We start from the raw sequence: 230,686 nt of genomic DNA, 5'->3' as shown, positions 1-230,686 counted from the left end.
ATCCGCAGACCGTGGGAAGACTTTTGTTTTCTTCCCACAGATGTATCAGTATGACCGTCGAAGCCGACGACCGAGGCCGATTATACCTGGCGTCAGAACTCCGTGATCGCTACGGCGAGCGGTTCCATATCGTCGAATACCAGAACCGGATTGAGCTTATCCCCGTCGACGAGAACCCCTTCGAGGGGCTCCGCGACGCTGTCGGCGACGCATTTGAGGACGAGAGTGTCGACGAACTCCGTGAGCGAGCCCGCGCGAAGGCGACGGAGGAGGCGCGCGCTGATGTACGTCGAGACTGATTTTCTCCTGGCGCTCGCGAAAGAGAGTGACTGGTTGCAGGAAAACGCTGAGGAGGCACTCACGGAACACGAGGTGGTTACGTCGATCGTGGCCTACACCGAGTTCCTTCTCCTGGCCGAGGAGTACGATATTGATCGGGTTCGCGCCGTCGCCAACCTCCTCGACATGGTTCCCGTGGTCCCCGAGGACCACCAACAGGCAGTGTTGAAAGCGGCCACATATCAAGACGAACACGGCATGACCACGTTCGACGCGATACACGCCGCCATTGCCGAAACGATGGGCGAGCGAATCCTCGGTACAGAACAGGATTATGACGACCTGGAAATCGACCGGGTGCCGCTCGAACCCGACGACGTGTGACGGTGTCTCATTCCGTTCGTCCTCCGTCACAATTCGATGCCGGTCACACCATCAGAAGATACCAGACCCCGCTAAAGACATAGAGAATACGCGAGGATTGCAAGGATGGACCGCCGATGAGCCAGAACGGCGCCATCACCGTCGCTCTACTCTTGTTCCAGACTTTCTGGATCATGCTTCGATAATATGATCGTAGATCTGTTCGGTCGGCTGAATACTTCGGTGCCGGAACCGATTCCGGACATCGTAGAGCGTGTTCCCGTCTTCGTTGTTCGTCATCCGGCAAGCGACGCCGTGCCGAAGGGCGTGTGTTCCCTCATTTTTGAACTTAGCTTCGCAGCCGTGAGGCCCCTCAATACTGATTTCGCAAGTATCTCTAGCTCAGGCGTGACTTGATTTATTCCATTAGTCGAAGAATACGACACGTCGAACACGTGCAACCGCTGTACCTGCGAGGGCGTCCGTGAGACGCAGGGGCGCTTCGAGTGTCCCGAGTGTGGGCTGGACGACAACGCAGACAAGAACGGTGCGCTGAATATTGGCAAACGAGCCTTGGGCAAGTTCTCGAAACCGCTGTCCGAGGCGGGGGCTGTACTGGCACAGTCCGAAACGCAGGTCATCGTCCACCGTGACGACGAACCTGCGAACCTCTCCGTGTCCGTGGGCTCAACCCCCAGTGGGGGAACCCTGTGTCTTCCCGTATGTCGTCATAGACGAGTGGCTGAAGCCGAGAGCGCGACGTAATCACGTAGCCGTTGTCGTCGCCCTTCTATCCCCGGTCGGCAAACCGCTGTGCGGCGTCCCGAAACGTGTTCATGGTGCGCTTCATGTCGTCGCGGCGCTCGTCGGGGACGGAGAGTTTGACGACAGCGGTACGCTGAATCTCCATCTACATGCCGCGTGTGGCACTTGCTATATATATAATTGGGAGTTGGCCGGGCCAGTGAGTGTTGGTTGCCTTTCAGAGCTTACGCGATTCCCGCCCGTCCCCAGAACGCTTCGCGTTCTGGTGTGCGAACGAGACGCGGAGCGTCTCGTCAACGACGTGAACGGCGGGACTCCCTCGCTGAAGGAAGGTGGGTGTGTTTTATTTTCCTCCTCGGTAAAAAATATCTCATGGACAGTAAGGGGGTCCTCCCGGAGTCGGTGCGCTCGCGGTACGCGGTGAAGCTCCTGACTGTCTCACTGGTGATCACGATGGTCATAATTGCTGGGGGGATCGTGATCGCGACGCAGGTCTCCGACCGGGTGACGGCGGAGCAGTTGGAGTCCGTCGAGGCCAACGCGGAACTCGAAGCCGAGAGCCTCGCCAGATGGTTCGAGGGTGAACAGGAGTCGGTCCGGTTGCTGTCCTCGCATCAAGGCATCGACCCGTCGAACCGGACGCGAACGGAAAACACCCTCGCCAACGAGCTGAACCGAACCTCTCCGGAACTCGTCAGCCTCCACGTCGTCGCCCGCCCGGAAGAGCAGCCGTCGAACGGGACGACGGAGCTGGTCGTCGCCAGCACCGATCCGCTGGCGGGCGAACCGCTGGCTGCGACGGGGATCGACTGGGGACAGACCGTCAGCGGCGAGGAGGTGGCCTTCCAGTTCGATAGCACGACGGATACACTCGTCTCGTGGGTGTATCTGGACAACGGTAGCATGTCGGTCGCGATCGCCTCGCCGACGCGTGATGGCGACCACGTGCTCATCGGCGAGTACCATCCGAGCACCCGGGTCGCAGCGGCGGCCGATGCGATCAACGGCACCAGCACCGTCGTTCTCGGCGGTGTGAGTGGGTACGTGATGTTCGAGAAGGAGAGCCCGAACGAGTTTCGTCCGTACAAGGGGGAAGCGACCGTCACCGAGGTCGAGTCACGGATCGAGGACCGGCCCAATCAGTTCGCGCCTCTCAGCGGTGCCGAACTGGACGAGACCGAGGTAAGAGGGTACCACAGCGTCCCGAGCGACGGCGTCAACTGGGTCGTCGTCAAAGAGGTGCCCAAATCGAGTGCACTCGCCGTAACCGAGCAGGTGCGAACCGATCTCGCGGGGCTGATCGGGCTCACGGTCGTCGGCTTCCTGTTGATCAGTGGGATAATCCACTTCGGCCCGATCAGTTCGATCGGGCGGCTATCGAACCAGGCGGAGGCGATCGCAGAGGGTGACCTGGCGGTGGACATCCCCGACGAGAACCGGGTCGACGAGGTCGGGCAACTGAGAACGAGTCTGTTCAGGACGAAAGCGTACATCGAGACGATCACCGAACAGGCGAAGAAGATCGCCCAGCGAGAGTTCGACGACGAGGCGCTCGACGAAGAAATCCCGGGACCCGTCGGTGAGGCGATGGTGGACATGCGTGACGATCTGGAGCGGTTTATCGAGGAGCGCGAACAGCGCGAACAACGGCTCGAAGTGTTCAATCGGCTGCTCAGACACAACCTCCGGAACCGACTCGACGTGATCAGGAGCCACACGGAGCAACTGGCCGAGCGCACGAACGGTAACCACGCCGAGTCCGTGCTGACAGCAACGGATCGACTGGCGGCGATCGGGACTCGCGCCCGGCGAATCGACCATCTGATGGCTCGCGACCCCGAGCCAACGGCGGTCGATCTCACGTCGGTCGTTCCAGAACTGCTCTCACAGTTCGAGACGGGTGAAGTCACCGTCGACACGGAGTTCCCGTCGACAGCGACGGTCCAGACCGATGCCGAGATACTGCGGACGACGCTGGTGAGTCCGCTGGAGAACGCGATCACCTACGCGGAGTCGAACGTCACCGTTTCGATAACGTCGACAGCCGATGGGCACAGGATCGATATCAGCGACGACGGCCCCGGGATTCCATCGACCGAACTCGAGTCGCTAGCAGCAGGAACCGAAACCGACCTCCAGCACGGACGCGGATTGGGGCTCTGGCAACTCAAGTGGGGAGTCAATGCACTCGACGATACGCTTTCTTTCGAGGTCGACGACGGAACGACGGTCAGAATAACGTTCACCGATATCGCCGCGCAGGGGTAACATCCTCTCCGCCGTTCACCACGAAACGGGATCACTATTCGGACAGGTCGTCGACGAGGTCGCCCCGCGGAACTCTGTCTCGACGGTGTTCGTCGACGGGCGCCACGGTGCCGTCCGGGACGTTCTCGAGGAACGCATTGGACCCGGTTCCGACCCCGTTATCGACGCGGGATCGTTTCGGTGGGCCCCGCGGTCGAACGTGCCCTCCTGCAGGAACGCGGCTAATACTCGCGCAGCCGTACCCCGGTATGCTGGCTCCCGTCTCAGAGCCACTCCACGACCTGTTCGAGAAGCGGACCACCACCTACGTCACGGCGATGTTGCCCAGCGACCAGCCCCACGCCGTCCCGGTGTGAATCGATGACGACGCCGCCGACGAGCGCCTTCGAACCGATTTCCGGGTCCGCATCGAGTGTGACCGTGCCCCGCTGGATGCCGGCGAGGCACCCCCCATCTTCCGGCTGGAACACGCTACTGTACACCCGACGCTCCTCGATCACGGCCCATACGTCGGCACGGACGTCGACAACGTCGAGCCCCGTCTCCGGGTCTGGGGGATCGACCTGCCTGCGAGCTACACCCACGGTGCGACCGAGGACGGCTGGCAGGTGTACCGCGGCCGAGCACGTCTCCCCTGACCCGGGACGCGGGACATATTGACGAATCGCGATGAAATCACTGGGGCGAGCCTAACGGCGTGCCGACGTGTATTACTCGCAGTCCAGTGATTCGGCGATATCGATCGTCTCTGACTTCGATAGGTCACCGTAGACGGTGTAGGTGGTGTCGCCACAGGTCACCATCAGTGACGAGGTGGTGTTCCCGCCGAACTCGAACTCCGTGTAGTAGGCGGAGTGACCGTTCACCACAACCGTCTCGAACGAATCTCGCTCGTCCTCGTCGAACTCCATCGCGCCACTGGCGGAGACCCTGATTGTATCGCCATCGTCCGACTCGTACCGGAGACTGACACTGTGGTGGTCCGAGCTGTTGAATACAGTGGCCTCCGTGAAGCTATAGGCGTCGGGCACGTCCGGGTCGGGAACCGTGTGATCGGTGCCGTCCTCGACCGCCGTCAGGGAGTCGTACGTCTCCATGTTCGACGCGTAATCCGGCTTCTCGGCGTCATCGGGAACGTCGATCTCGAACCGCGAATCCGGAATCGCCTCGTTCACCGTGACGTTTCGGAACTCGCCGGTTATCTCGTAGTCGAAGTTCTCACTGTCGCTGACGCTGTGGAATTTCTCGGGGAAGTACGTCTCCGTATCGATCCAGAGGGTGGTCTCAACCGAGTCAGGGCCGGCCATCGCGCTCTCGTTCGGGGTCACACTCAACCGATAGGTCTGCTCGCCGTCGAGGCGCTCGGTCGTCTCGTAGGTCAGTTCGGTGTTGTTGAGAATTCCGTTGACCATTGTTCGGGAGCCGACACTGCCGGTGTTATCGAATGTACTGACGGTGTTTTCGTCGGCGTTGTATATTACCGTCTTACTCTCGTTGCGGACAGTGACTGTCTCCGTCCCGTTGGATTCCCTTTCTATTCGAATTCGGTTGTTCTCGTAGTCCGCCCACAGTCGTTGTTCGGTGGTCCTCGACTGGTCGTCGTTGAGTTGCATATCGGTTTCCACCGTCATGACGACGGTCTCGATCGAGGCGAACCGGTCGCGGAACGTCTCGACAACTGCATCGCCATCGGGGGCCGACGAGTCGTTGCCGTCGGCGGAGGACTGTGTCGTTTGTACAGACTGTTCTGGAGTCGGTTGCTGGCTCGCTACGGCTGCTCCAGTAACGACACTGGAACACACCAACAGCGAGCCGAACGTGACTGCTAGGAGGGCAGCACGCAGGTTGTCTGGGACCATTGCACACTCATCTCTGGCTCCTACCAACATAAACCGGGAACCGGCTGTTCCGACTCGGACAATCGGACAAAAGTATAAACCGGCCGATTCGTCTGCTGTTTAGGTGTTCGGTGTCCGTTTCAGAGCCTGAAACGGTCTGTTGCTGTACAAGTTCCTGGCGACCCCGCGTCGGAGTGTGATAGCGAGACCGACCGTGGATCGGGGTTCTTCCGCCCGCGCGAGCGTGAGTGCACACACGTGAGCACGGTGCCAGCAACGGTGGCGGTGGTGACGGGAGCAGTAGCAGTCACGGCGCTGGGGTACCCGCTTCGCGTCGCAGTCCGTTCGGACAGGCCGAGCGCGCGTCCGTTCGCCGCAGTGCTCGCTGCGTCGACGCTCTGGGCGGTTTGTATCCTCGTGCCGGCACTCCCGGGGCTGTCGGCTCTGGTCACGACCGCGTGGGTGTGGGAAGTCGGCAGAGACGCGGGATCGTTCGCAATCCCGGTCGCGTGGCTAGTGTACGTCCGGAGTTACGCCGGGCGAGCGGAGTGGCGCACGCCGGGCGTGACCGCACTCGCACTGCTCGCGTCGCTCACCGTCGTCGCCACGAACGCGCCGATCTCACAGGAGAATCCCGCTTCGATCGTCGCAGGTCTCCTCACGATAGCCACACTCCTGGCCGCAGTCGCGGCGTTCTGTTACGGAGCGTGGGTGCTGTACAGACTCACGGGCACCCACGACCGGGTCAGCCCCTGGCAGGTCGTCACGGTGGTAGCCGTCGTAGTCACTCCATACCTGCTCCGGTTTGCCGTTGGAATGTGGGCACTCGCCAGGTTTGCGTTCAACGAGGTCCCAGTCGAGCGAAGCACCGAGAGGACTGCCTGAACCCGGTCGGCCCGGATTACAATTGCAGGAGCATTCTCGTGTGATTCGCGGTCGACAATGGCGTCATCAGGGAGGGCTGTGACCGCCTCGTCAGGGAGCCGGTCGGTGGTCGGGGGCTTCTGCTCTTGCATCGTCCACGAGAGACAGTTCTCGGCACACGACAGTAGGCAAACTGCCTCACCAGTGGTGGGATATAAGTACGTAGCAGCGGTTTCACGATCGTCCTCCGTCGAAAACCGCCTTGGTTCGGAATTCCCGCGGAAAACCGTCAAAGTTCGTGAGGAGACACTCCCTGGCAGTACACCGTCCGGAGAGTGCCTGTGTCTTTCATTGGAGATTTAATACAACGCGCCCTACGCTATCATATGCGGTACCTCACGGTGCTGGTCAAACCGGGCGGAGGGAGTGCATTCCATCCGCTCGGACAGAAGTTGACGGAAGAGTCCGCTATCGAGCGGCGGGCCATTCACCACGTGGAGCTTCTTGGAGACGAGACGGTACTGCTGTTTGCCGAGGCAAGCGGCGATCAGGAACGGTACAGGCAAATCATGGAGGGCTCCCCGCACGTTCTCAACTATCTCACTGCCGGGGAGGACCGCTGGATGGCTGTGAGCCAATTCGAACCGACCGAGGAACTGCGGCATGCCCTGGAACTTCAGCGAGAATCACTTCTGGTCGTCGATACGCCGATCCACTTTACGTCCGACGATAATCTCAAAGTCACGTACCTGGGAACCGATGAGACGTTCAGGCGGCAATCCGAATTCGTCGACGAACGGGAGAACACCACGTTCGAGATCATCGACATGGGTGACTTTGAGGCCGATACGTCGTCGTTCGGCAGGATGATCACGGCTCGGCAGGAAGAAGTACTCGAGGCGGCAGTCGAACTGGAATACTATAGCGAGCCTCGCCAGGGGTCACTCGAGGACGTCGCCGAAGTCGTCGGAATCTCTCCGGGAACGGTCGGCGAACACCTTCGAAAAGTCGAAGAGCGGGTCTTCACCGAACTCGTGCGCTGAGCGACAACATACATACCCAAATCGAGGGTGTCAGAGATCGATCCACAGGTGTCGTGTACGCCGAAAATTCGGTGAGTGGACCGTCAGACCGAGAAACGGATGGCCAGCATCCGCGCGAACGAAGTGAACGCGGTTCACCGACTGCGAGGCGAAGCCGACCAGTCGGCGTTTTTCGCCCACGTTTTTGCTACGAGTGGTTGCGGCTTCGCCGCAACCCGAGCTGGAAGAACGTGGTCTATCGACCAGGTGAAGAGTATGTGAATCCATGGGGCCTAGCTTCAGCGACTGAAGCCAGCCACGTGGTGGCTTTTTCTTACCGCTCTTACGTTCGTCTATGGCAACGACGACTGCCATGCCCGTCGGCCCCGACGCATCGCTCGACGACAGCAAAGCCCTTCGCGAGTCCGTCGCGTTCTTCGCGCTGACGCTCGGTGTCTCCTGGGCGATGTGGCTCCCGCTGGCGTTCCAAGACACACTCGGCCTCGCGATTCCTGCCGGACTCGGCACGCTCCCGATTGTAGTCGGCGGCTTCGGCCCAGCCATTGCGGCTGTCATCATGACGTGGCGCGGTGACGGCACCGTGCGTGCCCTCCTGAAGAGCGTCCTCGACTGGCGACAGCATCCAAAGTGGTATTTCGTCGCACTCTTTCTCACGCCCGCGATGATCCCGGTCGGGTCGGCACTGTATGCGGCCAGCGGCGGCGTGCTGGACCTTTCGGTGCTCGTCCAGCGACTCCCGATGTATCCGGTCCAGTTCGTCTTCGTCCTGTTTCTCGGCGGGGGACAGGAGGAACTCGGCTGGCGTGGATTCGCTCTCCCGCGGTTGCAGGCGGCCTACGGTGGGACCGGGGCGAGCCTGGTCATCGGCGTCGTCTGGGCTGTCTGGCACCTGCCGGTTTTTGCCATCCAGGCCTCTTCGCAGTACGGCCAGTCGTTCCTGCCCTACGCCGTCGGCGTTCTCGGGTTCAGCGTCCTGCTGACGTGGCTGTTCAACGGCACCGGCGGCAGTGTCCTGCTCGCAATGTTGTTCCACGCCAGCATCAACGCCTCTAGTACACTGTACCCGATTCCTGTCGACGTCATCCAGTCCAGCGGCTTTCCCGACATCGTGATGCTGGGTATGGCCCTCGCAACCTGGCTGGTCGCGCTGGTTCTTCTCTCCCGCGACGGGCGCTCGCTCGATCCGCGCCGGGGTCCCGGAACGACTTCGACCGCACCATAGCAGGCCTCTCCAAGTGACTGTGCCTGTTTCAGCACCGTATCGTGCAGGAAACATACACTCAATTTTCGACGGCGAGCACGCTCTGACTCACTGATCGCGCTCGTCCGTTCACGCTTCGAATGCCAACTTGCGACGGCCTGGTCTGGATGCTCACACGATCAGTGTTCGGTCGCCCGTCCGTGGGTATCGCGGAGCGGTCGACAGTGTCAGTCCCGCCGTGGCACCCACAGTCCATAGAGAATCAGTCCGAGGCCTGCGAGTTCGAAGAACTGGTTGACGCTGTTGACGATCGGACTGGGCACGCCCAGCACCAGAAACAGGACAACTGCTACAGCGCCCGGAACGAACAACACCAGAACGAACCCGACCGCGATGAACAACATCGGGCGGCTCCGATTCTGTCGGTATGCCGTGTAGGCGATGTAGCTAATCGCCAGCCCGAAGAGAATGATGATGGCCTCGCTGGCCTGGCGAACTGTTCGGAGCGTTTCGAGATCGATCGACTGGAGCGGTCCATCGAGCATATCAGGTACCCTCTACGAACTGTGTGAAGCGGTCGGCCATCCGTTCACGACGCGAGACTGTGATTTCGAAGCCGTCCTCGCTGAGGTCGAGTTCGATGCCGTCGAGTTCCGTCCGATAGAGCTTGTAATTCTTCCCGTCGGTGACTGGTTGGATGTCTTCGGTAACGAGATCGTACTCGCGGAGTCGTTCGAGACGTCGGTAGACCGTCGGTTCCGAGACTCCGGCGCAGTCGCTGAGCTCTGCCGCCGAGCGGGGCTCTTTTTTCGCCTCGATGAGGATCGTGCGCGCACACTCGTCACCGAGCAGGTCTGCGAGCGCTTCCGGATCTCGCACGTCGGACACGCTATCTGGTTCATCTCCTGTCGTGTCAATATGTGTTGTGCCGTCCCAGTGTCTCTGGCTGGCTTCAGCCAGTGAAGCTATCAGGAAATTCGAAGGGCGTGTGTTTAGCGAAATGGCCCCCTGAAGTTCGCTAACGACGTGATCTCGCAAAAACACGCGGACAATACTCCAACTGAGTTCGTCCAGAATCTCGTTAGCCACACGGCTCGATTTGTTCCAAGGTATCCTAGCCGACGCGATTCTGATCGAGCGGTGTATAAAGCAACCTCATGAGTGTGGCAGTCACCACATCCAGCAGCGGGTCGAATTTCGATCCATGTCAGTCACGAAGACACCAACGGACACAGATGCGTCGTTACGAGCCGATCTCGGTGTAGAGTCCACCTATCGCGATATTAATGACGTGCAGCTACATGTCGTGGCCGCTGGGGAGTCAGACGCGCCATTGGTCGTCCTCCTGCACGGGCATCCCGATTTCTGGTATGGCTGGCGTGACCAAATCCGTCCGCTCGTCGAAGCGGGCTTCCGTGTGGTTGTCCCGGACCAACGGGGTTGTAATCTGAGTCAGGCTCCCGATGGAATCGATGCCTATCGCCAATCAGAATTAGCAGCCGACGTCTGCGACTTGATCCGCGGGGAGGGTCGGGAATCAGCCCACGTAGTTGGGCACGATTTCGGCGGGTTCGTCGCCTGGAACGTCGCGCTCCGTCATCCGTCTGTCGTCGATCGACTCGGGATCTTCAACGTCCCGCATCCGACAGTGTATCGAGATACCCTACGGTCGAGCCTCGAACAGATCGCTCGGAGCTGGTACGTCTGGTTTTATCAGGTACCGAAGCTTCCCGAATGGCTGTTGCGTCGGAACGACATGGACAATATGGTCGATTCGCTCGAAATAACGTCGAATCCCGGCACGTTCGACGCCGAAACGATTGCCCGCTACAAGGCGGCCTGGCGGCACACCGGCATCGAACCGAGGATAAACTGGTACCGTGGGTTCCGTCGTTCGGAAAACCCCTCACGCAACACCGTTACCCAGCCGACGCTGATTTGCTGGGGCGAAGATGACATCGCACTCGTCCCTTCGATGGCTGAAAAGAGTATTGACCACTGTGAAAACGGAGAGTTACGGATGTTTCCTGGCGCGTCACATTGGGTCCATCACGAGTGCGAAGAAGTGACTGAAGCGGTACTCCGTCATCTCTCGTCCAGTGCTTGTTAACTGAGTGGACTGAAGTAACGGATTGCAGATCTGCTGACTCTGAAACAGTGTCTGGTATAATAACCGACCTTGCTGTGAAGGTCAGGGAGAGATGCGTTCCCGCCCTCGCCCACCCTCCAGGAGAGCAGTCCATGACAAACTTCAGACAGTGGTATCACGGGTCTCGAATTGGTTCCGAGACCTCGTCCCGACGACTTGTGGTGAAGCAGCTGGCACCGTAGCCTTCGTAACGGTCGTTACGACCGTGGGTCTAACGGGCTATCTCCAAGGGATGATGACTATCGCGGTGGCGACACCAGCCATCATCGGTGTCGGCACCGTCGTCGTGCTGCAAGCCGTCGTTGCCTGCTTGACCGTGACTGGGTTGTTCGGACTGTCAGTGCTGACGCTGTTCGGCCAGGTCGGGCTGACCAGTACCGCTTGGTTCCCGACAAACGGACCAACGGTCACGGCGGTCGTTCCAGTGTATCGTGACGCCGCCGTCCTCCACCGGAGTGTCGAGAGTTTGCTCGACAGCCAATACGAGAACCTCCGGATCCTCGTCGTCGCTGAACCGGACGACGAACCATCGATCGAACGCGCTCGACAGTACGCCGACCAGCACGAGCGCGTCAGTCTGCTAGTGAACACGCGGAACCCCGGAAGCAAAGCCGGCGCGATCAACTACGCTGCCGAAGAAACCGACACCGCATATCTGGCGGTCTTCGACGCCGACGAACGCGTCGATTCGGAGTTCGTGTCCGCCGCAGTTGGGAACCTCGACGACTGTGACGTCGTCCAGGGGCGAACGGTCCCGGAACCGGATGGGCTCGTCGAGACGATGGCGTATTACGAGTCCGTCGTGCTCGGCGATCTCAGTCAGCGCCTCCTCATGCTTGCGACCGATTTCACGATGGCTGCCAGCCGCACCGTCGTCATGCGCCGGGAGGCTTTCGAATCGGTCGGTGGGTACGATCCGGCGAAACTCACCGAGGACTACGACTTCGCGTTCGAGTGTTACGAGGCGGACCTGGATGTCGTCGAGGACATCTCCCACACCTCGACCATCGAGGGGGCGCACACCCTGATGGACTGGTGGGGCCAGCGCAAGCGGTGGATGACCGGCTACGCTCAGGTCCTCCACAGTCTCGTTCTGGATTGTCGCACGCCGCGGACCTATCGATCCGTCCTCTCACCGCTGATCTGTGCCGGATCGGTGCTGGGGAACCTCTTCATGCTCTCGCTAGTCTCGAAGGCGGTTGTCCTCGTTCTCAACGGCGTCACGTCGTGGCTGGTCCTGCCAGTCCTGACGCTGTTCGCCTCGGCACTGGCGATGCGTATCTACGACGCACGGGCAGGCAGGCTGGATACGATCGGGACCGGTTGGCTCCTCACGCCCATACTCCTCCCGTTGTACAGTCTCGTCGGTATCAAAGCGGTCGTCGAATACGTCTTCACCTGGGATGGCGGCTGGTACACCGTCAGCAAGGGTGTCTGAGTGGTCGATCGACGGAACTCGATCCGCTCCGTGGAGCGTCGATTGCGAGTCGCTCGTCGCTCTCTCGCCCGCCGTCACAGCGGAAACGCGCGAAAGCCAACTGCTTCAGCCGTTGGCAACTGACTGTCCGTGCTCCGGGTGAACGAGCCGTATCCGACGGCAGGGTCACTGCCGTTTCACCCTAGCAAAACACCACGTGGAACCGTGTTTGGCGTTCGAGAAAAGAGTGTCCGGGTATGTGGTCGTACCCGGAAGCGACGCCCTCGTCGGCGATGCTTGCGACCTGAAAGTTCAGTAGTCGAATTGCCCGATTGCCGGGACAGATCGGCAGAGAAGATGGGCCTGGACGACACGGGGATTGTGCCGAGATCCGTGTCAGTTCTGGCCGACGTGCTCCTCGTACGGTTGTACGACGACGTACCCGCCACTGCCGTCGAAGTTCATCTGCACCCGTTCGCCCGATTCCTGTCCGACCATGTCGGAGAGGTTCTTGTTGACGTCCACGTCCGGCGTCGTCCCGCTCCAGGCGACTGTCGCGCTCGGATCGGTTCTGACGGGCGGTTCGAGGACGATCGGGTCACCGTGGGTCGTGATGGCGACGTAGCCGGGCCCTTCGAGATAGACGTTCGTGAACCCGCCGGCGAACATACCGGCGAGACTGTCCATCGAGGTGATCTCGTAGGACACGCGTGACTCGAACGCCAGCACGTCCTCACCGTTGACAGTGATCGATTCGTTTGTGTCGAGTTCGAGCAGCTGGACTTTCTTTTCACTGTCGGCGAGGTACGCGTGGCCGTCGCCTTCGACGACCATTACGGGCGTCCCCTCGCCCGTGGCTGCTTCCTTGATGAAGCCGGTGATACCTCCTTCTGCGGACCCTTTGCCGGTGAACGAGAGGTCGCCGGTGAAGGCGATCATCGAGCCTGCCTTTGCCAGGATAGATCCGTCGACGGCGACATCGAGCGTGTATTTGTTCTCTAGTTGGAACGGTGCATCGGAATCCGTCGGAATTTCGTCTGTGGTGAACTGAGTTGCGGTCATGGGTTGGAGAGCTTCGAGCGGTCGACTGCATCCCAGTCGAGGAGGCGAGTTGGTATAAACACGGAATCACTGTTTCTGACCCAGCAGCATTGAACAACACTTAACGTCCGCCCAGGCCGATGCTGTCATATAACTGTTATTTGTGGCCCAACACGTCCCGTACCGGAAGTGCCAATTGAGAGGTGTTCTGGTCGTATTCACTCGGCCGGGGGAACTGAGTGGTGATTGTTGTGCTCAGCCGTCTCGTCGGGCTGTGTCCGTTACAGGGGGCTACGTGCGGAGTGCCAGCGATGACGGAAGAACACGGATTCGGGATTCCGATCGACGCTCACCCGGATCCAGTCGTTGCATACGTGGTGGAAAGCGACGCGGCGCGAATCACGGCAACTAACGACGCGTTCGAGGCGACGTTCGACGGGTTCTCGGCCAACACCCGGATCGGAGAGGGTTTCGTAGCCTTCAGCGCCGTCCGTCCGAGTGGCGACGCCGATCCCGAAACCCACCTCGTCCGTGGGGACGCCGCCAGCATCTATCTCGACGGACTCGGCGGATCGGGCCCGTTCCTCGCACGAATCGTCCCCTCCGGTGACGACACGGGCCATCTGGTCTTCGCCGATCTCGATAGCTACCCGGACGCCGCCGAGACTGCTGGGGTCGGGCAGGTTGCCAGCGTGATCAGCCACGACCTGCGGAATCCGCTCGACGTCGCCAAGGCGCACCTCCGTGCGGCACGGGAGACGGGAGACGCTGAGCATTTCGATGCGGTCGCCGATGCGCACGATCGGATGGAGCAGATTATACGAGATGTCCTCACGCTTGCACGTGGAAACGAGATGCTGAACGTTTCCGATGGGGTTTCCATCCGGACTGCCGCGGAGGACGCCTGGGAGTCCGTCGACACGGGAGGAGCGACGCTCAACGTGGTCGGGACGCTTCCGACGACATCGGCCGATCCTGGTCGCCTTCGGCGACTGTTCGAGAACCTCTTCCGGAACGCCGTGGAGCACGGCTCCAAGAGCTTCCAGAACGCGTCGCGTTCTGGTGACGCTGTCGAACACGGTTCGACAGGCGATCGGCCGACGTCCTCTCCTCGCTGACGTTCGCACCGGAGAGCCGGGAGATCAGAACCGGCCTCGCACTCGAGAGTGACGACGTGGACGAGATGTCACAGGATCAGGTCGAAAGCGAGTTCGCGATGTCGGGGAAGCGGAGTTCGATCACTATCGATGGGATCCGTCTGTCAGTGAGGACCGCGCTCACGGACGACAGCGTCGATATCGACTTCGTTCAATCAACGGAGCCAACCCCTAAACCCACGGCCCAGATCGGTCGCGACCTTCCCGAAGAGGGAGCTGATGCAGTCCCTGACGACGCGTTCGAGTTTTCCTACAGAGAAGATCAGGGCGTCGTCCGCGTCAATTTCGTCAAGGCCGTGGACGCCGACGAGGTAACTGTGCGAGCGGTGGAAGCAGACAGCGAGGCGTCGACGACGACACCGGGAGTCGTTTCGTCTCTCACCGTCCACGTCGCTTCGAGCGGTGGCGAAGTCGCCGTCACCGCCACCGTCGATGGTGTTTCTGGCGAGGTTGCCCGTGAAGAGGTTCCGTAACTGCGATCATCGATAAAACTCTTCGAAGGCCGAATACGCTCCGCCGAGGACGAACAGGACACCGAACCCGATCACGAGAAACGGTTTGTTGCTGCTCTCGTGCTCGAGGAATGCATTACCGAGGGAACGTTTCTTTCGGTATCGTGGTTAGTTACGCTTGCGAGATCCTCGTGGTAGTGGCATCGATCCCATCTGGTTCAGTAACAAACAATTTTTGTGAGCCGGGGGTTGAATTATTAACCTATCGTGAATCCACGAGCCAGCAGAAAACGAGAGGTGCGGATTTCGTATCGATGCAGTAGGACAAACTATCGCTATTCGGGACACGCGACGGATTCATGATTCGTGCTGAGTCGGCAGCCGAGACGTCGCACCTCCTTGTAGTCGGCCGGGCGACGTGGCTGGACGAACTCACGAAAACAATCGAGGCAGACATGGACTCGTCCGTCCAGAGGGAAACGACAGCATCCGATGGACTGGACGCGATCCGGGAGCGTACAGTCGACTGTGTGGTCACGGAATACACGCTCTCCGACACGACCGGCATCGAATTTCTGAAAGACGTCAGGGCCGAAACGACGACCTTGCCAGTCCTTCTCGGGACGGCAGATGGCGACGAAGAGGTGGCTAGCGAATCCATCGCAGCGGGCGTCACTGAGTACATCGTCGTCAAGGAGCCAGTGGCTCAGACCATCGAAAGCGCAGTGCCGCGCATCGAGGATGCGCTCCGTTCTGCGGAGCAAACGAACCGTCGTCGCGAACGAGGCCGACAGTTCGACGCAGCATTCCACGACACACAGACTGCGACGTGGGTCCTCGATTGCGGGGGGCGAATCGAACGCGTGAACCGGATGGCACGTGAATTGATCGACGAGGACCACACTATCGGGACGGAGTTCTGGGAATCCCAGTGGTGGACACACTCGTCTGCTGTCCAGAATGACGTTCGACAGCTCGTGTCGCGTGCGCTCGCGGGATCGTTTGGCAATGCGACTATCTGGGATCCGCAAGACGAGCATCCTCGGCAGGTAATCGACCTGTCGGTCCGGCCTGTCGAAGACGAGTACGGTGACGTAACGTCGGTCGTCGTCAAGGGTGTCGATATCACGGATCGGGTCACGCTCGAACGCGACTTGCGACAATCTGAAGAACTCCATCGTGTCACGCTCAATAACATGACCGATACCGTCCTCATCACGAACGAGGACGATGAATACACGTACGTCTGCCCGAACGTCCACTTCATTTTCGGGTACACCGCCGAGGAGATTCACGACCAGGGGACAATCGATCAACTCCTGGGTGAGGATCTCTTCGACCGTGAGGAACTCGCGGCCGAGGGGATTCTCAAGAACATCGAGTGTACCGCGACTGACAAGGCTGGCCGGGAACACACGCTGCTGGTCACCGTCAGGGAGGTCGACATTCAGGGCGGAACACTTCTCTACAGCTGTCGTGACATCACGAAGCGCAAACAGCGCGAGGAGTCGCTGGCGGCACTGCAGGAACTCGCACGGGAGTTTCCATACGCGGGGACTCACGACGAGGTCGCACAGTTGGTCATCGATAACGTGTCACCGGTACTCGACCTGGAGGCGAGCGCTGTCTACCTGTTCGACGCGGATTCCAACGAATTGCGTCCCGCCGCACACTCGCGGGCGATGCGGGACCTTCACGGCCCGCTCCCGCGGGTGCACGCGGATGATGAGACGCTTCCCGGCCACGGATTCATCTCCGGGTCGACGCTGTTTTTCGCGGACGTTCACGAATCCGACCGCCTCGAGAACCAGGCGACAGACCTCAGGAGCGCGAGCTACATTCCGCTCGGCGATCACGGTGTCTTCGTCGCTGGGTCGGACACGGTTGGTGTCTTCGACGAGGTGACTCGGGAACTGGCCGACCTGCTCGCTGCGACGACGGAAGCGGCGCTCGATCGGGTCACCCGGGAGTCACAGCTCCGGAAACAGGACCGGCAGTTACAACAGCAAAACGAACAGTTGACGACTCTCAACCGGATCAACGAGACGATACGGGCGATCGACCAGGCGCTCGTTCAGGCCGAGACCCGTGACGAGATCGATCACACGGTCTGTGAACTCCTGACCAGCGACGATCGATTCAGCTTCGCCTGGATCGGGACCGTCGACTCCACGACCGACACAATCGAAGCACGGGCGTGGGCTGGTGCGGAGCAGGGGTACCTCGATGCCCGGTCTTTCGAGGTCGGTGCTTCGGGGACGGAACCGGCGGGCGAAACCGCGGCGACCGGTGAGATGACACTGGTTCCAAACGTCGCATCCAATCTCCGTGACGACTCGTGGCGTGCTGACGCGCTCACCCGGGATTTCATGTCCGTGTTGAGTATTCCGCTCGTCTACAATGATGTCATGCACGGCGTCCTGACCGTCTACACGGATACCAGGGACGCGTTCGACGACACTGCCCGTGCAGTGTTGGGCGAACTCGGGGAAACGATCGCATCGGCAATCAGTGCCATCGAACGGAAGAACGCGCTCCTGACGACCTCGATGACGCGTATCGAGTTCGATATCGACGACTCGACATTCATCCTCTCACAACTCGCGCGGGAAGCCGGCTGTACCCTCTCCTATCAGGGCGGCGTCCAGCAAACTGCGGACGGAAGCTACGTGTTCGTGACCGTCGAAGAAGGTGCGATTGAATCCGTCGAAGACGCGGCAACCGACCTGCTCGGCATCGACGGCGTCCAGCGAATCAGCGAGGACGGTAAGGGTGGCGTGGTACGGCTCGGACTCACCAAGCCGTTTTTTGCGCTGGAGCTCGCCGGCCACGGTGCCGTGTTCCGTGGGGCGCTTGCCGACGATTCGACCACGACACTCACAATCGACGTTCCGGAGAGCATCGATATCCGAACCATTACCCAACTGGTACGCGAGACGTTCGGGGATGTCGAACTCCACAGCAAGCAGACACTCGATCAGGCAGCCGAACACGATATCTACGACGACTTCCTCGCGGACCTCACTGACAGACAGCTGGAAGTCCTCCAGACAGCCTACTATAGTGGGTTCTTCGAGTCCCCGCGGGAGAACACCGGTGAGAGTGTCGCGGCGACTCTCGATATCTCACCGACGGCCTTCTACCAGCATATCCGGGCCGTCCAGCGGAAGTTGTTCGGGGGGCTCTTCGAGGACCGGAACGTGTCGGTGGCTGCGTCTTCAGAGATTCAATAACGAACCCCTCTATTTGCAATCGGTTCGCTGTTGAACTGCTTGCTATTCGCGTGTCCGCTGTGTAGCAACGGGTGAGTGCCGAGTGACGGCGACAGGCGCTCGTGAATCACCATGAGAGACGTCACGCAAACCCCCGACGAGGAAACGCCGTACGAGTGTTTCGACTGTGGAGCTGTCGTCGTCGCCGAAGACGATCCGAGTCCCTGCCCGAAGTGTGGGGGCGAGATGCGTAACCGACAGACACCACTCGAGTGACGATGAGCACGGACTCGTCGGGCACCCACGACGACCGGCAGGAAGCAAGTGATGACGAATCAGCGGTTGCGATAGCTCGACGACAACTCCTGCGTGCGGCAAAACACCTCGATATCGACTCGAGCGTCATCGAACGGCTCAAACACCCCAAGAAAGTTCAGGAGGTGACCGTGCCGGTCGAACAGGACGACGGGACCGTCGAGGTGTACACTGGCTATCGGGCCCAGCACGACAGTGTCCGTGGTCCGTACAAGGGTGGTCTCCGCTTTCAGCCAGAGGTCACCCGCGACGAGTGTGTCGCGCTGGCGATGTGGATGACCTGGAAGTGTGCAGTCATGGATCTCCCGTTCGGAGGTGCGAAAGGCGGCATCGCGGTCGATCCCAAGGCGCTTAGCGACGAGGAACGAGAGCGACTCAGTCGCCGGTTCACCGAGGAGATTCGCCACGTTATCGGGCCGACCAGGGACATTCCAGCGCCCGACATGGGCACCGATCCACAGACGATGGCGTGGATCATGGACGCCTACTCGATGCAAGAAGGCGAGACGATTCCGGGTGTCGTCACCGGAAAACCACCTGTCATCGGCGGAAGCAAAGGACGTGAGGGTGCCCCCGGACGGAGCGTCGCGATCGTCACACGGGAAGTTCTCGATTACTACGACCGGGATCTCACGGAGACGACGGTTGCCATCCAGGGATACGGAAGCGTCGGTGCGAACGCTGCACGACTGCTGGACGACTGGGGTGCGACCATCGTTTCGGTCAGCGACGTCAGTGGTGCGATCTACGACCCAGACGGCCTGGATCCGAGGTCGATACCCTCCCACGACGAAGAACCGGAAGCCGTCGCGAGACACGAAGTCCCCGAAACACTGTCGAACCGTGAACTGCTCGCGCTCGACGTCGACGTCCTGATCCCAGCTGCTGTCGGGAACGTTCTCACCGACGAAACCGCTCCCGAAGTCCAGGCAGACATCGTCGTTGAGGGCGCGAATGGGCCGACAACGACCGCAGCAGCCGAGGTATTCAGGGAGCGGTCGATCCCGGTAGTTCCCGATATCCTCGCGAACGCTGGAGGTGTCACTGTGTCGTACTTCGAGTGGCTTCAGGACATCAATCGTCGGTATTGGTCGCTGCAGCGGGTGAATGATGAACTCGAAAGCGAGATGCTGGACGCCTGGAACGACGTCTGTGCTGAGTTCGAGAATCACGACGTAACCTGGCGGGATGCGACGTATATCGTCGCGCTGTCGCGAGTCGCTGACGCACACGACGCGCGAGGTCTCTGGCCGTGAGCCGTTTCGATGGAGTCCGATATTAAATATAATAAAAATGGTTGGTAGTAACGAGCTTAGAGAGAAGTCGAGAGGTATTAGGTACATAGAGGAGCCGACATTACTGCCGTGTTTTCAGTCGGTCACGCAAATCTGGCACTTTCCTAGCGGAGACGTCCTGCTCGAAATGCGGGACCGTCGTGATTGTCTGATCTCCGACGTAGACCGGATCGAAGTGCCCGTGACCGGGAGTCGACGGATCGGGGAGGCAGTCGTTCTTGATACTGAGGTGACAATACAAGTCGCCCGCAAATCGGGCCGTCGTTTATTAACAGAATATGATACTGAGGTGAATATTCAGGAATAAAAGATCCACTGGACGAGAAATTTCGCCTTTACAGTAGAGACATCTAAAGTAAAATATCAAATATAATTAGAAATTAGATGGACAGATTTTGGTAGTTAGATTGCTGTGGTCCTCACATGGCCGAAGTGAATCCGTACCAGAGTCTCCGGACACAGATCGAAGAGGCAGCTGAATATCTGGATGTAGCCCAGGGACAGATCGACCGGTTGAAGACACCGGAGCGAGTGCTGGAAACGAATCTCTCCGTCGAGATGGACGACGGTTCGATCGAGGTGTTTCGTGCATACCGCTCCCAGTTCAACGGTGACCGCGGTCCATACAAGGGCGGTATCCGCTACCACCCGCAGGTGACACGTGACGAGGTCAAAGCGCTGTCGGGCTGGATGGTCTACAAGACGGCGACGAGCGATGTGCCACTCGGTGGCGGGAAAGGTGGAATCGTCATCGATCCCAGCGACTATTCCGAGTCCGAGCTCGAGCGAATCACCCGTGCATTCGCGGTCGAACTGACACCGTTTATCGGTGCAGACCGTGACGTTCCCGCACCAGATGTCAACACGGGACAGCGGGAGATGAACTGGATCAAAGACACCTACGAGACACTGGAAAATACGACCGAACCGGGCGTCATTACCGGGAAAGATATCTCAAGTGGCGGGAGTGAGGGGCGAGTCGAGGCGACAGGTCGGTCCACAATCGTCGCAGCGCGTGAGGCGTTCGACTACCTCGATAAGAGTCTCGAGGGAGCAACAGTTGCCGTCCAGGGTTTCGGTAACGCAGGCTGGATCGCGGCGAAACTCATCTACGAGATGGGGGCCGACGTAGTTGCCGTTTCGGACTCCAGTGGTGGTATTTACACAGACGACTCGTTTGACCCAGCCGCTGTCAAGCAATTCAAACGCGAAACCGGGAGTGTCGTCGGATATCCCGATGCCGCAGAGGAACTCTCGAACGACCAGCTGTTGACGCTGGACGTCGATCTGTTGATTCCCGCGGCCCTGGAAAACGCGATAGATGAATCGCTCGCTCACGACATCAGGGCCGACATCGTATCCGAGGCCGCAAATGGTCCAATTACCCCGGCCGCTGACGACGTTCTACAGGACGACGATGTCCTCGTCGTCCCGGATATTCTAGCCAACGCGGGTGGCGTCATCGTCTCCTACTTCGAGTGGGTCCAGAACCGCCAGCGATTCTACTGGACAGAAGAGCGCGTCAACGAGCAGCTCGATACAACCATCGTCGACCAATTCTGGAACCTCGTTGACGCCTATGAATCACGCGAACTCCCGTCGCTTCGAACTGCTGCGTATGTCGTTGCAATTCAGCGAGTCATCAGCGCTGGTGAACAGGCCGGCACCTGGCCCTGAACAACGACGAGCAGGTCACCCAGTCCGATTACTGAATACAGAGGATTCATCGAACGAGCTACCGACGGGTGGGGTGGATGTGCAAATATACTCCGGTCCTCGACCAGAGTCAAACCGTCCCGTGCGATCGGTGGCTACGATGCTGTGACGAGGAGAAATACGAGCACCCCGGCGAGAACCGCGGTCACGACAAACACGAAGCCGGTCAGTTTCACCCGTCGCCCGTAGGTGTCGAGGCCGTCACTGGTGTAAAGAATGGTAACGAGCCGAGAGGGATGTCGGAACGGACTCGGTGGCCGCGGCTCCGGAATCCGCTCACGGAGTCGCCGGTACTCGGTGAACGACCAGATTCCGTAGAACACGAGTGCAGCAATAAATACGAGTGCAGCAATGAACGCTGTCAGTGTCGTGAGCCCAACCAAGTCCGTTAGACCAGCCTGTATTGACGCCGATTCCGCTGTGTAGACGAGGACCACCGTGCCGACGAGTGAAGCGAGGAAAACGACTGGTGCAATCAGCAAGAGACGCTTACTGAGTCGGCTGACTGTGTCACGGTTAACCCCTAACAACGTCTCGTGACGCGTCGGTTCGCGTTCACTCGTCGGGCGTAACTCCGTACTCCGGCCGGGATTGCGTGCGCCGACGGCATGAAGCGTCGTCAAGAGGACGATAAGGACCCCAAATCCCACGAATTTGAGGGGAGCTAACGTCGTCTGCCGTTCAAGAAACGCCCGCCCTGGAGCGCCCGGATCGACGTAGGCGCTTGTCGTTGCGTTGGACTCGTACGGCTCAATTGCGCGTTCTGCATCACTCCGAACGGTGTACATCGGACTGGTCGTGCCGGGGAACACCTGATCGCTTGTATATTCGGTGCCGCGGTACTGGTAGGTGTGTTCGACGGTGACGCGATAGAAAAGCCTCCGGCCGTCGGACGAACTGATTTCCGTGTCGGTGACAGTCGTTTCGACGGCAACAGCGTCATTGACGGCGTTCGACTGCTGGATGTAGTCGTATCCGCCGTAGCCCGCAACACCGAGCCCGATGACGATCGCGATCACCATCAGCGGGGTGACCGCGATTGGTGTTCCACGCAGTGTAAACTGCATTGTATTCGCGGTATAGAAGAAGGGGCTGATAAATTTGCACACGCTGTTTCAGTGGTAGCAACTCCGGTGGCAACGGGGAATACCAGCACCAGGGGTGGCATCGACGATTCGCAGAGTCGTCGGTTACTGAGGATGGAACTACCCAGAGTGCAGACACACTGAGCAGGAGAGAGCACGTTCGGTACCAGGCTGAGAATCGGTCAGTTCAGAGGATGTAGTCAGCAACTCTACCCAACCCCCACCGGTGTCAGAAGTTCTGTAATCGACTCGGTTGGTTCAGCGTTTGGTCTTTCCAGGTGTCCCGTTTTCGACCGTATTTTGATCTCAAGCGACTGGTTGCGGACCCCCGAGCGCCGCGGAATGGTATAAGGATTTACCAAATCCCAATATGATTCTCGACATAGAAGAATCCACCCCGGCTATTAAAGTGGATTAACAGAACATCGTACCGTATGATACCCGACGAGCGAACCGGTGAGTATGAGCAGTGAGCGGTAGCCAGACCCGGTCCCCGGAGGCCGAGCTCGGGCTACTCGACGCGACGATGATCGGCATGGGGGCGATGATCGGGGCTGGCATCTTCGTCCTGACAGGGCTGGCCGCCGAAATCGCTGGCCCGGCCGCGATTCTCGTCTTCGCGCTGAACGGCGTCGTCACCGCATTCACCGGCCTCTCGTATGCAGAGCTGGCCGCCTCGATCCCGAAAAGTGGCGGTGGATACGCCTTCGTTCGAGAGATCTTTGAGGATCTCCCCTCGTTCATTATGGGCTGGATGCTCTGGTTCGCCTATATGATCGCGGGAGGGCTGTACGCGCTCGGCTTCGCGCCGAACTTTCTCGAACTGTTGCACGTCTACGGAATCGTTCCGCCGCCGGACGAGGTGGGAGCTGTCGTAGTCCCGGTCGTTGAAATGGGGGTGCCACTCGCGTTCCTGCTGGCGTTCGTTGCCGTTCTCGGTCTGGTGGCGCTCAACGCGGTCTCGACGGCCGCCAGTGGAAGCGCTGAAACGATGTTCACCATTATCAAGGTGAGCATCCTGGTCGTGTTCGTCGCCTTTGGGTTCAGCTCACCGATGTTCTCCGGAGCCGAGTTCCAGCCGCTGTTCCCGGAGGGAGCCGGCGCTGCCGCCATCCTGCCGGCGATGGGGCTGACGTTCATCGCATTCGAGGGCTACGACCTCATCACGACCGTCACTGAGGAAGTCGAGAACCCCCGTGAGAACATCCCGAAAGCGATCTTCGTGAGTCTGATTGCGACCGTGATAGTCTATTTAGCGGTTGTAACCGTCGCCGTCGGGACGCTCGGGGCAGAGGGGCTCGCCGACGCCGGCGAGGCAGGTATCGCCGCGGCGGCGACGTCGTTCATGCCGACCGGACTACCAATCATCCAGAACGGCGGGGCGCTCATCGTCTTCGGTGCGGTTTTCTCGACGCTGACCGCCCTCAATGCGGTCGTAATCGCCTCCTCGCGGGTGGCGTTTTCGATGGGTCGAGAGGGACAGTTGCTGCCCTCGTTCGGTCAGATCCACCACCGATACGGGACCCCGTTCGTTGCGATCCTCGCCAGCGCGGTCGTGATGCTCGGGTCAGTGGCACTCCCGACACAGAGCGCCGGGAATATGGCGAGCCTGTTCTTTCTGCTGTCGTTCATCATCGTCAACGTCGCGGTGATCAGACTCCGTCGGGAGCGACCGAACATGAACCGCCCCTACGAAATGCCCTACTACCCGGTTCCGGCGCTGCTCGGTATCGCTCTCAACCTGCTTCTGGCCGGGGTGCTCGTGGAGTACCTGATCCGGACCGACCCGCTTGCCCTAGCGCTCAGCGTGGCGTGGATCCTGCTTGGGGGCCTCGTTTATTTCGCACTTGAGCGGCTGCGAGCGCCGTCGGAACGCGGCCCGACGACGACCGATACCGAAATCACACCGGAGGCTGAAGACTGAACCATGACCAGCAATCTCGACACCATCATCGCAGGCGGTGGGCGCGTCGGCTTCCAGACAGCGGAGATACTTGCGAACCGTGGCCACGATGTGACAATTATCGAACGCGACGAACGGATCGTCTCGGAGATCGCCGACGAGTGGATAGCGACGGTCATCCAGGGTGATGCGACAAATCCCGACATCATCGAAGAGGCTGACATCGAGCGAGCCGACGTGATCGCGGCCCTCACGGGTGAAACAGGGCTGAACCTCGCGGTCTGTCTAGCCGCTTCGGAGCTCAATCCCGATATCCGAACCGTAGCGCGCATCGACCGCGCGGCTGGCAAGGCCTATACGCGATTTGTGGACGCGGTCCTCTTCCCCGAGCGGGCCGGCGCCCAAGTGGCGGCGAACGAAATCGTCGGTGGCGACGTCCAGACGCTGGCGGACGTGACGGGCACCCTCGACATCATGCTCGTTCGCGTTGCAGAGGGGGCCCCGGCCGCCGGAAAGCAACTGACCGATGTGCGCTTTCCTGCGGGGACGTTGATCATATCTGACGACGACGGCCAGCGGATTGCCCGCCCGGACACGACGCTGACACCCGGCAGCCGCTACGTCATTGCTGTTGAACCGGACGTCGTCGATGAAGTGATGAATTTGATGCGAGGGTAGTCACAGTCTTCGTTCCAGACGGCAGAGTTCGTCAGAGCACTCTTACTACGACTGCTAACTATGCGCCCTGTATTCAGCACGCAGCTCCTGACAGAGACTGGGTAGGTCGGTGATTGAAACGATACATCGTTCCTCTGAACTGACCGATTCCCAGCCTGGTGCCGAACGTGCTCTCTCACTGCTCAGTGTGTCCGCGTCTCTTGCACAGAGCTCCGTCCAGATAGGTTGAGTTTTTCAGTACATACGTGGAGGTTGGCGAAATAGAGACACTCCATCTGGAGTGTTCTCTGACAGCCCCCTGGAGCGCAACTGTATCGATGTGAGGCGACTTACGCGTCACCTCCGAATTCGTCCATCACTGCACGGATAATATTCGCTTCAGCCTTCTGTAAATGGTCACTGGCTGTCTGGGGCGCACACTCAAGTTCAGCGGCGACGTCTTCGTGGGTCGCCCCACGAGGCTGATTGTAGTAGCCGAGTTCGAGCGCGACTGCGACTGCCTCACGCTGTCTGTCGCTTAGCCCTACCACTGGATCGTCCGTATGCCCATAGAATTGGCTGATTGTGTCGATTTGTACTTCGACGCCATCTGGGGCCGCTTCGAGGGCACGCTGGAGTGCCCCAGCGTCGCCAACGACGCGAGCCGACATCGTACCATCGCGGTAAATAATCGGTTTGCGGACGATAAGACCCGCCTGTGTGCTTGCTCGGTGGATGGCAGCGAACATTGGCGTCTCTAACGGTCGCATAACGACCAACACGTACGTTCGACCCTGTTTGGTATCGGACAGTTCTACCGAATCGATGCCAGCGGTATTGGCCGCCTGTTCGGCGAAGGGGGTTGGATCTCCATCGACGATATACAAGAGCGTGGACTGTTCACTGGCCGTCATACTCCAGTCAACCAGACGAGCTTCCGCGATGGCCGGTGAATCAGCCAGTAACTCGAAAAATTCCGGTGTATAGTCGTCATCGACGTGGACGGTGACCCGGAGGTGTTTCACGTCCTGTACTCAAACGAGGGGGTCATAAACCCTGCAGGTATACCTCACAGAAGTTCCATTCCGTATCGGACCGTCCGATGAGACAGAGATGGGATCCAGGACACGGCCACGTGATCAGGGACAGAACCCTGATCAAAACGGAAACGAAACGATGCGGACCGGTCGCCCGCTCGTGGCTGGAGCGACGACTGATGGACCGACACTCGAATTGAATCCCGAGAGCACTGCCGGTGTCCTTCTGCGACAGTCGTCTCACCCGCTCGTTTCCGACCCGGTGAATCGGACGTGGGCGACACTCCTGGAGCGGCCGGAGTCTGGAGAGACCGACCACCCCGTTATGATCCAGTGGGTGTCGCCAGAGTCTCCCGAGCCACCGCTCCACTATCATCCGACGACAGAGACGTTCAGGGCGCTTGAGGGGACAGTCACCATCGTCCGCGAGGGAGACTCGATCCAGCTTGCCCCTGGAGAGTCGCTGACTGTCGAACCAGGGCAGGACCACACCTTCCGCAACGATACCGACGAAATCGTTGCGTTCAAAGCCGAGCTGCCATCGATGCGGACGGTGAAAGGACTCTACACCACTTGGGGACTGGCTCACGAGCGTGGCAACAAGGAGAATAACACCTATCCTGGCCCGGGACCGCTGCAATCGCTCGCGGTGGCGGCTGACCTGTACGACGAGACGATCATACCGATGGCACCTCTGCCGGTGCAGCGGCTCCTCTGGGCGACCGTCCAGCGGGTCGCCCGGCTGTCAGGAACGACTGGCATCGATGATAGGTATCTCGACACGTCGTTCTGGACTCGACACGTTGAGCAGCCGGAGTGGGAGGCCATTTGACGGTGGGGCGTGCTGCCGCGAGTCCGTCGCCGTTCGAGCTGGCCGTTCTCGTTGGAGTTTGGTGATCATTGGATTAGACTGGATTACTTTTGCTCACTGAGAACAATCCACACTCAAATGGCAGTTTGTCCTTTCTCAGAGACTTTCCCCTGTGGTGTCGAAGCATACAGCGTGACACGACGAGCACTCGTTCTTGTACTCCTTGCAGCAGTCGTGCTGGCAGGGTGTATGGGCGGACTAGGGACAGAGACAGACCCTTCGACCGAAGCGACCGACAGCAACGGAACGGCCACCGTTTCGAGTGAGACCACCCGCGGTGTCTCGGATGGATCGTCACCAACCGAACCGACCGATGGCAACGAAACAGCCACCGTTTCGAGTGAGAGCATCCCCGGTGTCTCGGATGGGACGCTCACGAACGCGACGGCGTTGGCACGCGCGAACGAAGCGAGTCTGACCGAGACTGGGGGTGCCGTTCGGATTCGTCGGCAGAGTTCGGCCGAACAGTCCACGTTTGACCTCGTGGTCGGAGCCGGGCTCACGACGTACCAACTGACGGGTTCGCGGTCCGCGAGTGACGACGCGGTTGACTTCGATCTCTGGAGCAACGACACGACGCGAGTCATCCGAACGAGGGCAGACGGGGAGTACAATTACCGTACAAACGACCGCCGTGATGACCGCTTGAGTGTCCTTTCGGGCGTCGAGGAGTATCTCGCGGCGGGGAACTTCACGGTCGCCAACGAATCGACGGGTAATGGGACGGTCGTGTTGACGGCAGATACGTTCGTCACGCCTGCTGACAGTTACGGTCCGCTCACGGACGTGGGTTCACTCGATGGTCGTCTCGTCGTCAGTGAGTCCGGACTGATTCGGAGCTTCACAGTCGCCGCGGCCACCGAGCGTGAAACGGGATCGTACAGCTATACACTGCTCCGAACGGGCGTCGATCGCGTGGACAAGCCGGACTGGTTCGACGACGTGCCGGCGGGAGCAACATTACAGATGCAACTAGATGTTAACGTTGAGAACAGTTCGTATCTGGTCGTCCGGAATGGGGGCGGCGATCACGTCCCGAGCAACACCACCATCAGTGTCACCTCGAACAACACGACCACGACGGCGACACTCGATACGTCGCTCATGGCCGGTGATACCCGGTACGCGTACATCGACGCGGCAACTGGAACGCTCCAGGTGACTGCGGACCGTCCGACTGCGGGGACTGTCGATTCCGTCACCAGTCCGATATCGGTGTCGCTCACGACCGAGGATGGAGCGTCCCTCTACAGTGCGGGCATGGCCTGGAGTTCTGAATCCGCAGCCGCATCGGGGAACGGAAGCTCTGGCGGGAGTAGCAGTGAGAGCTCAGACGCGAGCGGTGGGAGTGCCAGTGGCGGTGAATCGGGAAGTACTAGTAATCCGTAGGACGCAGCGTTTGGCCTGGCAAAATTTCTAGTAACTGGCACTCATTGCATGTGCATATTTACGAGAGACAAAACGTCGACTATCGTTTCCCACGCACAGATCGATGACAGGCGAAAATCACTTACCAAGGTTACACATCCACTGAGTCGATGAGCCCTCCACTATCCCGTCGCAAGGTGCTGGCCGTCAGTTCCATTGCTGGTATTAGCTGCCTCGCCGGCTGTCAGGGGTGGGCGAGTTCCGGGAGTCCGAGTTCGTCGGATGAGAGCGAAACAGACGAGGGTGGCAGCTCCCTCGGACTCGCTTACTCACAGAGCAGTACATCGTTCCCAAGCGAAGGGGAGGCTCACAGCGGGTGGGTTCACATCGTCAGTGACGGCGACTCCGCGGATTTAACATTTGACGTGAGGCTCTGTGACGAGTTAGGAGACGTTGAACCGGAGCTGACCCATTCTATTGGAAATGAGTACGTCTTGCGATTCAACGTCACGTCTGAGTTCAGTAGCGACACGCCGTCTAGTGAACCGACCGAGGAATCGCGATGCAGTTCCGTCACTCGCCTTGTCGGTGGCGCGAATGTCCCGAGTGACTGGGAAACACTCACTGTCGCAGTGAACAATGTCGAAATCCAAACGATTGAGCGGTCAGGAACGACGCCAGAACTTCGCCCACTTCCGGACCCAGTACGCTCTCGATAGGTACTACAGCGCGCAAGGGAGCCATGTGAACTACCCCACCCTGCTCGCGCTGACGCGCTCGCTGAGGGTGGGGCTTCCTGCTTCTAAGACGCGCTTTGCAGGAACCGGGGTGGTTCCCGCAGGGAGCGCAGTCTCCACAGGCGTTCCTTCGGAGTGACCCACTCCTAGTTTGGTGAGTCCGCGAGAAAGGATGTTCCACGCCGCGTTTGCGTCTCTGTCGGCCTCGAAGCCACAGGCAGGACAGGAGTGCTCACGCACCCACAGCGGTTTCTCAGTTTCGACACCACACTGAGCGCACTCTTTGGTGGTGCCGTCCGGGTCAACCTCCACGAAGTGTGTGCCTTCCCGCTCACACTTGTATTCGAGCATATCGGTGAAGGTATTCCACGCCGCTGACGCCGTGTTGCGGCTGTTGCGCGGCGATTCGAGCATCCCTTTCACGTCGAGATCTTCGACGGCGACTAGGTCGTACTCCCGAGCGTAGTAGTTCGAGAGTTTGTGCAACAAATCACGCCGCTTGCGTTTGATGTCGAGATGGTACTCGGCCACTCGCTGGCGCTGGTTCTCCCAGTTGGTCGACTCGTATGCTTTCCGGGAGAGCTTCCGTTGCTCTCGTTCGAGCCTGTTGCGGTCTTCCGAGAGCTCGAGTGATTCGACCGCTGTGCCGTCTGTATCGTGGGCATACTTCCGAATGCCCACGTCGATCCCGACCACCTCCTCGGCGTCGATCTCCTCCAGCGATGGCTTGGCTGGCGGTTCTGTGTCCCTCTCGATCCCGAAAATGGCGAACCACTCGCCAGTCTTCTCTTTTTTGAGCGTGACTTCCTTGACCGTGGCGTCGTCGGGCAGCGGTCGGTGGAACTCGATGGGGATGTCCGCGAGTTTCGACAGTGACAGCACAGTCTGGCCGCCCTTCTTGTCGAGCTCGAAGCCAGACTGGTTGTACGTGAAACTGCGAAACTCCCGAGGTGACTTCCACCGAAGTTCACCGACCTTGTAGCCCTGCTCTTTGAGCTTCCCCAGTGCGTTGATGTTTTTCGCAATCCGCATGACGGTGGGCTGAAGCACTTTCGAGTAGATGTCGGCGAGTGCGTCCCACCAGTCTTTGAGGTCGGGAAGCTCATCACGGATCGTGCGGACGCGCTGTTTGACGGTGCCCTCGTCCTCGGGGATTTGGTTGAAGCGGTACAGGGCGTGGTTATAGAGTTGGCGACAGGTATCGCGGTGGTAGTCCAGCGTCTCGCGCTGGTCTTCAGTCGGCGTGAGGCGATACCTGTAGCTGTAGTTCATCGGTTACTCGTCAGGCTCAGAGGTTCTGACGATTTTTACGTCTGCTCCACGCCACCGTTTTGGGACGAGGACGTGTGCGCCATTGCCAGTGGCTTTTACCTCGCCTTCGATGACTTCATGGCCTTTGATTTCGTGCCGATCCATCACCCTGTGTTTAAACTTTGTTTCAACATAAATGTATCGGTGCGTTGGCCTGTGGGTTGGGAATAGAACAGTGTGTCGACGATGATGGCGGCGGTGTATCCCCTCCCTACTGCGCTACTCGGCCTTCGGCCTGCGTTGCTCCTTGAGGAAGGGGGCTTACCGCCTGCATTCAGCTAAAGGGGTAGTCCCGCGACTCGGACCGATGATATCGGCTCGAACGGCCGAGAGTCGCAACTGACCATGGCGTCGAGCACCTACAGCGTCTCAACCGACGGCATCGACCTGTGGACTCGGACAGCGCTGTGCAACTCGCACAAACACGTCTGACAACGACCGCATGTAGCGAATCTGCCAGTGCGAGATGGAGAAGTTTCATTCAGCACTGACATCATGTGGCATACCGCAGAGCCAACTGTTCAGGCACTTGTCGGTTCGACCTCGATCTCGATGCCCCCGCTCTCGCTCTCCGATGATTCGTCGTCGGCGTGGCCGCCCTTGCTTTCGTCGTCGGTGAGGTCCTCGAGCACGAGTTCGAGGTTGCGCTTGTTGGCCTTCCAGACAACGTCGAAGACGGTGCCGACGTACGGAATCGTGCCCCCAACCACGTCGAGCGAGACGTTCGCGATCATCGCCAGCAATGTCGTGTATCCGACACCGAGTCGAGCCGATTCGAGCACGATGTACAGTGAGAACGCGCCGCTGGCGATATCTCCCACGACTGGAATCGAACCGAGCAGTGGGTCAAGACCGACACGGTAGTCCGTGCCCGGCACACGGATGCTATCGTCGAGGACATACGCTACGGTTTGCATCCGCTCGATGGCGGCCCGGTCGACCGATTCCGGGATGTTCTCCAGACTGTCGTCAAACGCGTCCGACAGGTCTGCTCCGCCGTTACTGGTCATGGCCGTGAATTACAGTCACGGACGGATAACCCTGGTCCCGACTGGGTGGTCCAGACTGGATGGTATCGACTGGCGGGTCCCGACCGGGTGGTTTCGAGTGGTGACATCCTCCGCGCCGTGAACGGAGAGGGATCGAAGATCCCTCGGGCAGTCGGGCGAAGCCCGACGACGGCGCGGCTTCCCTGCACAGAGAGAACCCGGCTTGGTGCCGGTCGGTTTCAGGACTGACTCTCCGGAGGTCGGCGGGGCGGGTTTCGACCCTTGCTCGGGAGCGTCCTGTGGCCCTGTCACGGGGGCTCCCATCCACCGGGAAGTCATTGCCCCGCGGTTTCTCAACGGCGGTTCTCTCCCCGGCAGTCGAACCTTGCGGTTCCTGTGCCGGCTCCGGTCACGCCTTTTGACCGGGCTCGCGGAGCACCGTCGCCATGGGTGGTTGACGGCCCGACTCCCGTGGTAACCAGCCATCGGGAGTCGGCGGAACCCGTGTGCGAACAGTCGGCATGGGTGCTACTAACCGTTGGGGTTCCAGCCGGCCACCGTCTGGTAGTTTGCGGCACCGAGCTTACGCGATTCACGCCCGTCCCCAGAACGCTTCGCGTTCTGGTGTGCAAACGAGACGCGAAGCGTCTCGTCAACGCCGTGAACGGCGGGATTCTCTCGCTGACTCAAGATAGTGACGCTCACGAGGGATTCGCCGATACCGTGCCAGGCCGGCCGGAAGAAACGCGCCAGCCGGTGACCCAGCCGATACGCCGGTAACTGCTCGCGAGAGATACTATCAGTGTTGCATTCGCCCGTTCCATCATTGCACAGGCATATCTGCCAACAATTGTATGTATCGACCCCGCCAGTGCACGATTCAGAGGGTGGTTCTCCCATGTTCTGACCTTCAATTCAAGTTTCTCGTACTGGATCGACTGTCAGCAGGAATGTGTCATTGGAACAGCGGTCTGCTTGGTTAACAGCCTGTCATCGAATCAGTCTCACATTATCCCGGTGTTTCAGTCCCCGCAAAACTGGTCGCGGAGTTATATACATGGATACATAACAATTGGATATGCCCGGAGGAGGACGCTCGGACTCACCGGCGGTCAGGATGATCGGGGCTACCGTAGCGCTGATCGCTATCGTCGGCTACCTGTTTTTCGGGTGGTCGTGGGGGTCGGGTGACGCGATTCCCGCAGCGATTGGCACTATTGTGGCGTTCTCGATAATCGGATGGTCATTCTACAAAGTCGAATCATTCACAGCCAACTCATAGGCACTCCGATTCGTTCTATACGTTTGATAGGTTATATGAACCCCTGTGGTCAAGCCAAACCGCCGCTCGACTCTGCAAAGATTAGATGACTGCGCTGTGTACGTTGTTAGGTTGGATATGTCTCTAACCCTCCAAACTCGTAGCATTCCTCAGGTGTGGCGGATTACGATTCTCGGTGTAGGAGCTTCACTACCTGCCGCTGCTGTGATGAATTGGCTACCGAACTCTGAATCGACCATTGCTGGTGCGGTAATGATAATCGGAGCGTCGGTTGCTGGAGCTATCGCAGCCGGCCGTTCGACGGCTCCGAGTGCGGCCGGTCTCCGCGCTGGATTCCTCGGTGGCGTTATCGCAGTTCTCACGTATGTTTTTACGGAAGCTCTGACAGCGACTTGGTCGGCGTCCAGACTCGCGTTCTTCGTCTTTGCCGGCGGGGTAGTGCTGTGCATATCGCCCGTATTCGGGTTGGTCTTCGGTCGTGTCGGTGGCTGGGTGGCGAACACCTTTGCTCCACAATAGATGCCCACGACGAACAGCCCGTCCAAATTTCCGTCCTCAATGGAGCGGATCAGACAGATCGGGTTTGGCGGTGTAGGGTACGCGCAGTCTATGCATCAGAGCCACCTGAACATCAACGAACTCTGGTCGAAGCTTCAGCGATACGTTGACACTCTGAATCCATCAGGCGCTAACTGACAGTACCACAATAGATTAGATCGGAGCATGCAAGATAGAAGGCGCGTATGTAGCAACTTGGCAGGTCCTGGTGAATCGCCTCGGGGTCAAGCCCCGAGGCTTCCCGTTTCTACGACGTGACTTGCAGACACGGACTCGAAATGAGTCGTGTCCGTAGCGGTCACAGTCTCAACGGGCGTGTCTTCGGGCCATCCCAGCCCTAGTTCAGAAAAGCCGCGTTGTAGGACGTTCATCGCTGCGTTCGCATCTCTATCCGTCTCGAATCCGCACGACGGACAGGAGTGTTCCCGCACCCAGATGGGCTTCGCCGTCTCCACACCACACGGCGCACACTCTTTCGTGGTGCCTCGTGCTTCAACCTGTTTGACGTGGCATCCGTACAGGTCGGCTTTGTATTCGAGGAGGGTGATGAATTGTCGCCACGCTGCATCCTGCTTGTTCCGAGCGTTCTGCGACTGTTCGAGCATCCCCTTCACGTCCAAGTCTTCCACGAATACGGCGTCGTACTCGCGGACGAGCCACGTCGTAATCTTGTGCTGGTAGTCCAGCATCTTCCGCTTGATGTGGCGTTTGACCTTGGCGACCTTCAGACGTTGTTTCTCGTAGTTGCTCGACCCCTTCTCTTTCCGTGAGAGTTTGCGTTGTTCTCGTCGGAGTCGGTCGTATTCGTCTTCGAGGTCGAGCCAATCCACGGTGTGGCCGTCGCTTGTGTGGATGTAATTGAGTATTCCGAGGTCGATACCAACGCTGTTGCTCGCGTCCAGCGAGTCTACATCGGGTTTCTCGGGCAGGTCAGCCTCATCAGTTTCCAGACCAAATGTGACGAACCACTCGCCAGTCCGTTCCTTCTTGAACGTGACTTCTTTGATGATGGCGTGGTCGGGAATCGGGCGGTGGTAACGGATTTTGACCCAGCCGATTTTGCTGAAGCGGACGTACGCATACCTGTCACGGCCCCTCTTTTCATCGAGGTCGAAACCGGACTGGTTGTACGCCACGCTTCGGTAGTCGGTGGGTGATTGCCGTTTGAGCTGACCAACGTTGTACCCCTTCTCTTTCTTTTTGCGAAGATTCGAGAGGTTTCGATGGATGCGTGCAACGGTGGCTTGGGCGGCCTTCGAGTGCAGTTCACTGAAGACGGGCCACCTGCGTTTCCACTCAGGGAGTTTGTTGTTCTGGTCGTACTCACTCGGCTTATCGTCCTCTGGACTGTTCTCGTCGTCCCAGCGGACGTGGTTGTAGAGTTGGCGATGAACATTTAGATGGTGTTCCAGTCCCTCCGCTACCTCTCCTGTTGGGTAGGCGTGGTAGCGGTGACTGTGTTCCATCGCTGTCTCTTGATTAGACGTGTTTCAACTTAATGGTTTGTATCACGAGTTGTCGGCTTCATCCCCGAGGTCAAGCCTCGGGGTATTCGCCTTGTCCGCTGATAAAGTTACCAGCACTCACGGACGGTACTTTCGCGGCTTAGCTTCCGCTCGGTTACCGTGTACGAAGCCTCGATCGGTCCATGTCCCATCGGGAGGGGCGTCTCCGTCGGTGTCTCCGGCGTCGTTGTCGAGGGTTCCGCGTCGATGATATCCGACTGAAATTGCCCGCTCACGGTGGCGGTGAACCCGTCGGGTTCTGACGTAACTGAGACGGATTGGATTCTGACTGTAATCCCGTTTGTTCGTCCGATTTTATTCGGGTTGGCGGCGAGTGCGTCGTTGTACTGGTATGCAGTCTCGTACGCCGTGAGAAACTTCTCAACGGTTTCCGCCGTGAGTTCCGATGGCCGATCAGGATACGAACGCGGTGAGGTTGCCCCGTCAGTCGGCGGAGGGGGCTCATGAGCCGTGCACGTGTCTGTGGGTGTATCCGTCGTGCCCGACTGTGCGGAGAGACACCCGGCGAAGACTGGGTGGTGACACTCTCCTACAAGGACAGCGGGATCGTCAACCCTGGCAGTGAGCCCCCAACTGGCACCCCTCGACCGGCCGCCGTGGGGGTACCGACTTCGGTGCCCACGAGTGTCAAGATCTTGTACAGCTGCCAGGTATATACGATTTCGAACAGTAATTCCTAATAAAAATAGGGGGCGTCGGTCCGGTCGTTACTGGTTGTATGTGTCGGGGATCAGGACGACACCGTGGTAGTCAAGGAGGTCACTGATGACCTCGCCGATGCGACTGAAGTCCGGTTCGGGAGCGACTGCCGGCAGGTAGAACGCCGTCGAAGGTTCGTCTTCCATCTCGATTGTACATACTACTCGAAACCGAATAAACCTTCGTGCGTACTATACCGCGTATATAAATAGGGGTGAAAAGATAAGATTTCGTGTATGTTTGTCAAGCCGTACCACGGGTAGGATTCACGGTATGTCGTCGAGTTCGCGTTCGGGGCTGTTAGGAGGGTGGGTCGACGTGTCAGTCTTCGCGGAGCAGTACGCGGCCGGTACTCTGTACGACGATCGTGTACCCGCAGTAGGAGAAGGTGACACAGGCCGGTCGGACGGTTCCGTCGGAACCAAGATCGAAGAGCGCGTCCAATGCGGCCGGATTGATGCTCTCTGACAGCGCCGGGAGTGACGCGGGGTCTTCCCCCTCGAATCCGGCGATGGCGCTGACGATCCGCTCGCTCACGGCGGTTTCCCCGCCCCACTCGTGTACGAGGTTGTGTGTAACCCCGTCCTCCCCGTCAGTGATGGCTGTTGCCATATCACATAATATGAGACGGGATTCTATATTCCAATTCGCCTGTAATATTCAACATCTTTTTATCCGGTCGTCCGGACCTTCTACGTAGCTTCTGGAGGGGTCGCCCGTTGGCCGTGACGTCGTCCGCGTGCGGTCCGGGCGGCCGGACTCCAGGCCGAACCGTCCGCGGACGGAACGACGGCACGTGTGCGGGGCCTCAAGCCGTGCACAGCGACGTATCCCGGTGTGTGGGCCTGTGGGCCGTTCCGACACCGCACCGGCTGGGTCCGCTCGACACGTGGCCGTCGCAACCAGCAGACACGACTCATGACAGAGAACGATACCGCAACGTCGGCACCGACCGACGACGGAGAGGTGAAAGGCCGGTTACGGGTCGCGAACGTCGGCGGCATCGCCGAGGCGTCGGTTCCGCTTTCGCGTGGTGTCACCCTCGTCGCCGGGCGGAACGCGTCGAACAAGTCATCGCTGCTCCGCGCGCTCGCCGGTGTCCTCGGCGGGCCTGTGCCGCCGCTCAAGAGCGACGCCGACAGCGGTTCGGTCCAGCTCGACCTCGACGGGGCGGCGCACTCGCTGTCCCTCACACGGCAGGACGGCGAAACGGTCGCTGTCGACGCCGACCCGTACGCCACTGCCAGTGACTGCTGTGACCTGTTCGTCGCGCTGACCGAGACCAACCCCATCCGGCAGGCGGTGGTGACCGACGGTGACCTCTACGACCTCCTGATGCGTCCGGTCGACACCGAGGAGATAGAGGCCGAAATTAGCCGACTGACCGCCGAGAAACGGTCGCTTGACGAACGCCTCGACGAACTCGACCGGATGGAGGAGCGCCTCCCCGGACTCCGGAGCCGTCGGGAATCGCTCGAAGACGACATCGACGCGGTCACCGCGGACCTCCGCGATCACCGCGAGCGCATCGAAGAACTGGAGGCTGAAGCGGAGGCGACCGACGACGAGGCGGCCACGGAACTGACCGAGAAGCGCTCGGAGCGAAACGACCTCCAGTCTCGCATCCGTACCAACGAGGAGGCCCTGGCGTCTCTGGAGGACGAACTCGAGGAGGTCACCGAACGATTGGCCGACCTCCGCGGTGGCGACGAGGAGACGACCATCACGGACATCGAGGACGAACTGTCGACGCTCCACGGGCAGAAACAGCAACTCACCTCGACGATCAACGCGCTGTCCCCGATCGTCGAGATGAACACCGGGCTCCTCGACGAGGGAGCCGCAGTCCCGGACCGCATGACGGCCGACGACGTGGTCTCGGAGTTGGACCCGTCCTCGCAGTCGATCACCTGCTGGACCTGCGGCAGCACAGTCGAGCGTGCTCAGATCGCCGAACAGGTCGAGACCGTCCGCGAGATACTCAAAGAGAAGCGCAACCAGCGCGACACGGTCACTGAACGCATTCAGGTGTTGACCGAGCGGAAACGCGACATCGAAACGCGGCAGGCGGAACTCGACGACCTCGCGGACCGCCGCGACCGCATCGAGACTGAGATCGAGGAGCGCCGCGAGACCCTGGCCGACCTCCGGGAGCGGCGGGCCGACCTGGAGTCGGAGATCGCGACACTCCAGGAACGGGCCACGGAGCCCGAAGACGAGACGGACCGGCTCGCGGAGTGGTACGAGACGGTCGGTGACCTGGAGTACGAGCGCGGCACCCTCTCGAACGACCTGGAGCGCGTCGAGTCGGAGATCGCCGACATCGAAGCGGCCCTCGACGAGCGCCCCGAAATCGAGGACGAGCGGTCGTCGGTCGCCGACGCCCTCCGCGAGCAACGCGAGCGCATCGACGAGATCGAACGGACGCTGGTCGCGACGTTCAACGAACAGATGCAGGAGGTCCTCGACGCCCTCGGATACGACGCCATCGAACGGGTCTGGATCGAGCGACGGGTCGCCGGCAACGGGGCGTCACCGGAGACCGACTTCGACCTCCACGTCGTCAGGCGGACCGAGGACGGGCGGGCCTACGACGACACCGTGGACAACCTGAGCAAAAGCGAGCGGGAGGTCATCGGGCTGGTCGTCGCGCTCGCGGGTTACCTCGCCCACGACGTGGACGAAACGGTCCCGTTCGTCGTCGTCGACGCCGTCGAAATGTTCGACGCTGACCGTATCCGCGGCCTCGTCGAGCACTTTGCCCAGCACGCGCGCTACGTCGTCGCGGCCGTGCTCCCCGAGGAGCGGGCGGTGCTGGCCGACGACTACGCGGTCGTCTCGACCGCCTCCATCGCCGCAGACCCGTAACCGGCTCAGTCCGCCCCGCAGGAACAGCCGCCACGGGACAGGAGCTGTGAGAAGGAGTACTCGTCACCACACTGATCACAAGCCACCCGGAGGCTGAGCGTGACCGACGGTGCCGGAATAGTCAGCGCTCCCTGGTCGGTGAGCCGTGCTATCGTCCGCTCGGTGACCGACTCCGTTCGCGAGAGGAGTTTGAGGACGGTGGTGCGTCCTTCGTCGGGGTCGAGCCGGGTGTCGCGTGTCGTCTCGATGCCGAGACACTCGTTCAGGTGCGTCCTGACGGTGCCGTAGCTCACGAAGTCGTCGGTGACTGCGGTCGGGTCGAGACCGGCCCGGCGGAGGCGTGCCTCGGCGTCGACGCGTTGCCCGGCGCTGACGGAGTCGTCGGTCAGGAGTCGGTAGAGGTTCGCCGCTTCGCCGTCGATGACGTCCGCATCGGCCGACTGTAGGGCCGCTCGGAGGACGGCCTCGTTGAAGACGGTTTCGAGCTCGCGCAGGCTCTCGCCGCCTCTCCACCGCTCGCGGAGTTCGTCGCCCATCGTCAAATCCCACCGCTCGCAGACGCGATCGACCTTACAGCCAGTGTCGCCGGACATCCTAACGGCGGTAACGCGGCCCGGTTCATTAACCGCACGCAACCGAAGGCACGACTCGACCCGCGCACAATTATCGTCTCCCCAACACAAAAACTAATGTAGGTCGCTAAAGTGTATCCATGCAATCAATCACGGGAGCGGGCCGCGATGGGTCGCCGCCGGGGGGCGGCTGTCGCTGGCGACCGACCCGGCGCAAGCCGCCATGTCCATCACAGCGAAACTCCACATCCAGCACGACCACCTCGCGCTCGTTCCGACGATTCGGGCTCTCGAAGAGGTCGACATCAGGGTCATCACACAGGGGACGACCATGCCCGGAGTGACGGCGTTCCCCTTCCTCATCGAGTACGACGACCGCGAGGCCCTCGAGGAAATACTCGACTCGGACCCGACGGTGGCGTCGTACGACCTCGTCGACTGGACCGATGGAACCGGCGTCTACTACATCGAACACACGCCGGATACGAAACTCATCAGTCCGATCGTGACCGAAGTGAACGGGTTTCTCATCCATACCGAAACGAGAGGGCACGGGTGGCTGGTCCGCCTGCTACTCCCTGATCGGGCGGCGCTCAACACGGTCTGGGAGTACGCACGGGAACACGATATCTCCCTCGACATCATCGAGATATACGGGAACGAGGACGCAGGTGGGGAGGGCTCCTACGGCCTCACCGACGAACAGCGGACGGCGCTGAACACCGCCTACAGGCGGGGCTACTTTAGCGAACCGCGGGAGAAATCGCTCGACGAGGTGGCAGACGAGATGGGGCTGTCGTCGACAGCTATCAGTGGACGACTGCGGCGCGGGATGCGCAACCTCATCGCGGCGACCATCGCCGAGAACAGACCGGACGATTAGCCCCGGTTCTCAGTCCGAGTTCTTCGAGCGGTACACGGGCCGGAGCGACGTGGCGTCCTTGTCGTAGCCGAGCCACCGGCTGAGGATCACCGCGACGAACACGAGGTAGATCGGGAACAGCGCGACGAGCGCGTACCCAGCGACGACCGGCGCGATCATCTCTGCCCAGTAGAGGCCGCCCAGCGCTAAGAGTCCGACGATCGCCCCGGTGATCATCCCGAGGCGAAACGCGCGGGCGGCGTCCGGACCGGGCCCAATCGAGACCGTACCCATAGCAGTAGTTACAACCAGAGCAGTATAAATGACGCGCGATACTGGCTACCACCTCTCGTGTCAACGGGCATCGCTCCAAAAGATAAAAAATAAAGGATACAAATATATTTGAAAGGAATGCGTGAGAATACGCCTCGAGACGATCCCCAGAGTAGGGTTGGGTTGTTCACCGTCTTCTCCTCCTCGTCGTAACCTGGACCGGAGCGTTTCGGGCCGTAAGGACGTAATACAGCACCATCGACCGCGCAACACCGTGGGAGCCAGTAAGACAGCGTAGTGCCACCTTCTGCGCCCATAGAATGTACGAAAACGGGTCGCGAACCGATACCCGGTGTTTCAGGTTGGCCGCAACGACCATCGTCACCGAGCAGGTACTGGCTCGCTGAGGTAATATACTGTATCTTACTTTAATAAAGATATAACAGGAATCGAATTATGATTAGCCGTCCGCTGGTAGCCCACGGGTCCGGGCCGTCGCGGTGCCGGTGTTTAATACCCGTCGAGTAGTTCGTGGCGACTGGATGCGACTGGTGATGATCGCGGCCATCGCGGCGAACGGCGTCATCGGTGCGGACGGGGAGATGCCGTGGCACTACCCGGCAGACCTCGATCACTTCCGGGAGACGACGACCGGCCACCCGGTCATCCTGGGGCGAGTGACGTTCGAGGCGATCCGGGAGCGACTGGGCGGGCCGCTTCCCGACCGGGACACCGTGGTGCTCACGAGCGACCCGGCCCGGTTCGACGGGGACGTGACGGCGGTCGATTCGCGCGCGGCGGCGATCGAGGCGGCGGCCGCGACCGGCGCGACGACGGCCTACGTTGCCGGCGGGGCGTCGGTCTACGAGACGTTCCTCCCGGTGGCCGACGAACTGCTCCTGACCGAACTCGACGAGTCCGTCGCGGGCGACACAACCTTTCCTGCGGTCGCCTGGGACCGCTGGGTAGAGAGCGAGCGCGAGGCAGGCAATGCATTCGACATCGTCCGGTACCATCGCACGGAGACGCCGGCCCGGGGCGAGCGTGAGTGACGGGCTCCGGGTCCAACAGAAATGTGTCCGTACTAACATCCGATCAAATAGTCGACCGCAAATAAATGCCAGTAGTGCTAAGCGTGTTCATTTAATGGTATATGCCATCATGTTGCATAGGAATGTCAGACGACCATCCGAACTATCCGAGTGTCGACCAATCCGACCGGGTCGTGCCCCGGAATCTCCGCCAGACCGGGGACCCCGGAATCGAGATGCTGGTCTCGACGCGCGTCCGTAAATCGCCGTTCTTTCACAAGTCCTTCGACGAGAACGGCGCGTGGCGCTGTACCGTGTACAACCGTCTCTATCATCCGCGCGGGCTCGTCGAGCCGGAAGACGGCGGGGCGATGAAGGAGTACGAGGCACTGACCGAGAAAGTCACCATCTGGGACGTCGCCGTCGAGCGCCAGATTCGCGTCAAGGGACCGGACGCCGAGGCCCTGACGAACTACGTCGTCACCCGCGACGTGAGCCAGATCGAACCGATGAACGGGAAGTACGTCATCCTCTGTAACGAGGACGGCGGCGTGCTGAACGATCCCGTGCTCCTGCGCCCCGCGGAAGACGAGTTCTGGTTCTCCATCTCCGACTCCACGCTCATGCAGTGGCTCCAGGGCGTCAACGTCGGCATGGATTTCGACGTGGAGATCGACGAGATCGACGTTGCCCCCATGCAGATTCAGGGGCCCCTCGCCCTGGACGTCATGGTCGACGTCGTCGGCGAGGAGGTCAAGGAGATCCCCTACTACGGCCTGATGGAGGCCGAGATCAACGGGGTCGACTGTCTGGTCAGCCAGACCGGCTTCTCCGGCGAGGAGGGCTTCGAGGTCTACGTCAAGGAAGCCAACAAGTACGGCGAGCGCGTCTGGGACCCGGTCCACGACGCCGTCGTCGACCACGGCGGGATGCAGATCGCGCCCGGGCACCACCGCCGCATCGCGGCTGGCATCATGTCCTGGGGGCAGGATCTCGACCACGAGACCTCGCCGTTCCAGGTCAACCTCGGCTACCAGGTGCCCGACGACAAGGACGCCGACTACATCGGCAAGGAGGCACTCGAAGCGCAGAAAGAGAAGATCGAGAACGGTGACTATCCGTTCGAGCTCAAGCTCATCGGGCTGAAGATGGCCGGCGAGCCGATCCGTGACTACGCGCCCGACTTCTGGCTCATCTCGGACCCCGAGACGGGCGAGGAGTGTGGCTATCTCACCTCGCCGTGGTACAACCCCGACCTCGAGACCAACATCGGCATGGGCTTCGTCCCCGCCGAGATGATCGAGGCGGAGACCGACGTGCCGCTCAACGACGCGGTTTACGACGAGGAGCTCGACCTGGAGTTCCAGGTCCATCTCCCCGACGAGTACGCGGAGGAACCGGGTGAACCGGTCTTCGCGACCACCGCGAAGGTGCCGTTCAAGGAGTCGGTCAACCCGAGCGCCCGCGAGCAGGCCAAACTCGGCGCCAAACAGGAGGCCGAGTCCGGCAACGACTGAGGACACAGCGCCCCCGAACTCGCCATCACCACTCCCGTTCCTGCCGCGACGGTTTCGACCGTTTCCGACGTCCGTTCTCGTGTCCCCGCCCTCCGTCGTCGACCGGCCAGCGACGCGTCGTCGGATTCACCCAGTCAGTGTGACCGGCCGCTCTGCCGAGAGGATGATGTCCTGTGCAGTGCTCCCCATGACCACCTTCTGGACGCCCGACCGTTTGCGGCCTCCCACCACGATTCCGTCGACCTCGCGCTCGTCGGCGGCGTCCAGCACCGTCCTGGCGACCTCCCCGCCCGTCGCGACGCGTTCGACGGTCACGCCCTGCTCTTCGAGATACGCGGCCGCCTCGACGGCTGCCTCGATCTCCTCGAACTCGTGGTCCGGTGCACCGGCGTAATCCTGGTGTGGGAACACGTACAGTACCGTCGCCTCGACGGTCTCCGTGGCGTCGGGGAGCCCGGCCACGTACTCCGCCTGCTGACGCGCTCGGTCCGGGTCCCTGTCGACGGGAAGCAGGACCCGCCGACGGTCGTCGCTGAATACCGTTCCCGTCCCCGTGACGGTCACCGGTCGCTCGGTCGAGAGAAACACGTCCTGGGTGGTACTGCCGAGCAGTACCTGCGCGACACCCGAGCGTTTCCGCCCGCCCATCACGACTTCGTGACTGTCGAGTTCGTCCACCGTGCGAACGATCTCCTCCGAGACACCGCCGTCCTCGACGACGCGCTCCACCGACACGTCGTGCTCTTCGAGCAATTCGGCTACCGCGACCGCCGAGTCGACCTCCGAGAACGCCACCTCGTCCGCCGTGTCGAGTTCCCCGGGCGGGACCACGTAGAGTACAGTCGCCGTCACCTCCGCCGCCGCGTTCGGGAGGCTGGTAACGTATCTCGCCTGGTCTACCGCTCGATTCTCCTCTTCGTCGACTGGAATAAGCACCCTGTACATCCCGTGTCAAAGTCTCCCATGGAACGGCATATATCTACGCCCCCGTTCCAGCCGCGTGAGAACCGCCCGCCGGACTGGCCCGCACCGCCTTCGTGGTCCCGATGCAGCCCACTCGAACGGACTTCCCGGCCGGACTCGGCCGCCTTGCCCCGTCTCACTGCGGTCTCACACGACCGGTGTGCCTGCCGTGTCACGCCCACGGGCCGGGCTGATACCCAGTGGCGCGCCGGCAGTCAAACGGGCGGCGTCCGCCGCTCGATCGCGAAACTGCCACACTTCGGGCAGGTGTGATAGACGACGTCCAGCCGCGCCCCACACTCCAGACACCCGAACGGACGCTCGTAGTCGTCCCACGTCAGGCGGTCGTACAGTTTACTTCGAAACCCCATTGTGCACCCATGCTAGAGGTATTCAGTCGTGGTAATTTATCTTTACCGGTCCGGTATAGAACCACTTCCGAGCCGGACAGTCCGTCCCCGTTCTGTCCGAACACTCGATGCCGACGAGGACGACCCGGTTACTAGGGGGAGTTCAACATCGTCGACCCCGAGACAGTCGCGACCGAACGGTTCCAGACCTGCCAGACGGTTGTCCGAAAGCTAACCGACTCGCTCGGCTGCACCGAGATGCGCTAGGAAACTCCGACGGCGTGTCGAGACGTTCTGCGACGAGGCCGGTCACCGCGCCGAGCGCGAGTGAGTGCGCGCCCGGGACTCATTGCGGTCCGTCCGGTCAGTCGTACAGCGTGAACTCGTCGGTCAGGTCGTCCACGCGGTCGCTCACGTCGGCGATGACGCCCTCGTCGGCGGGTGCGTCCACGACGCGGGCAACGAGGTCGGCCACCTCCTGGCAGGCCGTCTCGTCGAAGCCGCGCGTCGTGAGCGCGGGCGTGCCGGCGCGGATGCCGGAGGGATTGAACGCCGAGCGCGTCTCGCCCGGCACCGTGTTGGCGTTCAGGACGATGCCCGCATCTTCGAGGGCCGCTTCGACTTCCTTCCCGGTCGTGTCGGGATGGGAGTCTCGGAGATCGACGAGCACGAGGTGGGTGTCCGTGCCGCCGGAGACCGGCGAGAGACCGTTGTCCTGCAGGCGGGCGGCCAGTGCGGCCGCGTTCGCGACCGTCTGTTCGGCGTAGTCCTCGAAGGCCGACTCGAGCGCCTCGCCGAAGCCCACGGCCTTCCCGGCGATGTTGTGCATCGCCGGGCCGCCCTGCGTCCCGGGGAAGACCGCCGAGTCCACGTCGTCGGCGTGTTCCTCGTCACACATGATGATGCCGCCCCGGCCCGAGCGGATGGTCTTGTGGGTCGACCCCGTCACGAAGTCGGCGATGCCGACCGGCGAGCGGTGGACGCCCGCAGCGACCAATCCCGTGACGTGGGCGATATCCGCGAGGTGGTAGGCGTCGACGGCCTCGGCGGTCCCCTGGATACGGTCCCACTCCACTTCCCGGGGGTAGGCGGAGTAGCCCGAGACGATGATGTCGGGGTCGAACGCCTCAGCGATCTCGTGGAGGCCCTCGTAGTCGATGTACCCTGTCTCCGTGTCGACCTCGTACTGTTCGACCTCGTATATCTGGCCCGCGAAATTGGCGGGGTGGCCGTGACTGAGGTGCCCGCCGTGGGTCAGATCCAGTGAGAGGATCCTGTCCCCTGGGTCGAGCGCCGCGAAATAGACGGCCTGGTTGGCCTGTGAGCCGGAGTGGGGCTGGACGTTGACGTGCTCGGCTCCCCACAGCTCCCTGGCACGGTCGATGGCGAGCTGTTCGACTTCGTCCGCGTACGCACAGCCGCCGTAGTAGCGCTCGCCTGGGTAGCCCTCGGCGTAGTTGTTGGTGAGCTCGGAGCTCTGGGCTTCCATGACGGCCTCGCTGACGTGGTTCTCGCTGGCGATCATCGCTAAGGTATCGTTCTGCCGGGCGCGTTCGCCTTCGAGGGCGTCAGCAACGGCTGGGTCGGCCTCGCGGACTGTCTCGTAGGGCATGCGAGAACAACGGGGTCGCACGGCCAAGAATCCCCCCGCAGGCAGAAAGTGACGCCGGGCCGAGACGTCGTGTTCGCTCCCGGAACCGCGGCGTTCGCGCGCCGTTCAGCCCTCGAGCCGCTTGTGTCGCCAGGCCTCTGTGTCCGGCGTTTGGTTGAACGTGTAGATGTGGATACCCCGGAGGCCGTAGTACTCGTCGTCGGCGTACGGCCCGAGCCCGTCCACAAGCGCGTCGGGCTCGTAGGTGCCACGCGAGCCGACCAGTTGCCTGACGAATCCGAGGATGCCGGTGGTCTTGCGGAGGAACTCGATGGAGTCGCCGACGCCGACCTTCTGTGAGATCTGCATCAGGCGCTGGTACTTCATGACGCCGGGGATACCGACCTCGACCGGGAGGGCAACGCCTCGCTCGCGGATCCGCTCGATCCACTCGATGACGGCCTCCGGGTCGTAACAGAGCTGGGTCACGATGTACGTGGCATGGGGTGCTTTTTGTTCCATCGCCTCGGCCAACGTCTCCTCGTCGAGGAAGTCGTGCCCCTCCGGATAGCCGGTGATGCCGACCTCCTCGAACTCGTAGCCGAGGTCCTCGAGCGCGACGAGGAGGTCGTGGGCCGACTCGAACTCGCCGGCGGGCTCTTCGCGGTCACCGCCGGGGACGAAGATGTCTTCGACGCCCGCCTCTTTCAGCCGGCTCGCGATGTCGTCGAGGTGGTCGCGGTCCTCGACGTACCGGGCGGCGATGTGCGGGGAGACCGCGAACCCCTGCTCACGGGCCTGTTCGGTCCGCTCGATTGTGCTGTCGATGCCGAGCTGAGGCGAGGTGGTGATGGCGATGGTCGCGCCCTCCGGGAGGTGGGTAATCTCTTCCTCGAAGCTCTCGAACGGCATCAACTCGAACCGGGCGCTCGTGAGAAGCTGCCGGACGCCGTCGTCCGATTTCGTGACGGCCTGTGACATTCTTTGCTCTAGTAAGGGGCAGAGTCCACTTTTCTCTGTGGGTGTGGCTACAAACGGTTTTAAGTAGCGGTGGTTGTGTCGGGGCCGGACCGGGCGCACTCGCGGAGGCGAGCCGCGACCGTCTCGTGGGTGACCTCCCGCGGCGCATCGTCCCCGATGCGCCGCAGGACGAGGTCGATGAGGTCCAGTTGCTGGAGGAGTTCCCGCGTCTGCCGCGGGTCGATATCCAGTCGCTCGCGCACCTCGTACATCGTCCCGGCCTCAACGACCGCGTCGGCGACATCCTCGATGCTCAGGTCCGCTGGCAGGCCGATCCCGTCGGCGAGTAACTGCTCGTCCGGGACAACCGCCAGCGGGTCGGCGGCCGCCTCGGTGTCGGACCCGGTCGACGTCTCCCGTTCGGACTCGGTGGCCGCGGCGTCGTCGCGCTCGCTCGCGGTGTCGTAGGTGGTCGGGTCGTGGACACCGGCTTCGATCATGTATCGCCGGACTGTCTCGGCCGAGACGTCCATCGGTATCTCGCGGCGCATCTCGTCGAACGTGTCACAGACCTCGTAGAGACGCCGCAGGTACGGCACGTCGCCATAGGGCGGGATCGACTCGTCGCGGACTGCCGACAGGCCGTCGGTTCCCGCGTCGCCGTCGGTCGCCCCCTCGCTTCCGCCGTCCGACGGTGTCGACTCACCGGTTTCGGTGACGGGCGCCTGGTCGGCCGGGTTCGATGCCGCGTCGTCCTCGCCAGCCGGCAGTTCGTCCCGGGTGCCCGTGTCGGTGCCCGCCTCGTGCCCGCTGTCCGACAGTGGCCCCCGAATCCCGGCTGCGGAGTCCGTCGCCGTCGGTCCAACCACGAGATCGACGGTGAGGACGACCTCACCCGCGCCGTCGACGCGAACGCTCCGGTCGGTCACGGTTACCGACGCCGCGTCCGTCTTCGGGAGGGTTGGCTCCACCGCGTCGAAATCCACCCGGAGTTCGCCGTCCGTCAGCGTCACCGCCTGCGGCGTAACCGACGACCCGTCGTCGCCCGCCGAGGAACAGAGGCACAGCGGGACTGAAAGCGTCGACCGGAGCCGCTCCCCCGAATCCACCGCCGTCGCCTCGACGTTCCGAACCGACCGACCGCGCGATTCGTACTGTTCGATGACCTCCGAGAGGGCACCGAACGAGGCCTGTAAGTCCATGACGTCGTTAAACCATGATACGTTGTGGCATAACGATGTGTGGGGAATACACAACCCATTAATAAACGGGGTTCACACGCGGCCGGAGTGAGCGGACGGGTACTCAACCGTGACGACGCGCAGGGTGGTCGCGACCCAGCCAGGGGGCGCGCCTGCTCGCTCGCGCTCACGGAATCGCACTCGGGCTGCCAGCGGCTCGAACTCACCGCCGAGGGGCGACGCCGGCCAGGCGTTCCCCGGCGACGACGATGCCCTCCCGAGTCAGGGAGTACACGACGCCGTCGGTCTCGGCCGTGACCGTCGCGAGGTGATCGAAAGATGACGGACAGTACAACGTGCCGAGTTCTTCGCCCGCCGTGACGTCGTCCCCGACCGCCACGTCGGGGCGGGTCTCGAACAGGCCGGAGGTGGTCGCCGTCGTCGGTTCCGTGTCGCCGTCGAGTGTCACCCCACCGGACGGGTCGGCCGGCGCGTCGGCCAGCACGTCCAGTTCCCGGAGAACGTTCGTCACGCCCGAGACGCCGGCCTCAATTGCCTCGTGGGCCACCGTCCGGCTGTTCGAGAGTTCGACGGTGATCGCCGGCAGCGATGCGCGAGCGGCCGCTGTCCGCAACTTGCCGGCGTGGTCCTCGCCGTCGTCGGGCCCCGGATCCGCCAACAGGTACTCGGTGCCGAAGGCCCGCGCGATCGACCGCGCAACCCCGTCATCGGCCGCGTAGCGGACGTGTTCAAGCATGTCGGCTGTACCCGTATGCAGGTCGACGACGGCGTCGGCGTCGGTCACGAGGCTCCACAGGTTTGCGGCCATCCGTTCCTGGAGGGTGCCGTCCGCGTCCCCCGGCCACACGCGATTCAGGTTCGGGTTGAACGCGTCGAGCGAGGCCGACGCGACGTACGAGCGGTGATCGAAGGCCAACGGGTTCACGAGTGGGACGACGACGACGGTTCCCGCGATGGCGGTGTCGCACAGTCGGCCGTGCAGTCGGCGCAACGCGGCCGGCCCGTTGAGTTCGATGCCGTGCTGGGCAGCCTGAACGTAGACGGACGGTCCCTCGCCGCCGGCGTACTGGTGGACGGTCGCGTGTACCGGCGAGCCGGACGGGAGCCGACCGAGGCGTCGGTCGGTGGTGGTGTGGTCGACGGGCCGCGTATCCATACCTCGTTTCCGGCGCGTGACACGCAAAAAGGGCCCGGAGCACGTGTCTTTATTCGGGGTCGCTACCTGCGGTCGCGTATGCACCTCGCCAGTACGGCCTGGCCCGACGCCGCGGCCGTCGACACTGACCTGGCCCTGCTCCCGGTCGGTTCGACCGAACAGCACGGTCCGCACGCGCCGCTCGGCACCGACACGCTAAACGCAGAGGCAGTCGCCGCGCTGGCCGCAGACCGCTACGAGTCTCCCGTCGTCGTTGCGCCCGCTGTCCCCGTCGGTGTCGCCGAGGAACACCGTGGATTCGCCGGAACCCTCTGGACGACCGAGGACACGTTCCGGGCGTACGTTCGCGACGTCGTGACCAGCCTCGCTCACCACGGCTGGGACCGGGTCGTTTGCGTCAACGGCCACGGCGGAAACGTCGCCGCCCTCCGGGAGGTCTGTGCCCGCGTCGTCCGCCACGACGGCGCCTTCGCCGTCCCGTTCACCTGGTTCGACGAGGTCGGCGAGCACAGTTCGGAGATGGGCCATGCCGGCCCGCTGGAGACCTCGCTCCTCCGCCACGCCAACCCCGAGACCGTCCACGCCGACCGTCTCGACGAGGCCGCCGAGGGCGCGAGTGACCGCTGGGGCGACTGGCAGGGCGGGGTCAACCTCGCCGTCGATTCGGACGAGTTCACCGAGAACGGCGTCGTCGGTGACCCTCGCGATAGCAGTGCCGACCTCGGCGAGACCCTCGCCGACCGCGCCGCCGAGGCGCTGTGTGACCTGCTCGACGCCGTCGCCACGCGGGACCCCGCACCTCGATAGACCGATGGGGGTCCGTGTGTGGCCTGCCCGTCGGCAAGTCGAACGTCGCTACTCCTTTCACACCAATATTGCTGTTAAGCAGAGGCCTGTAGCGGTCGACACTCATCGGGGCGCGAACATCACGTCATTGGTGGTTGATAGGACGAGTTTCACGGTATCGGCGGGCGGTCACGGAGTGCGCTCGGGCCGTCGAAACGCGGGAAAGACGCCGTCGAGACGGGTCGATATTCTCCCCTGCACTTGAAGGACCCACAATATAGTGGGTGGCATTTTTCAACCACCTCGGTCCAACTCCCACGCGTATGCACTTGGTAACGAGCCACGCGGTCGACCCCACAAGTGGCTTCCAGCGACAGACGAACGGAGGTGTGGGGGCGTGAGCGGAACGCCCCTCCCCTCGCAGGCAGAGACAGTCATCATCGGCGCGGGGATCGTCGGGGAAAGCCTCGCCTACCACCTCGCCGAGCAGGGGCGCGACGACATACTCCTCGTGGATAAAGGTCCCCTGCCGGACCCCGGTGGCTCGACGGGCCACGCCTCAAACTTCCTCATGCCCGTCGAACACGCGAAGGAACTGTCTCACCTCACACAGCGGAGCATCGAGCAGTACGACGACCTCGGCACGTTCACGAACAGCGGCGGTATTGAGGTCGCCCGCACCGACGAACGGATAGACGAACTCCACCGTCGCGTTCAGTCCGCCGACGCGTGGGGCGAGGACGGCCGCGTCCTCTCGGTCTCGGAAGTCGAGGAGAAGGTACCCTACATCAACACGGACATCATCGAAGGGGGTTTTTACAGCCCGAACGCGGGGACCTGTGACCCGCTCCGGGCGGGCGAAATCATGCGCAACCGCGCCGAGGACCAGGGGGCGCTGACGACGGTCCCGAACACCGAAATCACGGACCTGCACGTCGAGCGCGGCGCCATCACGGCCGTCGAGACGGAAGATGGGACGGTGCAGGCCGACGAGGTAGTCATCGCGGCCGGTATCTGGAGCCCGAAAATCGGCGCGATGGCCGGCGTCGACATCCCGCTGACGCCGGCGGTCCACCAGATGATCAGTGTCGGCCCAATCGAGCGCTTCGAGGAACAGGAGGGGGAGATCAACTACCCCGTCGTCCGCGACATGGACACCCAGATGTACGAGCGCCCGCACGGCAACGACATGGAGGTCGGGTCCTACGAACACCGCCCCATCCTCTGGGACGTCGAGGACATCCCGTCCATCGAGGAGGCCCCGCTCTCGCCGACCCAGCCGCCGCTGACCGAGGACGCTTTCGCCCCTTCGATGGAACACGCACTGGAGATCATGCCGGCGGTGCTCGACGACCCAGACGCCGGCGTGCGCCACTCCATCGACGGCCTGCTGTCGGTCACGCCCGACGGCTTCCCGCTCCTGGGCCGCATCCAGGACGTCGACGGCCTCTGGTCTTGCTGTGCCATCTGGATCAAGGAGGCTCCCGCGGTCGGAGAGGCGCTCGCCCAGCAGATGACCCGTGGCTGGTCGGACGTCGACATCCACGCCTCGAACATCAACCGTTTCTACGAGTACGGCACCTCCAGGGAGTTCGTCAAGAACCGCGCCGATGAGGGCTTCCAGAAGATATACGGCATTGTCCACCCCGCCGAACAGTGGCAGTCCTCGCGCCCGCTCCGTCGGAGCCCGTTCTACGGCCAGCAACAGGACCTCGACGCCCGCTTCTTCGAGTCGGCCGGCTGGGAGCGCCCCCGCTGGTACGAATCCAACGAGGACCTACTGGAGCGATACGCGGACGACCTCGACGGCCTCCGGCGGCCCCACGAGTGGGACTCGCGCTGGTGGTCGCCCATCATCCTCGCCGAACACCTGCACATGCGGGACAACGTGGGAATGATCGGCGACACCGGCTTCGGTATCTTCGACGTGGTCGGCCCGAACGCTCCCGAGTTCGTGGAGCGGATGGTCGTCGGCCGGATGGACGTCGACCCCGGGAAGTCCGTCTACACCGCCGTCCTCGCCGAGAACGGCGGGTTCGTCTCCGACCTCACGGTGGTCCGGATGGACGAACACCGCTACCGCGTCATCACCGGCGGCAGCATGAGCGGTTCGGACAAGGCGTGGTTCCGCGACCACGCGCCCGACGACGGCTCCGTGCTCATCGAGGACAAGAGTTCGGCGCTCTGTACCGTCGGCGTCTGGGGACCGAACGCCCGCGAGATGCTCCAGTCGGTCACCGAGGAGGACCTCTCCCACGAAGCGTTCCCGCCGTACACCGCCCAGCACGTCACCATCGGCGACGTCGAGGCGTGGGCCATCCGCATCTCCTACGTCGGCGAACTCGGCTGGGAGATCTACGCCCCGATGGACGTGGGCGGGCGACTGTGGGAGACTCTGACCGAGGCCGGCGAGGACCACGACTGTCGCCCGGTCGGTACCGGTGTCTACGGCGCGACCGGCCGTATGGAGAAGGGCTACCGCCTCTACGGGCACGAACTCGAACTCGACTACGACCCCGCCGAGGCCGGCCTGACCTTCCACGGCGTCAAGGATGCCGACTTCGTCGGGAAGGCGGCCTACGCCGCGGCCATCGACGAGGAGAACGTCGCCACCCTCTGTACGCTCGGCGTCGAGGACCACGCGCCAGCGGGCGGGACGCGCCGGTTCATGCTCGGCGGCGAACCCGTCCTCGATCCGGACACCGGCGACGTGCTCGTCGACGACGAGGGCCGGCGCTCGTACGTCACGAGCGCTGCGACCGGTCCTTCCGTCGGTAAGCACCTCCTGATGGCGTACCTCCCGCAAGCCGACGCCGAGGAGGGCCGGCATCTCGAGGTGGAGTACATGGGCCAGACCTACCCCGTCAGCGTCGAGCGGGTCGGCAGCAAGCCGCTGTTCGACCCCGAGAACGAACGGATCCGGCAGTGAGACGGAGGCACAGCTCGCGAACCGACCGAACTCGACCGGCCCGATCCGGTCGAGGCGACACACGACACACGATGGATACGCTCGTCTGCATCAAGCGCGTGCCCGAAACGGGCGCACGGACCGTACTGACCGACGATAAACAGCGAATCGACACGAGCAACCTCGGGTTCACCATCAGCCCCCACGAGGAGTGTGGCATCGAGGCGGCCGTCCAGTTGGCCGAGGCCCACGACGGTACGGCGACGGCGATGACGATCGGGCCAGAGGACGCCGCCGAACAGCTCCGCACCGCCGTGGCGATGGGCGTCGACGGACCGGTGTTGCTCGAAACCGGCGACGCGGAGTGGCGCCCCAGCCGCGTCGCCGATGCCCTCGCGACCGCCATCGACGACCACGACACCGACTTCGACCTCCTCCTGTTCGGCAACGAATCGGCCGACGAACAGAACTACCAGGTCGGCGTCCGGGTGGCCGAGGCGCTCGGGGTGCCCTGTGTCACCGGCATCAAGGGCCTCACAGTGACCGATGGGGGCGTCGTCGCCGAGCGGGAGATTCCGGGCGGCGTCGAGCGGTACGAACTCGACCTGCCGGCCGTGGTCTCGGTGAAGGAAGGGCTGAACGAGCCGCGGTACCCCTCGATGCGGGCGAAAATGCGAGCCCGCAAGACCGACATCACCCGTCGCGAACCCGACGGGGAGGCCGTCGGCGGGTTCGAAAAGGTCGCGCTCGAGGTGCCGGAGACGGACGACAGCACGGCCGAAATCCTCGGTGAGAGTCCCGAGGCAGCCGAAGACGTGGTGGACGTGCTCGACGAACTGGAGGTGCTGTGACGATGGTGCTCGCCATCGTCGACGCGACCGACGGCGAAGTTGACGACGAGACGCGCCAGGCACTCACGCTGGCGCGGGACGTAGCTGCCGGCGCGGCCGAACCCCTCGGCGCGGCCGCCGTCGGCGACGCGGTCACGGACCTCGTCGACACGCTCGGCGAGTACGGCGTCGAGACGGTTCACGCCGTCGAACACGAGGCGCTGGACGCCTATGCGCCCGCCGCGTGGGCCGAGAGCGTCAGCCAGTGTATCGCCGCCTTCGAGCCCGACGCCGTCGTGGCCCCCGGCGGCGACCGCGGTCCAGAGGTGCTGGCCCACGTCGCGGCCCGTCGCGAACTCCCGATGGCCGCCGAGTGCGTCGAGGTCGCGGTCGAGGCCGACGGGACCTACGATCTCACCCGCCAGCGCTGGGGCGGGACGCTCCTGGAACACGCCAGGCTCGACGCGCCGACGAAACTGCTCACGGTCGCGCCGAACGAGGTGTCGGCCGAGAAAGCGGCCGGCGAGGCGACCGTCCACGCTTTCGAACCGGACCTCGACGACGACGACCTCGCGGTCCAACTCTCCGAGGTCGAGGTCTCCGACGAGGAGGGCGTCCCGCTCGGCGAGGCGCGGGTCGTCGTCGGCGGCGGCCGCGGCACGGACGGCGACTTCGCGACGCTAGAAGAACTCGCGGACCGTCTGCCGAACGCGACCGTTGGGTCGTCCCGGGCCGCGGTCAACGAGGGCTGGCGACCCCACGACGATCAGATCGGCCAGACGGGGGCGAAAATCGCGCCCGAACTGTACGTCGCCTGTGGCATCAGCGGCGCCGTCCAGCACATGGTCGGTTGTAAGGGCGCCGAGCACGTCCTCGCGGTCAACACCGACCCGGAGGCGGCCATCGTCCAGAAGGCAGACTGGGCGGTCGTCGCCGACCTCCACGAGGTGGTGCCTGCCGTCACCGAGGCTATCGACGAGCGGTCCTGACGTCCGGGGACGGCCAGTCGTATGAGGGACGACGCGCGGGCGGTGTCCCGACCGGCTGAGGGCCGACAGCCGCGCGTAACCTCTACCTGACAACGAATCGTCAGATTGCAAAGCGTGACTGGCGGCGGCGACAGCTATTTGCCGGTTCCCCGGTCAGTTGCGGGCAGTTATGCAACCGACCGATAGCCTGCCGAGCGAGGCCGGAACCGTCGTCGTCGGGGCCGGCATCGTCGGGTGTAACGTCGCCTACCAGCTGACACAACAGGGGCGGGAGGACGTGGTCGTCGTCGACCAGGGGCCGATGCCGACCACCGGCGGCTCCTCGACGCACGCGCCGGGAATCATGTTCCAGACCGCCGAGCCGAAGGTCCTCAGCAAGTTCGCGAACTACAGCCGGCAGGTCTACTCGGACCTCGAGGGTGCCGACGGCCAGCAGGCCTACAACGAGGCCGGCGGCATCGAGGTGGCCCGGAGCGAGGAGCGGATGGCCTTCCTCCAGCGCCGTGTCGAACACGCGAGTGCGTGGGGTCTCCCGGACCCGCAGATACTCTCCCCCGCGGAGGTCACTGACCACCTGCCCCTGGTCGACGAGAGCCAGATACTCGGCGGCTACTACTCGCCGACCGACGGGCAGGTGTCCGGCGTCGTCGCCTGCGACGCGCTGGCTCGCGAGGCGATGGACCGGGGCGCGAAGTTCGTGCCCCACACCCGGACCGAGGACGTGCAGACGGCAGGCGGATCGGTCGAGGCCGTCGTCACCGAGAACGGGACCATCGAGTGTGACGAGGTGGTCATCGCGACGAACATCTGGGCGCGGCAACTCGGCGAGAAACTGGGCGTCCACCTGCCGGTGACGCCGGTGGAACACCAGTACACGATGACCGAGCCCCTGGACGAACTCGCGGACAACGCGATCGACACGACCGACCATCCCCTGTTCGAGAACTATCGGAACGTCTCCGGTGAGAAGGCCACACGGCTGCTGATGGGGCCGGACCGCCCAATCCTGCGCGACCAGGACAACGCGATGTACTACCGGACCCACGGGGACTCCTACGGCATCGGCTCGTACAACCACGAGCCCATCGTGCCGGACCCGCAGGAACTCGGCGGCAACGACCCCGACGGCGAGCAGGGGTCGGTCCACGAGTTCACCGAGCGCCACATGAACGAGCCGACCCACCCGGATAGGCCACACAAGTCCGCGCGGCAGGCCAGCGACGAACTCCTCCCCGCGACCGCGGGCAAGGACCTGGAGTTCAAATACAACGGCATGTTCGCCGAATCGCCCAACGGCCTGCCGATCATGGGTCCGGTGCAGGAACTGGAGGGCCTCTGGACCGCGGCGGCCATCTGGGTCACCCACGCCGGCGGCGCGGCGAAGGCGCTCGCGGAGTGGATGGAGACCGGCGTGCCGCGGCTGGACGACGGCCCCATCGACCTCGCGGAGTGTGACGTGAACCGCTTCGACGAACACGAGGGCAGCTGGGACTTCGCCCGCGACATCGGCGGCGAGGAGTACCGCATCGTCTACAACGTCATGCACCCCAAGTGGGTCTGGGAGGACAAACAGCGGGACATCCGGCGGACGCCGATGTACCACTCCCACGAGGAACTCGGCGCCGAACTGTGGGCCGAGGCCGGCTGGGAGAGCCCTCAGTGGTTCGAGTCGAACGCCGACCTCGTCGAGCGGTACGCCGATCAGATTCCCGACCGCGACGGCTGGGAGGGGAAATACTGGTCGCCCATCGAGGGTGCCGAACACCTCCACGTCCGCGAGAAGGTGGGTCTCCACGACATGACGCCGTTCAACAAGATCGAGGTGGTCGGAGCCGACGCCGACGAGTTCCTCCAGCACCTCTGTACCAACGATATCGACCTCGAGGTGGGCGACATCCGCTACACGCTCATGTGCAACGAGGGCGGCGGCGTCCGCGCGGACATCACCGTCACCCGGACCGACGGGGACCGCTACCTCCTGCTCACGACGGGGCGGGAGGTCGGGAACAACCACGTCGCGTGGGTGCGCGAGCAGTCCCCCGAGGGCGTCGTGGTCAACGACGTGACTTCCAGCCTCGCCGCGATGGTCTGTACTGGCCCCGACTCGCGGAAGGTGCTCCAGAAGGTGCTGGACGCGGACCTCTCGGACGAGGCGTTCCCGTTCTACACGAGCCAGGAGACGTTCGCCAAGAACGTCCCGGTGCGGGCGCTGCGGGTGTCCTACGCCGGCGAACTCGGCTGGGAGCTCTACACTCCTTCCGAGTACGGCGAGCGCCTCTGGGAGCACGTCATGGAAGCCGGAACGGAGTACGACATTCGGCCCTACGGCAACGGTGCGCTCGACTCCCTGCGGATCGAGAAGGGCTACCGCCTGTGGGGCGAGGACCTCCACACCGAGCACACGCCCGCCGAAGCAGGCCTCGACTGGGCCGTCGACTACGACACCGACTTCATCGGCAAGGCGGCGCTCCAGGCGGCCGACGAAGAAACAGCTGCGGCCGCCGACGGCGGCGGGGCGGTCCACCAGGGCAAGCACGTCGCCTGCCTGACCCTGGACGACGAGGCGAAGACGATCCTGCCCGACCGTCCGGTGCTCGACGGGAGCGGGAGCGGGGCCGAACCCGACGCCGACGAGGTGCTGGGCTACGTTCACAGCGCCGAGTACGGATACTCCGTGGGCGCCTGTGTCGCCTACACCTACCTCCCGCCGGCGGACGCCGAACCGGGGACCACGGTCGAGGTCCTTTACGAAGGCGACCGCTACGCCGCGACGGTCCGCGAGGAACCGCTGCTGGACTGAGGCGGGTCGCGCCCGGCAGCCGGATCCACAGATTCTCTCGGCTCCCTGTCACGCTGTGGTTTCCCGGTCGCGACCGGCGACACGACCGCTGCCCTCGGTTGAGATTGACCAACACGCCGCTTCGAGTGTATTCTGGGGCTTCAAACGGGCGGTTTCGGTGTACTGCGGGTCGGTACTACCGGTGTATTTATGCCCGAGACCGAACCAGTCCCAACGAGTGATATGAGCGCTTCCCAGCTCCCGTCACGGGCGCGGACCGTCATCATCGGGGCCGGTGCCGTCGGGTGTAGCGTGGCCTACCACCTGACGGAACTCGGTGCCGAGGACGTGACAGTCATCGACCAGGGGCCGTTACCTGTCACCGGTGGCTCCTCGGTCCACGCGCCGGGGATCATGTTCCAGACCTCGCCCTCGAAGATACAGACCAAGACCGCACACTACACCAGCCGCCTGCTCTCGGACGCCGGCGTCTACGACGAGGTCGGCGGCATCGAGGTGGCCCGGAGCGATGCCCGTATGGACTTCCTCCAGCGCCGTGTCGAGAACGCCACCGCCTACGGCCTGCCCGACCCGCAGTTGCTCTCTCCGGAGGAGGTCACCGAGCACATCCCGCTGGTCGACGCGGACGAAATTCTCGGCGGCTACTACTCGCCGACCGACGGTCGCGTCGACGGCATCGCGGCCCTGCAGTGGTACATGGAGGAGTCAGACGCCGATTTCTACGGGCACACTGAGGTCACCGACCTCGAGGTCAGCGGCGGCGAAATCCGGGCGGTCGAGACCGACCGCGGCCGCATCGAGTGTGACCGCTGTGTGATGGCGACGAACAACTGGGGCTACCAGACCGGGCAACTAGCGGGGGTCGACCTGCCCATCGCGCCGGTCGAACACCAGTACGTCGTCACTGAACCGATGGACGAACTGGCCGAGTTCGGTTCGTCGGTCGGGGACAACACGACCGGGCTGGACGTGCCCGGCGACCGCTCTATCGCCGAGTACATGAGCGAGGGGCCGACCCTCCCGGTCGGGCGCGACCAGGACCACTCGCTGTACTTCCGCAACCACGGCGACGCGCTCGGGATGGGGTCGTACAATCACGAGACGCTGTCGGTCGACCCCGGGGCGATGGGGACGAACAGCGAGGAACGCCAGGCGTCCGTGCGCGGGTTCACGGAGGAACACTGGACCACCCCGACCCACCGCGGCCGGGACAAGTCGGCCAAGCAGGCGTTCGACGAACTCCTGCCGGCGACCGTCGACTACGAGTACGAGGCGACCGAGAACGGCATCTTCGTGTTCACGCCCGACGGGATGCCCGCGGTCGGCCCGACCGCCGAGGTGGACGGCCTCTGGTCGGCACTGGCGATCTGGTGGACCCACTCGGGTGGCTACGGCCGCATCGTCGCCGAGTGGATGGAAAACGGGGTGCCCCGACTCCCCTCGGGCGACGTCGACACCGGCGGCATTCACGTCCGTCGGTTCTCACCCCACGCCGGCGAGAAAGAGTACTTCGTCGACCGCGGCGCGAAACGCTACGAGCAGGTCTACAGCATCGTCGAGCCGCGCTGGCAACCCGACGACCACCGCGGACTGCGGACGAGTCCCTTCCACGGGCGACAGCAGGAACTGGGCGCGGAGTTCTACCAGAGCGGCGGCTGGGAGACGCCACAGTGGTACGAGTCAAACGCCGACCTCGTGGAGGCGTACGAAGACCGGATTCCCGAGCAGGACGGCTGGCAGGCCATCAACCGCTCGCCCATCGAGGCCGCCGAGCACCTCCACACCCGCGAGCAGGTGTCGATGTTCGATATGACCACCTTCTCCTCAATCATGGTCGAGGGGGCCGAGGCCGGCGAGTACCTCCAGCGGATGTGCTCGAACGACATCGACATCGATGTGGGACAGGTCCGTTACTCCCTGCTATTGAACGAGGGCGGGGGCATCCTCGCGGACGTGACCGTAGTGCGTCTGGACGACGACGAGTACATGGTCACGACCGGCGGCGGCAACTCCCCGCAGATCCACGGCTCGTGGCTCCGAGATCACGCCCCGGAGACGGTCTCGGTGACTATCGAGGAGGGCGCGAAGTCCACGATCGGGCTGTGGGGGCCGAACGCGCGGCTCCTGCTCCAGCGGTGTACCGATGCGGACGTCACGAACGAGGGTTTCCCCTACTTCCGGGCCAAACGGATCTACGTCGGCGAGGTACCGGTCGTCGCGCTCCGGGTGTCCTACGTGGGCGAACTCGGCTGGGAGCTGTGGGCGCCGGTCGAGTACGGCCAGCGCCTCTGGGACACGCTCTGGGAGGCCGGCCGGGACCTCGACGTGCGGCCGATGGGCGGCGGCGCGCTGAGTTCGATGCGTCTGGAGAAGGGTTACCGGCTGTGGGGCAACGACATCGACACGGACGCCAACCCCTTCGAGGCCGGCCTGCCCTTCGCCGTCGACATGGACACCGACTTCGTCGGCAAGGCGGCGCTCGAGCAGGCCCGCGCCGACGGGATCGACAACCGGATCGTCCCGATTACGCTGGACGACTCGACGGACATCATGCTGAGCGGCCGCCCCGTACTGAAAGACGGGGCGGCCATCGGCTACGTGCAGGCCGGGAACTACGGCTACTCCATCGGCGAGTCGATCGCCTATACTTACGTGCCGGACGAGCACGCCGAACACGGCACGTCGGTCGAGGTCCTGTGTGAGGGCGAGACCTACGACGCGACGGTGCGGGAAGAGCCGTTGTTCGACCCCGGCCGCGACAAGCTCATCAGGTGACCGCCCCGCGGAGACTACACTACTCATGACCGCTTCCGAATCCGAACCCGGTGAACTGCCCGTGCGGTACGCCGACATCGAGCGGGCGCGCGAGCGCCTCGACGACGACAGCGTGGTCAAGGAGACGCCGGTCGAGCGGAGCACGTCGCTCGAGGAGGTCGTCGGCGGCGAGGTGTACCTGAAGATGGAACACCTCCAGTGGACGGGATCGTTCAAGACCCGTGGCGCGTACAACAAGATCAGCCAGGACGTGGAAAACGGCGTCACTGACTTCGTGGCCGCGAGTGCCGGCAACCACGCACAGGGGGTCGCGCTCGCGGCGACCCGGTGTGGCGCCGACTCGACGATTTACATGCCGCGGAACGCGCCACAGGCGAAAATCGAGGCGACCCGCGGGTACGGTGCGGCGGTCGAACTCGTCGGCAACGACTTCCAGGAGACGATGACTGCGGCCCAGGCCGCCGTCGAGGACAGCGACGCGGCGTTCGTCCACGCATACGACGACATGGACATCATCGCCGGCCAGGGCACGCTGGGCACCGAGATGTACCACGACTGCCCGAACGTCGATACCGTCATCGTCCCCATCGGTGGGGGTGGCCTCATTAGCGGCATCTCGACGGCGATCAAGCACCTCTCCCCGGAGACGAAGGTCATCGGCGTCCAGGCGACCGGCGCCGAGACCGTCCACCGGAGCCTCGATAAGGGCATTCCGGTGACGCTGGACCAGGTCGACACCATCGCCGACGGTATCGCCACCGGCGGCATCTCCGAGACGACGCTGTCGATCATCCAGCGAAACGTCGACCGGGTCGTCACCGTCTCGGATACCGAGATCGCTCGCGCCATCCTCATGTTGATGGAGCGGGCGAAGCAGGTGGTCGAGGGTGCGGGTGCGGCGTCGGTCGCCGCGCTTCTCTCGGACGACCTCGATGTCGCCGGTGAAACGGTGATGCCGTTGCTCTGTGGTGGCAATCTCGATATGACACAACTCCGAACGGTGTTGATTCACGCGCTCATCGACCGCCAGCAACTCCTGCGCCTGCGGATCCGCATCGACGACCGGCCCGGCGTGCTCGAAGAGATATCGGGCATCATCGCTGATTTCGGGGCTAACATCCACGACGTCCGCCACGACCGGTCGGTCGACAACCTCGACGTCGGGGAGGCGTACCTCGTGTTCAACGTCGAGACCAGCGGCGCAGAACACGCCGTCGCCATCGTCGAGGCTATCGAGGGCGCCGACTACACCGTGGAGAACATCGCCAAGACTATCTGAGCGGTTCGGAAACGACGTTTCCCGCCACCACTTGACTCGTCAGCCCGGGAAAAGTTATTTGTTGAGGGCTAGACGAGACGAACCGTGTGGTAAGCTATGTATGAACACGTTCTGGTCCCGTACGACGGGAGCGACGAGGCCCGGAAGGCCGCCCAGCACGGGCTCGACCTCGCGGCAGCGCTCGACGCGACCGTTCACGGGTTGTACGTGATTGACCTGCCGGGTGCACCGCGCGCGCTCGCGCTCCGCGACGACGAGGAGGAGATGCGACGGGAGTACCGGGAGTACGGAGAGGAGGTCATGTCGGAGCTGGGGGACATGGCCGCCGAGCGCGGCGCGCCATTCGAGTCGGCGCTGCGAACGGGGTCGGTCGCGGAAGAAATCGTCGAGTTCGCCGACGAAGAGGGGATGGATGCAATCGTGGTGGGGTCGGCCTACCGGGGGAAACTCGGGAACCTCATCGGGGGGACGATGGACAAGGTCGTCCGGACCGCGACGGTGCCGGTCATCACCCGCCGGATGCGGATCGACGAGTTCGATTGAGGGCGGGTCGCGGCCGATTGGGTGGCGAGCGACCGCTCGGCGGCCAGCGTTCGTCTGCTCACCCTCTCACGAACCGTTTTTCCCTGACGTAGATGAGGACGCTAGCGCTCAAGAAACTGAGGCCGGCGATCCGGAGTGATCCAGCGGACATCGAGACGATCGCGACCCCGAACAGCACCACGACGAGCGCAGCGAGGGCGGTCGCTGGCAAGTTTACCATGCACATCGTTACCACTCGGGTCAAGTAAACACTACCGCAGCGCGGTCAGTACGAGTGTTTGAACTCCCAGTGGTAGCGACAGCTGTGACAGGTCGCCCACTCGGGCACGTCGAACGTCTGGGGGTGTCGCTGGCCGTGTTCCATGCGGTCGCCGCAAACCGGACAGATGAGATGCGCGAGCTGGAGATCGGTGAACTCCTCGTTGGAATACTCGGCGACACAGTGGTCGCAGTCGATGTCGTCGAGCGACGTGGGCTGATCGATGAGCGCGTCACAGCGGCCACAGTGGATTCGGGCCGGCGGCCTGTTACCCCACCCCACATCGCCGTCGATCGTCGTCGTGTGCGTCTCCGGGCTCGAAAGCCGGAAACTCGGCGCATCCGGATCCTTCCGCAACGGCTCGGCGAGCGCGTCATAGACCCGTTTACACCAGTCAAACACGACGTGTAGCCGATCGATCACGATACGTTGTACGGGCCCCAACCTGTTCACGACTTCACCCCCACGAAACGTTGCCGGTTTCGTCGATTCGGGCATCCGCCTCTCGTCCAGCGGTTTTTGCGACACATCCGTACACTCTCGTTCGAGTCCGATCACAGATGTAGCTTGGTGGTGTGTGCGAACTACCCACAATGGCGAAGTTTTTATAATTAATTGACTCGACCAAGGGTAGTGAGGCAAGAGAACAATCCACAATGAGGTGTGGCATGGTGTGGCCAGGTATCGCCGCACGACGACAACCGACGCTGCACGGACAATAGCGGACAGGACCACCGATCAGAGAGTGAACGAACATGATCGAACGCATCCAACGGCAAGGGGTAACGTATGGCAGATAGTGAGGAAACCACTGGCGAGATGTCCGATGGGCTCCAGGTAGAGCTGTTCCACCCGGAGTCCGACCGGGAACCGGGTGATACGAACATCCAAAAGTGGGGGTTCGACATCCACCCGATCGTCTTCCCGGTCGCGCTGGGGCTCATCGCGCTGTTCATCGCTGTGACCATCGGCCTGGGTGAACAGGCCTCGAGTGCCTACTCGGCGCTCTTTAGCTTCATCAACAGCACGTTCGGCTGGTTCTACATCTTGGCGGTGAACATCTTCATCGGCGTCATCCTGTTTTTCGCGTTCAGTAAGTACGGGAAGATCAGGATCGGCGGTGTCGAAGCCGAGAAGGAGTTCAGCGACTTCTCCTGGATGGCGATGCTGTTCAGCGCCGGCATGGGGATCGGTCTCATGTTCTTCAGCGTCTCCGAGCCCATGGGATACTTCCAGAGCGTCCCCGGGTTCTTCGGCGGCGCGGAGGCACAGACGGGTGGAGCCGGTGCGGTCGCGCTGGCACAGACGTTCTTCCACTGGGGCTTCTCCCCGTGGGCGATCTACGGACTGGTCGGCCTCGGTCTGGCCTTCTTCTCGTTCAATCGCGGCCTCCCGCTGACGTTCCGGTCGATCTTCTGGCCCCTGCTCGGCGAGCGGATCTACGGGTGGCCCGGCCACATCATCGACCTCGTGACGGTGTTCGCGACGCTATTCGGGCTGGCAACCTCGCTCGGCCTTGGCGTCGCGCAGGTCAACACCGGCATGTCCTACGTCGCGGGTGACATCCTCGGAATCGCGAGCATCCCGACCGGAACGTTCCCGCAGATCGCGCTGATCGCGGGGATCACGGCCATCGCGACCCTGTCGGTCGCGGCCGGCCTCGACGGCGGTGTCAAGCGCCTGAGTACGCTGAACCTCTACCTGATGTTCGGACTGCTCGGGTTCCTGCTCATCGTCGGTCCGACGCTGTTCATCCTCGGCTCCTGGATCGAATCCGTCGGCGTCTACCTGCAGAGCTTCCTGGCCCTGTCCTTCTTTACGGGGACGCTCGGCGAGAGCGGCGGTACGATCGGAACCACCGTGTTCTACTGGGGTTGGTGGATCGCGTGGTCACCGTTCGTCGGGATGTTCATCGCGCGCATCTCGAAGGGCCGGACGGTACGTGAGTTCGTCCTGGGCGTGCTGTTCCTGCCCGCGATGTTCTCGTTCCTCTGGCTCTCGACGTTCGGCGGCTCGGCCATCTGGCTCGAACTCGCCGGGGGCGGCGGAGTCATCTCGGCGTTGTCGGAGTCTGGACAGACCGTTGCCATGTTCGCGATGCTCAACCAGTTCCCGCTCGGTGCCATCTCGGGCGGGCTGGCGACGTTGCTGGTCATCACGTTCTTCGTCACGTCCTCCGACTCCGGGTCGCTGGTCATCGACCACCTGACCTCGGGCGGCAAACACGACGTGCCGAAGACCCAGCGTATCTTCTGGGCAGTCACCGAAGGCGGCGTCGCCGCAGTTCTCCTGCTCGGTGGCGGCCTCGGCGCACTCCAGACGGCGGCCATCACGACCGGGTTACCCTTCGCGGTCATCCTGTGTCTGATGTCTTACACCGTATACCTCGGACTCCGCAACGAGTACGAGATCCTCGAGTCCGAGGAGTTCGCCGAGACCATCGAGGAACTCACCGCGGAGGGCGACGTGGACGTCGTCACCGCCGGCGACGAGGTGGTGACCGACATCGAGGGAGCAGACCCCGAAGGCTCCGACTGAGCCGTCCGCAGTCCGTCTTTTTTGTGTGCCCGTTTCCGAACAGCGACGCGTCGCTCAGTAGTACTCCCACTCGTCGTCGTCGTTCCCCTGCTGGACCGGTCGCTCGTCTTCGTCCATGTCCTCGGGCCAGGTGATGCCGTCGCCACGAAAGTGCTTGTACGCGGTGGCCCCGAGCGCGACGAGCCCCAGCAAGAGGACGAGCGTTCCGGCGGCGACCGCCACCTGTGCCATCGATTCGAACAGTCCCCCGTCGAAGGGCGTCTGGAGCAGGACGTGCATACTGGCCATTGCACCGCCGGGCCTATGACGCTGGCGGGGGTCAGTCTCGGCGGATGGACAGGGCGTCCCGGTGGACCCACGCTCGCGTCGGGCCGCCGATACCCACCACGACGATCGCGGCCCACACGACCGCGCCGACGGCGATCCACGGCATCGCCCACGCGGCCGCGCTGACGATGCCGACGACGACGACGCCGAGCAGCGGGTCCCGCAGGCCAAGCGTCCAGGCGACCCAGACCCCGACCACAGCGAACCCGAGGCCGCCAAGCACCAGGAGGATGCCGACCACGGCCACGGCCCCGAGGACTGCGACGACCGCCGGGGCGACGCCGACCGCCGAGAGCGCAGTCGAACTGTAGGTGACAGCGAACCCGACGAGGACGAACGCCACGAGGCCGTACAGCACCGACAGGTGCGGGCGCGAGAGCGATCCCCGTGCCACTTTCAGCAGTCGGTCGCCGTAGACGTAGACCACCCACCCGCCGGCGAGGACGGTCAGCAGGAACGAGACCGCGGCCCGTGTCGGCCCGGGCGCCTCCAGGAACCGTGTGGGTTCGAGCCCGCTCCCCAGCACTGCCCACTGGCAGCTCGCCACCCCAACGCTATCAAGCATGCCCACACGTTCAGCCACGCCACCCGAAAAGGTACCGACCGGGTCGGGAGGGCCACTCTTTTTTCCGCTCCGCCCTCACGGCAACTGTGACGACCCCGACCGCGCCCGACCGTATCCTCCGGGTCGAACTGCCCGCGGAGCGGGTCCGCTCGGAGCCGGTGCCCGAGCAGTGGTACCGCCGCTATCTCGGGGGCAAGGGGCTGGGCGCACGCTATCTGTACGACGAACTCGACGCCGATACGGACCCGCTGGGGCCGGGCAACGTCCTCTGTTTCCTGCTGGGGCCGCTGTCGGGCTACCTGCCCGGCGGCACGCGATACGCCGCGGTCACGAAGTCGCCGCTGACCGGCCTGTTCCTGGACTCTTACGCCGGCGGTGAGTTCCCCGCGCGACTGGCCGGCGCGCTCCGAGACCACGTGGGCCTGCTCGTGACCGGACGGGGCGAGCGCCCGGTCCGACTCGTCGTCGCCGACGGGGACGCCAGCGTCGAACCTGCCGCAACGTGGGGGAAAGACGCCGTCGAGACGGCCCGGGCGTTCCCCGACGCGAGCGTTGCCTGCATCGGTCCGGCCGGCGAGAACCGGGTGGCCTACGCCACCATCGCCTCCGACGAGGCGGAGCACCACGCCGGACGCGGCGGGGCCGGGGCCGTGATGGGCGCGAAGCGACTGAAAGCGGTCGTCGCTCGCGGCGACCCGCCGACGCCCGACGCGTCGCTGTCGGACCTGCGCGAGCGCGCTCGCGAGCGGTTCGCGGACGGCGACACCGGCCGTTGGCTCGAGGCGTCGGGGACGGTCGAGACCGTCGACTTCGCCGACGCGGCGGACGTGCTCGCGGCCCGTGGCTGGCAGGAGCGGGGGTTCGAGGGCGCGGCGGACGTTGGCGTCGAGGCGACCCGTGAGGCCGCCACTGACCGGGAGTACGACGGCGAAAAAGCCCGCGGGTTCCGCGTCGCGACCGAAGCGGGCGAGACGGTTCCGCGAGGCGCGACGGGGATGAGTCTCGGTGCCGGCCTCGGCATCGACGACTTCGACGCCGTAGCCGCGCTCGGCGAGCGGTGCAACCGCCTCGCTCTCGACCTCATCAGCGCGGGGAACGCGCTGGCGCTGGCGATTCGAGCGACCGAAGCCGGCCGTCTCGACCGTGACCTCGCGTTCGGCGACCCGGACGCCGCGCGGCGACTCCTGTCGGCGATCGCCACCCGCGAGACGACCCTCGGGGACACGCTCGCCGACGGCGTCGAGCGGGCTGCCGACCGACTGGGGGCGACCGACCTGATACCGACGGTCAAGCGGCTGTCCCTGCCGGGGTACGACCCACGTGGCGCGCCCAGCATGGCGCTGGCGTACGCGACCAGCGACCGGGGCGGGTGTCACCGCCGCGCCCGGCCGGTCGAGCGCGAGGCCTTCGACGGGCCCTGGTCACCGTCGCGGGCGGCCGCGGCGGTCGTCGCCGCACAGGACGCCCGCGCGGTCCGCTGGTCGCTCGTCGCCGACGACTTCGTCGGCGAGTCGCTCCGGGCGGCCCCGTGGCTGGCGGCCGTCGACGCGCCGTTCGACGACCTCGTCCGCACGGGCGAGCGGATCTGGACCCTCGTGCGCCTGTTCAACGTCCGCGAGGGCGTCGACCGGGCCGACGACGCCCTCCCCGCACCGCTCGCCACCGGCCCCGACTCCCTCGACGAGTCCCGGTTCGAAGCGATGCTCGACGCCTACTACCGCCGTCGCGGGTGGGGGGCGGACGGACGGCCCGCGCGGGCGACTCTCGACAGGCTCGACCTGACAGCCGTTCGAGACGACGACACGCCGCTCTCGCACTCGTCCCCTCGCGCCGACGACTGATCGTGGAGTCGAGAGACGGACACGAGACGGCTCGAACTGCCCGTTCAGTACACCCACCGGGAGGATTTTATACAGCGCCGTCAACCGTGTGATGTGGTGACATAGCATGCGCTCTGATACGGGATCGACCGACCCGGCGGAACTCGTCCAGCGCTGGTTCGGCGAACTGTTCAACAACGGCGATCTGTGGGTTGCAGACACAATCCTCGCCGAGGAAGTCCGCTACGAGGGGCCGCCCAGCCTGAGTCCGGGGGACGTGACCGGGACGGATGCAATCAAGGAGTTCGTAACGGTGTTCCGGTCGGCGTTCCCGGACCTGCTGTACGAGGTGCAGAGCATCTCCGCGGCACACGGGGAACTACGCGTCAAGTGGTCGGCGACCGGAACACACGAGGACGACTTGTTCGGGATGGAACCGACCGGTGAAGTCTTTACCGTCGAGGGAATAAACGTATTCAGTGTCGAAGACGGCCTGATAACTGCGGTCCACGCCCAGTGGGACACGCTGAAGATGGTTCAGGAGCTCGGGGCTGTCCCCTCGGTCGGGGCCGTGGCAGAGTGAGCGGCCCCGGCGTCGTCACCAATCGTTCGTGGCCCCGACCGCGCGGAGGACGCTCGCGGTCTCTTTCACGTCGTGGACGCGCACCACGTCGGCCCCGCGCTCGGCGGCCATCGCCGTCACCGCCAGCGTCGGCGGGAGCCGCTCACCGCTCGGACAACCGATGGTCTCGAACATCGATTTCCGGGAGTGCCCGACCATGACGGGACAGCCGAGCGCCCGGAACTCCACGAGACGGTCGATCAGCTCGAACGACTCCGGCCCGGTCTTGCCGAAGCCACAGCCTGGGTCGACGACGATTTGCTCGCGATCGATGCCCGCCCGCTCGGCCAGCAGGAGCCGCTCGTTCAACTCGCGAACGACGTCTTCGGTCACGTCGTCGTAGACGACGCTCCGGTCGGGGTCGACCGGTGCCGAAAGGCTGTGCATCAACACGAGCGACGCGTCGTGGCCCGCGACGACGAACCGCATCTCCGGGTCTTCGAGCCCAGACACGTCGTTGACGATGTCGGCCCCGGCGTCGAGCGCCGCCTCGGCGACCGCGGCCTTCCGCGTGTCCACGGAGACGTACGCGTCGCAATCGCTGATAGCCTCGATGACGGGCACGACGCGGTCGATTTCCTCGCCGACCGGCACGGGGTCCGCGCCCGGGCGCGTGCTCTCCCCGCCAACGTCGACGATGTCAGCACCGTTGGCGACCATCTCCTCGGCGCGGGCGACGGCAGCGTCGAACGCGTTGTACTCGCCACCGTCGTAGAAGCTATCTGGCGTGACGTTCAGGACGCCCATCAGCGCCGTCCCGCCGGCGGTGGCGTCGAAGGGATCGTCCGGGCCGCGCCCCTGTCCGTCGAGCGCAGCCGCCAGCTCCGCGCCGACGTGTTCGAGGCCGAGCCCGGCGTCGGCGAGGCGGTCCGCCAGGCCGCGCAACTGCGGGACCGTCCCGGAGAGGAGCGTCGCGACGTACTGTCCCGGCGCTCGCTCGACCGAGCACGTGCAGTCGGCGCCGGCGGCCCCGGCGTGGTCAGCGACACGCGAGGCCTGTTCGCCGCGCAGATAGGTGCTAAAGACCTGGTGGGTGACGTCGGCGGCCAAGGACTCGCTGAATGCCGTTCCGGCCGTCGACGGGCGGCCGCTCGCGCGATGGCGTGCCCCCTTCGGCAGGAGCAGGCGCGTCCATCGGTCGCGCGCTTCGGCGACGGTGTACAGCGACCCGGTCACGAGCACGAAGTCGTTGACGTCGGCGCGGGCGAGCGCCCGCTCGGTGGCCTCCGGGACCGACGGAACCTGCTCGATTTCGTCGGCGTGGTCGGCGAACACTGCCGCGAGCGTCTCGGGGTCGGCGGCCCGGTCGTTGTCGGGCCGGGTCGCGATGGCCGTCGTCGCGTGCGGGAGTTCGGCGAGCATGCCGGCGTGGTCCTTGTCGCGCATGGCACCGAAGACGACGTGGAGGTCGTCGTAGTCGTAGCGGTCGAGCTGTCTCCCGAGGGTCACTGCCGCGCCGGGGTTGTGCGAGCCGTCGAGGACCACCGTCGGCTCGGTCTCGACGACCTCGAAACGACCCGGCCACGTCGTGTTGCGCAGCCCCTCGGCGACCGTTTCGGGTGCGACGCTCGCCACCTGCCGGGCGAGCGTGGCCGCGACGCCGGCATTCTCCGCCTGGTGCTGACCGAGCAGGGACAGGCGCGTCTCGAGCGCCCAGTCCGGGCCGGTGATGGCGACCTCGCTCTCGACGGTCGAGCGCGTGCCCGTCTCGACGGCGCGCACGTCGGCGTCGGTTGGGCCGACCGTGACGACGTCGGACTCCTCGCGGATGGCCGCGAGCGCGTCACCGGTGGCGGCCGTGACGAGCGGGCGGTCGGCGGGCGCGACCTGTGCCTTGTCGCGGGCGATCTCGGTGGTCGTGTCGCCGAGCAGGTCCGTGTGTTCGAGGCTGACGCTCGTGACGGCGCTCGCGACCGGGTCGACGGCGCTGGTGGCGTCGTAGCGGCCGCCGATGCCGACCTCCAGTACCGCCACGTCGACCGCCTCGGCGCCGAAGTGATAGAGCGCGAGGGCGGTCAGCACCTCGAAGTGGGTCGGCATGTCGTCGTCGGCCGCCAGCCGATCGAGACAGGGATCGATGGTCTCGACGAACTCGACGACGCGCGTCTTCGGGATCGTCCGATCGTTGACTCGAACCTGCTCGCGAAAGCCCTGCAGGCCCGGGGACGTGAACAGCCCCACGTCCAGTCCGGCGGCCCGGAGCACTCGCTCCAGCATCCGGGCAGTACTCCCCTTCCCGTTCGAGCCGGCGATCTGGATTGCGTCGAACGAGTCCTGTGGGTCCCCGAGGTGGGCCAGCATCCGCGCCGTCGTGTCGACCCCTAGCTTGGGCCGGTGGCGCTGCAGCGACTGCAGATAGTCCGCTGCCTCGTGGTACTCCATGACACATATCGACGCGGGGGACCTGATTAAGGTATCGCCGGCTCGCACACCGGTCCGTGACGCGACATTTATTTTTGCGGCGGTCGACCCGGCGCGTATGGAAGACTCACAGTACCTGGCGCCACGCGAGCCGTACGTCACATCGTTCGACGCGACGGTTCGTGCGGTCGACGGTCGTGACGTCGTCCTGGGACGCACCTACTTCTACCCCGAGGGCGGCGGCCAGCCAGCCGACCGCGGCACGCTCGACGGGGTCGCGGTGGTCGACGTCCAGAAGGGCGACGGTGAGACGGTCCACACCCTCGCCGACCCGCCGGCGTTCGACGCCGGCGACACGGTCGCCGCCGAGATCGACGACGAGTTCCGCACGTACAGCATGCGGGCGCACACGGCCAGTCACGTCGTATACGGTGCCGGGCGGCAACTGCTGGGCACTCACGGCTATGGCGGGTTCGACATCGGCGAGGACCGCATCCGGCTTGACTTCGAGACCGACGGCGAGGCGTCGGTGAATCCGCTGACGATCCAGCGGATGGCTAACGAGGTCGTCTGGGAGTCCCGGCCGGTCGACTGGTACGAGATGGACGCGGACGAGGCGGGCGCCCGCGAGGACATCGTCTTCAATCTCCGCGACGACGCGGCGGCCGCCGACACCGTCCGCATCGTCGAGATCGAGGACTGGGACGTGTCGGCCTGTGGGGGCACGCACGTCCGGAATACGAACGAAATCGGTCCCGTCGCCGTGCTGGACGTCTCGAATCCGGGCGCCGGCCTCGTGCGCGTCGAGTACGCCGTCGGCCAGCGGGCTATCGACGAGTGGATCGAGACACAGCGCAACGCCAGCCGCGCGGCCGAGACGCTGGACACGGGCGTCGCCGACCTCGCGAGTCGCGCGGAGAGCCTGCGTGCGGAGAACGAGTCACTGCAGGAGGAGACCGAGGTCCTGACGGAGGAACTCCTCGCGGCACGGCTGACGGCACTGGCCGAGGACACCTTCACCCGGAACGGGCGCGAGTGGGTGGCCGGGACCGTCGACGGCGTGGGGCCGAACGCGGTGGCCGACCGCGTGGGCGAACTGACCGACGGGGCCGCCGACGTGGTGCTTCTCGCGGGCCGGGACGGGAGCACGTTCGTCGTCGTCGCCACCGACGGCGAAACGGACGCCAACGACATCGTCGGCGAGGTGACCGACGAGTTCGGCGGCGGCGGTGGCGGCCAGCCGACGCTCGCACAGGGCGGCGGCCTCGACGCCGACCCCGAGACCGTCGTCGCGTCCCTCCGCCCGGACTGAGGCAACCTCGTCGTGTCCGCCACGGAACACGACGTGTCGGAGGCTCCGGTGTCCGTCCCGTCCAAACACGTCCCCTCTCGTTGATGTCAGATACGCGAACACTCTTGGGGCGGTGTGGAAAACGTGGGCGTGAGATGTCTTCCGATGACAGACAAGAGCCGATTCCGACGGACTACGACATCGCCCAGTCGACGGAGATGGAGCCGATCTGGGAACTCGTCGAGCCGTGGGGGCTCGGGCTCGACGATCTCCAGTACTTCGGCGAGTACACCGCGAAAGTAAAACACCACGCCATCGAGCGCCTCCGCGAGGAGGCAGAAGACAAGGCGAACAACCTCGTGCTCGTGACCGGGATGACACCGACGCCGAAGGGCGAGGGGAAGACGGTCACGACGGTCGGCCTGGGGCAGACGCTCAACCACATCGGCGAGGAGGCGATGATCGCCATCCGCGAGCCGTCGCTCGGCCCGGTGTTCGGCGTGAAGGGCGGCGCGGCCGGCGGCGGGCGCTCGCAGGTCCTTCCGATGGAGGACATCAACCTCCACTTCACGGGCGACCTGCACGCGCTCACGGCAGCGCACAACCTCATCTCGGCGATGCTCGACGCGAAACTGACCAACGACGACGACTTCGACGTGGACGTGACCGACGTACGCTGGCCCCGCGCCATCGACATGAACGACCGCGCGCTTCGGAACCTCGTGGTCGGGCTCGGCGGCAAGACCGGCGGCACTCCCCGGGAAGACAACTTCCTGCTCACCGCGGCCTCGGAGCTGATGGCCGCTCTCTGTCTGGCCGACGGCCTCGGCGACCTGAAAGAAAGGGTCGCCCGCATCATCGTCGCTTACGACGAGGACGACGACCCCATCACTGTCGACGACATCGACGCCACCGGGCCGGCCACGATGTTGCTCCGTGACGCTATCAAGCCGAACGTCGTCCAGGCCATCGAGGGGACGCCCGCCTTCGTCCACGGCGGCCCGTTCGCGAACATCGCCCACGGGACCAACTCGCTCATCGCGGACAAGACCGCCTTCGGTATGGCCGACTACCTCGTCACCGAGGCCGGGTTCGGCTCGGACCTCGGCGCCGAGAAGTTCATGAACATCGTCTGCCGGCTCGGGGACATGACGCCCAACGCCGTCGTCCTTGTCGCCTCGGTCCGGGCGCTGCAGTACCACGGCATGGACCAGTGGCCGGTCGACTACGACGGGATCGACGACGCCGGCGTCGAGGCCGTCGAGCGCGGCTTCGAGAACCTCGACAAGCACATCGAGAACCTCCAGAAATTCGGCGTCCCGGTCGTCGTCGCGGTCAACCGGTTCCCCGACGACGACGACGCCGAAGTCGAGGCCGTCATCGAGCACTGCCGGGACGACATCGGCGTGAAGGCCGCCGAGTCGACCGTCTTCGAGAACGGGAGCGAAGGCGGCGAGGAACTCGCCGAGTGCGTCGTCGCGGAGGTCGAGGCCGGCGGTGGCGAGGACTACGCCCCGCTGTACGACGAAGACGAGCCGATCACCGACAAAATCGAGACCGTCGCTACCGAGATTTACGGCGCCAACGGCGTCAAATACACCGGAGCCGCGCTAGACGACATCGAGCAGATGGAGGACCTCGGCTTCGGCGACGTGCCGGTCTGTCTCTCCAAGACCTTCCATTCGCTGTCCGACGACGCCACGAAGAAGGGCGCACCGACGGACTGGGAACTGGAGATCAGCGAGGTCTACCCATCCGCCGGTGCCGGCTTCATCGTCGCGCTCACGGCCGATGCCCTGACGATGCCGGGCCTGCCCGCCGACCCCGCCGCCGCCAATATGGACATCGACGAAGACGGCAACATCTCCGGGCTGTTCTGAGACCCGCCCGTCCGTCGCCGCCGACCCGTGGTTCGTCGCCGACCCCCTCGGTCCTCCCATGAGACCGCGGCCGCTCGCAACCGGGACAGGGGTATCCCTGGCGCCACCGCGTACACTAGATTTAATTCATCGCCAACAATTCTCTAGAAAGGGATGTACGACAACCTCCTCGTTCCCACTGACGGGAGCGAACAGGCGGGGAACGCGGTAGAAGAGGGAATCCGGCTGGCGAGCGAACTCGACGCGACCGTCCACGCGCTTCACGTCGTCGACGAGTTCGAGGCGAAGATCGTGCCCATCACTGGCGAACAGGACGAGAAACGTGCCGAGTACATCGAGTACGGCGAGCGGATCACCGGTGAGGTCGCCGACCTCGCCGAGGACGCGGGCCTCGACTGCATCACCACCGTCGAGACCGGAATCGCGAACAAGAAGATCGCCTCGTACGTCGAAGAGAACGACATCGACATGGTCGTGATCGGCTCGCGCGGCCTGGGCGGCGTCGAGGAGATGCTGCTCGGGAGCACGGCGGACAAGGTCGTCCGTCTCGTCGACGTGCCCGTGACGGTCGTCTACAAACGACCCACCGAGTCGCTCCGCTGGATGCTCCCGTCGGCCGAAGACACGATCCACCGCTGAGTCACACCGACGGCCGCCCCGGCGGTGCCGACCTGGGTCCGGGAAGGGCTCAGCAGCCGCCACCGTCGGGCCGGCGGATCGATTCGCGGAACGACTCGCGGTCGGCTTCCGTGATCGATCCGAGTGTCTCACGGGTGGTCGTCGCTGTCGCCGTCTCGACACCGCGCATCGCCTCGCACAGGTGGTTCGCCGTCACTTCGACGAGGACGCCTCGCGCGTCGAGTTCGTCACGGAGGCCGGTCGCGAGCCCCGCCGTGAGTGCTTCCTGTGTCGTCAGTCGGCGTGCGCGCCAGCGGACGTACCGCACGAGTTTCGAGAGGCCGACCATCTCCTCGCCCGGTAGGTAGGCGACGTGGGCGACGCCGTGGAATGGCAGGAGGTGGTGTTCGCACATGCTGTACAGCGGAATCCCGGTCTTCACGATCAGGCCGTCGGTCTCTGCCGGGAAGGTCCGCATCACCGGCTTCTCCGTCGGCCGTCTGCCCGCCGTCAGCGTCTCCAGCATGGCCGGCACGCGCCGGTCCCACGTGTCGTAGAGGCCGGTCTCGTTCGGGTTCCGCCCGACTGCTTCCAACAAGAGGCGTGCGCCCTCGCGGGCCTTCGCCGCGTCGAACTCCGTCGACGGTCCCGGCCGATCGGGCCCAGTCTCGTATCCCTGCTCGCGCTCTCTGTCCTGCGAGTCCATTCGTTCCGAGGCAGGCACTCGCGCTCATAAAGGCTGGCGACCACCACAGTCTTCACAACACTATTGCTGTGAAAAGAGTCAACGTCCGGTCGGTGAACCGACTGGTCGAGGTTGTGGACGGCGCGGCGGTCGGGACGCCGACCGCGCTTCGGAAGTACCGGTGACAGCGCTCGTTCAGTCGTCGTCGCCGCCCGCCCGACTGCCGGGACCCACGTCGGGTCGCCGGAGCAACTCCTCGTCGGTGTCGGGCCCGAGCGGTTCGAGGCGGACGCTCGAGACCTTGTACTCCGGAATGCCGGCGGTCGGATCGAACGTCTCGCCGGTGAGCGTGTTGACCGCGCCGGCGGCGAAGTGCATCGGGATGAACACCGTCCCGGGACCGACCCGGTCAGTCACCTCTGCGCGGACGGCGATATCGCCTCTGCGTGACTCGACGCGAACGTATTCCTCGTCCTCGACGCCGAGTTCGGCGGCCGTCTCGGGATGGATTTCGACGAAGGACTCGCCGACGTGGTTCATCAGCCCCTCGACGCGTCGCGTGATCTGGCCGGTGTGCCAGTGGTAGAGGACGCGGCCGGACGTGAGCGTGAGCGGGAACTCCTCGTCGGGGAGTTCACCTGGATGACCGCCGTCGGCCGGGACGAAGCGCGCCTTCCCGTCCTCGAAGTTGAAGTCCCCCTCCTCGTAGTCGTAGAGGTACGGCGTGCCGGGGTGGTCCTCGTCCGGGCAGGGCCACTGGAGGCCGTGTTCCGGTCCCTCCTCCAGCCGTTCGTAGGTGACGCCACCGTAGATGGGGACGAGGTCGTTGATCTCGTCCATCACCTCGCGGGGGTGGTCGTAGCCCCAGTCGTAGCCGAGTCGCCGGGCGAGTCCCTGCGTGATCTCCCAGTCCTGACGGGCCTCTCCTGGCGGGTCGGACGTGGGGCGGACTCGCTGGACGCGGCGCTCGGTGTTGGTGAACGTGCCGTGTTTCTCGGGCGAGGTGGCCGCCGGCAGGAGCACGTCGGCGTGTTCGGCGGTCTCGGTGTGGAAGATGTCCTGCACGACGAGGAAGTCCAGGTCGGCCAGCGCCTCCTCGGCGTGCGTGATATCCGGCTCCGAGAGCGCGGGGTTCTCGCCGACGACGTACATCGCCCGGAGGTTACCCGCGTGGGCCTCCTCCAGCATCTCCGGCACCTTCAGGCCGGGTTCCTCGGGCGGGCGCTCGCCCCAGGCGTCCGCGAACTTCTCGCCCACCTCGTCGTCGGCGGGGTTCTGGTAGCCCGGGAGGCTCCCGGGGAGCGTGCCCATGTCGCCGCCGCCGCCCTGGACGTTGTTCTGGCCGCGGAACGGCGACAGGCCCGCGCCGGGCTTGCCGACCTGGCCCAGCACGAGCGCGAGGTCGGCCATCGCGAGCAGGTTCTCCGTGCCGTGGCTCTGCTGGGTCATCCCCATCGCCCAACCGAAGACGACGGTGTCGGCGGCCGCCAGCGTCTCCGCCGCGCTCGCGAGTTCGTCCGCGGGCACGCCCGCCAGTTCCTCGACTTTCTCGGGGGTGAACGCCTGAACCTTCTCTTTCACTTTCTCGAAGTTCTTGGTGTTGCGCTCGATGAACGACTCGTCGTGGAGGTCGTGCTCGATGATGTACCGAATCATCCCGTTGAGCCAGGCCACGTCGTAGCCTGGGTTCGTGCGGGTGTACTGATCGGCGTGTTCCGCGATCCCGATCTTCCGCGGGTCGAAGACGACGAGGTCGGCGCCGTCCCGGACGTTCTGCTTGATGCGCGTGGCGAGCACCGGGTGGGACTCGGTGGTGTTCGACCCGCTGATGAGGTAGGCGTCGGCCTCGCCGACGTCCTCGTTGATGCGGTTGGTCATCGCGCCGAACCCGACCGTCTGCTGGAGCGCGGCGACCGTCGAAGAGTGACAGAGCCGCGCGCAGTTGTCGATGTTCTTCGTCCCCAGCACCTGTCGGGCGAACTTCTGGACGAGGTAGGCTTCCTCGTTGCTCCCCTTCGAGGAGGCGAGACAGCCAACCGCGTCGATGCCGTGCTCGTCCTGGATATCGGAGAGCCGGTCGGCGACGTAGTCCAGCGCCTCCTCCCAGGAGACGGGTTCGAGTTCGCCGTTCTCGTTGCGAACCTGTGGCTCCGTGAGCCGGCGTTTACTGTTGGCGAACTCGTGGCCGAACTTCCCCTTCACGCAGGTCGAGAAGTTGTTGGCGGGGGCCTGGTCGGGGTCGTCGACGGGCACGACGCCCAGCGAGTCGCCGTCCTTGCCCCACATCTCGAAGCGACAGCCGACTGCACAGAACCCGCAGGTCGTCTCCTGCTTGTCGATTTTGCCGAGGCGGTAGTCGCTGACCTTGTCGGCGATGTCGAACAGGACGCCCTCGGGCATGGTGTTGGCCGCGATGGCCTCGGCGGTGTGTTCGCCCGCGAGGAACGCCCGCTTGCCGTACTGCTTCGCCAGGTCGCCGGCCCGGCGCTTGGCAGAGGACATGAACTTCGAGAGGCCCGTCTCCTCGCTGGCGGCCGCCGTCACGCCGCCCGGGCCGCTCTCGCGGCTCCGTCTTCCACCCGGGTTCGCCGAGCGGTTCGGGGCCTCGGTGTCGTCGAGCGTCTCCGCGGGTTCGCGCTCGATGACCTTGCCGATGGAGTTGCGCTGGGTGAACCCCGGCAGGGGGAGGGTGGCGGCCCCACCGATGCCCTTCTCGGTGAGCGCACCGGTCGGGCAGACGGTCGCGCAGTGTCCACAGGAGACGCAGGTGGAGTCGTCCATCGTCTCGGCGTCGGACTGGAAGCCGATGCGGGTGTCCTCGCCGTGGCCCTCGATGCGGAGGACGCCCTCGACCTGCACGTCGTTGCAGCCCTCGACGCACCGATTGCAGAGGATGCACTTGTTGCGGTCGATCTGGATGAACGAGGAGGTATCGTCGACCGGTTCGTACTGGTCGCGGTCGGAGAACACTCCGTACCGGGGGTGGTCGACACCCTCGCTGATGGCCGCGTCCTGCAGTTCACACCGGCCATTGCCGTTGCAGGTGGTACACCGGAGGTTGTGGTTCGAGAGCACCAGATCGAGGTTGACGGAGCGGGCTTCCTCGGCGTCGGGCGTGTCCGTCCGCACCGTCAGGCCGTCCTCGGCCGGGTACGAACACGAGGGGACGAGGCCGTGTTCCTCGGTCTCGACCATGCAGGTACGACACTCGCTGCGTGGGCCGATCTCGTCGCTGCAATCGCCGCCGCGGTCGTAGTAACAGAGCGCGGGCACGTCGGCGTCGTCCGCGACGCCGTCCGCGCCGGGGTCGACGCTGACGACGTCGTCGTCGAGGGCCTGGAGCGCGTCGATGAGCGTCGAGCCGCCCGGAACGGTCACGTCGTGGCCGTCGACGGTCACGCTGGTCGACTCGTCGCCCGCGGTGCCCACGTCGGGGTCGTTCGCGGTGCCGGTCTCGAACTCGGCGGTGACCGGTGTCGACGGCTGTGGGTCCGTCAGGTCCGGCACGCCCGGCAGTGCGTCGTCGGGACTGGTGTCGTCGGTGCTCATAGTTCCTCCGTGCAGGCGCCGCTGGGACAGCGGCCGTTGGCATGGGCGCGGAACTCCGGTTCGAAGGCGTCGATGGCGGTCGTCACCGGTCGGGGCGCGTGCGCGCCGGTCCGACAGTTGCTCGACCGGGCCATCACGCGCCCGAGTTCGCGTATCTTGTCCGTCTCGAAGTCGCCGTCGTACACGTCACGCAGGAGTTCGGCGAGCTGTTTCGTCCCCTCGCGCCCGGGGACACAGCGCCCGCTGTTCGCCGTCGCCGCGAACCGCGCTCGCTCCCCGGCGTCGGCCAGCGGACAGCGCCGCTGGTTCAGCAGCTCCACGACGGCGTCGGTGCCGAGGCCGGCGGCGTCGCGTGCCCGCCCGCTGGCGGCCACGTCGAGGTCGCGCGTGATGCCGCCGAGGACACCACCGACACAGGCCATCTTGAACGCCCCCGTCTCGTCGACCGCCTCGCGGACCGCGGCGAGGCTCGCGTCCGGACCGAGTTCGACCGTCGCCGGCGCGGTCACGTCGCCGGTCACCGTCAGGACCCGCGTTCCCGGGTCGCCGGTGCTGGCCTCGAACGCGTCGGGGTACCGGACGGCCCGCCGGACCTGCGCGAACGTCCGGGGCGTGTGGACGACCGTTGGCCGCCCGTAGAGGCCGTGGGTCGCCGGCGTGGGCGGCTGGAGTCGCGGTTCGATGCGGTCGGCCCCCTCCAGCGCCTCCAGTGCCGCCGTTGGACCGCCGGCGCGGTATTCGTCGGGACCGACGACCAGTTGCGGGACGACCGGCAGGTGGTCGGCGACCGCGTCGACCGCCACGCGGAGGTGGCGGTGCAGGGCGTCGTCGTCCTCGTTCACGTAGACCACGGCGTCCTCGGCCCCGACGTACGCGGCGACGGCCGCGATGCCGTCGAGTACCGCGAGCGGCGCGCCGCCCAGCAGCGTCTCGTCGGCCCGTTGTTCCGTCCGGGACTCGTTGGCGTTACAGACGACCACGGGGTCGCCGTCCGCCGACCGAACCGTCGCCCACGTCTCCGCGGCCGCCTCGTCGGCGGCCGCGTCGCCCCGACCGCGACCGCGCAGGCCGCTGTCGGTCGCCTCGAGGGCTGTCGAATCCGTCGAGACTAACGCCGTGTCCTCTGGAGCGAACGGGTCGACCCATCCGCACGGTCCCAGCACGGCCCGTCGACCCACCGCGAGCGGGCCGTCGTCGGGGACGGGGAGCGTCGCGCGGTCCGGGTCGTGCTCCACCACGGCGACGGCGTCCTCGGTCGGGAGGTCGCCGTCGGCCACTGTCGCCACGAGTCCCTCGACCGCCGGCACCGACGGGTCGGGGACGAACGCCGTCGTGCCGTCACTTGTCGCGAGGACGAGCGGTTCGTACGCGTCGACGCCGGCCGGCCCGGTCCGGCACACCGGTACTGCGTCGGCCGCGTCCCGCGCCGCCTGTACGACGCGCTCCGCGGCCCCGGATCCGGCGGCCGCCGCGACGCGCACCACGGGCGAGCGACCCACGGCACCTGCGTTCTGTATCATAACCCCACACATCGGAGGGCAGGAGTAAAAATCCCACACACTGCGACGGTGTGCGTGCCGAACCGGTATCGACGTTCCGGGTCGGTGCCGGGGACGCGGCGCGCCGCCGGGCGTGGCGAACACAACCGATACGTGGGGTGATAGGTTGCGCTGGCGACACCCGGGACTGTCAGGATCGGTGCGAAGGGATTAGGGGCGTGGCCGCCGGTGTTCGTCGTAATGTCGAATCCCCGATTCGAGGAGACGCGGACGGAGGCGGCGGCGGCCATCACGGAGGGTGACCTCCGGTCGGTGTACGCCGGCCTCGTCCACGAGGACGGCCGCCACGAGTACTACCTGGGCAACGACACTGAATCGGCCGAGCAGCTCCGCGAGGCCGCGGCGGTCCAGCTCGGGATGCTCTGCCGGGTACTGGCCGACCGCTCGGAGCGGAGCGTCGAGGAGGTGGCCGACCTCGCCGTCGAGCGGGCCGAACACATGGAACTGCGATGACATCCTCCGCGCCGTGAACGGCGCGGTTTCCTCCGTGGGAGTTTCAGCCGGTCTAAGATTCCCCGGAAGCAACATTCCCGTTGCGGTGGACGGTACTCGGGTCTGTGCGCTGTTCTTTGGGACGGTGAGAGCGTGGTGACTCCGACCATTCGTGGTCGTCCCACTCGAACCGTGCTCGAAAACGCTGCGCGTTTTCGGCATCCCGGAAATCTCCGATTTCCGAGGACACGGGCCGTGCCATCGGCCTGACTGCTTTCTCTGTGTGCCGTTGACGAGACGCTTCGCGTCTCATCCGCCAATCAAAACTCCCCGAGTTCTGATGACGTCTCAGGAACGTTTCTGAGGCTGTGAGGTCAGCGTGCCCCTCGAAGCTACACGGACAGGTGAGCGTGTCCTTATGTCGTGTCGTCCGATCTGTTGAACCGCACTGCGGGCACTCCTGGCTGGTCCACGCTTCTGATCGAACTTCGACCGAGATACCGTATTCCTCGGCGGTACACGCCAGTCGATCGGTGAATTGCTTGAACGCCCAGAAGTTGTGGGTCTTGGCGTTGGTTTCGACCGACCAGTGTGTTTCGAGTACGTCGGTCAAGCCGCCGATATACACGGCATCGACACCGTCGGCGTACAGCCGTTCCAGCAGGTCACGACACAGTGCTTCTTGAGCGTGATCGCGGCGACGAGTTCGCTTGCGGTACAGCCGCCGGATACGCTCGCTACTGTATCGGCCGTCTTCGAGTTTCGACTGCAACCGGGCAATTTCTCGCGTCGTCTCGCGGAACCGCTGGAACAACTCGCGGCCCTCGTACAGGTATTGCTCGCCGGTCGTGGTGGTACAGGCAACGAGATTGTTCGCACCAATGTCCAGAGCGGCCGTCTCGTCGGCCAGTGGAGTGTCCCGTGCATCAGTAATAGTCACGGGTTGCGAAGCTCGGAAGGTACTATCAGTCTCGTCGTACCACAGGTCTAACCGGCCCTGTTTCTCGTAGTCGGGCCAATTCGGGTCGCCAGCGATTTCGAGTCGGAGGCGGCCGGTGTGGTCGTATCGGTCTTTCAACTCGCTCCCGACCAGTATCTCAAGCCGGGACCGCTCGCCCCATTCGACGGTGTATGACGTGTTGCGAATGACGGTCTTGAGTTGTCGCCCATCGTCCTCGTTGCCACGGAATCCCGGCGGTTTGGGGTGTTCCGTGACCGACGTGTTCGACTCGTCGTGGTACTTGTTTTTCGTATCGAAGAACCCGCACCACGCTTCGCTGTTTTTGCGTATCACCTGTTGGGCGGTGGACGCACCAAGCACGCCTTTGTATTTGCCTTCGAGAGCGCCTGTATCGGCGTCCCATACGTCGCCCTCGAAGCCGTCTTCGTCGTTGTAGCGCATGAGGCGCTGGTAGTTGATCTCGTTCCAGAGAGCGGCGGAAGCGTCCAACAGGTCCCGTAGCAGTTGCTCACCATCGTCGGAGAGCGGTTGCACGGCGAACGTGTTGGTACGCTTCATCAGCCGCTTCAAGAGACGGTCGCTTCGGACTTGAACGTCAGCCATCCACAGTGAAAATAAAAGTCGATCCGTTTCAGTGGAGGCTCAAATCAGCAGTAACTCGGCGGATTCTCACCGGAGCAGACGCGATTCACGCCCGCCCTGTTCGGTCCTCGGTTCCGACCGCGTGTCGGAACACTCGTCTCTCACGGGAAGGGCGGGACTCTCTCGCTGTTACAGGTAGGCCGGTGCATCCGGCCCGCCGGCTCAGTCCAGCGTTGCGATGGCTTCTATCTCGACGGCGGCGCCTTTCGGGACCGCCCCGGCCTCGACGGCGCTCCGGGCCGGCGGCGCCTCGTCGAAGAACTCGCTGTAGGCCTCGTTGAACGCGTCGAAGTCGTCGATGTCGTCGAGGTAGACGGTCGTTTTGAGCAGGTCCGCGAGCGACGCGCCCTCCGATTCGAGGATGGCTTCGACGTTCCAGAGACACTGTCTGGTCTGTTCACCCACCGGTTCGCCGTCGAGCAGTTCCCCGTCAGTCGTCAGTGGGAGTTGCCCGGCCGTGAGGAGCAGGTCACCGTTCGTCGTCGCCTGACTGTACGCGCCCACCGCCGCGGGGGCGTCGTCGGTGCTGATCACGCGCTTCATACGCCGAGTTTCCAGCGGTCCGCCCTTCAATTACCGGGCAGCCGTTGGTCGCGCCACGTCCTGTCACGTTCATGAACGCTCGTGGAAGGAGTCACTGGCCGCCTGCTGGCAGGTCATACTCCTGACCCGTCACACCCATCGCTGTTGAGTGTCACGGTAGCCACGGCGGCCGGGCCCGCCGCGTCTTTTTTGTACCGCGTCCGCCAATGTGAGAGAGTGACAGACACGCGCGAGCGGGAGAGTGACCGGGCCATCGAGGAGGTTTTTTACCCCGATGAGCACATCCCGTTCGTCAACTGGCAACAGTTCTCGGGAGCCAAGCCGGCGGTAGTCCTCGTCGGCATCGTCGCCTTGCTGTCGTTCGTGACGGGGCTGTCGAACCTCAGCCAGCCGACGCTGGCGCTGGACGGGCCGCTCGCGTCCGTCCTCCCGGCCGCGAACGGGTTCGCACGCTTCGGCGGCGTTCTCTTTTCGTTCCTGCTTGGGCCGGTGACCGTCGGCCTCCAGCGCCGGAAGGCCCTCGCCTGGCGGGCCGCACTCGTCCTGTTGCCCGTGCTCGCGGCCCTGCCGCTGACGACGCTCCAGACGACCGACGTGCCCCTGCTGGCCGTCGTCGCCGTCACCGTCCCCCTGCTGGTGTGGAACCGCGACCAGTTCGACCAGTCGCTCGATCTCTCACCGCTCCAGATCGCCTCCCTGTCGTCCATCGTCGGCGTGATGCTCTACGGAACCGTCGGCGCGTACGGTCTCCGCGGCCGGGGGTTGTCCGTCGCGACCTGGAGCGACGCGGTGTACTACGTCGTCGTCACCATCTCGACGGTGGGCTACGGGGACGTGACGCCGACCACGCCCGTCGCCAAGTGGTTCTCGCTGTCCATCATCCTCCTCGGGACCGGGGCCTTCACCGTGTCCGTGGGGGCGCTGGTCGGCCCCGCCATCGAGTCGCGGATGGCCTCGGCGTTCGGAAACATGACCGTCTCGGAACTCAAACTCCTCGAGGACCACGTGGTGGTCCTCGGACACGGCGACCTCACGGCATCGCTCCTGGAAACGCTCGACGACGAGACCGACGTAGTCGTCGTGACCGACGACGCGGACGTGGCCGCCGACCTCACCGACGACGACGTGAACGTCCTCACCGACGACCCGACCGACGAGTCGGTCCTCCGGGACGCACAGGTCGAGACCGCCCGTGGAGTCGTCGCCGGCGGTCGGGACGATGCCCAGAACGTCCTCGCCGTCCTCGCCGCGAAGAACGTCGCGCCGGACGTGCGCGTCGTTGCGACGGCCAACGAAGGAAAACACGTCGACAAACTCGCCGCCGTCGGTGCCGACGAAATAATCAACCCCCGGACTATCGGTGGCCGCCTCCTCGGGGAGTCAGTCCTCGACGACACGGCGACCGACGCGTCGCTGTCGTCTCTCGGCGACGACGACCCCGAGTGATCGGTCACGACGGAACTGCCCCCGGTCGGCGGGGCCACGGAATGATACAAATGACGGCGGGACCAACTGTGTGTGATGGCGTCGCACGCCGGGCAACTGGACCTGATCGACATCGGCGCGATATTCGTCGTTGTCTTCCTCGCCATCGCCGGGGTCGTCCAGTTCTCCGAAGGGGAACTGTTGCCCCCGGACACCACCGACGAGCGCGAGGATCGCCTGCGCGCGGCCGTCTGGCAGGAACTCGACGAGCGCCGCATCGCCCAGGAGCGCGACCCGATGCCCCGCGACCGGTTCATACGCGGCATCGCACAGGATACCACCGACACGCTCCTCGAGGACTGGCCCGACGGGGACACGTCCGGCTTCCCCGGGCGCCCGAACGCGACGCTCCCGAACCACCGCCTGTTCTGTACGCAACTCCCCGTCCGGGTTCGTGTGGGAAACGTATCGAGTCCGCCGTCCGAGGCGACTGTCACGGCCGTCGCCGACGCCATTGCGGCGGCCGACGAGGACGACGTGCGCTTTCGCCCCGCTACGCGTTTCCGGGCCGGAATGGGCATCGCCGTCCGTGACGGCATCGTGTACGTGGTCTACCGCTCCTGCGAGCAGGTAGACACCTGACGCGGCGGGGCGAGTGCCCCTCACCGCCCCCACATACTATACGTGTTCACGTCCCACACACGTGGTATGAGTACGTCCGGAGCCAGCGGCATCGAGCGGATGCTGGAGCGGACGCTGTTACCGCTCTGTGTGGTCGCCGGTGCCGTCGTGCTAGCGGGGTTTTTCTTTCCCTCGCTCGTGGGCGCGGCCATCACCGGCGAGGTGTGGCTGGCGGTCTCGCTGCTGTTTTTCGGGTCCGGCCTCGGCTATCTCGCGGTCCTTCCGTACTCGACTGACGACGAGGCCGACGACGCCGACCCGTACCTCCTGCGTATCCGGCAAACCCGGTTCGTAAACGTCGTGCGGGAGTTTCTCGTCGGACAGGATCCCATCACGCTCGGCCTCCCGGTGCTGGTGTTCACGCTGTTTTTCGTCGTCCAGTTTCTCTTCCCGGCGGCCACGACGACGGTCGTCGACGCCGCTGCGAGCACGGTCCTCCGCGACCTCGGCCCACTCTTTCTCGGCGCGGTCCTCCTCGCGGTCTGTTACTGTCTGGTCCTCCTGCTCGGACCGTGGGGCGAAGTGAAACTCGGCGGGCCGGATACGGAGCCGAGTTACACCTACCCTACGTACTTCGCCCTGGTCTTCACCGCGGGTATCGCCGCCGGCGTGGTGTTCTGGGGACCGGCCGAGGCGCTCTTTCACTACGAGACGCCGCCGCCGTACTTCGGCGCGGCGGCGGAGTCGAACGCGGCGATCCCCGGCGCGCTCACCTACGCCCTGTTCCACTGGGGCGTCTCGGCCTGGAGCGCCTACACCGTCATCGGCGTCCCGGTGGCGTATTTCGTGTTCACCCGGGGCGCGCCCCTGCGGGTGTCGACCATCCTCGCGCCGTTCCTCGGCGTCGACGGACTGGACTCGGTCTGGAGCCGGCTGGTCGACACGCTCGCGGTGTTCGCGACCATCGGCGGCATCGCCACCTCCGTCGCGCTGGTGAGCCAGCAGTTCCTCGCCGGTATCGGCTTCCAGTGGGGTGTCAGTACCGGGGCGCTCGGGCCCCTGTTGTTCGTCGGTGGCCTGACGCTGATCTTCGTTCTCTCGTGTGTGACCGGTATCCACCGCGGGATTCGACGCATCGCGGCGCTCAACGTCGTTCTCTTCGTCGCCTTCGCCGTCGTCCTGTTCGCCATCGGTCCCCGGTCGTTCGTCCTCCGAGCGGGCACGCAGGCGCTGGGTAATTACGTCGTCAACTTCGTCCCGCTCAGCCTGTACACGGGCGGCGAGTGGGTGGCGAACTGGACGGTCTGGAACTGGTCGTGGTGGTTCTCGTGGGCGCCGTTCGCCGGCCTGTTCATCGCCGCCCTCTCGCGGGGCCGTCGGGTCAGGACGGTCGTGTTCACGAGCGTCGTCGCCACGTCGGCGGCGACGATGATCTGGTTCCTGTTACTGGGGGGGACCTCGCTGTTCGTCCAGCACAGCGGGCAAGCGAACGTGCTCGGGGCCATCGCCGAGCGGGGCGGTTCCGAGGCCGTCGCCGGGTTCCCGCTCTTTGCCGCGCTCCCGGTCAGTCAGCTGTTGATGTTCCTCTTTCTCGCGCTCATCGTGGTGTTCATCACGACCTCCGCGGACACGTCGACGCTCGTCGTCGCGATCCTCGCGACTCGTCGGGGCCTGGCCCCCTCCGCGGGGAGCATCGCCTTCTGGGGCGGCTTCCAGGGCGCGGTCGCCGTCGCGGTCCTGCTGGTCGGCGGCGCGGAGACCCTGCAGGCGCTCGCGGTCCTGACCGGTGGTCCCTTCGCCCTCCTCTCGCTGGTCGCGCTCGCCGGGCTGACCCTGACGCTGTACCGGCGCGAACAGGGCCACACCTCGCTCGGCAGGCGCGTCCTCCAGCGGCTCCCGTCGATCCAGACCCACCACGATATCGACCCGCCGGGCGAGGAAAACGACTGATATCGCCCTCAGGCGCTCGCGACGGTCCGACAGAATCTCTCGATCATGCCCTTCCCGGCGTCGGTGAGGATGCTCTCCGGGTGGAACTGCACGCCGATGTGTGGCCGCTCGCGGTGGCGCACGCCCATCACGATGTCGCGCTCGTCGGCGGTGTGTGCGGTCTCTTCCAGGCTCCCGGGCAAGTCGTCGCGCTGAACGGCCAGCGAGTGGTACCGCCCGACCGAGAAGGGGTCGTCGACACCCGCGAACAGCCCCTCGCCGTCGTGGTGGACCGGGGACGGTTTTCCGTGGACGACGGCCGGCGCGTGGCCGACCGCGGCGCCGTTGGCGGCACAGAGCGCCTGGTGGCCGAGACAGACGCCGAGCGCGGGATACTCCGTCTCGGCGAAGACGGGCATCGAGACACCGGCCTCCTGTGGCGTGCCGGGGCCGGGCGAGACGACGACGCCGTCGGGGTCCAGCTCGCGGATGCCGGCCACGTCGATGGCGTCGTTGCGGCGGACGGTCACCTCGTCGAACTCGCCAACGTACTGGACGAGGTTGTAGGCGAAGGAGTCGTAGTTGTCGATGATGAGGATCATCGCTCGCCACCCGCGGTACTGGATTCGACGGCGAACGAGCCCTGATCACCGAGCGCCTGGTCGACGGCGGTCACGAGCGCCCGCGCCTTGTCCAGCGTCTCCTGGTACTCCCGCTCGGGCACCGAGTCGTGGACGATCCCGCTGCCCACCCGCAGGCGGTACTGGCCCGCGTGGCGCACGAGCGTTCGAATGGTGATGTTCAGCTTCGCGCGGCCGTCGAAGCCGAACACGGCGATGCTCCCTGTGTAGGGGCCCCGCCGGGACCGTTCGACCTCGTCGATAATCTCCATCGTCCGGGGCTTGGGCGCGCCGGTGATCGTGCCGCCGGGGAAGACCGCCGCGACGGCGTCGGCGATACTCACCTCTTCGCGGGCCTGGCCTTCGACGAGGGAGACGAGGTGCATCACCTCGGAGTAGCGGTCGACGCGGCGGTACTCGCTGACCTCGACGCTGCCGTACTCGCTGACCTTCCCGAGGTCGTTGCGTTCGAGGTCGACGAGCATCGCGTGCTCGGCCCGCTCTTTCTCGTCGGTCGCGAGTTCCGCTTCGAGCGCCGCATCTTCTTCGGACGTGTCCCCGCGGGGGCGCGTGCCGGCGATGGGTTCGGTGAGCAGGCGGTCGCCCTCGACGTCTAACAGGAGTTCGGGGCTGGCGCTGACGAGGTCGACGCCGGGAAATTCCAGCAGCGCGGAGTAGGGTGCGGGGTTCACGCGGCGGAGGGCGGCGAAGGTGTCGACGGGGTGGACGGCTACGGGCGCGACGAGTCGGTGAGAGACGTTGGTCTGGAAGGTGTCGCCGTCGCGGACGTACCGCTTGATCCGGCGGACGCGCTCTGCGAAGGCGGCCTCGCCGCACTCGCTCTCGAAGGTCGCCTGTCTGCTCGCCGTGGGACGCGCGTGGACCGTCTCGTCACCGTGCAGGGCCGCCTCAGCGAGGGCAATGGCATCCGCGCGGCCGTCCTCGTAGGCCGCCGCCGGCGACCGGAATCCGTCGACGACCGGACAGGCCGTGACGCGGAGGGTGACATCGCCGTCGCGGGGTTCCGTCCACGCAGCGACGCGGTCGAAGACGCCGAGTTGGAGCCGGGGGAGCCCGTCGGATACGGTCGTCGCGGGCAGGTCCTCCAGTTCGCGGGCGATGTCGTAGGAGAGCCACCCGAAGGCCCCGCAGGGATAGGGCACGTCACAGTCGCCACGGACCAGGCGTTCGCGGTCGAGCAGTCCGTCGATGGCCGCGATGCTCGGACTCTTTTCACCGCGGGCGACCACCTCGGGCCTGACCTGTACTCGCTCGACGGGATCGACGGCAAAGTAGCCCCAGCCGGACTGTCCGCCCGTCGTTTCGAGGTAGACCCCCTCCGCCTCACCGTCGCGGGCGCGACGGTAGGCGGCGAAGGGGTCTTCGACGGTGACCCGCACTTCGACCGGCACGCGAGCGCCGGCCGGTGCCGTCGCCGCGGTGTCGGCGAACGATTCGGCGTCGGTGACGACCACTGGCTGACTCATGAGGGACTCCTGATCGGGGCCGACGGCCCCGAAACGGTTGTGTAAAAACAACCAGACCTTTCGAGAAAAACCTTCCGCGGGTCCGGATTCCGGGCCATGGGGTTCGGATTTTCAAACAATTCCTGTCGATTCGTAGACGTGACGAGGTTCCGAGTTTCAAAGGGTGGACTATTCCCGCCGGCCAGTTACGGGAGTGGCGGTACTGGTGAGATGCACGCGTTCCATGTGGCGACCTGGCCGCCGAACCGTCCGCGACCGGCGGTACCGTGGTCGGGTCGGCCACCTGTGACGGCGACACCACACCATGACTACGATCATCGACGGCAACGCGATAGCGGACCGCATCACGGCGGACGTAGAGAGCTGTGCGACGACCCTCAGTGAGGCGGGCGTGAAACCGGGCCTGGCGACGGTGTTGATGAGCGACGATGGGGCCAGCGAGACGTACGTCTCGATGAAACAGGAGGCCTGCGAGGAGATCGGTATCGAGGGGTTCCACTACGAAATCGACCCGGACGCACCGGCGACGGCGCTCTTCGAGCGCATCGACGACCTGAACACCGACCCGTCGGTCCACGGTATCCTCGTTCAGTTGCCCCTTCCCGACCACGTCAGCAAAGAGGCCGTCCTGTCGCGCATCGATCCCATGAAGGACGTCGACGGGTTCCATCCCGAGAACGTCGGCCGACTGGTAGCTGGGAACGCCCGCTACAAGCCTTGCACGCCCCACGGCGTACAGAAGATACTCGCGGCCGAGGGCATCGCGACCGAAGGAGCGGACGTGGTGGTGGTCGGGCGCTCGGATATCGTCGGCAAGCCGATGGCGAACCTGCTCCTCCAGTACGGCGAGGGTGGGAACGCGACGGTCACTGTCTGTCACTCCCGGACCGCGGACCTCGCGGCCAAAACACGGGCGGCGGACATCCTCATCGCCGCGGCCGGCGTCCCGGAGATGATCGACGGCTCGATGCTCTCCGAGGGGGTCGCGGTCATCGACGTTGGTATCAACCGTGTCGAGGCCGACGCGGAGAAGGGGTACGAACTGGTCGGGGACGTGGACTTCGAGAGCGCGAAAGGGAAAGCGAGTGCCATCACGCCGGTGCCTGGCGGCGTCGGCCCCCTAACCATCGCGATGCTCATGTACAACACGGCCAAGGCGGCTAGCCTGCAATCCGGTGTCGACGTCGACCTACCGTGAGGGTCACGTTGGCGGCTGTCAGTGCCGTTCGACTGCCCCGCACTCCGGACAGGTTATCGCCATCTCGTCGCTAGGTCCCGCCGTCTTTTCGATGAGGCCGTTCCCCGCTGCACACCGCTCGTGGACGTACACCTCGTGGTCGGCGTGACCGTCGAGGACGATGTGGTTGCGCTCGAACCCCGAGACGATCCCGTGACAGTAGTGGCACTCACCACTCATACGTACACACTCGCTAGCCCCCCGCAAATATTTACCCCCGACCACAGCCGTGGGGGCAATCGGCCGGTTCGAGCGGCGGCGGCCGAACTAAGACCGTTCGCACGCAACGTCCGATATGGAGTACACGTACACCGGCGATGCACACGAGCGCCTGTTCGCCGCCTATGGGGCCGACGAAGACCCGTTTCCGACGCAGACGCCGACGAACTTCCCACACCGAGAACACCGCCGCGAGGAGGTCGACGTGCTCAAGCGACTCTTCTTCCCCGCCTGCTGGAACTCGAAGGAGCTGCTCCGGGACGACCTGGCGGTGCTCAACCGTCTCGATGACTTCGGGACCCTCGTCGCCGCCGGCGTCCGCCCGTACGCGAACGGCGACCCTTCGGAGACGGTCACCGACATCATCGACCAGTTGCCGGGCATCCGCGAGTTGCTAAAGAAAGACGTGGAGGCCGCCTACAAGGGCGACCCGGCAGCCAAGACCTGCATGGAGATCATCCGCTCGTATCCCGGCTTCCTCGCCATCAGTGTCCAGCGAGTCGCGCACGCGCTCTACGAGGCTGGGGCCGCCGAGTACGCCCGTGAACTGACCGAGTACGCGAAGACCGAGACGGGCATCGACATCCATCCTGGTGCCGAAATCGGCGAGCACTTCTTCATCGACCACGGCACCGGCGTCGTCGTCGGGGAGACCGCAACCATCGGCGACTGGGTGCGGCTCTACCAGGACGTGACCCTCGGAGCCCTCCACTTCGAGGCGGAAGAGGGCGAGGAACACGCACTGAAGAAGGGGTACAAGCGCCACCCGGACATCGGCGACCACGTCGTCATCGGCGCGGGGACGAAAGTGCTGGGTGATATCACCGTCGGCGACCACGTCAGCATCGGTGCGAACTCCTGGGTGACTGAAGACATTCCCAGCCACACCAAGGTGTACGTCAGTGACCACCCGACACAGGAGCGGAAACCAGCCGACCAATCGGTCGAAGACGCCGGTGAGATCGTGACCGACGACACGTAGTTTTAGGACGTTAGCGAGGCCAAAGCCCGGCAGTCCACGGGTGGCATGAGGGCGACAGCCCGGTGAACGCTCCACCGTGGGCCCCCCGTCGGCCCCGTCTCCACGGCCCTTTTCGGGGGGACGCGGTGCGTCTACCAGTACGGCACAGACGATCGGTCCGGCCGGGACGACCCCGCCCAAATGTCACTCGAGTGTGGGCTCGATTCGGTTCGGCGAAGCTTCTTTGCCGCTCCCTGCCGGACGCACAATGACAGTGACGGAACCCACGCTGTTGACTGGCGCGCCCCTTGCGTCCGAACTGCGCGCCGATGTCCGGGAGGACCTCGACGCCCTCGCCGACGACGGGGTCACGCCACACCTGGGGACGGTCCTGATGAGCGACGAAGACGCGGCGACGGCGTTCATGGACCGGAAACACGAGGTCTGTGCCGACTTCGGCATCCCGACGACACGTGTCGACGTGGCCCCCGACGCGCCGGCCGCCGATCTGTACGCCGCCGTCGAGCGACTGGCCGCCGACGACGAAGTGACGGCCGTCTTCGTGCAGGTTCCGTTTCCCGACCACGTCGACGCCGGTGCGGTCCGCCAGCGCGTCCCAGCGGCGAAGGACGTGGACTGTTTCGCTCCCGCGAACCTCGGGCGACTCGTCGCCGGCGACCCGCGCATCACGCCCGCCACACCTGCCGCTGTCCTGCACCTTCTGCGGGGGTACGACGTTCCGACGGCAGGCCAGGACGCCGTCGTCGTCGGGCGTACCACCGCTATCTGTCGACCGCTCGCCAATCTGCTTCTCGCTCGCGGGCCGGACGGAGACGCGACGGTGACGGTCTGTCACTCCCTGACCGCGGACCTTGCGGCGAAGACCCGCGCGGCCGACATCGTCGTCACGGCAGCCGGCACGCCGCGTCTGGTCGATGGGACGATGCTCTCCGCGGGGGTTGCGGTCGTCGACGTGAGCGTCAATCGCGTTCCCGATACGACGAAACAGGGGTACAAATTGGTCGGTGACGTGGACTACGAGAGCACGAAAGCGAAAGCCGGCGCAATCACGCCGGTTCCCGGCGGTGTCGGGCCGCTTACAGTCGCGTTCCTCCTGCGCAACGTCGTCACTGTCACCGCCCGTCAAGCGGGCCTCCAGGACGCGATCACTGGCCCCCGGTGACGGGCGGTGTTTGGCCGATGACGCGTAGGGACGCATCCCTTATCCGAGGCCGGTCCCGAAGAAATTGCTGCGCGTAATTGATGATCCTCCTGTGTTGACCCCCACGAGGCTGTCATAGAACGATTAGCAGATCAACGAGCGGCGGCGTTCAGATAGGGTCGAAAGTGGAGTGGAGGCGATTCTTAGTGATCCATGTCAAAAAACGCCCGTCTCAACGGCTGTTTGGACGAGCTCGAATTAGCATTTGTGGAGCGAGAAGCGACACGGCGACTGCTGATACAACTCAGTATTCGTCTAGGTCTTCTCGATATCGAACACTGTTTCGATTTTCGATGTGTTCGGTATTCAGGGAACCCGATCCACCGTTCACAACTGAGTTCACAAGGCCGACCTACAGCCACACGATGGATGCAATCCGGAGCAAGTTGTAGTCAACGAAACCGTGCTCCAACTCGATGATGAACGCGACTGGCTGTACACCGCCGTCGATCCCGAAACGAACGGATTGTTGCACACGAAGCTCGAATCAGTGAGAACGAACGCTCTCGCTCACGCGTTCTTTGCCGAACTTCGCGAGAAACACGCCGTCGACGATGCTGTGATTCTCGTCGATGGCGGAGCCCCGCTGAAAGACGCCAGCCAATGATATGGCCCCGATTTCAGATACGACGGCCACGGAAATCGTAACAGCGTCGAAAATATTTTTCTTGAGGGAAAACGCCATACCTATTTGTTTTCATACTGTTTTGGCAAGGCCAAACGAGACACTGCCAGGACTGGATCGAAGCATTCGCGTTCGCATGGAATCAGCTACTCTGACCACTACCCTCACAACACTGACAGCCCTTATATGGTTCTCGTATTTATCTCTCGTCACAGCATCGTAGCCAACCAGACCGCAGAACGGTTTGACCACGAACACGGACCGGAATACGTCTACGCATCCGCCCAACTCGTCATTGGCTTGTTCGATGAATCCGCCAATTGAACAGTGGGTTTCTTTAAATTGATTCCTGGGAGGCGGAACTCATTGTTCGTCGATCCACGTCTTTGCCTCCTCCACGTTGTCGAAGATATTCATCGTGATCTGATTGCCGATCTCCTGCACCAGATCATCCACTGACATCTCGGCGACAACACTTTTGGGCTGAATGATAGCCATGTTTTCCATCGAGGTCTCGAACGCCCGTGGGTGCCACTCATCCTGTGTCCACTGCTGATCCTCACTCGTCACCGTCTCCATGTCACGGAGATCAGCCAACCAGTTCTCCGCATTGTGTTGTTTGATTAACTCAAGGCCCTCATTCAGTCCCTCTCGGTAATCGTCGCCCTCCGCGAAGGCAGTCCAATTCATAATTACTGCCTCAATCGAATCGTCCCATTCTATGGTCAGAAAATCCGTCTCATAATGCGCCATATCCCGAAAAATATGAGCTCATAAATAGCAGTTCTGGCTGATTATCAATCCTAAAATACGGGGGGATTCGTCTGTACTGATCGATACAGTGCGGAAACTGTAGGGTTGGAGATATACTGACACCTGCCATTCAGTGAGATTGTCTTCGGCTTTCGTGTGGCGTCGCAAAACGGGTTGGCCCGTTAACCGTGTCTCGTGGCGGACCGTGTGTTTGCCCTGGCCGGAATCCCGGATCATGTCGGTAGTGCGTCAATAGTAGTCGTGAAGTGACTGGTCGCGCCGGCTATTTGCAGAGTCAGCGAATCGCCAGTTGGCCTATCAGTATCACGCGTCGACTAAGGGCTATGGATATCCCGGACGCTCCCAGGACACGTCGAGCCGTACTGGCTGGTGTCGGTACAGTGGCCGCCACCGGCGGTGTCGTCTACGCTGGTTCACAACTCGAAGGCCAGGGGACGGACACGGCCCGCACTGCGCCGACGGACGGACCACAGTTTCACAGTAGCTCCGAGACGACCGGTTTCGGCATCGAACTCGGCGGACATCCGATCATGGGACGCATGGACGCGCCACTGGACATGTACTACTGGGGGGACTACCAGTGTCCGTTTTGCCGTCGGTTCGAGGAGAACACGTTACCGACGCTCATCGACGACCACGTCAGTTCCGGCACTGTTCGCGTCGTGCTCATCGAATTTCCCTATCTGAGTGAGGGGTCGATGACCGCGGCAGTGATGGACCGGTGTGTCTGGCGGCAGGTCCGTGACGAGAATCCGCGTCGATACTGGGAGTGGCACTCGACGGTGTACGACAACCAAGGCGAGAAGGATTCGGGCTGGGCGAGCGAATCGAACCTCCTGGAAATCACACGTGGGGTCGACGGTATCGACGCGGATGCCGTCGACACCTGTATGCAGGAGAACCGGTCGGACATCGAGCCGACCATCGACACCGACGTCGAGCGAGCGCGACAACTCGGGCTCCGAGGCTCGCCGGCGTTTGTCATCTACGACCGCGATTCGGACGAGGCTGGCAAACTGGTCGGTGCACAGCCTGCCACGCGGTTCGACGAGGCAATCGAGACCGTCGAGAACGCATGAGCGACTCGCGACTCCGGGCCCACCTGGCGCGCTTGCTCGGGGCGTTCGGCTACCCGCTCACGTCGGGCAGACGGACGCTTCTGACTGTCTTCGTCGCGGTCGTGACCTACTGCCTGCTCGTTTTGAGCACGTTCCCGACCTACTCGTTGCAGTTACTGGGGGCCGATATCGGATACATCGACGACGCGCTCCTGGCGCTGACGGGGAACACCTACCGGACGACGGGTGCGGTCGGTCTCGGACTCGTCGTCGGGTATGCGCTCATGACCGGCATCGCGGTGACGAGTGCACTCGGGCGGATTCGGCTGGCTGGGCGACCCGATGCGCGTGGGCTCTCTGCCATGCTGCCCGGGTTGCTCGCTTCCGGCTGTGCGAGCTGTGGGGCAGGGCTCCTCGGACTGGTGGGGTTTGCCGGGGCGCTCGCGACGCTCCCGTTCGATGGAAACCTCCTTCGGGTGGCGGGCATCCTCCTGCTGGCTGCCTATCTCGCGCGGCTCGGTGACCCCCGACAGTGCGCCGTCCCGTCGCCAGCAGACCGCGAGGAGTGACCGTCGGTCACTACTCACAGGAACAGCTACCATCGATTCGGTATCGAACGACCACGCCGACGAGGCCAACCGTCAGTGCGGAGACGAGCACGCGGACGACACCGCCGCCGGTGGCTGCCGTCGCCCCGCCGCTGACCGTGCCGACGGCGGCGCCGGTCGTCGCCGGTGCCGCGAACAGACAGCAGAGACTCACGACACCACCGAGACCGAGCAGTGACCACCGGGCAGCTGTCGGCCCTTCGCCGTCCGCGTCCGAAGTCGTGTTCGTGGAGTTCATCGTTTTCCTGTCACCTACTCAGTCGAGCGTCGATCCCGTCGCTTCGCCGTCGACACACTGCTCGCAGGTGCGCTGCGAGCGGACGTAGAGCAGGCCACCAAAGAGGAGGACACTGCCAGCACCCAGGAGCGGGCGAAGGGGATTGAGATACGTCATCAGCGCGGAACTGCTAAACAGCGCGAGCAGGAACGCGTTACAGATCGGACAGCCGAAGGCAAGAAAGCCGACGACCGCGCTCGCGCCTGCGGCCGTGTCGTCTTCGGTCCTACCGGGCGTGCGCTGGAGCACGTACAGACCGAGAAAGGCCGCGGTCAGCAGGAGAAACAGGTAGTCGAGTCCCGTTCGCGGGACCATCCGAACGTACACCGGGTTCGGTATCAGCCCCGTCACGACGCCGAACAGCCCGAACGACCCGACGCTAACGAGGGCTGCTTTGGCGAGGCGCGTTCCGCGTTGTCGCATATACCCCGTCGTTCGTCACTGCGGTAGTAAAGTGAACCGCCCGTTTGCAGGCTCGGAAAAAAGCGAACCGCCGAGTCTTTCACGCGCAGTCCAAGAGAGTGTGTCATGGACAGTGGTGGCGAGGCGACTGCCGGGACGATCTTTCAGTTGCTCGCCGACGAGTACTCGCGGCGGATTCTGCTTGCGGCCGACCGGGAGCCACGGACAGCGAAAGACCTCAGCCGTCTCTGTGATGCCTCCTTGACGACGGTCTACCGACGTGTCTCGACGCTCCAGGAACACAACCTCGTCGACGAACGCTCGACCGTCGACGCCGATGGCTCACATCATCGAGTGTTCGAAACGACGCTCGAAGAGTTGCATCTCGAGCTCTCGGACGGGGACATCGACCTCTCGGTTGCCACGCGTGACGAACTCGCTGATAACTTCACGTCACTCTGGTCGGACCTCCGGGACAGCACATGATTCAGCCACCGATCCTGCTCGCAAAACTGGTGACGCTCGCGCTCAGCCTCGTCGTTGCCGCGCTGGCGTACCACGGCTACCGGCGAAGCAACCGCGAGCCGATGCGGTACGTCTCCGCGGGCTTCCTCTTTATCGGCGTCGGTGCGATCTGTGAGAGCCTCGTGTTCCAGGTGTTCGGGGCGTCCCTCCTCTCAGCCGCACTGTTGCAGGCGGTGCTCGTCTCGGGTGGCCTCCTGCTCATCCTGGCGTCGCTCACGTTCGATACCGACTGAGTAGCGTGCAGGGTTGGGTCGGGCCGTCCCTGCCGCAGCTCCCGTTTTCAGTCACTGGTTCCGGCGGCCGTCTGCTGTCTGTGGTGGCGCCGCAGGACGCCCACCTTGTTCGCGACTGTCGCAGACAGTTCACGGAAGGCCCCAGCAGTCCCGCCGGCCTCTTGGCCGACGATCGGCTCGCCCGTGTCGGACGCGATCCGGACCGACGGGTCGAGCGGGAGCGAGCCGAGATACGGCACGTCGACAGCGTCGGCGAGGGACCGGCCACCGCCCTCACCGAAGACGTCGTGTTCGCTCCCGCAATCCGAACAGACGAACGAACTCATGTTCTCGACGACGCCCAGTACGTTCGTGTCGTACTCGGCGAACATCTCGACGCCGCGGCGCGTGTCGTCGACGGCGACCGACTGCGGCGTCGTAACGACGACCGTGCCCGTGACGGGCAGGTGCTGCAGGACGGTCAACTGCACGTCGCCGGTGCCCGGCGGGAGGTCGACGACCAGGTAGTCGAGCGTCCCCCACGCGACGTCGCTGAAGAGGTCGGTGAGGGTGTTCTGTGCGACCGGGCCACGCCAGACGACCGGGTCGTCGTCGTCGATCAGCAGGCCGACGCTCATCAGGTCCAGGCCGTGGGCTGTCGGCGGGTCGATCCGTTCGCCCCCGTCGACGGTCGACACGTCCGAATCAGTGTCGACGCCGAGCATCCGGGGCACGTTCGGGCCGTACACGTCGGCATCGAACAGGCCGACGTCGGCCCCGCGGTCGGCCAGGCCGGCGGCGAGGTTGACGGCGACGGTGCTCTTGCCGACGCCGCCTTTGCCCGACGCGACGGCGATCACGTTTCGCACGCCCGGCAAGACCGAGGCTTCGGCGTCCTCGAACAGCGGCACGTTGGCCGCGAGTTCGGCGTCCAGTCCCGTTTCGTCGATGACCTCGCGGATGCGGTCCGCGATGTCGGACTCGTCCGGCGCGTACGGCGCACCGAGTGCGAGTTCCACGTGGGCCGTCCCGTCCTCGATGTCGAGGTCGGTGACGAGCCCGGCACTGACGATGTCTGTTTCGAGCGCCGGGTCCACGACGGCGCACAGGCGATCACGCAGGTCGGCTTCTGATATATCGGGTGATGTCATTGGGATTCACGTTCCGTCCGCGGTGTCGGTTCCTGGACGCCCTCGCGGGCGTCCCAGGCGGTGAAGGTTCGAGCGATTCGGGCGAGCGTGGCGAAGACGCCTTCGACGGTGTCCTCGGCGGCGACGGCTTCCTCGAACCGGTCGAGCCAGCCCAGGTGCGACAGCGTCAGCGCCTGGAGTTGCCGCACGCCGGCGAGTGCGTCCTCGTCGTCCGTTCCGTTCAGGATGGCCGCTTCGCGTTCACAGAGCGCGCGCATACACTCCAGGCAGGCAGCCAGGTGGTCGGGGATACCGTCACCGCGCTCTGGCTCGAACCCGGCCGTGTCGTAGATGTGGGCCATCTCGGCTGCCGGATCGCCGAGCAGTTCGCCAGCCTCGCCGGCCGAGTGATACTTCGAGTCGGACTCGAACTCCTCGCTCGGGTCGGTCGCGTGTGCGGACGCGAACGGTGGCACGTAGTGTGCCCCCGGGACGACGAACAGATTGTCGTAGCCGACACCCAGGGCCACCGGGTCGTAGTCCGTCCCCGCGAGGTCGCTGGTGTCGATAGCCACCGGCAGGACGGCTGCGAGGCGGTCGAACGCCCCGTCATCGAGCGCCGTCGCAGTCGTCGCCGTCTCGCCGTCGAACGTGGCCGCCAGCAGGCCGTACACGCGGGCACGGGCCTGCGCCATCGCCTCCGGCTCGGGGTCCGCCGGCCCGTCCGACGGCAGTGTCTCGCCGGTCGACCGCTTCTCGGGGGGCGCGGATGGGTCGGTCACTGTCGTCTCACCTCGACGAACGCGTCGTACTGTGCGTTGCTGCCGCCCACGAGATCCGAGAGGCCGGTGTCGCCGAGTTCCGCGTCCAGCGGCTGGACGTGGTTGACGGCGAAGCCGGCGTCGCGGCCCTTCGCGATCCCCGCTTCGTCGCTCATCGGCTTGTCGAACTGGTAGGACGTGTGGCCGTCGGACTCGACCGGTCCGCACGTGTTCCCGTCGACGGTTTCGGCCGTCGCACCGTCGCCGGTCCGGCCCCAGCCCCACATCGTGCCGACGACGCCGGGTCGAATGCCGTTCGTGACCATCGCTAGTCCCTCGACGGTGCGGCGACCGGCGTCGATGACGATCTCGTCGCCGTTTTCGATACCCCGTTCTTCCGCGTCATCGGGGTTTATCCAGAGGGGGTTCTCCGGACGGGTCTCGCGCAGCCACGGGCTGTTCTGCGTCCGGTGCATCCCCTGGGTCCGGGGTTTCCAGTTGATCAACCGCAGCGGCCGGTCCTGGTCGCCCTCGCTCTCCACGGCCGCCTGGACGTCGCCGTTGTAGTGTTCGACGTCGTCGACCCTGGGGAGCGGATCGAACCGCTCGCCAGTGTAGGAGTGCTTGCCCGTGGGGACGGCTTCGCTGTAGAAGTCCACGCGCGTCCCGAGTTTGTAGCGCATGTGATCGCCGTCGTACGCGTTCGAGTCGTCGAGCCGGTCCGCGTAATCGTAGTCGTGCCCGTGCGTCTCGAACGCCGCCCCGTAGTTCTCGACGGGCTCTTCGAACCGACCGCCCCGGTTCAACACCGTGACGACTTTCGACCACTCCTCGTCGGTAACCGCCTGCTTCCAGCGGCCGAGATCGAACGCAGAGCCCAGGCCCTTCTCGTGGCTCTGGCGGAACACGTCGCGTTCCTCGTCGCTCGCGTCCCGCACGGGGTCGCGGGAGTAGGCGATGTTGGCTGCCAGTTTCACGTAGAAGTCCTCGGCCTGGTCGAGCGGCCACAGGTCGCCGTCGGCGTCGGGAATCGCGTCGTCGCCGACCCCCGGCAGGTCCAGCCGCTTCCAGACGTCGATGAGGACGTCCTCGAAGGGTCTGGCGTCCGGGACGACCGAAATCGCCGGCTGACTGATCTTTTCGTCCGCCAGGCGCTTGTTCGGGTACGTCCCGAAGTTCTCCCACCGTTCCATGTAGGTTGGTTCGGGCAGGATGTAGTCCGCGTACCTGCTGGTCTCGCCGATGACCGTGTCGGAGGCAACCACCAGCGGAATGGCGTCGGTGTCCCGCAAAACCTCGGGGATCTGATCGCCGCCTGCGACCGCCATGACGTGGTTGTTCGAGTACGGTCGGATGAACAGGGCGTTCACGCCGTAGGGGTACTCGTCTGCGGCACTGCCGTAGAGTTCCTGTGTGGCCTGGGGCGGTGCGACGGGGAACCACGGTCGCGTGGCCGGGTAGCCGTCGTCGCGCTCGAACAGGCTCGTGTCCTCGTAGTTGACGCCACCGCGGAGCAACGGGATGCCCCACGGGGAGTAGCCGTCGGGGACCTGGCCGAGTTCGTACCGGCCGGACATCGTGTCGTAGCCGGCGTAGGGCGTGATCTGGCCGCCCTTCCAGTCGTAGTTCCCGATCAGGTGTTGGAGCGTGGCGATAGCGCGCGTGTTGTAGAAGCCGTTCGTGTGTTTCGCCGGTCCGCGGTAGGCCATGATCGCCGCCTGCTTGCCGTGGCTGGTGAACTCGTCTGCCACCTCGGCGATCGTATCGACCGACACGCCCGCCATCTCGGCGTACTCTTCGAGCGTGTACTCGAAGACGCGGTCGCGGTACTGACTCCAGACGCTCTCGACCCGCCGACCGTTGACGGTCACGTCGACGTCCAGCACGGCCGTCTCGACCTCGCTCGCGGGACGGGGTTCGCCGGAATCGGCGTCGACCACGACGTAGTCGTCGGCCGTGTCGGCGTCGGGTGCGACGAGTCCCACCTCCGCGGCCCGTGCCTTCGCCCCCGCTTCCTCGTCGGCGAGGACGAGGTGAGTCGCGTCGCTCCAGGTCGGCTCGTCGTCGTCGTTCGCGGCCGATTCGGACGGGTTCTGCAGGTACGTCAGGTCGTGCCGGTCGTGGTCGATGATCCACCGGGCCATGCCGAGCGCCAGGGCACCGTCCGCGCCGGGTTCGACCGGGACCCACGTGTCGGCTTTCTCGGCGGTCTTCGAGAGGCGTGGATCGACCACGTCCATCCGCATCCCGTCCTCGATAGCGTTGGTGAGTTTCGGGGCGAGCCACGTCGGTCCCTTGTTGGCAACCATCGGGTTCGTTCCCCACACCAGGACGTATTCGGCCTCCTCGATGTCGGGGTACTGGCGCTTTTTCTTTCCGTCGTGAGAGCGGACGTTCCCCATCACGCTGGAGAAGCCACAGGTCCCGGCGTGGTGGAAACTGTTGACCGATCCGAGCCCCTGCTTCCAGAGCCGTTTCCGGATGAAGTTGCGCCGGAAGCCGCCGACGTCGACGACCTGGTTGGCTTTCGGCCCCAGGTCGGGGTGGTCCGTGTCGATGAGTTGGTCGTCCCACTTCTCGTCGAAGCGCTCCTTGTCCATCTCGTCGTTCTGGACGGCCTCCCAGTCGCTCATCACCTCGTCCTGGGGCGCGAACGCCCACATCTCGCGGAGGCCGGGGTGGTCGAGTTCGTCGTCGCCCTCGACGATTTCCTCGATGGCCTGGTCCCAGGAGATCGTCTGCCACTCGCCGGAGCCACGCGGCCCGACGCGTTTCATCGGCTTGCGGACCCGATACGTGTCGAAGGCCGTCTGGATGCCCGCCTGCCCCTTCAGGCAGATGCGGCCACCGGACAGCGACCACCGATCCGTGTCCACGTCACCGGTGCCGTCGAGGTCACCCGTCGCAACGGCTTCGGGGTCGCTCTCGTAGGGGACCTGCGAGAACGGCTGGGTGTTGAGGAACGAGTACGGGTTGCCCGCGAGTTTGCGCACGAGCGAACTGTACTCGCCGGTGCCGCTGGCGTCGGCCAGGCGAACCTTGATAGGACAGAACGTATTGCACTGCCCACAGGTCGTGTGGATCACGTCGCTGGCCCCGTACTCGCCGTAGTCCGTGCCGACGTAGTGTGGCTCGTCGCTCCACAGGCCCGTCACGTCCATATTGATCGCGGCGCTACTCGCGCCGGCGACGACGCCGATACTCCCGACTGCCTTGACGAAGTCACGGCGCGAAACCGACGCACCGGACTCCGTGTCGTCATCAGTGCTCATTGATGGTCACCTCCGAGCGGCGTCAGCGGTAGCAACTCCGCACCGATCGTGTACAGCAGCAGGCCCACGGCCACGATACCGACGCTCGCCCCCCACTCGACCAGCGACGGGAAGTACTCCCCGTGGGGAAGCCCCTCCATGACGGGGAGGATCTGCGCGGGCACGACGATGTTGAACCGCACCGCGATGACGCCGACCACGACGGAGAGTCCCGCGAGGACCATCGCCGTCGGGGAGCGCCGCCATTTCCGTCTGGTGAGCAGGACCATCGGGAACACCCAGCTGGCACCGACCATGAACCACCAGAACGACCAGGACATGGGGCCGAACAGCACGAGTTGCCAGGTTTCGACCTCGTGGGGGTGGAGACTGGTCACCGCGATCAGCGCCTCGATGGCCGTGAGCGCGGCGTCGATGACGATGAACCCGACCAGCAACTGTGCGAGCCGGTCGAGCAGGTCGCGGTCGACAGTCTCGCCGTCGAACAGCCGCGTTCGCAACACGTACAGCAGCATCACCAGCGCCGTCCCGCTCAGCAACGCCGAGATGATGAAGATCACGGGGAACAGGCCGCTGTTCCAGTAGGGGCGGGCCTTCGCGACTGCGAACAGCACGCCCGTCCCACCGTGGACCGTGAAGATCGCCAGCGGGATGCCGACGATGCCGGCCCGTTTGAGCCAGCGCTGGTCGAACGCCCGTGATTCGTCGCTCGTGTCGGTGCGACCGAGCGCCAGCAGCGCGTAGAGTTTGGCGCGCAGCCCGGAGACACTGGAGGCGACGCGCGCCAGGTCGATCCGCATCGAAAAGTACAGTTCCGTGACCAGGATGCCGATGTAGGCCACGTAGGCGTGGACTTCCCAGGAGAGTGCGGACGTCAACTGCCGCCAGATAAACGGGAAGTACATCCGGTCCATCCGACCGAGATCGATCCAGACGAACAGCAGGGCGACGACCATGCTGATGATGGCCGCGAACAGCGCGTCACGGTCGACGCGGTGCATCCCCTCGATCTCGAAGACGTTCGCCATCGTACTCACGAGGAAGGCGCCCGCCGAGAGGCCGACGAAGTAGATGTAGAAGGCGACCCACGCACCCCACGGCACGATGCTCGTGAGGTTGGTACTCGCCATCCCCTGGGTGATGCGCAGGTACGTCGCGTAGCCACCGCCGGCCAGGAGAACGGCGATGAACGCGTACCAGACGACGCGCAGTCGTCCGTCCTCGAACCCGGGATCGAACTCGAACCGAGAGCTTTCAGTTGCCATCGTTCTAGCTGAGGTAGTACACGTTGGGGTCGGTCCCCTCGTTCTCTTTGAGCTGGAAGGCGCGCGAGGAGTCGGCCATCTCCGCGACCTCGCTGTCCGGATCGTCGAGGTCGCCCATGTTGCGGGCGTCCCCGATACAGGTCTCGACACAGGCCGGTTCTTCGCCCCGTTCCAGACGGTGCGTACAGAAGCTACACTTCCGAACGTTGCCGACCGGTGATTTGCCCGCCTCGCGTTTCCCGCGGTCGACGCCGTACTCCGGGCTGGTCACCTCGCCCGCCTCCGCGATCTCGTCGTCGTAGTTCTCGCCGAAGTCGAAGTAGCGTGCGCCGTACGGGCACGCGATGATACAGTATCGACAGCCGATACAGCGGTCGTAATCGATGTTGACGACGCCGTCGTCCATCTTGTACGTCGCCGACACCGGACACACCTGCACACAGGGCGGGTTCTCACACTGCATGCACGGGCGCGGCACGTTCGTGCGCGTGACCTCGGGGAACTCGCCGTGTTCTTCCTCCATCACCACGTTGTAGGAGACTCCCGGCGGTGTCCGGTTTTCGGCCTTGCAGGCGACCGTACACGAATCACAGCCGACGCACTTCTGTAAGTCGATCACCATCCCCCACTTTTCGTCGCCGGCACCGATGCCCCCGTCCGAGTCCTCGGACTTGGCCGACTCCGCGGCAACCGAGTCCATCGAGCCGACCGCACAGCCCAGGGAGTCGGCGGTCTCCGCCGAGATGGTCTGGTCGTCGGCGTCGATGGCCGGGTTCGGCGTCTCGCGGTACGAGTCACCGAACTCCGCGGCCGCGGCCTCGTCGTACCTGTTCCAGTACTCGTCACCGGAGAGTTCGCCGCGTGAGACGCGTTTGGCGTCTTCGGCCATCGCGATCCCGAGGTCGGTGTCGGCGTCCACGTCCGCGAGTTCCTCGCGCGGGTCCACCCGTTCCTCTTCGACCATCGCGTCGAGGTCTTGCTTCTGGACGTTCGGGACACCCGGGAGGGTGTCACCGTCGTCGGCACTACTCATCGCCACCACCCGGTCGACGCTCGGCCCATCGGGGGCCGGTTGGTTCCTCGGTGCATACACGTAGATGTACGCAGACGCCCGTGGAGAGTGTTGTACCAATACTGTTTGGCCCGCGCAGCGAGCGATTTTGCCCCCATAATCGGGACACCAATACTATTTGGGTGGGAGGTCCGACCGCGATCCAGCGCGCACGCAGCCGCTTCTCTGAATGCTGATATTTATCCGGCCGCGTAGTCAACCTTCGACCATGTGCTGGCCGAGCCGAATCACTGGGAGCGAGCTCGGGCGGCGGTCAGCTGGTCACGCAGCACTCCACGAGGGACTCGCATGAACTGGATCATCCTGCTATCGATTGGACTGCGGCTGCTCGGCGTCGGCTACTCGCTGTTGTTGCTCTCTCGTAGCCGCGACCGCCGCTTTGGCTTCCTGACGCTTCTGCTCTCGTTTATGGCGCTACGTCAGATTCTCACGATGCAGACTGCCGGTGCCGGCCTGGACGAACTCCCCGGACTCGTCGTCAGCGTCCTCACGATACTGACGATCTACTACCTCTCAAAGTACGTCGAGGAGGAGGCGAATATCAAGACGGAGCTCCAGCGGGCAAACGACCGGCTCCGGGGGTTCCGGAAGGCAATCGAACACGCTGGCCACGCGATCTTCCTGACCGACCCGGACGGCACCATCGAGTACGCGAATCCGGCGGTCGAATCGGTCACCGGGTACGAACCGGACGAGGTGTTGGGAGAGAACCCACGGCTCTGGCAGTCCGGGAAACACGACGACGCGTTCTACGCCGACCTCTGGGAACAGATCGCCTCCGGTTCGGTCTGGGACGGGGAGATCACGAACCAACGCGAATCCGGCGAGCTCTGTTGGGTCGATACGACCATCGCTCCGATCACCGACGACGACGGCGAGGTCGAGCGGTACGTCGCCGTCGAGCGGGACATCACCGACCGGAAGGAACGCGAGCTCCACATCGAAGCGCAAAACGAGCGCCTCGAGTTGCTGAACAACACCAACACGGTTCTTCGGGACATCAATCGTGAACTGGTCGCCGCCTCGACGCGCGACGATATCGAACGGGCAGTCTGTGAACGGCTGACCGGTGCCGACCTCTTCGACGTGGCCTGGGTCGCCGGCCGTGGCCTGGTCGACGGGTCCGTCAGTCCGCGTTCCTGGGCCGGCACCGATGCCGCCACACTGGACGATCGAATCGACGCGCTCTGTGCCACTGCACCGACGCCAGTCGACGAGGCACTGGGCGCACAGGAGCCCGTGTTTACGAGGGTCGAACCCGGGACGCCGGAAGAGGGCCAGACGTCGACCGCCGTCGTCGTCCCCCTGGCCTATCGCGGTGCCGAATACGGCGTCCTCGTCGTGGAAACGAGCGACCCGAACGCGTTCGATCTGATCGAGCGCGAGATCTTCGCCGAGCTTGGCCGGACCATCGCGGACGCGATCAGCGCCGTCGAGAGCAAGCAGACTCTGGCCTCCGATAACGTGACCGAACTCGAGTTCGAGTTGCACGGCATCGACGAACCACTCACCGACCTGGCGGCGCAGTTGGATTGTACGGTCGACCTGGAGCATATCGCAGCCGATGGCGACGGGGAACGCCTCCAGTACGTCACCATCGCGGGGACGACGCCCGATGCGGTCGTCGACTACGCAGGCGAGGCCGCTCACATCGACTCGGTCCAGCACGTGTGCACCCAAGACGACCGTGAACTGTTCCGGATAGCTGTCGACGACGCGTCTCTCATCGCGACGCTGGCTCAGTACGGCGCTGGCATCGAGTCGCTGTCGCTCACCGGCGAGAGCGGTCGGCTGCAGGCGGAAGTCGCCAGTTCGAACGACATCAGAACCGTCGTCGACGCACTCCGGACGACCTATCCAAAACTGGACCTCGTCGCCCAGCGGGAACGTGAACGGGAGGTCGAGACCGAAGCCGCGTTCCGGGCGCGGCTCGAATCGTCACTGACGGAGCGACAGCGAGAGGCCGCACAGACCGCCTACTTCGCTGGCTTCTTCGACTGGCCCCGCGAGCACAGCGGCGAGGAAGTCGCGTCGATGATGGATATCTCACAGACGACCTTCACACAGCATCTGCGAGCGGCCGAGAACAAACTCTTCGAGATTCTGTTCGGCGACACGGTTACCAATCAGTTACAGGCGGATCGGTAAGGGCGGAGGCGCACCCGTCCGATCTGCCCGCTCGTCCGGAAGGCCCAGCCACGGCGAGTACCCCCTGAACGACGACTTCTCGACCAGCACCGTTCGGTACAGCGGTAGCGAGGCGAAAGCCCACTCCGAGGAGGGAGGCGGTCAATCGGTGGCGGTTCCCTCACCTTCGTCCTGGTCCTCGTGCTGAATGACGAATACCGGGCCCAGGAACTGCTCGGCGACCTGGTCCGCAGTCATTCCGAACAGGAAGGTCGTCACCGATGGATCGGATTCCCCCATGACGATCGTGTCGTAGTCGTCGGACGTATCGACGATCAACCCTTGTGGCGAGCCCTCACGGGAAATCTGGATATCGATCGCGTCCGAGGAGAGACCCGCATCGATGAGGCGATTCGCGACGCCATCGAGCAGCGTCTCCACGTCCTCGTCAGTTTCGTCCTCTTCGGCGACGTGGTACAGTGTTACGTCGACGTCGATCGACGCGAACAGGCCCGATACGAGACGGACGAATCGGTCGATGCCAACGATCCCACGGATCGCGACCAGCACGTTCTCGATCGGTCTCGTCGCGTTCGGGATCAGTACCGCGTGGCAGTCGTGCTCTGCCGTCATTCGATCGATCGTGGTCTGCCCATCGTGGGTGAACACGAGTGTCGACTCCACCGTCGCCCCAGCGTGTTCGAGTATCGCCGTGAAATCACTGAGACGGCGAGTCGCCTTGTCTTCGAACTGGTAGCGTGACTGGTCGGTCGCGGTCTGGTCCGGCACGACGTGATACCCCAGCAGGACGACGTGAGCGTTCGCGAGGAGTTCGGGAACACCCTCCGGTATCGATTCCCCTTCGAGGACACGGACCGGGACGAGGATACGTGGTCTGTCGGGCATTGTTTGAACTTCCAGTGCGATCTGACTGGCCTGGCTACGAAGTATGTTCGTGCTGTCAATAAAGCCAATGACTCACGTGCTGTCGACACAGCGGCAGGCAATCGGAAGTGTTCTGCTTCATCGTGGGCCCTGTGTCGACCCTCTCCACACGGGTCGTTCTCGTTCCGTTCACGACTCGGGGCGTCGGGTCGCGAAATCGCAAACCCCCGCAATCGACATCCGAAACACGACCACACACCCCACACGGCAGTCGGCGTGGGATGGGCGAGGTCCCTGTCCGAGCGTTCGGATACACCGTTGCTGCCCGATACTCGAACAGCTCCGAGGAGATGGTGCGCGAGCGGGGCTCACAGATTGAGTCAGGCGAGCTTGGTGATATCGCAACCGGGACCCTCGAAGAGATCGGTAGTTCGTCACACTAACCAACAAAACTAACTGATTGCGCCGGCTGTTGGTTAATATACGAGAGAACCACCGATGGCACCTGAGGAACCTGACCGCATGACTGGAGGGGGTCCACCGGCACCACCGGAGGAGCTCCCGGCGTATCTCGTGGACGCGCTGGAAAGTCAGAGCCCGGACCGACTCCGTCTCGCCTCGAACTACGCGCTGTCACTCGCCGGCTGGAAGGAATCTCGGGCCGATCAGGAACTGCAAGCACAGTCGGCCCAGGACACTGACGAGGTTCCGGATGACTGGGACGACGAGACGTGGGAAGATGCCCTCGAGGAAGCCGTCGACAAGGCTGGTATCGCGTCGACAAAGGGAACGATCACCACGAAGACCATCAACGACAACGACTACTATTACCTCCAGTGGCGCGACGGTGAACAGATCAAATCGCAATACGTGGCACCTGTTTCACCCGACAGGGAGTAACGCGAGCCGACAGCTACCCGCCCACGAGCCATCGATACCGACGACGGAGTTCCCGACGCCCGTCGTCGATATCCTCACCGGTTACATCGATGCAGGCCCCCGTATCCGAACTCACGACCGGCCGACAGGAGAACGAACTGACGCGTCTCAGTGTCGCGACGGGCTACTCATCCGCAAGAAACGCCCCACAGTCCGGGCACTCGCCGTCCACGATAGTGATCTGTGCGTCACACTCCGGACAGAAATCGCGATAACAGGCCGGGTCGCCCATGCTAAGGGATTGCTCGTCGCAGGGAAAGTACCTTCTGCCGAATCGGCCGATTTCGCGATATGGTGTGGGTCGATAGAGTGGTGTGCTCGGTTGGCAGCGCTGTCTACCGGTCTCTCGGGACTGGACTCACCTGGGAGTTCGTGGGAAGTAATCCAGGCCCGGGCTATGGGGGGTGCGAAGGGGGCCGTCGAGTACCGACGAACACCTTCGGGAGGGGACCTATTCCCGACTGGGCGTTCCGCCAACGTATGCAACTGTTCCCGGCACTCGCTGAACGATCCGGTGTGCTGATCGGGCTTCCAGCCGTCGCTCTCGGGTTCGCGATGGGTGGGACGAAAACGGCGATCCTGGCCGGTCTCGTCGGGTTTTTCTTCGGAATGAGCCTCCGGAGTGTCGTCAGGACGTTCGCCATCGATTCGGCGAGTCAGTGATCGTGATGCGGGGGATGCCGGCGGTCAACGTCGTGACCGTGATATCGATTTCCCTCTCTTGGTGACACTCAATCGGAGACGTCCTCGTCGGATGCGTCCAGTCGTTCACGGCGGCGTCTGTATTCCTCCTCGTCGATCTCGCCGCTGGCATAGCGCTTCTGGAGCACTTCTTTGGCGGAGTGGTCAGGACTCGAACGGGGAGACGTTCGGTTTCGTAGCAAATAGAGCGCGCCGCCGAGAATGCCGAGCATTCCGAGCACCCCACCAGCGATTGGAAGCCGCCCAGTCCCCCCTCCATTGCGGCCGTTTATCATCCCGTGACCGCCTGGTTCCATCATTCCGCCTCCAGTATTTCCACTCCCACCACTGTCCGAACCGTAGGCGATTGCTCCCTCCTCGACGACCGCCTCACTCGATGGGACCTCACCGCTCGGGATCGAACTCTCTTCCGCTGGTCCGCCGGGGCTCCCGACGACGATCCGTCCGACCATTCCAATTGACTCGTGGGGGATGCAGTAGTAATCGTACGTGCCCGGAGTCTCGAACGTGTGTTCGAAGCTGCCCTGCGAGATCGTGCCGCTATCGAAGGCGGTAGCTCCCTCCGGAATGCGATCCGGGTACGCCGTTGCTGAATTCGCTCCGGCTTCGATCTCGAATCGAACGGTCGTGCCTGGTTCGACACGTAGCCCGATCGGATCGAACTAGTTGTTGCCCATCTCCACGACGGGCGTCTCCTGTGCGTTCGCCCACTGGGTGAAGCCCGTCCCGGCGACTGCGCCGGCACCGATAACTCCCAAGAGCTGTCGTCGACTGTAATCAACCTGATATCGTCGTAGCCACCTCTATTCGGCGCCGGTCCGCGCGGAGGTCCGGCACCGACTCCGGGCGGTCGGGAACACGGGCATCGACCGGCCGGTGTGAGTCGCTTAGCGGTTCACGAAGGTCTGTGCCCGTTGCTCTTCGAGAGCCTCCTGTGTGTGCTCCCAGTCGACGGGCGGTTCGAGCCCGTCTAGTTCGCGCTCGAACGCCGCGAGGTCATTCTCGAACCGGTCGTGCCAAGCCGGTTCGGCGCGTTCGGTCAGCGTGTCTGTCAGCTCCCCGGCCCGATGTTCGAGGTCCGCCATCCGTTCGTCGAAGGCGGCACGGAACGGGGCGTCCTCGCGGTCGGCCCACGCCCGGAGGTCAGCCAGTTCGGCGCGGAGGTCGGCGATCAACAGTTCGAGCACGCGCGTCCGCATCGTCGCGTCCGCCCAATCGGCCGCGGGTGCGTCGCTCTCCTCAGGGAGCGCGGCAGCCGCATCGGACAGCTCCGCTAGCGACTCGTCGACGAGGTCGACGTCCTCCGCGAACTCGTCGTACCGGCGTTCCGGGCTGTCGAGCCACGACTCGAACGCCTCCAGGTCGACGGAGAGGTCGTCGGCCATCCGAACGACGCCCTGGGCGGTCGCCGCGACCTCGCGGAGTTCGACCGCAAGCTCGTAGACGGCGCCAGGGTCCTCCAGCAGTTCGACGGGCGCACGCAGGTCGTCCGTGAGGGCGGCGACCCGCGCCTCGACGACGTCGAGACGGTCGGCGTACTCGTCGAGCCGGGCCGACACGATACCGATATCGTCAACCGGGGCGGCCGCTGCGGTGGCGTCCTCGTAGGCGATGCCGGCGAGTTCGGCGCGCGTCTCGGCCGTGGAGACCACCTTGGCGGTGTCCGAGACGGCTGTCTCGACCGCCTCGCGTGTGACGACCCCGTCGTCGGTGACCGGGTCGAGTGCCTCCCGTACCGTCTCGGGGTCCTGGTCGTCCCCGCTGTCGACGACCGCCGTGATCACGTCCTCGACCCGCCGGCCGACGAGTCCGTTCTGGCTCATGGCCGCGGGTTCCGCAGCACGACCCGTATATCTTCCGTCAGAACCGTTTGTTGGGGACAGTACCTCTCGGTTGCGGCCAGGTCGGCTATATATTGCTCGTGGGTCGAACGTGGGTGAATTGAACCGGATAGACCCTACCCATCGGCTCAAAATTGGCGCGTACGGCCGTATAGCAGTATTATAAATCGCTTTAATCAAATCCCGGATGTTTCCTGATGATGTCTGATGGCACGACGTCCGGTACCGGCGTATCACGGCGGAAATTCCTCATCAGTTCGGGCGCTATCGGGGCAGCGGGATTAGCTGGCTGCTCGAGTGAGGCCAGTGGTGACAGCGGGACGAGCACGGATCTGCTCACCGCCGAGGGCTCCTCGACGGTGTATCCCATCTCGAACAAGGGGAGTTCCTACTGGAACGCCAACGCGCCGCCGAGCGACGGCGAGTACTGGGGCTCGAACGACGAGAGCACCGTTCCCGGCTGGGACGAGATCGACACGGAGCAGAAACTCGCCGACTACTTTGCGGGGCTGTACGGCTTCGAGGCGACGGACGAGCGCTCGAACCCGCCGTACAACACGACGGTCAGCCTGAGCCACTCCGGGACGGGCTGTAAAGCAGTCCGCGACGGGCTGGTCGACATCGGTAACTCGTCGGGCCCGATCACGGCCGAACTGGGCCTCAGCGATTCCGAGGCCGAGGAGCAGTTCGTCGACCACGTCGTCGGCCGCGACGGCCAGCCGGTCGTCGTGAGCAGCGACATCTACGATGGCGGCGTCCAGCAGCTCACCGGCGAGCAGATCCGGAAGATCTACCAGGACGAGATCACCAACTGGTCCGAGGTCGGTGGTCCCGACCAGGAGATCTTCGTCATCGGTCGCGCCGAGGGTTCGGGAACGGACACGGCGTTCCGGCTCAACATGCTGGGCGATGCTGAAGCCCCAATGCCGGGCGTCAACTCCCGATTCGGCCAGAATCAGCAGGTCGCCGAGGCCGTCGCCAACAACGACGGTGCCATCGCGTACATGGCGCTCGCGTTCACCAGCGACTCGGTCCAGCCCATCGGTATCGACTTCGATGGCACCCTGTACGAGCCGAACAAGGACGCCGAGAACACCATCTTCGACAGCGAATACCCGCTGAATCGGGACCTCCACATGTACACGAAGATCACTGAAGACACCCCCAGCGGGACGGACAAGCGCGAGGGTGCCTTCCTGAACATGTTCCTGACGGAGTTCGGACAGATCGTCTTCGTCGAGCAGAACAACTACATCCCGCTCCCGACCAGCGACCTCGAGGCCGAGGCCGAGAAGCTGCCGGATCAGGCCTGAGACAGCACTTCCACTGATAGGGTCCGGGCATTCCGGACCCCCCTACTCACATAACCGTAATACATCATGGCACGCACATCGAACGAGGCGGGCGCCGGGGCGGGTGCGCTGGCGCGGCGGCGCCGACAACTCCGCGATTTCATCGACGAGACTGAACCGGAAGCACTGGCCACGGTCGGCGTGATGGCGGTCGCACTGCTGTTGGCGGTCGTCGGGTTCCTGGCGGTCTCGCCACTGACGATCGTTCCGTTCGCCGTCTTCCTCGGCAGCGCGGGGTACGGCTGGGCGCGGCACCAGGGGCTGACCGCCCGGGTGCTGACGTTCTCGATGATGGTCTCGACGATTCTGATACTACTGCTGATTACCGTCTTTATTTTCGTCGAGTCGATTCCCGTCATCCAGTACGAGAGCGTGACGGTGTTCGGCATCAGCGTGCCGGGGCTCCGGCTGTTCACGCAGACACAGTGGGACGCGGTCTCCCCACCGGTCCGGTACTCGATGGTACCGATGATCCACGGGACCGTGATGGTCACCACCATCGCGACGGCCGTCGCGGCACCGCTCGGGATCGCCGCGGCGCTGTTCCTCTCGGAGATCGCCCCGCCGACCGTCCGCGAGATCGTCAAGCCTGGCGTGGAGATCCTCGCCGGCATCCCCTCCATCGTCTACGGCTTCATCGGGTTCACCATCCTGAGCCCGTGGGCGGCCGGGCAGTTCCGGACCACCGGCCAGGGGACGTACCTGTTCGTCGGCATCGTCGTCGGACTGATGGCGCTGCCGACGGTCGTCTCGGTGGCGGAAGACGCCCTCTCGAGCGTCCCCGAGTCGATGAAGAGCGGGTCGCTCGCGATGGGGACGACCGACTGGCAGACAATGACCTCCATCACGCTGCCCGCGGCGTTCTCGGGCGTCTCCGCGGCGGTCCTGCTGGGCGTGGGGCGCGCCATCGGCGAGACGATGGCCGCGACGGTCATGCTTCGCGGCGTCCCGCAACTGACGGAGCCGCTGTACAACGCCTTCTACGGCCAGGCGACCCTCACTTCGCTCATCGCCAACAACTACGGCGAGGCCGACGGGCTCCAGATGGACGCCCTGTTCGTCGCGGGCGTCATCCTGTTCATCACGGTGCTTGTCATCTCGGTCGGAGCGCAGTACATCGAGTGGCGGATGCGCCGGAAGTTCGGGGGTGATATCTGATGGCGGGCGCGACCGAAACCGACCTCGTCAAGGGCGGTACCTCGGAGACGAACGCGGTCGCGGCCGTGGCAGTCGGGCTCGCAGTGCTGTTGTTCGCGCTGGCGCTGGCGGCGCTGTTCGAGGCGATTACGATCAGCGAACCTGTCGCGGGCGTTCCGGTCGTCACACTGCTCGGGGTGACACTGATGGCGCTCGGAGGCGCCGTGAGCTCGTTCGGCGTCGGCTCGTATCTGGGCTACGTCGAGACCGAGCCGAGCCCGAGCGCCGGCCTCGTCGCGGCGACGGCCTTCTCGGTCATCTGGTTCGTGATCGGCGGGCTGGTCGCCTCCGAGACGGTCGGGCTGGGCAGTTCCGTCTCGTTCCTGGTCGCCCTCGCGGTCGGCGGCGGTACCTTCGTGCTGACCGCGCTCCCCCGGGAGGACCTCGGCTCGACGCTTCCGGCGGGGGCGCTCACCCTGCTGACGGGTGCCGTCTTCGTCACCGGGACCATCGGCCCGGCCTGGGTCTGGGACCTGGGCTTCGAGCAGCAGGCGTCGTTCACCGCGGAGTTCGTCATCCCAGTGCTGACGCTGTTCTGTGCGCTCCTTTCGGGCTGGGCCGCCGCCAAAGCGTACGGTGGCTTCGGCGCCCGCGGCCGCCACATCGGGGCGTACGTTCTCGTCTACGTGAACGCCGGCGCCATCATCGGCGTGCTGTTCGTCCTGATCGCGTTCACCACCGTCCGGGGGATTCCGGGACTGTTGACCGGCTTCGAGTTCGGTCCCGGAGTCGGCCCGGAGGTCGGGCTCTTTGGCCTCTCGGTCTCGCTCCCGTTCTCGATTCCGTTCGTCATGAACGGGGTGGCACTCCTGAATGATTTCCAGGGGGTACTGCCGGCGATTGTCGGCACGATCTGGCTGGTGGTCGGGGCCGTGCTGTTCGCGGTGCCGCTGGGCGTCGGCGCGGCGATCTTCCTCACGGAGTACGCCGAGCGCGGCCGGCTCACCCAGACCGTCGAGGTGGCGACGAACGGGCTCTGGAGCACGCCGAGCATCGTGTTCGGCCTGTTCGGATTCGCATTCCTCGTCCCGCGGTTCGGGGGGAACAAGTCGCTGATATCGGGGATGCTCACGCTCGGGTTCATGCTCCTCCCACTGGTGCTCATCACGAGTCGGGAGGCGATCCTCGCGGTCCCGGACGAGTACCGCGACGCGAGCGCGGCGCTGGGCGTCTCGAAGTGGCAGACCATCCGCAGCGTGGTCATTCCAGCGGCGCTACCCGGCGTCGTCACGGGCGTCATCCTCGGTGTCGGTCGGATCGCCGGCGAAACGGCCCCAATCCTGCTGACGATGACCGGTGGGACGTTCGTTCCCGGCGGACAAACCGTCGACATAATCGGCGGCTTCCAGTTCACGGCCAGTCCGCCGTTCGTCGCGAACCCGGAGCTCCTGCAGGCGACGACGGCGCTCCCGTTCCAGCTGTACGCCCTCATCACGGCCGGCGTCGGCCTGGGCGACAACGTCACCAACCCCGTCGACTTCCAGTGGGCGACGGCGCTTGTGCTGTTGATGGTAGTATTGTCCTTCTACGCGATTGGCATCGGCGCGCGGTACTACTTCCGGAGGCGGATTCAAACATGAGTGAAACGACACGGACGACGGAGCGGACGGATACAGCAACGGACCAGCCCCTCGAGACGACGAGCGGTGAGACCGACGAACAGGTCCGCGAGGAGTGGCGCGAGTACGAGTTCGACGGCCGGACCAAACTCGACGTCGAGGACCTCGACGTTCACTACGGCGACGACCACGCGCTGAAAAGCGTCTCCATCGAGATTCCGGAGAACAGCGTCACCGCACTCATCGGCCCCTCGGGCTGCGGGAAGTCGACGTTCCTTCGCTGTCTCAACCGGATGAACGACCGGATCCGGAGCGCCGACGTCGACGGGTCAGTCCGGATCGACAGCCAGGAGATCTACCAGGAGGGGGTGAACCTCGTCGAACTCCGCAAGCGCGTCGGGATGGTATTCCAGTCGCCGAACCCGTTCCCGAAGTCGATTCGGGAGAACATCTCGTACGGTCCCGAGAAGCACGGCGACCTGCAGACCGGGCTGCTGGCGCGGCTGCTCGACCGGAGCGACGAGGACGAGCGTGAACAGCTGGTCGAGCAGTGCCTCCGCGACGCGGCGCTGTGGGACGAGGTGAACGACCGGCTCGACGACAACGCCCTCGGGCTCTCCGGCGGCCAGCAACAGCGTCTCTGCATCGCCCGCTGTCTGTCGGTCGACCCGGAGGTGATCCTGATGGACGAGCCGGCCTCGGCGCTCGATCCCGTCGCCACCTCCAAGATCGAGGACCTCATCGACCAGCTGAGCGAGCAGTACACGGTCGTCATCGTCACCCACAACATGCAGCAGGCGGCCCGTATCTCCGACCAGACGGCCGTCTTCCTCACCGGCGGCGAGCTCGTCGAGTACGGGGATACGGACCAGGTGTTCGAGGACCCCCGGAGCGAACGGGTCGAGGACTACATCACCGGCAAGTTCGGGTGACCACGATGGCTCGGGAGCAGTACCAGGAGGACCTCGACGCCCTCCGCGACGACGTGCTCGCGATGGGGGACCTCGTGCTCGAACGGCTCGACGAGGCGCTGACGGCGCTCACGACCGGTGACGGACCGCGCGGCCGCGAGGTCGCCGAGGGCGATGCCGCGGTGAACGAGCGATATCTCGCGCTCGAATCACGGTGTATCGAACTGTTCGGGCTACAGCAGCCGGTCGCCGGCGACCTCCGGTTCGTCGCCGCCTCGTTCAAGATCCTGACTGATCTGGAGCGGGTCGCGGACCTCGCGGCGAACCTCGGCCGGTACGCCGCGGACACCGACGGTGAACTCACGCCGGAGGTCGCGGTCGCCGACATCGGGTCGGCGGCCCGATCGCTCGTCCGCCGGAGCCTCGACGCCTACGCCGACCGCGACGCCGCCGCGTGCCGGGCGGTCCACGCGGACGACGACGAGGTCGACGCCCTGTGTGCGCGGGCCTCCGAGACGGTCGCGCGCGACCTCATCGAGCGGGAAGCCGCGACCGACGCGTGGGAACTGGAACGGCTGCTCGACGATGTCTCGACACTCCTGCTGACGGTCCGTGACCTCGAACGGATCGCCGACCACGCGGTTAACGTCGCCGCCCGGACGCTGTACATGATCGAGAGCGACCCGGAGCTGATCTACTGATGGAGCAGCGCAAGGTCCAGCAGGTCGGCGGCGGGACGTACACGGTGTCGCTCCCGAAGCGGTGGGCGGAGCGGACCGGGATCACTGCCGGGAAGACCGTCCATATCGATGTCCACGGCGACGAGCAGCTCGTGATCGAGCCGGAGTCACCCGCCGATGACGCCACCTCGCGGGTCCAGCTCACTGTCGGCGACGAACCACCGAATCGCCTCGAACGAACAGTGAAGGCGGCGTACGCTGCTGGGTTCGAGGAACTGGTCCTCCAGGCGCCGGAGGGGTTCTCCAGCGCGCAGCGGCAGGCGGTCGAGCAGGTCGCCAGCGGGTTCGTCGGCGTCGCACTCACCACGGAGACGGAGACAGAACTGATCGTCCGGGCACTGCTTGACGCCACCGAGGTATCGGTCCGCCAGTCCGTTCGGCAGCTCCGGTTCACCGCCCTCTCGATGCACCGGGACGCGATGGCCGCCCTCGTCGACGACGAAGCGCCACCCGCCGCCGACCGCGAGGACGAGGCTGACCGGCTGTACGCGATGATCGACCGCCACTTCGGGCGCGGGCTCTCCCGGCTCGACGAGGTGGACGCGCTCGGGCTAAGCCGGTCGGAGCTGTTCGAGCTGCGGACCGCTGCCCGGGAGCTGGAGCGGGTCGCCGACAACGCGGAGACCATTGGGGCAGTCGCCGCAGCGGTCGACACGCTGCCCGACGCGCTCCCGGCTGATAAGCTTCGAGTGATCGGCCGGGACGCCCTGAGCGTCGTCGAGCGGGGGACCGCCGTCGTCGTCGGTGACGGGGACACCGACGTCGCGAACGACGCGCTCGAGACGCGCGAGGCGACACGGTCGGCGGTCGAGGCGCTGGACCGCGAGTTGGCCGACCCGGCTGGGGACTACAGGCTCGGGCGGGCGCTCGACGCACTCCGGCGGACCGTCGAGAGCGGCGGGACGATCGCCGAATTGGGGTTGCGGGCGGCCACGCGCCGCGGCGAGTTCACGCCACCCGAGAGTGCCGCGCCCGCCGGCGACGGGGAAGGCGACCGATAGTCATTCGATGTGAGGAGATCCGGTTCAACTGCTGCCGGATTTCAACTCCCGTATGCAGCAAACCGCTGGTAACCGACCCCTCCCTACTTCGCTCGGTCTTGCGACCTCGCTCGTTGAGGGAGGGGCTTTGATGTGGGACTCGCCCTCAGTTGTCGCCGGGGAGGAAGGTCGTTCCTCACCCGTACCGAACGACCTTCGGGGTCGGCGCCCCCACCATTCGGGGGCCGGGCTACTGCGGCCCGTGATACCGGCGACGTGTGCGACGGTATCACTGACTACTGATACGGTGGCCCCCGAAAAAACCCCTTCGGATAGCGAGTCTATCAGCGACAACACCGATGTTCGTTTCCCACCGTGTCGGCTTCCTCTCCGGCCTACTCGCTTCGTGCTTCCGACCAGTCGGAAGCCCTCGCTCCTTGGGGCCGGAGGCTCCGCCTCGGAAAATGCTGACAGTCTACAGGCAAATCTCTGCACCGTATTCCGACTCTCGTTCGGATTTTGCTCAGCATCGCTGCGAACAGATATCGTCGGAGTCGGTACTGTGGGTGGGGATTACCAATTCAATGAACCACGCGTGCCAACCGGCCCGAGCACCTCTCACGTTGCCAAGCGACTGGCTGACAGCCGTGAACACTGTGGATGGTCACCGCCAGAGACCATAACAGAATTATTATATTTATGGGCAACAGGCTGTTGGTGAATTTACCACCGAAATATACGTCAGCTAGTATGTGCCCAGTGATGGGGGAGTTCGTCCAGCAGCCGGTCGTGAGCCGCTGTCCTCGTACCGTCACAGAATCCGACGCGGGATACGTGGTAATCAGTCGCCGATCGATTCGCTTTTACCGAAACTGGCAGACCAGGCGCGAGGGTGTGTTATGTTCGTTCGCTTCGCGCTCGTGTCACTTCCCCGATTCCCGCATTGGTCGAACAGTTGGGACATGCATGGACCGTTCCCTCCCCATCGCCGAACACCCGAACGAATCCGTCCGAGACGTGCCCACCGCAGGTAGTGCATTCTGGCATGCCAGTCAGTAGAACTCTCGAACCAGGTCCATGGCGTCCTCAGGCGCGCCATCGGGGATGTCGGACATCGGTTCGCTCAGCCCCTCACGTTCCTCCCACGGAACCGACCCCTCATCCTGGTAGATGATGCCCTGGTACTCCTTGTCGGCGTCCAGGATGGCATCTTTGGCATCGTCGTAGTCGGTCGGGTCGTGGTCGCTCTCCTCCAGGTCGACGATGGTGTCCCGGAAGTAGTCGTAGGTGTCGACGTCGTTGAACGTCACACACGGGCTGTAGACGTTGACGAAGCCGAACCCGTCGTGTTCGATGGCTTTCTTGACGATCTCGGTGTGGCGCTGGCTGTCCGAACTGAACGACTGGGCGATGAAGGTGCCGCCGGCCGCCAGCGCCAGCGCGAGCGGATTCACTGGCGGCTGTTTCGGCCCGTCCGGCGAGGTCGACGTCTCGAAGTCCTCGCGACTGGTCGGGGAAGCCTGCCCCTTCGTCAGCCCGTAGATGCGGTTGTCCATGACGACGTAGGACATGTCGACGTTCCGGCGAACGGCGTGGATGAAGTGGCCGGCCCCGATGGAGTAGCCGTCGCCGTCGCCGCCGGCGACCATCACTTCGAGGTTGGGGTTTGCCAACTTCGTCCCGATGCCCACGGGCAGGGCGCGACCGTGGACACCGTGGAGCGCGTAGCTGTGCATGTAGGTCCCGATCTTCCCTGAACAGCCGATACCGGCGACCACGAACGTGTTGTCGGGGTCGTTGCCGGTGTTCGCCAGGGCTTTCATCATGCCGTTCATCGTCCCGAAGTCACCGCAGCCGGGACACCAGGTCGGTTGCTTGTCGGATTTGAAGTCCGTGAATCGAACGTCTGAGCTCATCGTGTTATGTCCTCTGTCCCGCGGTTTCGGCGGGCGTTCGCTGTCTCAGTTCGGCTGCGGTCGTGATCGCGAGTGGCGTGGATCGTGCTGTCATTGGTTCGAACGTTCGAGTGTAGTGGACTCGATATCGGCAATGCCGGCTTCTCCTCTTTCTTGAGGTTAAGCCGCTTCTCCGTGTCCGTCTCCTTGAGGTGGTCTTGATCCGAACTCATACGAGAGGTTTTGGGATTCGGGGTAAAATATTTTGGCCAACCTAAACAAACTTTGTAACTGATATCAGTTTCCTCCATTAATAAAAATGATTTTGTGATTCGTTTCGATGGCGGGCTTCGGTAGGGAGTCAGACTGGATCACGCCGCCGGTCTGTTGAGACAAGTCATAATCAGATGTAGCCTGTAATGGATATCGAGGGAATTCCCAGTGTTCATCGATAGGAAACTTCGGAAGCGGGCGGCCGGCCTCTCGTACGGCATTACAGCTGTCGTGAGTTTGGTCCTGGGAGGCGTCTACGTTTTCAAGCAATCGTTCATGCCGTACCACGCGGACGCACTCTCGATGAGGTGGAGTGAACTCGAGGCAGTCAATCAAGTGTTGATTTCGGCGTTGATGACCGTCTCCGGCGGCGGCTGGTTCACGGTTGGTGTAGTAATACTGATACTTCTGGTCTTCCCGTTCCGGAACGACCGCAGGTGGGCCGTGTACGCGCTTCCCGCAGTCATCCTGCTGTTCTACATCCCGAACCTCTCGGCGACACTCGCAGTGCTCCAGAACACACCTGGGAATCCGCCCTGGCAGGGCAACGCCTTCGCGTGTCTGTCCGCAGTCGTCGGGTTCGCGCTCTATCCGAAGCCGCTAGAAGGAGAGTCCTGACGACAAGGCTAGTCTCTGTACTCAGCAGACTGTTGCTGACAGTCCACAGGTGAATTACTGCGCTAGGCTCGCCAGTCTCTTTCCGGATCCCGTGTACCACAGTTACGGATCGGTATCCCCGGCGTGGGATTCGTGTAAAGTCGAGTGAGCATTCCGAACGAGCGTTGCGTACTGACCGGCGGTCTCAGCGACGCTGGCGCCGCCAAACGACTGGCTGACAGCCGTGAACATTGTGGGTGTTCTCCCCCAGGGCCCATCCATACTATTCGCGAACAGTTCTACGAGCGACTCGAAAACGAGGCTGTCAGCGAAGAAGTGAGTATGGAGTCCGCTCCGATCGCCCCCTAAATCGACCATGTGAGTCGTGGGATGGTGCCAACCACCGCCGATGACCAACCGATGGGCTTCGAGCGAGAAACTGGCTGACCTGCTGACCGACGGCGACGAGGGGATGACACTCCACCCGCGTGTATACACGCAGGTGGAAAAGAAACTCCGCGAACTCGGGGAGTAACTGCGCCGTTGTTCTGCCTATCTTAATTCAGCGAGAGAATCCTGGCGTTCACGGCGCGGAGGATGTCATCTGACCGAGGGGGTGATCCGATCAACTCCCAAGAGGCAATCCTCCGACGGTACCCGTGGGAGGTCAGAGGGTCGCGTCCTCGTCGGCTGCGAGTTTGAAGATATCCACCTGCTCGTGGAGATCGTCACTCATCGCAGTCAGTTGCTCTGCGCGTCCTGCGACTTCCTCCATCGCGTCGGCCTGTTCGTCGATACCGCTCGAAATCTGCTGGATGGAGGCCGTGATTTCCTCGCTCATCCCGGCCGTATCCTCGATGACGTTGCTGACAGCCTCGGCGTTGTCGGCCTGTGACTCGACGGCATCGGCGATTTCGTCGATTCCGTCACTGGTTTGCGTCGCTCGGTCTTCGACAGCTTCGAGTTGCTGAACGAGGGACTCAACTTCGTTGGCTCCCTCTTCGACGTTCTCGTTGGCGTCGGTGATGCTCTCGACCAGGTCCGCCGTCTGCTTCTGGACGTCCGTGATGATCGCCGCGATGTTGTCGGCCGACGTCTGGGACTCCTCGGCGAGGTTCTTGACTTCGTTCGCGACGACGGCGAACCCCTCGCCGGCCTCGCCCGCGCGAGCGGCTTCGATGTTTGCGTTCAGCGCGAGGATGTTCGTCTGCTCGGCGATGTCGGCGATGATGTCGATAATCTCACCGACCTCCTCCATGCTCTGTTCGAGCGAGTCGATACGTTGGGCGACCGAGGCGGTCGAATCCGTCGCATCCCGGATCTGCTCGACCGTCGTCGTCGCGCTGTCGACACCCGCCGAGGCGATGTCTGCGACCTTCTCCGACTGGGCGTCGATCTGTTGAATCGTGGCCGTGATCTCCTCGATGGAGGCCGAGAGATCGTCGACGTTCTGGTTGGCTCGCTGGGTTTCCTGAGCGAGATCGTCGGCCCCGTCTGCGAGTTCGGTTGAAGAGGCATCGATTTCTTGAATGGAAGCCGTCACCTCCTCACTGCTGGCACTGAGTGTCTCGCCCGTATCGTTGAGGTCGGCTGCGTTGGCAGTCAGTGAGTCGATGATCTCTCGAAGATTGTCAACGGCTGTGTTGAGATGGTCGTTCAGGCGAGTGTATTCGTCGTAGACGTCCATTGCCTCGTCGTAGTCCTGGTCGGGTTCCGGCACCGTCGGGTCGATCGTCAGGTCGCCCGCGGCGAACCGCTCGACCTTGTCCTGTAAATCGTCGAGAACGTCTCGCTGGTACTGTTCGAGGAACTGTTTTTTCCGGCGCTGGCGGTTGCGTTCGGTGACATCCTTTTCGACGAGCATCGCACCGGCGAAGGCGCCGTCATCGTCGTACAGTAGTGTCACCGTGCGTTCAAGTGGGGTTTCCTGACCAGTGACGAGCATCGTCTCCTCGCGTTGCTGGATGTCGTTATCGCGGCGTGTGGCCTCCTTTACGATGTCGCTGGCCTGGCTCCCGTCGGCCTGTAACACGTGTGGCTTGCGCCCGACTGCCTCCGACTCAGTGCAGTCATACAGCTCCAAGGCCTGGTCGTTGATGTGGGTGATCCGACCGTCGGTATCGACCACGATGGTAGGCTCCTGTAACCCATTAAGAATACTCCTGACGAATGCCTGTGCTTCGTCGGAACGAGCGGCTTCCTCATTGCCATCGTCGGTTTCGGCAGGCGGGGCTGGTTCAGTAGGTTCGGATGGGTCCGTCTCGGACTCGCTACCGAGTCCGCCGAGGAGTTTGTCTCGGAGCCTGTCCGAGTTGTCCGAGGCGTCTTCCCAGTCGACGGAGTCCGTCCGGTTTTTCGGCCGGTCAGTCCGCTCACTTTGGTTGCTCATGCTGGCGATTCTCAATACTGGTATTAGCGTGTTCCCCCCTATTTATCAGAAGAGATATTGTGAAAGCGGAGTTATAAATCGCGCACCGATTATATTCAGGTCGTCTACTAGTAGCTAATTCACGGCGTCACACGCAGCTTTACACTCATCAAGATCCAGTTTGCGGATACGTATCATTCGACGAAACATACGTTCTGTGAAGATACGTGAGAACGCTGTCGACGATCTTCGCATCGTAGGTCCAAGCCCCGTAGAACGAATTTTCATCGCGCTCTTTGGCGAGGAGAGCACTCTTCTGGGTTTCGTCACCGCCACCATCGAAGACGACAAACCAAATCCGTGCGATTTCGTCTGTTTCGGGCGTGTGTACCCTGACACCGTTAATAACTGGGGGCGTCACGTCAGGTATGCCGTACATATGTACCTCCAGCCCATGCTGTGAGAGGGGTGAGTAGATTTCCTGCTGGTCTGTCATGAGTGAACACTGCTGGAAGCCGGCATGGATCGTTCCGGAGCCAGTTCTGCGAGCACGGTCCTCGATTTCCCGCGACGCGTTGAGCATCTGTTCGGTATCGTAGGACGTGAACGTCGTTTCTTTGAGATGCTTGAGAATGTGTCCGTACTCCGCGTCCGGGATACCAAGGGCATCCGCAGTGGACGGTGGCCCGTTTACGAGGTCCCGCAACATGTCGACGGTGACGAGAGCGAGCACCTCCTGTTCAGTACTGAGGACTGCGACTTCACTCGGCGTTTTGGACGATGTCTGGTAGCTTGACACTCTGACGTTCTGTGTCTCCAAGAATATCTCGAGCCGTTCGTGGAGGGAATCCGAGGATCCGACGTTGAATACCGCTAACTCCTTTTCGAGGGACTTGATGAGATCGATCGTCTCCAGGAGATGCATATACTCCGATACGCAAAGACCATCGTATAAACACATATGCCACCCTATCATATTTGATATTTCACTGTTTGCATCCTCGATATGCAGATCGAAGCAGACTAGCATCCGCTGCTGTCCAGAACTCAGGGTCACATGAAGTATCGACCCTGCTGGGAACATCACCGGCAACGACGCCACTGCACTTCGTGGGGGTATCTCCGGTACGAGACTTCCGCTGGCTGTTGTTCCATTCGAAGCTTCTTGTCGATCGGAATCGTCCCATCGACCGCCTGATACCTGTGGCTGCCACCGGAAAACCGTTCCATCCTCTCCGTGTCCGAACGCCGGCTAACGTTTTTTCTCAGTGATCTTTGATTACGAACCAGGGTCCGGTCAGAAACGTGGATAACTCAAGCCATGAATTGAGTTCTATTATATACTTGGTATAACGAAAAACTGCACGAAGCTATTTACCCACTTAACGATAAAAAACTTATAATGGGAAATACATCTCGATTATCGACCGGTATCGCTGGTCTCGATACGATCCTCGACGGGGGGTTCCTCGAGGAACAGAACGTGATCATTCGCGGCCCGCCTGGTGCAGGCAAGACGATATTCGGCCTCCACTTTTTGGCAGCAGGCGGTAACGACGAGGTCAGTCTGTACATCAATCTCGGTGAGCCGACAGAGTACGTTCGACGGACGGCCGACCACTTCGGACTGAATTCGGATTCCCTCCGGTTTCTCGAACTCTCCCCCACCGGGGATCGATTCACGGAAGAGGGAACGTACACGCTGTTCTCGTCGGCGGAAGCCGAACAGCCGTCGCTCGTCAGCGAAGTCCGCGAGACTGTCGAGGAACTCCAGCCCGACCGCGTTCTCATCGATCCGATCACGGAGTTCCGCTTCATGACGACGGACGACCACCAGTTCCGAACACAGATCTTGGGCTTGCTGGATTTCCTCAAGTCAGCGAACGCCACGGTCGTCATGACATCCCAGGCCGCCGCCGACGTCTCCGATACGGACCTGCAGTTCCTGACCGATGCGGTCATCAACCTCGAACAGACGGAAGACACACATACCGTCGACGTACCGAAGTTCAGAGGGCCGTCCGCCAAACGCGGCCCCCACGCCTACGAGATCACCGAGGCAGGCGTCGAGGTGTGGCCGCGTCTGGAAATTCGCGAGACGCAAACTGACTTCCCACAGGAGAAACTCTCTTCCGGCGTTCCCGAACTCGATCAGTTGCTCAACGGCGGACTCGACCGGGGCACGGTCACGTTTTTCAGCGGGCCAACAGGTGTCGGGAAAACGACCACGAGCATGCAGTTCGTCCAGGCAGCAGCTGGGCGCGGCACCCAGTCGCTACTGCTCTCGTTTGAAGAATCACGACGAACCCTGATCCAGCGCTCCGAGGCACTGAACATGCCGATCAGCGAAATGGTCGAACAGGGGACACTCGACATAATCGAAGTTCGCCCACAGGAGTATACGGTGAACCAGCTCACGAATATGCTCCAAGAGGCCGTCGAAGACGCAGGCGTGGAGATCGTCCTCGTCGACGGGACACAGGGGTTCAAACAGAACCTACGCGGGCACGGCGACGACCCGGCAAAGAACCTGATCGACATCGGCCGATATCTCCGCGAGATGGGTGTCACCACGATCGTTACCAACGAAGTTCACGACATCACGGGTCAGTTCCGCGCCACCGAGGAAGGAGTGAGCAACCTCGCCGACAACATCGTGTTCATCCGCCACGTCGAATACAAGGGGCGGATACAGAAAGTCATCGGCGTGCTCAAGATGCGGACGAGTGACTTCGAACACACGCTCCGCAGGCTCGAATTCACCGAACACGGCATCAGTGTCGGTGACCCCCTCGAAGAACTACAGGGCGTTCTCACGGGCACGCCGGAGTGGAAGGACGAGGAATCGGCAGGCGGGACAGATGGCTAAGACTGGGGCGACGCGCCAGGGTGGCGACCAGGCGACGGTGCTCCCGCTGGTGGCTGACAGCGGGAACCGCCGCATGCTCACCGACTGGCTGACCGACCACGACCGATACGACCTGACGGAGGAGCCCCTCGAGACGGCGACGTTCGACATCTGTGTTCTCGACAGCGAGATACTCGAACGGGAAGAAGCCGCGATCCGACTCCGCAAACGGGAGACGTCCCAGATAGTGCCCGTTCTGTTGCTCGTGGAGGACACGGAAGGAGCGGTTCACAGGGAACTCCGTCAGGAGCGCCCGTCACTGTGGGATCTCGTAGACGGGATTCTTCGATTGCCAGTTCGAGAGTACGAACTGGAAGATCAGGTCGATACGCTGCTCCAACTCCGTGACCAGTCGGCGACACTGAGCCGCCAACAAGAACAACTCCGGACCATTCGGGACGAACACGCCGGTCACGGCGTTATTATCACCGACACTGATGGGACGATAGAGTACGTCAATACCGCCTTCGAGGTTCAATCAGGATACACGAGTGAGGAGGCCCTTGGCCAAACACCGGGCATCCTCAAATCTGGCGAACACGATGCGGCGTTCTACGAGGACTTGTGGGGGACGATCACCGCTGGAGACGTCTGGCGCGGCGAGGTCGTCAATGAACGGAAAGACGGCAAGCCGTACGTCATCGACCAGACGATTGCGCCAGTGACGGGACCTAACGGGGAGATCGAACAATTCATCGCCCTCAATCACGAAATCACTGAACTCAAAGAGCTGGAGGCTTCTCTCCGCGAGCGCTCCGAACAGCTCAACATCCTGAACCGGGTGCTCCGGCACGACATCCGTAACGACATGAACGTCGTGCTCGGCTGGCTCGAATACGTGGCCGACCAGACCGACGGGGAACTGACGGAGGAGCTTGACCAGATCAAGGCTTCCGCAGGCCACGTCGTGGAACTCACGACCGCCGCTGGCGACATCGCCGAAACGATGAGTTCCGGCGGGAGGCCCGAACTCGAACCGTCGAATCTCACCCAGTTTCTCATCGAGGAGGCGGAGAAGGGGCAGGAGACGTTCGAGGAAGCCACTATCAAACTTCCTGAGTCGCCACCGAGGGTGACGGTCGCTGCGAACGAACTGCTCTCGTCGGTGTTCCGGAACCTCATCAACAACGCGGTCCAGCACAACGATGCGGACGATCCGGTCGTCTCGATAACGATCCGTGAGACCGACGACCGCGTCCAGGTTCGCGTCGCCGACAACGGGCCGGGCGTTCCGGACGCCATCAAAGACGAGGTATTCGGTGACGAAGTGATGGGACTCGAGAGTTCGGGGACTGGCATGGGGCTGTATCTGGTGGCGACGCTCGTCGAGATGTACGGTGGCGAGGTCTGGGTCGAAGACAACGACCCCACCGGCGCAGTGTTCTGTGTCGAACTCGACACAGTGGCCGCCGCAGGCGCGGAACGAGGTGAGCAAAATGGCTGACAACGGCCCAGAATCGGCGAGTGACCTTCTGGATAGTGCAACCTCGGAGCATCACACTCCCGCAAGAATCTATCCGCTGGTCTCTGACCCGGGTAACGAGAAGTTACTCGTCGACTGGCTCGATTCTATCGACAAATACGAAGCTGTCGAGGGCTCGCCAGCTATCGAGGACGCGTCGTTCGACCTCTGTATCGTCGACGAGACAGCGCTCACGGAGCACTTCGAGGCACTCGAGCGACGCAAACAGTCGGAACACCCCGTCTTGTTACCCTACCTCTTCCTGCGGGAAGACGAAGGACCGGATTTCCTGCAGAACGGGCCTGGACACCTCCCTGATACGCTGATTCAGGAGGCGATTGACGAACTGCTCTCCCTGCCGGTTCGCCAGTTCGAACTGCGATGGCGGATCGAGTCGCTGCTTCGCATGCGCGGCCAGACGCGGGAGCTGGCGAACCGGGAAGGCGAGCTTCGGCATTTCAGGCGTGCTGTAAATGCCGCCGGCCACCCGATACACATCGCCGACACAGACGGCCAAATCAGGTTCGTCAACCCCGCGTTCGAACGACTCACGGGCTACTCTGAAGCCGACGCCATCGGCGAGACGCCGCACTTGCTCAATTCGGGAGCGATGCCCGACAGCTACTTTGAGGACCTGTGGGCGACGATCCAGAACGGCGACGTGTGGACCGAAGAAATAACCAACGAAAAAAAGAACGGAGACCGATACTACGCACAGGAGACTATCGCACCCATTCACGATGCAGCCGGCGATGTCACCGGATACGTCGCGATCCAGACGGACATTACCGAGGAGAAAGAACGGACGCGCCTGTTGCAGACACTCATCGACAACCTCCCCGGCATCGTTTATCGAGGGTACAACGAGCCTGGGTGGCCGATGGATTTCGTCGCCGGACAGGTAGCGGAACTCACCGGGTATGAGGAGTCGAAACTAGAGACTGGTGACGTGAGTTGGGGGTCCGACATCGTTCATCCGGCCGATAGAGACCACGTTACTGAGACGGTAGACGCGGCAGTTGAGGCAGGCGAGGCATTCGAGATCACGTACCGGATCCGGACCGCGACGGGAGAGACCAGATGGGTGTGGGAGCAAGGCCAGGAAGTCGATCCCTTCACCCGTGAGGAAATGATGCTGGAGGGGTTCATCACCGACATCACGGAGCGCAAGGAGCGCGAACTGGAACTCCACCAGAAGACGCGCGCGATCGACGAAGCCCCGATCGGGATCGTCCTGACTGACCCTGACCAAGCGGACAATCCGCTGATTTACGTCAACGACGCGTTCACCGACCTGACCGGGTATTCGAAATCGGACGCGGTCGGCCGGAATTGCCGGTTCCTCCAGGGCGATAACACCGATCCCGAGACAGTTGCCCGCATCCGTGCCGGAATCGACGCCGAGGAGCCAGTGTCGGTGACGATCAGGAACTACCGCAAGGACGGCAGCGGATTCTGGAACCGCCTCGAACTCGCGCCGGTCCGGAACACTGACGGCGAGATCATCAACTACGTCGGCTTCCAGCAGGACGTGACCGAACTCCGCGAACGCCAGCGCCACCTCCAGACCATCGACCGGGTGCTCCGCCACAACCTCAACAACGACCTGAACGTGGTCCAGGGAATGGCTGAACTGATCCAGGAGGAGGGAAGTGATCCGCTCACGGACTACGCCCAACGCATCATCGACACCGGTAATGCGCTTCTGAGAACGATGGACAAAGAGCGCAAAATTACGGCGTTGCTCGTAGACCAACCGGTGAGCGAAGCGGTGGACCTGACCGCGACGATCCAGTCGGTGGTCGACCTCGTTCGAGAGGACTACCCGTCAGCCACCGTCGAACTTTCCGTTCCGGACCAGGCAGTCGTACGAGCGACGTCAGAGATTCGAACCGCCATCGAGGAACTCCTCAGAAACGCACTCGAACACAACGACAGTGAGACACCACACGTCCACGTGGCAGTGTCGGAGACTGCTACCGGGGTCGCGGTTCGCGTTTGCGATAACGGTCCGGGCATCCCGGAGATGGAACGTGACATTCTCCTCGGGAGAGATGTGGAGATGACGCAACTGTACCACGGGAAAGGACTGGGGCTTTGGCTCGTTCACTTGATCGTCCGGCGGTGCAATGGCACGCTCGAATTTGCTGCGAATGAGCCCAGTGGCAGTGTCGTCACGGTACAGTTGCAGGCCGCAGATACTGTGTGACTGTCCCCCGTCCGGCGATTTTGCTACAGTCGACATTGCGGCAACAGAATCGGATTACGAGTCGCGGTGGGCGCGAACGAACGCACGACGCAGGACGGTCAGGAGCACGTACGTCTCGTATTTTTGGGTCCGACAGTGCTCGCAGGGCTGCATGTCCGCGACGATTTCCTCGAGTACGTCGTCGTGCTCGTCGGTGAGCGTGGCGAGCGCATCGGTGATCTGGGGCTGGATGGCTTCGATCATCCCCTCGACGGCGGCATCGGCCGAGTCCGGCAAGGAGTACGAGAGGACGATCGTGTTCGCGTGATAGTACTTCGTCGTCCCGCCGCGGCCCTCCTCGAACCGAACGACGTCGACGAGGCCGGCGTCCCGGAGCTCGTTGATGTGATGGCGAACCGTGTTCTCCGTCCGGTCGATCCCGCGATCAGCAAGTCGCTCGTGAACCTCCGCCGCAGTCAGGGCCTTCTCTGACAGAATGTCGAGGATCATCGCCCGCATCGGTTCGTCTATGGCGTCCGAGATTCGGGTATCGCGAACTGCGATGTCGTCGAGACGGTGGTCGGTACCGGGACTACTCATGCAAGAACCGAGAGTGAGCACGATGGAAAAGGTAGCGGGATACGAGCGAAGTAGTGTCCGCCGAGGACGCACCCGCGACGTGATCCGCCAGGGCGAAAGCCCTAGACGGCCCGTTTGACCGTTCCAACGATCTATTTCCGTATTCAAACATATCATTTGAAAAATTCTTATTGGGGGACGGGCACTACCTCAAACTGTAATGAGCGACACAACCCAGTTCCGCGTTCTCGACTTCGACTGCCCCAGCTGCGCAGGCACGGTCGAACGCGCCCTCTCGAACGTCGAGGGCGTCCGAGACGTCGAAGTCCACTACGCGACCGGCCGCGTCGAGATCGAGTACGACGAGGGCGTCGCTGATCCCGACGACTTCGCACAGACCATCGAAAACCAGGGCTACACGCCCCAGCCTGCCTGATATCATGAACAGACAAACAGTCACACAGTACTCCCGAAAACACCGGAAAGCCATCGTTACGGCGGCCAGCGGCCTGCTCTACGGCGGCGGCTGGAGTCTGGGCTACTTCACGAGTTTCGATACCGCAAGCGCAGTCATCCTCGTCCTCGCGACGGTCGTGGGTGGCTACGACATCGCCAAGACCGCCTACCACGAGGTCACAAACTGGACGCTCGGCATCAAGACGCTGGTGACGCTGGCTGCCATCGGTGCCATCGTCATCGGGGAGTACTGGGAGGCCGCCGCCGTGGTCTTCCTGTTCAGCCTCGGTAGCTACCTCGAGGGCCGGACGATGCGGAAGACCCGGACGGCTCTGCAGGAGCTGCTGGAGATGACCCCCGACACGGCGACTGTCCGCCGGGAGGCCGATGCGACCGACGGGAGTGAGGCCTCCGAACGAGCGGGCGGGGAACTCCAAGAGATCCCCGCCCGCGAAGTCGAGGAGGGCGAAGTCGTCGTCGTGAAGCCGGGCGGGAAGATTCCGGTCGACGGGACCGTCGTCGACGGCGAAAGCGCCGTCAATCAGGCGCCAGTCACTGGCGAGAGCGCGCCCGTCCACAAGGCCGACGGCGACGAGGTCTACGCCGGGACGGTCAACCAGGAGGGCGCGCTAGAAATCCGGACGACGGGTGCGGGCTCGGACACGACGCTCGAACGCATCATCCGCCGTGTCGAGGAAGCCCAGGAGGCCCAGTCACCGACCGAGAGTCTCATCGACCGGTTCGCGAAGTACTACACGCCCGCCGTCATCGTGCTCGCTATCGGCGCGTATGCAGTCACGCAGAACGCGATCCTGTCGCTGACGCTGCTCGTCATCGGCTGTCCCGGGGCGCTGGTCATCGGGCCGCCGGTCAGCATCGTCTCGGCCATCGGCAACGCCGCCCGCTCGGGCGTCCTCATGAAGGGCGGTGAACACCTCGAACGCGCCGGCAAGATCGACCTCATCGCCTTCGACAAGACCGGCACCCTCACGAAGGGCGAGACCACAGTCGCCGACGTCGAGGGGTTCGGCGTCGCTGACGACGAAGTGCTCTCGCTCGCCGCGACTGCCGAGAAAAAGAGCGAACACCACCTCGCCGACGCCATCGTCGACGCGGCCCGCGAGCGACCGACGGCTGCGACGGACGGTGGGGCGACGGTCGCCAAGGCGGACGATACGCACGCCAGCCTCCAGTCGGTCCCCGATCCGGACGATTTCGACGTTGTCGCCGGGAAGGGGGTCGTTGCCCGCTACGACGACAACGAGATCGTCGTCGGTAACCGCGCACTGCTGGACGACCGTGGCATCGACATTCCCAGTCAAGTCGCCGAGTACGTCCGCGAGCGTGAGGAGCGCGGCGAGACGGTCGTCCACGTCGTCCGGCGGGCGGTCGGACCGACCAGCGGGAGCGAGACCGCCGAACGCGCAAACGGGGAGCGGGGGCGACCCGTGAGCGGCGGCTGGGACATCATCGGCGCAATCGCGATGCGGGACGAACTCCGGGAGTCCGCCCCCGGCGTCGTCGCGGCGCTCCAGGACGCCGGCATCGAGACGGTGATGCTCACCGGCGACAACGAGCGGACGGCCGCTGCCGTTGCCGAGGAGGTCGGCATCGACGAGTACCGCGCCGAGCTCCTCCCCGAGGACAAGCAGTCCGTCATCGAGGCCGACCAGGCCGACGGCCACGTCGTCGCGATGGTCGGCGACGGCATCAACGACGCGCCCTCGCTGGCGACCGCCGACGTCGGCATCGCGATGGGTGCCGCGGGGACGGACACCGCCATCGAGACGGCGGACATGGCGCTGATGGCTGACGACCTCGAACGCATCCCGTACGCAGTGACACTCAGCAAGGCGACGCGCTGGAACGTCCTCGAGAACGTCGGACTCGCGGTGCTGACCGTGACCGTCCTCCTCGCGGGCGTGCTTACCAGCTACGTCACCCTCGCCGCCGGGATGCTGGTCCACGAGGCCAGCGTCCTCGCGGTCATCGGAAACGGTATGCGACTGCTTCGCTACTGACCACGAAACACTATCACCACACCCACTCATGACATCGAATCCAACTACGACTGACGAAACCCGGACTGGAACCAATTGGCAGGTCGATTACGAGGTCGATCAGATCGAAATTCGCGACCCCGTCGCGGAGGCCCTGGGCGTCCTCGAACCCGGCGACCCGTTCGTCATCACCTACACTGACGCGGTGAAAGAAGCCGGCCACTCCTGTCCGACCGCCTCGGGCGCCTACCGGATCGCCCAGTTCGGACTCGACACACTGTATCCCGATAGCTACCCGGTAAGAAGCGAAATCGAGGTACAAGCACCCCGCTCGCGAGACGACGCGACGTACGGCGTGATGAGTCGCATCATCTCGTACGTGACTGGCGCGACCGAAGACGACGGATTCAGGGGACTCGCTGGCGGCTACGGTGGGCGCAGCGATCTCCTCCACTTCGACGCCTTCGACCCGGACACGGCGGAGCCGACGTTTCGGTTTCGGCGAACCGATACGGACGAGACAGTGCAGGTGACCTACCACGTCAGCGAGGTTCCCGATGGCGGACCTGCAATCGGGAACCTCCAGCAGATTCTCGACGGGACAGCGAGTGACCAGCAACGGGAGGCCTTCGCTGACGCCTGGCACCGCCGCGTGCAGGTCGTGCTCAGCGACGACACGCTGTTCACCGTCGAATCGGTGTAGATGCGGCAGTATTATCCATCACTCAAAATGGGAGACTGAGAACAGTTCGATCCCCTCGGGTACCTCGGGAGCTCCGTTGCGGCGCGATGACGCCCCAGGAAGGCTAGCAGCGTCCCACTGCCGTTTTTCTGTCGACGGCCACACGTCCGTTCTCAAGACTACTGCCCACCATCGAACGCCGCGGGTTCGGAAAATATCCGGATCCCGAAGGAGTTCTCCGACACGAACGGGAGTGGATGCGGGGACAACAGGGCACGGTCACGAGCGGCTTGTCTGGTCCGTCGGTCCGGGAGCGCGAGACTGGGCGTCGCGTCAGTCGTCGGCCGGCGCGTCTTCGCTCGGGGCGTCGTCGGCAGTACCGTCCTCGGTCACGGACTCCCGTCCACCGTCAGCAATGGCGGCTTCGAGGCGGCGCTCGTGCCACCCCCACTCCCGCGTGAACAGGTTCGTCGTCCCTTCACGGAGGTTCCAGGGGTCGCCGTCCTCGACCTTCGGCCCTTCCAGCCAGGACTGGACGAGGTTCCAGACGAAGATCAGTTGCCCGATGGCGAGCACGAACGCACCCACGGTCGCGAGCTGGTGGAGCAGGCTGAACAGCTCTAGCGGCCCGATGGAGACGTCGTAGGTCGCGTACCGACGGGGCATCCCGGCGTAGCCCAGCAGGATCATCGGGAAGAAGGTGAGGTTGGTCCCGATCATCGTCAGCCAGAAGTGCCACTTCGCCAGCGTCCGCTGGTACATCCGGCCGGTGAAGAGCGGGAACCAGTAGTAGATGCCGGCGAAGATCGCGAAGGCGATCCCACCCATGATGACGTAGTGGAAGTGCGCGACCACGTGGTACGTGTCGTGGAGGACGAGGTCGATCGGAATCGCGGCCTCGAAGACGCCCGTGACGCCGCCGATGATGAAGTTCGCCACGAACCCCGCACAGAAGAGGAAGGGAACAGTCAACCGAATGTTCCCGTTCCACATCGTCGTGATCCAGTTGAACGTCTTGACCGCGGAGGGGATCGCGATGACGATGGAGACCGCCATGAACGACGCCCGCAGGCGCGGGTCCATCCCAGACGCGAACATGTGATGCGCCCAGACCCCGAAAGACAGGACGCCGAGCGCCAGCGTCGAGTAGACGACGAACTTGAACCCGAACAGTTTCCGCCCACAGAACCGCGGGAGGATGTAGCTGATCAGCCCCATCGGCGGGAGCACGAGGATGTACACCTCGGGGTGGCCGAAGAACCAGAACAGGTGTTGCCACAGTATGGGGCCGCCACCTTCGACCGCGAAGAACGTGGTCCCGAAGTTCCGGTCCAGCAGGAGCATAATGAGCGCACTGCCCAAAAGCGGGAACGCGAAGAGTATCTGCGCGGACTGGACCAGCACGGTCCAGGAGAAGATGTCGAGGTTGGCCCAGTTGACGTCCTCGCCGCGCTCGGAAAAGATGGTCGCGATGAAGTTGATCGCCCCCATCGTCGCCGAGACGCCCGTGAGATGCAACCCGAGCAGCATCAGGTCCACGCCAGGATTCGTCTGTTCGACCGACAGCGGCGTGTACATCGTCCAGGCGGTCTGGGCCGCGTCGATACCCGGGATGAAGAACCCGCCCCAGATGAGGACGGCACCGGGCGGGAGCAACCAGAACGCGATGGCGTTGATCCGCGGGAACGCCATGTCGTCGGCCCCGATCAAAAGCGGGATCAGGTAGTTCGAGAACGCCGCCAGCATCGGCGTCCCGAACAGGAACAGCATCGTGATCCCGTGACTCGTGAGGAAGGCGTTGTACAGCGCCGGGTCCATGATGTCCGACGCCGGCCAGAGCAGTTCCGTCCGCATCAACAGGACCGCGACACCACCCCAGGCGAACGAGAGCACCGCGAAGGTTCCGTACAGGAGGCCGATGTCCTTGTGGTCGACCGTCGTCAGCCAGCGGCTGATACCGCCCGGTTTCTCGCGGTGTTCGTACTCGGAACGGTCCAGCAGTCCGCCGTCACCCCCGACGACAGGGCCGTACGACCGCCAGTCTTCGACCCGGGAGAGCCACGCGGCGACGACGAGCAACAGTCCACCCATCACGACCGCACCAGTCCACGACGGCAGTGCCATTTTGCAGTCCGTTCTGGGGTTTCGCAGTTGGTGGTTGCCCCGAACACTTTCGGCTCAGAATAGACTCCGAGAGCTTCTACATCGAGCCCCGCAAAGACGAGAAGCACCACTCTCGGTCCGACGGGAGAGCGACCCACCAACCGGCATCTAGCTACACCGGTGTCCACGGTGTCGACCGGATTCCGAGGCCGCGCGTGCGGAACTGGCGTCCCTCCGGAACTCGGTGTCGAACCTCGACGGAGCCATCGCAGTACCATTCGATGGCGTCGACGGTTCGATCGTCCTGCATCGAGGCGTCGACGACGAACACGCCCACTTCGCCGGCGGCGGTAATCCGCCCCGTCAGCATGTGGAGGAACCACGAGACGGACTGCAGATCCGCGTGTGCCAACAGTGACGAGACGGAGAACACGGCCAGGTACACACGGTCGTACCCCCGTTCTACGAGCGTCTCGTACAGGACGGAGAATTCCATCTCGATATTCATGAGGTCACCCGGATCGTCGATCGGTTCGCCGTGTTCCCGGAACCGCGCTTGGTCGTCGTCGAGTCCCGAACAGTCGACCACACCGATCCGCGTGCGGTCGATGGGGCCGTCGATGTCCGCAGCTCGCTGTAGCAACGGGCGCCCGCCAACGTCGGCCGATATCAGAATGAGTGCCTCGTCGGGAGCCGATTCGGAGAGGACTAACTGCAACGCCACGTCACGGGCACCGTGCCCCGACGGCCCGCTAACCAGCACGTTGGTCCCCGGTTGCACAGCAGAGGGAATCCAGTCTGTGGATAGCATGAATTGCTCACCCGGTCGCTCGCTACCGCTCGCTCCTCGGTGGTTTCGATGACACTGTCGCTGCACTCTCCGTAGACCCGACGATCTCGTTCAGTCGTGATGTACTCGGCGATGGCATCAGCTAGTGATTGGACTGGAGTGGTATAATGTCTCGTTAGATATAGTATTATACTTTTGATAATTGTTAGTGCGAACGGGTGATCGATTGGCTTTTTCAAGCAAGTCGGGCTCACGGCCCCGACGAAGCCCCCCTCAATTGGTGGGTTCGTTGTCACGTTTCGGGTGAGGGAGTATCTGATGGACAGTAGTGAGCGATGCTTCGCTCTCGAGTGTCGTCGGAATCAGTTCCGTAACGGCCCCTCGACAGGACGAAATTCATCGCGTTGCCAGGCGTCTGCTACGTGGGACAATCTATACGCAGCCGTGTCCGGGCTGACTGCGCCCGTACCGGGGCACATCACGGTTCCGCAACCGTCCCGTACTCGGGTCGGCGTCCCTGCCTGCTGGAAGCCGGCTTCGGACACCCAGTTGTGGACGAGAGGTCGAACGCGCTGACCGCCAGGTATTAAAGATGTCTGATAGTAGTTTGGAATTGAAAATTGAGTGAGATATGGCTGGCTACCGGGTGTCATCGGTAGTCGCGGTCTCGCGCTGTGTCCAGAAACTCCTGCCCGATTCCGTCGGCGCAACTACTGAGGCCTACATCTCCGGGCAGGAACTGCACAGAAGACGCGACACATTGCTTTAGAGCGCACCCGGAGGCCGCAATTCGGTGTCCACCACCGTTTACCGGGAACAGTCAGTCTTCGTTGTGAACGAACACGCGGTGCCGAACCGAGACCAGATATCTCCGCGGCCGGACGGCTCCCACGCTTCTCGGGAGGGGATTGTACGCGACGTTTCCCCGAAAGCTAATGCACCGTGCTAACGAACGTCATGATATGGACGACCAGAACCGTGTCGACAGTGCGTCGATTGAACCGGGAAAGGCAGTGTACGACGGCAACGGCCGAGCGGTGGGGCGCGTGAGCGGACTCACCGACGATGGGTTCGAGGTGGAAACGATGGATCCCCACGAGAGCGAGGTCGAGGAGTTGCCGGGACAGGAGTTCGGGGAAGGGTACCTGATGTGGCAGTGTGGCGAGTGCGGAGAGATGGGTGAACTAGACGAGGAACTACCGGGACCGTGCCCGAACTGTAGTGCGCCACGAGAAGCGATCTCCGCCGTCCAAGAGGACTGACCGTGCACCGCCTACCGGCGAGCGGGCGCGTCGCAGAAGACCGCCGGGTGCCAGTGCCCGGGCGACGGTCGCACGACTGGTAGCGCATCGACACCTGGAATCGCTCCCGCTTAATTCTCGATTTCACATCTGCACGCGCCGCGTTCGAGTATGTCGCCAAGCCCGGTCCTGCGGCCACACCGTTCACAGAGGATCGCAACGTCGACGAGGACGTCGAACGACGGGAGGTCGATGTCGTCCTTCCGGTCGAGACGTTCGAGCGAGTCGACCGTCACCGCCTCGGTCCTGCTCTGGAGGGCCCGAATCCGATCCAGCTCGTCCGAGCGGCGCTCGGCGGAGGAGCGGTCATCGTCGGCACGTGACACGCCGAGACACTCCGTCAAGTGTGTATGGACAGTTTGGTGAGAGACGAATCGTGACTCGACGGCATCGAGTTCGACACCCTTCGATTCGAGCCGACTGCGGAGTTCGGTCCGTGTCCCGCTTCCGACCCCGTCGTCGGTCAGCCGGTGGTAGAGGTGCTCCGTATCTGCGTCGAGAGGCGTGACACCGGCGACGTCGAGGGCTCTCGAGAGGATCCGACGTTCACTCGGTCAGCGAGGTCGCGGACCCCGCTACGCTCGCCGCCTGCGCCACGCCACCGTTGCGTGAGTTCCTCGTCGAGGCCCCCGAGGCCGTACCGTTCGATGGCCCGCCCGAGCTTGCAACACGGCGGTTCCTCACCCTTACTGTCGTCTCGGGTCGTCACGAGGGAGACGTACGACCGTGTTCTCAAAACCGTTCCGAAGCTGACGGAAACCAATGCGCGATTCCCTCACCCGTTTTTTCGACTGTTTACGTGTTAAGTACGCGCATACAACGGCCGGACCGCTCGAAAGCGGCGGTCGACCTTGACTGGGGCATCCTCCCTCGCCACCCTCGCCGTCCCGGGCTCACTCCGGTGACTGTTCGGGAAAGCGGTCTTTCGAGAGCCGCCCGTCGCCACGCCGAACAGACCAATATCGACGATTCCGACGGGACGAGCTGGTCTGTCACTCTCTCGGTTGCTGCGTCCGCTTTCGACTGATCATAAAAAAGAATTGCAGTCGCAATCAAAAGAACCGTGTTTCAGAGAAAGACACTTCTAGCGTCGGCCGAGGAACGGTAAGCGTGCCATCTCATCGATCTCACTATCGCCCTTGACGCATGGCGTAGACACGTTCATCCCACCAGTCTGTCCTTCCCGGCCGACTCTCCGGAGTGGACCCGTGCTCGACGGATCCCTGTCGCCAGGTCGCCACCACCCACTCCACCGATTTCATCGGGGCCGGTCTCCGCCGCTCAGGAAACTGGCACGGCTCCCGAAACGATAGAAGCTGAGACAGTTTCGGCAGTCACTGGGCCTCCGTCGATGGAAGTGGCGGGCCGGAGAGCCGCTTCGTCGGTCGAATTACGGGGGTAAATAGCTCCTAATCCCCGGAGTAAGGCGGACGGAGAGTCGGCAGTCCGCACCGCTCCGCGGGTTCGTGGCCGAGAGAGTCGCTCGCCACGGGTTTCAGCCGTTCGCCGTCCCGAAGACCAGTGCTGTACCGCTGACTGGTGGAGTAGTAGAAGTATAACAAAGGGACCCACATGTCTGGAAGAAACCGTACATGGCATCGGAGATCGCCGGAGTTCACGACGATCGCGTGTCGGGGCGAGCCAGATGTTTACAGTGTGGTAGTTACGCCACCCAACGATTCGCCCGCGTGTTTGGTGACAACGACAACAATCTGTACGCCTGTCTCGAATGCACGACGATGCGTGCACTTCGCAACGGTGAGGGCGTCTGTGCTGATTGAGGGGCCGATTACGTCGACACCCATCTCCCGCTGACGCACGCCCTCACAGCCCCTCACGGTCCCGCTGCCACACCGACGCCGAGCGAGCCGTAGCCTCCCCGCTCACCGTCCGGACACCCAGCGTGGCGCTCCGCCACGTCGGGGGACCGGTCGGCGAAGATCCGGCCGGTCCGTCACTACCCGGTCGACTCCACATCCTCCGAGCGTGTCCTCCCGGATCGGGTCGTCACGCCTTCCGTATCGGATTCGTCCACCGTGTCGTCTTCGTCCTTCCCGAGCCAGTCCGGCGTGTCGAGGTGCCCCTTCCTGAAGTGGACCGCGCGGTACAGTCGGTGGACGAGACGATGAGGGAGTCAGTCGGAAACGTTGGCCTCCACGCGGCCTTCGCGGATGGCCTCCACGACCGCCGCTGGCGTCAGTCGGTCCGTGTCGACGCGCGTGAACGCGCGGCCCACCTCGGGCGGGTAGTGGGCGTCGCTTCCGCCGACGGTGGGGAGGTCCTGTTCGCGACGGGCAGCCTCGCGGCTCAGCTGGCCCTCGTCGGATGGCTCGCCTGCGGATCCGAGCCCACAGGACTTCTCCGTAGTCTGGTACGCACACCGCGCCCCGGCCGGCGGATCCCGAGCGAGCGCCTGAAGCGGCCCCCATCTGTTTACGTTCCGGGGTAGAATGGCCGCCATGACAAGACAGTGGGAGTACAAGACGATCAGTCCACCTCGTAACGCGACCCGGAAGGAGGCGACGGATCCGGAATCAGCCCTCACTGCGCTCGGTGCCGACGGCTGGGAAGTCACGGCCACGGTTGACTACGTCGGCGGCGGAACGAAGTTCATCGTTCTCAAACGGCCGAAGGACACACAGAATGGCTGAATCCACCACCGCGGACACGATGCGTGAGCGCAACGACGAGACCGGCCTCGTCGGCCGCCTGTTGTTCGACTGGAACCGGTTCGTCGTCACCGCACTCCTCGGGCTGGCCGCTTTCGTCGGGTTCATGCTGTTCAGCGTCGCCCTCGCGCCGCCGCTGTCGCTTCGCATCCAGTCTACGGACACCGTCGAGACGCTCTTTGCCGCCCTGATTGGCGTCCTCGTCACGGGGACGACGCTCGTCGTCACGATCAGCCAGCTCGTCCTCGCACAGGAGAACGGACCGCTCGGGGACCAGCGCCAGCGCATGGAGGGGGCGGTGGACTTCCGTGACTACACTGCCGACATGGTTGACGGCGTCGTCCCGGTCGAGCCCGCGGCCTTCCTCTCCGCCATCGTCGCCAGCGTGGAACGCCGTTCCGAGGCCGTTCACCGCCTCGCCGCCGAGAGCGACGACGACGGCCTCCGTGAGGACGCCGCGTCGCTCACCGACGACGTCCAGGAGAACACGGCATCGGTGAGAGGTGCCCTCGACGGTGCGGAGTTCGGGTCTTTCGACGTCCTCAGGGCGGCGCTGGACGTCGACTACTCGTGGAAGATCTACCGGATCGAACTATTAGAAGAAGAACACGGGGCGGCCATCGACGAGCCGCTGGGCGAAGCGCTCGCGGAGCTCCGGACCGCGGTCACGATGTACGGCCCCGCCCGCGAGCACATCAAGACGCTCTACTTCCAGTGGGCGCTGATCGATCTCTCGAAGTACATCCTCGGGCTAGCCGTGGTCGCGCTGGTCGTCGCCGGCGGGATGCTCACGTTCGTCGACGCGGCGACGTTCGGGCCGACGCGCTTTCTCGGACTCCCCGTCGTCACCTGGGTCGTCGGCATCACGTTCACCATCTGTTTGCTCCCGTTTTTCCTGTTTATCTCCTATATTTTCCGCATCGTCGTGGTAGCTAAACGGACGCTAGCCATCGGCCCGCTCGTCCTCCGGGCAACGGACCAGTAATCTGCGACCACCCGGTCCGGTTGGCGGATCATACCGACGGAGACACCGCAAGCCAATGTTCTTTGCCGCGTTGTAATCGGCGTGGTTCTCGTAGCTGCATTTCAGGCACTCAAAGTCCTCACCGTCACGGTTGTCCGGGTGCGTGAATCCACAAGTCGAACATCGCCGAGACGTGTTCTCCGGGTCTACCTGCTCCACATCGATACCGTGGAGTTCGGCCCTGTATTCGACGTACTCGTACAGCCGCTCAAAGGCCCATTTGTGGCCCCATGACGCGCCAGAAAGGCGGTCACGGATCCAGCCAACTCCTCGAAGGCGATGCCTGTACAACCGACCTCGGCGACTTCTTTGATGATGCCGTTCGCAATTCGGTGGAGCATCATCTTGAACCGACCGGCCTCTTTCCGTCCGACTGCCTGTATATTCTCGTGGGCGCGACGGTGAACGTCGTCCTCACGAACCGGGACACCCCGCCCGCACAAGGGAGCCCGCCGTGACGGGCCGGGCGAACCGTTTTCCACCCAGACACCATCATGAAAAAGGATATGTCCGAGTCCGAACGCTGGTCGCGCGAGCGGTGGAACCGACTGGCCTGGTGGGCCTTCGTTGCCGTACTGGGTCTCGCGGCCCTGTACATCGCCCACGTGTTCGTGGGGTTACTCGTCGTCGGCGTGTTCGGGTACTACGCCACGCGACCGATCTGTCGGCGCTTGAGCCGCGTCATCGACTCCGAACCGCTCGCCGCGAGCGCGACCGTGCTGTTGGTGCTGGTCCCGATACTCCTGGTCACGCTCATTGCAGGGGTCCGCATCGTGAGCCAGGTCGGGGCGGCGCTGGCCGACTCCGACGGTCTCCTCGGACTGGTCGGCGAGAACTTCGCGCTGGACGCACTGCCGGAAGAACAGCGGGAGGTCCTCCTCGAGATACTGGCCGACCCGGTCGGGGCGGTCACGAGCGGCGGTGGCATCGAACCGCTGATCGGCGCCGGCGTCGCGGCCTTCTCGGCGCTCGCCGGGACGCTCCTCTTTCTCGGACTCGCGATCTCGCTGTCCTTCTTCCTCCTCAAAACCGACGAGCAACTGGCCGCCGGCTTCCGGGACCTCGTCGGCGGCCCCGGGACGACGGCCCACGCCTACGCGGCGGCGGTCGACGAAGATCTCGAGTCCGTCTTCTTCGGGAACCTGCTGTTCGTCGTCGCCATGAGCCTCATCGCGGCGGTGGTCTACTGGGTGACGAACCTGGTCGCGCCCGCCGGCCTCGCGATCCCGATGGTGTTCATCCTCGCCTTCCTGACCGGCCTCGCCAGCCTGATCCCGGTCGTCGTCGGGAAACTGGTCTACCTGCCGGTGGTGGGACTGCTCGCGCTCCAGGCCACCGAGGCCGGGGGCGGCGCACTCGCGTTCGTCGGCGGCGTCCTCGTCGTCTACTTCCTCCTGCTCGATATCATGCCACAGACGTTCCTCCAGCCGTACCTCTCGGGTCGCCAGCTGGGCATGATGCTGTTGATGTTCGGGTACATCCTCGGCCCGATTCTCTTCGGCTGGTACGGCTTTTTCCTGTTGCCTATCGTCTTCGTCGTGATGGTCGAGGCCATCCGGATCCCGCTCCCGGAGCTGGTCCACGGCGAACGTCAGACACCGACCGTCTCGATGGCCGAATCCACCGGTTCGGACCCCGACCAGTTACCGGACGACGAACCGGGCGACGGCTCCGGGAGTGAGGGCGACACCGGCGAGTTCGTCGAAGGGGGCGATACCGCGGAGTCCGGCTGAGTTTGTGGGGGTCGAGACGTGAGGGGGCAACTGTGTGGAGCAGTGCCTGTTAAAGACAGCGGGCAGCCGCAAGCAGGACACGTTCGACGGTCAAATTGCTTTTGCTGAACGTGACGACACATTCCACGAGAAACCTGCTGAACGACGTCTCGTTCTTCTCCACGATTGTCGACGCCGCGATCGCGTTGACACGCGGGGAACGCTGGAGCGCCGCCATCCTGCTCGCGGCCGCTGCACTGTCGCGGCGCGTGCCCGGACTCGGCGTAGTCGCGTCCGTGCTCGCCCGACTCGCCCGTCGCCGGTGAGGCAGCGGTCATGGGATCGTCAGTCCCCCGCCGCCGGTGTGGACGTGAGCGGATCGAGTCCGGTGGAATCGCGTCCGCGGGTGAGCCCGTGACCCCTCGCCGGTCGGCTGGTCCGCGGCGAACCCGAGGGCGTCTAGGTCGTCTTGCACCTGTTGCTAGTTCTTGATGGAAGCAGTGTAGGTGCGGGTGACGACCTGTTCCGTCATAACCTATGTTGACAGACCTAGCTGAAGGTATGGATTCGACCTTTGAATATCCGGGTGTGCCATCGAACGGTGGGCTGTCACGGTCAGTGTCGGATTTATCCCCGCGCTAAACGGCGGGGCTTTCTCCTTGTATTTCCGTAAGTGATGATGGCCGGGTGAACTGGACAGCGCCCCCACCTCGAATCCTCTCACGTTCTGGTAGGAGCGAGTTCGTTTGTCCGCTTCAGCTGGCGCGGGAACCGACGGTAGATGTTTAACCAACAGAGTCATAGATAGGTGGCAGCCGTTGGTTAAAGCAAGCGGGCGAATCGAGGGATGGCGAGTGCAGAGGCTACATACATCCCCTGTTTTCCCACGTCTCCGATATCGCGTTTCACCACGATGACGAACTTCAGTTCGAAGTCACGGTCAATGAGCCGAACCCTCGGTTCGCGAAGATGCGACAGCAGGCCATCGGTGGTGCCGAGGGCGAAATGCGTATCGCCCTCCAGTACATGTTCCAAGCGTTTGCCATCCCCGCTGAGAAGGAAAAGATACGGCAGTTCCTGATGGAGACTGCAACGGAGGAACTGGGCCACATCGAGATGCTGGCTACCGCGGTCTCGAAGAATCTCGAGGGATCATCAGAGGAGACATGAGACGACACTCGCGAGGATGCCATCATTCACCGCATCACGTATGGGAACCGAACCAGCACGCGAGTCACACCAGGTATCCGGTGAATTGCGCCATCCTGGACTGACACACCAGGTTTCCGGTGAATTGAGCAACCCCGTATTGACACGCCGAATTTCCGGTGAATTGAGCCATTCTGGACTGACACACCAGGTTTCCGGTGAATCGAGCCACCTCGAGCTGACACACCGGGTTTCCGGTGAATCGAGCCATTCTAGACTGACACACCAGGTTTCCGGTGAATTGAGCAATCCTGAATTGACACGCCGGATTTCCGGTGAAATACGGTTGACCCCGTGTGAAATACGGTTGACCTGCGCTGGACGCGGTTGACCGCCGGTGAGCGCGGTTGGTTACTGGTGGAATCCGATTGGTTTCCGGTGAAACGCGGTTCGATAGCCAATATGACACACCGGGTTTCCGGTGAAAGGTATCGGTTCGGATCGCACACACCGCATTTCCGGTGAAATCGCCGAGCGAAACGGGAGCGTTCAATCGTGAAGCTACTGCTCGATAGTATCCTGCAGGACGTTCTTCACGACAGTCGGGTCTTCGAGTAGCTGGTGTTCGGTGTAGCTCCCCTCGGCACTCCCACCACTGTGTCGAGACTGCTCGATGACATCGAGGAACGCATGTTCTTTCAGGAGATCACGCACGCGACGCAGCGACAATGGATCGGACGCCTCCTGCCGGCAGATTTCTTTGTAGGTATCGAAGATTCGTGTCGTCCTGAAGCCGGTTTGAGAATAGCTATCTAGCGACAGAATAGTGAGTGCTTGCAGTACGTACCGGGAATGCGGCGTCGAACCACGGATCAACTCGCGGAACCGATCGGTTTCGGCCCGTTCCCGAGCTTCCGTGACGAACGACTCCTCGATCTGGTCGGCGTTTTTCGACTGTGCGATTTCGCCAGCGTAGCGGAGCATGTCGATCGCTTTCCGCGCATCACCGTGTTCACGGGCGGCAAGTGCAGCGACACGGGGAATGACTCCGTCGGAGAGAACCCCGGATTTGAATGCGTCATCGCGAGCGTGCATGATTTCCTGCAGTTGTGCAGCATTGTAGGGTGGGAAGACGAACTCCCGTTCACAGAGGCTGCTTTTGACGCGTTCGTCCATCCGCTCTTTGTATTTGATCTTGTTGCTGATCCCGATAACGCCGATCTTTGAGTTTTCGATCTTTCCGGCCTCACCGGCTCGGGACAACTGCATCAGGATATCGTCGTCGTCCAGTTTGTCGATCTCGTCGAGGATGATAAGGGTGACGTCGTAGAGGTCTTCGAGAATATCCCAGAGCCTCTTGTAGTAGTTCGAGGTACTGATCCCCTTATCAGGAATCCGGATGTCAGTCGACTCGTCGTTCAGTTCAGCCGCGACCGTCTGGATAGCTTGGGTTTCCGTCGAGTCCTGTGCACAGTCGACGTAGGCAAACGCCGCTTTCACGCCCTCGTCACTAGCCGTCTGTATCAGTCGCTGGGACACGTACTTCGCACAGAGGGATTTCCCGGTGCCCGTTTTCCCGAAGATAAGAACGTTGCTCGGGCTTTGGTTGAATATAGCTGGATTGACGGCGTTTGCGAGATTGGAGATTTCCTCATCGCGACCGACGATCCGTCCCTCGTCAGGAAGGTGATTGATCTCGAGAAGTTCCTTGTTCGCGAAGATGGCGTCTTCTCTGATGAAGAGGTCGTCGGAATCTGACATTCGATTATACACCACGTTTCCGGTGAAATGACTTGGCTTTTTCCCCGACACACACACACCACGTTTCCGGTGAAACAGTTAGAAAGAGAGGGTGAGGGCACAGGAAATGCGGGGGACCGATTCAGAAGAAACGCGGTTCTATCGAACGCAGCCCTCTTACTGGCAAGTAGCACGATGGACGAACAGCACAGAGAGCTCGAGAGAACACTGTTTTCGACTGGTTCAACTGGAGATACTCGCGAGCGAGCTCGCTTCTACTCTTCAGTTGCGAGTGACTTAATGGAGTATAACACTTCCATACCACTTATATCTTCGTCAGACATACATACCTAAACAGACACTTCCAGAGTATTTAGTACAGCCATTTTCAGGATGCGGGACCCCTCTGTCACCGATTTCACCGGAAACGTGGTGTGTGTGTCTCCACCTCTCGATAAGTTGATCGAGTGAACGGTCGTGACCGGTCTTCACATTCTCTCTATGCCTAAATCTCCAGTCGAATCGGTCGGTTCTTTCACCGGTTCGTACTCCCATGGACTCCGTTCCACTCCAGAGAAACCCCTTGAACGTCCGTTTCACCGGAAACCCGGTGTCCGATCCAGCTCGCAAATCAGTTCGCTCTTTCACCGGAAACGTGGTGTGTCCCCTCCATTCCGTTTCTCTCTCCACTCTCATTCTCCCCTTCGTCCTCCTTCTCCTCCCAAAATCGGATCTCGGTCCGAATAGCTTAACCAACAAACTTACTCTATCCCCGACTTTGTTGGTTAACCTCCAAACCAGCGACTTCGAACTCCAAGTCAGCGAGGGCTATTGGACGACGGTGTCTCATTCAAGACATGCACCAACACGCTCGAGTCGATGGATCCCGAGCGAGTAGGGTGGGGTCGTTGACTAGAGCACACCACTCAACAATTGAAGACAACGACGCCGGCCGTGCAAATGCTTAATACCGGCTAATTTAAAACAAGGTTGGCACGGACGACGAAGCCAGATGGGTATGAACGTAACTCTCGACGAATTCTACGCCAAGCTGTTCGACCGCTACGCGGACAGCATCGCAGTCCAGTCCGCACGAACCCGTTTGCAGTACGGTGAACTTGGGCAGGAGGCAGGAGCGTTCGGGAACGCGCTTCGTGAGATGCAGCTGGGGGTCGGCGACCGTGTCGGTCTCCTGATGCGCAACCGCTACGAGTACCTCGTCACGGAGGTGGCGACCACACAGGCGGGCGGCATCCTCGTTCCGCTGATCGCCAGCCTCGACGAGGAGAGCATCGGGTATATCGTCAATGATGCCGACGTTGACATCCTTGTCGTCGGGCCATCGTATTTTGACATCGCGAAGGAGATCCTGTCCGACTCCGAAACAGATCTCGAGTTCATAGTCGGCGTCGCCGACGGGGAGAGTCTCCCCATCGGGTTCCAGGCCTACGAGAGGGTGATTTCCAAGGCCGACGACGAGCCGCCCGACGTCGAGATCTCGCCGACTGATGGCGTTGTTGCACAGTACACGAGCGGGACGACAGGGACTCAGAAGGGTGCGTTACACACACACGAAGGGCTCGTATCGAACATCTACTCCCACATCTCCGAGCTGGATTTCCACCGCGACGAGCGTATGCTGTTGACGACGCCGCTTGGCCACTCGGCGGGGTACTGCGCCCGCGGTGTCCTCGCCCAGGGCGGAACGGTGCTCCTCCAAGACGGCTTTGATACGGAGCGTGTTCTCGAGACTATCGAAGAGGAGCGGGTCACGGCGACGTTCGCGGTCCCGACAATGATCGCCGAACTGCTTGAATCGCCGCAACTCGCGGAACACGAGACGGACTCGTTACGGACGTTGATTTACGGCGCGGCGCCGATCCCGACGACGACGCTCAAGGAGGGGCTCGAACAGCTCGGCGAGGTGTTCATTCAGCTCTACGGGCTTGCCGAGGTGCCGAACCTCGTCACGGTCCTGCCGAAACACGAACACGATCCGGCGAACGAAGCGGGACTCAATTCCGCCGGCTACCCCGTCCAGTTGGCGAACATCGAGGTGCTGTCGGACGAGTACGAGTGGGGGGATGATGTCGGCGAGATCGCGGTGAGGTCGCCGTACGCGATGGTGGAATATCTGAATGGGGACGGGGCGGCGGCCGAATCGGGGCCGATTCTGACGGGTGACCTGGGCCGGATCGACGATGCGGGGCGACTCGTCGTTCTGGACCGGGTCGACGACGTGATCCTGCGCGATGGGCAGCCGATCTACTCGACGGAGGTCGAAGATGTCGTCCAGCGCCATCCCGCCGTGTCCCAGGTCGCGGTTATCGGCGTTCCCCGGGACAAGGACGTCGCTCGACGCGGGACGTCGAAACCCCGCAGAGAAACCGATCAGCTCCCGAAGGCCGTGATCGTTCCGGCGTCGGGGAACCAGGTGGACAGGGATGGCCTTCTGGAGTTCTGCCGCGACAATCTGGCGGAGTACGAGGTGCCCGACTCCATCGACGAAGTTGCGAAACTCCCGGAGACACCGTACGGTAAGATCGACAAGAAGACGCTCCGCAAGCCGTACTGGTGAGGAATGGACGAGAGAGTCCTCCGGGTGAAGTTCGGGGTCAAACAATCGGGTGCGTTTACGACGCCGATTGACTGCATCCCCGGCGTCGACACCGTCGAATTGGACAACGCGATCTACAAGGGGGAGCGACACTGGATCGAGTTCATCACGATCAGCGGCGGGGCAGGTGAGTCGATCCATGACGAACTCGACGAAGTCGGGCACATCGACGTCATTGAACTCTGGAAACTCTCGCCCGCGTCCGAGACGCACCACCTCGTCGGCTTCGTGGAGGAGGAAGATCCTTTCATCCTGACGGCACTAGCGGAAAACGACGCGATTCCGTACCGGCTGGTCGCGGAGAACGGCCGACTGACCATCGTCGCGGTCGTCAGGGACTGGAACCACCTCAAGGACCTCGCCACGAGTATCGAAGACGGGTTCGAGGCGTTCGAACTCCTCGAAACGTCGCCGACGGAGAGCGCGGGCTATCCGCTCGGCCTCGATTCGATGAAACGCGTCTACCGGGGAAAACTCACCGAGAGCCAACTTGAATTGCTGGAGACGGCGTACCGGATGGGCTACTTCGAGGTGCCACAGCGGGCCACGAGCGAGGACGTCGCGGCGGAGCTGGGCATCAGCCAGCCGTCGTTCAGCGAGCAACTCCGCCGGACTGAGAGCAGCATGTTCGGCCTCCTCTTCGGAGAGTCAATCGACCAGTGAGACCATGTTCCAGCGTGTTCAGCGGTTGTAGCAGCCGTCACTGATACTCGGCGACTGTCGTGATCTCTCTGTCGCGCCGGTACCGAACGACTGTAATAAACGACCGATATATATGGCCTAATATAGTGGGAATACCTAACATGCGTGTTATCAACATTCAGGTGTATGCATGGATGCTAATGACCAGTTCGTGTCGGAAGTACCGACGTTGAACGCGCTTTTAGAACGCGCGTGTCGGAAGTACGGTGACGATCCCTTGGCGACGTTCGACGACGAGTCCATCAGCTACAGGGAGGCGTGGGATCGCGCCGGCGCGCTCGCAAATGCTCTCGCCGAGCGCGGGATCGAGAAGGGCGATCGTGTCGGTCTCATGATGTCGAACCAACTGGGCTACGTGCTGGCCGACCTCGCCTGTGTCCGCGGCGGGTACGCGAAGGTCGCGATGAACGACATGCTGACCGAAGACGAGTACGAACACATCATCTCGGACTCGGGGGCGCGAGCGGTCGTCGTCGGCGAGGAGTTCACGGAGACGATCGGGGGGCTGGCTGAGGAGATTCCGTCGCTCGAGGAAGTCGTCGTACTGGGCCAGGAGGCACCGGACGGGATGGCCGCGTCTGAGCGGCTCGTCGAGGCACACGCGGGGACCGCCCCCGACGTGGAAGTCGACCCAGATGATATCGCGCTCTTCCAGTACACCGGCGGGACGACCGGGAAGCCGAAGGGAGCCAAACACACCCACTACAGCCTTGCGACTGATCTCCTCGCCCACGTCATCGAGTTGGACATCAATCCCGACGAGCGGATGCTCCTGATGACGCCGCTGCCCCATTCGGCGGGGTACGCCCTCTCGGCAGGGATGATACGCGGCGCACACGCGACCATCACGCAGGGGTTCGACGCAGAGGATTTCCTGCGACACCTCGAGGAGGAAGAGATCACGTGGTCGTGGATGGTCCCGACGATGATTTATCGCGTGCTGGATCACGACCGCCTCGAGTCGACTGACGTGTCCTCGCTCGAGACGCTCGTCTACGGCGCCGCGCCGATCGCACGCGAGCGACTCGAGGAGGCACTCGACGTCTTCGGACAGGTTTTCGTCCAGTTGTACGGACAAAGCGAGGTTCCGAACGTCGGGACGACGCTCCCTAAGACGGACCACACGGTCGACGCCGGGCAGAAACTCGACTCCTGCGGACAGCCGACCGTGATGGTCGACGTCCAGATCGCGCCGATCGACGACAAGGCAGACACTGGACCGCTTCCGCCAGGCGAAGAGGGGGAGATCCTCCTGCGGGCACCGTACCGAATGGTCGGCTATCACGAACTGCCCGAGAAGACAGAAGAGACGCTCGTCGACGGCTGGGTCAGGACCGGCGACGTCGGGAAGATGGACGAGGACGGCTACGTCTACATCCTCGACCGGGACAGCGACATGATCGTCACCGGCGGGATGAACGTCTACACGACCAATGTGGAAGACGAACTGATCAAACATCCCGACGTCAACGACGTTGCGGTCATCGGCGTCCCTCACGACGACTGGGGCGAAGCCGTCCACGCCGTCGTCGTCACCGAGGGCGACAGCGACGTTACCGAATCGGACGTCAACTCATTCGCGGACGAGCGGCTTGCAGACTACAAGAAACCGAAGAGCGTCGAGTTCGTGGACGAACTACCGACCACACCCTACGGAAAGGTCGACAAGAAGGCGCTCCGCGAGCCGTACTGGGAAGAAGAAACACGACAGATTGCTTAACATTGAGCTCAATAATGGAAACGACGATCGACATCGACACTGGCGGAACGTTCACCGACGGGACCGTTCGTCGCGGCGACGAGGTGTGGACGCTCAAGACCTCGACGACGCCGCACGACCTGACTGTCTGTTTCTCAGAAATAATCGAGCAGGCCGCCGACCTGTTCGTGGAGGATCTCCGGAAGTTCCTCACGACGGTCGACTGCATTCGGTACTCGACGACGATCGGCACGAACGCGGTGATCGAACGGGAGGGAGCGAACGTCGGGGCACTGGCACCAGATGAACTACTCAGAGCTGTCGAAGACCGGGACGAGAGTCTCCTCCAGGACATCCTGGCACAGGGGGCGAGACGGGAGTTAGCGACCGCGTCAGACACGCGGGAAATCTCCCAGCGATACGGCGAACTCGCCGAGGAGTTGAGCGACAACATCGTGGTCGGGATGCACTCTCTCGACGACGAGCGCGCGGTTCGGACCGCCCTCCTCGAAGAACAGCCCCGTCATTATCTCGGGAGTGTCCCGCTACACCTCTCGCACGAATTGACGAGCGACACGGACGACGAGCGCCGACTCGTGACGACGTTGGTCGACGCGTACCTCAACCCGTCCGTCGGGAAGTTCCTCTACAAGGCCGAGGACTTCCTCCGAAACCAGGGCTACGAGAACCCACTCCTGATCTTCTGTAACGACGGCACGTCGAACCGCGTCGCCAAGACGACCGCAATCCGCACCTACAACTCCGGGCCGTCCGCGGGGCTTCAGGGCGCGGCGGAGATCGCGTCGCTCTACGAAGCACCCGACGCCGTCGCGCTGGACATCGGCGGGACGAGCGCCGATGTCGCCCTCATCCACGACGGCGACATCGCACAGGACGAGTTCGGAACCGTCGACGATGTCGAACTGTCATTCCCGATGCGGAAGCTCCACCCGGTCGGCGGGGGTGGCGGGACGGTCGCCAAAGTCGAGGATGGCGACCTGCAACTCGGGCCCGAGAGCGCGGGCGCAAACCCCGGCCCGGCCTGCTACGGTCTCGGGGGCCGGCGGGCGACGGTCACCGACGCCGATGTCGTCTCGGAGATTATGTCCCCGGGCTTTTTCGCAGGGGAGGAAATCTCGCTGGACGCCGACCGCGCGCATGCGGTCATTGAAGAGAACGTTGCCGACCCTCTCGGCGTCCCGCCCGAGGAGGCGGCGTTCATGATCCGGAACCGCCTCGAAGCCCAGATCGGCGATTTCATCGTCGACAAACTCGACGACGCGGGCGTCTCGCGGGAGGACGCATCCCTCGTTGTCTACGGGGGCGCGGGGCCGACACACGCTTGCGGGGTCGCACAGTCGGCCGGCATCGATCGCATTGTCGTGCCCTCCTATCCGTCGGTGTTCAGCGCCCACAGCGTCGGGTTCAGCGACGTCGTCCACGACTACCACGTCAGCGCTGCGGATCGATCCGATCTGGACGACCTCGACGAGGAGATCGGGCGATTGCGTCAGCGTGCACGCCGCGACATGGAGGGCGAGGGATTCGAGGACGACGAGGCCGACTTCGTCTGGACAATCACCGGCGTGACGGGTAACGAGGCGACGTCACACGTCGAGGTCAGTCCCGGCGACGCGGAGACGAAAATGGAGAACTACCTCGACGAGTACGACCAGGTCACGCTCCGACTGCGAGCGCGTGCACACCTTCCGACCCACTCCTTCAGCCCGCGCTTTGAGGACGGCTCGGGGATCGATCCGGCCGACGAGGCGACGATCCGCTGGCAGACGACAGAAGGACCGGTATCCGACGTGACCCCCCTCTACGACTACCGGGACGTCACCAGCCAGGTTACCGTCGACGGCCCCGCCGTCCTCCGGGACACGTCCACGACGTACGCGATCCCACCCGACTGGAGTGCTACAGTGAACGAATTCGGACACATGATCATCACGATGGAGGAATCATAATGGCTCAAAGCGAATCAGAATCAGAGACGAACGCTGATGGCATCGAAGCCGACGTCGGCGTCGAGGACGAAGCGGTCGTCCCCGTGACGCCGTACCTCGGCATCGACCTGGATGCCGAACAGTGGGTCTGCCGGCGCTGTGCCGAAACGCTCGAGGACGCGACGGAGAACTTCAAACACGGGCTCCTCGTCAACGAACGGGACCCGGAGGAGATCCACCGACCGCTCATCGGCGACGAGTACCAGTACACCTACACACCGGACTCGGACTGGTGTCGCATCCTCGAGTACTACTGTCCCGGCTGTGGCGTCCAGGTCGAGACGGAGTACCTGCCGCCGGGCCACCCGCCGGAAAACGAGATCCAGCCGGACCTGGACTGGCTCCGGAACCGATACCTGGAGGGAGAAGAATGAAACGCGTCAGCGTCGACATCGGTGGCACGTTCACCGACTGCGTCGTCGCGTGGGGTGACGACCGCGTCGAGACGAAGGCTCCGACTACCCATCACGACCTCACTGAGGGGTTCATGAACGCGCTCGAAGCCGCGGCCGAGCGACTCGGGGTCGGCGTGGAGACGGTCCTCGGGGAGGTCGACTCCGTTCGGTACGGGACGACTCTGGGGACGAACGCGCTCATCGAGCGCTCCGGCGAGCGGGTCGGGTTGATCACGACCGAGGGTCACGAGGACGCGATCCAGATCGGTCGGGGCCGACAGTACGGTGACGGCCTCCCGATCGAGGACCAGAACGATATCCCGGGCGCGGACCGGCCCGAGCCGATCGTGCCAGCAGAGCATCGCTACGGCCTCCGGGAACGCGTCGACTACAAGGGTGACGCGCTGATGGAACCGAGCCGCGAGGAGATCCGGGAAATCGTCAACGACCTCGTCGACGACGGTGTTCGCGCCATCGCTGTAGTCCTCCTGAACAGTACTGCTAACCCGGCACACGAACTCCTCGTCGAGGAGGTCATCCAGGAGGAGTACCCGAGCAATGTGCTCGGATCGACACCCGTGGTTCTCTCTCACCGGGTAACGGGGAAAAACGGCGAGTACATGCGGAGCAACGCGACGGTCATCAACGCCTACCTCCACCGCACCATGCGGGAGGGGCTCCAGGACATGCAGTCCGTGCTCCGCGAGAACGGCTACGAGAAGCCGCTCCAGTTGGTCCACAACACCTCTGGCATGGCACAACTGGGGAAGACCTACGCCATCCAGACGATGCACGCCGGGCCGGTTGCTGGGCTCGGAGCCGCCCAACAACTGGCCGAAGAACTCGAAGACGAGAACCTGATCACCACCGACATGGGCGGCACGAGCTTCGACATCGGGGCCGTCACGGAGGGCGAGGTCTCGCTGTACGAGTACGAGCCGATCATCGACCGGTGGCTGATCAACATCCCGATGGTCTATATGAAGACCATCGGCGCCGGTGGCGGCTCCGTCCTCAGCTACGACAACGCGGAGGACGTCGTCAGCGTGGGCCCCGAAAGCGCTGGCTCTGACCCAGGCCCAGCCTGCTACAACCGCGGCGGTCGCCGCGCGACGGTTACCGACGTCGACGTTGTCCTCGGATACATTAACCCCGACTACTTCTGGGGCGGAGAACTCGATCTTGAGCGCCGACTCGCCGAACGGGCCGTCCGCCGCGACCTCGCGGACCCGATGGACGTAAGCGTCGAGGAGGCGGCCGCGACCGCACGGCAAATCGTCGACACGAAGGCGGCCCAGACCATGTTCAACGAGATCTCGCTCAAAGGGTACGACCCGCGGAACTTCTCGGTACTGTCTTACGGCGGTGCCGGTCCGACCCACGCCTGCGGGTACGCCGAGGAACTCGACATCCAACAGGTGATCATCCCGCCATTCAGCCCCGTCCTGTCGGCCGCCGGCGCCGGCAACCTCGACCAGATGCACATGTACGAGCAATCGGTGTACATGAACATCTTCGACGGCGAGGCCCAGTCGTACTTCGACGACTACGACCGGTTCAACTCGATCGTCGAGGAACTCAAGACGGAGGGGAGGCAGGATCTCATCGACGAAGGGTACGCTCCCGACAGGGTCGAACACACTGTCGAGGTCGACATGCACTACGGCGTCCAGCTACAGACGACGACGACCGAAGTGCCGGTTGACACGCTCAGTAGCAAGGAGGACCTGCTGAGACTGATCAAGCAGTTCCGCGACTCCTACGGCGAGAACTTCGGCGAGGAGGCACACATGCCGTCCTCGGACGTCAACCTGCGGACGGTCCGAGTCCAGTCCCACGTCGAGCAACCCCGACTGGAGTACACTGGTGAGAGCAGCACTGCCGTCGCTGACGGCGGCGCCGAGTCGCCGGCGTCGACGCGATCGCGGGAGTGCTACTTCGACGGCGAGTTCGTCGAGACGCCGGTGTATCGCTTCTCCGAATTCGACCGTGGCACCATCGAGGGTCCTGCGATCGTCGAGCACCCGGAAACCAGTATCGTCGTCAACGACGGGTGGGAGTTCGAGCGGACACGCCACGACGTCACCTACCTTCGACAGCAATGATCGAAACGACAACCAGCCCGCTACGACACCCGACACAATCCGACACCTGATACCAATGAACGAGAACGACACCGACCCGACCGACTCCGAGCGAACCGAACCGGACGGCGGCGTTGCCGAAACGACCCCCCCGTCGGAAAAATCGAGCGAGCAGAGCCTCGAAGAAGAGATGACGGAGTTCCTCGAAGGCGAGGAAATGTTCGAGGGGCCCGACCTCGATATCATGGAGGACCACTCCATGGAACCCCGGACGGACTTAGAGGAGGCCGCGATGGAGGAGGTCGCCAACGACGACGTGACGAGGATGATCGTCCAGAATCGCCTCCAGGCGACGGCAAACGAGGCCCGGGAGATGGTGATGCACATTGCCTCGTCGCCGGGCGCCAAGTGGGGTGACCTCATCAACGGTATCTTTACGCGCGAGGGCGACATGGCCGTCGCGTCGTCCAGCGGCGTCCTGCTGTTCATCGCCCTCCAGTCACAGCCGATCAAACACATCATGAAGAAGTGGCGGGAGGACCCGGACTACGAGATCAACGAGGGGGACATCTTCCACCACAACGACGCCCGGTATGGAAACGTCCACAACACCGACCAGAGCACGTTCCTCCCCATCTTCGACGACGACGAACTCATCGCGTGGGCCAGTTGCGTCATCCACGAGGGGGAGAACGGCTCGACCGAACCAGGCGGGATGCCGGGCGACGCAGAGAGTCCCTACGACGAGGGGCTCAAGGTCCAGCCGATGAAGATTGGTACGGACTACGAACTCGATGAAGAACTCCTGACGTTCTTCCAGAACTCGGTCCGGGACAAGAAACTGGTCAAGAACGACCACCGCGCTCGCCTGGCGTCGACCAGACGGATGGTCGAACGCGTCGAGGACGCGGTCGACCAGTATGGCTCGAAGTACGTTGTCGGGGCATTGCGGCACTCGCTGGAGTCGACCGAGGCCGAGATGCGAAACCGCATCGAGTCCATCCCCGACGGAACGTATCGACAGACGACCTTCGCGGACAACACGCTGAAGGACGATTGTCTCATCAAGGTTCCCTGCGAAATAACGATCGACGGCGACGAACTGACCGCCGACTACCGTGGATCGGCCCCCGAGTTCGACGACCGGGCAAACAATACGATCCTCTCGTCGCTCAAGGGAATGTTGATCCCGGTCTTCCTCAACTTCATTTGGCCCGACCTGCCCCGGAACCAGGCCATCTTCGAGCCAGTTTCGATCGAGGCTGACCGCGGGTCGACGCTCCACTGCACGCGGGAAGTACCCAACGCTCAGAGCATGATGACGTTTTTCCCCTCGTTCTCGGCGATGGAACAGGGGATGATGAAGGCGATGTACCCCGACTTCGTGCAGGACAACGAGTCCGAAGCGACCGACATCCACGCCAACCAGTGGAACATGATTAACGGCTGGACCTATGGCGGATTCACCCAACACGATGATTTCGTCGGGAACATCGTGACCGACATCAACACCATGCCCGGCGGGGCCCGGTGGAACCGCGACGGCCTCCACTCCCAGGCGGCGGTCTTCTGTGCCATGGGCGACATGGGAGAGACCGAACACTACGAAGAGGAGTACCCGTTCGTGGCCCTCACTCGGACACGGCTAATGAAGGACCTACAGGGCTTCGGGCGGTATCGTGGTGGCCACGGCCACCAGCAAGTGTTCACACACAAGGACACGCCGGCATGGGCCTGGCTGGCTACCGGAATCGGATCCCGGTTCCCGTCGGTCAACGGCCTCTACGGCGGCTACGCGTCTCCGTCCATTCCCTGCGGCCGCATCAAGGGCACTAACGTCTTCGACGAAATGGACGAGAACCCGGAGGAACTGGAGTACGACATCTCCGAGTTGATGAAAAAGAAACCGCTCGACGGCGAGTACTCTACCTGGGATCTGGGACTCCAGCAGGAGTTCGCCGAGGAGGGCGAGGTTTACTGGCTCTCACACGGCGCCGGTGGCGGCCTCGGCGACCCGCTCGAACGCGATCCCGAGTCGGTGATCGAAGAGTATGACGACGAGCTCATCTCGGAGTGGGTCCTGGAAAACATCTACCACGTCTCGTTCGACGAGGAAACGATGTTGGTCGACGAAGAGGAAACCGAAGAGCGTCGAGCGGAACAGCGAGAGCAACGGCTTGAGGAGGGTGTTCCCTTCGACGAGTTCGTCGACGACTGGGAAACCGAGACGCCGCCCGAGGACATCCCCTTCTTCGGGCACTGGAACGATAAAGAGGAGATCTACGCCGGGACGCCCGAAGCCGTCATGACGCCGGAGACGCTCCAGCCGGTGCCGATGAACCTCTTCCGCGCCCAGAACCCGCACCTCTTCGACACGCCGATCTATCCGCCGAAACCCGAGTGCAAGGCCGACATCGAGGACGACTGACCCAGGCCAGGGGGAGCCTTTATCTCCCGTTCACACACAGACCGTCTCATGAATCTCAGTGCTATCGACGAAAATTACGTGCACGTGCCGCTGTTCGAAGCCTACGCCGCGCGAATCAGCGACGAGATGCCCGAGCCGAAGTGGAGTGATCCGATCGGGTGGTCGGCGGCGATCAGGCAGACCGCCGACCTCGTCTCGCCTGACCTGATCGCGGTCTCCAGCCGGGAGGTGCTCGAACAGGACCTCGAGGCGGCGACGACGGGCCCGATTACCGACGTCGACTTCTCCGATTCACTCGGCGAGCCGACGGACGCGTTCGTCGAGACTGTGAACATAACAGCGGACGTCCGCGACGAACCACTCCTCTCGCTCGTGCCGGACCCAGTCACTCTCTGCGTGGATTGCTTCGGCGACGAGTGGCTCGACCTGTTGGAGGATGACGAGTTCGCCGCTCTTGATACGCTCCATCACGTGAGCCAGTTGTTGACCGACCTGCTCCGGGCACAGGGCGGGTCGGTGGCGGGAATCGTCCTGGACTACCGCGGACTCGAGGCTGCACGCGACCGCGGCCTCCGACTCGACGACGCGCTCCTCGAGGCGGGAGCCATATTCAACGTCGCGGACCACCACGAACTGACCGTGGTCGGTCGACTCCCACGGGACCTCCAGGAATCAGCAGACCGAATCGCGGAGGACGTAGACGTGTTGGTCTTCGATGTCGTGCCGCGCGGCGACCTCACCACCCTGGACGTTCCCGTTCCGACCGGCGGCGGCTTCCCCGAATCGATCTGGGACCGCGACGAGGCGGTCTTCCGTGACGAACTCACTACGTACCTCGACGCACTCCCCGACTCGTTCGTTTTGATGCCCTCGCTCCCGGCCGCAGTCGACCCCGAACGAGTACAACTCTACCGGGACATTGTCACGGATCGCTGACGTCGCAACGTCCGCGTTCACGGTTTATCATCGTGAGTCGCAATGGTATCGCTCAGCAGTCGCCGGTGTACCTGCCGGTCGTCGAACCCGAGACAGGAGAAGACGTTCGTCATCAGCGTAGCCCGGTAGAGCGGGACGAGCGCTGGGTCACTCTCCCTGAGCGTAGATTCGATCCGGCGACCGACCTCGATCGCCGCTTCACACCGCGGATGGTGCGGATAGAAGTCCGCGGTGAAAAATGCATAGAAGAACTCTGGGAGCGGGTCTCGGGACTTCTGCTGGTAGAACTCGCTGAGTTCGTCCTCCGACCAGTCCTCGAAGTACCTGCCGATATTCACGTACTCGAGTTGCTGGACGATCCGGCTCTCGACATTCAGATCCTGGAGCGGGAGTCCCTGGGCCTCGAGTTCTGACTCGAACGCCGACTGCAACTGGCTACGGCTCTCACACTCAGCCTGGAGTTCCTCAATCCGTTCGGCCCCGATCTCGAGAAGAACGTCGAACCGGTCTTCCCGTTCTTCGAGGAACTGCTCTGTACAGCAGTCGGGATACCCGAACAGCTCGCTTTTCGCACGGATCTCGGCGAGTCTGTGTTCCGCAGTGCGCTCGGTCGGATACCTCCCGTCGCGGAGCGATCGGAGGGCTTTCTCCTTTGCCTCCCGGATCGCCTCGAGTTCGGCCGGTGGCTCTTCGGTAGTGAAGAGATACGCCTCGATCTTCCAGCGGGGGGAGAAGTCGGCGTGGATTGCGGACTCGAACGTGGTGTCTCGATACGGGGCCGCGACGAGCTCTGTACTGAATCCCGACAGTGCCGGATCGAGGACCTCTGTCCAGAGTTTGCCCGCGAAGAAGGCCTCAACGTCGTCGACATGGGCCAACAGTCGGTCGTTTTCCTCGCTGGCGGATTCGGTACCCTCGTGGCAGTGCGGGGAACTACCTTCGGCCCGGAACGCGTCCATCAGGTCCGGGAACGCAGCCTCGCTGAAGGGGATCATTACGCAGGGACGCACGTGGAGGTTGCACAGCTGATCGCCGACGAGTTCGGGATAGGGGTACGATTCGGTCAGCAGGGTCTCGACGCCGTGAACAGTCATACGTGATTGGATTGTCGGTGGCCGCAGTCGGGTCGTCGTCGGACGGTGTTCACTCGACCGGCTCGAACACGGGAGCGGGGCGGCCGTCGGGTGTGACGATGTCGCCAAACCGGACGCGGTCGCCGATCTCGACGGACCCGTCGATCTGCGCAGTGAGGAGCGTCCCGTCGAGGTCGACGATCGCGATTTGGTACGAGTCGTCGAACCCGGCCGGCGTCACGTTGATCGTCGTCTCGCTGTACACGTCGCCGGTCGTCGGCAAGGCGATGCCCTCAAGTTGCTCGTTTCCACACTCGCCACACCGCCGTTTCGGCGTCGCTGTGGTCCACCCGCAGGATTCGCACTCGGTGCCCAGGAGGACGCCCTCCTCTAGCAACTCGCGCCAGTCGTCGTACTCGGGCGGCCCCTGAACATCCGCCACGGGAGACAGTCGTTCTTCGCTCATCGTGCGGCCTCCATGACCGTAACCACGGCCGTAGCCGTGTCGCCACCGAGATTGTGTGCGATCCCCTTGTCCGCGCCAGCGACCTGTCGATCGCCCGCGCTGCCGCGGAGTTGCTCGGTCAACTCAACGATCTGTGCCGTCCCGGTCGCGCCGATCGGGTGCCCTTTGGCTTTCAGCCCCCCACTCGGGTTGACAGGCATCTCGCCCGAGAGGTACGTGTCGCCACGCATCGCGGCCGCCCCTCCCTCGCCCTCCGGAACGAGGCCGAGCGCTTCGATCGCGATGACCTCCGCCCCGGTGAAACAGTCGTGGACTTCGGCGAAGTCAACGTCGTCGGGCGAGATGTCCGCCTGCGCATAGGCCTCGTTCGCGGCCTCTTTTGCTGCCGTCGTTTCGACCGGCGCGGCCTTGTCCGCAATCGGCACGGCGTCCGTCCGGTGACCGATCCCTGAAACGGCAACTGGGTCGCCGTCGTACGTTTCGGCTACGTCCTCGGAGACGACGACGACCGCGGACGCGCCGTCCGAGAACGGACAGCAGTCCATGAGGTGGAACGGATCCGCGACGACGGGACTATCGAGAACCTCGGCTACGTCCGCCTCGCGGCCGAAGTGTGCCCTCGGATTGTACTGTCCGTGTGCGTGGTTCTTGACGGCGACTTCGGCGAGTTGTTCCTCAGTGGTCCCGTACTCGTGCATGTGCCGCTTCGTCAGGAGCGCGAACACGCCGGGGAACGTCAGTCCCGTCGGCTGTTCGTACTCGCGGTGCGACGCGCTCGCGAACGTCCGGGTCATCGCCTCCGTGTCCAGCCCGGTCTCGGCCGTACACCGCTCGACGCCCCCGACCAGGACCACATCGTGCACGCCAGCCTCGACGGACTGGACGGCGTGTTTGAAAGCGTTCGACGACGTCGCACAGGCATCCTCGAACCGCTGGCAAGGAATTCCCTGAAGCCCGAGATGGCTCGCTAGCTTCGGAGCCAGATGGGTGTCGTTCTCCGTGATGCCGCCCATCGCGTTACCGAAGTAGAGTCCCTCGATTTCATCGCCGTCGACACCGGCGTCGTGTATCGCCGATAGCGCGGCGTCCGCGAAGAGTTCCTCCAGTGGCTCGTCGTGGACTCCAAACTGGGTCATGCCGGCACCGACCACACATGCACGTGCCATGGTATCACGTATACTCCGGTCGCCGTGTTGAAGCTACCGCTTCCATCGAATCAGCCGGGAACCGACTGAAACCAATCCGCAGCGTGCTCGTCTCGTCGGGACGGTGTTCTTCTTGGAGGTAACTGCGGTGGTCTTGGAAGACCTCGCACAACAGGTCTCGACCGGTTTCTTCTGCGTACTCCATCAACCATCAGCGGAAACTAGTGAACGTCTTCGCACAGATATTGTCACCGAGCGTCTCTTTACCCAGCGCGTTTCTCTGGTGGTGGCCGTACAAGGAGTTCGTCAATATGGTTCGAAGGGCCGCGTGGACGGCCCTCGCGGTGCGTCGGACCGTCCCCACGAACCGACCACCTGAGGACCGGTTCCACCGACGAGAGCTCCGGAACACGTTCCGGTCACGGGTAGTTAGATCAGTATAGAGTGAACACTCATCTGTTAACAGCATCATAAATATAAATTGCAATTCCTTGCTAAAATAATAATGGACAAACAGTTTGAGGCGTTGACGAATATTCATCGCCGGCGGTTGCTCGTCGCCTTACTCAACCACAATTCACAGCGAGACAGTATAATCGTTCCAGAGGACATTCATGAGGGAGAGAAGACGTTAGAGAAGCTTCAAACAAAACTCTATCACTGGCATCTTCCCGTATTGGAAGAAGCGGGATTCATTCGCTGGAATCAAGATACTCATGAGGTAGTGAAAGGGCCGAAGTTCGACGATATCCGGCCACTTCTTGAGCTGTTACAGGACCATGCCGATGAGCTCCCCGACGACTGGCTGTAATTGCCCAGACCGCAAATCCACTGAACAGTTGGTTCGCTGACTTCAGCGTGAAAAATACGCGGACCGTGCTGAATGCACCCTCTATATCCAACAGCTGGTGAATCATCCGGTCTGGCAGCTATCGGACTCAAATCGGTGAACGAACCGTCCGTTCAGTACCCACGATGAAACCTGATAGATAGTAGACTGTCTTCATCGGTGGTGGACCTGCCGAAGAGCGTCTGCTGTGGCTCTCCCGGAGATGCGGATTTACTTCTGGGCCGTCGCCAGGTCACTCCAGCCCATCAGCGCCTGGAGTGAGACTGGCGCGACTCCCTGGTGGGCGTGGTAGCTGGCAGCGGTCGCGCGGAGACAATCCGGATACACCCGGCCGTCGATGTCTGCGGCCTCGGCGGCAGCCGTCACGCGTCTGTTGACAGCGGTGCGGGACCGTGGAAATGCGTCGTACTGGTCGGTGAACCGTTCCAGACACAACTCCACACGGAGCAGAGATCAACGGGAATCAACCGAGCAGAGGCGACCGTCTTCGGGTGCCAGCGAGCCTCCATTGCTTCTTCCTGCGTGAGGTCCTCATCGTGCGTCGTCTCCTGGGAGGCTTGCCGGCGACAGTAGCCACACTCGCAGGATTCATGTTGTGGAATGCGGAGTAACATCCGATCCCAATCGGGCCACTCGGCGCGGAAGTGTGCAATCTCACCAGCACCCAATCCAAGTCGGCCAGCAGCCAGACAGACGAACCGCGCCTGCAAGTCACGCGGCTCGGGAGGGAACGACACGCTTCCAGCAGTAATTCGAACTCCCGGTCGGTGAGGACATCCTCGTGTGTGGCGCGTGGTCAGTGATTGTCGATGCTGCTTTGCCCATTCGTTCGACTCATGGTAATCGTCCGTGATACACTACGAGAACGCCGCACGCTGTAATTGAACGACAATATATTTTGACCAGTCAAATTAGTGACCGATTAATATAGAGGTTGTATGCAGCAATTAAACCGATATCGATTCACCGGGTATGTGGCACGATTGGAAAAAGTCAGGAGAGTAACTCGAATGCACGGCAGGGGTCGTGCCCATGATGGCTCCCGGGAACGGCCCGAGATACTGGTACTGGTCGGTCACCTGCCGGAGCGAGGCGTGACGGCAGTCGTCGTCAACCAGCACGGGTTCGACCTGAGAGACCGTAGCGTCTGCGCCCCGGAGCACGTCGAGCAGCGCCTCCTCCTGTTCGAGTTGCCCGTCGTCTTTGAGGACCCGGTCTGCGAAAATTGCGTCGCCAGTAGCGGCGAACACGAATCTATCCGCTGGCATCTGTCGCTTTCGGCAACGGCGTGGAGATACATAGCATCTTTCAACGGCATCACCAGCCTGCATCCCGAGGCTTGGGCAGTCGCCAGCGGACGACTGCGGAGAACACACTCCTGATGTGTTAAACCCCTCGAGCATACTCCACAGAACCGCTACCCAGTGTCCACCCAATGGTAGACATGTGATGTCCGGCAGGAAGTCTACCCAACCTGACCCCCGACGCATCGACACGGAATCGGAACCCGCGGCTAGCGCCCACCTCACAAGCGAGGTGACCGAGGCATGAGGGCTGTCCGCTATCACGAGTACGGCGGTGGCGACGTCCTCGGCGTCGACGAGGTGGACCGGCCCAGTCCGGACGCCGACGAAGTGCTCGTCGAGATGCGCGCCGCGAGCGTCAACCCGGTCGACGTCATGTTCCGCTCCGGCGAGTATGGTGACGTCCCGCTCCCCTCCATTCCCGGCGGCGACGGTGCCGGTGTCGTCGCCGAAGTCGGAGAGGGTGTCGAACGGTTCGCGGTCGGTGACCGCGTCTTCGCCTCCGGGATGGACCGCGCCGAGGGCGGGACCTGCGCAGAGTACGCGGCGATTACGGAGACGAAACTGGCACACCTTCCCGAGGACGTTTCCTTCGAGGGCGGTGCCGCCATCGCGAACGTGGGCGCGACCGCCTGGACCGCACTCGAGGAGGTCGCTGGTATCCAAGCCGGTGATCGGGTGCTGATCCACGGCGGTGCAGGCGGCGTCGGTCACGCCGCTGTCCAGATTGCCAGTGCCAGTGGGGCCGAGGTGATCGCCACGGCTGGCTCCGAGACTGCCCGCGAGCGCGTCCGGGAACTCGGTGCCGACACGGTGCTGGACTACGACAGCGACACGCTGGCCGAAGACGTGCTGGCCGCGAGCGACGGCGAGAGCGTCGAGACCGTCCTCGACCACCGCCTCCAGGCGTACCTCGAACTCGACCTCGAAGTCCTTACCGAGAACGGCCAGCTGGTCTGTCTCATGGGCAACATTCCGGACGCGAGCGGCGTCCCGTTCTATACTAAGGAGATCACCGTCCAGGCACTCAGGATGGACAACCATCCTGTCAGAGCGCCAAAACTACGTCGGCTCGTCCGACTCATGGAGCGTGACGAACTGACGCCGGTGGTCGCCGACACCTACGACTTCGAGGACATCGCACAGGCACAGCAGGACGTTCTCGTCGGTGGCTACGTCGGAAAACTGGTCGTCACGCCGTAGTGCGTCCCCGAGACTAATTCAGAGAGTGATGTCGTCGGCGTCCAGACCTGCCCGGACGAGTTTCGCCTCGCCTTTCTGGAGGTGCTGACTCGCCGTGTTGGGCGCACAGCCCAGTTCGTCGGCCACGTCCTCGTGCGTGGCGCCCCTAGGCGTGTCGTAGTACCCCAGTTCAAGTGCCGTCTCGAGTGCCTCGCGCTGGCGCTCACTCAGCGCGGAGGATGGGTCGGCACGCCTCCCGGGGAACTGCCGGATCTCGTCGATCTGGACGTCCACAGCAGTGGGCGTCTCGTCGATGGTCGCCTGGAGGATATCCGGGTCGCCGATGATGTGGCCGGTGATCCGGCCGTCGCGGTAGACCAGCGGTCTACGAACTACAAGTCCGGCGCGGTCGATCGCTCGTGCGGAGCCCCCGAAGATGGGAACGTCCTCGTCACGAAGCTCGAGGATGGCATATGAGACGGAGCCCTCGGTTGCGGTGTGGGTCACCGACTCGACGCCGGCGGTGTCGGTTGCCAGATCCACGAACGTCTCACCGTCACCGTCGATAGCGTACAGGTGCGTCGAGGTCGCGGTCGCGCCCCGGTTCCAGTCAACGGCTCGCGCTTCGACCACGTCCGGCGAATCCAGCAGATACGCCAGAAACTGCGGGGATCGGTCGAGGTCCGGCCGCACCGTGATCCGGATACGCTTCATGCTTGCTGGTGGTTGCTGATCCGACATAAAATCCGCACGTAACTTAGTCAGGACCTCTGGTAGCCGTGGATCGGGTCAGTTTGCTGGTTCCACCAGCCTCGAAACGAGTGTATAGTCGTACCGGGCTCCCTCCGGCGCGGCCGTTACGTCGAATTCTACGTGGTACTGGTCGGCGGGCCGTCCGTCGACGACGTTGGCGCGGTGACCACCGGTCCCTCTGATTGCGGCAGTCTCATCGTCGGCAGTTGTCACAGTCACGTCGGTGACGACCAAGGCGTGACCAGCGGCAAACGAACCTGGGGCGGTGATCGGTCCCAGCGAGGAATGCGACTCGATCTCGGTGAGATCGCGTGTGATCGTCTCTGACCGGTAGCAAGCGTTACTCTCCGGTGTCGGAATCGGGGTGATCGTCGGCTTATACGGTCCTTCGTAGGTGTCTCGCAAACACGCCGATATCTCGTCCGCCTCGGTGACGAAGATGATTTGAAACATCATGCTCACAGACTGGAGCGCATCGGGCACTGAACCGGGCAGGACAACGTACTCGACGGAAACGTCGGACGACGCGTTCGTTCCAGTAGTGGTACTGGGAGACGGTCCTTCGCCAGTACTCCCCCCAGTCGGCGTTCCCCTGTCGTCGTCAACACTCGACTGACAGCCAGTTAGACCGGCGACGCACGTACTGCATGCTGCGAGGAGTGTTCGACGCTTCATACGAAGGTTTTCCGTGGCTACTGGAAAGTATCTTCAGAAAACTTCGAAACCCGTTTGAGTTTCTCCTATCAGTCCTCTCCTTCCGGAACGTCTGCAAGTCCTATCTTTTCGAGTGATATCCTGATCACTGTTCGGTGCCAAACTGACCAGCACCGGAAACCGAGAGGTTCCGGACGCGGAACGCGCCATTCCGGTAACACCATTCCAGTAGCACCACGTGAGGTTACCACTACAGTTGAGGTGTCACGTATGGTTTCCGTGGGTCGTTGCCGTATGCGGGTCGTCGGTCAGCAGTACCCGATCACCCTGAGATCGACAGACGGATCCTCGAAAAAACGACTGCCGAATTTCAGCCAGAGAAACGCGGTTACGTGGCTTATGACTGACCGAATCGTACGCACAGGTAGCGATACGCGTGGCCCGAAGAGACGTGCGCGGACTGCTGGGTGACACCGCGTCCGCTCTGACCAGCAGTGCCGAGGGAGAAACCAGTACTCCAACGTGGACACTCGACCAACGATGACGGACCTCCTGATTCGTGATGCGATCGTCGTCACGGTGAATCGAGACCACCAGATACTGACGAATGGCACCATCCGGGTCGAGGACGGGGTCATCAGGTCGGTCGAACCGACCGAGGCCGCCGATCGGAACGCATCGGCCGATTACGTGATCGATGCCGAGGGCAAGGTCGTGCTGCCGGGCCTCGTCGATGCGCACCGACACACGGATTTCACGCTCGTGCAGGGCCTGTTCAGTGAACTCGGCGGCGAGGAACTGCTCAAGGAGGCCCTGTCGCTGTACCAAACCGCCGAGACGAGACTCGGGGAGTCGTTTTTCGAGGCTGCCTGGGACCTCGCCTGCCTGCGGCAACTCACCCACGGCGTCACGACCGTCAACGCGATGGATTTCACACCAGCACTCGGCGCGGAGGCCATCGGGGACGCCGGCCTGCGCGCGGTGATCGGGCCGGAACTCGCGGACTTTCTCAACTCCGACCCGCCAGAGGCACAACTCGCGGCCGCTCGCGACTTCATCGAGACGTATCACGGGGCGTACGACGGGCGCGTCTGGGCGAGTATCGCGCCGGGCGGTGAAGCCGGCTGCTCGCGACGGCTCTGGGAAGGCGTCGCGGAACTTCGGGCGGAGTACCCCGATTTGCGACTGCACACGCATCTGTACGACTCTCCAGCGGCCGACACGATGGCGGCTGGCAGCGGCGCCAGCGACCCGCTCGCCCTCCTCGACCAGCTGGACCTCCTCGACGACCGCACGCTCCTGACGCACTTCCTTCACGCGGATCGGTCGGATGCACAACGGGTCGCTGACGCGGGCGCGCACGTGCTGCACTGCCCGACCGTCTACAGCTACTTCCAGGCCGGAAAGCGAGCGTGGTTCCCGCTCCCGGCGCTCCAGGAGTTCGGCGTGAACATTGCAATCGGCCTCGATGACCCGTTCTGGTTCGATTCCTGGGACCTCCTCCAGGAGGCCAGGCACGCGCGGCTGCTCTCGAACTACGAGTACGGCGCCCAGCAGTGGTCATCGTACGACCTCCTGCGGATGCTCACCATCGACGCTGCCCGCGCACTCGGCATGGACGACCAGCTCGGCAGTCTCGAACCGGACAAGCGGGCCGATCTCCTGATCGTCGACGTTGACACCGCACGCCACCGGCCGTTCAGTAACCTCCCCTCGCTGCTCACGAACACGGTCACGGCGGGTGACATCGAGACCGTCGTCGTCGACGGGGAGGTGCTCATGGAGGAGCACGAGGTACTGTCGATGGATGTGGACCGGGTCCAGGACGATGCAACCCGAGAGCGAGACCGCTTGCAGACCGAAACCGGTTGGGAGACCTCGCTGACCGGTAGCTCCCCGCCGGAGTCGTCGCTGCTCCGGCGTGTCGCTGGCCGACCACTCCTCCGCGCAGCGAAACAGTACGGCCGCGGGGTCGTCAGCGAACACCTCGGGTAGTCACAACCGCGCACGGATGGAGGGGCCGACGCCCCGGAGTGCCTGCCGGGCGTACCGGGCCATCACGACTGGGGAGAGCAGCCGCCACGGGGAAGTCTCCGGTGGGGAAACGCTGCCGAGCGTCGCCTGCCAGCCGGTCTTGTCGAGAAATCGGTCGAACTCGCGGCGGGCAGCCGCAGTGATCGCCGACGGGTAGACACTCCGGACCGTCCCCCCGTGAACCAGCACGTCACCATCCACGACGACGGTTTCGACATCGCCAGCAGTGACGGTGTTGACGATCCCTGCGGAGAGGTTGTACAGCGGCTGGTGGGTCGCTGACTCGACGTCAAGCAGGATGAAGTCGGCACGTTTGCCAGCTTCGAGGCTCCCGATTCGATCGTCGAGCCCGAGTGCCGTCGCGCCCTCGATGGTGAGCTTCCGGAGAAGGTCACGTGAGTGGTACTGGTGAGCGCCGTATTCGTAGTTGGCAAGCAACCGTGCCCGACTAGCTTCCCGGAACAGGTCCCAGGTGCCGAACCAGCCCGGGTCGGCCAGCCCCAGTCCGATCGAAACGCCGGCATCGCGCAACGCACCGAGGGGATACCAGTCGCGCTGCTCGGCCCGGTAGTAACTGAAGATACTCGCACAGTGGGCGACGCTCGCACCGCCCTCGGCGATCCGTCCCACGTCCTCGGTGTCCGCGTGGGTGCAATGTGCGAGTACCGTCCGCTCGTCGAGCAGTCACATCTCGGCGAGCGTGTCGAGGCGATCCTTCCCCAGGGTTCCTCGGGCGACGACGCCAAGGGGAAGATCGTCATCACCGGTGGCAAAGATCCCGGCGATGCGCATCAGGCTCTGGATACTGTCCGTGAGGAATTGGATGCACTCGGATTGCTGGGCTGAAAAAATTTCACCTGGTAGTCTCTTGTGACGTTTTGAGAGCCCATCGACGGCGTCGACAAGTTGTAATCGTGGAACGCTACCGACTGCGTGGACAGGGCTGACGAACCGGAGAGGCCGACTCCATAGTAGCCATCGGGACAGTCGGCGCGACGGTCACTCGTGCCCGACGAGAAACTGTTCGAGAACGCGGGCTGTCCCGCGGCGGATGGTTTCGCTCGCCGTCGATTTATCCACGTCTAGCACGTCGGCCAGTTCCGCCAGCGTACAGTCCCGTGGCACGTCGAAGTAGCCACGGCGCTGTGCGACGGTCAGACACTCGCGCTGGCGCTCGGTCAGCAGCGACTCCTCGTCGTCGGTGTGGATGACCGTCAGGAGTTCGTACTGGAGGCCGGTGGCGTCGAGTACCTCGCCGAACGCCTCGAACTGGGCCTGTGTCGCGGTCAGGTCGAACTCCATCGCGCCGTTCGCGACATCCAGCGGGAACTCCGGGGGCAGCGACGACTCCCAGAGGAACTGATAGAGGCGCTGTTCTTCGGCCTCGTACTGGGTGATGGCCCGCTGGTCGTCGGCGAGCAGTCGGTCGTAGGCGACGATGTCGGGATGGTCCCGGAGTGCAGCGGCCGCGAGTTCGGGATCGTCGGCCAGGATTTCGCCCAGTTCGATCGCCCGGTCACCTTTCGGGACGCCAGTGAGCAGTCGGAACGTCGCATCCGGAAACGACGTGGACACCTCTGCAACCCAGATATCCTCGGGCAGCGTCATCCGGAAGCGTGCGCGAAGCAAGGCTCTCTCCCCGTCCGGACTGGTTTCTGCTGAACCCACAACAGGTTGTGGGTCAGTCTCGGCCAGGTGCCGGGCCAGTCAGTCTCATCCGTGGGGGCCGCCGAGAAAGAGGACCCAGTGTGGGACAATTTAGTCACTTCCCGGATTCGGAGTAGCGGTCGACGCCTGGACATCGGCCGTCGTGACACGGACCACGCAGTAGCCGAGGAACCCGACTGGTCCCAGCAAGAGTGTCACGACCAGCAGCGGGGAAACGACGAGCCACGGGAGTCCACGGCGGCGTGCGTCGCGGTAGATCCACCGGCCCATGAAGAGGTCGAACCCGAGGAAGTGGGCCCAGGCGAGGGTAGTACCGGCGGCCGTCACGAGGAGTGACTGCATCCCAGCGAGCGACGGTGAGAGGACGCCGCTCACGACGGATCCGAACTGGGGCACGAGGACGAGCAGGTACAGGAGGGCTGCGGGAACGGCGAGCAGCGGCGAGGCGACGACTCGCTCGGTTACGCGCCAGGTCGGCGCGAGGATCATCAGCCCCCAGAATGGTGCCACGAAAAGAAAGCTTCCGGCGAAGATGCTCGCCATCGACGGGACGGGAACCGATGTCACGAGGGGATTCCCGAGCAGCGCCCAGACGAAGGTACCACCCACGAGACTGCTGTAGCAGATTGCGACGAGACCGACGACGCCGAGCGACTGGCGCGTCGACAGGGCGTCCCAGCGTGCCGCGACGTAGCCAGTCAGCGGGAGGACCTGCAACGCGTGGAGGCCGATGAAGTGTGCGATACGGAGGTCACCGCCGGTGAGACTCCAGTTCAACAGCGGGAGGCCGGGTCCGCCGGCGGATGCCCCGACGCTGTGGGAGCCGTGGGCGACCATCAGCCCGCCCTCGAAACTCGCGAGGACGAACAGGAACAGTCCGGTCCAGATACCCCACAGGTAGGCGGACGCAAGGTCTGGCGGGTCTCGGACGATGCGCCACAGGACATAGGCCACGGCAAGTGTGCTGATGGTGATGGTTGTGCCCATGACGGCGAAGATCCCGGTGTCGAGAGCGGTGGCCTTGTTGAAGTGAGACTGCACGCCGCGAGCAGCCTGGGTCGAGATGAGGGTAATCTCGACGAACATAGCCGCGCCGATGATTCTGGTCGCGAGGCGCTCGACGCGGTCGGACAGCGCCAGCGAGGGCAACAGCCAGCCCATCGTCGCCGTGAAGATGGCGATAGAGGTAGCGAACTTCCAGGGTTTGGTCCAGACGTTGCGGCCGAGGATGGTTCGCCCGTCGAGTTGCATCAACACGGTGAACACCACCGCGAGGACGAGGTTCAGGACCGCGACCGCGAACAGCTCGCGACTCCGCCGCCGGAGTTCTGTCGCCAGTTCCGATCCGGTTCTGATCGGTGATTCGAGATGTGCGTTCATTCTCAATGCCCCCGTTTCGTCGGTTCCACGATGCCGAAACCACCGGCCTGCAGTCCGACTGTGGCGGTGACCTCCCGCAAGAGCACGGGCAACCACCGGGTGACCTGTCTGGCCATCGAGTACGCGTCGCTCACGATTGTACCTCCAGTGGCCTCGGATTCCCGTTCGAGCCTGTCCTGTACTCCGGTCGGGGACACAGTCGGCGTCGCATCACACACAGATATGGGTGTGACTCCGAGGAGTGGATTTGTCCAACATGTTGGGCTCGGTGACCCTGCCATCCCTACTGATTTAGTGTTCATTGGCACATTTACACCCATGCTCGTCGCAGGCAGTGACGACGGCGTGTACCGATTGCACGGCGTCCGCGAACCGGGTGACCTCGACGTATGGAAGGTTCTGAATTCGGGACGAGTTAGACGCGTGCGGGCGTTCGAGGGCATCGACGGTGTGTTCGCGGCGACCGAGACCGGGTTGTATCACTCGCCGAATGGACGGGAGTGGATAGATCTGGACGCACCCCAGACCAAAGTGTATGCAGTGGGTGCGAGTCCGGACGGGAACCGACTGTACGCCGGGACGCGTCCCGCAAACGCCTACGTGGCCGAGTGGTCCGGTGGCGAGATCGACTACGGGCTCGCGTGGCGTGAACTCGACGGCTTTCAGGACCTGCCGTCACGCGACGAGTGGCGGCTCCCGCGTCACGAGAACCTCGCACAGGTCCGAGACGTCCACGTCACGTCGACTGCCCCCGACAGAGTGTACGTGGGGGTCGAGGTCGGTGGCGTCCATCACAGTCCCGACGGCGGCGACACTTGGACCGAACGCAGGAACGGCGTGCACGATGACATCCACGAACTGCGGGTGATCGGGTCGGACGAACTCGTCGCGGCGACGGGGTTCGGCCTCTTTCACTCTGCGGACGCTGGGCAATCCTGGACACGGCTGGACGAGGGGTACGACCAGCGGTACTTCCGGGCGGCGGTCGCCATCGAGGATGCCATCTACGCCGCCGGCGCGCTTGCGAACTCTTCGACGTGGAATGACGACGACACCGACCCGGAACTGTTCGTCACCCGGGACCGCGAGACGGTCGAGCCGGTCACCCACCCACGTCCCGACGAGATGGTCACCGGGATGGAAGCCGTCGACGGGACCCTGTTCGCGGCGACACATCACGGAACTCTACTCGTCAAGGATGACGAGTGGACCGTCACGGGTTCGTTCCCCGTTCCCGGTGACGTGACGGGTCGGTACACGCCGTTGCTGTGGCGAGAAGCGTAACGTCCCCGCAGCGATAGCCAGTCGCCGGCGTCTGGACACATTTTGCTCTCTCTGGCGATGAACCAGTAACCTATCGGCGAACCGGCATCGACGTATTCTCCGTCCTATTCCTCCGCGAAGTAACTGGTGAAAAAGCCGGAGAGGAACGCCGATACTGCGACTGCCAGCAGCATCTCTTGCATACTGTACCCCTCGTCGTCGCTGTCAGCCATTGCGACCGTCACGACGACGCTGATGAGCAGGGAGATGATTCCGTTGAGCGTGTGTTTCGTGAAACCCATGTCGATCAGGTCTCACCGGGAGTGTATATGTGATGGCCTGCGGGTAGTTCACTGTCACGTCCAGTTTGGGATACAGACGCTAACTCCCGGTAATCTGACCTTGGTTTCGGGGCTTGCTGGGCCGATCTTCATCTATTCTTCTCGAACGATAGCGACGTACCGCTTCAGGAACGTGGTATCGTCAGTCGTCCCCGCGCCAGCCTCAACGAGCGTGGCCTCCAGTTCGTTCCGCGGCTGGTGACTGTACTCCTTGTGACAGGGTTTGCAAAGAAACTCGAACTGCTTGTCCTCGCGCTCGAAACGGTTCCCGTGTTTGTCGTACTCGCGTGCGTCCGTCCGTGGCACGTCCGTCCCGCAGGCGATGCAGCACACCGTCTCGTCCGAATCCGTATGCCATCTGTTGCGTGTGCTCATATCCGCGCTTCGTTCTGTCAGTCAAAAATTCCGACTGCAATGTTTCTCTGACAGAGACACTGCATGGAGCGTTTTGAATTCAACGGTCACACACCCCCACATGTTCAATCACGAAATGCGGCAGTCGGCAGGGGTCGAAGAGTGGAGGGAGTGGCAGTGAGTCTCGAAGACCAGACCCCGCCCGTTCCGGAGGATGCTGGCGTCAACGACGACGACGAGGTCTCGACTGCGACGCGCTGGAAACGCTCCTCGAGGGCAAGATTCCAGAGCGTGACACCCACGTCAACGCCGAGGGGTCCGTCGTTCGGCCCGACGAGGTTCAGGAAGTCCTCGCGACACTGAAAGCGGACGCCGGCTTCGACCACTGTGCCTGTGTGACCGCCCAGGAGTGCCAGGACCGCTACGAGTCCATCTATCACCACCGAAAATACGACGACCCCACACAGGAACTGTCGGTCGTCGTCCCGACGGCCAAGGACGAACCAGTCAGCCAAAGCGCAAACGGCGTCTATCGAACCGCTGACTGGCACGAGCGGGAGGCCTACGACCTCGTCGGTATCGAGTACGAGGACCACCCCGACCTCCGCCGTATCCTCCTGCCCGAGACCTGGCAGGGCCACCCGCTCTCGCTGGATTACGACCAGACCCAGCCACAGATCGTCACCTTCCGTGAGCACGCCAACCCCCTCCAGGAGGACCACCGCGGCGAGGGAACCGACGCCGATACGATGTTCATCAACGTCGGGCCCCACCACCCCTTCGACCCACGGCGTGCTCCACCTGAAGACGGTGCTGGACGGGGAGACGGTCGTCGACGTCGAACCGGACATCGGCTACATCCACCGGAATGAGGAACAGATGTGCCAGCAGTGGACCTACCGCCACCAGATCATGCCGTTCCCCGACCGCTGGGACTGGCTCTCCTCGGGCCTGTTGGACGAGTGGGCCTACGCCCGCACTGCGGAGGATTTGGAGGACATCGAGGTGCCCGAGTACGCGCAGGTCATCCGCACGATGGGCGCGGAGCTCTCCCGGATTGCCAACCACCTGATTGCGGTGGGCACGTTCGCGCTGGATATCTTCGGAGAGTTCACCGTCGTCTTCATGTACGCGATGCGGGACCGCGAACTCGTGCTGGACTTACTGGAAGACCTCACCGGCCAGCGCATGATGTTCAACTACCTCCGCCCAGGTGGTGTCGTCTGGGACATTCCCGAACCCCGCGAGGAGTTCTTCGAGAAGGCCCGTGACTTCCTGAACGGCCTGCCCGAAAAGATCGAAGAGTACCACGATCTGCTGACCTCCAACGAAATCTTCCAGATGCGGTGTGTCGACACGGGCTATCTCGACCCCGAAACCGCGAAAGACTACGGCGTGACCGGCCCGGTCGCCCACGGTTCGGGCATCGACCACGACCTCCGCGGTGACGATCCCTACGGTTATTACCCGGAATTGGACTGGAACGTCGTCACCGAACCCGACGGGGACGTGTTCGCTCGCGTGCTCGTCCGCATGCGCGAGCTTGAGGAATCCGCGAAGATCGTCCGGCAGTGTCTCGATCTGCTTGAGGAGTGGCCCGAAGACGACCGCGAGATTCAGGCCAACGTCCCCCGGACGCTCAAGCCGGACCCCGACACGGAGATCTATCGCGCGGTCGAGGCCGCCAAAGGTGAACTCGGCATCTACATCCGCAGCGACGGCACGGACACGCCCGCCCGGTTCAAGATCCGCAGCCCGTGCTTTTCGAATCTCCGGGCGCTCGGCGAGATGGCCGGAGCCGCGTTCGTCCCCGATCTCATCGCGACGCTGGCCAGCCTCGACACAATCATGGGCGAGGTCGACCGGTGACAGATGCTGAACCGTATTGCCGGAGCAGTACCGGAGTCTGCACTGCAACGAGACACGTCACAGTTCGACGATAAATTCGCCTGGTGACATTCACCTGTTGCTACTGAAATATTGCCAGAGCCCACATCCCGAATGTAGTCTGTTCTGGACGGAGTGATCTTGACCGAAATGGTCGTATCTCTCTCGATCGTCGTACTAGCTATGATCAGTCCGAGCGCTTTCCGGTGGAGGAAACACCCCCAACCCGGGACTGGTTTGCGAGAAGCGTTTCAAGCTCCCTCTCAGTGATCGGTCGAGCACTCGAATCTAACCCTGCACCCCGAACCACGCGAACAGGACTTGGTGGATGCAGATTCGCTTCGTCTAACAGCGCATCGTCGTAGAACACCTCGCGCGGGGTGCCACCGCCGATTATATTTCCGTCGGCCATCACGCAGACGCGGTCGCTCACTTCGGCCGCGAATTCGAGGTCGTGCGTCGAAAGGACAACACTCACTCCCGCTTCGTGGACCTGTTCGATGCGGTCAGCGACCAGTCGTGAACGCTCGGGGTCCAATCCGGCCAGCGGTTCGTCGAGAACGATCACGCTCGGTTCCAGGACCAGCACTCCGGCCAACCCAACGAGTCGTTTCTCACCGCCGCTCAGATAGTGTGGGATCCGGTCTTCAAGATGGCCGGCGTCAACGGTGGCGAGGGCTTCACGAGCACGTTCCTCGGCCTCTTTCCCCGAGATACCATAGTTCTGAAGTCCGAACATCACGTCGTCCAGAACAGTCGGTGCGACGAGTTGCGTGTCGGCATCCTGGAAGACGAATCCGACTTCCTTTCTGGCGTGTGCTTTGTTGTCCTCGGTGATCGAAACCCCATCGACCACGAGGTCACCGTCGTCGGGTACGAGCGTCGCGTTCAGGTGTTCGAGCAGCGTCGATTTCCCCGCGCCGTTGCCACCGACAAGTGCGACTACCTCGTCAGGATAGACCTCGAACTCGACTTCGTGCATCCCGACAGTTCCATCAGGATAGGTGTGTGCCTCACATTGTAGAGAGACGAGTGGTGATGCGTTCCGGCTCATACGGCCACCCCGTACGCCACGACTGCTGCATAGCCGATGGTCGCTGCGTACGATCCAACGACGACGAGAACCTCGTGGATAGGCGGCCGCGGGACATCACCATAGAGGGTAATATCGCCATCGTAGCCGCGTGCTTCCATCGACTTGACGAGTCGCTCGGACTGCTCGATTGCAGACAACATCGTCATCCCGAGCATTCGAGCGTATAGACGCTTGTTCGACCGGAAATCCGAGAGGTTCGCACCACGGGCAAGTGCAGCCTTCACCAGGTCCTCCAGCACCTCGACCATCACGAAAGTGAAGCGGTACGTGAGCAGCGCGACTTGGTCAACTGGCCGTGGGAGTACACGGCCGAGAATGTAGGCGGATTCCGTGTACTTCGTCGTCATCGTGGCCGTCAAAGTGAACGTGACGACGATCAGCGACCTGAAACTAAGCTCGGCGAACAGCCCGAGACCCGTCCACGTGATCGAGACCTCACCGATGGGTGTCGTGAGAGCCCCGCCAATCGGTACTCCAGGTTCCAGGAACGCTAGCGGTCCTGCGACGGAGATAATGAACAGCAGCGGCAACGTGTACCAGCCCACCAGCCGTCTGAACGGGAGGTCGGCGAGTCCGTATACTAGCAGGACTACACCGTACAGGGCAGCCAGCAGTGCCACGTTATCGAGTACTGTGACTGCAAGGACGAGCGCACCGACGATGCCGAGTTTCGTCCACGGGTTCACGCGGTGCAGTAAGCTGCTGCGCTGCTCAGCGTAGGCCGTGATGAGTCGGGGGTCGGGAACGTGGTTCGAGAGCGTCGTCACGGTTATTTTGCCGCGCGTTCCTGCTCTTCGAGGCCTTTGTATCGGTCTGCGTAGACGTACAGTCCGACTCCGACGAGGGCGAGGAGGACGACGAGTCCGGTGAATTCGAGCATCATCCCGCCTTTTCGAATGGGGCCAGCGACGACGATTCCCCGACCAACATCTATGAGTGCCCCACTGCTCTCCTGGACCCCCCGTTGGAGTGTCTGTGCGGATCGCTTGGCCCACGGGAGCGCTCCGCCGGTCGAGGTGAACCCCCACAATCCCGCACCGAAGCAGACCGCCAGCAGTCCGAGGAGGCCGCCGTACTGCTTCCAGCGGTCCATCAGGCCGTCACCCCCGAGGATTCCCCACTCCCCACGCTGCCGACGAGTCCGACCAGGTCCGGCCGGACAGACACGAGGAATTGAACGATGAAGCCGGTGAGGATTCCCTCGATCACTGCGACGCCGAGATTCAGGCCGACGAGTCCGGCGACGGCGACCGTCAGGTCGGCTCGGGGGAGCGCGCTTCCGTTGACGCCGCTGATGACGATGATCGCGCCCATCAGGATTGCACCGGCCGACAGTCCGAGCGTCGCCGCACTCGCACCCGCCGGGAACACGTCCCAATCCATCCGGACCAGCGTCCGGAAGGCGTAGTAGGCGACGATCGCTTCCGAAGCGTTGACCAGGGTGTTCGCTCCGAGGAGTCCGACGGCACCGTGGCCGAGTGCTGCTGAGAAGATGTTCACGACCAGTGCGATGAGTGCCCCGAGTAGGGGACCAGCCAAGATACCGACGAGGCCGGTGAGATTCATGTGAATACCGCCCCACACGGGAATGTTCAGCTGAAATATTGCGAAACTCGCCGCTGCAGCGATTCCTGCAAGTGCGATCTGGTGGGTCTCGATACCGCCCTTCCGTACACGATATACGACCGTACTAATCAGTACGGTGCCGAGAGCAGTCCAGAGGGCCAGCGCCCACAGCGGAAACGAGCCTTCTCCAAGGTGTATGTGTGCCATCGGTTATTAAGACTATAGAGCAAGATAATAAATTTGGCTATTCGAATATACTCTGTTGTTAATACAATCGATGAAGAACCTCCACACTCTCAGGTGACGACACCGCAGGTCAACGGTCACTCCCACAATTTTGGTCGGGGAGTGAGGGCGGAATTCTCGCAGTTCAGAACGCTGAATTCGGCCGTTTCACGCCTCAAAAGACGACTCGTTCGACAGTCGAACCGGGGCCTGCAGAGGCACTACTGCATCTACTATACTAACAGCCAGAAGTCTTCACGCGGCATCTTGGTAGAATAACCGTCTCGACTCTTCTAAACGGGGCCTCTCTGGGTGAATATCCGATTACTTCTGGCCACCAGTATAGTAGTCTGAACGGGACCCCGTCAGCAGACACGTTCCCAAGGTGGACGGCGGGACAATACAGACAGTCGACACCTTCTGAGCGGCGTGCTGAATACAGGGCGCGAGTCGGTCAGGTGACCCACCCGGACTCGACGTCACGGACTGAGGGAGACTTAACACTCGCCCATGCGCTTGAGTTCGAATTCCGTCGTCTCTTGCTCATGAAACGCGTACTGAATACCGACACACGGCTCGGGTACGTCTGCATATTCCGAGGGGTGGAGGTGAACCACTTGATCGCCGATATCGAAATACACCGTGTAGTGTCCCGCTCCGTTCACGGGGTCGTCTATTCTGCGTGTTGATCGCTCACCGCTGGTCCCGAGTTGGTAGGTCTCTCTGAAGACCTCCCCGCCGTTTCGCTCGATACCGACAGTGACGTCACGGGCTTGGTCGCGATTATTCCTGAGGTGTATCCAGGCAATGTTCGTCGTCGGCTGGTCTGTCTGGCCGAGACACCCACTCGAAAGGACCCCAGCGCAGAGACCGAGACACGTACGACGCTTCATACGATTCCGACGTTCGTCCAACCCAAAAAATCGCGGAACGCTACAATCTTGGTTTGAGCCACACGCGCACTTACTGGACAGCTGTCTTGATACAGCGTAATTTCGCGTGAACGGGGGGCGCTGTTGACTCTCCGCTCTACATCCAACAGTTGGAGGATCATCAGATCAGATTACTATCTGATTGTCTCGTGCAAGACGGAACGCGCATATCAGTCACGGTTGAAACTGTTGAAACAGATACCGGACCGATAATTTGGGATATGAAACAATATGAGTGGCTGGACCAGATCCCACAGATACCGATGGCCCTCCGACGTCAAATCCTCGCCGCGATAGTCGCTACAGTAGCTGTGAGCACGGCTGGTTGCAGCCGATTACGATCTTCACAAGAACTCCGCATAGAGTTCATCGAAGTCGTTAATCTCGACGGGTCACGGCACGATGTCTCAGTTGAGGTCGAAAAAGACGGAGAAATCGTTGCGGACGAAACTGTCGAACTCGCGGCCCTCTCTGAGGGAGAGTACGATAGCGCTACGATCGAAGGACCGTGGCTCGACACAGCGGGTGACTTCGTCATTCGTGCGAGGCTCTCTCCGTCCGATACGTGGCATGCAGTCGATCTTCCTGGCTCTGATGATACCTCTGTGGGCGTGGAGGTGTTGATTGAAAACGATGGTAGCCTGGGGATATTTACCGCGCACTAAGCCGACAGCCGATATTCTACGCGACATTCCCAGTCGGCGAGAACGAATTCGGAGCGGAATGCCTTGCTACACCTGACGCGCGTATTGGACACCAGTTCGGCTAACGACTTCACCAACTTGAACTGCTCAGTGCAGACTGCCAACCTACCGCTGTAGCTTCTACCAGTTCGCGTTGATGTTATCAGAGCGCTGCTGCATACAGAAGATGTAGTCAGCAACTCTACCCAACCCCCACCGGTGTCAGAAATTTTGTAATCGACTCGGTTGGTTCAGCGAGTCTATGGAGCACTCAGCCACAGCTGGTTTCAAGCCGCTACCGGTGAATCACCTGCTCAGTGTGGATGCCAACGTACCGCTGTCGGTTCTGCCAATTTCCGTTGAGATCCAGGACCGCCGTGCTACATAGTGAAAATGTCGGCAGCAAAAGAAGTGGCTGGGACGTCAGAGAGTGTCCGCAGCAGTCATGCCAGGGGGGAGTGTCACTGTGCTGTATACCCTCCATCGACGGCCAGAGAGTGCCCAGTAATCCACTCGGCTCGAGGCCCAGCGAGGAACGTACACGCGTCTGCAACGTCGTCGGGCTCACCTAACCGTGGCCAGGGTGTCGCATCTTCGAGTTCTGCCATGAATTCCTGATCTTCCAGGTACTCCCGTGTCATCGCAGTCGATATCCAGCCAGGACAGACCGCATTGACATTGATTTCGTGCTCTGCACAGTCGAGTGCGGCTGCTCGGGTGAAGTTCACGACGCCGCCCTTCGAAGCCGAGTACGCGGGTTCGTTCTCCAGGCCGACGAGGCCCCCGACCGACGCGACGTTGATTACGCGCCCGCCGTGGCCCTGTTCGATCATCTGCTCGACCCCTTCCTTGGTCCCGTTCCAGACTCCGGTCAGATTGACACCGATGGTCTGGTCCCACTCCTCGTGCGTCGTCTCGGTGATGTCGACGTACCGGGTGAAAATCCCTGCGTTGTTCACGACGATATCGAGGTGTCCGAATTCCTCGACGGCGGCATCTATCACGGACCGCACCTGCTCCCGGTCGGTCACGTCACATTCAGCGAAGACCGCATCCCCGCCGCGCTCTTCGATCAGTTCGTGTGTCGCTGTGTCAATCTGGTCCTCGTATCCCTCGTCCCTCGGCTTCTCGATGAGGTCCGCACACACGACGGCAGCACCTTCGTCAGCGAACGATGTTGCGATTGCTCGCCCGTTGCCCGAGCTCGCGCCGGTCACTCGTGACGGTGTCTGTTTGTCCTGCATGGTTCTTCGTGTCGGCGTGTTGGCGGCGAACATCTGTGTGGGTTGGTGAGTCGGTGAGGGGGGTCGGTTGGGAGGGCGGGTCGGTGCTACTCAGAGGGCTGTTCCCGCGCTTACTCTGAGCCGAGCCGAGTCGTCACGAACCGCTTCGCTCGACTGGCTAGAGATTGCTGGCCGTGCTGGTCCGATTCCGATTCGTCGGCTGGGTCCGCATTCGCCGCTGCGTGCTCTGCGTCGCCCTGTTCAGAACTCGTCTGCTGCTCGTCGTCTTTCCCCGTCTCAGACTGTTCGGTCGTAGCGTCCTGGTCGGACTCAGTTGCAGAATCGTCCTGATCAGTTTCAGCGCTGTACTCGGTCCCGCGTTCTGTGGTCCCGGTTGCGGCGGTGTCCGCACCTGTCCTGGATTGTAGCGACTGGGCCTGGTGATCGATGGCCGCCTGAACTGGCGTCGCCGGCTCGGACTCGTCGCTGCCGAGTCCGTCGGTGCGTGCATCCGAACGCGATAACGGGGTCTCCAGCACGGACCCGATAGTCGCCTCAGGTGCCTCACTATTGGTAGCGTCCACGGGGCCGGAAGACTGGGCCTGTGGTGAGTGGCTGTCCGCATCGGCAGCAGCGCCATCGTCACTGTGACCGGTGCCGGCCGGCTGGGTGGGGAGGTCGAACGCGGTGGTCGCAACCTCGTGATAGGCGTGTGCGGCGTCGCTTTCAGGAGCGTGACGCGGAACGGGTTCGCCGGCATCCTGCGCGCGGGGCACGGCGTCATCGCGTGGCACGTGTCCCAGGAACTCGACGTCGAGAAACTCCGCGAGACGGGCCGGGGGCGGCGACGTGCCTGTGCCAGACCGCGTGAACACGACGCCGACGACGTCCGTGCCGGCGTCGGTGGCCAGTCGCTTGGTCTTTTTCGTGTCGCGCACGGCCGCAGCCCGCGGCGTCGAGACGAGAATGACCCCATCGGCCACGCTCAGCGGGAAGACCGTTTCCTCACTCACGCCTGCGCCCGTGTCCAGGAGGATCACATCGTACGGTGACTCAAGTGCGTCGAGGACCCATTCTAACCGGGTGACATCGACGTCTGCGAAGCCGTCGAGTTCAACACCGCTCGGGAGCAGGTCGAACCCGCCAGGGGCCTCACGAATCGCGTCGAAGACGGCCGTATCGTCGGCTAACACATCGTGAAGCGTGGGTTTGGCGGTGAGCTCTGTTTCCAAGTCAACGAAATCGACGATATTGGCCATCGCAAGATCCAATTCGATCACGATAACGTCACTCCCACCGCCCGCGAGCGTGGCCGCGAGGTTGATCGTGGTCGTCGTTTTGCCGACGCCACCCTTACTGCCTGCAACGGTGAACACACCGTTTTTCATATCACTCATTGACACGTTCTCCAGTATCAAGAAGGGGAACCACGTTTCAGAACCCGAAACCGCTGTAATCACGGCTTGCGCCGCGTCTGGATCCTCAATTACAAATTATATACACGGCTGTTAGAGGGGATTCGAAAACGGTCAGTGCCCGTTCTCCCATTACAGAGACCGATTTCCGGCGTAACAGCTGCTTGAGGGTGTCATAGAACTCTCCTCACACCGTGATGATCGTGCTTCCCGGATTGTCTCTACGTTCGTAGTTGGTGATAGCGACGACGAGGCGAAGGCACAGGACGAGGAACACCTGCGCTCGTGCGTGGACGCGGCCTCGGGCGTGCGTTCGCCCGAGGCCGCAGTCTTTCACTGATTCATTGGTTCGTTCGACTCCAGTACGGCGGTTGTACGTCTCATCCAACGTGGATTGTTTCAGCTGAACGTCTTCGCTGTGTTGTTCGATGCGGTCTTCGACCCTGTACTCGATGTCTTTCGGGTCGTCGGTGTTTCGCGCGTCGTAGGGAGTGACTGGCACGACCCCTGCGGCTAACAGGTGGTCGTGCCAGTCGAGCGTGTCGTAGGCGCTGTCACCGACCATCTATATCGGCTGGGCGACGGCGATGCGCGTCACGCGTGACGCGCTCGCCGTCTCCTCTGGCGCTTGCTTACTCTCTGTGAACTCTGCTGCTATCGGGATCTTTGATCCGGTCGAGACGATCGTACAGCCGTATTCGTGGTAGTACTCGTCGGCGGTTGGATCGTAGCACTTCGAGGCGTCTTGGTCGGCGGGCATCGCTCTCACGTCGGTTGAATCGATGCAGTAGGTCAAGTCGAGCAGGCCGCAGCGGGCGGCCTGCTCGACGAGTCGGTCGAAGACATTGTCAACGACGTGTTCGAGGTCGGTGAGGAAACGATCGACCGCGTCTCTCGACGGCGGTCGATCGAAGCCACAGCTCAGCCAGACGACCGTGTTCCGGAGCTCTCGTTCAACGGGACGGATGCCGTAGATGTCGTGGCAGTAGCAGTGGAGGAACCCACGCATCAGCTCTGGTGGTTCATGCTCTCGTGTTCGCCCCGTCTGCGCCGGGGCGAACACGTCGAACTCTTCGAGAAACTCGAGGGAGAGATGCTCAAACAACGCTAACGTCTCGGTCTCCGCGACATTGAAGAACGTCTCTACCGAAGGCTCATCTTACAGGGTCGCTGAACTCATACCACCTCAGCGTTCACCCTGCTTCTTGGTGTGATAACCGTTCTATGATACCCTCAAGCAAAGCTAGAGCGAAGGACTGCCCGTCGACAGTCGAATCGCACGACGGCGGATCATGAGGTGTCGTCTGCGAGCGCGTATAGGTCCCGACGTACTCGGATGCGATACCGTCTCACGATCGTTCAGTGAGGGCTCTCGACAGACCCTGGCGCCCGGCTCGGCATTCGCGGTCACCGTGCGCCGGGACGTTCGTGTGCTTCCGGGTACCGCCCGGGCTCCGTCGTGGCGGTCGCGACGACAGCACGCGTCCCGGAAAGGCAAGGGTTGAGACACTCGCAGCCGAAGTTGGTCTTATGAGTGAGACAGACCGAGTGCACGATATCGTCGTGTGGGGGGCGACCGGGGTCGCCGGCCGCCTCGTCACGGAGTTTCTCACCGAACAGTACACGCCCGAGGACCTCGCACTCGCCATCGGCGGGCGCAATCAGGCGAAACTCGACGGGGTCGCGGCCGACCTGACCGCCGACAGCGACGAGTGGGACGACCTCCCTATCGTCCTCGGCGACGCGACCGACCCCGAGAGTCTCCGGGACCTCGCGGCGAACACGGAGGTCGTCTGTACGACCGTCGGCCCGTACACGAAGTACGGGACGCCGCTGGTCGACGCCTGTGTCGAGCACGGCACCGACTACTGTGACCTGACCGGCGAGGTGAACTGGGCGCGGGAGATCGTCGACGAGTACCACGACGCCGCGGTCGACGCCGAGGCACGCATCGTCCACAGTTGCGGGTACGACTCCGTCCCCGCGGACCTGGGGACGCTGCTCGCACAGACGTTCGCAATCGAGGAGTTCGGGGGGCCGTGTCACGAGGCCCGTATCTACGTCGAGCGCGCCAGCGGCGGCGTGAGCGGTGGCACGCTCGCCAGCGCCGCCGAGCTGTTCGCGGCCGCCTCCGAAGACCCCGAGGTGCGAAAGGTGCTCGGGAACCCCTACTCGCTGGCCCCACCTGGCGAACGCGAGGGCGTCGACCCCGGCGAGCAGCGCCTCCCGCGGAAAGACCCGCTCCGCTCCAGTTGGACGGCGCCGTCGCCGATGGCGGCCATCAACGAGCGGGTGGTCCGGCGGAGCAACGCGCTGCTGGACTATCCCTGGGGCCGCGAGTTCCGCTGTTCCGAGGTCACGGTGACCGGCGACGGACTCGGCGGTGCCGCCACGGCGGGCCTGGTCGCCGGCGGCCTGGGCCTGTTCACGCTCGGGATGTCGCTCGAACCGACGCGGAACCTGCTCAGGAAGTACGTCTTCCCCGACCCCGGCGAGGGGCCGAGCGAGGAGCAGATGGAGACGGGTCACTTCCGAATCCGGACCCGCGGTCGCGGCGTGAACGAGGACGGGCCGTTCACCGTCGACGCCGTCGTCGGTGCCGACTACGACCCCGGCTACACCGGCACCGCGCGCATGCTCGGCGAGTCGGCGATGGCCCTGCTGGAAGACGACACCGACTCGCCGTTCGACGGCGGCGTCCTGACCCCCGCCTCCGCCATCGGCACGCCGCTGGCCGACCGACTCGAAGCCGTCGGGTTCACCGCGAGCGCCAGCGTGGCCGAAGACTGAGGCGCGTCGCCCTCCCGGAGTGAACGCAGTCCGACGGTCTGCCGTCGACTCCCGGCGGGATGGCCAAAGCCGGATAGCCGTCCGAATACCTGGCCTACGCCCAGTCGAGACTGGCGAAACGGACATTGTACTGGGGCCTGAATCTACACGCACCTGATGGGTACCTCGCTGCATCCGTTCGTCGAGTGTCGTGGCGACGACGGCTGGGAGTACATCGAGACCGACATCACACACCCCGGCGGCTACGCGATGATGGCCTGCCTCTTCGGGTGGCGCAACTACTGCAATTACGAGCCGATCGCCGGCGAGCGGGGCTTCCCGGACGACCTCAGCGACGAACTCGGGCGACTGCTGGAGTCGCCGCCGACCTGCAGTTGGATCGGCCTCTGGGAGATCGAACGGATCGACTGGAGCGAGACGGCCGAGGACATCGACTCCCGAACCAGTTTCTACGACGCCGAGGGGAACTACGTCAAGAAGGTCGGCGGATTCTCACTCCCGGTCGCGGCGGAAAACGAGGGGTACATGGACAGCGTCAATGCGGGCGAGGCGGTGACGGTCACGCTGACCGACGACTACTTCGAGTTCGATGCCGGTGACGAGGTGACGCTGGTGCGGGAGTTGCGGGACCGTGCCTACGCAAAGACCGACGGTTGGGAGGCGAACTTCGACACGATGCGGCGGCTCGCCGGCGAATACGGTGGCGAGGAGAACGTCCGGCTGATCGCCGTCGCGATGGGGTGACGAGCGAAACCGACACCGGTCGCTGTTTCGGGGCCTGTTCTGAAGCACGTGACGTTACCCGCCGTGTTTCCGGTACCAGACCCGCTCGCCGACGGGTGAGTCACCCTCTTCGATGTCCAACCGCCCCACGAACAGGTCGCGAACGGCGAGCGTCACGACGAGTTCGACCGTCTCCCCCGCATCGTCCGTGACCGTGACCACGCAGTGCCCGTCTCGCTGTTCGAGCGATTCGATGGTTCCGACCGACCAGCGGTCACGGTGGTGCGTCGGCTCCCGTGCGTGAATCCGGTCGTGATTCGTCATTGCGTGGCTTCGGGGCTCGAATCACGAACGTTGACAGGTGGAGGGCAACTGCAGAAACCCGAAACTAAACAGTGCCCACACTTCGGGTGTCTCCCTGGCGGTAGAGAACCTCGGCCCAGTACCGGTCGCCGTCGTCGTCGTGTATCGTCCCCTCGGTCGCTACCACCCGCCCGTTCCGGAGCGCCCGTCGAAAATCACGCCCCGTCACCGGCGTCGTCGGCGCCATCGGCGTTCGTGGCTCCGTCTTTGACCGCCTTGGCCTGTTTTTCCAGCTCCTCGATGTCCATCTCGGCGGCCCGGTCGATTTCGCCGAGAATCTCTTTGATGTCGTCGAGCCCGATGAGTTCGCGCGTCTCGGCGTCGAACTGCAGGCTGTCGAGCTGGTGTCCGTTCGTCTGGACGTCGCTCCCGGTGAGGTGCTTGCCGTAGCGGCCGACCAGCGAGGTGAGTTCCTGGGGGATGACGAACGTCGTCGACGCGCCCTGACCCATCGCTTCGAGCGTGTCCATCCCCTTGTCGATGACGGCGCGTTCGCCCATCGACTCGGCGGATTTCGCCCGCAGCACGGTGGAGATGGCGTCACCCTGGGCTTCCAGAATCTGTGACTGCTTCTCACCCTGTGCGCGGATGATGTTGGACTGTTTGTCACCCTCGGCTTTCTCGACCGCACTCCGGCGCTCTCCCTGGGCTTCGAGGATCGTGGCCCGGCGTCGTCGCTCCGCGCCGGTTTGCTGTTCCATCGCCTGCTGGACATCCTGGCTGGGGTTGACTTCGCGGACCTCGACGGACTCGACGCGAATCCCCCACTCGTCGGTGGGTTCGTCCAGTTCCTTGCGGATGCGGGCGTTGATCTCCTGGCGCTTGTTCAGCGTGTCGTCCAGTTCCATGTCGCCGATCACCGCCCGGAGCGTGGTCTGAGCGAGGTTCGAGACCGCCGTCTTGTAGTCTTCGACCTCGAGGAATGCCTTCTTGGCGTCCATCACACGGAGGTAGACGACTGCATCCGCCGTCACGGGTGAGTTGTCCCGCGTGATCGCCTCCTGTCTGGGCACGTCCATCGTCTGGGTGCGCATATCGAAGGTGTACGTGCGTGACACGAACGGTGGGACGAAACTGATCCCCGGTTCGAGCAAGCCCCGATACTCACCGAAGACGGTGAGCGCCTGTTTATCGTACGCGTCGACGATCCGCACCATCTGCCAGACCGTCACCACTGCCAGCACCAGTACCAGGAGGCCGACGAGCCCGAACGGGGAAGTACCAATCTGCAGTAAAATCGGGTGGATCATAGGTGTCACAGTTCGCCCCGAGACCGTATCAAACGAGGATATTTTCACCCAGACCTGAGTTTTTATTATCCGAGTGACAGTCCGGCAGTCACCATCCTGCCTAGCGTCGAAGGCGTGTGGGGTTCGGTGCTCTCGACCGGACACTGTCGGTCCGCACGGAGTGTCGGGACGGGTCGACGGGCCTGTGGAGGCGTTCAGTCGGTCCGACGCGCCGCTCGGCGTGAGGGCGTCGTGGAACCGGGCGTCCGCGGCGGTGATCGTCCGCTCGGCGGTCGTGAGCGCGCTCCCGCTCGACCACGTCGTCGACGTCCCCGAGGGTCACGTCCGTGAGCGTGTCGCTCGCCGTCTCCGCTGTAACGCTGTGTGGGCCGAGGGAGCCACAGAGCACCCGTGTCGGCCGAGTCGAGCCACTCGCCACGAGCAACGACAACGGAACGCTATCCGACGATGCGTCCCGACAGCTGGGACTTCAGGAGCAGTCCGGTACGAGGGGTGCCCCGAACGGCCGGTCCGCGGGTGCCTCGCGGTCGGGGTGCGAGCCACCGTCCGGGCGGACGAGCGTCGACTGTTCCGGTGGTTCGTCCGTTGTTTCCATCGACGGCACGATCGGAGGCGGTCCTTCGCCGGACATCACAGGCGTTCGAACGGCGGAGAAGTACAAAACCTTAACGATTGTTAATCACGAACGGGTGCGGTCGAGTCCGCGGCAGTCGATCCGGTACGGACTGCCTCGGAGTGGCAACGAAGTTCTGAGCGGACTCGCCGAGGGGACCGGTGAGCGTCCGTAACCAGCACAGTACGGTCGTCAGTCGTCGTTACGAGTGCGAGCGAGCGTCGAGAGCGGTGGTGAAGGTGAACGTCGTCACGTCGCCTTGTTCGAAATCCGCCAGTTCGGTCATAGGCCGGGATGGCCCCCTATTCGTATTTTACTCTCCGTGCCGGAAGACCGTGGCTGCCGGCCGCCCTGCGGTCGGCCGGCAGCGGATGATGGGGCGGTGGGCGTTGACAGGCGACACACAGCATCCAGCCGGACAGTCCGATTTGCCCCTGCGGACCGCTACCCACCGTGTCGCCGATACCAGACCCGCTCGCCGACAGGCGAATCTCCCTGCCCGATGTCCAACCGCCCCACGAACAGGTCGCGAACGGCGAGCGTCACGACGAGTTCGACCGCCTCGCCCGCTTCGTCCGTGACCGTGACCACGCAGTGCCCGTCGCGCTGTTCGAGCGATTCGACGGTCCCGACCGACCAGCGGTTACGGTGATGTGCCGGCTCCAGCGCGTGAATGCGGTCGTGATTCGTCATCACGTATCCTCGGGGCTCGACGGACAAAACACCTCCAGAAGCGGTCGCTCACGTCGATTCCCGAACACGTATCCAGATCCCACACCCCGGGCGTCCCGGCGCGTCCTCACGACCCCGATTGCTCCCCACCCCCGTGTTCGAGCGGGGCACTGGTCGACTCGAATGAGTATTCGGATTTTTATGATTTGCAACTATATAGGACACGTAATGCTCGGTGCAGGGGCGCTTCACGTCCTGTTACTCACGGTAGCGGCGGCCACGACGGCCGTGCTGGCCCGGTATGCCCTGCGTCACCGTGACCAGCCCGGTGCGATCCCGTTCTCGGCCGCCATGGTCTCGATGTCGATCTGGAGCGGGTGCTACGCCGTCTCGCTCACACAGACCGGCGCGAGTCGTCTCCTCTGGGAGCGGCTGCAGTGGCTCGGCGTCCCACTCGTCGCCGGCTTCCTGTTTCTGTTCATCCTCGAATACACCGGCTACGAGTCGGTCCTGACTCCGCTGACGACCGTGCTGGTATTCGTCATCCCCGTCAGCACGGTCGTCCTCGTGCAGACGAACCCCCTGCACCACCTCGTCTGGACCGAACACGAGGAGGTCGTCGCCAGCGGCGTCGTCACGCTCGTCCAGGAGTACGGGCCGTGGTTCTGGGTCCTCCTGCTGTACAACTACGTCCTCATCACGGTCGGCGGCGTCTTGCTCGTCCGGCTGGTCCTCGTCTCCGAGTACCTCTACATCGACCAGGCGGTGTTGCTAGTCCTCGGCATCGCCGCGCCGTTCGTCGGGAACGTCCTCTCGGTGCTCGGCACGGTCCCCATCCCGGGTCTCGACGTGACCCCATACGCGTTCACCGTCACGGGTATCGCCTTCGGGAACGCGCTCTTCCGGTATCGGTTGTTCGACATCCTGCCGGCGACCCGCCAGCTCGGGAAACAGGCCGCACTGGCCGGGCTGGACGACGGGGTCGTGATCGTCGGGGAAGAGGCGGACATCATCTATCTCAACGACGCGGCCGCGGACATCTTCGGCACCGACCCCGAAGCGTTGTTCGGCGACCGGTTGCAGGCCCATCTCGATACGGACGACCTGGCCCTGGACAGCGAGGACGCGTTCGCGGAACTGACGCTCGACCAGCGGACCTACGAGGTGACCACGGCGCCGATCACCGACCAGCAGGACCGGACCATCGGCTACACCATCCTCCTCCACGACGTGACCAGCCGAGTCTGGCGGGAGCGAACCCTGCGCCGACAGCGCGACGAACTCGCCAAACGCGAACGGACGCTGCGCCAGCAGCGCGACGAACTCGCGCGGCTCGAACGGCTGAACAGCGTCATCCGGAACGTGAACGCGACGCTCGTCAGTGCGACGTCACGCGAGGAGATCGCACGCACCGTCTGTGAGACGCTCGTCACCACGGACACGTGCGATGGGGCCTGGTTCGGTCTGGGCCCGCACCCGGCGACGAAGATCGTCGGGATGGCCGTCTCCGACGACGGCCCACGGCAACTCGACTCCGCGGAGAGCCTCCCCGACTCCGTCACCCTGTCCGTCGCCGAGGACGAGGCCTCGAATCCGACCGCCGCCGAGACGACGCGGCCGGCGTCACGGATGGACGGGGGCGCGGGAGCGACGATCCCGCTCGTGTACGGCCGGACCGTCTACGGCGTCCTCGCGCTCGAACCCGGGGCCGCGCGGGAGTTCACCGAGCGCGAACACGAGGTGCTCTCGGAGATGGGCGAGACCATCGGGCACGCCATCCATGCCGTCGAACAGGAACGGCTCCTCGTCTCGGACGTGGCGGTCGAACTGGAATTCCAGTCGACCGATCCTGCTGCCCTGTTCGTCGCGCTCTCGGAGGCGGTCGGTCCGTGTACGCTCGACGGCCTGGTTCCCGGTGGGAGGGAGATGCTGCTCGCGTACGTCACCGTCGACGACGCGACCACCGACGACGTGATGGCGTTCGTCTCGGACCACGACGGCGTGGCCGAGGTCGAATCGGTCGACGACGACGGCGATTCGGCCACGGTCGAAGTGACGCTGACCGGCGGATCACTGTGCTGCCCGCTCGTCGAGTTCGGTGCCAACGTCCGGTCGGCCGAGGCCACCGACGGGCGGTGCCGCCTCGTCGCTGAAGTGTCGCCAGATACCAGCGTCCGGACGGTCGTCGAACGCGTCACCGATGCCTTCCCCGCGACCGACCTCCGGTCGAAACGGGAGTTGACGCCCCCAGGGATGGACGACGAGTTGCTCACCGACGGGACCCTGGAGGGGCTCACCGAGCGCCAGCGAGCGACCCTCGAAGCCGCCTACCGGGCGGGCTACTTCGAGTGGCCCCGCGACAGTACCGCCGAGGAGGTGGCCGAGTCGATGGACGTCTCGTCGGCGACGGTCCACCAACACCTCCGGAAGGCCGAGAACCAGATCTTCTCCAGGTTCTTCCCCAGGAAGTGAGCGTTCCACACTGGACCAGCCGGTCACGTGGCCGCCACGATGGGGGTGTCCGGCGGGCCGGTGGCGTCGTTCGTTTCGGCGGAGACCAAACCGATATTCGTGTCCAGCCCCTCCTGATGATACACGATGTACGGTAACCGAGACCAGTCAGTGCTGGATGAGGGCGTGCCGGAGGTCGACACGGGCGGCTCGGCAACCGGAGCAGAGGGGCCCTCGCGGGAGGAACTCTCGCCGGCCGAACTCGGGCGCCTGCGCGAGGCGACCGACCGGCTCCGTCAGGCGGTCGATACCCTGGTCCCCGAGTTCGTCGACACCGGGACTGACTTGTCCGACACGCCGGATGGATTCACGGGTGTCGTCACCATCCAGTTCCCGGGGACACCACCGCTCGGGATGTCCATCGATCCCGAGCGGTTGGACCTGGACACGTCGCCGGCCATCTCTGAGGCCGACCTCGACGATCAGGTCACACAACTGGTCGCACAGGCCGTCGCCGTCGCCCGGCAGAGCCAGTTCGACCCCGCTTCGGCGCCCGCGTACTGACCCGCTCGGACCGTCTCGGCTCAACGACCCCGCGCCGCGCCGGTTCCGTCCTCGGAACCGACGTCCGGAACGCGCCGAGACGGACGGTCTATCGCCCGCGGACCGCGTTTTTTGTGCGTGGACTACTATCCGGGACGTGTGGAACTGACTGTGTACGGCCCGCTCCGGTCGGCGACCGGGACGAAGACCGTCGCGGTGTCCGTCGAGGGTGATGCCACGGTCGCGGACGTCCTGGACGCGTTCGTCGACGCGTATCCGGGCGCAGAGTCACATTTAGTCGACGACGCCGGCGAGCGCAGGCCGAGCGTCCGCGTAACCGTCGACGGCGACACCGCCGATTTCGACGACCACGTCCCGGCAGGGGCAGAACTCGGAATTTTCCCGGCGATGCGTGGCGGCTGACGTCAGAGGTCGTACTGGCGGCGGACGGTCTCGGCGAGGCCGCGGTCTTCGAGCAGTTCCATCGGGGCGAGCATCGACAACTGGACGACACCCGGGAGCCGCGCGATCTCGACGCCGCCGGTGAACGTACACCGGGCCCGGACCTCCCCCTCGGTCATGTCGAAGAGCGTGCCGGCACGGGCGAAGGCGTTCTCGGTCGCGTCGTTGATCGTCGCCCCGGAGCCGACGATCTGGATCGGCGCCGCGTCGACGACCTCGTCGACGTCGTGCTCGGCCGCGAGGTCCGCGCCGGCCTCGCGTTCAGCGTCCGTGTACGGTTTGGCGATGTCGGGCAGGTCCGACTCGTTGGGCAACAGCAGCGGCCCGTCGATGTCGAGGTCCTTGATAACCTCCACTTCGAGTTCGGTGTGGCCGCTCACGTCGGTCGTGTGCAGGGAGAGTTCACCGTCGCCCTGGTTGGCGTGCAGGTCGCCCACGTAGAGGCCAGCGCCCTCGATTTCGACCGGGCAGATGAGCGTCGCCCCGGGGCGCACGTCGTTCGAGTCCATATGGCCGTCAGTCCGGGCACCGAGCGCCGCTTCGTCGTCAAGGCCCCAGTCGTGGTCGGCGCCGATCAGGAACTGCCCGAAGTCGCCGGCGTTGTGCGAGTCCGGGAACTCGACCGACGGCGTCGTCCCGATGTTGCCGATGAACGGCCGGAGGTGCCCGAGTGTCCCCGGAATTTCGTCCGGCTTGTACAGCAAAATCGGGTGCTGTCGTGAGTTGTCCGGGAGTGCCATCGCCTCGTCGGCGCGCTCCGCGAGGGCGTCGGCACCCTCCGGACCGACGGTCAGCCCCACGGTGCGGTCGTCGTCGAACGCGACCGTGTAGCCGAACTCGAAACCGAAGGACGAGGCGTTGGCCCCACACTCCGCACACCGGATCGCGTCCTCGCCGGTACCCTCCACGACGGTCTCGGGCCATTCGGTGCCACACTCCGGACAGCGGTGGTCGACGAACGGGTCGCTCCCGAACGCATCCTCGCGTTCGGCCATGCTGCCCGTACTCGTCGCGACGCTGGTCACCTCGACGTCCCTGATGCGGACGGCCAGCGCGTCCCCGGGTTCGGCGTTCTCGACGCGAATCGGCCGCGTGACTTCGTGCCCACCACGGAATTCGGGTGTGATCATCGGCCCCCAGCACGCGGGCGGGGTGTGCGTGCGGACGGTCCCACCGTCCGCGACGGTTCCGGCCCACTCCTGGTCCGGTCCGACGAGTCCGAGTGTGAATCGGTCGACCGCCAGTTCCTGTTGCACCTGCTGTGACATATGCCAACATACGGCTTCCCGGAGCATAAACACACTGTCAGGCGATGGACACTACTGTGCGGTCGCCGGCGGGACGCCGCTCTCCCTCGCGCTGGACGGCGACACGCGGTCACTCGCCGGTCGGATCGTCGCCCAGTGATCCCTCGTATTTATCGCGATCCTCGTCGGGCAGATACTGGTCCTCCCAGGCGACGACTTCGGGGAACCCGGAGAACTCGTGGAGGCTGCCGGTCGGCTGGGCCGCGAACTCCTCGTCCACCTCGCGCATCGCGGCGACGGGATCGGACGCGAACGTGTCGAGGTCGGCGTGGACGTTCGCGATGGTCGACAGCGTCGACACGACGGGGAACAACACCACGTCGAACCCCCACTCCTCGAGCGAGGAGAGTTCGACGTACGGCGAGGAGCCGAGTTCGCCGACGAAATTGTACAGTACCGGTCCGTCGACCTCGCGCCCGACCCGTGCCAGTTCCGCGTCGTCGGCCGGGCCTTCGACGAACCCGATATCGGCGCCGGCCTCGAGGTAGGCGTTGACGCGGTCGATGGCGTCGTCGAGCGAGCCGTCACCCGTCCCGCGGGCGTCACTGCGCGCGATGATGACGAACTCCGGGGCGCGGTCGTCGCGAACGTCGGCCGCGGCCGCGACCTTGCCCACCGCCTCCGCCTTCGGGATCACCTGCCGCCCTTGCGTGTGGCCACAGCGCTTGGGGAAGGTCTGGTCCTCGATGTGGATCGCGCCGACGCCGGCCTTGATGTACTCGCGGACCGTCCGGATCACGTTGGTCGCGTTGCCGTACCCGTTGTCGGCGTCGGCGATCAGCGGGACACCGATGCGTTCCTGGATGTTCGCCGCGTTCTCGATCACCTCGGGCATGGTCATGAACCCGGCGTCCGGGTAGCCGATCTTCGAGAGGGAGGTCCCGTAGCCGGTCATGTAGATCGCGTCGAACCCGATCCGGTCGGCAACGGCAGCTGTCAGGGGATCGTGGACGCCGGGACAGACGAGCAACTCCTCACGCCCGAGGTGCTCGCGGAGTTCGGCCCCCGACGTAGTCGCGTTCATGTCCCCCCTCCGTTCTGCGATGCCGGTGTCGCTCGCTGTGCAGTGTCGGTTCGTCGGCCGCGGTATCGGTTTCGTGTCATGCAGTGTCGTCGTTGTTGTCGTCGGTCAAGTGGGCGATCACGTCGTCGGTTCCGACCACGTCACCGTACTTGGCGTCGATATCGACGAGGTTGGCACGGTGAGGCGGTTCCGCGCGGTCGCCGACCGCGTCGGCGGGTACGATGGTCCGGTACCCGTGCTGGAGGCTGTCGACCGCGGTCGCCCGGACACAGCCGCTCGTCGTGACGCCGGCGAGCACGAGCGTATCGACCCCGTTGGTCGTCAGTTCCGTCGCGAGGTCCGTCCCGAAGAACGCGCTCGCGTATTTCTTCAGGATGACCCGTTCGTCGTCGACGGGCGCGAGTCGGTCGTCGACGGCGACCGCGTCCGTCCCGAGGCGCAGCTCCCGGAGCGCGGGCACCTTCTCGATGAACCGTCCAGCATCGCCGTAGGACTCCTCGAACGCGACGGTCGTGAAGTATCGCGGGAGGTCCCGGTCGCGGAAGGTATCGAGGAGGCGACCGGTCTGCTCGACGACCCCGTTCACGTTCGAACCGAGGTCGGTCTCGGGGTCGGTGAACGCGTTGATCAGGTCGATGACGAGCAGTGCGGGCCGGTCGCCGATGCCAACGCTGTCGCCGAAGGCGTGTTCGTCGTAGTACGCCGAGGCGTCGGGATCGTTCATTGCCGTGGGTCGGTGAGGATGGTACCCGTATCCATCGTCAGTCGTGTCTGTTCTCGAAGTCGCTGCGCTCCGCCGCGATACGGGCTTCGAGTTCGTCGTCGTCCGGCAGGGGTCCGTAGTCGAACTCCGCGAGGTCGTCGCGGTTCGCCCGGAGTTCCTCGCGGCGGTCGGCCGTCGCCGCCTCGTCGACGGTGCCATCGTCGGCGAGGACGACGCCGTACTCCTCGCTGGCGGCCTCGGCCGAAACGAGCCCCCGGTGGACCTCGGTGGCGACCACCTCTGGGTCGCGGTCGAGGGGGTCGCCGAGTCCGCCGCCGCCGGCCGTCCGGAACACGAGTTTGTCGCCGGCCGCGACGGGGACGTTCTCGACTTTCGAGGGGAGTTCCTCCTCGGTCCCGTCGCTCCTGATCAGTTTCTTCTCGCTGGTCCGTGCGTGGTCGCCCCCGTCCACGCCCCACGGGTAGGTGTGGGCGCGGTCGTCCTGGAAGGTGATCGCGCCGTCTTCCTCGAACGTGTAGACCTTGGTGATGCCGTGACCGCCGCGGAACTCGCCGGCACCGCCGGTGTCCTCGCGGGTGCTATACTCGTCGATCGAGAGCGGGTAGTAGGCTTCCTGGTACTCGGCGGGGACGGTGCGGAACAGCGGCCACCACGAGTGGCCGTCCAGGCCGTCGCCGCCGGGGCGGGCCGGGATGCCGCCGTAGAGGATCTCGAGCATCTGGAACTGGTTCCCGTCCGAGTCGGTGCCGGCGTAGACGAGATTGGGCGAGGTGCCGTAACTGCCGGCGACCGAGAAGCCGTCGATGAGCTTCGAGAACGTGGCCTGCAGGACGTCGAACTGCCGGGCCATCAGCGGCAACCGGTTCCCGAGCGGTGCGGGGAACTCCGGCTGGACGACCGTCCCCGACGGCAGGTTGACCTCGAAGAGGTCGTAGTACCCGTCGTTGAACGTCAGGAGGGGATCGAACGCCATGATGAGAAAGACCCCGGTGAACATCTTGAACATCTTCTCGTTGAGGAGGAAGTTCACCGTTCCGGGCACCTGCTCGTCGGTTCCGTCCCAGTCGAGATAGACCGTGTCGCCCTCCCGGTAGATTTCGAGGTGGAGTTTGATCGGCCCGTTGCCCATGCCGTCGTCGTCGACGTAGTCCTCGAAGGTGTAGCGCTCACCCTCCGGGATGAACTCGCGGATGAGGTCGATCATCCCGTCACGGGTGCGGTCGAGGATGGCGTCACACCCTTCGAGGTACGTCTCCGTCCCGAAGCGGTCACAGAGGCCCTGGACGCGCTTCTCGGCGGCGGCCGTCCCGGCCGCGAGCGCCTTGATGTCCGCCTCGGCGTGGTCGGGCAGGCGGGTGTTGTGCGCGAACGTCTCCAGTAGCTCCTCGTCCAGGTCGCCACCCTTGTAGAGTTTGACCGGGGGGAGCCGGATGCCCTCCTCGAAGATGGAGGTGGCCTGCACGGGCATGCTTCCGGGGGTCTTCCCGCCGACGTCCATCAGGTTCCCCCACTGGCTGGAGAAGCCGACGCGCTCGCCCTCGGAGAAGATGGGGCGAAGCAGGAGCATATCGGGGGTGTGTGACATCGCCCCGGCACACATGTACGGGTCGTTCGTCGCGACGACGTCGCCGTCTTCGAGATCGTCCCAGCCGAAACTGGCGTTGTCGATGATCGTCTCGATGGCCGACCCGAACTGCCCCATTACCATCCGTCCCTGCGGGTCGGCGATGAGCGGGAACTGGTCGGACTGCTCGCGGATGACCGGGCTGATGGCCGTCGTCTCCAACACGCGGTCCATCTCGTCGCGCGTGTTCGAGAGCGTGCTCTCTATGATGTCGAGGGTCGTCTTGTCGATGTCGTGGTCGCCGACGAAGTCGGGTGTCTCAGTGCTCACGCGTCATCACCTCGGTTGATCTCGATGTTGGCATAGCGGTCGATAGTCGCGGTGTGGGCGGGCTGGACGACGATCGTCGCGTCGTCTTCGACGACGATCGCCGGCCCCGCGATCTCGTTGCCCGGCGTCAGCGCCGCGCGGTCGTAGACCGGCGTCTCGTGGTACGCGCCGTCGAAGTACACCTCAGTCGTGTCCCGCCTGGCGTCGCTCGGGTCGGCGCCGCCGACCGACTGCTCTTCGATCGTCACGCCCTGGACGCTCCCCTTGCCGATGACCCGGAGGTTGGCGATCTCCAGCGGGGCGTCCAGAGAGAAGCCAAAGCGCCTGTCGTGGCGCGCTTCGAAGTCCGCCTTGATCTCGTCGAGGCCCACGTCGGTCCGCAGTTTCTCGACGTCGATCGGGATGGACATCTGGATGTCCTGCCGGAAGTAGCGACACTCGGCGTAGTACTCGAAGGCGTGATCCTCCTCGGGGACGCCTTCGGAACGGAGCCAGTCGGCCGCGTCCGCTCTGAGCGTCTGGAGTTCCTCGTACACGTCCGCACCGTCGACGTCGAGGTCCGTCTCGAGGTAGGTCTCCGCGAACTCGTTTTGCACGTCGGAGGTGAGAAAGCCGAAGGCGGACATCACACCGGGACCGGGCGGGACGATGACCGGGTACGTCCCCATCACGTCGGCGAGACCGTTTGCGTGCATCGGGCCTGCGCCCCCGAAGCCGACCAGTCCGAAGTCCCGGGGGTCGTACCCGCGCTCGACGGAGACGACCCGGAGCGCCCCGTGCATGTTCTCGTTGACGATGTCGAGGATCGCCTGAGCCGCCTCCTCGACGGAGGTGTCGCGCTGGTCGGCGATGTCCGCGACCGCACTCCGGGCCGCGGCGCGGTCGAGGTCCATCGTGCCGCCAAGCTGGACCGTCGGGGGAATCCGACCCAGCACGACGTTCGCGTCCGTTACCGTCGGCTCCTCGCCGCCCTGCCCGTAGCAGGCCGGCCCCGGGTCCGCTCCGGAACTCTCCGGGCCGACCTGAAGCGACCCCGAGAGCTGGACGCGGGCGACCGAGCCGCCACCCGCACCGACGGTGTTCACGTCCACGGACCGGGACGTGAACTCCCGGTAGCCGACTTTCGTCTGCCGGGTCGTCTCCGGCTGGCCGTCCTCGACGAGCGATACGTCGGTCGAGGTCCCACCCATGTCCAGTGTCAACACGTCGGGAACGCCTTTCTTCGCGGCGATCGTGGCCGCGCCGACGACGCCGCCGCTGGGTCCCGAGAGCGCCAGTTCGACCGGGCGGTTCTTCGCGGCCTCGGAACTCATCAGCCCACCGTCGGATCGGACCACGTTCATCCTGGCCGTCGAACCCGCGTCCGCGAGCGAGGTGTCCAGATCCTCCAGATACGAGATGACCTCGGGCCGCGCGTAGTCGTTGATGACCGTCGTGAGCGTGCGTTCGTACTCCCCGTACTCCGAGACGATGTCCGAGGAGATCGACACCGGCAGGGCGTCGGTCTCCTCGTCGACGATCTCGCGGACGCGTTGCTCGTGGCTCGGGTTGAGATACGAGTTCAACAGCGCGACCGTCAGCGACTCGACGCCCGCGTCCGCGAGGTCCCTGACCGCCGTCCGCACGGCGTCCTCGTCGAGCGGTTCCGTCACCTCGCCGTCCGGGGAACTGATCTTGCCGGGGACACCGCGCGTATCGACGAGGTCCGCGAGCGGGTCCGGCTTGTCCATGTCCATCCAGCCGTACAGCGGCCCCGGCGTCCACGCCCGGGCGAGGTGCAGGATGTCCTCGTGGCCCGCCGAGGTGATGAGGCCGACGCGCGACCCGGTCTCCTCGAGGAGCATGTTCGTCACGACCGTCGTCCCGTGAAACAGCAACTCGAGGTCCGCAACCGACGTGCCGGCTTTCTCCGTCGCCTGCTCGACGCCCGCGAGAACGCCCTCGGACGGGTTCGACGGCGTCGTGAGTACCTTCTCGATCGTGATGTCGTGTGTCGTCTCGTCGACCACGATGACGTCGGTGAACGTTCCACCGACGTCGACACCCAGATTGTGTGTCATGCGATATCGTACACCAACAAGACTGGCTATCGGGAGGTAAGGCTTCTCCCAACATGTGTTGGCTATTTATTCTGGGGACAGCCCGACGCCACCGGCGCGTATCGACGGGATAACCGGCAGACTGCGGTCCGGTCGGGGGCAGGCCGCTGTCGTGTGGTGTCGGCCGCGGTCGGCGCCGGGCTTTTGCCGTCTCGCGTGGTATCTCTCCCGAGTCGGGGAGCATGTTCACCGCAACAGTACACTTCACACAGCACCGGGACTGCATCCTGCGGCGTCTCACCGACAGCGTTGAGACACCGGTTCCGATCGAGATCGAGGAAGTTCGGGACGGCGACGTGACGTTCGTCATCCGCGCCGACGAACACGCCGACACGTTCGAGACGGAACTCGCTGCAGCCGACCACGTCAAACACGTCGCAAGACTCGACGAGGAACACCTCCTCGTCACCAAACCCTCGTGTGGCGCGTACTCTGCGATCTACCGGAATCACGGCACGCTTCGGCGGTCGAACGCCATCTCCGGTCGCCAGCGCGAGTACAACGTGCTGGTGTTCCGTCGTGAGGACCTCAAGCGAATTATCGACGATCTCGAGGATTTCGGGACCGTCACGCTCGGGAAGTTCGAGGAGTTCCGCGCCTCCGGCGGCCCACCGCTCACCGACCGCCAACTGGACGTCGTGGTGACGGCCCTTGAGGAAGGCTACTACGACTGGCCCCGGAGCGTCGCTACCCGGGAACTGACCGATATGCTCGACATCAGCCGGGCGACGCTTCAGGAACACCTCCGCAAGGCCGAGCGGAAACTGCTCCGGTCGGCGCTTCCCGACGGAACGGTGTCCGACACTGAGGAGTTCGTGTAGTCGCGGGCTCTCGCTCCTGCTCCGAACTCCGCGTCGCATCGGCCCGGTCCCGCTCGCCCGCGGCGTCGGTGACGAGGCTCGATCGCTGCTTGCGGTCTCGGCGACGTACCCGGGTTTCGCCCGCTAGTTCCGACGCGATCTCGTCGAGGGAGTCCTCCGAGTCGTCCGTTTCCCCGGTGTCGGACGCCGCCGTATCTCGCTCGTTCCACTCCCGGACGTCCAGACCAATGGTCGACTGCACCGTCAGCCCGGATCACCTTCTCGACGCGTGCCGTCACCTCGGCCGGCGTCGCCTCGGGAAGGCCGTGCACGTCCGATTTGACTAGTACCGTGCAGTCGTCGGCCGCCGTTTCGAGTGCGAGCGAGCCGTTGTGATCGGTGATGACGATGCATGTCGTCACGTCGCCCTGTTCGAGGTCGTCGAGTGTAGTCACGGACCGGAGTGGTCCCGTTCTCGGATTTAAGCGTCGGTGGAAGGTGTCGTAGAACTGTTGGCACACCCGGTTTGGAACGGACGGTCCAGACACGACACGGTTCGGTGAGGCAGGGATGCTTTGTGCTGGCTGTTTCAGAGATCAACGTACGAAGCCACATTCCGAGCCCGATCCCCCGACTCGACGCCGACGGACCACTGCCGGGTGTTCGAGACCGTCCTCACGTCCGCCGGCGGGCACGAGACGCTGCTGGGGATGGCTAAGCGGGCCGGTGCGATCGGGGACGCGGTCGAGGAGTGACGAGCCCGGCGATGGGGTGGTAAATACACAAGTCGCTGGCTGACAAAATACCCACCATGTCACAGGCACTCGCGGAACAGGAGTGTGAGGCGTGTACGACCGAGGACGATCCGCTCACCGAGTCCGAGTACGCGGAGTACCTCGCCGAACTCGTGGACGGCGTCTGGGAGGTGGTCGAGGACCACCACCTCGAAGGTACCTACCCGTTCGAGGACTTCCGGGACGCCCTGGAGTTCACCTACGAGATCGGCGAACTCGCCGAGGAGGAGTGGCACCACCCGGACATTCACCTGCAGTGGGGCGAGGTCCGCGTCGAGATGTGGACCCACAAGATCGACGGCCTCCACAAGACCGACTTCGTCATGGCGGCACGCATGGACCGCATCCACGAGGAGTACGCGCCGGAGTAGACTACCCCACCCTACTTCGCTCGGGGGCAATCGCCCCGCTCGCTCGTTGAGGGTTCCGTCAGACGAGGTCTGACGACGTGCAGGCTGTGAGCCTGCACTAGGGCTTTCGCGTGAACTCCCTTCTACGCCGCATCAGCGGCGCGAAAGTCGCACTCTCCACTCAGGTTCAATGTCCCGCGATTCAAGCGCACGTCTACGGGTGTGCTACACTGAGCGAAGCTCAGTGGCATGACAAAAACACGATATGCGAACAGTCGTGTTCGACGGCTTCAGCCACGATCTCGTTAGCGACACGGTGCAGGAATATCTCGAAGCGTCCGTCCTCCTTGCGTTCGACACCTGCGATCGCATCGTGGGCGGCTCGTGTCCCACTTTGTTGCAGATCGCCCCCTCTATGAGATCGGTGAGATTGTCCGAGAGAGTGGCGGTAGTTCGGGACATACCCTGATCGAACGCAGTTTTTCAGAGCGTGTATGAATTTTGCCGAGTGCGTTTGCCGTACCGGCGCGGCAGAGGCATCGACACCGTGCTCATTCGCCAGCGGACGGCGACCTCGGCGCTCAGTGAACACGGCAACCGCCAGTGACCCCAGCCCGTGCGGAACCCCCATACGTGTCGCGACAGTATACAGTCCATGGAGCAACCCGAGCCCGCGGAGGGCTGGCCGGATCGCCCGCTCTCAGAGGCGGACGCCGAGGCCCTGCTGGAGGACGATGTCGTCGCCGTCTGGATGATGGACCCCGAGGCGGACGTCCGGTCGGTTGCCGTGCCCGCCGATGCACCCGAGAACCCCGTCGTCGACATCGTGCTGGAGACATCGACGGCCTTCGAAATGTACAGTTTCAGTCGGGGCCAGTGGATGGACTACGGAACACAGCGCAAAGACGACGCGGACGCCCCGTCGATGGCCGGGACGCTGGACAGCTACCGGGTGCTGGCCGGCGCGTCCGAATCGTTCTGAATGCGGTTCGGCGGCCGCAATTGCATCGCGAGAGTGCGAACGCGTGAGCAGAAGCTATGCCCGTTCGTTCTCCGGCGTCAGCCCCAGGCAGTGAAGAACGTGACCGGTGTACGACGCACACGCCACTCTATCGGGGTGGACCAGTTCATCTCCCGCCGGGATGTCGGTGAATGAGTGGCCTTTTCCACCGCTACCGCTGTGAGCACGCTCCGCTCGGATCGTCGGGGCTGCTGGGTCGGCGAGACTGCAGCAGCGAGGGAGCGGGAGAGCCGAGGGGGTTTACTGGTGCTCCTCGACCGCCCGTGCCAGTTCAGTGTAGGGCACCTTCCCGGCGAACACCTCGACGGGCTCCCCACGTTTGAAGAGGATCATCGTGGGGATGGACCGGACGCCGAACTCTTCCATCGTGGCCTCGTTCTCGTCGGCGTCGATCTTCGCGACCGTGAGTCGCTCGTGCTTCTCGACCAGTTCCTCGATGACTGGTTCGAGGGCCTTGCAGGGACCACACCACTCCGCCCAGAAGTCGAGGAGGACGAGGCCGTCACTGACCGCCGTCTCGTAGGTGTCGTCGTCGACGTGCGTGATGCGGTCGTGGTCGGTCGTACTCATGTCAGTCGTCAGAACCCGGCGCTTTCACGTCCTCGGGGTCCTCGAGCGGGTACTCGAGTCCCGTCGGGTACTGGCTCCCCTCTTCCGCATCGAGCGTCATCGTGATGTTGAACTTGTTGCCGAAGTTGAAGACGCTACAGGCGAACACCAGTTCGACGATCTCAGCGTCGGTGAACTCCTCGTGCAGTTCCTCGAAGAACTCGTCCGAGATATAGTTGGGGTCGCCCGCCATCTGCTCTGCGAGTTCGACGCCGAGTTCCTCGCGTCGGTTGAACTCGTCCTTGTCGATGTCGCCAAACAGCGCGTCCTCCTTGGGGCCAACCTCGTCGCGGACGCTCTGGGACCGGACCGACGCACAGTAGGCACAGCGGTTGATCTCGCCGGTCTTGAGCCGCATCATCTCGAAGAGATGCGGTTCGATGCGTCCACCCGCGAAGAAGGCCTCGAAGACCGGAATGATGCTCTTGAGGAGGGCCGGCTGGTGACCGATCGTCCCCATCATCGCCGTGTCTGCCCACCAGCCGTCCTCGAACTGTCGCAGTATCTCGTTGACCTCTTCGTCGTCCGATTCACCTGGTTCGAGTGGCTCGATTCTGCTTGGCATCTCAGAACACTCCACTCGAAATGTTCACCGCAGTGTGAATAGATGTGTTACCTATACTCATAGGGCGTGGGAAGTGATGGAAGCGGGCAACGGCACCGAGCGCCAGCGGCGCGGGTGTTCACAGCTGTCGCTCGATCGCTCGTTCGAGTTCCATGTAGGGGGGTTTGCCGCGAAAGCGAGCGACCGGCGTCCCATGTTCTACGAGGTGCGAGGTCAGGGGCGTGTCGATGTCGAACTGGTCGATAGCTGCCTGTCCGTTCGCGGCGTCGATGACTGCGACAGCGAGGTCATCTGCGTACGTCTCGGCGATATCCGTGAAGACAGGCTCGACGGCGTCGTTGCAGGGACCACACCAGTCGGCCCGGAAATGCGGCAAGACGAGTGGCGTCGTTGCGAGCGGCTGCTGGTAGCTCTCGTCGTCGACACGGACCAGCGGCGACTCAGTGGTGCTCATTCGTGTGGTCCGAACGAACTGTGACCCAGTTGTCGTCGAAGTCCTCACCGACTGTGGCTGCGTCGAACAGAGTCGCGGAGAGTTTCTCCTGTGCGGCGCGGAGATGCTGGGTGAAGGTGGGCTGTGAGATGCCCAGTGCGTCGGCACACTCCTCGGCGGTGCTTCCGCGAGGCCACGCGAAGTAGTCGCTCACATAGGCCGTTCGCAACGCCTCGAGCTGGCGGTCAGTGAGTGCGTCCGCGAGCGTCGCACGGAATGCCCGGCCGGTGAACTCGGGTGCGACCCGGTCCCGCTGCCGGCGCGCGATCAGCTCCGCATCGTGGCGGTCCGCGACTGTCTCGGCAACCTGCCGTGTGTCTGCGTGCGGTGGCACCTCGGCGACGACGCGGCCGACACCGTCGACCGCAACCACCTCCCGGATCAGCGCCCCGACGTCAGCCAGCGTCCCACCGATGCACGGCCCGGCGACGACGAACTCGTAGAGGCCCTCGTCGCCGTCCTCGCGGATGGCGCGTGCGTCGTCGATTGCAGCTGCCTTCCCGGCCGCCGTGAGCACCCGCTCCCGAGTCGTCCCTTCGACAGTGAAGTACTCCAGCAGTCGCCCGTCCGACCGGTGAACCATCTCCGCGAGGGCGACCCGACAGCTCGCCTCGCCGGACGCACGGACGAAAAACAGGTCACGGTCGCGCACCTGGAACTCGACCTCCACGCTCGTTCCGGATGGCTCCGCACGAGAGACGCCCATGATTTTTGGTAACGCTACGCAAGCATATATACTGACCCTATGAGTATAGGGTGCCGATCCCGTCAGTCGGGTCACAAACCGTGACTCTCACGCCCGTTTGACGCCACTCGACCGGAAAACGACGAGTTCAACGCGACCAACTCCCATTTCGACAGTCTCGCGCCTCCGGACCGGAGTACACTGTACACCACACAGTCTCCCTGTCCTCGCGACGGACAGTTGCTTGCCTCGGCATACGTCGACGCTGTCTCAACCAGACACGGGGGGATCCCTGACGGATTCACAGCCACGAGGATAACGGTCGATCCAGCGCTGCTTCGCCCGCTTCTTCAGAGGGAACCACGTCTTTATGGGTCGGCCGCCGCGAGTCGCGTCGCTAACGCCCGGAGTTCGTCCGAGCTATCGAGTGTCGATAGCCACCTCGCCGGCAGGGCCGACGCACCGAACCGCGCGCCGGCGATGGCACCCGTCACGGCTCCAACAGTGTCCGTGTCGTCGCCCATGGTGACTGCCCTGACGATGGCCGCCTCCGGGTTCGGTGCGGTCAGGCCATGATACAGCCCCGTCTGAAGCGTGTGGAGGACGTACCCGCTGGAGGCGAGCGTCGCCTCGTCGATGCCGTCGGGAACCGGCCGGCACGCATCGAGAAGTTCCGATGGTGCGTCCGGTTCGACGGCCGCCAGGGCGTCCCCGAGCGGGTCGTCGGCGTCGCGGAGCAGTCCGGCAATAGTCCGGTTGAGCACGACACAACCGTACGTACATCGTGAGTCGGCGTGTGTGATCGCCGAGGACTGGCGGCTGACCTCGGCCAGCCGCTTCAGTTCGTCTGCGAACGCGATGGCGTAGGGCACGCACCGCATCACGCTGCCGTTCCCGGCGTTTTGGCCTTCCGGCCGTTGTTCCCAGACCCGTCGGCCGGCCTCGTCCCATGGCACCCCGGACTGAATCTTTCCGAGTGCGTCGGCCGTCATCAGTCCGATATCGAAGGGGCCGGACTCGTACCACGCGACGAACCGCTCGGCTACATCAGCCGGCTCGAACCCGTCGTGGTCGGCCAGCGACCGGGCGATACAGAGTGCCATCTCCGTGTCGTCGGTGATCGTCCCCGCCGGCTGGTCGTGGGTGCCGTTCGCGAGCATCTCGGTCACGCGGCCGTGTTCGCGCTCGATCTGAGCGGCGGTCTCGAACTCGACGGGGCGACCGAGCGCGTCCCCACACGCCAATCCGAGGAGGACGCCTGCCGCGCGGTTTTCGTCTAGCATAGGAGGAGGTACAGCCAGTATGGCAGTTGTACGATGCCGTCACCGACCGTCCGGACCGGTTCGGCGCCGCGTCCGGTCTCGCCGACGACCCGGACGCCGAGCGGCGTCTCGTACGTCTCACGGAACGCTTCGAGCGCTGCGAGCGTGTCGTCGCGTTCACCGGCCCGGTAGGACAGCCCGACCGGGACGGGCGTGTCACCGACCTCGAAGACGAAATCGACCTCGCCCTGCCGGCCGCGCCAGTACTGGATCGGCGGCTCCCACGGGCGTTCCTGGGCTGCGTTGATCCCGTAGGCGAATCGCATCGTGTGGTCGAACGCGGCGATCCGGGCCAGGTCGGCCTCGCGGTCGAAATCGTTGCGGACGGTCGTCGCGTCGCCGTCGGCCAGTGCCGTCGCGAGGCCCGTATCCCGGAGGTAGAGGCGCACGGCGCGTGGCCGGCTGTTGTCGTACTCGGTGACGCCGTTCAAGAGGTACAGCTCCGCGAGTGCGGGGAGGTAACTGTCCGCGATGGTCCGGCGGTCCACGTCGAACAGTTCGACGAGGTCCTGATACCGGATGGACTCGGCGCCGCGGTTCCGGGCGGCGATGGCACAGAGCCGTTCGAGGTCGGCGATGGTCTGGATCGACTCGAAGCCGGGCACCTCCTGGTACAGTGCGTCGCGCACGTCGTTCCGGAGGCGGTCGTACGCACCCGCGGGCAACTCGGCCGCCGAGGCGACCGCGCCGTCGCGATCGTAGCTGATGATGCCGCCCATCGCCAGATAGTCGACGACCCGTGACTGGATGCGCCCCGCCACGTCGGCGACTTGGTCGTGTTTGCTACGGAGTTCCCCAACGAGTGGCTCGATCTCGCCCGTGTCGAGTGCCGCCGGGATGCTTCCGTCGCCGGTCCGCAGTGATGTCGGACTGACGCGTGTCTCACCGCTCTCGAGGTCCGGATAGAGGGTGAACAGGTAGTCACGGAACTTCTCGGGGAGGATCGGCTGAGTGTCGTAGGTCGCCGCGTCCAGGGGACTGGTCTCGAGTTCGCGCTCGATCTGGACGGCGGCACTGGCCGTCACGACGACGTGCCTGTTCGCGTCGTCGGTGTACAGGTCCGCGACCGGCCCACCCCAGCCCTCAGTAGAGGGTTTGTTCGGGTGTTCGACGTGGTGGACGTCGTCGAGGAGGACGAAGTGTGGGCTGTCCGTCTCAATGCGGCCGAGGATGCGACTCTCGTAGTAGCGAACGGCACGCCGGAGCTGTTCGGCGGACTGGAGCTGGTAGAGCGGGTCGGCGTCGAAAGGGAGATAGAGGAATCGTTCGGGTGCGTCCCCCGCGTCGATGCGGTGGCGCACGAACTCGTGGAGGAGCGTAGTCTTGCCCGCGCCCCGGCGACCGACGAGCGCGAGGAGGAACTGGTCCTCGAACTGACTCCCCTCGCCGTCCGGCCGCGCCAGGTGGTAGAAGTCGCTTTTCTGCCGCGCCGGGAGGTCGAAGGCCGCGAGGCCGTCCTCCCACCACGGATTGTGTTCGTGGAGGTCACGGAGCAGTGCCTCGCCTGCATCGAGCGTCATGAGTCGTTGTTCCGACCACGACCTCCGCCCCAATGACTGTTGCGGCTGCTCCAAGCACAGCCCAATGTAGGTTACGATTGCTATTACCGGGCTGAAACCGGGATTGCGTCGCTCGACAGTAGAAAAAGACATCGTAGTGCATCTAGTTTTGATTCCGCCCCCTCTTAGATGCACCTCTACGAAAGTCTTAAACCATCGAGACGCAAAGTAATGAGTGCGACCTCGGGAAAACATACATCGAAATGTGGTTTATCGCATTTCGCCGGGGGCCGGAGTTTGACACCGACGATCGCCCGCTGGCTGCCCGGGTACAGGGAGCCACGACAGACCGTATGCCCACGAACACTGACTTGCGCGACGGGGAGCGACACGACATCACGATCAGGCAGGTCTCGCTGCGTCCGCTGGAAATCGAGGGGACGACAGTCCACCGTCTGCTGGTCGAGGACGAGAACGGCGAGCAGTTCCCGATCCTCACCGCACCCGGGAGCGACACGCTCGTCCAACTGAAGACCGGCGACCCCTACCGGGTCACCGACCTGCTCGGTGCCGACCCGCCGGGCGACACCGATCCCGATACCACCTGTCCGTCCTGTGGGTCGGCGCTGCGCCCGGGACAGGCGATCGACGCTGTCGACGAGGCCGTCCTGCGTGCCGCCGAGGAACTCGGCATCGCGGAGGCCTTCGGCATCGTCGACGCCCGGACCGTGATCGCCCGGCTTCGCACGGACAAACGGGAGGTCGACGACTGGGAACCGATGACCAGCGGTAGCGAACTCGCAGTCCCGGATTTCGTCTGTGACGCGTGTGGCCGCGACGTGCCCGGTCACCTCGCCACCGACGGGGAAATCCACGCGGCGGAGGGGCAGATGGACCGGTCGGTCGACAACGCCGCACCGGCCATGGAGAGCCCGGCGACGACCACCGACTCTATCGGCCTCGCGACCGGCGGCGCCAAAGACGCCGAGAACTTCCGCGAGAACGTCGCCGCCGGCTACACGCCACAGCCCGAGGCCATCAGCGACGAGGGGCTGTTCTACGACTACTACTTCGAGACGGGCGAATCGTCGGGAGCGGACGCCGACGCCCTGTTCGCGCCGCGGTACGCGACGGCCATCAGCGACCACCCGCTGACCGGCGAAACCGAACACTACCTCTCGGTCGGGCTAGATTCGACGCTCTCGGCCGCCGACTTCGAGCGCCCGCGGCTCGACCTCGTGGCCGTACTGGACGTCTCCGGGTCGATGGACAGTCCCTTCGACCAGTACTACTACGACGAACACGGCCGCAAACGCGAGACGGAAGCCGACTCGACGACCAAGATCGAGGCCGCCACCCGCTCGCTCTGTGCGCTGACCGAGCAACTGCGGCCCGAGGACCGCCTCGGCGTCGTCCTCTACAACAACCGCGCGCACGTCGCCAAACCGCTCCGGGACGTGGCGTCGACGAACATGGTGGCCATCCGCCAGCACGTCCGTGAGGTGGCCGCTGGCGGTGGCACCAACCTCGCCGACGGGTTCGAGGCCGCCTGGGACATGCTCGCCGACGGCGAGACCACGACCGACGTCGAGCGCCGGGTTGTCTTCATGACCGACATGATGCCCAACACGGGCGCGACCGGCGAGCGGACGCTGACCCGGCTGTTCGCCGACGCGGCCGACCGCGGCATCCACACCACCTTCGTCGGCATGGGACTCGACGCCAACGCCGACCTGGCCGACGCGCTCTCGGGCATCCGCGGCGCGAACCACTACTTCGTCCACTCGGCCGCGGAGTTCGAGCGCCGGCTCGGCGCGGAGTTCGACTACATGGTCACGCCGCTGGTGTACGACCTGGAACTCGAACTCGGGGGCGCCGAGATCGCCGCCGTCCACGGCTCGCCCACCGCCGAGGACGCGACGGGGCGGCTCATGCACGTCGAGACGCTGTTTCCCTCCGCGAAGGAGGACGGCGAGGCACGCGGCGGCGTCGTGCTCGTCCGGCTCGACGGCGCGCCCGCAGACGGTGAGGTCGACCTCGTGGCCTCCTGGACCGAGCGCGACGGGAGCGACCACAGCGAACGCGCGACCGTCACGCTGTCGAGCGAACCCGAACAGTTCGACCACGACGGTATCCGCAAAGCGGTCGTGCTCTCCCGGTACGCTCGCGAACTGCGGTCCTGGGCGCGGGAGGTCCACCAGCGAGCCACCGGTGGCGAGGGCGTCGACGACTGGCTGTTGCCCGACCAGCGCGGCGAGCACGAACGCGAATCCATCCCGCTGGCCGTCTCCGACGACTGGGCGGCCCGGTTCGCGGACCTGCGTGCCGCCCTCCGTCGCGAGCGCGAGGCCGTCGGCGACGACGACCTGCAACAGGAGGTGACGCTGCTGGCGCGACTGCTCGAGGGGAGCGCCGAGTCCCGAAACGGAGTGAGTAAGTGATGCACGTCTTCGCGTTCGACCGCGACTGGACCGTCGACGTGAATCCACACCCGCACCACGAGGCCGTCCCGCTGGCGTGGGTGCGCCAGCTCGCCCACGAGACCGACCACGCGGTGTACGCAATCGGCAATCAGGACCTCGCCGCGGAGGCTGCCATCCCGGGCGTCGTCGACATCGTCGGCCGTCACGGGGACGACTGGGACGACTGGCTCGGCGGCAAACAGCCCGACGGCCGCTACGAGCGGTTCCCGAGCCGGCGCGAGCGCCTGGGGCTGATCGCCGACCTGCATCCCGACGCCGAGGGGTACGTCGTCGTCGACGACCTCGACCTGAGCGATATCGACGGCTGGGAGCATTATCACGCCTGGGAATTCGTGCCCGCAGTGAAACGTGGTGACATCGACCCCGCGCTCCCGTGGGCACGCGACCCGGTCGCCGACGGTGGCTCCCCGACGAGCGCGGGTATCGCGCCGATAGGGCCGGACCACCTCGAGTCGTTCCTCGACGAGCACGAGGACGCCCCTGGCTACGAACTCACCGACGCTGGCGACTGCGAGACGCGAACGCGACTGCTCGCAGCGATCGAACTCGTCCCACAGTCGCTCGACCGGCCCGCTGCGGCCCCGGCCGTCCGGTGTCAGCCGCTCGCGCCGGCAGGGGAGTCGTTCACCGTGCGCGTGGCCGACATCGAACAGCTCTCGGTCGTCGACCCGCCAGCCGACCTGTACACGGCCGGTGCCGACACGCCCAGCGAGAAAGCGCTCGGCCTTCGTCGGCTGGCGCAGGCCGACCCCGAGAGCGTCCCGGTCTCGAAGGTCCTGACGCTGCTTGACAGTCCAGCCCGTGATGCCCGAGACGACGCGCTTCGAGCGCTCCACGCGGTCGCCAGAGTGCGGCCCGAGGACTGTACGCCAGCGCTGCCGATTCTGCGGTCGATACTGGACAGCGGCGACCTCGAGACGCCGGCCGGCACGCTCGCGACGCTTCGCCTGCTCGCGGCTGCCGACCCGGCCGACGTCGCGCCCCTGGTCGACGTGATCGGGCCGTACCTGACCGACAGCGCGGGTCCGGCCCGGCGCGAAGCCGCCAGGACCCTCGGCGAAATCGCGGCAGAGGCGCCCGAAGACGTGCTCGATGCGGTCCCGGCGCTGGCGACGATCCTCGAAGACGATGCCCCGGGACAGTCGTACGCGCTCTACGCGCTATCGTGTGTCTCCCGCGACTATCCGGAGGCCATCAAGCCGGTCGCGGAGCCCATTGCGACGCGTGTCGTCGACGAGGACCTCCCATCGAACACGCGGCTGAACGCGACGGCCGCGCTCGGTCGCGTCGTCGACGAGTATCCGGACGTCGGCCCCGAGATCGTTGACGACGTTGCCGTCCTGCTGGACGCCGACGACGTGAAACTCCGCGCGAACGCGGCCGGACTCCTGAGCGACCTGACGAAGCACGATCCGCTCGCCGCCGAGCCGAATCTCGACCGTCTGGTCGAACTGGTGACCGCCGATGACGACTACACGCGGATCAACGCCTCGGCGGCGGTCTCGCGGCTGGCCGAGGTCGCACCCCATGTCGTCGCGCCCCACGCCGACACGTTCGTCACGTTGCTTGAAGACGGCCGCGAGCTAGTCCGGCTGAACGCCTGCTGGGCGCTCGGCCATCTCGGCGACCACGCCACGGAGGCGCTCCCGGACCTGGAGGCACTCCGGAAGCGTGAAGGCGACAGTGACGTCCTCACGCGAGCGCAGTGGGCGATTACGGAGATCGAAGAGTGATGAACGGCGTGGACTCCAACACGAATACGGCGGGCGGCACGACAGAGGCCACAGGGTATACTGGCGGTCGTGAAACGTGGCAGAGGTTTTTGTCGTCCCTCCAAAACTATAGGAACCCATGACATCGGGGATGGAACCGACCGAGACGACCGACAGTCAGATTACTGTGGTCGTACTCGAAGAGTCGGGCGGCCGCGACAGAGTCACGTGTTCCTCTTTTCGGGAGGCGATCAACGTCGTGAAAGACACGGTCGATGCAGAGACGGTCGCCAAAATCGAGAACCGGGAGGGTGAGATCGTCTTCGACTCACAGGAGGCGGACATCGAAAACTGGGAGAACGAATGGGAGAGGGCGAAACGTCGGCTCAGCGTCGACGTCGAGGAGTACGACTGTCCGTACGACAACGTCGGTTGCGTGGCCGACGACCTCTGTGTCCAGTGCAAGATGGACGCCGTCCAGAACCAGTATCACGAAAGTTGACTACCGAAGTGGGCCACGGGGACACGACCGGCCGCTGTGCCGACCCACAGACCGACTCGAAGAGGACACTAAGAGATGACACACACCACCACAGAACCGACACGATACTGGTTGACGACGGCCAGTCCGACCATCGAAGCGGTCGTGAATCCGCTGGCCGCGGCCTGTACTGAACGTGACTTCGTCCCCGATTACGTCCGTATTCTCCGGAACCCGGACGTCCACGAAGACAGCGAACGGGCTATCGACCTCGTCGAGGCCGTCGTCGATGCCCATGGTGGCAATGTCGACGTCGAGCCAGTCACCATCGACTCCGAGCGCGATTTTCAGGCCATCGTTGATTTCCATCGGGCTGGCGTCGAGGCCGCCCGGGAAGAGGACGCGACGGTTGGCATCGACGTCACGCCGGGCCGAAAGTTCATGTCGGCTATCGCCTTCCAAGCCGGGATTCAGTTCGACGCCGACCGGGTGTTCTACCTGTATCTGGACTCCAGCGACTACTACGACCGTGTCTACCCGGACATCCCACGTCCCGGTGTGGACCTGATCGACTTCGCGGAGGTGTTCGCATGATCCTCGGCGAACGGCATCTGATGCCGCTGTTGAACGGGCTAGCCGATCTCGACACGACGACGATTTCGGTCGCGCATCCCGCCGAGGAGATCGGCGAGTTGCTCCGGGTTCGGCTGGACGACAGCACCGAGGCGACGGTTAGTGTCTCGACGGGGCGGTACACCTACGAGGACGCTCGGGACGAGGTCGAGCGACGGTACGGCGAGGCCGCCTACGAGGACCTTCCGGACCCCCAGTCCTACGTCCGGACGCTCATCGCCGGCGGCCTGTTCGACGTGGCGAACCGCGACGACATCGACCGGTTCCTCCGTCGGCACGGCCATCCCGACCTCGAAGCCGGCCACGATCCCGTGATGGCCGGACTGGATACCAACCTGTTCGGCTGGCGAATGCCGGCCGTCCTGGGACTCGATCCCGCGTGGGGCTCACAGCAAGACGAGGGTGATGACGAACGGCCACCAGTGACCGGGTTCGTGCTCTCGTCGGGTGTCAAGGAGGAACTCGACTGGTACTACAAGCACCACGACACCCGCGAGTTGACCGACGCTTTCGGCGATGCTTTCGAGCGGTTGACGAACCAGCCGGCCGGGAAGAATCGGAGTGGCTTCCTCGGCCTCTACGAATTTCGCGACCTGATGGGGCAGCGCCAGACCGACTTCACGGACAGCGACACCGGCGACGAAGCGATCGTCGAAGGGTATCGCGAGTACGCGGCCGACCACCGGAAGGAGGTGGTGCTGTTCAGCAACGACACCGGATTCGTCGAGCGCGCGACCGACGCCGGCCTGCGGGCACAGAAGGTCGCGTTCCCGCCGGACGTGCCGAAGCGGGCGACGGTCTCCTGGGAGACACTGTGCTCGCTGGTGTACATGCTCGCAGTCGTGTTCGGTGTCGTCACGCTGCCGAAAGCGACGCTGTACGGCGTCTGGAACGGGAAAGACGGGAAGCACTGGGAGGGGCGTGAACTGGCCCTGGAGGTGCGGAGTCCGAAACTGGCAGAGCGACTGGAGCGAGATCAGCAGATCGTTGGCGCGTATCAGGAAATGTAGCTCACGGTGCCAACAGCGGCGAGCGACCACGTACGGATACACGATGCGGGCCTCCGGTAGGCTACCGGAGACGCTCTTGCTGTGCAGCGAGAAAATCGCGGACGCGTTCGATCGTCGCATCGGGCACCGTTTGCTGCTGGAATTCACCCTTGAACGCGTCGAGGAACGACTCGTCTGCTAGTTGGTCACTGATGCCGGCAAACTGCTCGGAAAGGGCCTGCGGATCGCCGCGATGGAGGTGTGTTTCGACACGATCGAAATCGGCATCCGTCGCGGCTGCAACCACGTCACGGGCGTCCGTGAACCGGCCGCTGTGGAGTTTGATCGCAAGGAGCAGTTCCCGCTCCGGAATACGCGTGTCTACCGACAGCGTCCGACCGACTGTGACGGACCGGGCGTGTTGATCGAGATAGCGATACGACCATTCTCCCTCAGTCTGTCGACAGCGGAGCGCGTTTACCATCAGGTCGATACTCACCGGATTTCCGACATTTTTCGAATACTGAATAAACTGGCCGTCATAGATCCCGCTCGTGTCGTACTCGTTCGTTCGCTCGTACTCGTGGTCGCGGAGAAACGAGTCGTACGCCTCGACCGCTTCCTCGGGGACGACGAGGTCGACGTCCGTGGAGAAACGCTGATTGAACGCGGTGACAGCCCAGCCGCCGACGAGCACGTACGGCAGATTGGAATCGGTGATTGCTTCGAGCGTGGTCAACAGTTCCTGTTCGCGGTCGGGGAGACTCATTGTGCGGGGGCGTAGTCGGGGCCGTCCACGTCGATGGCAACGTCGTACTCGTCGGCGACCATCTCCAAGGCTGGCTCGAAGTTCCACCGATACTCCTGCATGTACGCTACCGTCTCCGTCAATGGAATGACGGGATTCCCGTCGACCCACTCGGGGTCGAGGGGATCACTTGTCGGAAACAGACTGTAATAGATTGCTCCACCGGCATCGTCGACGATTGCATCGTCGCGCTCACCGATCACAGCGGGAATATCGTACCGATCGAAGAACGATTGCCATTGCTCAACATCGGCCTCGTCGACCCGCATGAAGACGGGATAGGCATCGCCGCCACGAGCGATCTGGTAGCCGCCGTGTGTCCAGACGTAGACGGCGTCGATTTTGGTGTATGCGAAGTCCATCTCCGCGAAGTGTGGAATCACGTATGCCTCGTCGACGCTCGGCGACGTCTGCCGGGCAATCGTCTCTATTAACTGCGCAAACCCGTCCCGGACCTCCGGTGCAGTCACGCGGACCCCGTCCGCTCGCTCGACGACGTTGATCGCCTCCAGACGTTCGATCCAAGTGTGGACCCACGAATACGTACCGTCGATCTTCTGGGCGACCCGACGGATCGAATCCCCATCACTCGCGGCCAAGACGATCTTCGCCGCAGTGGTGTCGACGTAGTCCATCATTGGTTATCTCTATACAGATAACAGTAATAAAGATTCGTATCACAACGTGCTCGTCCCCCGATTCGGAAATACAGTAATCGGCGTTCAGACCCCGACCCGCTCAGTCCGCTGACTGTCCTGCCCGAATACTCGGCGGCTGAGTTACTCGCGTGTGCCCTCCTGCTCAAGTGCTTCGTCACTGGAGGGGAGGCTTCGGTGCGGACGGAACTCGCAATAGTCGTCCGCCGTGTTCTCCGCGAACGTCGACGCCTCGCTCTCGGCGAGGGGAGAGAGCCCCGATACAGGAGACTGGCCCCGCTCAGCTACCGTACGCGTCGAGGAGGTCCCACTCCTCACGCATCAGTTCGCGGACGCCGTGTTCGAGAATGCCTTCACCGAGTGAGGTCGCCCGGTAATAGGAGTAGAGCCCGCTGCTCGTCGGTTCGTTCCGTTTCCGGTTCTCGACGAGTCCGACATCGACGAGTGCATCCAGGTGGTAGTGGAGCGTGTTCGACTCCATATCGAGTGCCTCACGGAGCGTTTTCGCGCTGTGGGAGCCCTCGTCGACGAGATACGTGAGGATTCGGAACCGGTTCTCGTTCCCGATCGCCCGCTGCATATCGAGATACTGCTCGAGGGTCAGCAGACTGTCCTCCGGGAGCAGTCCACCGCGATCGTCAGCGCCAGGCGATGAGCCACCTGTTTCGGCCATGCGTGTGTCTTCGCCAGTGCAACGAATAAGTGTTCGCTGACTCAATATCGACAGAAAACAGTGTCTTTTATATACTGCGCCGGCGCAGGGAGTGTATGCGCGACCGGGTTCTCGAGACCCTGGGGAGTCTCTCACACGAGCGGTTTCTCGTGTACCTGATGGGGCCCTACAAATCGTTCGACCTCGAACCGCTGCTCGACGCAGCAGCGACCGAGGATACGATCGATCTGGATTCCATCCCCGAGTCTGTCGATTTCGGCACCCTCGTCGGATCGGACGTCGACCTGGATCGACACGAGGCCGTACTCGATCTCCTGTTGTTCGTCCGCGATCGGCTCCGGACCGACCCCGGTGTGAACGCGTTTCTGGCGATCGATGTAGATGTCCCACTCGAGGAGATGGACGCGGGAACACAGAGCATCGAGTTCGCCCTCGCGAGCAATGCAGTAATCTACATCGTCCCGAAAATCGGGGACAATCTCGGCGTCGGTATCGAAACCGGTTCTGTGCTCGAGGCGATCTATCGAAAGAGCGAACGCCAGGAGGCGACCTCGCAAACGAACCACCAGGAGCGAGTGCTATTCGTCCACGAATCGGGCGTTCGTAGTGCGATGATCGCGTCGATCCAGGACCGCTGGGATGCCCGTGTGTATTCCTACGACGACCGGAACGACCTCGTCGAGCAAGTACGGCTGTTCATACGTGACATCGCCCGCAGAGAACAGCACGGTTCGTTGCCGACACTCGACCAGGAGTGACGCAGCCGCCGATAGATCACCCACGTCGACGACGAGATACCAGGGTCAGTCGTTGTCGAACCGGTACGGAGTCACGGAGAAGGTGGCGTCAGTCGAGTGCTTCGTCACTGCATGGCAGGCTTCGATGCGGACAGAACTGACAGTGCTCACCGGCAGTGTACTCCTCGAACGTCGCGGCCTCGATCTCGGCAAGTTGGTCGGTGACAGCCGACCGGACATCGTCGAGCTCGGCCTCACTGAACGACCGCGTTTTCAGGTCGGGTCCGTTCGGACCGACGTACAGGTAGCCCGCCGTGTCCACGTTCTCATCGAGTAGTTCCCGACAGGCCAGCAGGTAGAGCGGGAGTTGGCGATTGTCTTCGAGCGAGCGGGTTCGCTCGGTCGCCTTGTAGTCGATAACCCGGAGATCGCCGTCGGGCGTGCGATAGATCGCGTCGATGTAGCCGATGATCGTCTCCCCGTCAATTTCGAGCGAGAACTCGCGTTCGGCGCTGACGACCTCCCAGTCGCTGACCTGTGAGTCGAAGTAATCCTCGATGCAGGCACGAGCATCCTCGAGGGCGGCCGTCCAGCCGTGTCGTTCGGCGAGGTCTACACACAGGTCGTCCCACTCGGATTCGGAGGCCAGGCCACGGTTGGCCGCGACCTCAGCCGTCTCGTGGAAGAGTAATCCGATCTCGCGCTGTGACGGCCCCGTAGTCACGTCAGTATCGGGCTCGTAATCATCGAAGGCTCGCGTGACGTAGTCGAGGTAGTGTTTCCGTGAGCACTCGCTGAATGACTCGAGCGAGGTGTAGCTGTGCCGTAGCGAGTGCCCGACATCCGGCGTCGAATCGAGTGATTCGACGGTCAGCGGCGAGTCGGCGGCGCCGTCCAATGACTCGTCGAGCATCTCGCGAGCCAGCGCGAGCACGCGGTCGCGTGCAGTCCGCGCGTCGATGGCGATTCCGTCGTGTGTGATTTCTGAATCGTGACCGTCGTATCGGTCTGCGGCGAGCGTGTCCGTCCAGTCGGCGTGGTCGGCGAGACTCTCGTGGACGTCCCTCCAGATCGGAAACGAGGCACCCTCGACGGCCCACGGGACTGTCTCATCGAGCAGGCTCCCGACGAACTCGAGCAGCGGGTCCTCGTCGTCATCATCCGCGTCGTCCTCCGTGCGACCCTGCAGGACGAGGATATCCTCGGCCCGCGTGATGGCGACGTGGAGCAGGCGACGCGCCTCGAGGAGGTCGCGCTGCTCGAGGTCGGTTTCGACAGGTGCCTCGGGTGAGCGCGTGAGTGCGTGGTTCACTGCGGTAAACGTTCGTTCGCTGGGCCCCCACTCGTCGGCGGTGAGTTCCGGGATGACGACGACCGGGAAGTCCAGCCCCTTGCTCTTGTGGATGGTCATGATGTTGACCGCGTCGTCGGCCGTCTCGGGCTGGTCGATGGCGCTCGCGCCGCTTGCCTGCGTGAGCGAGCTGTGGTACTCGATGGCTTCGAGGAACTGCTCGTCGAGTTCGGGCTGAACCGGGCCGTCACCGAAGTCCGTAATGAAGCTCTCGACCTGCTTGAGGTCGCGCTGTTCCTGCTCGGAGAGGTACCACTCGATGTTCGTCCGTTCTTTCAGCTCCCGGTAGAGGCGGGCAATCGACACCCGCTCTTTCAACTCCAGCAGGGCCTCGATATCGGCGCGGGCTGCCTCCACCCGGTCGGGTTCGCGGAAGTCCTCGAGCGGTGCCTCCCTGAGGACCGTAACAAGGGCATCATCCTGCGTATTGAGATACCGTAGGTCCGCATCGTGGAGCCGGTAGCGCATCGTGAGGACGCGGTTCCAGGAGACGGGGTCCTCCTGTGGCCGGGCGAGGGCCTTCAAATATGCCACGACAGTCTCGACACCTACCGACTCGGCCGTGAGATCGCCAGCCAACTGGTAGGGAATCCCCGCCTGCTCGAAGGCCTCGATGATCGGGGTGGCATGCCGGTTCTTCCGAACGAGGATCGCGATATCACCAGGCGTGTATGCCTCGTCGGTCTCGTCGGCGTCGCCGGCCAGCAGGTGTGAGATAGTGTTGACCAGCTGTGTGGCTTGGGCTTTCTCGTCGTCGGGTGCAGTGATCGTGGCAACCGAATCACCTTCGTAGGCAGGTTCGTCGTAGCGGTCGAGTTCCTTGTCGCTCGCGCGGTCGTCCACGAGGTCGAGGGCGTTGTTCGCCAGATCGAGGATGGGCTGGCGCGACCGGAAGTTCTCCTCGAGTGGGCTGTCCACGAGGGCGTCGCCGAATCGTTCATCGAGTTCGCTGCGGATGTTCTCGACGTTGGCGCCCCGCCACTCGTAGATAGCCTGGTCGTCGTCACCGACGACGAACAGTTGATCGTCGGTCGTCAACTGCTCGACGAGGTCGAACTGCAGACGGTCGGTGTCCTGGAACTCGTCACAGAAGACGTACTCCCACTGGTCGGCGATATCGGCCTGGAGATCGTCGTCGCCAAGCAGAGCCGTCGCCCGAACAACGAGGTCGTCGAAATCGAGCAGGCCGTGCTCGGCCATCGCCGCCTCGTAGGCGTCGTAGCCCTCAGTGAGATCACGCGCCTCCGTGCAGGTGTCGAGAAAGTCCGCCAGCCGCTCGGTCAAGACGAGATCGAACGCACCAGGAATGCCCGACGGGTTACTGCTGTAGGTGCCGAAGACGACACCTGGGAGCTTGTACGCACTCTCGAGGTCGCCCTCGAGGATTTCGTCGCGATTATTGTTTAGCCCGGTTTCGAGGTCGTCACAGACGGCCTGCATCCGTGCGAGGAACGCATCGACCGTTTGCTCGACACCCGCCGCATTCGGATCGAGAGTATCCCGCTCCGTGCCGATGTCCCCTCTGAGCGCCTCGAGGCCAGCACACAGCTCGTCGAGGCGCTCGTCGGTGATCTTCCGCCAGCTGACACGGACGTGTTCGTTTGCCCGCGCCTCGATGCGGCCCGGCATGGCTTCGAGATCGGCCAGCCGGTGTGAATCACCGAGGTAGGCATCCAGATCCGCGGGCATAACCGCCGACCGTTTCATCGACCCGATGAAGCCCTGGAGCGTCTGGACAACGCCGCTGCCATAGTCCATCGAGAGCTGGACGTCCGGGTCGATGAACCGGTAGGGGATTTCGTCCAGGATGTCGAGGATTAGCGCGAGTTTGTCGCCGTCGCGGGCGATCTCGAAGCCCTGATCGACACCGGCGTAGTAGCCGTACTCCGAGAGCAGTTCCCGGCAAATGGAGTGATAGGTGTAGGCGTCGACATCGTAGCCGGCCGCGCCGAGTTTCGCGTTGAGTTTCGCCCGCATCGAGTCGGCGGCCTTGTTGGTGAACGTCAACGCGAGAATGTCGTCCGGCGCAACGCCCTCCTCGCGGATCAGGTGCTCGATCTTCCGGACCATCGTGTAGGTTTTGCCCGTCCCCGCACCAGCGAGGACGCGCATCGGGTACTCGCTGGACGTGATGATGTCCGCTTGATCCGGGCGCGGGTCGATGCCGTGGTCGCCCTCGGGCAGCCAGTCCGGCTGCTCGTCATCGGCGTTGCCGTCGACGTGGTCTTCAGCGTCGCTCATAGCTCCACCTCCCAGCCAAGGTAGTCCGGACACATCGACTGGTACCGACAGTCCCCACACCCCTCCTCGTAAATGAGATCACGTGGCTCAGGTTCGTACTGCTCGCCTCTGATACCCTCGTAGGCATTCGCGATTAGCTCCCAGATTGTGTCGTAATACTCGTCGTAGAGTTCGGTCATCTCGCGGCCGTACCCGCTGGCGGTAACCGAGTACCCGTCCGGACTCGATTCGATATCACGATTGTTGAGCAGGCCGTAGAAGGTGAACTGGACGTCCATCCCCGGTTCGTAGAACGTGGTGTCTTTGACACCCTCGATGTAGGCCGCCGTCTGCATCGCGTTCTTGACGCGACCCGGTTCGTGTTCCTCGCCGGCGAGGTGCTGTTCGAGGCGCTCCGCAGTCCCACTGGTCAGCATTCCCCGCGTGTTGCGCTTGTAGTCGACGACGTGCAGGCCGTCGTCGGTGCGGATGATGTTGTCGGCATACCCCTTCAGTGGGACACCCTCGTGTTCGCAGGTGAGCCGTTTCTCGACGGCGACCGACTGACGGGCGTGGTCGATCCCAGCACCGTCTGCCGGGTCGAACACCGACGCGAGGCCGGCCTTCGCCAGTCGCCGGTAGTAGTCGTGCTGCGCGTCGGAGGCGAACTCGTCGGGGTCGACTTCCTCGGCCCAGGCATCCGGGAAATGGCTGTGCATCCGGTCGTGAATCTCCTGGGGTGTGTCCGTCTCGCTCGTCTCCTCACAGGTCCATTCGATGGTCGTGTGCATCGCCAGCCCTTGCTGGAGGTAGCGTTTCGTGTCGTCGACCGTGTCGATGCGCTGGGCCTTCGCGAAGTCGTACTGGCGCGGGCAGTACGCGTAGGTCGCCAGACTGCTCGGCGAGACGTGTTCGCGGCCCGCGTCGGTGTCGCTGGTCGACTCGCTACTCATCGCGACGCACCTCCCCGGCCGCGAAGTCGACGCGCGCCCGGACGGCCTCGCAGAGCTGGTCGCCCCGCTGCCCGCTCGCTGCGAGGAGGTCCTGGATGGCCGCCAGATCGCGTTCCGTCTCGTCGAGGTCGATCGTCTCGCCGCGAACGTCGGCACCCTTCACGCGCGTCAGCGCCCGGTCCACACGCGAGAGCGCGAAGTCGATCGCCCCGCTCTCGCCGTGGATACCGTCGTGATCGAGCGAGTCAAGCCACGGAAACGCCTCGTAGATGGCAATGAGATACCGTGACGGCTGGCACTTCCGGTCGAGTTCGCCCGCCGCCTCGTCGAACAGGCCGAGGTAGAGCCGGTCGGTCGCGGCCCGTGCGCCGACCGCGAGCTGGCGCCGGGAGAGTTCCTGATAGTAGCGCCGGAACGGGTCGTGGATGCGGTCGGCATTCGGACCATCCGCGGTCGGGAACGTCTCGCGAACGTCGGCGGCCGTGAGGTCAGTCACACCGGGATAGCCGGGCATCTCTGCGACCTCCGTGGTCGGGAACAGTCCCGTGAGGTTCGGGTCCGTTGGATAGGTTCCCTCGACGAGATTGCACATGAACACTGCCTCCCAGGAGGCGTTTTTCATTACCCGCACTGCATCGACGAGGACGCCGTCGTCTTTCACGTCAGTTTCCGCGGTCTGTGTCTCCGTAGCCGCCGTGCGGACCGCGCGATCTAACGCGTCTTGTAGTGAGTCCCACGTCGCGTCCAGCAGCGGTGACTCGTCGAGGAAGGCCGCCAACTCGAAGACATCTCGGACGTGGCTGAACTGCGCTTTCGCCTCCAGGGAATCGTCTTCACGCGCGATGCGTTCCTTGAGGTCCGTTTCGAGTGCCCACCGTCGGAGCGTCCCCTCAAGTGTGGATTCCTCGGAGTCGAGCGTCTCAAAGAGGGCAACGTCGATGTCGATGCCGCGGCCGGCCAGTCGCTCGCGCTGGGCCTCGTCGTCAGTTGCGAGGTACGTTATCAGGGATCGCAACTCCCGGACAGCAGGGTCGTCACCGAAGCCACTCACGGAGGTCGAGGCCGTAGGGATACCAGCCTGATGGAGCAGGCGGATCGTCTCCGCGATCGGTTCGTTCGAGTCCCGGAACCCGATAGCGAAGTCGTCGTACCGCCAGTCGTGGTCGCGGCGCAGGCGCTCGATCTCGTCGGCGATGCGTCGGATCTGATCGGCGAAGGTCGGCTCGTGGACGACTGCGACCGCCCCGTCGTCGGGGTCCGGTGGAACGTCACCGGTCGCGAGCAGATTCGCGACCGCGTCCGGACGTGACTCTGGGTCCGGTTCGCCGGCCGCGTCGTCCGGTTCGTGGGCGACGGTCCCCCCGACCGTGCCGGGTTCGTTCCAGACGCGCTGGATGCTGCTCTCGCGTTCGGCCACACAGGTCAGGTCGCAGTCGGCGTGGGTCACGAGCCGGTCGAGATACGCGCGGTCGATGCTCGCGAACTCCTCGTACTCGACGACGAGTAGTGCCTCGAAATCGAGGGTGTCGGCATCGATGTTATCGGCGTCGAACTGATCGATGACGTGCGAAAGGAGGTGTCCACGCTCGACGTACCCGTTCTCCGCGAGCCACGCCTGGAAGCGCTGGTGGTGGTCGCCGATCTCGTTCAGTGCGGGGTGGGTGGCGTCGATCGGTTCACCGCGCCAGGATGCGATGTTCATGAGCCGGCCGACATCCCGGGTGAACCGTTCGTGGTCGGCCGCGGTGGCGAGGTACGGCGTCGTCCAGTCGATATCCTGGATGTACTGGTAAGCGAGTTCGCTTCGTTCGGTGTCGGTGAGGATCGTGGGCGACTCGGGCGTCGCTTGGAGGAGTGTCCGAGCGTGGCCGCCCACCGCGTCGACGCGTGGCCGTTCGATGCTGTCGGTTTCGTGTGCGAGTCGGTCGGTGAACGTCTCGATGCCTGTTGGGAATCGCTTGAGGACGAGTACGTCCGCGGCGGTGTGGGCGGCCACGAGCTCCGCGTATAGCGGTGCGACTCGGGTGGCCGGGTCATCGCCGAGAAAGGGAACGTGGTGGAGGGTTCCGGAGAGTGGTGAGGATGGCGTCCGGGAGGACATGGCACTACCAGTCACCGTATAGTGATTAAATTGGGGTCTGTTTTCGCTCCCGCAGAGGCAGCGCCACCGGATACGGCTGCCCACTCATAGCAGCCTTCGAAGTCGTCTGTTGTTGGATTGAAATGAACGGATCACGCTGGTTCTGTGTTTGCAGAGTCCGACTGATCTGGGTGACAGCCACCCCCATTCGGATACCGCTGTTTCGGCATGTTCGCCCCAAGTTCGCAGGAGGGCACGGCGACGTGGGCCGAACGGATCTCGTGACACGTGTTTGTACGCAGAGAGAGCACCGGTTTACTGCGTCCCGTTTTCGACGGTCTAGTCGCGTCGCCGCGAGCGGGCACCACAGTCAGGAGTCATCATCTTCGATTCGGTCGATGTCGCCGAGCAAGTCCTCGATGAGTGTGTCTACATCGTCGTCAACAGCCGGATCATTGTCTTCCGTCGCAGTGTTGCTGGCATCAACGTCTATGTCGGCAGCCGAAGCCTCCTGGGCCGTTTCGTCCGGCGGTTCTGTTGCCGACAGCTCTGCTTCTTGCGGGTCTACTCGGTCAGCCGAAGGCGTATGGGCATCCTCCCACTGCCAGCGACTGCGTACGTGACGATCACCTTTGTCCGAGAGTCGGTACCCATTCGAGCGGTTGTCAATATCGAACTTTTCGACGAATCCCCGTTCGACGAGCGTATCTAGGTTGGGGTAGAGGCGGCCGTGGTTGATCTGGTCGTCGTAGTACGTCTCGAGTTCCTCCTTGATGCGGAGTCCCTTTGGTCCCTCGAGGCCGGCGAGGATCACGAGGAGATCGCGCTGGAAGTCCGTGAGATCCGCAAATTCGCCGGTATCGACGTCCGCCGAAGCACCCGGTGGGATCGTCGGCCCTGAGTCTGCTTCGGTCGATTCACCAGCCGAGTGCTCTCCGGAGCTAGTTCCCTGAGCGTCTGTTGGCTCCGCCGTATCGGACTCCGGTTCGCTCTTAACGGGTTCTGACTGGTCTGTGGAAGTGCTCTTTGCGTCTGTCCCGCTCGCCTCGGTGTCTCGTTGTACCTCCCCGGTTGCGTCGCCGGATCCTGCAATCTCCCGGACAGCGTCGAGTGTCGGCTCCGTTTCGAGCCCTGTGAGCCGAATTGCTGTCTCCCACGATTCGAACCGTTTCTCCACAGTCGCCGTCGAGACAGCGCCCCTGTCGTTCATCTGGTCTGGCGTCGGGACAGCGCCGACCTCCTCGGCCAGGTCGACGATGGCGTCCAGAATATCCACTCGGGAATACACGCGGCGTTCCCGTGCCTGCTCGTCGATCGGTGCGAGATTCGCCTCGTCGAGGGCCGCGTCCCAGGAACCGAAGACTTCGAGATATGCTTCGGCGGGATAGACGCCGTATGCGTCGATGAGGTCCCGTCTTGGCGATTCGCCGAAGATGACGGAGAGTTCCTGGAGGTACGTGATCAGCTCTCGCTTGCTCGCAGTCACTGTGGCCCCCTCCATTCGAACCGCCTCCGGGAGCTCTGCCGCGATAGTTTCGATTCGCTCCTCGATCTCCGAAGCCCGTCGTTCAATTTCGGACGTGTCCGCAGCGGTCCCGGTCAGCAGCTCGAACGCGTCGTCGACGACGTCCCGGGCCTGCTGGATGTCTTCCCAGGCTGCGACCGAGTCGTCGACCTCGACGTGTTGCTCTGCCGTCTCGGCGAGGCGTGTGGCTCGGTCGAGTCGCTGCGTGGCTGTTTCGAGACGGTTTTCGTCCGCTCTGTCCCGCTGCTCTGCCGCGTTGTCGAGATAGGTCGTGATGGTTTCCTGTCGCTGATCGAGTTCCCACGTCTGCGGGAGGTCGTGGTCTCTCGCGACACCGGTTGCCAGCCGGCACTTCGAGAGTGCGTTCTCGTAAGCCTCTACAGCCGCCGCGAAGTCACGGTCTTCGAGCGCATCGTGCCCATCCGCAACTAACTGCTCGGCTCGCTGCATCTCGACGTAGACCTGCCCGCGGGCGGTCTCAGCAGCGATCGTATCCGGTGTCTTCTCGACGGAGAGGTCCGTAACGCTGACTGAAATATCCTGAGCGGTCTCGAGATGCTCCGGGACCGTCTCGAAGTTCGACGCTGCTGTCGCAAGGTCCCCGTCTGCGTACGCACCGTATCCCGTGCTCATCGCGTCGACAGCCGCGGTAAGGGCATTTTCGGCCTCCACTCGCTGTCGTTCCGTCTCGATTGTCTCACCCATCGACGTACAGCGAGATCGGAGCGTCTCGAGGCGTTCGGGGAGAGGAATGTCCAACTGCTCGAGTTCGTTTTCCGCCTTCGTGAGTCGTCCCTTCGCCGTGGACAGCTGCGTCTTCGCTGCCTCGAACTCCCGTTCGTTGAGATGGGTCGTCGCCGATTCGAGACACTCCGTCGCAGTCTCGAACCGAGACTGAGCAGTCACCAGGCTGTCGATCGAGCGCCCGAACGACTCACAGCGCGTCTGCAACTCTTCGTGACGAGGTGGCGGTGTGACGCTCAGGCCTTCGAAATCGGCTTCGATCTGCGAGAGTCGTTCTCTCGCCGTCGATAGGTGTTCGCTGGCCGTTTCGAGATCGCCGTCCGGAAGGTGCGACGAAACACTATCGAGGTGCTCCGCAACCGTCTCCAGTCGCGATACGATGTCCTCTGGCCGGTGGATTAGCTCGCCCAGTGCCTCGGAGTGAGCGCGGAGTTGCTCGTAGCCGTCCGGGGGCGCAACGTCAGCGGCCTCGATCCGCTCGAGGTGGTCCTCCGTCGTCGCGAGCAGAGTCCGTGCCGCGTCGATATCTCCACTGGAGAGGTGGGATTCGCACGCATCGACACTCGTCTCGGCCGCTTCGAGTGGTTCCTCGATCTCCCGTGCCCGCTCGATGGACGCTTCGACTGTGGTACACCGTTCCTGAAGCGACTCGTATCGAGCAGGGAGATCGACGTCCGAGTCCCCAGCGACGTTTTCGGCCCGGGTGAGTCGTCCCTTCGCGGTCGCGAGTTGTGTTTTCGCCGCGTCGGCGTCGCCGGCAGCGAGGTGAGATGACGCGGATTCGAGACAGTCCGCGGCAGTGTCGAGCTGTGAGGTGATCTGTTCCAGTCCCTCGATCGAAGCCTGAAGGTCGGTGTGTCGAGTCCGGAGCTGTTCGTACCGATCGGGAGCACGATCGGTCTTTTCTTCGACTTCGTCGAGGTGGGAGCCCGCCTTTGCCAACTGCCCTCGTGCCGTGTCGAAATCGTCATCGGAGAGGGCCGATTCACAGTCGTCCAGCTGCTCGGTCGCGAGTTCGAGCGGCCGGCCGATCTGTGCGTCCGCGATCGAGTCCTCGACCGACTCACACCGGTCGCGGAGCGATCGATAGCGGTCCGGAAGTGGTAGCTCCGTGTCTTCGAGGAGACCGTCCACGCGAGTGAGTCGCCCCTTCGCCGTGGCTACTTGCCGCTTCGCCGCGAGGAAATCGTTGTGCGACAGATTGGCGGACGCCTCATCGAGACAGTCTTCGGCCGTGTCCAGGTTCGATGTGACCTTGTCGGAGTTGTCGATCAGTGATCGCAGCGACTTGGCGCGATCACGAAGTTGGTGGTATCGGTCGGGGAACGTGGACTCGTTGTTTTCGGCCCGCGTGAAATGGTTTTCAGCCCTCGATAACTGTGTCATGGCCGTCTCGAGATCACCGGCCGAAATACGCGATTCAGTCTTCCCAAGGTAGGCTGCAGCCATGTCGAGCTGTTTCTCGAGGTCGTGTGTCGACTCGGACGAGTGTGACTCTTCAATAGCGGAAGAAGCCGAAGAATCTGCACGCGACTCACCCGGCCCAATCATTTAAATACCAGAACGGGACCACCCCACCGCATGCGGGCTCTCCGCACTAGCACTGACAGAGATGAATCGGGTGGACGGATAGCTGACCGAATGAGGACCTGGATTGCTGGGCGAACGCAATCACAGGCTCGGGCACTCGCGGCCAGTATCGGGAGTATCTCTGCGGTCCTCGTTGCACTCGCACTCACCCGGCTGAGCACACTGCTGGTAACGGTCACCACCTGGGGTATCTACGCCCAGACGACGACTAGCAGCGGTGGCGCAGGCGGCAACACCCAGCAGGTGCAGGACGCGGTCTGTGGTTCGGGCCTCGGACCGCTACTGGGGATTATCCTCGTGTTGATCGCACTCTACCTGCTAATCAAAGCCGTCCTCCGGGGGATGATGGCCTTCGACAAACTCGGGAGTTCACAGACCGAGGAAGTCCAGCGGGGGCAACGTCTCCTGCGGGGGTCGGTCATGACGGTCGTCGGGGCGATGGTGCCCGGGATCTTCCTGGCGATGATGGAGGTCATCGGCTACCCGACGGTCTCCTGTATCTCTCAAAACGTGGATATCCTGCTCATCGTCCCGCTGTGATCGACCTGAACGGATGCGAACGAGACTGACCAGCGGACTCGTCTGTGGCGCCCTCGTCGTTGTGCTCCTCGTTGCTGTTGGAGCCGGAGCTGGGGTCGCCGTCGCACAGGAGGACGACGACTCGTCGGACGATGGTGGCGATAGCGGCGGTGGCGGTGGGTGGCAGCCACCGGATCCGATCGGCGGGATCGTCGACGACATCCTTGGCGGTGGCAACGGTGGCGGTGGTGGAGGAGCAGATGGCGGCCAGTCGGAGGACGAAAACGATGCGAACGCGCCCGGAAGCGAGGACGACGAAGAAAATGAAGACGATGATGAGGAGGAGGAGGATGATGACGACGACAACGAGGACGAAGACCAGACCGTCGACCTCCCCGAAGATTGCGAGAACGCCGACGAACTCCAGAACCTCGCCGGGCCGTGGGGCTACAGCGAGCAGATGTGGCCGAACGCCGCCGACACGATCGATACGGAGTGTGCCACGGGGCTGTTCATCTACCTGAACACGAACTGTGCCACGCTGGCCTGCCTCGGCGGGACGGACTTACAGTCCTACATGGAAGCGGAGGTCTGCGATCTCGACCCCGGGAGCACCTTCCTGAACGAAACCGCGGGCGTCGGAGCGGACCCGACTGACCACTCGGATTCGCTGACCGAGGCAGAGCGCCAGGCCCGCGAGGACTGCGAGGACTTCCAGCACACGTTCATTAACAAACTCGAGAGCAGCATCCGCGGCGGAGGGTTGATCCCGTGGTGGCTCACCCATCCCGGGCGAGCGCTGGCCGATTTCGCGGCCGATATTGCCCACGGTATCGAGGACCTCCTCGACCAGTTCTCCGATATCGTCTACGGCGTGCCTGCTCCCGGATCCGCGACCGATCCGACGAGTTGGGCCACGCCGAGCAGTGACTGGTGGCAGGGCCTGCAGGTCGCCTACGGCCTGATCGCGTTTGTCTCCCTGCTGTTGTTGATGCCCGCAGGGATGGCCGCGTTCGATACGAGCGATCCGCGACGGCGACGGCAGTCGATTCGCCGCGTCGTCCAGTCGGTCGTGATGATCGCCTTCGGCTGGCTGCTCTTCCCGGTTGGCTTCCACGGGGCGACGGTCGTCGCGGACGTCCTTGCCCCCTCCGGCGGCGAGTTCATCCGGACGCCAGTCAATTTCTCGCGGTTCGGGATTGGGGTCGTCCTGGTCGCTATCCTGCTGCTCATCGAATCGGGGATCGTCCTGCTCGGACTGCTCGTGATGTTCGTCCAGTGGGCACTCGCCTACCTCACGGCGGGGATGTGGCCGCTGTTCTGGAGCCTGCGCGGGCAGCCGAACTTCTACCTGCGGTCGATCGGGCGGATGGGACTGGCGGCGTACTTTGCGTTGATCGTCCTGAAGATTATCCAGGCCGCCCTCGCACGGATCCTGTTCAACCTGCCCGTCGACGGGTCGGATTTCCTGCTGACGCTGCTGGTGACAGCTGTCGGTCTCCTGCTGATCTTCGTCGTCCTACCGCATATGCTGTTGCGCCTCGGGCTCCCCCGGGTGACGACGATCCGCCGGTCGCGGCGCCTCCAGAGCAAACTCCCCGACAGGCCGAATCTCGACGGGATTCGCGACAAACTGTCCGCGTTCGGGGCCGGGCGTGGAAGTCGGGGCCCCGGCCAGCAGGGGACACCGTCGCGTGCAACGGCACTCTCGGGGGGAACGAACAAGGCAGCGTTGCCCAGTGGGACGACGAGCACCCCCGCGCTCCAGAGCGGCTCCAGTGAAGGGGCTGGCCCACAGGCCGGCCTCCCCGCTGGCGAGGGTGCTGAGACACCGAGCGCACTCCCGCCCGGGAGAGCAGAGCAGGGGGCACGGCCCGAGCAGTCGCGACTGGTGCGAAGAGCTGCGGAGATCGACCGTGAGACGACGACTGACTAAATCCCATGACTGACACCAAGCAGAGACGCGATCCGCGACGAGTCGTTCCACCGCGGATCGATACGGACGTTCGGCTGTATCGGGAGCTAACCATCCAGGATGCCATCGTGTACCTGCCGGCCGCCCTCACTGGAGTGGTCTGTCTCGGGGGCCTGCTGTTCGACCACGGCCTCCTTGCCATCGGCGCTGGAATGCTGACCGTGCCGCTGGCACTGGTGGGGACGTATCTCCGGATCTCGACCCGGCAGTTCACCAGCCCTGCGGAACGCGTCCGCGACCTCGTGGCTGACTGGCGACTGCGGCGAACGCTCCCGTGGGACCACGATGAAGGCGTGGTACGCTCGCCACACGGGATCCGGTCGATCATGGAGGACGGCACCGTCGAGCGCGAGGACGGAACCTACGTAGGATTGGTGCGAGTCACGCCGACGAACACGGCCCTCCAGTCGCCGACCGACGCCGAGGCGCTCACCCAGCAACTGACCACAGCACTGGACGAGGAGATCGACGAGATCCCGCTCACGTTCTGGTCGACGACGACCGGTGCCGAGAGCGGGGTTGCGACCACGCATGCCGACCGTGGCGCGCGTGACCGGGTCGAGATCGATTCCAATCCACAGCAGGCGGCGCTCACCCGGGAGTACCACCAACAACTGGCCGCATGGTACGACCGCGAGGATCGACCGCTGTGGGAGCCAAACGGCTGGCAGCACTACGTCGTCGTTGAAGCCGCACCCGGCACCAGCAGCGGGCTGAAGCGTCACTCTCGGCTGGATATCCTCCTCCCGTGGCGCGATGCCGAACTCGATACGGAGTTGAGCCGCACACAACGTCAACAGACGCTGGCGAATCGACTGGCGACGGTCGAACAAGCCATCGGTGGGATCGAAGGGCTCGCCACGTTCCGCGTCCGGTAGGTCCGGTTGGGCCCGCTCCCGTACGCTTCGACGAGATTGTAGTGCGCCAGCTTCTGGAGCCAGGATCGAACCGTCCACTTGGTCCGGGGGTCCTCGACGCGGTCGGTGTAGCGGTCATAGAGATCACTGGGCGAAAGCTCCCCCGCCTCGGCGAGGATATCGAGCAGGTGGCGCTGTTCCTGCCGGAGCGAATCGAGGTTCTTCGAGCGGACCTCGCGTTTCGCCTCCGGGATCGCAGCTTCGATGTGCTCGGCGGTGATCCGCGCCGCGCTCTGGCAGTCGGCACGCCGTGCCGCACTCCGGAGGATACTCAGCTCCACGCGGGCGTCACCCGCCGCCGCGTCGGCAATCCGCCGTAGCTGTTCGCGGTCGATCGCCTCCGGGGCGAGACCGTGCGTCGCCCGATCGGAGAGGATGTCGGTGAGTTCGTCGACGGTGTAGCGGTCGAAGTGGATCGTTTCGGCAGTCTGGAGGCGCGACCGGACGCGCTCGTCGAGTCCCGACAGGAGTTCCTCCTCGCTGTTCGTGACGAGGATGAACGAAAAGGCGTCCAGCCGGTACAGGTCGTAGATGACCCTGGCCTCCTCCAGTTGGTCGGCTTCGTCCAGCGTCACGATGACCGGCGGCCCGTCGTAGGCAGCCAGTCGGTTGAGGAGTTCGTCCTGTGGCGTCGACTGCCGGTGCACGTCGATTGTCTTGCCCAGCCCTTCGAGGATCTTGTAGACGACCCGGAAGTGCGAGTAGGACTGCCAGCAGTTGACGTGGACCGATTCGACATCGAGTGCCGTCTCCCGGAGCCGGTCGACGACGAACTTGGTCAGCGTCGTTTTGCCGGCTCCCGAAGGGCCGGTCACGAGCACTGGATCGGCAGCCGTCCCTGCTGTGACGGGATCGAGGACACGCGTCAGCGCGTTCGTCTCCCCATCCCGGTGGATGATGTCGCTGGGGACGAACCCTTCCCGCAGGACGCGGGCGTCCTCGATCATGGCCGAGGTGTTCAGCCGGGATGCTGATAAACGACAGGGGGGCGGTTCCGGATTTCCGAGTTCGGGGATTGCCGGCGGCAGTATACGAGTGGCTGGTTGAGACGGACGGTCACTACTGTCTGCGGACGGGTACTGATGCG

The 230,686-nt window shown here is 63.6% G+C and carries 197 protein-coding genes and 16 pseudogenes; 108 read left to right on the top strand and 105 right to left on the bottom strand.

The genetic code is table 11. From position 1 onward, the window contains the following. The first annotated feature begins 50 nt into the window (after positions 1 to 50). Together MUG96_RS20065 and MUG96_RS20060 are read left to right on the top strand one after the other, a co-directional pair. Positions 51 to 299, top strand: a complete 249-nt coding sequence (locus MUG96_RS20065) for an AbrB/MazE/SpoVT family DNA-binding domain-containing protein (protein ID WP_246988815.1) — start codon at positions 51 to 53, stop codon at positions 297 to 299. Continuing rightward, on the top strand, positions 283 to 663 hold the full coding sequence (locus tag MUG96_RS20060) for a type II toxin-antitoxin system VapC family toxin (protein WP_246988813.1): 381 nt from the start codon (positions 283 to 285) through the stop codon (positions 661 to 663). Before MUG96_RS20065 ends, MUG96_RS20060 begins: the two co-directional genes overlap by 17 nt. 171 nt (positions 664 to 834) lie before the next feature. On the opposite strand, the pseudogene MUG96_RS20055 reads toward MUG96_RS20060, so the two are convergent. Further along, positions 835 to 972 (bottom strand): annotated as a pseudogene (locus MUG96_RS20055) (tyrosine-type recombinase/integrase); the annotation flags it as partial. A 90-nt stretch (positions 973 to 1,062) separates the two neighbouring features. Between MUG96_RS20055 and MUG96_RS20050 the strand changes: the two are divergent. Both MUG96_RS20050 and MUG96_RS20045 read left to right on the top strand, forming a co-directional pair. After that, positions 1,063 to 1,407, top strand: a pseudogene (locus tag MUG96_RS20050) (zinc ribbon domain-containing protein); the annotation flags it as partial. Between the two features lie 372 nt (positions 1,408 to 1,779). Further along, entirely contained in the window at positions 1,780 to 3,675 is a 1,896-nt protein-coding gene (locus tag MUG96_RS20045; protein WP_246988811.1) for a HAMP domain-containing sensor histidine kinase, read from the top strand. Positions 3,676 to 3,938: 263 nt separating this feature from the next. Here MUG96_RS20045 and MUG96_RS20040 read toward each other — a convergent pair whose 3' ends face one another. Together MUG96_RS20040 and MUG96_RS20035 are read right to left on the bottom strand one after the other, a co-directional pair. Beyond that, a complete protein-coding gene (locus MUG96_RS20040; RefSeq protein WP_246988809.1) occupies positions 3,939 to 4,175 on the bottom strand; it encodes a hypothetical protein in 237 nt (78 codons plus the stop codon). Between the two features lie 210 nt (positions 4,176 to 4,385). Next, entirely contained in the window at positions 4,386 to 5,534 is a 1,149-nt protein-coding gene (locus MUG96_RS20035) for a DUF4367 domain-containing protein (protein WP_246988807.1), read from the bottom strand. 237 nt (positions 5,535 to 5,771) lie between these two features. On the opposite strand from MUG96_RS20035, the gene MUG96_RS20030 reads away from it, so the two are divergent. The 3 genes from MUG96_RS20030 (at position 5,772) to MUG96_RS20020 (ending at position 8,642) form a co-directional block, all read left to right on the top strand. Then, the gene (locus MUG96_RS20030) at positions 5,772 to 6,398 is read left to right on the top strand and encodes a histidine kinase N-terminal 7TM domain-containing protein (RefSeq protein WP_246988805.1); all 627 of its coding nucleotides are present in this window, start codon (positions 5,772 to 5,774) and stop codon (positions 6,396 to 6,398) included. A gap of 365 nt (positions 6,399 to 6,763) precedes the next feature. Further along, positions 6,764 to 7,420 (top strand): helix-turn-helix domain-containing protein, encoded by a 657-nt coding sequence (locus MUG96_RS20025; protein WP_246988804.1) that lies wholly within the window; start codon positions 6,764 to 6,766, stop codon positions 7,418 to 7,420. Positions 7,421 to 7,754: 334 nt separating this feature from the next. Then, complete coding sequence (locus tag MUG96_RS20020; RefSeq protein WP_246988801.1) at positions 7,755 to 8,642, top strand: CPBP family intramembrane glutamic endopeptidase; 888 nt, start codon at positions 7,755 to 7,757, stop codon at positions 8,640 to 8,642. 206 nt (positions 8,643 to 8,848) lie between these two features. Here MUG96_RS20020 and MUG96_RS20015 read toward each other — a convergent pair whose 3' ends face one another. After that, the gene (locus MUG96_RS20015; protein WP_246988799.1) at positions 8,849 to 9,166 is read right to left on the bottom strand and encodes a DUF7521 family protein; all 318 of its coding nucleotides are present in this window, start codon (positions 9,164 to 9,166) and stop codon (positions 8,849 to 8,851) included. A 1-nt stretch (position 9,167) separates the two neighbouring features. Next, positions 9,168 to 9,509 carry an ArsR/SmtB family transcription factor gene (locus tag MUG96_RS20010; protein WP_246988797.1) on the bottom strand — a complete coding sequence of 114 codons (342 nt, stop codon included), beginning with the start codon at positions 9,507 to 9,509 and terminating at the stop codon, positions 9,168 to 9,170. Between the two features lie 316 nt (positions 9,510 to 9,825). Between MUG96_RS20010 and MUG96_RS20005 the strand changes: the two genes are divergently transcribed. Both MUG96_RS20005 and MUG96_RS20000 read left to right on the top strand, forming a co-directional pair. After that, on the top strand, positions 9,826 to 10,731 hold the full coding sequence (locus tag MUG96_RS20005) for an alpha/beta fold hydrolase (RefSeq protein WP_246988795.1): 906 nt from the start codon (positions 9,826 to 9,828) through the stop codon (positions 10,729 to 10,731). A gap of 274 nt (positions 10,732 to 11,005) precedes the next feature. After that, positions 11,006 to 12,208, top strand: coding sequence for a glycosyltransferase family 2 protein (locus MUG96_RS20000; protein ID WP_246988793.1), 1,203 nt, complete (start codon positions 11,006 to 11,008; stop codon positions 12,206 to 12,208). 375 nt (positions 12,209 to 12,583) lie between these two features. Here MUG96_RS20000 and MUG96_RS19995 read toward each other — a convergent pair whose 3' ends face one another. Then, positions 12,584 to 13,249: an AIM24 family protein gene (locus MUG96_RS19995; protein WP_246988791.1), complete on the bottom strand. Its 666-nt coding sequence runs from the start codon at positions 13,247 to 13,249 to the stop codon at positions 12,584 to 12,586. A gap of 290 nt (positions 13,250 to 13,539) precedes the next feature. On the opposite strand from MUG96_RS19995, the gene MUG96_RS19990 reads away from it, so the two are divergent. From MUG96_RS19990 to MUG96_RS19965, 6 genes are all read left to right on the top strand, one after another. Continuing rightward, positions 13,540 to 14,346: a sensor histidine kinase gene (locus MUG96_RS19990; protein ID WP_246988789.1), complete on the top strand. Its 807-nt coding sequence runs from the start codon at positions 13,540 to 13,542 to the stop codon at positions 14,344 to 14,346. A gap of 56 nt (positions 14,347 to 14,402) precedes the next feature. Continuing rightward, positions 14,403 to 14,858, top strand: coding sequence for a hypothetical protein (locus MUG96_RS19985; protein ID WP_246988787.1), 456 nt, complete (start codon positions 14,403 to 14,405; stop codon positions 14,856 to 14,858). Positions 14,859 to 15,196: 338 nt separating this feature from the next. Next, a complete protein-coding gene (locus tag MUG96_RS19980; protein WP_246988785.1) occupies positions 15,197 to 18,070 on the top strand; it encodes a bacterio-opsin activator domain-containing protein in 2,874 nt (957 codons plus the stop codon). A gap of 111 nt (positions 18,071 to 18,181) precedes the next feature. Beyond that, a complete protein-coding gene (locus MUG96_RS19975) occupies positions 18,182 to 18,325 on the top strand; it encodes a rubrerythrin-like domain-containing protein (protein WP_246988783.1) in 144 nt (47 codons plus the stop codon). 2 nt (positions 18,326 to 18,327) lie between these two features. Further along, positions 18,328 to 19,620, top strand: a complete 1,293-nt coding sequence (gdhB, locus tag MUG96_RS19970) for a glutamate dehydrogenase GdhB (RefSeq protein ID WP_246988781.1) — start codon at positions 18,328 to 18,330, stop codon at positions 19,618 to 19,620. Positions 19,621 to 20,082: 462 nt separating this feature from the next. Continuing rightward, complete coding sequence (locus MUG96_RS19965; protein WP_246989433.1) at positions 20,083 to 21,336, top strand: Glu/Leu/Phe/Val family dehydrogenase; 1,254 nt, start codon at positions 20,083 to 20,085, stop codon at positions 21,334 to 21,336. Between the two features lie 134 nt (positions 21,337 to 21,470). On the opposite strand, the gene MUG96_RS19960 is transcribed toward MUG96_RS19965, so the two are convergent. Next, positions 21,471 to 22,442: a DUF3592 domain-containing protein gene (locus MUG96_RS19960; RefSeq protein ID WP_246989432.1), complete on the bottom strand. Its 972-nt coding sequence runs from the start codon at positions 22,440 to 22,442 to the stop codon at positions 21,471 to 21,473. A gap of 487 nt (positions 22,443 to 22,929) precedes the next feature. Between MUG96_RS19960 and MUG96_RS19955 the strand changes: the two genes are divergently transcribed. Both MUG96_RS19955 and MUG96_RS19950 read left to right on the top strand, forming a co-directional pair. Continuing rightward, on the top strand, positions 22,930 to 24,384 hold the full coding sequence (locus MUG96_RS19955; RefSeq protein WP_246989431.1) for an APC family permease: 1,455 nt from the start codon (positions 22,930 to 22,932) through the stop codon (positions 24,382 to 24,384). A 3-nt stretch (positions 24,385 to 24,387) separates the two neighbouring features. After that, entirely contained in the window at positions 24,388 to 25,041 is a 654-nt protein-coding gene (locus MUG96_RS19950; protein ID WP_246989430.1) for a potassium channel family protein, read from the top strand. Positions 25,042 to 25,370: 329 nt separating this feature from the next. On the opposite strand, the gene MUG96_RS19945 is transcribed toward MUG96_RS19950, so the two are convergent. Further along, positions 25,371 to 26,045 (bottom strand): helix-turn-helix domain-containing protein, encoded by a 675-nt coding sequence (locus tag MUG96_RS19945; protein ID WP_246989429.1) that lies wholly within the window; start codon positions 26,043 to 26,045, stop codon positions 25,371 to 25,373. Positions 26,046 to 26,382: 337 nt separating this feature from the next. Here MUG96_RS19945 and MUG96_RS19940 point away from each other — a divergent pair, with 337 nt between their 5' ends. Continuing rightward, complete coding sequence (locus MUG96_RS19940; protein ID WP_246989428.1) at positions 26,383 to 26,889, top strand: cupin domain-containing protein; 507 nt, start codon at positions 26,383 to 26,385, stop codon at positions 26,887 to 26,889. A 171-nt stretch (positions 26,890 to 27,060) separates the two neighbouring features. Continuing rightward, positions 27,061 to 28,317, top strand: a complete 1,257-nt coding sequence (locus MUG96_RS19935; RefSeq protein WP_246989427.1) for a hypothetical protein — start codon at positions 27,061 to 27,063, stop codon at positions 28,315 to 28,317. 728 nt (positions 28,318 to 29,045) lie between these two features. Here the strand turns inward: MUG96_RS19935 and MUG96_RS19930 are convergent. The 3 genes from MUG96_RS19930 to MUG96_RS19920 all read right to left on the bottom strand — a co-directional run bounded on the left by MUG96_RS19930 (position 29,046) and on the right by MUG96_RS19920 (position 31,354). Next, the gene (locus tag MUG96_RS19930) at positions 29,046 to 30,305 is read right to left on the bottom strand and encodes an RNA-guided endonuclease InsQ/TnpB family protein (RefSeq protein WP_246989426.1); all 1,260 of its coding nucleotides are present in this window, start codon (positions 30,303 to 30,305) and stop codon (positions 29,046 to 29,048) included. 3 nt (positions 30,306 to 30,308) lie between these two features. Further along, complete coding sequence (locus MUG96_RS19925) at positions 30,309 to 30,449, bottom strand: DUF2080 family transposase-associated protein (protein ID WP_246989425.1); 141 nt, start codon at positions 30,447 to 30,449, stop codon at positions 30,309 to 30,311. 416 nt (positions 30,450 to 30,865) lie between these two features. Beyond that, the gene (locus MUG96_RS19920; protein ID WP_246989424.1) at positions 30,866 to 31,354 is read right to left on the bottom strand and encodes a DUF4112 domain-containing protein; all 489 of its coding nucleotides are present in this window, start codon (positions 31,352 to 31,354) and stop codon (positions 30,866 to 30,868) included. 1,378 nt (positions 31,355 to 32,732) lie between these two features. On the opposite strand from MUG96_RS19920, the gene MUG96_RS19915 reads away from it, so the two are divergent. Then, positions 32,733 to 33,134, top strand: a complete 402-nt coding sequence (locus MUG96_RS19915; RefSeq protein ID WP_246989423.1) for a DUF5518 domain-containing protein — start codon at positions 32,733 to 32,735, stop codon at positions 33,132 to 33,134. A 263-nt stretch (positions 33,135 to 33,397) separates the two neighbouring features. On the opposite strand, the gene MUG96_RS19910 is transcribed toward MUG96_RS19915, so the two are convergent. The 3 genes from MUG96_RS19910 to ddfA all read right to left on the bottom strand — a co-directional run bounded on the left by MUG96_RS19910 (position 33,398) and on the right by ddfA (position 36,010). Beyond that, entirely contained in the window at positions 33,398 to 34,639 is a 1,242-nt protein-coding gene (locus tag MUG96_RS19910; RefSeq protein ID WP_246989422.1) for an RNA-guided endonuclease InsQ/TnpB family protein, read from the bottom strand. Between the two features lie 767 nt (positions 34,640 to 35,406). After that, positions 35,407 to 35,544 carry a hypothetical protein gene (locus tag MUG96_RS19905; RefSeq protein ID WP_246989421.1) on the bottom strand — a complete coding sequence of 46 codons (138 nt, stop codon included), beginning with the start codon at positions 35,542 to 35,544 and terminating at the stop codon, positions 35,407 to 35,409. A 175-nt stretch (positions 35,545 to 35,719) separates the two neighbouring features. Continuing rightward, positions 35,720 to 36,010: a DdfA family disk-determining factor gene (gene ddfA / locus MUG96_RS19900; protein ID WP_246989420.1), complete on the bottom strand. Its 291-nt coding sequence runs from the start codon at positions 36,008 to 36,010 to the stop codon at positions 35,720 to 35,722. Between the two features lie 306 nt (positions 36,011 to 36,316). Here ddfA and MUG96_RS19895 point away from each other — a divergent pair, with 306 nt between their 5' ends. Next, a complete protein-coding gene (locus tag MUG96_RS19895; RefSeq protein ID WP_246989419.1) occupies positions 36,317 to 38,266 on the top strand; it encodes an archaea-specific SMC-related protein in 1,950 nt (649 codons plus the stop codon). 5 nt (positions 38,267 to 38,271) lie between these two features. Here the strand turns inward: MUG96_RS19895 and rdfA (MUG96_RS19890) are convergent, their stop codons facing one another. Next, on the bottom strand, positions 38,272 to 38,859 hold the full coding sequence (gene rdfA / locus MUG96_RS19890; protein ID WP_373222135.1) for a rod-determining factor RdfA: 588 nt from the start codon (positions 38,857 to 38,859) through the stop codon (positions 38,272 to 38,274). Positions 38,860 to 39,061: 202 nt separating this feature from the next. On the opposite strand from rdfA (MUG96_RS19890), the gene MUG96_RS19885 reads away from it, so the two are divergent. Continuing rightward, complete coding sequence (locus MUG96_RS19885) at positions 39,062 to 39,721, top strand: helix-turn-helix domain-containing protein (RefSeq protein ID WP_246989417.1); 660 nt, start codon at positions 39,062 to 39,064, stop codon at positions 39,719 to 39,721. 9 nt (positions 39,722 to 39,730) lie between these two features. On the opposite strand, the gene MUG96_RS19880 is transcribed toward MUG96_RS19885, so the two are convergent. Continuing rightward, positions 39,731 to 39,994, bottom strand: coding sequence for a hypothetical protein (locus tag MUG96_RS19880; protein ID WP_246989416.1), 264 nt, complete (start codon positions 39,992 to 39,994; stop codon positions 39,731 to 39,733). A gap of 521 nt (positions 39,995 to 40,515) precedes the next feature. Here MUG96_RS19880 and MUG96_RS19875 point away from each other — a divergent pair. Both MUG96_RS19875 and MUG96_RS19870 read left to right on the top strand, forming a co-directional pair. Then, entirely contained in the window at positions 40,516 to 41,025 is a 510-nt protein-coding gene (locus MUG96_RS19875) for a dihydrofolate reductase (RefSeq protein ID WP_246989415.1), read from the top strand. Between the two features lie 122 nt (positions 41,026 to 41,147). Beyond that, entirely contained in the window at positions 41,148 to 42,521 is a 1,374-nt protein-coding gene (locus MUG96_RS19870) for an aminomethyltransferase family protein (protein WP_373222134.1), read from the top strand. A 126-nt stretch (positions 42,522 to 42,647) separates the two neighbouring features. Here MUG96_RS19870 and MUG96_RS24305 read toward each other — a convergent pair. From MUG96_RS24305 to MUG96_RS19840, 7 genes and pseudogenes are all read right to left on the bottom strand, one after another. Next, positions 42,648 to 42,983 (bottom strand): annotated as a pseudogene (locus MUG96_RS24305) (universal stress protein); the annotation flags it as partial. An 81-nt stretch (positions 42,984 to 43,064) separates the two neighbouring features. Then, positions 43,065 to 43,466 (bottom strand): annotated as a pseudogene (locus tag MUG96_RS24300) (universal stress protein); the annotation flags it as partial. Between the two features lie 233 nt (positions 43,467 to 43,699). Beyond that, positions 43,700 to 43,855: a hypothetical protein gene (locus MUG96_RS19860; protein WP_246989413.1), complete on the bottom strand. Its 156-nt coding sequence runs from the start codon at positions 43,853 to 43,855 to the stop codon at positions 43,700 to 43,702. A gap of 343 nt (positions 43,856 to 44,198) precedes the next feature. Then, positions 44,199 to 45,446 (bottom strand): serine hydroxymethyltransferase, encoded by a 1,248-nt coding sequence (gene glyA, locus MUG96_RS19855; protein WP_246989412.1) that lies wholly within the window; start codon positions 45,444 to 45,446, stop codon positions 44,199 to 44,201. Between the two features lie 105 nt (positions 45,447 to 45,551). Next, a complete protein-coding gene (locus tag MUG96_RS19850; protein WP_246989411.1) occupies positions 45,552 to 46,406 on the bottom strand; it encodes a methylenetetrahydrofolate reductase in 855 nt (284 codons plus the stop codon). 59 nt (positions 46,407 to 46,465) lie between these two features. Then, on the bottom strand, positions 46,466 to 47,587 hold the full coding sequence (locus MUG96_RS19845) for a DUF8073 domain-containing protein (RefSeq protein ID WP_246989410.1): 1,122 nt from the start codon (positions 47,585 to 47,587) through the stop codon (positions 46,466 to 46,468). Positions 47,588 to 47,789: 202 nt separating this feature from the next. Continuing rightward, positions 47,790 to 48,743 (bottom strand): succinylglutamate desuccinylase/aspartoacylase family protein, encoded by a 954-nt coding sequence (locus MUG96_RS19840; RefSeq protein WP_246989409.1) that lies wholly within the window; start codon positions 48,741 to 48,743, stop codon positions 47,790 to 47,792. A 78-nt stretch (positions 48,744 to 48,821) separates the two neighbouring features. Here MUG96_RS19840 and MUG96_RS19835 point away from each other — a divergent pair, with 78 nt between their 5' ends. The 8 genes from MUG96_RS19835 (at position 48,822) to MUG96_RS19800 (ending at position 61,653) form a co-directional block, all read left to right on the top strand. Further along, the gene (locus tag MUG96_RS19835) at positions 48,822 to 49,550 is read left to right on the top strand and encodes a creatininase family protein (RefSeq protein WP_246989408.1); all 729 of its coding nucleotides are present in this window, start codon (positions 48,822 to 48,824) and stop codon (positions 49,548 to 49,550) included. 376 nt (positions 49,551 to 49,926) lie between these two features. Next, positions 49,927 to 52,458 carry a GcvT family protein gene (locus MUG96_RS19830; RefSeq protein ID WP_246989407.1) on the top strand — a complete coding sequence of 844 codons (2,532 nt, stop codon included), beginning with the start codon at positions 49,927 to 49,929 and terminating at the stop codon, positions 52,456 to 52,458. Positions 52,459 to 52,529: 71 nt separating this feature from the next. Further along, complete coding sequence (locus MUG96_RS19825; RefSeq protein ID WP_246989406.1) at positions 52,530 to 53,288, top strand: electron transfer flavoprotein subunit beta/FixA family protein; 759 nt, start codon at positions 52,530 to 52,532, stop codon at positions 53,286 to 53,288. 2 nt (positions 53,289 to 53,290) lie between these two features. After that, positions 53,291 to 54,256, top strand: a complete 966-nt coding sequence (locus MUG96_RS19820) for an electron transfer flavoprotein subunit alpha/FixB family protein (RefSeq protein ID WP_246989436.1) — start codon at positions 53,291 to 53,293, stop codon at positions 54,254 to 54,256. 169 nt (positions 54,257 to 54,425) lie between these two features. Next, a complete protein-coding gene (locus MUG96_RS19815) occupies positions 54,426 to 57,056 on the top strand; it encodes a GcvT family protein (protein ID WP_246989405.1) in 2,631 nt (876 codons plus the stop codon). 222 nt (positions 57,057 to 57,278) lie between these two features. Next, on the top strand, positions 57,279 to 59,831 hold the full coding sequence (locus MUG96_RS19810; RefSeq protein WP_246989404.1) for a GcvT family protein: 2,553 nt from the start codon (positions 57,279 to 57,281) through the stop codon (positions 59,829 to 59,831). A gap of 25 nt (positions 59,832 to 59,856) precedes the next feature. Then, positions 59,857 to 61,110, top strand: coding sequence for a threonine ammonia-lyase (gene ilvA / locus MUG96_RS19805; protein WP_246989403.1), 1,254 nt, complete (start codon positions 59,857 to 59,859; stop codon positions 61,108 to 61,110). 96 nt (positions 61,111 to 61,206) lie between these two features. After that, positions 61,207 to 61,653, top strand: coding sequence for a universal stress protein (locus MUG96_RS19800; protein WP_246989402.1), 447 nt, complete (start codon positions 61,207 to 61,209; stop codon positions 61,651 to 61,653). Positions 61,654 to 61,711: 58 nt separating this feature from the next. Here the strand turns inward: MUG96_RS19800 and MUG96_RS19795 are convergent, their stop codons facing one another. Both MUG96_RS19795 and MUG96_RS19790 read right to left on the bottom strand, forming a co-directional pair. Then, entirely contained in the window at positions 61,712 to 61,873 is a 162-nt protein-coding gene (locus MUG96_RS19795; protein ID WP_246989401.1) for a hypothetical protein, read from the bottom strand. Between the two features lie 45 nt (positions 61,874 to 61,918). Further along, the gene (locus MUG96_RS19790; RefSeq protein WP_246989400.1) at positions 61,919 to 62,335 is read right to left on the bottom strand and encodes a hypothetical protein; all 417 of its coding nucleotides are present in this window, start codon (positions 62,333 to 62,335) and stop codon (positions 61,919 to 61,921) included. A 366-nt stretch (positions 62,336 to 62,701) separates the two neighbouring features. On the opposite strand from MUG96_RS19790, the gene MUG96_RS19785 reads away from it, so the two are divergent. Further along, a complete protein-coding gene (locus MUG96_RS19785) occupies positions 62,702 to 64,450 on the top strand; it encodes a BCCT family transporter (protein ID WP_246989398.1) in 1,749 nt (582 codons plus the stop codon). 54 nt (positions 64,451 to 64,504) lie between these two features. Here MUG96_RS19785 and MUG96_RS19780 read toward each other — a convergent pair whose 3' ends face one another. Then, complete coding sequence (locus tag MUG96_RS19780) at positions 64,505 to 64,729, bottom strand: hypothetical protein (protein WP_246989396.1); 225 nt, start codon at positions 64,727 to 64,729, stop codon at positions 64,505 to 64,507. A gap of 40 nt (positions 64,730 to 64,769) precedes the next feature. Next, positions 64,770 to 65,342 carry a hypothetical protein gene (locus tag MUG96_RS19775; RefSeq protein WP_246989394.1) on the bottom strand — a complete coding sequence of 191 codons (573 nt, stop codon included), beginning with the start codon at positions 65,340 to 65,342 and terminating at the stop codon, positions 64,770 to 64,772. Between the two features lie 86 nt (positions 65,343 to 65,428). Between MUG96_RS19775 and MUG96_RS19770 the strand changes: the two genes are divergently transcribed. Together MUG96_RS19770 and MUG96_RS19765 are read left to right on the top strand one after the other, a co-directional pair. After that, the gene (locus tag MUG96_RS19770; protein WP_246989392.1) at positions 65,429 to 67,183 is read left to right on the top strand and encodes an aldehyde ferredoxin oxidoreductase family protein; all 1,755 of its coding nucleotides are present in this window, start codon (positions 65,429 to 65,431) and stop codon (positions 67,181 to 67,183) included. A gap of 106 nt (positions 67,184 to 67,289) precedes the next feature. Next, entirely contained in the window at positions 67,290 to 67,745 is a 456-nt protein-coding gene (locus tag MUG96_RS19765) for an ester cyclase (RefSeq protein WP_246989390.1), read from the top strand. A 15-nt stretch (positions 67,746 to 67,760) separates the two neighbouring features. Here MUG96_RS19765 and folP read toward each other — a convergent pair whose 3' ends face one another. After that, positions 67,761 to 70,166 carry a dihydropteroate synthase gene (gene folP / locus MUG96_RS19760; protein WP_246989389.1) on the bottom strand — a complete coding sequence of 802 codons (2,406 nt, stop codon included), beginning with the start codon at positions 70,164 to 70,166 and terminating at the stop codon, positions 67,761 to 67,763. Positions 70,167 to 70,263: 97 nt separating this feature from the next. On the opposite strand from folP, the gene MUG96_RS19755 reads away from it, so the two are divergent. The 3 genes from MUG96_RS19755 (at position 70,264) to MUG96_RS19745 (ending at position 73,955) form a co-directional block, all read left to right on the top strand. After that, a complete protein-coding gene (locus MUG96_RS19755) occupies positions 70,264 to 71,457 on the top strand; it encodes an alanyl-tRNA editing protein (protein WP_246989387.1) in 1,194 nt (397 codons plus the stop codon). 134 nt (positions 71,458 to 71,591) lie between these two features. Then, positions 71,592 to 73,316: a formate--tetrahydrofolate ligase gene (locus tag MUG96_RS19750; protein ID WP_246989385.1), complete on the top strand. Its 1,725-nt coding sequence runs from the start codon at positions 71,592 to 71,594 to the stop codon at positions 73,314 to 73,316. A 153-nt stretch (positions 73,317 to 73,469) separates the two neighbouring features. Beyond that, positions 73,470 to 73,955, top strand: coding sequence for a universal stress protein (locus MUG96_RS19745; protein WP_246989383.1), 486 nt, complete (start codon positions 73,470 to 73,472; stop codon positions 73,953 to 73,955). 49 nt (positions 73,956 to 74,004) lie between these two features. Here the strand turns inward: MUG96_RS19745 and folE are convergent, their stop codons facing one another. The 3 genes from folE to MUG96_RS19730 form a co-directional block, all read right to left on the bottom strand. After that, positions 74,005 to 74,640 carry a GTP cyclohydrolase I gene (gene folE, locus MUG96_RS19740; RefSeq protein ID WP_246989382.1) on the bottom strand — a complete coding sequence of 212 codons (636 nt, stop codon included), beginning with the start codon at positions 74,638 to 74,640 and terminating at the stop codon, positions 74,005 to 74,007. Positions 74,641 to 74,814: 174 nt separating this feature from the next. After that, the gene (gene fdhF, locus MUG96_RS19735; RefSeq protein ID WP_246989380.1) at positions 74,815 to 78,168 is read right to left on the bottom strand and encodes a formate dehydrogenase subunit alpha; all 3,354 of its coding nucleotides are present in this window, start codon (positions 78,166 to 78,168) and stop codon (positions 74,815 to 74,817) included. Further along, on the bottom strand, positions 78,165 to 79,688 hold the full coding sequence (locus MUG96_RS19730; protein ID WP_246989377.1) for an NADH-ubiquinone oxidoreductase-F iron-sulfur binding region domain-containing protein: 1,524 nt from the start codon (positions 79,686 to 79,688) through the stop codon (positions 78,165 to 78,167). Before MUG96_RS19730 ends, fdhF begins: the two co-directional genes overlap by 4 nt. Before the next feature lie 219 nt (positions 79,689 to 79,907). Between MUG96_RS19730 and MUG96_RS19725 the strand changes: the two genes are divergently transcribed. Beyond that, the gene (locus MUG96_RS19725) at positions 79,908 to 80,180 is read left to right on the top strand and encodes a DUF8113 family protein (RefSeq protein WP_246989376.1); all 273 of its coding nucleotides are present in this window, start codon (positions 79,908 to 79,910) and stop codon (positions 80,178 to 80,180) included. A 52-nt stretch (positions 80,181 to 80,232) separates the two neighbouring features. Here MUG96_RS19725 and MUG96_RS19720 read toward each other — a convergent pair whose 3' ends face one another. Then, a complete protein-coding gene (locus MUG96_RS19720) occupies positions 80,233 to 81,678 on the bottom strand; it encodes an RNA-guided endonuclease InsQ/TnpB family protein (protein ID WP_246989373.1) in 1,446 nt (481 codons plus the stop codon). A 246-nt stretch (positions 81,679 to 81,924) separates the two neighbouring features. Beyond that, positions 81,925 to 82,305 carry a Rid family detoxifying hydrolase gene (locus MUG96_RS19715; RefSeq protein WP_246989371.1) on the bottom strand — a complete coding sequence of 127 codons (381 nt, stop codon included), beginning with the start codon at positions 82,303 to 82,305 and terminating at the stop codon, positions 81,925 to 81,927. 216 nt (positions 82,306 to 82,521) lie between these two features. Between MUG96_RS19715 and MUG96_RS19710 the strand changes: the two genes are divergently transcribed. From MUG96_RS19710 to MUG96_RS19700, 3 genes are all read left to right on the top strand, one after another. Then, the gene (locus MUG96_RS19710; protein ID WP_246989369.1) at positions 82,522 to 83,751 is read left to right on the top strand and encodes an NAD-binding protein; all 1,230 of its coding nucleotides are present in this window, start codon (positions 82,522 to 82,524) and stop codon (positions 83,749 to 83,751) included. Positions 83,752 to 83,826: 75 nt separating this feature from the next. Further along, positions 83,827 to 84,372 carry a hypothetical protein gene (locus tag MUG96_RS19705; protein ID WP_246989367.1) on the top strand — a complete coding sequence of 182 codons (546 nt, stop codon included), beginning with the start codon at positions 83,827 to 83,829 and terminating at the stop codon, positions 84,370 to 84,372. A gap of 66 nt (positions 84,373 to 84,438) precedes the next feature. Continuing rightward, a complete protein-coding gene (locus MUG96_RS19700) occupies positions 84,439 to 86,301 on the top strand; it encodes a BCCT family transporter (RefSeq protein ID WP_246989365.1) in 1,863 nt (620 codons plus the stop codon). Positions 86,302 to 86,309: 8 nt separating this feature from the next. On the opposite strand, the gene MUG96_RS19695 is transcribed toward MUG96_RS19700, so the two are convergent. After that, the gene (locus MUG96_RS19695; RefSeq protein WP_246989363.1) at positions 86,310 to 86,882 is read right to left on the bottom strand and encodes an anthranilate synthase component II; all 573 of its coding nucleotides are present in this window, start codon (positions 86,880 to 86,882) and stop codon (positions 86,310 to 86,312) included. After that, positions 86,879 to 88,387, bottom strand: coding sequence for an anthranilate synthase component I family protein (locus MUG96_RS19690; protein ID WP_246989361.1), 1,509 nt, complete (start codon positions 88,385 to 88,387; stop codon positions 86,879 to 86,881). Before MUG96_RS19690 ends, MUG96_RS19695 begins: the two co-directional genes overlap by 4 nt. 304 nt (positions 88,388 to 88,691) lie before the next feature. Between MUG96_RS19690 and MUG96_RS19685 the strand changes: the two genes are divergently transcribed. After that, complete coding sequence (locus MUG96_RS19685; protein WP_246989359.1) at positions 88,692 to 89,585, top strand: bifunctional methylenetetrahydrofolate dehydrogenase/methenyltetrahydrofolate cyclohydrolase; 894 nt, start codon at positions 88,692 to 88,694, stop codon at positions 89,583 to 89,585. An 18-nt stretch (positions 89,586 to 89,603) separates the two neighbouring features. On the opposite strand, the gene MUG96_RS19680 is transcribed toward MUG96_RS19685, so the two are convergent. Further along, positions 89,604 to 89,804, bottom strand: coding sequence for a hypothetical protein (locus MUG96_RS19680; RefSeq protein ID WP_246989357.1), 201 nt, complete (start codon positions 89,802 to 89,804; stop codon positions 89,604 to 89,606). 115 nt (positions 89,805 to 89,919) lie between these two features. On the opposite strand from MUG96_RS19680, the gene epsC reads away from it, so the two are divergent. The 3 genes and pseudogenes from epsC to MUG96_RS19665 all read left to right on the top strand — a co-directional run bounded on the left by epsC (position 89,920) and on the right by MUG96_RS19665 (position 92,806). Next, positions 89,920 to 90,825, top strand: a complete 906-nt coding sequence (epsC, locus tag MUG96_RS19675) for a serine O-acetyltransferase EpsC (RefSeq protein WP_246989355.1) — start codon at positions 89,920 to 89,922, stop codon at positions 90,823 to 90,825. A 247-nt stretch (positions 90,826 to 91,072) separates the two neighbouring features. Next, on the top strand, positions 91,073 to 91,987 hold the full coding sequence (locus MUG96_RS19670; protein WP_246989352.1) for a bifunctional 5,10-methylenetetrahydrofolate dehydrogenase/5,10-methenyltetrahydrofolate cyclohydrolase: 915 nt from the start codon (positions 91,073 to 91,075) through the stop codon (positions 91,985 to 91,987). Positions 91,988 to 92,179: 192 nt separating this feature from the next. Next, positions 92,180 to 92,806 (top strand): annotated as a pseudogene (locus MUG96_RS19665) (IS6 family transposase). Between the two features lie 208 nt (positions 92,807 to 93,014). Here MUG96_RS19665 and MUG96_RS19660 read toward each other — a convergent pair. Further along, on the bottom strand, positions 93,015 to 93,404 hold the full coding sequence (locus MUG96_RS19660; RefSeq protein ID WP_246989350.1) for an STAS/SEC14 domain-containing protein: 390 nt from the start codon (positions 93,402 to 93,404) through the stop codon (positions 93,015 to 93,017). 401 nt (positions 93,405 to 93,805) lie between these two features. On the opposite strand from MUG96_RS19660, the gene MUG96_RS19655 reads away from it, so the two are divergent. Continuing rightward, complete coding sequence (locus MUG96_RS19655; protein ID WP_246989348.1) at positions 93,806 to 94,504, top strand: DsbA family protein; 699 nt, start codon at positions 93,806 to 93,808, stop codon at positions 94,502 to 94,504. Continuing rightward, positions 94,501 to 95,052: a hypothetical protein gene (locus MUG96_RS19650; protein ID WP_246989346.1), complete on the top strand. Its 552-nt coding sequence runs from the start codon at positions 94,501 to 94,503 to the stop codon at positions 95,050 to 95,052. The genes MUG96_RS19655 and MUG96_RS19650 overlap by 4 nt, the downstream gene beginning before the upstream one ends. Positions 95,053 to 95,062: 10 nt before the next feature. Here MUG96_RS19650 and MUG96_RS19645 read toward each other — a convergent pair whose 3' ends face one another. Both MUG96_RS19645 and MUG96_RS19640 read right to left on the bottom strand, forming a co-directional pair. Beyond that, positions 95,063 to 95,329 carry a hypothetical protein gene (locus tag MUG96_RS19645; RefSeq protein ID WP_246989344.1) on the bottom strand — a complete coding sequence of 89 codons (267 nt, stop codon included), beginning with the start codon at positions 95,327 to 95,329 and terminating at the stop codon, positions 95,063 to 95,065. A gap of 18 nt (positions 95,330 to 95,347) precedes the next feature. Beyond that, a complete protein-coding gene (locus MUG96_RS19640) occupies positions 95,348 to 95,791 on the bottom strand; it encodes a hypothetical protein (RefSeq protein WP_246989342.1) in 444 nt (147 codons plus the stop codon). A 105-nt stretch (positions 95,792 to 95,896) separates the two neighbouring features. Between MUG96_RS19640 and MUG96_RS19635 the strand changes: the two genes are divergently transcribed. Then, on the top strand, positions 95,897 to 96,256 hold the full coding sequence (locus MUG96_RS19635; protein WP_246989340.1) for an ArsR/SmtB family transcription factor: 360 nt from the start codon (positions 95,897 to 95,899) through the stop codon (positions 96,254 to 96,256). Further along, positions 96,253 to 96,528: a DUF7521 family protein gene (locus tag MUG96_RS19630; protein WP_246989338.1), complete on the top strand. Its 276-nt coding sequence runs from the start codon at positions 96,253 to 96,255 to the stop codon at positions 96,526 to 96,528. Before MUG96_RS19635 ends, MUG96_RS19630 begins: the two co-directional genes overlap by 4 nt. A 47-nt stretch (positions 96,529 to 96,575) precedes the next feature. On the opposite strand, the gene MUG96_RS19625 is transcribed toward MUG96_RS19630, so the two are convergent. Genes MUG96_RS19625 through MUG96_RS19605 form a run of 5 tightly spaced genes read right to left on the bottom strand, consistent with a single transcriptional unit; the run spans position 96,576 to position 103,968 of the window. Beyond that, complete coding sequence (locus tag MUG96_RS19625; RefSeq protein WP_246989336.1) at positions 96,576 to 97,658, bottom strand: Mrp/NBP35 family ATP-binding protein; 1,083 nt, start codon at positions 97,656 to 97,658, stop codon at positions 96,576 to 96,578. Next, positions 97,655 to 98,419, bottom strand: coding sequence for a TorD/DmsD family molecular chaperone (locus MUG96_RS19620; protein WP_308220123.1), 765 nt, complete (start codon positions 98,417 to 98,419; stop codon positions 97,655 to 97,657). Before MUG96_RS19620 ends, MUG96_RS19625 begins: the two co-directional genes overlap by 4 nt. Further along, positions 98,416 to 101,670, bottom strand: a complete 3,255-nt coding sequence (locus MUG96_RS19615; protein ID WP_246989334.1) for a molybdopterin-dependent oxidoreductase — start codon at positions 101,668 to 101,670, stop codon at positions 98,416 to 98,418. Before MUG96_RS19615 ends, MUG96_RS19620 begins: the two co-directional genes overlap by 4 nt. Then, positions 101,667 to 102,935 (bottom strand): NrfD/PsrC family molybdoenzyme membrane anchor subunit, encoded by a 1,269-nt coding sequence (gene nrfD, locus MUG96_RS19610; RefSeq protein WP_246989332.1) that lies wholly within the window; start codon positions 102,933 to 102,935, stop codon positions 101,667 to 101,669. The genes MUG96_RS19615 and nrfD overlap by 4 nt, the downstream gene beginning before the upstream one ends. Positions 102,936 to 102,939: 4 nt before the next feature. After that, positions 102,940 to 103,968, bottom strand: coding sequence for a 4Fe-4S dicluster domain-containing protein (locus MUG96_RS19605; RefSeq protein WP_246989330.1), 1,029 nt, complete (start codon positions 103,966 to 103,968; stop codon positions 102,940 to 102,942). Positions 103,969 to 104,295: 327 nt separating this feature from the next. Here MUG96_RS19605 and MUG96_RS19600 point away from each other — a divergent pair, with 327 nt between their 5' ends. Next, entirely contained in the window at positions 104,296 to 106,155 is a 1,860-nt protein-coding gene (locus MUG96_RS19600) for a bacterio-opsin activator domain-containing protein (RefSeq protein ID WP_246989328.1), read from the top strand. Between the two features lie 141 nt (positions 106,156 to 106,296). Here the strand turns inward: MUG96_RS19600 and MUG96_RS19595 are convergent, their stop codons facing one another. Next, on the bottom strand, positions 106,297 to 107,040 hold the full coding sequence (locus tag MUG96_RS19595) for a putative universal stress family protein (protein WP_246989326.1): 744 nt from the start codon (positions 107,038 to 107,040) through the stop codon (positions 106,297 to 106,299). A 216-nt stretch (positions 107,041 to 107,256) separates the two neighbouring features. Here MUG96_RS19595 and MUG96_RS19590 point away from each other — a divergent pair. The 3 genes and pseudogenes from MUG96_RS19590 to MUG96_RS19580 all read left to right on the top strand — a co-directional run. Beyond that, positions 107,257 to 107,462: pseudogene (locus tag MUG96_RS19590) on the top strand (site-specific integrase); the annotation flags it as partial. A 55-nt stretch (positions 107,463 to 107,517) separates the two neighbouring features. Next, a complete protein-coding gene (locus MUG96_RS19585) occupies positions 107,518 to 107,919 on the top strand; it encodes a DUF6788 family protein (RefSeq protein WP_246989323.1) in 402 nt (133 codons plus the stop codon). A gap of 519 nt (positions 107,920 to 108,438) precedes the next feature. Continuing rightward, a complete protein-coding gene (locus MUG96_RS19580) occupies positions 108,439 to 108,621 on the top strand; it encodes a hypothetical protein (protein WP_246989321.1) in 183 nt (60 codons plus the stop codon). 68 nt (positions 108,622 to 108,689) lie between these two features. Here the strand turns inward: MUG96_RS19580 and MUG96_RS19575 are convergent, their stop codons facing one another. Continuing rightward, positions 108,690 to 109,313 carry a plastocyanin/azurin family copper-binding protein gene (locus MUG96_RS19575; RefSeq protein WP_308220124.1) on the bottom strand — a complete coding sequence of 208 codons (624 nt, stop codon included), beginning with the start codon at positions 109,311 to 109,313 and terminating at the stop codon, positions 108,690 to 108,692. 234 nt (positions 109,314 to 109,547) lie between these two features. After that, positions 109,548 to 110,483, bottom strand: coding sequence for a hypothetical protein (locus tag MUG96_RS19565; protein WP_246989317.1), 936 nt, complete (start codon positions 110,481 to 110,483; stop codon positions 109,548 to 109,550). A 215-nt stretch (positions 110,484 to 110,698) separates the two neighbouring features. Between MUG96_RS19565 and MUG96_RS19560 the strand changes: the two genes are divergently transcribed. The 6 genes from MUG96_RS19560 (at position 110,699) to MUG96_RS19535 (ending at position 117,261) form a co-directional block, all read left to right on the top strand. Further along, on the top strand, positions 110,699 to 111,814 hold the full coding sequence (locus MUG96_RS19560; RefSeq protein WP_373222133.1) for a phosphate ABC transporter substrate-binding protein: 1,116 nt from the start codon (positions 110,699 to 110,701) through the stop codon (positions 111,812 to 111,814). Positions 111,815 to 111,880: 66 nt separating this feature from the next. Then, the gene (pstC, locus tag MUG96_RS19555) at positions 111,881 to 113,011 is read left to right on the top strand and encodes a phosphate ABC transporter permease subunit PstC (protein WP_246989313.1); all 1,131 of its coding nucleotides are present in this window, start codon (positions 111,881 to 111,883) and stop codon (positions 113,009 to 113,011) included. Next, positions 113,011 to 114,630, top strand: a complete 1,620-nt coding sequence (pstA, locus tag MUG96_RS19550; RefSeq protein ID WP_246989311.1) for a phosphate ABC transporter permease PstA — start codon at positions 113,011 to 113,013, stop codon at positions 114,628 to 114,630. Before pstC ends, pstA begins: the two co-directional genes overlap by 1 nt. Beyond that, positions 114,627 to 115,541, top strand: a complete 915-nt coding sequence (gene pstB, locus MUG96_RS19545) for a phosphate ABC transporter ATP-binding protein PstB (RefSeq protein WP_246989309.1) — start codon at positions 114,627 to 114,629, stop codon at positions 115,539 to 115,541. The genes pstA and pstB overlap by 4 nt, the downstream gene beginning before the upstream one ends. 5 nt (positions 115,542 to 115,546) lie before the next feature. Next, positions 115,547 to 116,221, top strand: coding sequence for a phosphate signaling complex protein PhoU (gene phoU / locus MUG96_RS19540; protein ID WP_246989307.1), 675 nt, complete (start codon positions 115,547 to 115,549; stop codon positions 116,219 to 116,221). Next, entirely contained in the window at positions 116,221 to 117,261 is a 1,041-nt protein-coding gene (locus MUG96_RS19535) for a phosphate signaling complex PhoU family protein (RefSeq protein WP_246989305.1), read from the top strand. Before phoU ends, MUG96_RS19535 begins: the two co-directional genes overlap by 1 nt. 876 nt (positions 117,262 to 118,137) lie before the next feature. Here the strand turns inward: MUG96_RS19535 and MUG96_RS24420 are convergent. The 3 genes from MUG96_RS24420 to MUG96_RS19525 are packed head-to-tail and all read right to left on the bottom strand — an operon-like array spanning position 118,138 to position 119,368. After that, a complete protein-coding gene (locus MUG96_RS24420; protein ID WP_443984576.1) occupies positions 118,138 to 118,287 on the bottom strand; it encodes a DUF7563 family protein in 150 nt (49 codons plus the stop codon). A gap of 5 nt (positions 118,288 to 118,292) precedes the next feature. Then, a complete protein-coding gene (locus tag MUG96_RS19530; protein WP_246989303.1) occupies positions 118,293 to 119,156 on the bottom strand; it encodes a 2-oxoacid:ferredoxin oxidoreductase subunit beta in 864 nt (287 codons plus the stop codon). Then, positions 119,153 to 119,368 (bottom strand): hypothetical protein, encoded by a 216-nt coding sequence (locus MUG96_RS19525; RefSeq protein WP_246989441.1) that lies wholly within the window; start codon positions 119,366 to 119,368, stop codon positions 119,153 to 119,155. Before MUG96_RS19525 ends, MUG96_RS19530 begins: the two co-directional genes overlap by 4 nt. A gap of 208 nt (positions 119,369 to 119,576) precedes the next feature. On the opposite strand from MUG96_RS19525, the gene MUG96_RS19520 reads away from it, so the two are divergent. Together MUG96_RS19520 and MUG96_RS24195 are read left to right on the top strand one after the other, a co-directional pair. Beyond that, the gene (locus MUG96_RS19520; protein ID WP_246989301.1) at positions 119,577 to 120,026 is read left to right on the top strand and encodes a hypothetical protein; all 450 of its coding nucleotides are present in this window, start codon (positions 119,577 to 119,579) and stop codon (positions 120,024 to 120,026) included. Positions 120,027 to 120,414: 388 nt separating this feature from the next. Continuing rightward, positions 120,415 to 120,540: a hypothetical protein gene (locus tag MUG96_RS24195; RefSeq protein ID WP_256465452.1), complete on the top strand. Its 126-nt coding sequence runs from the start codon at positions 120,415 to 120,417 to the stop codon at positions 120,538 to 120,540. Positions 120,541 to 120,672: 132 nt separating this feature from the next. Here MUG96_RS24195 and MUG96_RS19515 read toward each other — a convergent pair whose 3' ends face one another. Beyond that, on the bottom strand, positions 120,673 to 122,394 hold the full coding sequence (locus tag MUG96_RS19515) for a methyl-accepting chemotaxis protein (protein ID WP_246989299.1): 1,722 nt from the start codon (positions 122,392 to 122,394) through the stop codon (positions 120,673 to 120,675). Positions 122,395 to 122,542: 148 nt separating this feature from the next. Then, on the bottom strand, positions 122,543 to 123,298 hold the full coding sequence (locus tag MUG96_RS19510; protein ID WP_246989297.1) for a DICT sensory domain-containing protein: 756 nt from the start codon (positions 123,296 to 123,298) through the stop codon (positions 122,543 to 122,545). Positions 123,299 to 123,775: 477 nt separating this feature from the next. Between MUG96_RS19510 and MUG96_RS19505 the strand changes: the two genes are divergently transcribed. From MUG96_RS19505 to MUG96_RS19495, 3 genes are read left to right on the top strand one after another with little or no spacing between them, the layout of a single operon-like run. Continuing rightward, positions 123,776 to 125,242, top strand: coding sequence for an ATPase domain-containing protein (locus MUG96_RS19505; protein ID WP_246989295.1), 1,467 nt, complete (start codon positions 123,776 to 123,778; stop codon positions 125,240 to 125,242). Then, positions 125,235 to 126,725, top strand: a complete 1,491-nt coding sequence (locus MUG96_RS19500) for an ATP-binding protein (protein ID WP_246989293.1) — start codon at positions 125,235 to 125,237, stop codon at positions 126,723 to 126,725. The genes MUG96_RS19505 and MUG96_RS19500 overlap by 8 nt, the downstream gene beginning before the upstream one ends. After that, positions 126,718 to 128,952 (top strand): PAS domain S-box protein, encoded by a 2,235-nt coding sequence (locus MUG96_RS19495; RefSeq protein WP_246989291.1) that lies wholly within the window; start codon positions 126,718 to 126,720, stop codon positions 128,950 to 128,952. The genes MUG96_RS19500 and MUG96_RS19495 overlap by 8 nt, the downstream gene beginning before the upstream one ends. Before the next feature lie 54 nt (positions 128,953 to 129,006). Here MUG96_RS19495 and MUG96_RS19490 read toward each other — a convergent pair whose 3' ends face one another. Continuing rightward, a complete protein-coding gene (locus MUG96_RS19490) occupies positions 129,007 to 129,531 on the bottom strand; it encodes an ArsR/SmtB family transcription factor (protein WP_246989289.1) in 525 nt (174 codons plus the stop codon). A 199-nt stretch (positions 129,532 to 129,730) separates the two neighbouring features. Between MUG96_RS19490 and MUG96_RS19485 the strand changes: the two genes are divergently transcribed. From MUG96_RS19485 to MUG96_RS19475, 3 genes are read left to right on the top strand one after another with little or no spacing between them, the layout of a single operon-like run. Continuing rightward, positions 129,731 to 129,946: a heavy-metal-associated domain-containing protein gene (locus MUG96_RS19485; RefSeq protein WP_246989287.1), complete on the top strand. Its 216-nt coding sequence runs from the start codon at positions 129,731 to 129,733 to the stop codon at positions 129,944 to 129,946. 4 nt (positions 129,947 to 129,950) lie between these two features. Beyond that, the gene (locus MUG96_RS19480) at positions 129,951 to 131,987 is read left to right on the top strand and encodes a heavy metal translocating P-type ATPase (protein ID WP_246989285.1); all 2,037 of its coding nucleotides are present in this window, start codon (positions 129,951 to 129,953) and stop codon (positions 131,985 to 131,987) included. 28 nt (positions 131,988 to 132,015) lie between these two features. Further along, positions 132,016 to 132,669, top strand: a complete 654-nt coding sequence (locus MUG96_RS19475; RefSeq protein ID WP_246989283.1) for a hypothetical protein — start codon at positions 132,016 to 132,018, stop codon at positions 132,667 to 132,669. Positions 132,670 to 132,981: 312 nt separating this feature from the next. Here the strand turns inward: MUG96_RS19475 and ctaD are convergent, their stop codons facing one another. Further along, positions 132,982 to 134,772, bottom strand: a complete 1,791-nt coding sequence (ctaD, locus tag MUG96_RS19465; protein WP_373222132.1) for a cytochrome c oxidase subunit I — start codon at positions 134,770 to 134,772, stop codon at positions 132,982 to 132,984. 151 nt (positions 134,773 to 134,923) lie between these two features. Continuing rightward, positions 134,924 to 135,562: an RAD55 family ATPase gene (locus MUG96_RS19460; protein WP_246989281.1), complete on the bottom strand. Its 639-nt coding sequence runs from the start codon at positions 135,560 to 135,562 to the stop codon at positions 134,924 to 134,926. 941 nt (positions 135,563 to 136,503) lie between these two features. On the opposite strand from MUG96_RS19460, the gene MUG96_RS19455 reads away from it, so the two are divergent. Continuing rightward, positions 136,504 to 136,803: a DUF7130 family rubredoxin-like protein gene (locus tag MUG96_RS19455; RefSeq protein ID WP_246989279.1), complete on the top strand. Its 300-nt coding sequence runs from the start codon at positions 136,504 to 136,506 to the stop codon at positions 136,801 to 136,803. A 110-nt stretch (positions 136,804 to 136,913) separates the two neighbouring features. Here the strand turns inward: MUG96_RS19455 and rdfA (MUG96_RS24295) are convergent. Beyond that, a pseudogene (gene rdfA, locus MUG96_RS24295) lies at positions 136,914 to 137,551 on the bottom strand (rod-determining factor RdfA). An 883-nt stretch (positions 137,552 to 138,434) separates the two neighbouring features. Here rdfA (MUG96_RS24295) and MUG96_RS24415 point away from each other — a divergent pair. After that, entirely contained in the window at positions 138,435 to 138,623 is a 189-nt protein-coding gene (locus MUG96_RS24415; protein ID WP_443984575.1) for a DUF7563 family protein, read from the top strand. 176 nt (positions 138,624 to 138,799) lie between these two features. Here MUG96_RS24415 and MUG96_RS19440 read toward each other — a convergent pair. Then, positions 138,800 to 139,129: pseudogene (locus MUG96_RS19440) on the bottom strand (PHP-associated domain-containing protein); the annotation flags it as partial. Positions 139,130 to 139,301: 172 nt separating this feature from the next. Here MUG96_RS19440 and MUG96_RS19435 point away from each other — a divergent pair. Next, positions 139,302 to 139,493 carry a DUF4177 domain-containing protein gene (locus MUG96_RS19435; protein WP_373222131.1) on the top strand — a complete coding sequence of 64 codons (192 nt, stop codon included), beginning with the start codon at positions 139,302 to 139,304 and terminating at the stop codon, positions 139,491 to 139,493. After that, positions 139,486 to 140,496 (top strand): DUF7972 family membrane protein, encoded by a 1,011-nt coding sequence (locus MUG96_RS19430; protein ID WP_246989272.1) that lies wholly within the window; start codon positions 139,486 to 139,488, stop codon positions 140,494 to 140,496. The genes MUG96_RS19435 and MUG96_RS19430 overlap by 8 nt, the downstream gene beginning before the upstream one ends. On the opposite strand, the pseudogene MUG96_RS19425 reads toward MUG96_RS19430, so the two are convergent. Further along, positions 140,485 to 140,936, bottom strand: a pseudogene (locus MUG96_RS19425) (zinc ribbon domain-containing protein); the annotation flags it as partial. The gene MUG96_RS19430 and the pseudogene MUG96_RS19425 overlap by 12 nt on opposite strands. 105 nt (positions 140,937 to 141,041) lie before the next feature. Between MUG96_RS19425 and MUG96_RS19420 the strand changes: the two are divergent. From MUG96_RS19420 to MUG96_RS19410, 3 genes and pseudogenes are all read left to right on the top strand, one after another. Continuing rightward, entirely contained in the window at positions 141,042 to 142,268 is a 1,227-nt protein-coding gene (locus MUG96_RS19420; protein WP_246989270.1) for an AI-2E family transporter, read from the top strand. Positions 142,269 to 142,378: 110 nt separating this feature from the next. Beyond that, complete coding sequence (locus MUG96_RS19415) at positions 142,379 to 142,573, top strand: hypothetical protein (protein WP_246989268.1); 195 nt, start codon at positions 142,379 to 142,381, stop codon at positions 142,571 to 142,573. A gap of 571 nt (positions 142,574 to 143,144) precedes the next feature. Next, positions 143,145 to 143,408 (top strand): annotated as a pseudogene (locus tag MUG96_RS19410) (manganese catalase family protein); the annotation flags it as partial. Between the two features lie 549 nt (positions 143,409 to 143,957). Here MUG96_RS19410 and MUG96_RS19405 read toward each other — a convergent pair. Beyond that, positions 143,958 to 145,157: a Cdc6/Cdc18 family protein gene (locus tag MUG96_RS19405; protein WP_246989266.1), complete on the bottom strand. Its 1,200-nt coding sequence runs from the start codon at positions 145,155 to 145,157 to the stop codon at positions 143,958 to 143,960. A gap of 997 nt (positions 145,158 to 146,154) precedes the next feature. On the opposite strand from MUG96_RS19405, the gene MUG96_RS19400 reads away from it, so the two are divergent. The 8 genes from MUG96_RS19400 to MUG96_RS19365 all read left to right on the top strand — a co-directional run bounded on the left by MUG96_RS19400 (position 146,155) and on the right by MUG96_RS19365 (position 158,006). After that, complete coding sequence (locus MUG96_RS19400; protein ID WP_246989264.1) at positions 146,155 to 147,714, top strand: AMP-binding protein; 1,560 nt, start codon at positions 146,155 to 146,157, stop codon at positions 147,712 to 147,714. Between the two features lie 3 nt (positions 147,715 to 147,717). After that, positions 147,718 to 148,416, top strand: coding sequence for a helix-turn-helix domain-containing protein (locus MUG96_RS19395; protein ID WP_246989262.1), 699 nt, complete (start codon positions 147,718 to 147,720; stop codon positions 148,414 to 148,416). A 169-nt stretch (positions 148,417 to 148,585) separates the two neighbouring features. Beyond that, positions 148,586 to 150,175 carry an AMP-binding protein gene (locus MUG96_RS19390; protein ID WP_246989260.1) on the top strand — a complete coding sequence of 530 codons (1,590 nt, stop codon included), beginning with the start codon at positions 148,586 to 148,588 and terminating at the stop codon, positions 150,173 to 150,175. A gap of 14 nt (positions 150,176 to 150,189) precedes the next feature. Further along, complete coding sequence (locus MUG96_RS19385) at positions 150,190 to 152,124, top strand: hydantoinase/oxoprolinase family protein (RefSeq protein WP_246989258.1); 1,935 nt, start codon at positions 150,190 to 150,192, stop codon at positions 152,122 to 152,124. After that, complete coding sequence (locus tag MUG96_RS19380; protein ID WP_246989256.1) at positions 152,124 to 152,537, top strand: acetone carboxylase subunit gamma; 414 nt, start codon at positions 152,124 to 152,126, stop codon at positions 152,535 to 152,537. Before MUG96_RS19385 ends, MUG96_RS19380 begins: the two co-directional genes overlap by 1 nt. After that, complete coding sequence (locus MUG96_RS19375; RefSeq protein ID WP_246989254.1) at positions 152,534 to 154,663, top strand: hydantoinase/oxoprolinase family protein; 2,130 nt, start codon at positions 152,534 to 152,536, stop codon at positions 154,661 to 154,663. The genes MUG96_RS19380 and MUG96_RS19375 overlap by 4 nt, the downstream gene beginning before the upstream one ends. Before the next feature lie 55 nt (positions 154,664 to 154,718). Beyond that, the gene (locus MUG96_RS19370; RefSeq protein ID WP_246989253.1) at positions 154,719 to 157,070 is read left to right on the top strand and encodes a hydantoinase B/oxoprolinase family protein; all 2,352 of its coding nucleotides are present in this window, start codon (positions 154,719 to 154,721) and stop codon (positions 157,068 to 157,070) included. Between the two features lie 48 nt (positions 157,071 to 157,118). Continuing rightward, positions 157,119 to 158,006, top strand: coding sequence for a hypothetical protein (locus MUG96_RS19365; protein WP_246989252.1), 888 nt, complete (start codon positions 157,119 to 157,121; stop codon positions 158,004 to 158,006). 17 nt (positions 158,007 to 158,023) lie between these two features. On the opposite strand, the gene MUG96_RS19360 is transcribed toward MUG96_RS19365, so the two are convergent. The 3 genes from MUG96_RS19360 to MUG96_RS19350 are packed head-to-tail and all read right to left on the bottom strand — an operon-like array spanning position 158,024 to position 160,711. Then, entirely contained in the window at positions 158,024 to 159,100 is a 1,077-nt protein-coding gene (locus tag MUG96_RS19360) for a hypothetical protein (protein WP_246989251.1), read from the bottom strand. A gap of 49 nt (positions 159,101 to 159,149) precedes the next feature. After that, positions 159,150 to 159,545, bottom strand: a complete 396-nt coding sequence (locus tag MUG96_RS19355; protein WP_246989250.1) for a Zn-ribbon domain-containing OB-fold protein — start codon at positions 159,543 to 159,545, stop codon at positions 159,150 to 159,152. Beyond that, positions 159,542 to 160,711 (bottom strand): thiolase domain-containing protein, encoded by a 1,170-nt coding sequence (locus MUG96_RS19350; protein WP_246989249.1) that lies wholly within the window; start codon positions 160,709 to 160,711, stop codon positions 159,542 to 159,544. Before MUG96_RS19350 ends, MUG96_RS19355 begins: the two co-directional genes overlap by 4 nt. 484 nt (positions 160,712 to 161,195) lie before the next feature. On the opposite strand from MUG96_RS19350, the gene MUG96_RS19345 reads away from it, so the two are divergent. After that, positions 161,196 to 161,501, top strand: coding sequence for a DUF7344 domain-containing protein (locus tag MUG96_RS19345; protein WP_246989248.1), 306 nt, complete (start codon positions 161,196 to 161,198; stop codon positions 161,499 to 161,501). A 249-nt stretch (positions 161,502 to 161,750) separates the two neighbouring features. On the opposite strand, the gene MUG96_RS19340 is transcribed toward MUG96_RS19345, so the two are convergent. After that, complete coding sequence (locus MUG96_RS19340; RefSeq protein WP_256465451.1) at positions 161,751 to 161,981, bottom strand: tyrosine-type recombinase/integrase; 231 nt, start codon at positions 161,979 to 161,981, stop codon at positions 161,751 to 161,753. 506 nt (positions 161,982 to 162,487) lie between these two features. Continuing rightward, the gene (locus tag MUG96_RS19335; protein ID WP_246989246.1) at positions 162,488 to 162,808 is read right to left on the bottom strand and encodes a hypothetical protein; all 321 of its coding nucleotides are present in this window, start codon (positions 162,806 to 162,808) and stop codon (positions 162,488 to 162,490) included. A 279-nt stretch (positions 162,809 to 163,087) separates the two neighbouring features. On the opposite strand from MUG96_RS19335, the gene MUG96_RS19330 reads away from it, so the two are divergent. Next, entirely contained in the window at positions 163,088 to 164,047 is a 960-nt protein-coding gene (locus tag MUG96_RS19330; protein WP_246989244.1) for an NADPH:quinone reductase, read from the top strand. A gap of 18 nt (positions 164,048 to 164,065) precedes the next feature. On the opposite strand, the gene MUG96_RS19325 is transcribed toward MUG96_RS19330, so the two are convergent. Then, complete coding sequence (locus MUG96_RS19325; RefSeq protein WP_246989242.1) at positions 164,066 to 164,740, bottom strand: helix-turn-helix domain-containing protein; 675 nt, start codon at positions 164,738 to 164,740, stop codon at positions 164,066 to 164,068. 75 nt (positions 164,741 to 164,815) lie between these two features. Beyond that, positions 164,816 to 165,454 (bottom strand): hypothetical protein, encoded by a 639-nt coding sequence (locus MUG96_RS19320; protein WP_246989240.1) that lies wholly within the window; start codon positions 165,452 to 165,454, stop codon positions 164,816 to 164,818. A gap of 519 nt (positions 165,455 to 165,973) precedes the next feature. Between MUG96_RS19320 and MUG96_RS19315 the strand changes: the two genes are divergently transcribed. Further along, positions 165,974 to 167,428 carry an amidohydrolase family protein gene (locus MUG96_RS19315; RefSeq protein WP_246989238.1) on the top strand — a complete coding sequence of 485 codons (1,455 nt, stop codon included), beginning with the start codon at positions 165,974 to 165,976 and terminating at the stop codon, positions 167,426 to 167,428. Here MUG96_RS19315 and MUG96_RS19310 read toward each other — a convergent pair whose 3' ends face one another. After that, positions 167,429 to 168,097 (bottom strand): amidohydrolase family protein, encoded by a 669-nt coding sequence (locus MUG96_RS19310; RefSeq protein ID WP_246989236.1) that lies wholly within the window; start codon positions 168,095 to 168,097, stop codon positions 167,429 to 167,431. 117 nt (positions 168,098 to 168,214) lie between these two features. Here MUG96_RS19310 and MUG96_RS24290 point away from each other — a divergent pair. Then, positions 168,215 to 168,313, top strand: a pseudogene (locus MUG96_RS24290) (TATA-box-binding protein); the annotation flags it as partial. 153 nt (positions 168,314 to 168,466) lie between these two features. Here the strand turns inward: MUG96_RS24290 and MUG96_RS19300 are convergent. The 3 genes from MUG96_RS19300 to MUG96_RS24190 form a co-directional block, all read right to left on the bottom strand. Next, the gene (locus tag MUG96_RS19300) at positions 168,467 to 169,075 is read right to left on the bottom strand and encodes a helix-turn-helix domain-containing protein (protein ID WP_246989232.1); all 609 of its coding nucleotides are present in this window, start codon (positions 169,073 to 169,075) and stop codon (positions 168,467 to 168,469) included. A 150-nt stretch (positions 169,076 to 169,225) separates the two neighbouring features. Next, complete coding sequence (locus tag MUG96_RS19295; RefSeq protein WP_246989230.1) at positions 169,226 to 170,515, bottom strand: ABA4-like family protein; 1,290 nt, start codon at positions 170,513 to 170,515, stop codon at positions 169,226 to 169,228. A 2-nt stretch (positions 170,516 to 170,517) separates the two neighbouring features. Further along, positions 170,518 to 170,649 carry a hypothetical protein gene (locus tag MUG96_RS24190; protein WP_256465450.1) on the bottom strand — a complete coding sequence of 44 codons (132 nt, stop codon included), beginning with the start codon at positions 170,647 to 170,649 and terminating at the stop codon, positions 170,518 to 170,520. Positions 170,650 to 170,833: 184 nt separating this feature from the next. On the opposite strand from MUG96_RS24190, the gene MUG96_RS19290 reads away from it, so the two are divergent. After that, the gene (locus tag MUG96_RS19290) at positions 170,834 to 171,799 is read left to right on the top strand and encodes a WD40/YVTN/BNR-like repeat-containing protein (RefSeq protein ID WP_246989228.1); all 966 of its coding nucleotides are present in this window, start codon (positions 170,834 to 170,836) and stop codon (positions 171,797 to 171,799) included. Positions 171,800 to 171,903: 104 nt separating this feature from the next. On the opposite strand, the gene MUG96_RS19285 is transcribed toward MUG96_RS19290, so the two are convergent. Continuing rightward, positions 171,904 to 172,080 (bottom strand): hypothetical protein, encoded by a 177-nt coding sequence (locus tag MUG96_RS19285; RefSeq protein ID WP_246989226.1) that lies wholly within the window; start codon positions 172,078 to 172,080, stop codon positions 171,904 to 171,906. A gap of 132 nt (positions 172,081 to 172,212) precedes the next feature. Next, the gene (locus MUG96_RS19280; protein ID WP_246989224.1) at positions 172,213 to 172,494 is read right to left on the bottom strand and encodes a DUF7562 family protein; all 282 of its coding nucleotides are present in this window, start codon (positions 172,492 to 172,494) and stop codon (positions 172,213 to 172,215) included. 156 nt (positions 172,495 to 172,650) lie between these two features. Between MUG96_RS19280 and MUG96_RS24285 the strand changes: the two genes are divergently transcribed. Continuing rightward, complete coding sequence (locus MUG96_RS24285; protein ID WP_373222130.1) at positions 172,651 to 172,836, top strand: hypothetical protein; 186 nt, start codon at positions 172,651 to 172,653, stop codon at positions 172,834 to 172,836. After that, a pseudogene (locus tag MUG96_RS19275) lies at positions 172,755 to 174,342 on the top strand (NADH-quinone oxidoreductase subunit D). Before MUG96_RS24285 ends, MUG96_RS19275 begins: the two are co-directional and overlap by 82 nt. A 205-nt stretch (positions 174,343 to 174,547) precedes the next feature. On the opposite strand, the gene MUG96_RS19270 reads toward MUG96_RS19275, so the two are convergent. The 5 genes from MUG96_RS19270 to MUG96_RS19250 all read right to left on the bottom strand — a co-directional run bounded on the left by MUG96_RS19270 (position 174,548) and on the right by MUG96_RS19250 (position 178,140). Further along, positions 174,548 to 175,414, bottom strand: coding sequence for an energy-coupling factor ABC transporter ATP-binding protein (locus MUG96_RS19270; protein ID WP_246989222.1), 867 nt, complete (start codon positions 175,412 to 175,414; stop codon positions 174,548 to 174,550). After that, the gene (locus tag MUG96_RS19265) at positions 175,411 to 176,223 is read right to left on the bottom strand and encodes an energy-coupling factor transporter transmembrane component T family protein (RefSeq protein WP_246989220.1); all 813 of its coding nucleotides are present in this window, start codon (positions 176,221 to 176,223) and stop codon (positions 175,411 to 175,413) included. Before MUG96_RS19265 ends, MUG96_RS19270 begins: the two co-directional genes overlap by 4 nt. Positions 176,224 to 176,225: 2 nt before the next feature. Next, complete coding sequence (locus tag MUG96_RS19260; protein ID WP_246989218.1) at positions 176,226 to 176,549, bottom strand: cobalamin transport operon protein; 324 nt, start codon at positions 176,547 to 176,549, stop codon at positions 176,226 to 176,228. Continuing rightward, positions 176,549 to 177,229 carry an energy-coupling factor ABC transporter permease gene (locus MUG96_RS19255; RefSeq protein WP_246989216.1) on the bottom strand — a complete coding sequence of 227 codons (681 nt, stop codon included), beginning with the start codon at positions 177,227 to 177,229 and terminating at the stop codon, positions 176,549 to 176,551. The genes MUG96_RS19260 and MUG96_RS19255 overlap by 1 nt, the downstream gene beginning before the upstream one ends. Positions 177,230 to 177,744: 515 nt before the next feature. Further along, complete coding sequence (locus MUG96_RS19250; protein ID WP_246989214.1) at positions 177,745 to 178,140, bottom strand: hypothetical protein; 396 nt, start codon at positions 178,138 to 178,140, stop codon at positions 177,745 to 177,747. Positions 178,141 to 178,328: 188 nt separating this feature from the next. Here MUG96_RS19250 and MUG96_RS19245 point away from each other — a divergent pair, with 188 nt between their 5' ends. Beyond that, positions 178,329 to 178,844, top strand: coding sequence for a hypothetical protein (locus tag MUG96_RS19245; RefSeq protein ID WP_246989212.1), 516 nt, complete (start codon positions 178,329 to 178,331; stop codon positions 178,842 to 178,844). Between the two features lie 479 nt (positions 178,845 to 179,323). Here MUG96_RS19245 and MUG96_RS19240 read toward each other — a convergent pair whose 3' ends face one another. The 3 genes and pseudogenes from MUG96_RS19240 to MUG96_RS19230 all read right to left on the bottom strand — a co-directional run bounded on the left by MUG96_RS19240 (position 179,324) and on the right by MUG96_RS19230 (position 182,680). Beyond that, positions 179,324 to 180,106, bottom strand: a complete 783-nt coding sequence (locus tag MUG96_RS19240) for an SDR family NAD(P)-dependent oxidoreductase (protein WP_246989210.1) — start codon at positions 180,104 to 180,106, stop codon at positions 179,324 to 179,326. 110 nt (positions 180,107 to 180,216) lie between these two features. Beyond that, positions 180,217 to 181,482, bottom strand: coding sequence for a P-loop NTPase (locus MUG96_RS19235; RefSeq protein WP_246989208.1), 1,266 nt, complete (start codon positions 181,480 to 181,482; stop codon positions 180,217 to 180,219). A gap of 205 nt (positions 181,483 to 181,687) precedes the next feature. Continuing rightward, positions 181,688 to 182,680: pseudogene (locus MUG96_RS19230) on the bottom strand (transposase). 350 nt (positions 182,681 to 183,030) lie between these two features. Here MUG96_RS19230 and MUG96_RS19225 point away from each other — a divergent pair. After that, the gene (locus MUG96_RS19225) at positions 183,031 to 184,290 is read left to right on the top strand and encodes a saccharopine dehydrogenase family protein (protein ID WP_246989206.1); all 1,260 of its coding nucleotides are present in this window, start codon (positions 183,031 to 183,033) and stop codon (positions 184,288 to 184,290) included. Between the two features lie 156 nt (positions 184,291 to 184,446). Then, positions 184,447 to 185,034: a hypothetical protein gene (locus tag MUG96_RS19220; protein WP_246989204.1), complete on the top strand. Its 588-nt coding sequence runs from the start codon at positions 184,447 to 184,449 to the stop codon at positions 185,032 to 185,034. Positions 185,035 to 185,088: 54 nt separating this feature from the next. Here MUG96_RS19220 and MUG96_RS19215 read toward each other — a convergent pair whose 3' ends face one another. The 4 genes from MUG96_RS19215 to MUG96_RS19200 form a co-directional block, all read right to left on the bottom strand. Further along, positions 185,089 to 185,337, bottom strand: a complete 249-nt coding sequence (locus tag MUG96_RS19215; RefSeq protein WP_246989202.1) for a DUF7861 family protein — start codon at positions 185,335 to 185,337, stop codon at positions 185,089 to 185,091. Between the two features lie 194 nt (positions 185,338 to 185,531). Continuing rightward, the gene (locus tag MUG96_RS19210) at positions 185,532 to 186,626 is read right to left on the bottom strand and encodes an SPFH domain-containing protein (RefSeq protein WP_246989201.1); all 1,095 of its coding nucleotides are present in this window, start codon (positions 186,624 to 186,626) and stop codon (positions 185,532 to 185,534) included. Positions 186,627 to 187,095: 469 nt separating this feature from the next. Continuing rightward, on the bottom strand, positions 187,096 to 187,257 hold the full coding sequence (locus MUG96_RS19205; RefSeq protein WP_246989199.1) for a hypothetical protein: 162 nt from the start codon (positions 187,255 to 187,257) through the stop codon (positions 187,096 to 187,098). Positions 187,258 to 187,683: 426 nt separating this feature from the next. Next, complete coding sequence (locus MUG96_RS19200) at positions 187,684 to 187,932, bottom strand: DUF7861 family protein (RefSeq protein ID WP_246989197.1); 249 nt, start codon at positions 187,930 to 187,932, stop codon at positions 187,684 to 187,686. 207 nt (positions 187,933 to 188,139) lie between these two features. Here MUG96_RS19200 and MUG96_RS19195 point away from each other — a divergent pair, with 207 nt between their 5' ends. From MUG96_RS19195 to MUG96_RS19185, 3 genes are all read left to right on the top strand, one after another. After that, positions 188,140 to 190,383: a histidine kinase N-terminal 7TM domain-containing protein gene (locus tag MUG96_RS19195; RefSeq protein ID WP_246989195.1), complete on the top strand. Its 2,244-nt coding sequence runs from the start codon at positions 188,140 to 188,142 to the stop codon at positions 190,381 to 190,383. Between the two features lie 126 nt (positions 190,384 to 190,509). Next, the gene (locus MUG96_RS19190; protein ID WP_246989193.1) at positions 190,510 to 190,926 is read left to right on the top strand and encodes a hypothetical protein; all 417 of its coding nucleotides are present in this window, start codon (positions 190,510 to 190,512) and stop codon (positions 190,924 to 190,926) included. Between the two features lie 138 nt (positions 190,927 to 191,064). Further along, a complete protein-coding gene (locus MUG96_RS19185) occupies positions 191,065 to 191,328 on the top strand; it encodes a ubiquitin-like small modifier protein 1 (RefSeq protein ID WP_246989190.1) in 264 nt (87 codons plus the stop codon). 2 nt (positions 191,329 to 191,330) lie between these two features. On the opposite strand, the gene MUG96_RS19180 is transcribed toward MUG96_RS19185, so the two are convergent. From MUG96_RS19180 to MUG96_RS19160, 5 genes are all read right to left on the bottom strand, one after another. Further along, positions 191,331 to 192,635 carry an acetamidase/formamidase family protein gene (locus tag MUG96_RS19180; protein WP_246989189.1) on the bottom strand — a complete coding sequence of 435 codons (1,305 nt, stop codon included), beginning with the start codon at positions 192,633 to 192,635 and terminating at the stop codon, positions 191,331 to 191,333. A gap of 109 nt (positions 192,636 to 192,744) precedes the next feature. Beyond that, positions 192,745 to 193,698 (bottom strand): isocitrate lyase/PEP mutase family protein, encoded by a 954-nt coding sequence (locus MUG96_RS19175; RefSeq protein WP_246989187.1) that lies wholly within the window; start codon positions 193,696 to 193,698, stop codon positions 192,745 to 192,747. 76 nt (positions 193,699 to 193,774) lie between these two features. Further along, positions 193,775 to 194,422, bottom strand: coding sequence for an isochorismatase family protein (locus MUG96_RS19170; RefSeq protein WP_246989185.1), 648 nt, complete (start codon positions 194,420 to 194,422; stop codon positions 193,775 to 193,777). A gap of 37 nt (positions 194,423 to 194,459) precedes the next feature. Continuing rightward, positions 194,460 to 196,316, bottom strand: a complete 1,857-nt coding sequence (locus MUG96_RS19165; RefSeq protein WP_246989184.1) for a hydantoinase B/oxoprolinase family protein — start codon at positions 196,314 to 196,316, stop codon at positions 194,460 to 194,462. Continuing rightward, on the bottom strand, positions 196,313 to 198,376 hold the full coding sequence (locus tag MUG96_RS19160; protein ID WP_246989183.1) for a hydantoinase/oxoprolinase family protein: 2,064 nt from the start codon (positions 198,374 to 198,376) through the stop codon (positions 196,313 to 196,315). The genes MUG96_RS19165 and MUG96_RS19160 overlap by 4 nt, the downstream gene beginning before the upstream one ends. Before the next feature lie 221 nt (positions 198,377 to 198,597). Here MUG96_RS19160 and MUG96_RS19155 point away from each other — a divergent pair, with 221 nt between their 5' ends. After that, the gene (locus tag MUG96_RS19155) at positions 198,598 to 199,236 is read left to right on the top strand and encodes a helix-turn-helix domain-containing protein (protein WP_246989182.1); all 639 of its coding nucleotides are present in this window, start codon (positions 198,598 to 198,600) and stop codon (positions 199,234 to 199,236) included. 790 nt (positions 199,237 to 200,026) lie between these two features. Beyond that, entirely contained in the window at positions 200,027 to 200,380 is a 354-nt protein-coding gene (locus MUG96_RS19150) for a 4a-hydroxytetrahydrobiopterin dehydratase (protein WP_246989181.1), read from the top strand. 235 nt (positions 200,381 to 200,615) lie between these two features. Here MUG96_RS19150 and MUG96_RS24280 read toward each other — a convergent pair. Then, positions 200,616 to 200,774: pseudogene (locus MUG96_RS24280) on the bottom strand (RNA-guided endonuclease TnpB family protein); the annotation flags it as partial. Positions 200,775 to 201,014: 240 nt separating this feature from the next. Here MUG96_RS24280 and MUG96_RS19140 point away from each other — a divergent pair. Then, positions 201,015 to 201,341, top strand: a complete 327-nt coding sequence (locus tag MUG96_RS19140) for a hypothetical protein (RefSeq protein ID WP_246989180.1) — start codon at positions 201,015 to 201,017, stop codon at positions 201,339 to 201,341. A 279-nt stretch (positions 201,342 to 201,620) separates the two neighbouring features. Here MUG96_RS19140 and trxA read toward each other — a convergent pair whose 3' ends face one another. The 6 genes from trxA to MUG96_RS19110 all read right to left on the bottom strand — a co-directional run bounded on the left by trxA (position 201,621) and on the right by MUG96_RS19110 (position 206,574). After that, positions 201,621 to 201,950, bottom strand: coding sequence for a thioredoxin (gene trxA, locus MUG96_RS19135; RefSeq protein WP_246989179.1), 330 nt, complete (start codon positions 201,948 to 201,950; stop codon positions 201,621 to 201,623). 1 nt (position 201,951) lies between these two features. Then, positions 201,952 to 202,554: a carboxymuconolactone decarboxylase family protein gene (locus MUG96_RS19130; protein ID WP_246989178.1), complete on the bottom strand. Its 603-nt coding sequence runs from the start codon at positions 202,552 to 202,554 to the stop codon at positions 201,952 to 201,954. Positions 202,555 to 202,672: 118 nt separating this feature from the next. Beyond that, on the bottom strand, positions 202,673 to 203,008 hold the full coding sequence (locus MUG96_RS19125; protein ID WP_246989177.1) for a thioredoxin family protein: 336 nt from the start codon (positions 203,006 to 203,008) through the stop codon (positions 202,673 to 202,675). Further along, positions 202,995 to 203,753, bottom strand: coding sequence for a bacterio-opsin activator domain-containing protein (locus MUG96_RS19120; RefSeq protein ID WP_246989173.1), 759 nt, complete (start codon positions 203,751 to 203,753; stop codon positions 202,995 to 202,997). Before MUG96_RS19120 ends, MUG96_RS19125 begins: the two co-directional genes overlap by 14 nt. A 347-nt stretch (positions 203,754 to 204,100) precedes the next feature. Next, the gene (locus tag MUG96_RS19115) at positions 204,101 to 205,015 is read right to left on the bottom strand and encodes an ADP-ribosylglycohydrolase family protein (protein ID WP_246989172.1); all 915 of its coding nucleotides are present in this window, start codon (positions 205,013 to 205,015) and stop codon (positions 204,101 to 204,103) included. Continuing rightward, positions 205,009 to 206,574, bottom strand: coding sequence for an ATP-binding protein (locus tag MUG96_RS19110; protein WP_246989170.1), 1,566 nt, complete (start codon positions 206,572 to 206,574; stop codon positions 205,009 to 205,011). Before MUG96_RS19110 ends, MUG96_RS19115 begins: the two co-directional genes overlap by 7 nt. A 332-nt stretch (positions 206,575 to 206,906) precedes the next feature. Here MUG96_RS19110 and MUG96_RS19105 point away from each other — a divergent pair, with 332 nt between their 5' ends. The 5 genes from MUG96_RS19105 to MUG96_RS19085 all read left to right on the top strand — a co-directional run bounded on the left by MUG96_RS19105 (position 206,907) and on the right by MUG96_RS19085 (position 212,872). Next, positions 206,907 to 208,994: a vWA domain-containing protein gene (locus MUG96_RS19105; RefSeq protein ID WP_246989169.1), complete on the top strand. Its 2,088-nt coding sequence runs from the start codon at positions 206,907 to 206,909 to the stop codon at positions 208,992 to 208,994. After that, positions 208,994 to 210,769: a HEAT repeat domain-containing protein gene (locus tag MUG96_RS19100; RefSeq protein ID WP_246989168.1), complete on the top strand. Its 1,776-nt coding sequence runs from the start codon at positions 208,994 to 208,996 to the stop codon at positions 210,767 to 210,769. Before MUG96_RS19105 ends, MUG96_RS19100 begins: the two co-directional genes overlap by 1 nt. A 118-nt stretch (positions 210,770 to 210,887) precedes the next feature. Next, positions 210,888 to 211,250 (top strand): hypothetical protein, encoded by a 363-nt coding sequence (locus MUG96_RS19095; protein WP_246989167.1) that lies wholly within the window; start codon positions 210,888 to 210,890, stop codon positions 211,248 to 211,250. Positions 211,251 to 211,325: 75 nt separating this feature from the next. After that, the gene (locus MUG96_RS19090) at positions 211,326 to 211,823 is read left to right on the top strand and encodes a PDDEXK family nuclease (RefSeq protein ID WP_246989166.1); all 498 of its coding nucleotides are present in this window, start codon (positions 211,326 to 211,328) and stop codon (positions 211,821 to 211,823) included. Continuing rightward, the gene (locus MUG96_RS19085) at positions 211,820 to 212,872 is read left to right on the top strand and encodes a PIN domain-containing protein (protein WP_246989165.1); all 1,053 of its coding nucleotides are present in this window, start codon (positions 211,820 to 211,822) and stop codon (positions 212,870 to 212,872) included. Before MUG96_RS19090 ends, MUG96_RS19085 begins: the two co-directional genes overlap by 4 nt. Positions 212,873 to 212,933: 61 nt before the next feature. Here the strand turns inward: MUG96_RS19085 and MUG96_RS19080 are convergent, their stop codons facing one another. The 3 genes from MUG96_RS19080 to MUG96_RS19070 form a co-directional block, all read right to left on the bottom strand. Then, the gene (locus MUG96_RS19080; protein WP_246989164.1) at positions 212,934 to 213,620 is read right to left on the bottom strand and encodes a hypothetical protein; all 687 of its coding nucleotides are present in this window, start codon (positions 213,618 to 213,620) and stop codon (positions 212,934 to 212,936) included. Then, on the bottom strand, positions 213,617 to 214,297 hold the full coding sequence (locus MUG96_RS19075) for a helix-turn-helix domain-containing protein (protein WP_246989162.1): 681 nt from the start codon (positions 214,295 to 214,297) through the stop codon (positions 213,617 to 213,619). Before MUG96_RS19075 ends, MUG96_RS19080 begins: the two co-directional genes overlap by 4 nt. 298 nt (positions 214,298 to 214,595) lie before the next feature. Continuing rightward, on the bottom strand, positions 214,596 to 214,988 hold the full coding sequence (locus tag MUG96_RS19070; RefSeq protein ID WP_246989161.1) for a winged helix-turn-helix domain-containing protein: 393 nt from the start codon (positions 214,986 to 214,988) through the stop codon (positions 214,596 to 214,598). Between the two features lie 95 nt (positions 214,989 to 215,083). On the opposite strand from MUG96_RS19070, the gene MUG96_RS19065 reads away from it, so the two are divergent. Further along, on the top strand, positions 215,084 to 215,746 hold the full coding sequence (locus MUG96_RS19065) for a DUF7509 family protein (protein WP_246989160.1): 663 nt from the start codon (positions 215,084 to 215,086) through the stop codon (positions 215,744 to 215,746). Between the two features lie 88 nt (positions 215,747 to 215,834). Here MUG96_RS19065 and MUG96_RS19060 read toward each other — a convergent pair whose 3' ends face one another. The 5 genes and pseudogenes from MUG96_RS19060 to MUG96_RS19040 all read right to left on the bottom strand — a co-directional run. Then, complete coding sequence (locus MUG96_RS19060) at positions 215,835 to 219,317, bottom strand: ATP-dependent helicase (RefSeq protein WP_246989158.1); 3,483 nt, start codon at positions 219,315 to 219,317, stop codon at positions 215,835 to 215,837. After that, positions 219,314 to 220,249: a RecB family exonuclease gene (locus tag MUG96_RS19055; protein WP_246989156.1), complete on the bottom strand. Its 936-nt coding sequence runs from the start codon at positions 220,247 to 220,249 to the stop codon at positions 219,314 to 219,316. Before MUG96_RS19055 ends, MUG96_RS19060 begins: the two co-directional genes overlap by 4 nt. Then, a complete protein-coding gene (locus MUG96_RS19050) occupies positions 220,242 to 222,350 on the bottom strand; it encodes a PD-(D/E)XK nuclease family protein (RefSeq protein WP_246989154.1) in 2,109 nt (702 codons plus the stop codon). Before MUG96_RS19050 ends, MUG96_RS19055 begins: the two co-directional genes overlap by 8 nt. Positions 222,351 to 222,909: 559 nt before the next feature. Continuing rightward, positions 222,910 to 223,218, bottom strand: a pseudogene (locus tag MUG96_RS19045) (PadR family transcriptional regulator); the annotation flags it as partial. A 246-nt stretch (positions 223,219 to 223,464) separates the two neighbouring features. Next, positions 223,465 to 223,830: pseudogene (locus MUG96_RS19040) on the bottom strand (homing endonuclease associated repeat-containing protein); the annotation flags it as partial. 2,409 nt (positions 223,831 to 226,239) lie between these two features. Here MUG96_RS19040 and MUG96_RS19035 point away from each other — a divergent pair. Genes MUG96_RS19035 through MUG96_RS19025 form a run of 3 tightly spaced genes read left to right on the top strand, consistent with a single transcriptional unit; the run spans position 226,240 to position 229,560 of the window. Then, complete coding sequence (locus MUG96_RS19035; RefSeq protein WP_246989152.1) at positions 226,240 to 226,728, top strand: hypothetical protein; 489 nt, start codon at positions 226,240 to 226,242, stop codon at positions 226,726 to 226,728. A 13-nt stretch (positions 226,729 to 226,741) separates the two neighbouring features. Next, entirely contained in the window at positions 226,742 to 228,643 is a 1,902-nt protein-coding gene (locus MUG96_RS19030; protein ID WP_246989150.1) for a TrbL/VirB6 family protein, read from the top strand. 5 nt (positions 228,644 to 228,648) lie between these two features. After that, a complete protein-coding gene (locus MUG96_RS19025; RefSeq protein ID WP_246989149.1) occupies positions 228,649 to 229,560 on the top strand; it encodes a TraC-like domain-containing protein in 912 nt (303 codons plus the stop codon). Here the strand turns inward: MUG96_RS19025 and MUG96_RS19020 are convergent. Beyond that, positions 229,476 to 230,546 (bottom strand): Cdc6/Cdc18 family protein, encoded by a 1,071-nt coding sequence (locus MUG96_RS19020; RefSeq protein WP_246989148.1) that lies wholly within the window; start codon positions 230,544 to 230,546, stop codon positions 229,476 to 229,478. The two genes, MUG96_RS19025 and MUG96_RS19020, sit on opposite strands and share 85 nt — an antisense overlap. Positions 230,547 to 230,686: the final 140 nt, after the last annotated feature.

The organism is Halorientalis marina (assembly GCF_023028345.1).
Taxonomy (GTDB): domain Archaea; phylum Halobacteriota; class Halobacteria; order Halobacteriales; family Haloarculaceae; genus Halorientalis; species Halorientalis marina.
This window is presented reverse-complemented; position numbering and strand designations above follow the sequence as displayed.

Bases quoted from the DNA above. Each gene is read 5' to 3' on its own strand.
- MUG96_RS20065 (WP_246988815.1), top strand. From the start codon at position 51: ATGACCGTCGAAGCCGACGACCGAGGCCGATTATACCTGGCGTCAGAA.
- MUG96_RS20060 (WP_246988813.1), top strand. From the start codon at position 283: ATGTACGTCGAGACTGATTTTCTCCTGGCGCTCGCGAAAGAGAGTGAC.
- MUG96_RS20045 (WP_246988811.1), top strand. From the start codon at position 1,780: ATGGACAGTAAGGGGGTCCTCCCGGAGTCGGTGCGCTCGCGGTACGCG.
- MUG96_RS20035 (WP_246988807.1), bottom strand. From the start codon at position 5,534: ATGGTCCCAGACAACCTGCGTGCTGCCCTCCTAGCAGTCACGTTCGGC.
- MUG96_RS20025 (WP_246988804.1), top strand. From the start codon at position 6,764: ATGCGGTACCTCACGGTGCTGGTCAAACCGGGCGGAGGGAGTGCATTC.
- MUG96_RS20020 (WP_246988801.1), top strand. From the start codon at position 7,755: ATGGCAACGACGACTGCCATGCCCGTCGGCCCCGACGCATCGCTCGAC.
- MUG96_RS20015 (WP_246988799.1), bottom strand. From the start codon at position 9,166: ATGCTCGATGGACCGCTCCAGTCGATCGATCTCGAAACGCTCCGAACA.
- MUG96_RS20005 (WP_246988795.1), top strand. From the start codon at position 9,826: ATGTCAGTCACGAAGACACCAACGGACACAGATGCGTCGTTACGAGCC.
- MUG96_RS20000 (WP_246988793.1), top strand. From the start codon at position 11,006: ATGACTATCGCGGTGGCGACACCAGCCATCATCGGTGTCGGCACCGTC.
- MUG96_RS19995 (WP_246988791.1), bottom strand. From the start codon at position 13,249: ATGACCGCAACTCAGTTCACCACAGACGAAATTCCGACGGATTCCGAT.
- MUG96_RS19990 (WP_246988789.1), top strand. From the start codon at position 13,540: ATGACGGAAGAACACGGATTCGGGATTCCGATCGACGCTCACCCGGAT.
- MUG96_RS19980 (WP_246988785.1), top strand. From the start codon at position 15,197: ATGATTCGTGCTGAGTCGGCAGCCGAGACGTCGCACCTCCTTGTAGTC.
- MUG96_RS19975 (WP_246988783.1), top strand. From the start codon at position 18,182: ATGAGAGACGTCACGCAAACCCCCGACGAGGAAACGCCGTACGAGTGT.
- gdhB (WP_246988781.1), top strand. From the start codon at position 18,328: ATGAGCACGGACTCGTCGGGCACCCACGACGACCGGCAGGAAGCAAGT.
- MUG96_RS19965 (WP_246989433.1), top strand. From the start codon at position 20,083: ATGGCCGAAGTGAATCCGTACCAGAGTCTCCGGACACAGATCGAAGAG.
- MUG96_RS19960 (WP_246989432.1), bottom strand. From the start codon at position 22,442: ATGCAGTTTACACTGCGTGGAACACCAATCGCGGTCACCCCGCTGATG.
- MUG96_RS19950 (WP_246989430.1), top strand. From the start codon at position 24,388: ATGACCAGCAATCTCGACACCATCATCGCAGGCGGTGGGCGCGTCGGC.
- MUG96_RS19940 (WP_246989428.1), top strand. From the start codon at position 26,383: ATGATCCAGTGGGTGTCGCCAGAGTCTCCCGAGCCACCGCTCCACTAT.
- MUG96_RS19930 (WP_246989426.1), bottom strand. From the start codon at position 30,305: ATGAACTACAGCTACAGGTATCGCCTCACGCCGACTGAAGACCAGCGC.
- MUG96_RS19925 (WP_246989425.1), bottom strand. From the start codon at position 30,449: ATGGATCGGCACGAAATCAAAGGCCATGAAGTCATCGAAGGCGAGGTA.
- MUG96_RS19920 (WP_246989424.1), bottom strand. From the start codon at position 31,354: ATGACCAGTAACGGCGGAGCAGACCTGTCGGACGCGTTTGACGACAGT.
- MUG96_RS19915 (WP_246989423.1), top strand. From the start codon at position 32,733: ATGTCTCTAACCCTCCAAACTCGTAGCATTCCTCAGGTGTGGCGGATT.
- MUG96_RS19910 (WP_246989422.1), bottom strand. From the start codon at position 34,639: ATGGAACACAGTCACCGCTACCACGCCTACCCAACAGGAGAGGTAGCG.
- MUG96_RS19905 (WP_246989421.1), bottom strand. From the start codon at position 35,544: ATGGAAGACGAACCTTCGACGGCGTTCTACCTGCCGGCAGTCGCTCCC.
- ddfA (WP_246989420.1), bottom strand. From the start codon at position 36,010: ATGGCAACAGCCATCACTGACGGGGAGGACGGGGTTACACACAACCTC.
- MUG96_RS19895 (WP_246989419.1), top strand. From the start codon at position 36,317: ATGACAGAGAACGATACCGCAACGTCGGCACCGACCGACGACGGAGAG.
- rdfA (WP_373222135.1), bottom strand. From the start codon at position 38,859: ATGTCCGGCGACACTGGCTGTAAGGTCGATCGCGTCTGCGAGCGGTGG.
- MUG96_RS19885 (WP_246989417.1), top strand. From the start codon at position 39,062: ATGTCCATCACAGCGAAACTCCACATCCAGCACGACCACCTCGCGCTC.
- MUG96_RS19880 (WP_246989416.1), bottom strand. From the start codon at position 39,994: ATGGGTACGGTCTCGATTGGGCCCGGTCCGGACGCCGCCCGCGCGTTT.
- MUG96_RS19875 (WP_246989415.1), top strand. From the start codon at position 40,516: ATGCGACTGGTGATGATCGCGGCCATCGCGGCGAACGGCGTCATCGGT.
- MUG96_RS19870 (WP_373222134.1), top strand. From the start codon at position 41,148: ATGTCAGACGACCATCCGAACTATCCGAGTGTCGACCAATCCGACCGG.
- MUG96_RS19860 (WP_246989413.1), bottom strand. From the start codon at position 43,855: ATGGGGTTTCGAAGTAAACTGTACGACCGCCTGACGTGGGACGACTAC.
- glyA (WP_246989412.1), bottom strand. From the start codon at position 45,446: ATGCCCTACGAGACAGTCCGCGAGGCCGACCCAGCCGTTGCTGACGCC.
- MUG96_RS19850 (WP_246989411.1), bottom strand. From the start codon at position 46,406: ATGTCACAGGCCGTCACGAAATCGGACGACGGCGTCCGGCAGCTTCTC.
- MUG96_RS19845 (WP_246989410.1), bottom strand. From the start codon at position 47,587: ATGGACTTACAGGCCTCGTTCGGTGCCCTCTCGGAGGTCATCGAACAG.
- MUG96_RS19840 (WP_246989409.1), bottom strand. From the start codon at position 48,743: ATGGATACGCGGCCCGTCGACCACACCACCACCGACCGACGCCTCGGT.
- MUG96_RS19835 (WP_246989408.1), top strand. From the start codon at position 48,822: ATGCACCTCGCCAGTACGGCCTGGCCCGACGCCGCGGCCGTCGACACT.
- MUG96_RS19825 (WP_246989406.1), top strand. From the start codon at position 52,530: ATGGATACGCTCGTCTGCATCAAGCGCGTGCCCGAAACGGGCGCACGG.
- MUG96_RS19820 (WP_246989436.1), top strand. From the start codon at position 53,291: ATGGTGCTCGCCATCGTCGACGCGACCGACGGCGAAGTTGACGACGAG.
- MUG96_RS19815 (WP_246989405.1), top strand. From the start codon at position 54,426: ATGCAACCGACCGATAGCCTGCCGAGCGAGGCCGGAACCGTCGTCGTC.
- MUG96_RS19810 (WP_246989404.1), top strand. From the start codon at position 57,279: ATGAGCGCTTCCCAGCTCCCGTCACGGGCGCGGACCGTCATCATCGGG.
- ilvA (WP_246989403.1), top strand. From the start codon at position 59,857: ATGACCGCTTCCGAATCCGAACCCGGTGAACTGCCCGTGCGGTACGCC.
- MUG96_RS19800 (WP_246989402.1), top strand. From the start codon at position 61,207: ATGTATGAACACGTTCTGGTCCCGTACGACGGGAGCGACGAGGCCCGG.
- MUG96_RS19795 (WP_246989401.1), bottom strand. From the start codon at position 61,873: ATGGTAAACTTGCCAGCGACCGCCCTCGCTGCGCTCGTCGTGGTGCTG.
- MUG96_RS19785 (WP_246989398.1), top strand. From the start codon at position 62,702: ATGGCAGATAGTGAGGAAACCACTGGCGAGATGTCCGATGGGCTCCAG.
- MUG96_RS19780 (WP_246989396.1), bottom strand. From the start codon at position 64,729: ATGCACGTCCTGCTCCAGACGCCCTTCGACGGGGGACTGTTCGAATCG.
- MUG96_RS19775 (WP_246989394.1), bottom strand. From the start codon at position 65,342: ATGCTTGATAGCGTTGGGGTGGCGAGCTGCCAGTGGGCAGTGCTGGGG.
- MUG96_RS19765 (WP_246989390.1), top strand. From the start codon at position 67,290: ATGCGCTCTGATACGGGATCGACCGACCCGGCGGAACTCGTCCAGCGC.
- folP (WP_246989389.1), bottom strand. From the start codon at position 70,166: ATGGAGTACCACGAGGCAGCGGACTATCTGCAGTCGCTGCAGCGCCAC.
- MUG96_RS19755 (WP_246989387.1), top strand. From the start codon at position 70,264: ATGGAAGACTCACAGTACCTGGCGCCACGCGAGCCGTACGTCACATCG.
- MUG96_RS19750 (WP_246989385.1), top strand. From the start codon at position 71,592: ATGTCTTCCGATGACAGACAAGAGCCGATTCCGACGGACTACGACATC.
- MUG96_RS19745 (WP_246989383.1), top strand. From the start codon at position 73,470: ATGTACGACAACCTCCTCGTTCCCACTGACGGGAGCGAACAGGCGGGG.
- folE (WP_246989382.1), bottom strand. From the start codon at position 74,640: ATGGACTCGCAGGACAGAGAGCGCGAGCAGGGATACGAGACTGGGCCC.
- fdhF (WP_246989380.1), bottom strand. From the start codon at position 78,168: ATGAGCACCGACGACACCAGTCCCGACGACGCACTGCCGGGCGTGCCG.
- MUG96_RS19730 (WP_246989377.1), bottom strand. From the start codon at position 79,688: ATGATACAGAACGCAGGTGCCGTGGGTCGCTCGCCCGTGGTGCGCGTC.
- MUG96_RS19725 (WP_246989376.1), top strand. From the start codon at position 79,908: ATGTCGAATCCCCGATTCGAGGAGACGCGGACGGAGGCGGCGGCGGCC.
- MUG96_RS19720 (WP_246989373.1), bottom strand. From the start codon at position 81,678: ATGAAGCGTACCAACACGTTCGCCGTGCAACCGCTCTCCGACGATGGT.
- MUG96_RS19715 (WP_246989371.1), bottom strand. From the start codon at position 82,305: ATGAAGCGCGTGATCAGCACCGACGACGCCCCCGCGGCGGTGGGCGCG.
- MUG96_RS19705 (WP_246989367.1), top strand. From the start codon at position 83,827: ATGGCGTCGCACGCCGGGCAACTGGACCTGATCGACATCGGCGCGATA.
- MUG96_RS19700 (WP_246989365.1), top strand. From the start codon at position 84,439: ATGAGTACGTCCGGAGCCAGCGGCATCGAGCGGATGCTGGAGCGGACG.
- MUG96_RS19695 (WP_246989363.1), bottom strand. From the start codon at position 86,882: ATGATCCTCATCATCGACAACTACGACTCCTTCGCCTACAACCTCGTC.
- MUG96_RS19690 (WP_246989361.1), bottom strand. From the start codon at position 88,387: ATGAGTCAGCCAGTGGTCGTCACCGACGCCGAATCGTTCGCCGACACC.
- MUG96_RS19685 (WP_246989359.1), top strand. From the start codon at position 88,692: ATGACTACGATCATCGACGGCAACGCGATAGCGGACCGCATCACGGCG.
- MUG96_RS19680 (WP_246989357.1), bottom strand. From the start codon at position 89,804: ATGAGTGGTGAGTGCCACTACTGTCACGGGATCGTCTCGGGGTTCGAG.
- epsC (WP_246989355.1), top strand. From the start codon at position 89,920: ATGGAGTACACGTACACCGGCGATGCACACGAGCGCCTGTTCGCCGCC.
- MUG96_RS19670 (WP_246989352.1), top strand. From the start codon at position 91,073: ATGACAGTGACGGAACCCACGCTGTTGACTGGCGCGCCCCTTGCGTCC.
- MUG96_RS19660 (WP_246989350.1), bottom strand. From the start codon at position 93,404: ATGGCGCATTATGAGACGGATTTTCTGACCATAGAATGGGACGATTCG.
- MUG96_RS19650 (WP_246989346.1), top strand. From the start codon at position 94,501: ATGAGCGACTCGCGACTCCGGGCCCACCTGGCGCGCTTGCTCGGGGCG.
- MUG96_RS19645 (WP_246989344.1), bottom strand. From the start codon at position 95,329: ATGAACTCCACGAACACGACTTCGGACGCGGACGGCGAAGGGCCGACA.
- MUG96_RS19640 (WP_246989342.1), bottom strand. From the start codon at position 95,791: ATGCGACAACGCGGAACGCGCCTCGCCAAAGCAGCCCTCGTTAGCGTC.
- MUG96_RS19635 (WP_246989340.1), top strand. From the start codon at position 95,897: ATGGACAGTGGTGGCGAGGCGACTGCCGGGACGATCTTTCAGTTGCTC.
- MUG96_RS19630 (WP_246989338.1), top strand. From the start codon at position 96,253: ATGATTCAGCCACCGATCCTGCTCGCAAAACTGGTGACGCTCGCGCTC.
- MUG96_RS19625 (WP_246989336.1), bottom strand. From the start codon at position 97,658: ATGACATCACCCGATATATCAGAAGCCGACCTGCGTGATCGCCTGTGC.
- MUG96_RS19615 (WP_246989334.1), bottom strand. From the start codon at position 101,670: ATGAGCACTGATGACGACACGGAGTCCGGTGCGTCGGTTTCGCGCCGT.
- nrfD (WP_246989332.1), bottom strand. From the start codon at position 102,935: ATGGCAACTGAAAGCTCTCGGTTCGAGTTCGATCCCGGGTTCGAGGAC.
- MUG96_RS19605 (WP_246989330.1), bottom strand. From the start codon at position 103,968: ATGAGTAGTGCCGACGACGGTGACACCCTCCCGGGTGTCCCGAACGTC.
- MUG96_RS19600 (WP_246989328.1), top strand. From the start codon at position 104,296: ATGAACTGGATCATCCTGCTATCGATTGGACTGCGGCTGCTCGGCGTC.
- MUG96_RS19595 (WP_246989326.1), bottom strand. From the start codon at position 107,040: ATGCCCGACAGACCACGTATCCTCGTCCCGGTCCGTGTCCTCGAAGGG.
- MUG96_RS19585 (WP_246989323.1), top strand. From the start codon at position 107,518: ATGGCACCTGAGGAACCTGACCGCATGACTGGAGGGGGTCCACCGGCA.
- MUG96_RS19580 (WP_246989321.1), top strand. From the start codon at position 108,439: ATGCAACTGTTCCCGGCACTCGCTGAACGATCCGGTGTGCTGATCGGG.
- MUG96_RS19565 (WP_246989317.1), bottom strand. From the start codon at position 110,483: ATGAGCCAGAACGGACTCGTCGGCCGGCGGGTCGAGGACGTGATCACG.
- MUG96_RS19560 (WP_373222133.1), top strand. From the start codon at position 110,699: ATGATGTCTGATGGCACGACGTCCGGTACCGGCGTATCACGGCGGAAA.
- pstC (WP_246989313.1), top strand. From the start codon at position 111,881: ATGGCACGCACATCGAACGAGGCGGGCGCCGGGGCGGGTGCGCTGGCG.
- pstA (WP_246989311.1), top strand. From the start codon at position 113,011: ATGGCGGGCGCGACCGAAACCGACCTCGTCAAGGGCGGTACCTCGGAG.
- pstB (WP_246989309.1), top strand. From the start codon at position 114,627: ATGAGTGAAACGACACGGACGACGGAGCGGACGGATACAGCAACGGAC.
- phoU (WP_246989307.1), top strand. From the start codon at position 115,547: ATGGCTCGGGAGCAGTACCAGGAGGACCTCGACGCCCTCCGCGACGAC.
- MUG96_RS19535 (WP_246989305.1), top strand. From the start codon at position 116,221: ATGGAGCAGCGCAAGGTCCAGCAGGTCGGCGGCGGGACGTACACGGTG.
- MUG96_RS24420 (WP_443984576.1), bottom strand. From the start codon at position 118,287: ATGCCAGAATGCACTACCTGCGGTGGGCACGTCTCGGACGGATTCGTT.
- MUG96_RS19530 (WP_246989303.1), bottom strand. From the start codon at position 119,156: ATGAGCTCAGACGTTCGATTCACGGACTTCAAATCCGACAAGCAACCG.
- MUG96_RS19525 (WP_246989441.1), bottom strand. From the start codon at position 119,368: ATGAGTTCGGATCAAGACCACCTCAAGGAGACGGACACGGAGAAGCGG.
- MUG96_RS24195 (WP_256465452.1), top strand. From the start codon at position 120,415: ATGACCAACCGATGGGCTTCGAGCGAGAAACTGGCTGACCTGCTGACC.
- MUG96_RS19515 (WP_246989299.1), bottom strand. From the start codon at position 122,394: ATGAGCAACCAAAGTGAGCGGACTGACCGGCCGAAAAACCGGACGGAC.
- MUG96_RS19510 (WP_246989297.1), bottom strand. From the start codon at position 123,298: ATGCATCTCCTGGAGACGATCGATCTCATCAAGTCCCTCGAAAAGGAG.
- MUG96_RS19505 (WP_246989295.1), top strand. From the start codon at position 123,776: ATGGGAAATACATCTCGATTATCGACCGGTATCGCTGGTCTCGATACG.
- MUG96_RS19500 (WP_246989293.1), top strand. From the start codon at position 125,235: ATGGCTAAGACTGGGGCGACGCGCCAGGGTGGCGACCAGGCGACGGTG.
- MUG96_RS19495 (WP_246989291.1), top strand. From the start codon at position 126,718: ATGGCTGACAACGGCCCAGAATCGGCGAGTGACCTTCTGGATAGTGCA.
- MUG96_RS19490 (WP_246989289.1), bottom strand. From the start codon at position 129,531: ATGAGTAGTCCCGGTACCGACCACCGTCTCGACGACATCGCAGTTCGC.
- MUG96_RS19485 (WP_246989287.1), top strand. From the start codon at position 129,731: ATGAGCGACACAACCCAGTTCCGCGTTCTCGACTTCGACTGCCCCAGC.
- MUG96_RS19480 (WP_246989285.1), top strand. From the start codon at position 129,951: ATGAACAGACAAACAGTCACACAGTACTCCCGAAAACACCGGAAAGCC.
- MUG96_RS19475 (WP_246989283.1), top strand. From the start codon at position 132,016: ATGACATCGAATCCAACTACGACTGACGAAACCCGGACTGGAACCAAT.
- ctaD (WP_373222132.1), bottom strand. From the start codon at position 134,772: ATGGCACTGCCGTCGTGGACTGGTGCGGTCGTGATGGGTGGACTGTTG.
- MUG96_RS19460 (WP_246989281.1), bottom strand. From the start codon at position 135,562: ATGCTATCCACAGACTGGATTCCCTCTGCTGTGCAACCGGGGACCAAC.
- MUG96_RS19455 (WP_246989279.1), top strand. From the start codon at position 136,504: ATGGACGACCAGAACCGTGTCGACAGTGCGTCGATTGAACCGGGAAAG.
- MUG96_RS24415 (WP_443984575.1), top strand. From the start codon at position 138,435: ATGGCATCGGAGATCGCCGGAGTTCACGACGATCGCGTGTCGGGGCGA.
- MUG96_RS19435 (WP_373222131.1), top strand. From the start codon at position 139,302: ATGACAAGACAGTGGGAGTACAAGACGATCAGTCCACCTCGTAACGCG.
- MUG96_RS19430 (WP_246989272.1), top strand. From the start codon at position 139,486: ATGGCTGAATCCACCACCGCGGACACGATGCGTGAGCGCAACGACGAG.
- MUG96_RS19420 (WP_246989270.1), top strand. From the start codon at position 141,042: ATGTCCGAGTCCGAACGCTGGTCGCGCGAGCGGTGGAACCGACTGGCC.
- MUG96_RS19405 (WP_246989266.1), bottom strand. From the start codon at position 145,157: ATGTCAGATTCCGACGACCTCTTCATCAGAGAAGACGCCATCTTCGCG.
- MUG96_RS19400 (WP_246989264.1), top strand. From the start codon at position 146,155: ATGAACGTAACTCTCGACGAATTCTACGCCAAGCTGTTCGACCGCTAC.
- MUG96_RS19395 (WP_246989262.1), top strand. From the start codon at position 147,718: ATGGACGAGAGAGTCCTCCGGGTGAAGTTCGGGGTCAAACAATCGGGT.
- MUG96_RS19390 (WP_246989260.1), top strand. From the start codon at position 148,586: ATGGATGCTAATGACCAGTTCGTGTCGGAAGTACCGACGTTGAACGCG.
- MUG96_RS19385 (WP_246989258.1), top strand. From the start codon at position 150,190: ATGGAAACGACGATCGACATCGACACTGGCGGAACGTTCACCGACGGG.
- MUG96_RS19380 (WP_246989256.1), top strand. From the start codon at position 152,124: ATGGCTCAAAGCGAATCAGAATCAGAGACGAACGCTGATGGCATCGAA.
- MUG96_RS19375 (WP_246989254.1), top strand. From the start codon at position 152,534: ATGAAACGCGTCAGCGTCGACATCGGTGGCACGTTCACCGACTGCGTC.
- MUG96_RS19370 (WP_246989253.1), top strand. From the start codon at position 154,719: ATGAACGAGAACGACACCGACCCGACCGACTCCGAGCGAACCGAACCG.
- MUG96_RS19365 (WP_246989252.1), top strand. From the start codon at position 157,119: ATGAATCTCAGTGCTATCGACGAAAATTACGTGCACGTGCCGCTGTTC.
- MUG96_RS19360 (WP_246989251.1), bottom strand. From the start codon at position 159,100: ATGACTGTTCACGGCGTCGAGACCCTGCTGACCGAATCGTACCCCTAT.
- MUG96_RS19355 (WP_246989250.1), bottom strand. From the start codon at position 159,545: ATGAGCGAAGAACGACTGTCTCCCGTGGCGGATGTTCAGGGGCCGCCC.
- MUG96_RS19350 (WP_246989249.1), bottom strand. From the start codon at position 160,711: ATGGCACGTGCATGTGTGGTCGGTGCCGGCATGACCCAGTTTGGAGTC.
- MUG96_RS19345 (WP_246989248.1), top strand. From the start codon at position 161,196: ATGGACAAACAGTTTGAGGCGTTGACGAATATTCATCGCCGGCGGTTG.
- MUG96_RS19335 (WP_246989246.1), bottom strand. From the start codon at position 162,808: ATGCCAGCGGATAGATTCGTGTTCGCCGCTACTGGCGACGCAATTTTC.
- MUG96_RS19330 (WP_246989244.1), top strand. From the start codon at position 163,088: ATGAGGGCTGTCCGCTATCACGAGTACGGCGGTGGCGACGTCCTCGGC.
- MUG96_RS19325 (WP_246989242.1), bottom strand. From the start codon at position 164,740: ATGAAGCGTATCCGGATCACGGTGCGGCCGGACCTCGACCGATCCCCG.
- MUG96_RS19320 (WP_246989240.1), bottom strand. From the start codon at position 165,454: ATGAAGCGTCGAACACTCCTCGCAGCATGCAGTACGTGCGTCGCCGGT.
- MUG96_RS19315 (WP_246989238.1), top strand. From the start codon at position 165,974: ATGACGGACCTCCTGATTCGTGATGCGATCGTCGTCACGGTGAATCGA.
- MUG96_RS19300 (WP_246989232.1), bottom strand. From the start codon at position 169,075: ATGACGCTGCCCGAGGATATCTGGGTTGCAGAGGTGTCCACGTCGTTT.
- MUG96_RS19295 (WP_246989230.1), bottom strand. From the start codon at position 170,515: ATGAACGCACATCTCGAATCACCGATCAGAACCGGATCGGAACTGGCG.
- MUG96_RS19290 (WP_246989228.1), top strand. From the start codon at position 170,834: ATGCTCGTCGCAGGCAGTGACGACGGCGTGTACCGATTGCACGGCGTC.
- MUG96_RS19285 (WP_246989226.1), bottom strand. From the start codon at position 172,080: ATGGGTTTCACGAAACACACGCTCAACGGAATCATCTCCCTGCTCATC.
- MUG96_RS19280 (WP_246989224.1), bottom strand. From the start codon at position 172,494: ATGAGCACACGCAACAGATGGCATACGGATTCGGACGAGACGGTGTGC.
- MUG96_RS19270 (WP_246989222.1), bottom strand. From the start codon at position 175,414: ATGAGCCGGAACGCATCACCACTCGTCTCTCTACAATGTGAGGCACAC.
- MUG96_RS19260 (WP_246989218.1), bottom strand. From the start codon at position 176,549: ATGGACCGCTGGAAGCAGTACGGCGGCCTCCTCGGACTGCTGGCGGTC.
- MUG96_RS19255 (WP_246989216.1), bottom strand. From the start codon at position 177,229: ATGGCACACATACACCTTGGAGAAGGCTCGTTTCCGCTGTGGGCGCTG.
- MUG96_RS19250 (WP_246989214.1), bottom strand. From the start codon at position 178,140: ATGAAGCGTCGTACGTGTCTCGGTCTCTGCGCTGGGGTCCTTTCGAGT.
- MUG96_RS19240 (WP_246989210.1), bottom strand. From the start codon at position 180,106: ATGCAGGACAAACAGACACCGTCACGAGTGACCGGCGCGAGCTCGGGC.
- MUG96_RS19235 (WP_246989208.1), bottom strand. From the start codon at position 181,482: ATGAGTGATATGAAAAACGGTGTGTTCACCGTTGCAGGCAGTAAGGGT.
- MUG96_RS19225 (WP_246989206.1), top strand. From the start codon at position 183,031: ATGAGTGAGACAGACCGAGTGCACGATATCGTCGTGTGGGGGGCGACC.
- MUG96_RS19220 (WP_246989204.1), top strand. From the start codon at position 184,447: ATGGGTACCTCGCTGCATCCGTTCGTCGAGTGTCGTGGCGACGACGGC.
- MUG96_RS19215 (WP_246989202.1), bottom strand. From the start codon at position 185,337: ATGACGAATCACGACCGGATTCACGCACGGGAGCCGACGCACCACCGT.
- MUG96_RS19210 (WP_246989201.1), bottom strand. From the start codon at position 186,626: ATGATCCACCCGATTTTACTGCAGATTGGTACTTCCCCGTTCGGGCTC.
- MUG96_RS19205 (WP_246989199.1), bottom strand. From the start codon at position 187,257: ATGTCCGGCGAAGGACCGCCTCCGATCGTGCCGTCGATGGAAACAACG.
- MUG96_RS19200 (WP_246989197.1), bottom strand. From the start codon at position 187,932: ATGACGAATCACGACCGCATTCACGCGCTGGAGCCGGCACATCACCGT.
- MUG96_RS19195 (WP_246989195.1), top strand. From the start codon at position 188,140: ATGCTCGGTGCAGGGGCGCTTCACGTCCTGTTACTCACGGTAGCGGCG.
- MUG96_RS19190 (WP_246989193.1), top strand. From the start codon at position 190,510: ATGTACGGTAACCGAGACCAGTCAGTGCTGGATGAGGGCGTGCCGGAG.
- MUG96_RS19180 (WP_246989189.1), bottom strand. From the start codon at position 192,635: ATGTCACAGCAGGTGCAACAGGAACTGGCGGTCGACCGATTCACACTC.
- MUG96_RS19175 (WP_246989187.1), bottom strand. From the start codon at position 193,698: ATGAACGCGACTACGTCGGGGGCCGAACTCCGCGAGCACCTCGGGCGT.
- MUG96_RS19170 (WP_246989185.1), bottom strand. From the start codon at position 194,422: ATGAACGATCCCGACGCCTCGGCGTACTACGACGAACACGCCTTCGGC.
- MUG96_RS19160 (WP_246989183.1), bottom strand. From the start codon at position 198,376: ATGACACACAATCTGGGTGTCGACGTCGGTGGAACGTTCACCGACGTC.
- MUG96_RS19155 (WP_246989182.1), top strand. From the start codon at position 198,598: ATGTTCACCGCAACAGTACACTTCACACAGCACCGGGACTGCATCCTG.
- MUG96_RS19150 (WP_246989181.1), top strand. From the start codon at position 200,027: ATGTCACAGGCACTCGCGGAACAGGAGTGTGAGGCGTGTACGACCGAG.
- MUG96_RS19140 (WP_246989180.1), top strand. From the start codon at position 201,015: ATGGAGCAACCCGAGCCCGCGGAGGGCTGGCCGGATCGCCCGCTCTCA.
- trxA (WP_246989179.1), bottom strand. From the start codon at position 201,950: ATGAGTACGACCGACCACGACCGCATCACGCACGTCGACGACGACACC.
- MUG96_RS19130 (WP_246989178.1), bottom strand. From the start codon at position 202,554: ATGCCAAGCAGAATCGAGCCACTCGAACCAGGTGAATCGGACGACGAA.
- MUG96_RS19125 (WP_246989177.1), bottom strand. From the start codon at position 203,008: ATGAGCACCACTGAGTCGCCGCTGGTCCGTGTCGACGACGAGAGCTAC.
- MUG96_RS19120 (WP_246989173.1), bottom strand. From the start codon at position 203,753: ATGGGCGTCTCTCGTGCGGAGCCATCCGGAACGAGCGTGGAGGTCGAG.
- MUG96_RS19115 (WP_246989172.1), bottom strand. From the start codon at position 205,015: ATGCTAGACGAAAACCGCGCGGCAGGCGTCCTCCTCGGATTGGCGTGT.
- MUG96_RS19110 (WP_246989170.1), bottom strand. From the start codon at position 206,574: ATGACGCTCGATGCAGGCGAGGCACTGCTCCGTGACCTCCACGAACAC.
- MUG96_RS19105 (WP_246989169.1), top strand. From the start codon at position 206,907: ATGCCCACGAACACTGACTTGCGCGACGGGGAGCGACACGACATCACG.
- MUG96_RS19100 (WP_246989168.1), top strand. From the start codon at position 208,994: ATGCACGTCTTCGCGTTCGACCGCGACTGGACCGTCGACGTGAATCCA.
- MUG96_RS19095 (WP_246989167.1), top strand. From the start codon at position 210,888: ATGACATCGGGGATGGAACCGACCGAGACGACCGACAGTCAGATTACT.
- MUG96_RS19090 (WP_246989166.1), top strand. From the start codon at position 211,326: ATGACACACACCACCACAGAACCGACACGATACTGGTTGACGACGGCC.
- MUG96_RS19085 (WP_246989165.1), top strand. From the start codon at position 211,820: ATGATCCTCGGCGAACGGCATCTGATGCCGCTGTTGAACGGGCTAGCC.
- MUG96_RS19080 (WP_246989164.1), bottom strand. From the start codon at position 213,620: ATGAGTCTCCCCGACCGCGAACAGGAACTGTTGACCACGCTCGAAGCA.
- MUG96_RS19075 (WP_246989162.1), bottom strand. From the start codon at position 214,297: ATGATGGACTACGTCGACACCACTGCGGCGAAGATCGTCTTGGCCGCG.
- MUG96_RS19070 (WP_246989161.1), bottom strand. From the start codon at position 214,988: ATGGCCGAAACAGGTGGCTCATCGCCTGGCGCTGACGATCGCGGTGGA.
- MUG96_RS19065 (WP_246989160.1), top strand. From the start codon at position 215,084: ATGCGCGACCGGGTTCTCGAGACCCTGGGGAGTCTCTCACACGAGCGG.
- MUG96_RS19060 (WP_246989158.1), bottom strand. From the start codon at position 219,317: ATGAGCGACGCTGAAGACCACGTCGACGGCAACGCCGATGACGAGCAG.
- MUG96_RS19055 (WP_246989156.1), bottom strand. From the start codon at position 220,249: ATGAGTAGCGAGTCGACCAGCGACACCGACGCGGGCCGCGAACACGTC.
- MUG96_RS19050 (WP_246989154.1), bottom strand. From the start codon at position 222,350: ATGTCCTCCCGGACGCCATCCTCACCACTCTCCGGAACCCTCCACCAC.
- MUG96_RS19035 (WP_246989152.1), top strand. From the start codon at position 226,240: ATGAGGACCTGGATTGCTGGGCGAACGCAATCACAGGCTCGGGCACTC.
- MUG96_RS19030 (WP_246989150.1), top strand. From the start codon at position 226,742: ATGCGAACGAGACTGACCAGCGGACTCGTCTGTGGCGCCCTCGTCGTT.
- MUG96_RS19025 (WP_246989149.1), top strand. From the start codon at position 228,649: ATGACTGACACCAAGCAGAGACGCGATCCGCGACGAGTCGTTCCACCG.
- MUG96_RS19020 (WP_246989148.1), bottom strand. From the start codon at position 230,546: ATGATCGAGGACGCCCGCGTCCTGCGGGAAGGGTTCGTCCCCAGCGAC.